This is a genomic window from Streptomyces sp. JN8, assembly GCF_055808075.1.
This window is the reverse complement of record NZ_CM147852.1, coordinates 7,550,127-7,776,081: the sequence shown is the minus strand read 5'-3', so window position 1 is coordinate 7,776,081 and position 225,955 is coordinate 7,550,127. Positions and strand designations below refer to the sequence as shown.

The 225,955-nt window shown below is 74.2% G+C and carries 193 protein-coding genes and 1 pseudogene (2 of these 194 only partly in view); 94 read left to right on the top strand and 100 right to left on the bottom strand.

Features of this window, described 5'->3' with window-relative positions; all coding sequences use genetic code 11:
- Nucleotides 1–1,813: the 5' portion of a beta-ketoacyl synthase N-terminal-like domain-containing protein gene (locus tag ACY0MR_RS34170; RefSeq protein ID WP_473557383.1), read on the bottom strand. The gene continues 122 nt to the left of window position 1, outside the view; the window shows 1,813 of its 1,935 coding nt (coding positions 1–1,813); the start codon lies at nucleotides 1,811–1,813; its stop codon lies off the left edge, out of view.
- A 601-nt stretch (nucleotides 1,814–2,414) separates the two neighbouring features.
- Between ACY0MR_RS34170 and ACY0MR_RS34165 the strand changes: the two genes are divergently transcribed.
- Entirely contained in the window at nucleotides 2,415–3,416 is a 1,002-nt protein-coding gene (locus tag ACY0MR_RS34165; protein WP_473557381.1) for a GAF domain-containing protein, read from the top strand.
- A gap of 356 nt (nucleotides 3,417–3,772) precedes the next feature.
- Here the strand turns inward: ACY0MR_RS34165 and mgrA are convergent, their stop codons facing one another.
- The gene (mgrA, locus tag ACY0MR_RS34160; RefSeq protein ID WP_388797640.1) at nucleotides 3,773–4,765 is read right to left on the bottom strand and encodes an L-glyceraldehyde 3-phosphate reductase; all 993 of its coding nucleotides are present in this window, start codon (nucleotides 4,763–4,765) and stop codon (nucleotides 3,773–3,775) included.
- A 138-nt stretch (nucleotides 4,766–4,903) separates the two neighbouring features.
- Here mgrA and ACY0MR_RS34155 point away from each other — a divergent pair, with 138 nt between their 5' ends.
- Entirely contained in the window at nucleotides 4,904–5,791 is an 888-nt protein-coding gene (locus ACY0MR_RS34155; RefSeq protein WP_392865759.1) for a LysR family transcriptional regulator, read from the top strand.
- Between the two features lie 152 nt (nucleotides 5,792–5,943).
- Entirely contained in the window at nucleotides 5,944–6,384 is a 441-nt protein-coding gene (locus ACY0MR_RS34150; protein WP_388797634.1) for a VOC family protein, read from the top strand.
- A 139-nt stretch (nucleotides 6,385–6,523) separates the two neighbouring features.
- On the opposite strand, the gene ACY0MR_RS34145 is transcribed toward ACY0MR_RS34150, so the two are convergent.
- A complete protein-coding gene (locus ACY0MR_RS34145; RefSeq protein WP_473557377.1) occupies nucleotides 6,524–7,303 on the bottom strand; it encodes an NAD(P)H-dependent oxidoreductase in 780 nt (259 codons plus the stop codon).
- Between the two features lie 141 nt (nucleotides 7,304–7,444).
- Here ACY0MR_RS34145 and ACY0MR_RS34140 point away from each other — a divergent pair, with 141 nt between their 5' ends.
- Entirely contained in the window at nucleotides 7,445–8,311 is an 867-nt protein-coding gene (locus ACY0MR_RS34140) for a helix-turn-helix transcriptional regulator (RefSeq protein WP_392865763.1), read from the top strand.
- Between the two features lie 92 nt (nucleotides 8,312–8,403).
- On the opposite strand, the gene ACY0MR_RS34135 is transcribed toward ACY0MR_RS34140, so the two are convergent.
- The 6 genes from ACY0MR_RS34135 to ACY0MR_RS34110 all read right to left on the bottom strand — a co-directional run bounded on the left by ACY0MR_RS34135 (nucleotide 8,404) and on the right by ACY0MR_RS34110 (nucleotide 15,430).
- Nucleotides 8,404–9,144 (bottom strand): class I SAM-dependent DNA methyltransferase, encoded by a 741-nt coding sequence (locus tag ACY0MR_RS34135; RefSeq protein WP_404084837.1) that lies wholly within the window; start codon nucleotides 9,142–9,144, stop codon nucleotides 8,404–8,406.
- Entirely contained in the window at nucleotides 9,141–10,310 is a 1,170-nt protein-coding gene (locus tag ACY0MR_RS34130) for a LacI family DNA-binding transcriptional regulator (protein ID WP_473557374.1), read from the bottom strand. Before ACY0MR_RS34130 ends, ACY0MR_RS34135 begins: the two co-directional genes overlap by 4 nt.
- A gap of 92 nt (nucleotides 10,311–10,402) precedes the next feature.
- Complete coding sequence (locus tag ACY0MR_RS34125; RefSeq protein ID WP_473557372.1) at nucleotides 10,403–12,157, bottom strand: glycoside hydrolase family 43 protein; 1,755 nt, start codon at nucleotides 12,155–12,157, stop codon at nucleotides 10,403–10,405.
- A 29-nt stretch (nucleotides 12,158–12,186) separates the two neighbouring features.
- Nucleotides 12,187–13,104, bottom strand: a complete 918-nt coding sequence (locus tag ACY0MR_RS34120; RefSeq protein ID WP_404084843.1) for a carbohydrate ABC transporter permease — start codon at nucleotides 13,102–13,104, stop codon at nucleotides 12,187–12,189.
- 58 nt (nucleotides 13,105–13,162) lie between these two features.
- Nucleotides 13,163–14,107, bottom strand: a complete 945-nt coding sequence (locus tag ACY0MR_RS34115; RefSeq protein ID WP_388797614.1) for a carbohydrate ABC transporter permease — start codon at nucleotides 14,105–14,107, stop codon at nucleotides 13,163–13,165.
- Between the two features lie 42 nt (nucleotides 14,108–14,149).
- Complete coding sequence (locus ACY0MR_RS34110; protein ID WP_392865773.1) at nucleotides 14,150–15,430, bottom strand: extracellular solute-binding protein; 1,281 nt, start codon at nucleotides 15,428–15,430, stop codon at nucleotides 14,150–14,152.
- A gap of 296 nt (nucleotides 15,431–15,726) precedes the next feature.
- Between ACY0MR_RS34110 and ACY0MR_RS34105 the strand changes: the two genes are divergently transcribed.
- A complete protein-coding gene (locus tag ACY0MR_RS34105; protein WP_473557369.1) occupies nucleotides 15,727–17,382 on the top strand; it encodes a glycoside hydrolase family 26 protein in 1,656 nt (551 codons plus the stop codon).
- 118 nt (nucleotides 17,383–17,500) lie between these two features.
- Here ACY0MR_RS34105 and ACY0MR_RS34100 read toward each other — a convergent pair whose 3' ends face one another.
- Nucleotides 17,501–18,544 carry a PP2C family protein-serine/threonine phosphatase gene (locus tag ACY0MR_RS34100; protein WP_473561970.1) on the bottom strand — a complete coding sequence of 348 codons (1,044 nt, stop codon included), beginning with the start codon at nucleotides 18,542–18,544 and terminating at the stop codon, nucleotides 17,501–17,503.
- 202 nt (nucleotides 18,545–18,746) lie between these two features.
- A complete protein-coding gene (locus ACY0MR_RS34095; RefSeq protein ID WP_392044614.1) occupies nucleotides 18,747–19,481 on the bottom strand; it encodes a DUF4232 domain-containing protein in 735 nt (244 codons plus the stop codon).
- 297 nt (nucleotides 19,482–19,778) lie between these two features.
- On the opposite strand from ACY0MR_RS34095, the gene ACY0MR_RS34090 reads away from it, so the two are divergent.
- On the top strand, nucleotides 19,779–20,207 hold the full coding sequence (locus ACY0MR_RS34090) for an STAS domain-containing protein (protein ID WP_392865779.1): 429 nt from the start codon (nucleotides 19,779–19,781) through the stop codon (nucleotides 20,205–20,207).
- Entirely contained in the window at nucleotides 20,204–20,377 is a 174-nt protein-coding gene (locus ACY0MR_RS34085; protein ID WP_388797600.1) for a hypothetical protein, read from the top strand. The genes ACY0MR_RS34090 and ACY0MR_RS34085 overlap by 4 nt, the downstream gene beginning before the upstream one ends.
- A 55-nt stretch (nucleotides 20,378–20,432) precedes the next feature.
- Here the strand turns inward: ACY0MR_RS34085 and ACY0MR_RS34080 are convergent, their stop codons facing one another.
- Nucleotides 20,433–20,690 (bottom strand): hypothetical protein, encoded by a 258-nt coding sequence (locus tag ACY0MR_RS34080; RefSeq protein WP_473557367.1) that lies wholly within the window; start codon nucleotides 20,688–20,690, stop codon nucleotides 20,433–20,435.
- Nucleotides 20,691–20,967: 277 nt separating this feature from the next.
- On the opposite strand from ACY0MR_RS34080, the gene lanKC reads away from it, so the two are divergent.
- Both lanKC and ACY0MR_RS34070 read left to right on the top strand, forming a co-directional pair.
- Complete coding sequence (lanKC, locus tag ACY0MR_RS34075) at nucleotides 20,968–23,676, top strand: class III lanthionine synthetase LanKC (RefSeq protein ID WP_473557364.1); 2,709 nt, start codon at nucleotides 20,968–20,970, stop codon at nucleotides 23,674–23,676.
- Complete coding sequence (locus ACY0MR_RS34070) at nucleotides 23,673–23,795, top strand: hypothetical protein (RefSeq protein ID WP_361850925.1); 123 nt, start codon at nucleotides 23,673–23,675, stop codon at nucleotides 23,793–23,795. Before lanKC ends, ACY0MR_RS34070 begins: the two co-directional genes overlap by 4 nt.
- Nucleotides 23,796–23,927: 132 nt before the next feature.
- Here the strand turns inward: ACY0MR_RS34070 and ACY0MR_RS34065 are convergent, their stop codons facing one another.
- Nucleotides 23,928–25,466 (bottom strand): PucR family transcriptional regulator, encoded by a 1,539-nt coding sequence (locus ACY0MR_RS34065; protein ID WP_473557362.1) that lies wholly within the window; start codon nucleotides 25,464–25,466, stop codon nucleotides 23,928–23,930.
- A 225-nt stretch (nucleotides 25,467–25,691) separates the two neighbouring features.
- Between ACY0MR_RS34065 and ACY0MR_RS34060 the strand changes: the two genes are divergently transcribed.
- From ACY0MR_RS34060 to ACY0MR_RS34050, 3 genes are all read left to right on the top strand, one after another.
- Nucleotides 25,692–26,528 (top strand): FAD binding domain-containing protein, encoded by an 837-nt coding sequence (locus ACY0MR_RS34060; protein WP_473557359.1) that lies wholly within the window; start codon nucleotides 25,692–25,694, stop codon nucleotides 26,526–26,528.
- Nucleotides 26,525–29,332 carry a molybdopterin-dependent oxidoreductase gene (locus tag ACY0MR_RS34055; RefSeq protein ID WP_473557357.1) on the top strand — a complete coding sequence of 936 codons (2,808 nt, stop codon included), beginning with the start codon at nucleotides 26,525–26,527 and terminating at the stop codon, nucleotides 29,330–29,332. Before ACY0MR_RS34060 ends, ACY0MR_RS34055 begins: the two co-directional genes overlap by 4 nt.
- A 148-nt stretch (nucleotides 29,333–29,480) precedes the next feature.
- Entirely contained in the window at nucleotides 29,481–30,002 is a 522-nt protein-coding gene (locus tag ACY0MR_RS34050; RefSeq protein WP_473557355.1) for a molybdopterin-dependent oxidoreductase, read from the top strand.
- A gap of 134 nt (nucleotides 30,003–30,136) precedes the next feature.
- On the opposite strand, the gene ACY0MR_RS34045 is transcribed toward ACY0MR_RS34050, so the two are convergent.
- From ACY0MR_RS34045 to ACY0MR_RS34020, 6 genes are all read right to left on the bottom strand, one after another.
- Entirely contained in the window at nucleotides 30,137–31,273 is a 1,137-nt protein-coding gene (locus ACY0MR_RS34045; protein ID WP_473557352.1) for a PP2C family protein-serine/threonine phosphatase, read from the bottom strand.
- A 143-nt stretch (nucleotides 31,274–31,416) separates the two neighbouring features.
- Complete coding sequence (locus tag ACY0MR_RS34040) at nucleotides 31,417–32,922, bottom strand: SulP family inorganic anion transporter (RefSeq protein WP_473557350.1); 1,506 nt, start codon at nucleotides 32,920–32,922, stop codon at nucleotides 31,417–31,419.
- Between the two features lie 14 nt (nucleotides 32,923–32,936).
- Nucleotides 32,937–33,518, bottom strand: a complete 582-nt coding sequence (locus ACY0MR_RS34035; protein WP_392203181.1) for a carbonic anhydrase — start codon at nucleotides 33,516–33,518, stop codon at nucleotides 32,937–32,939.
- Nucleotides 33,519–33,587: 69 nt separating this feature from the next.
- Nucleotides 33,588–33,965, bottom strand: coding sequence for a hypothetical protein (locus tag ACY0MR_RS34030; RefSeq protein ID WP_388797571.1), 378 nt, complete (start codon nucleotides 33,963–33,965; stop codon nucleotides 33,588–33,590).
- A 268-nt stretch (nucleotides 33,966–34,233) separates the two neighbouring features.
- Entirely contained in the window at nucleotides 34,234–35,649 is a 1,416-nt protein-coding gene (locus tag ACY0MR_RS34025) for a DUF5685 family protein (protein WP_473557347.1), read from the bottom strand.
- 205 nt (nucleotides 35,650–35,854) lie between these two features.
- Nucleotides 35,855–37,354, bottom strand: coding sequence for a DHA2 family efflux MFS transporter permease subunit (locus ACY0MR_RS34020; protein ID WP_473557345.1), 1,500 nt, complete (start codon nucleotides 37,352–37,354; stop codon nucleotides 35,855–35,857).
- 370 nt (nucleotides 37,355–37,724) lie between these two features.
- Between ACY0MR_RS34020 and ACY0MR_RS34015 the strand changes: the two genes are divergently transcribed.
- The 9 genes from ACY0MR_RS34015 to ACY0MR_RS33975 all read left to right on the top strand — a co-directional run bounded on the left by ACY0MR_RS34015 (nucleotide 37,725) and on the right by ACY0MR_RS33975 (nucleotide 46,343).
- Complete coding sequence (locus ACY0MR_RS34015) at nucleotides 37,725–39,386, top strand: sensor histidine kinase (protein WP_473557343.1); 1,662 nt, start codon at nucleotides 37,725–37,727, stop codon at nucleotides 39,384–39,386.
- Nucleotides 39,386–39,787 carry a roadblock/LC7 domain-containing protein gene (locus ACY0MR_RS34010; RefSeq protein WP_361854567.1) on the top strand — a complete coding sequence of 134 codons (402 nt, stop codon included), beginning with the start codon at nucleotides 39,386–39,388 and terminating at the stop codon, nucleotides 39,785–39,787. The genes ACY0MR_RS34015 and ACY0MR_RS34010 overlap by 1 nt, the downstream gene beginning before the upstream one ends.
- Nucleotides 39,784–40,137 (top strand): DUF742 domain-containing protein, encoded by a 354-nt coding sequence (locus ACY0MR_RS34005; RefSeq protein WP_361854564.1) that lies wholly within the window; start codon nucleotides 39,784–39,786, stop codon nucleotides 40,135–40,137. The genes ACY0MR_RS34010 and ACY0MR_RS34005 overlap by 4 nt, the downstream gene beginning before the upstream one ends.
- A complete protein-coding gene (locus ACY0MR_RS34000; RefSeq protein ID WP_361854561.1) occupies nucleotides 40,118–40,750 on the top strand; it encodes a GTP-binding protein in 633 nt (210 codons plus the stop codon). Before ACY0MR_RS34005 ends, ACY0MR_RS34000 begins: the two co-directional genes overlap by 20 nt.
- A complete protein-coding gene (locus ACY0MR_RS33995; RefSeq protein WP_473557340.1) occupies nucleotides 40,747–41,976 on the top strand; it encodes a cytochrome P450 in 1,230 nt (409 codons plus the stop codon). The genes ACY0MR_RS34000 and ACY0MR_RS33995 overlap by 4 nt, the downstream gene beginning before the upstream one ends.
- Nucleotides 41,973–43,214 carry a cytochrome P450 family protein gene (locus tag ACY0MR_RS33990; RefSeq protein WP_388797553.1) on the top strand — a complete coding sequence of 414 codons (1,242 nt, stop codon included), beginning with the start codon at nucleotides 41,973–41,975 and terminating at the stop codon, nucleotides 43,212–43,214. Before ACY0MR_RS33995 ends, ACY0MR_RS33990 begins: the two co-directional genes overlap by 4 nt.
- A 303-nt stretch (nucleotides 43,215–43,517) precedes the next feature.
- A complete protein-coding gene (locus ACY0MR_RS33985; protein ID WP_388797550.1) occupies nucleotides 43,518–44,747 on the top strand; it encodes a PP2C family protein-serine/threonine phosphatase in 1,230 nt (409 codons plus the stop codon).
- A 137-nt stretch (nucleotides 44,748–44,884) separates the two neighbouring features.
- Nucleotides 44,885–45,844 (top strand): RNA polymerase sigma factor, encoded by a 960-nt coding sequence (locus ACY0MR_RS33980; RefSeq protein WP_404084876.1) that lies wholly within the window; start codon nucleotides 44,885–44,887, stop codon nucleotides 45,842–45,844.
- Nucleotides 45,845–45,968: 124 nt separating this feature from the next.
- Nucleotides 45,969–46,343 (top strand): hypothetical protein, encoded by a 375-nt coding sequence (locus ACY0MR_RS33975; RefSeq protein ID WP_473557337.1) that lies wholly within the window; start codon nucleotides 45,969–45,971, stop codon nucleotides 46,341–46,343.
- Here ACY0MR_RS33975 and ACY0MR_RS33970 read toward each other — a convergent pair.
- The 4 genes from ACY0MR_RS33970 to ACY0MR_RS33955 form a co-directional block, all read right to left on the bottom strand.
- Nucleotides 46,333–46,989: a DUF4232 domain-containing protein gene (locus ACY0MR_RS33970; RefSeq protein ID WP_392865808.1), complete on the bottom strand. Its 657-nt coding sequence runs from the start codon at nucleotides 46,987–46,989 to the stop codon at nucleotides 46,333–46,335. The genes ACY0MR_RS33975 and ACY0MR_RS33970 overlap by 11 nt on opposite strands.
- A 168-nt stretch (nucleotides 46,990–47,157) precedes the next feature.
- Nucleotides 47,158–47,592: a hypothetical protein gene (locus ACY0MR_RS33965; protein ID WP_404084880.1), complete on the bottom strand. Its 435-nt coding sequence runs from the start codon at nucleotides 47,590–47,592 to the stop codon at nucleotides 47,158–47,160.
- A 131-nt stretch (nucleotides 47,593–47,723) separates the two neighbouring features.
- Nucleotides 47,724–48,458, bottom strand: coding sequence for an SOS response-associated peptidase (locus ACY0MR_RS33960; protein ID WP_392865810.1), 735 nt, complete (start codon nucleotides 48,456–48,458; stop codon nucleotides 47,724–47,726).
- Nucleotides 48,459–48,872: 414 nt separating this feature from the next.
- Nucleotides 48,873–49,463: a DinB family protein gene (locus tag ACY0MR_RS33955; protein WP_473557333.1), complete on the bottom strand. Its 591-nt coding sequence runs from the start codon at nucleotides 49,461–49,463 to the stop codon at nucleotides 48,873–48,875.
- Between the two features lie 212 nt (nucleotides 49,464–49,675).
- Between ACY0MR_RS33955 and ACY0MR_RS33950 the strand changes: the two genes are divergently transcribed.
- The 3 genes from ACY0MR_RS33950 to ACY0MR_RS33940 all read left to right on the top strand — a co-directional run bounded on the left by ACY0MR_RS33950 (nucleotide 49,676) and on the right by ACY0MR_RS33940 (nucleotide 52,918).
- A complete protein-coding gene (locus tag ACY0MR_RS33950; RefSeq protein ID WP_388797535.1) occupies nucleotides 49,676–50,794 on the top strand; it encodes an NADAR family protein in 1,119 nt (372 codons plus the stop codon).
- Nucleotides 50,795–50,937: 143 nt separating this feature from the next.
- On the top strand, nucleotides 50,938–52,164 hold the full coding sequence (locus ACY0MR_RS33945; protein WP_473557331.1) for a hypothetical protein: 1,227 nt from the start codon (nucleotides 50,938–50,940) through the stop codon (nucleotides 52,162–52,164).
- Nucleotides 52,148–52,918 (top strand): hypothetical protein, encoded by a 771-nt coding sequence (locus tag ACY0MR_RS33940; protein ID WP_473557328.1) that lies wholly within the window; start codon nucleotides 52,148–52,150, stop codon nucleotides 52,916–52,918. Before ACY0MR_RS33945 ends, ACY0MR_RS33940 begins: the two co-directional genes overlap by 17 nt.
- A 29-nt stretch (nucleotides 52,919–52,947) precedes the next feature.
- Here the strand turns inward: ACY0MR_RS33940 and ACY0MR_RS33935 are convergent, their stop codons facing one another.
- The gene (locus ACY0MR_RS33935) at nucleotides 52,948–53,748 is read right to left on the bottom strand and encodes a class I SAM-dependent methyltransferase (RefSeq protein ID WP_473557326.1); all 801 of its coding nucleotides are present in this window, start codon (nucleotides 53,746–53,748) and stop codon (nucleotides 52,948–52,950) included.
- Nucleotides 53,749–54,024: 276 nt separating this feature from the next.
- Here ACY0MR_RS33935 and ACY0MR_RS33930 point away from each other — a divergent pair, with 276 nt between their 5' ends.
- Entirely contained in the window at nucleotides 54,025–54,405 is a 381-nt protein-coding gene (locus ACY0MR_RS33930) for an FKBP-type peptidyl-prolyl cis-trans isomerase (RefSeq protein WP_473557324.1), read from the top strand.
- 195 nt (nucleotides 54,406–54,600) lie between these two features.
- Here ACY0MR_RS33930 and ACY0MR_RS33925 read toward each other — a convergent pair whose 3' ends face one another.
- Complete coding sequence (locus tag ACY0MR_RS33925) at nucleotides 54,601–55,032, bottom strand: subtilase-type protease inhibitor (protein WP_361854520.1); 432 nt, start codon at nucleotides 55,030–55,032, stop codon at nucleotides 54,601–54,603.
- A 487-nt stretch (nucleotides 55,033–55,519) separates the two neighbouring features.
- On the opposite strand from ACY0MR_RS33925, the gene ACY0MR_RS33920 reads away from it, so the two are divergent.
- Nucleotides 55,520–56,350, top strand: coding sequence for an alpha/beta fold hydrolase (locus ACY0MR_RS33920; protein WP_388797522.1), 831 nt, complete (start codon nucleotides 55,520–55,522; stop codon nucleotides 56,348–56,350).
- A 192-nt stretch (nucleotides 56,351–56,542) separates the two neighbouring features.
- Here ACY0MR_RS33920 and ACY0MR_RS33915 read toward each other — a convergent pair whose 3' ends face one another.
- Nucleotides 56,543–57,592, bottom strand: a complete 1,050-nt coding sequence (locus ACY0MR_RS33915) for a YncE family protein (RefSeq protein WP_473557320.1) — start codon at nucleotides 57,590–57,592, stop codon at nucleotides 56,543–56,545.
- A gap of 141 nt (nucleotides 57,593–57,733) precedes the next feature.
- Between ACY0MR_RS33915 and ACY0MR_RS33910 the strand changes: the two genes are divergently transcribed.
- Nucleotides 57,734–58,645 (top strand): LysR family transcriptional regulator, encoded by a 912-nt coding sequence (locus tag ACY0MR_RS33910; RefSeq protein WP_473557318.1) that lies wholly within the window; start codon nucleotides 57,734–57,736, stop codon nucleotides 58,643–58,645.
- A gap of 142 nt (nucleotides 58,646–58,787) precedes the next feature.
- On the top strand, nucleotides 58,788–59,045 hold the full coding sequence (locus tag ACY0MR_RS33905) for a WhiB family transcriptional regulator (RefSeq protein ID WP_361854508.1): 258 nt from the start codon (nucleotides 58,788–58,790) through the stop codon (nucleotides 59,043–59,045).
- 76 nt (nucleotides 59,046–59,121) lie between these two features.
- Here ACY0MR_RS33905 and ACY0MR_RS33900 read toward each other — a convergent pair whose 3' ends face one another.
- The 12 genes from ACY0MR_RS33900 to ACY0MR_RS33845 form a co-directional block, all read right to left on the bottom strand.
- Entirely contained in the window at nucleotides 59,122–59,766 is a 645-nt protein-coding gene (locus tag ACY0MR_RS33900) for a dihydrofolate reductase family protein (protein ID WP_388797513.1), read from the bottom strand.
- A 279-nt stretch (nucleotides 59,767–60,045) separates the two neighbouring features.
- Nucleotides 60,046–61,503, bottom strand: coding sequence for an amino acid permease (locus tag ACY0MR_RS33895; protein ID WP_392865826.1), 1,458 nt, complete (start codon nucleotides 61,501–61,503; stop codon nucleotides 60,046–60,048).
- A 95-nt stretch (nucleotides 61,504–61,598) separates the two neighbouring features.
- On the bottom strand, nucleotides 61,599–63,365 hold the full coding sequence (locus ACY0MR_RS33890) for an LVIVD repeat-containing protein (protein WP_392865828.1): 1,767 nt from the start codon (nucleotides 63,363–63,365) through the stop codon (nucleotides 61,599–61,601).
- 167 nt (nucleotides 63,366–63,532) lie between these two features.
- Entirely contained in the window at nucleotides 63,533–64,849 is a 1,317-nt protein-coding gene (gene kynU / locus ACY0MR_RS33885) for a kynureninase (protein WP_473557313.1), read from the bottom strand.
- A gap of 4 nt (nucleotides 64,850–64,853) precedes the next feature.
- Nucleotides 64,854–65,912, bottom strand: a complete 1,059-nt coding sequence (dmpG, locus tag ACY0MR_RS33880) for a 4-hydroxy-2-oxovalerate aldolase (protein ID WP_403311007.1) — start codon at nucleotides 65,910–65,912, stop codon at nucleotides 64,854–64,856.
- The gene (locus ACY0MR_RS33875; protein WP_392865834.1) at nucleotides 65,909–66,823 is read right to left on the bottom strand and encodes an acetaldehyde dehydrogenase (acetylating); all 915 of its coding nucleotides are present in this window, start codon (nucleotides 66,821–66,823) and stop codon (nucleotides 65,909–65,911) included. Before ACY0MR_RS33875 ends, dmpG begins: the two co-directional genes overlap by 4 nt.
- Nucleotides 66,820–67,842, bottom strand: a complete 1,023-nt coding sequence (locus ACY0MR_RS33870; RefSeq protein WP_473557310.1) for an amidohydrolase family protein — start codon at nucleotides 67,840–67,842, stop codon at nucleotides 66,820–66,822. Before ACY0MR_RS33870 ends, ACY0MR_RS33875 begins: the two co-directional genes overlap by 4 nt.
- Complete coding sequence (locus tag ACY0MR_RS33865) at nucleotides 67,839–68,411, bottom strand: 3-hydroxyanthranilate 3,4-dioxygenase (RefSeq protein WP_361851983.1); 573 nt, start codon at nucleotides 68,409–68,411, stop codon at nucleotides 67,839–67,841. The genes ACY0MR_RS33870 and ACY0MR_RS33865 overlap by 4 nt, the downstream gene beginning before the upstream one ends.
- On the bottom strand, nucleotides 68,408–68,851 hold the full coding sequence (locus tag ACY0MR_RS33860) for a RidA family protein (protein WP_388797496.1): 444 nt from the start codon (nucleotides 68,849–68,851) through the stop codon (nucleotides 68,408–68,410). Before ACY0MR_RS33860 ends, ACY0MR_RS33865 begins: the two co-directional genes overlap by 4 nt.
- Nucleotides 68,848–69,591 carry a 2-keto-4-pentenoate hydratase gene (locus ACY0MR_RS33855; protein WP_473557307.1) on the bottom strand — a complete coding sequence of 248 codons (744 nt, stop codon included), beginning with the start codon at nucleotides 69,589–69,591 and terminating at the stop codon, nucleotides 68,848–68,850. Before ACY0MR_RS33855 ends, ACY0MR_RS33860 begins: the two co-directional genes overlap by 4 nt.
- Nucleotides 69,588–70,403, bottom strand: a complete 816-nt coding sequence (locus ACY0MR_RS33850) for a 2-keto-4-pentenoate hydratase (protein ID WP_388797492.1) — start codon at nucleotides 70,401–70,403, stop codon at nucleotides 69,588–69,590. The genes ACY0MR_RS33855 and ACY0MR_RS33850 overlap by 4 nt, the downstream gene beginning before the upstream one ends.
- A complete protein-coding gene (locus ACY0MR_RS33845; RefSeq protein WP_473557304.1) occupies nucleotides 70,400–71,815 on the bottom strand; it encodes a 2-hydroxymuconic semialdehyde dehydrogenase in 1,416 nt (471 codons plus the stop codon). The genes ACY0MR_RS33850 and ACY0MR_RS33845 overlap by 4 nt, the downstream gene beginning before the upstream one ends.
- Before the next feature lie 184 nt (nucleotides 71,816–71,999).
- Between ACY0MR_RS33845 and ACY0MR_RS33840 the strand changes: the two genes are divergently transcribed.
- A complete protein-coding gene (locus tag ACY0MR_RS33840; protein ID WP_473557302.1) occupies nucleotides 72,000–72,971 on the top strand; it encodes a LysR substrate-binding domain-containing protein in 972 nt (323 codons plus the stop codon).
- 78 nt (nucleotides 72,972–73,049) lie between these two features.
- Here ACY0MR_RS33840 and ACY0MR_RS33835 read toward each other — a convergent pair whose 3' ends face one another.
- Genes ACY0MR_RS33835 through ACY0MR_RS33800 form a run of 8 tightly spaced genes read right to left on the bottom strand, consistent with a single transcriptional unit; the run spans nucleotide 73,050 to nucleotide 76,969 of the window.
- Nucleotides 73,050–73,421: a gas vesicle protein K gene (locus ACY0MR_RS33835; RefSeq protein WP_388797486.1), complete on the bottom strand. Its 372-nt coding sequence runs from the start codon at nucleotides 73,419–73,421 to the stop codon at nucleotides 73,050–73,052.
- A 56-nt stretch (nucleotides 73,422–73,477) separates the two neighbouring features.
- Complete coding sequence (locus ACY0MR_RS33830; protein ID WP_388797484.1) at nucleotides 73,478–73,693, bottom strand: gas vesicle protein; 216 nt, start codon at nucleotides 73,691–73,693, stop codon at nucleotides 73,478–73,480.
- Nucleotides 73,690–74,553 carry a GvpL/GvpF family gas vesicle protein gene (locus tag ACY0MR_RS33825; protein ID WP_473557298.1) on the bottom strand — a complete coding sequence of 288 codons (864 nt, stop codon included), beginning with the start codon at nucleotides 74,551–74,553 and terminating at the stop codon, nucleotides 73,690–73,692. The genes ACY0MR_RS33830 and ACY0MR_RS33825 overlap by 4 nt, the downstream gene beginning before the upstream one ends.
- Nucleotides 74,550–75,086, bottom strand: coding sequence for a gas vesicle protein (locus ACY0MR_RS33820; protein WP_473557296.1), 537 nt, complete (start codon nucleotides 75,084–75,086; stop codon nucleotides 74,550–74,552). Before ACY0MR_RS33820 ends, ACY0MR_RS33825 begins: the two co-directional genes overlap by 4 nt.
- Nucleotides 75,087–75,107: 21 nt before the next feature.
- Nucleotides 75,108–75,356 (bottom strand): gas vesicle protein GvpG, encoded by a 249-nt coding sequence (locus tag ACY0MR_RS33815; protein ID WP_361851959.1) that lies wholly within the window; start codon nucleotides 75,354–75,356, stop codon nucleotides 75,108–75,110.
- A 37-nt stretch (nucleotides 75,357–75,393) separates the two neighbouring features.
- On the bottom strand, nucleotides 75,394–76,110 hold the full coding sequence (locus ACY0MR_RS33810; RefSeq protein WP_473557294.1) for a GvpL/GvpF family gas vesicle protein: 717 nt from the start codon (nucleotides 76,108–76,110) through the stop codon (nucleotides 75,394–75,396).
- A gap of 3 nt (nucleotides 76,111–76,113) precedes the next feature.
- Nucleotides 76,114–76,578 (bottom strand): gas vesicle structural protein GvpA, encoded by a 465-nt coding sequence (locus ACY0MR_RS33805; protein WP_388797474.1) that lies wholly within the window; start codon nucleotides 76,576–76,578, stop codon nucleotides 76,114–76,116.
- A gap of 28 nt (nucleotides 76,579–76,606) precedes the next feature.
- Nucleotides 76,607–76,969, bottom strand: a complete 363-nt coding sequence (locus ACY0MR_RS33800) for a gas vesicle protein GvpO (RefSeq protein WP_473557292.1) — start codon at nucleotides 76,967–76,969, stop codon at nucleotides 76,607–76,609.
- A gap of 198 nt (nucleotides 76,970–77,167) precedes the next feature.
- On the opposite strand from ACY0MR_RS33800, the gene ACY0MR_RS33795 reads away from it, so the two are divergent.
- Both ACY0MR_RS33795 and ACY0MR_RS33790 read left to right on the top strand, forming a co-directional pair.
- Complete coding sequence (locus ACY0MR_RS33795; RefSeq protein WP_473557290.1) at nucleotides 77,168–78,157, top strand: histone protein; 990 nt, start codon at nucleotides 77,168–77,170, stop codon at nucleotides 78,155–78,157.
- 3 nt (nucleotides 78,158–78,160) lie between these two features.
- Nucleotides 78,161–79,273 (top strand): SRPBCC family protein, encoded by a 1,113-nt coding sequence (locus ACY0MR_RS33790; RefSeq protein WP_451061130.1) that lies wholly within the window; start codon nucleotides 78,161–78,163, stop codon nucleotides 79,271–79,273.
- Between the two features lie 249 nt (nucleotides 79,274–79,522).
- Here ACY0MR_RS33790 and ACY0MR_RS33785 read toward each other — a convergent pair whose 3' ends face one another.
- From ACY0MR_RS33785 to ACY0MR_RS33775, 3 genes are all read right to left on the bottom strand, one after another.
- Nucleotides 79,523–79,696: a CsbD family protein gene (locus ACY0MR_RS33785; RefSeq protein ID WP_383429246.1), complete on the bottom strand. Its 174-nt coding sequence runs from the start codon at nucleotides 79,694–79,696 to the stop codon at nucleotides 79,523–79,525.
- Between the two features lie 115 nt (nucleotides 79,697–79,811).
- Nucleotides 79,812–79,985 carry a hypothetical protein gene (locus tag ACY0MR_RS33780; protein ID WP_361851940.1) on the bottom strand — a complete coding sequence of 58 codons (174 nt, stop codon included), beginning with the start codon at nucleotides 79,983–79,985 and terminating at the stop codon, nucleotides 79,812–79,814.
- A gap of 79 nt (nucleotides 79,986–80,064) precedes the next feature.
- Complete coding sequence (locus ACY0MR_RS33775) at nucleotides 80,065–80,847, bottom strand: VOC family protein (RefSeq protein ID WP_473561968.1); 783 nt, start codon at nucleotides 80,845–80,847, stop codon at nucleotides 80,065–80,067.
- A 358-nt stretch (nucleotides 80,848–81,205) separates the two neighbouring features.
- On the opposite strand from ACY0MR_RS33775, the gene ACY0MR_RS33770 reads away from it, so the two are divergent.
- Nucleotides 81,206–81,724 carry a DUF5709 domain-containing protein gene (locus ACY0MR_RS33770; RefSeq protein WP_392865856.1) on the top strand — a complete coding sequence of 173 codons (519 nt, stop codon included), beginning with the start codon at nucleotides 81,206–81,208 and terminating at the stop codon, nucleotides 81,722–81,724.
- 359 nt (nucleotides 81,725–82,083) lie between these two features.
- On the opposite strand, the gene ACY0MR_RS33765 is transcribed toward ACY0MR_RS33770, so the two are convergent.
- Together ACY0MR_RS33765 and ACY0MR_RS33760 are read right to left on the bottom strand one after the other, a co-directional pair.
- Nucleotides 82,084–83,115, bottom strand: a complete 1,032-nt coding sequence (locus ACY0MR_RS33765) for an iron-containing redox enzyme family protein (protein WP_473557286.1) — start codon at nucleotides 83,113–83,115, stop codon at nucleotides 82,084–82,086.
- Nucleotides 83,115–83,363, bottom strand: a complete 249-nt coding sequence (locus tag ACY0MR_RS33760; RefSeq protein ID WP_361851926.1) for a CDGSH iron-sulfur domain-containing protein — start codon at nucleotides 83,361–83,363, stop codon at nucleotides 83,115–83,117. The genes ACY0MR_RS33765 and ACY0MR_RS33760 overlap by 1 nt, the downstream gene beginning before the upstream one ends.
- A gap of 273 nt (nucleotides 83,364–83,636) precedes the next feature.
- Here ACY0MR_RS33760 and ACY0MR_RS33755 point away from each other — a divergent pair, with 273 nt between their 5' ends.
- Together ACY0MR_RS33755 and ACY0MR_RS33750 are read left to right on the top strand one after the other, a co-directional pair.
- Nucleotides 83,637–84,146: a GNAT family N-acetyltransferase gene (locus ACY0MR_RS33755; protein ID WP_473557283.1), complete on the top strand. Its 510-nt coding sequence runs from the start codon at nucleotides 83,637–83,639 to the stop codon at nucleotides 84,144–84,146.
- Nucleotides 84,147–84,333: 187 nt separating this feature from the next.
- Nucleotides 84,334–84,585 (top strand): DUF6213 family protein, encoded by a 252-nt coding sequence (locus tag ACY0MR_RS33750; RefSeq protein ID WP_404084927.1) that lies wholly within the window; start codon nucleotides 84,334–84,336, stop codon nucleotides 84,583–84,585.
- An 82-nt stretch (nucleotides 84,586–84,667) separates the two neighbouring features.
- On the opposite strand, the gene ACY0MR_RS33745 is transcribed toward ACY0MR_RS33750, so the two are convergent.
- Entirely contained in the window at nucleotides 84,668–85,354 is a 687-nt protein-coding gene (locus ACY0MR_RS33745) for a HemK2/MTQ2 family protein methyltransferase (RefSeq protein WP_473557280.1), read from the bottom strand.
- Between the two features lie 292 nt (nucleotides 85,355–85,646).
- Here ACY0MR_RS33745 and ACY0MR_RS33740 point away from each other — a divergent pair, with 292 nt between their 5' ends.
- Nucleotides 85,647–85,970 (top strand): plasmid stabilization protein, encoded by a 324-nt coding sequence (locus ACY0MR_RS33740; RefSeq protein WP_473557278.1) that lies wholly within the window; start codon nucleotides 85,647–85,649, stop codon nucleotides 85,968–85,970.
- Nucleotides 85,971–86,043: 73 nt separating this feature from the next.
- Complete coding sequence (locus ACY0MR_RS33735; RefSeq protein WP_392865863.1) at nucleotides 86,044–87,759, top strand: PP2C family protein-serine/threonine phosphatase; 1,716 nt, start codon at nucleotides 86,044–86,046, stop codon at nucleotides 87,757–87,759.
- Nucleotides 87,760–87,900: 141 nt separating this feature from the next.
- On the opposite strand, the gene ACY0MR_RS33730 is transcribed toward ACY0MR_RS33735, so the two are convergent.
- A complete protein-coding gene (locus ACY0MR_RS33730; RefSeq protein ID WP_361855411.1) occupies nucleotides 87,901–88,527 on the bottom strand; it encodes a flavodoxin family protein in 627 nt (208 codons plus the stop codon).
- Nucleotides 88,528–88,706: 179 nt separating this feature from the next.
- Here ACY0MR_RS33730 and ACY0MR_RS33725 point away from each other — a divergent pair, with 179 nt between their 5' ends.
- The 3 genes from ACY0MR_RS33725 to ACY0MR_RS33715 all read left to right on the top strand — a co-directional run bounded on the left by ACY0MR_RS33725 (nucleotide 88,707) and on the right by ACY0MR_RS33715 (nucleotide 91,758).
- The gene (locus tag ACY0MR_RS33725) at nucleotides 88,707–89,897 is read left to right on the top strand and encodes a zinc-dependent alcohol dehydrogenase (protein WP_473557276.1); all 1,191 of its coding nucleotides are present in this window, start codon (nucleotides 88,707–88,709) and stop codon (nucleotides 89,895–89,897) included.
- Between the two features lie 81 nt (nucleotides 89,898–89,978).
- Nucleotides 89,979–90,317, top strand: coding sequence for a hypothetical protein (locus tag ACY0MR_RS33720; protein WP_473557273.1), 339 nt, complete (start codon nucleotides 89,979–89,981; stop codon nucleotides 90,315–90,317).
- A gap of 145 nt (nucleotides 90,318–90,462) precedes the next feature.
- Nucleotides 90,463–91,758: a cation:proton antiporter gene (locus tag ACY0MR_RS33715; protein ID WP_473557271.1), complete on the top strand. Its 1,296-nt coding sequence runs from the start codon at nucleotides 90,463–90,465 to the stop codon at nucleotides 91,756–91,758.
- A 131-nt stretch (nucleotides 91,759–91,889) separates the two neighbouring features.
- Here ACY0MR_RS33715 and ACY0MR_RS33710 read toward each other — a convergent pair whose 3' ends face one another.
- Nucleotides 91,890–92,462, bottom strand: coding sequence for a type 1 glutamine amidotransferase domain-containing protein (locus ACY0MR_RS33710; protein ID WP_473557267.1), 573 nt, complete (start codon nucleotides 92,460–92,462; stop codon nucleotides 91,890–91,892).
- Nucleotides 92,463–93,081: 619 nt separating this feature from the next.
- On the opposite strand from ACY0MR_RS33710, the gene ACY0MR_RS33705 reads away from it, so the two are divergent.
- From ACY0MR_RS33705 to ACY0MR_RS33690, 4 genes are all read left to right on the top strand, one after another.
- On the top strand, nucleotides 93,082–93,498 hold the full coding sequence (locus ACY0MR_RS33705) for an STAS domain-containing protein (protein ID WP_473557265.1): 417 nt from the start codon (nucleotides 93,082–93,084) through the stop codon (nucleotides 93,496–93,498).
- On the top strand, nucleotides 93,495–94,109 hold the full coding sequence (locus ACY0MR_RS33700; protein ID WP_473557264.1) for an SRPBCC family protein: 615 nt from the start codon (nucleotides 93,495–93,497) through the stop codon (nucleotides 94,107–94,109). The genes ACY0MR_RS33705 and ACY0MR_RS33700 overlap by 4 nt, the downstream gene beginning before the upstream one ends.
- A 166-nt stretch (nucleotides 94,110–94,275) precedes the next feature.
- Entirely contained in the window at nucleotides 94,276–95,241 is a 966-nt protein-coding gene (locus ACY0MR_RS33695) for an LLM class F420-dependent oxidoreductase (protein ID WP_404084938.1), read from the top strand.
- Nucleotides 95,242–95,666: 425 nt separating this feature from the next.
- Complete coding sequence (locus tag ACY0MR_RS33690; protein ID WP_388798109.1) at nucleotides 95,667–96,248, top strand: SixA phosphatase family protein; 582 nt, start codon at nucleotides 95,667–95,669, stop codon at nucleotides 96,246–96,248.
- A 15-nt stretch (nucleotides 96,249–96,263) separates the two neighbouring features.
- Here ACY0MR_RS33690 and ACY0MR_RS33685 read toward each other — a convergent pair whose 3' ends face one another.
- Entirely contained in the window at nucleotides 96,264–97,466 is a 1,203-nt protein-coding gene (locus ACY0MR_RS33685) for an MFS transporter (RefSeq protein ID WP_473557261.1), read from the bottom strand.
- A gap of 56 nt (nucleotides 97,467–97,522) precedes the next feature.
- Between ACY0MR_RS33685 and ACY0MR_RS33680 the strand changes: the two genes are divergently transcribed.
- Nucleotides 97,523–98,101, top strand: a complete 579-nt coding sequence (locus tag ACY0MR_RS33680) for a CGNR zinc finger domain-containing protein (protein WP_473557259.1) — start codon at nucleotides 97,523–97,525, stop codon at nucleotides 98,099–98,101.
- An 81-nt stretch (nucleotides 98,102–98,182) separates the two neighbouring features.
- Here the strand turns inward: ACY0MR_RS33680 and ACY0MR_RS33675 are convergent, their stop codons facing one another.
- The 10 genes from ACY0MR_RS33675 to ACY0MR_RS33630 all read right to left on the bottom strand — a co-directional run bounded on the left by ACY0MR_RS33675 (nucleotide 98,183) and on the right by ACY0MR_RS33630 (nucleotide 110,719).
- The gene (locus ACY0MR_RS33675) at nucleotides 98,183–99,340 is read right to left on the bottom strand and encodes a polyprenyl synthetase family protein (RefSeq protein ID WP_473557257.1); all 1,158 of its coding nucleotides are present in this window, start codon (nucleotides 99,338–99,340) and stop codon (nucleotides 98,183–98,185) included.
- Nucleotides 99,337–100,473: a tetratricopeptide repeat protein gene (locus ACY0MR_RS33670; protein WP_473557254.1), complete on the bottom strand. Its 1,137-nt coding sequence runs from the start codon at nucleotides 100,471–100,473 to the stop codon at nucleotides 99,337–99,339. The genes ACY0MR_RS33675 and ACY0MR_RS33670 overlap by 4 nt, the downstream gene beginning before the upstream one ends.
- A gap of 241 nt (nucleotides 100,474–100,714) precedes the next feature.
- Complete coding sequence (locus tag ACY0MR_RS33665) at nucleotides 100,715–101,365, bottom strand: DUF4360 domain-containing protein (protein WP_361859188.1); 651 nt, start codon at nucleotides 101,363–101,365, stop codon at nucleotides 100,715–100,717.
- Between the two features lie 488 nt (nucleotides 101,366–101,853).
- Nucleotides 101,854–102,612 carry a carbonic anhydrase gene (locus ACY0MR_RS33660; protein WP_473557252.1) on the bottom strand — a complete coding sequence of 253 codons (759 nt, stop codon included), beginning with the start codon at nucleotides 102,610–102,612 and terminating at the stop codon, nucleotides 101,854–101,856.
- A 128-nt stretch (nucleotides 102,613–102,740) separates the two neighbouring features.
- Nucleotides 102,741–103,832 carry an aldose epimerase family protein gene (locus ACY0MR_RS33655; protein ID WP_473557249.1) on the bottom strand — a complete coding sequence of 364 codons (1,092 nt, stop codon included), beginning with the start codon at nucleotides 103,830–103,832 and terminating at the stop codon, nucleotides 102,741–102,743.
- Between the two features lie 134 nt (nucleotides 103,833–103,966).
- Complete coding sequence (locus tag ACY0MR_RS33650; protein WP_473557247.1) at nucleotides 103,967–105,073, bottom strand: LacI family DNA-binding transcriptional regulator; 1,107 nt, start codon at nucleotides 105,071–105,073, stop codon at nucleotides 103,967–103,969.
- A gap of 178 nt (nucleotides 105,074–105,251) precedes the next feature.
- On the bottom strand, nucleotides 105,252–106,301 hold the full coding sequence (locus tag ACY0MR_RS33645; protein WP_392865889.1) for an ABC transporter permease: 1,050 nt from the start codon (nucleotides 106,299–106,301) through the stop codon (nucleotides 105,252–105,254).
- Nucleotides 106,298–107,272, bottom strand: a complete 975-nt coding sequence (locus tag ACY0MR_RS33640) for an ABC transporter permease (RefSeq protein WP_473557245.1) — start codon at nucleotides 107,270–107,272, stop codon at nucleotides 106,298–106,300. The genes ACY0MR_RS33645 and ACY0MR_RS33640 overlap by 4 nt, the downstream gene beginning before the upstream one ends.
- Nucleotides 107,269–109,050 (bottom strand): sugar ABC transporter ATP-binding protein, encoded by a 1,782-nt coding sequence (locus tag ACY0MR_RS33635; protein ID WP_473557242.1) that lies wholly within the window; start codon nucleotides 109,048–109,050, stop codon nucleotides 107,269–107,271. Before ACY0MR_RS33635 ends, ACY0MR_RS33640 begins: the two co-directional genes overlap by 4 nt.
- Before the next feature lie 577 nt (nucleotides 109,051–109,627).
- Nucleotides 109,628–110,719 carry an ABC transporter substrate-binding protein gene (locus ACY0MR_RS33630; RefSeq protein WP_388797417.1) on the bottom strand — a complete coding sequence of 364 codons (1,092 nt, stop codon included), beginning with the start codon at nucleotides 110,717–110,719 and terminating at the stop codon, nucleotides 109,628–109,630.
- A 955-nt stretch (nucleotides 110,720–111,674) separates the two neighbouring features.
- On the opposite strand from ACY0MR_RS33630, the gene ACY0MR_RS33625 reads away from it, so the two are divergent.
- Entirely contained in the window at nucleotides 111,675–114,944 is a 3,270-nt protein-coding gene (locus ACY0MR_RS33625) for a LamG-like jellyroll fold domain-containing protein (protein WP_473557240.1), read from the top strand.
- Between the two features lie 180 nt (nucleotides 114,945–115,124).
- Entirely contained in the window at nucleotides 115,125–115,496 is a 372-nt protein-coding gene (locus ACY0MR_RS33620; protein WP_404084961.1) for a DoxX family protein, read from the top strand.
- Between the two features lie 142 nt (nucleotides 115,497–115,638).
- Here the strand turns inward: ACY0MR_RS33620 and ACY0MR_RS33615 are convergent, their stop codons facing one another.
- A complete protein-coding gene (locus ACY0MR_RS33615; protein WP_473557237.1) occupies nucleotides 115,639–116,181 on the bottom strand; it encodes a MarR family winged helix-turn-helix transcriptional regulator in 543 nt (180 codons plus the stop codon).
- 82 nt (nucleotides 116,182–116,263) lie between these two features.
- On the opposite strand from ACY0MR_RS33615, the gene ACY0MR_RS33610 reads away from it, so the two are divergent.
- The 5 genes from ACY0MR_RS33610 (at nucleotide 116,264) to ACY0MR_RS33590 (ending at nucleotide 122,653) form a co-directional block, all read left to right on the top strand.
- On the top strand, nucleotides 116,264–117,385 hold the full coding sequence (locus ACY0MR_RS33610; RefSeq protein WP_473557235.1) for an amidohydrolase family protein: 1,122 nt from the start codon (nucleotides 116,264–116,266) through the stop codon (nucleotides 117,383–117,385).
- 185 nt (nucleotides 117,386–117,570) lie between these two features.
- A complete protein-coding gene (locus tag ACY0MR_RS33605) occupies nucleotides 117,571–118,017 on the top strand; it encodes a hypothetical protein (RefSeq protein ID WP_403310920.1) in 447 nt (148 codons plus the stop codon).
- A complete protein-coding gene (locus ACY0MR_RS33600) occupies nucleotides 118,014–119,510 on the top strand; it encodes a multicopper oxidase family protein (protein WP_473557232.1) in 1,497 nt (498 codons plus the stop codon). Before ACY0MR_RS33605 ends, ACY0MR_RS33600 begins: the two co-directional genes overlap by 4 nt.
- A 397-nt stretch (nucleotides 119,511–119,907) precedes the next feature.
- Nucleotides 119,908–121,926, top strand: a complete 2,019-nt coding sequence (locus ACY0MR_RS33595) for an ATP-binding cassette domain-containing protein (RefSeq protein WP_473557229.1) — start codon at nucleotides 119,908–119,910, stop codon at nucleotides 121,924–121,926.
- A gap of 199 nt (nucleotides 121,927–122,125) precedes the next feature.
- A complete protein-coding gene (locus tag ACY0MR_RS33590) occupies nucleotides 122,126–122,653 on the top strand; it encodes an NUDIX hydrolase family protein (protein WP_361858437.1) in 528 nt (175 codons plus the stop codon).
- Nucleotides 122,654–122,733: 80 nt separating this feature from the next.
- Here the strand turns inward: ACY0MR_RS33590 and ACY0MR_RS33585 are convergent, their stop codons facing one another.
- Entirely contained in the window at nucleotides 122,734–123,168 is a 435-nt protein-coding gene (locus tag ACY0MR_RS33585) for a VOC family protein (RefSeq protein ID WP_361861025.1), read from the bottom strand.
- Nucleotides 123,169–123,367: 199 nt separating this feature from the next.
- On the bottom strand, nucleotides 123,368–124,015 hold the full coding sequence (locus tag ACY0MR_RS33580) for a class I SAM-dependent methyltransferase (protein ID WP_404084972.1): 648 nt from the start codon (nucleotides 124,013–124,015) through the stop codon (nucleotides 123,368–123,370).
- 420 nt (nucleotides 124,016–124,435) lie between these two features.
- Here ACY0MR_RS33580 and ACY0MR_RS33575 point away from each other — a divergent pair, with 420 nt between their 5' ends.
- The 5 genes from ACY0MR_RS33575 to ACY0MR_RS33555 all read left to right on the top strand — a co-directional run bounded on the left by ACY0MR_RS33575 (nucleotide 124,436) and on the right by ACY0MR_RS33555 (nucleotide 132,683).
- On the top strand, nucleotides 124,436–127,258 hold the full coding sequence (locus ACY0MR_RS33575; protein ID WP_473557224.1) for an alpha/beta hydrolase family protein: 2,823 nt from the start codon (nucleotides 124,436–124,438) through the stop codon (nucleotides 127,256–127,258).
- A 346-nt stretch (nucleotides 127,259–127,604) separates the two neighbouring features.
- On the top strand, nucleotides 127,605–129,620 hold the full coding sequence (locus ACY0MR_RS33570) for a PE-PGRS family protein (protein ID WP_473557223.1): 2,016 nt from the start codon (nucleotides 127,605–127,607) through the stop codon (nucleotides 129,618–129,620).
- Between the two features lie 539 nt (nucleotides 129,621–130,159).
- A complete protein-coding gene (locus ACY0MR_RS33565) occupies nucleotides 130,160–130,438 on the top strand; it encodes a polyprenyl synthetase (protein ID WP_473557220.1) in 279 nt (92 codons plus the stop codon).
- Nucleotides 130,431–131,483, top strand: coding sequence for a polyprenyl synthetase family protein (locus tag ACY0MR_RS33560; RefSeq protein WP_404084982.1), 1,053 nt, complete (start codon nucleotides 130,431–130,433; stop codon nucleotides 131,481–131,483). The genes ACY0MR_RS33565 and ACY0MR_RS33560 overlap by 8 nt, the downstream gene beginning before the upstream one ends.
- Before the next feature lie 36 nt (nucleotides 131,484–131,519).
- Nucleotides 131,520–132,683 carry an oxygenase MpaB family protein gene (locus ACY0MR_RS33555; RefSeq protein WP_388797397.1) on the top strand — a complete coding sequence of 388 codons (1,164 nt, stop codon included), beginning with the start codon at nucleotides 131,520–131,522 and terminating at the stop codon, nucleotides 132,681–132,683.
- Between the two features lie 95 nt (nucleotides 132,684–132,778).
- Here ACY0MR_RS33555 and ACY0MR_RS33550 read toward each other — a convergent pair whose 3' ends face one another.
- Both ACY0MR_RS33550 and ACY0MR_RS33545 read right to left on the bottom strand, forming a co-directional pair.
- On the bottom strand, nucleotides 132,779–133,882 hold the full coding sequence (locus tag ACY0MR_RS33550; protein ID WP_473557217.1) for a hypothetical protein: 1,104 nt from the start codon (nucleotides 133,880–133,882) through the stop codon (nucleotides 132,779–132,781).
- A gap of 133 nt (nucleotides 133,883–134,015) precedes the next feature.
- Nucleotides 134,016–134,453, bottom strand: a complete 438-nt coding sequence (locus ACY0MR_RS33545; protein ID WP_388797393.1) for an SSI family serine proteinase inhibitor — start codon at nucleotides 134,451–134,453, stop codon at nucleotides 134,016–134,018.
- Between the two features lie 542 nt (nucleotides 134,454–134,995).
- On the opposite strand from ACY0MR_RS33545, the gene ACY0MR_RS33540 reads away from it, so the two are divergent.
- From ACY0MR_RS33540 to ACY0MR_RS33520, 5 genes are all read left to right on the top strand, one after another.
- Nucleotides 134,996–148,615 (top strand): amino acid adenylation domain-containing protein, encoded by a 13,620-nt coding sequence (locus ACY0MR_RS33540; protein ID WP_473557214.1) that lies wholly within the window; start codon nucleotides 134,996–134,998, stop codon nucleotides 148,613–148,615.
- Nucleotides 148,616–148,682: 67 nt separating this feature from the next.
- Entirely contained in the window at nucleotides 148,683–149,021 is a 339-nt protein-coding gene (locus ACY0MR_RS33535) for a hypothetical protein (RefSeq protein WP_473557212.1), read from the top strand.
- Nucleotides 149,022–149,076: 55 nt separating this feature from the next.
- Nucleotides 149,077–149,778, top strand: a complete 702-nt coding sequence (locus ACY0MR_RS33530) for an SMI1/KNR4 family protein (protein WP_473557209.1) — start codon at nucleotides 149,077–149,079, stop codon at nucleotides 149,776–149,778.
- A 185-nt stretch (nucleotides 149,779–149,963) separates the two neighbouring features.
- Nucleotides 149,964–151,163: a S8 family peptidase gene (locus tag ACY0MR_RS33525; RefSeq protein ID WP_361857525.1), complete on the top strand. Its 1,200-nt coding sequence runs from the start codon at nucleotides 149,964–149,966 to the stop codon at nucleotides 151,161–151,163.
- 114 nt (nucleotides 151,164–151,277) lie between these two features.
- Complete coding sequence (locus ACY0MR_RS33520) at nucleotides 151,278–152,069, top strand: YqjF family protein (RefSeq protein ID WP_473557207.1); 792 nt, start codon at nucleotides 151,278–151,280, stop codon at nucleotides 152,067–152,069.
- 13 nt (nucleotides 152,070–152,082) lie between these two features.
- Here ACY0MR_RS33520 and ACY0MR_RS33515 read toward each other — a convergent pair whose 3' ends face one another.
- Nucleotides 152,083–152,541, bottom strand: coding sequence for an SRPBCC family protein (locus tag ACY0MR_RS33515; RefSeq protein WP_361857520.1), 459 nt, complete (start codon nucleotides 152,539–152,541; stop codon nucleotides 152,083–152,085).
- Between the two features lie 317 nt (nucleotides 152,542–152,858).
- Here ACY0MR_RS33515 and thpR point away from each other — a divergent pair, with 317 nt between their 5' ends.
- Both thpR and bla read left to right on the top strand, forming a co-directional pair.
- Entirely contained in the window at nucleotides 152,859–153,479 is a 621-nt protein-coding gene (gene thpR, locus ACY0MR_RS33510) for an RNA 2',3'-cyclic phosphodiesterase (RefSeq protein ID WP_361857534.1), read from the top strand.
- Between the two features lie 201 nt (nucleotides 153,480–153,680).
- Nucleotides 153,681–154,604 carry a class A beta-lactamase gene (bla, locus tag ACY0MR_RS33505; RefSeq protein ID WP_473557204.1) on the top strand — a complete coding sequence of 308 codons (924 nt, stop codon included), beginning with the start codon at nucleotides 153,681–153,683 and terminating at the stop codon, nucleotides 154,602–154,604.
- A gap of 366 nt (nucleotides 154,605–154,970) precedes the next feature.
- Here the strand turns inward: bla and ACY0MR_RS33500 are convergent.
- A protein-coding gene (locus ACY0MR_RS33500; RefSeq protein WP_473561965.1) for an IS5 family transposase occupies nucleotides 154,971–155,770 on the bottom strand; the annotation gives its coding sequence in 2 pieces (ribosomal slippage) (nucleotides 154,971–155,425 and nucleotides 155,425–155,770; 801 coding nt in all).
- A 39-nt stretch (nucleotides 155,771–155,809) separates the two neighbouring features.
- Nucleotides 155,810–156,064: a DUF6332 family protein gene (locus ACY0MR_RS33495; RefSeq protein ID WP_473557202.1), complete on the bottom strand. Its 255-nt coding sequence runs from the start codon at nucleotides 156,062–156,064 to the stop codon at nucleotides 155,810–155,812.
- Nucleotides 156,065–156,433: 369 nt separating this feature from the next.
- Between ACY0MR_RS33495 and ACY0MR_RS33490 the strand changes: the two genes are divergently transcribed.
- Together ACY0MR_RS33490 and ACY0MR_RS33485 are read left to right on the top strand one after the other, a co-directional pair.
- Nucleotides 156,434–158,392, top strand: coding sequence for an NAD-binding protein (locus tag ACY0MR_RS33490; RefSeq protein WP_473561963.1), 1,959 nt, complete (start codon nucleotides 156,434–156,436; stop codon nucleotides 158,390–158,392).
- 202 nt (nucleotides 158,393–158,594) lie between these two features.
- The gene (locus tag ACY0MR_RS33485) at nucleotides 158,595–159,911 is read left to right on the top strand and encodes a phytase (RefSeq protein ID WP_392044394.1); all 1,317 of its coding nucleotides are present in this window, start codon (nucleotides 158,595–158,597) and stop codon (nucleotides 159,909–159,911) included.
- A gap of 61 nt (nucleotides 159,912–159,972) precedes the next feature.
- Here ACY0MR_RS33485 and ACY0MR_RS33480 read toward each other — a convergent pair whose 3' ends face one another.
- From ACY0MR_RS33480 to ACY0MR_RS33460, 5 genes are read right to left on the bottom strand one after another with little or no spacing between them, the layout of a single operon-like run.
- Nucleotides 159,973–162,888, bottom strand: coding sequence for a DUF5682 family protein (locus tag ACY0MR_RS33480; RefSeq protein ID WP_473557198.1), 2,916 nt, complete (start codon nucleotides 162,886–162,888; stop codon nucleotides 159,973–159,975).
- Nucleotides 162,885–164,006, bottom strand: a complete 1,122-nt coding sequence (locus tag ACY0MR_RS33475) for an ATP-binding protein (RefSeq protein ID WP_361860261.1) — start codon at nucleotides 164,004–164,006, stop codon at nucleotides 162,885–162,887. Before ACY0MR_RS33475 ends, ACY0MR_RS33480 begins: the two co-directional genes overlap by 4 nt.
- Nucleotides 164,007–164,028: 22 nt before the next feature.
- On the bottom strand, nucleotides 164,029–165,399 hold the full coding sequence (locus ACY0MR_RS33470; protein WP_404085000.1) for a VWA domain-containing protein: 1,371 nt from the start codon (nucleotides 165,397–165,399) through the stop codon (nucleotides 164,029–164,031).
- Nucleotides 165,396–166,820 carry a hypothetical protein gene (locus ACY0MR_RS33465; protein WP_388797377.1) on the bottom strand — a complete coding sequence of 475 codons (1,425 nt, stop codon included), beginning with the start codon at nucleotides 166,818–166,820 and terminating at the stop codon, nucleotides 165,396–165,398. Before ACY0MR_RS33465 ends, ACY0MR_RS33470 begins: the two co-directional genes overlap by 4 nt.
- Nucleotides 166,790–167,293 (bottom strand): hypothetical protein, encoded by a 504-nt coding sequence (locus tag ACY0MR_RS33460; protein ID WP_473557194.1) that lies wholly within the window; start codon nucleotides 167,291–167,293, stop codon nucleotides 166,790–166,792. The genes ACY0MR_RS33465 and ACY0MR_RS33460 overlap by 31 nt, the downstream gene beginning before the upstream one ends.
- Before the next feature lie 329 nt (nucleotides 167,294–167,622).
- On the opposite strand from ACY0MR_RS33460, the gene ACY0MR_RS33455 reads away from it, so the two are divergent.
- Entirely contained in the window at nucleotides 167,623–168,309 is a 687-nt protein-coding gene (locus ACY0MR_RS33455) for a hypothetical protein (RefSeq protein WP_473557193.1), read from the top strand.
- 125 nt (nucleotides 168,310–168,434) lie between these two features.
- The gene (locus ACY0MR_RS33450) at nucleotides 168,435–169,097 is read left to right on the top strand and encodes a DsbA family protein (RefSeq protein ID WP_473557191.1); all 663 of its coding nucleotides are present in this window, start codon (nucleotides 168,435–168,437) and stop codon (nucleotides 169,095–169,097) included.
- Between the two features lie 64 nt (nucleotides 169,098–169,161).
- Here the strand turns inward: ACY0MR_RS33450 and ACY0MR_RS33445 are convergent, their stop codons facing one another.
- A complete protein-coding gene (locus ACY0MR_RS33445) occupies nucleotides 169,162–169,596 on the bottom strand; it encodes a DUF7144 family membrane protein (RefSeq protein ID WP_473557188.1) in 435 nt (144 codons plus the stop codon).
- Nucleotides 169,597–169,743: 147 nt separating this feature from the next.
- Nucleotides 169,744–172,233: an RICIN domain-containing protein gene (locus tag ACY0MR_RS33440; protein WP_473557186.1), complete on the bottom strand. Its 2,490-nt coding sequence runs from the start codon at nucleotides 172,231–172,233 to the stop codon at nucleotides 169,744–169,746.
- Between the two features lie 522 nt (nucleotides 172,234–172,755).
- Here ACY0MR_RS33440 and ACY0MR_RS33435 point away from each other — a divergent pair.
- Entirely contained in the window at nucleotides 172,756–173,940 is a 1,185-nt protein-coding gene (locus tag ACY0MR_RS33435; RefSeq protein ID WP_473557183.1) for a serine hydrolase domain-containing protein, read from the top strand.
- A gap of 330 nt (nucleotides 173,941–174,270) precedes the next feature.
- Here ACY0MR_RS33435 and ACY0MR_RS33430 read toward each other — a convergent pair whose 3' ends face one another.
- Entirely contained in the window at nucleotides 174,271–175,785 is a 1,515-nt protein-coding gene (locus tag ACY0MR_RS33430) for a glutamate synthase-related protein (RefSeq protein WP_473557181.1), read from the bottom strand.
- Nucleotides 175,786–175,938: 153 nt separating this feature from the next.
- Nucleotides 175,939–177,621 carry an acetolactate synthase large subunit gene (locus ACY0MR_RS33425; RefSeq protein WP_473557179.1) on the bottom strand — a complete coding sequence of 561 codons (1,683 nt, stop codon included), beginning with the start codon at nucleotides 177,619–177,621 and terminating at the stop codon, nucleotides 175,939–175,941.
- Between the two features lie 270 nt (nucleotides 177,622–177,891).
- On the opposite strand from ACY0MR_RS33425, the gene ACY0MR_RS33420 reads away from it, so the two are divergent.
- Together ACY0MR_RS33420 and ACY0MR_RS33415 are read left to right on the top strand one after the other, a co-directional pair.
- Nucleotides 177,892–179,163 carry an MFS transporter gene (locus ACY0MR_RS33420; protein WP_473557177.1) on the top strand — a complete coding sequence of 424 codons (1,272 nt, stop codon included), beginning with the start codon at nucleotides 177,892–177,894 and terminating at the stop codon, nucleotides 179,161–179,163.
- Between the two features lie 90 nt (nucleotides 179,164–179,253).
- A complete protein-coding gene (locus ACY0MR_RS33415; RefSeq protein ID WP_403310854.1) occupies nucleotides 179,254–179,676 on the top strand; it encodes a GlcG/HbpS family heme-binding protein in 423 nt (140 codons plus the stop codon).
- A 37-nt stretch (nucleotides 179,677–179,713) separates the two neighbouring features.
- On the opposite strand, the gene ACY0MR_RS33410 is transcribed toward ACY0MR_RS33415, so the two are convergent.
- The 4 genes from ACY0MR_RS33410 to ACY0MR_RS33395 all read right to left on the bottom strand — a co-directional run bounded on the left by ACY0MR_RS33410 (nucleotide 179,714) and on the right by ACY0MR_RS33395 (nucleotide 183,610).
- A complete protein-coding gene (locus ACY0MR_RS33410; protein ID WP_473557174.1) occupies nucleotides 179,714–180,310 on the bottom strand; it encodes an HD domain-containing protein in 597 nt (198 codons plus the stop codon).
- A 35-nt stretch (nucleotides 180,311–180,345) separates the two neighbouring features.
- Nucleotides 180,346–181,524, bottom strand: a complete 1,179-nt coding sequence (locus tag ACY0MR_RS33405; protein WP_388797353.1) for an alpha-hydroxy-acid oxidizing protein — start codon at nucleotides 181,522–181,524, stop codon at nucleotides 180,346–180,348.
- A gap of 151 nt (nucleotides 181,525–181,675) precedes the next feature.
- Nucleotides 181,676–182,776, bottom strand: coding sequence for a hypothetical protein (locus ACY0MR_RS33400; RefSeq protein WP_473557172.1), 1,101 nt, complete (start codon nucleotides 182,774–182,776; stop codon nucleotides 181,676–181,678).
- Between the two features lie 123 nt (nucleotides 182,777–182,899).
- Nucleotides 182,900–183,610, bottom strand: a complete 711-nt coding sequence (locus tag ACY0MR_RS33395) for an NPP1 family protein (RefSeq protein ID WP_404085070.1) — start codon at nucleotides 183,608–183,610, stop codon at nucleotides 182,900–182,902.
- Nucleotides 183,611–183,820: 210 nt separating this feature from the next.
- Between ACY0MR_RS33395 and mgt the strand changes: the two are divergent.
- Nucleotides 183,821–185,039, top strand: a pseudogene (mgt, locus tag ACY0MR_RS33390) (macrolide-inactivating glycosyltransferase).
- A 313-nt stretch (nucleotides 185,040–185,352) separates the two neighbouring features.
- Here mgt and secD read toward each other — a convergent pair.
- Both secD and ACY0MR_RS33380 read right to left on the bottom strand, forming a co-directional pair.
- Nucleotides 185,353–187,683 (bottom strand): protein translocase subunit SecD, encoded by a 2,331-nt coding sequence (secD, locus tag ACY0MR_RS33385; RefSeq protein WP_473561961.1) that lies wholly within the window; start codon nucleotides 187,681–187,683, stop codon nucleotides 185,353–185,355.
- A gap of 243 nt (nucleotides 187,684–187,926) precedes the next feature.
- The gene (locus tag ACY0MR_RS33380; protein ID WP_473557170.1) at nucleotides 187,927–188,430 is read right to left on the bottom strand and encodes a hypothetical protein; all 504 of its coding nucleotides are present in this window, start codon (nucleotides 188,428–188,430) and stop codon (nucleotides 187,927–187,929) included.
- Nucleotides 188,431–188,687: 257 nt separating this feature from the next.
- Between ACY0MR_RS33380 and ACY0MR_RS33375 the strand changes: the two genes are divergently transcribed.
- The 11 genes from ACY0MR_RS33375 to ACY0MR_RS33325 all read left to right on the top strand — a co-directional run bounded on the left by ACY0MR_RS33375 (nucleotide 188,688) and on the right by ACY0MR_RS33325 (nucleotide 202,063).
- Nucleotides 188,688–189,362 (top strand): lysophospholipid acyltransferase family protein, encoded by a 675-nt coding sequence (locus ACY0MR_RS33375; protein ID WP_388797342.1) that lies wholly within the window; start codon nucleotides 188,688–188,690, stop codon nucleotides 189,360–189,362.
- 146 nt (nucleotides 189,363–189,508) lie between these two features.
- Nucleotides 189,509–190,255, top strand: coding sequence for a cupin domain-containing protein (locus ACY0MR_RS33370; RefSeq protein ID WP_392044356.1), 747 nt, complete (start codon nucleotides 189,509–189,511; stop codon nucleotides 190,253–190,255).
- Complete coding sequence (locus tag ACY0MR_RS33365) at nucleotides 190,252–191,301, top strand: hypothetical protein (protein WP_473557166.1); 1,050 nt, start codon at nucleotides 190,252–190,254, stop codon at nucleotides 191,299–191,301. Before ACY0MR_RS33370 ends, ACY0MR_RS33365 begins: the two co-directional genes overlap by 4 nt.
- Complete coding sequence (locus tag ACY0MR_RS33360) at nucleotides 191,298–192,398, top strand: hypothetical protein (protein ID WP_473557164.1); 1,101 nt, start codon at nucleotides 191,298–191,300, stop codon at nucleotides 192,396–192,398. Before ACY0MR_RS33365 ends, ACY0MR_RS33360 begins: the two co-directional genes overlap by 4 nt.
- A complete protein-coding gene (locus ACY0MR_RS33355; RefSeq protein WP_388797331.1) occupies nucleotides 192,395–193,318 on the top strand; it encodes a hypothetical protein in 924 nt (307 codons plus the stop codon). The genes ACY0MR_RS33360 and ACY0MR_RS33355 overlap by 4 nt, the downstream gene beginning before the upstream one ends.
- Nucleotides 193,319–193,361: 43 nt before the next feature.
- Nucleotides 193,362–193,913, top strand: coding sequence for a hypothetical protein (locus tag ACY0MR_RS33350; protein WP_361861832.1), 552 nt, complete (start codon nucleotides 193,362–193,364; stop codon nucleotides 193,911–193,913).
- Between the two features lie 186 nt (nucleotides 193,914–194,099).
- Nucleotides 194,100–195,875, top strand: a complete 1,776-nt coding sequence (locus ACY0MR_RS33345) for an asparagine synthetase B family protein (RefSeq protein WP_473557161.1) — start codon at nucleotides 194,100–194,102, stop codon at nucleotides 195,873–195,875.
- Between the two features lie 32 nt (nucleotides 195,876–195,907).
- Entirely contained in the window at nucleotides 195,908–197,299 is a 1,392-nt protein-coding gene (locus ACY0MR_RS33340; RefSeq protein WP_473557159.1) for an aldehyde dehydrogenase family protein, read from the top strand.
- 250 nt (nucleotides 197,300–197,549) lie between these two features.
- The gene (gene bdeA / locus ACY0MR_RS33335) at nucleotides 197,550–198,434 is read left to right on the top strand and encodes a bis(hydroxyethyl) terephthalate hydrolase (protein WP_473557158.1); all 885 of its coding nucleotides are present in this window, start codon (nucleotides 197,550–197,552) and stop codon (nucleotides 198,432–198,434) included.
- Nucleotides 198,435–198,533: 99 nt separating this feature from the next.
- Nucleotides 198,534–201,206: a helix-turn-helix transcriptional regulator gene (locus ACY0MR_RS33330; RefSeq protein WP_473557155.1), complete on the top strand. Its 2,673-nt coding sequence runs from the start codon at nucleotides 198,534–198,536 to the stop codon at nucleotides 201,204–201,206.
- A gap of 80 nt (nucleotides 201,207–201,286) precedes the next feature.
- Nucleotides 201,287–202,063 carry a class I SAM-dependent methyltransferase gene (locus ACY0MR_RS33325; RefSeq protein ID WP_388797316.1) on the top strand — a complete coding sequence of 259 codons (777 nt, stop codon included), beginning with the start codon at nucleotides 201,287–201,289 and terminating at the stop codon, nucleotides 202,061–202,063.
- Here the strand turns inward: ACY0MR_RS33325 and ACY0MR_RS33320 are convergent.
- The 7 genes from ACY0MR_RS33320 to ACY0MR_RS33290 all read right to left on the bottom strand — a co-directional run bounded on the left by ACY0MR_RS33320 (nucleotide 202,048) and on the right by ACY0MR_RS33290 (nucleotide 208,807).
- Nucleotides 202,048–202,515, bottom strand: coding sequence for an NUDIX domain-containing protein (locus ACY0MR_RS33320; RefSeq protein ID WP_388797313.1), 468 nt, complete (start codon nucleotides 202,513–202,515; stop codon nucleotides 202,048–202,050). The genes ACY0MR_RS33325 and ACY0MR_RS33320 overlap by 16 nt on opposite strands.
- A gap of 164 nt (nucleotides 202,516–202,679) precedes the next feature.
- On the bottom strand, nucleotides 202,680–203,609 hold the full coding sequence (locus ACY0MR_RS33315; RefSeq protein WP_473557153.1) for a glutaminase: 930 nt from the start codon (nucleotides 203,607–203,609) through the stop codon (nucleotides 202,680–202,682).
- Nucleotides 203,606–204,694, bottom strand: coding sequence for an enoyl-CoA hydratase/isomerase family protein (locus ACY0MR_RS33310; protein ID WP_404085040.1), 1,089 nt, complete (start codon nucleotides 204,692–204,694; stop codon nucleotides 203,606–203,608). The genes ACY0MR_RS33315 and ACY0MR_RS33310 overlap by 4 nt, the downstream gene beginning before the upstream one ends.
- A gap of 212 nt (nucleotides 204,695–204,906) precedes the next feature.
- A complete protein-coding gene (locus tag ACY0MR_RS33305; protein ID WP_392044331.1) occupies nucleotides 204,907–205,590 on the bottom strand; it encodes a GNAT family N-acetyltransferase in 684 nt (227 codons plus the stop codon).
- Between the two features lie 297 nt (nucleotides 205,591–205,887).
- Nucleotides 205,888–206,616, bottom strand: a complete 729-nt coding sequence (locus ACY0MR_RS33300) for a ribonuclease H family protein (protein WP_392865970.1) — start codon at nucleotides 206,614–206,616, stop codon at nucleotides 205,888–205,890.
- Nucleotides 206,617–206,677: 61 nt separating this feature from the next.
- Nucleotides 206,678–207,595, bottom strand: a complete 918-nt coding sequence (locus ACY0MR_RS33295; protein WP_388797298.1) for a phosphatase domain-containing protein — start codon at nucleotides 207,593–207,595, stop codon at nucleotides 206,678–206,680.
- A 3-nt stretch (nucleotides 207,596–207,598) separates the two neighbouring features.
- A complete protein-coding gene (locus tag ACY0MR_RS33290) occupies nucleotides 207,599–208,807 on the bottom strand; it encodes an RNA ligase (protein ID WP_473557149.1) in 1,209 nt (402 codons plus the stop codon).
- 191 nt (nucleotides 208,808–208,998) lie between these two features.
- On the opposite strand from ACY0MR_RS33290, the gene ACY0MR_RS33285 reads away from it, so the two are divergent.
- From ACY0MR_RS33285 to ACY0MR_RS33275, 3 genes are all read left to right on the top strand, one after another.
- Nucleotides 208,999–209,322 carry a hypothetical protein gene (locus tag ACY0MR_RS33285; RefSeq protein ID WP_361856205.1) on the top strand — a complete coding sequence of 108 codons (324 nt, stop codon included), beginning with the start codon at nucleotides 208,999–209,001 and terminating at the stop codon, nucleotides 209,320–209,322.
- 125 nt (nucleotides 209,323–209,447) lie between these two features.
- Nucleotides 209,448–210,029 (top strand): dienelactone hydrolase family protein, encoded by a 582-nt coding sequence (locus ACY0MR_RS33280; protein ID WP_473557148.1) that lies wholly within the window; start codon nucleotides 209,448–209,450, stop codon nucleotides 210,027–210,029.
- A gap of 195 nt (nucleotides 210,030–210,224) precedes the next feature.
- Nucleotides 210,225–211,403, top strand: a complete 1,179-nt coding sequence (locus ACY0MR_RS33275; protein ID WP_473557144.1) for a YncE family protein — start codon at nucleotides 210,225–210,227, stop codon at nucleotides 211,401–211,403.
- Nucleotides 211,404–211,429: 26 nt separating this feature from the next.
- Here the strand turns inward: ACY0MR_RS33275 and ACY0MR_RS33270 are convergent, their stop codons facing one another.
- The gene (locus tag ACY0MR_RS33270) at nucleotides 211,430–211,999 is read right to left on the bottom strand and encodes an NADPH-dependent FMN reductase (RefSeq protein WP_388797286.1); all 570 of its coding nucleotides are present in this window, start codon (nucleotides 211,997–211,999) and stop codon (nucleotides 211,430–211,432) included.
- 241 nt (nucleotides 212,000–212,240) lie between these two features.
- On the opposite strand from ACY0MR_RS33270, the gene ACY0MR_RS33265 reads away from it, so the two are divergent.
- Nucleotides 212,241–213,623 carry an NAD(P)/FAD-dependent oxidoreductase gene (locus ACY0MR_RS33265; RefSeq protein WP_361856194.1) on the top strand — a complete coding sequence of 461 codons (1,383 nt, stop codon included), beginning with the start codon at nucleotides 212,241–212,243 and terminating at the stop codon, nucleotides 213,621–213,623.
- Nucleotides 213,624–213,681: 58 nt separating this feature from the next.
- Here ACY0MR_RS33265 and ACY0MR_RS33260 read toward each other — a convergent pair whose 3' ends face one another.
- Nucleotides 213,682–214,491: a hypothetical protein gene (locus tag ACY0MR_RS33260; protein ID WP_473557141.1), complete on the bottom strand. Its 810-nt coding sequence runs from the start codon at nucleotides 214,489–214,491 to the stop codon at nucleotides 213,682–213,684.
- Nucleotides 214,492–214,741: 250 nt separating this feature from the next.
- Between ACY0MR_RS33260 and ACY0MR_RS33255 the strand changes: the two genes are divergently transcribed.
- The 3 genes from ACY0MR_RS33255 (at nucleotide 214,742) to ACY0MR_RS33245 (ending at nucleotide 216,840) form a co-directional block, all read left to right on the top strand.
- Nucleotides 214,742–215,182 (top strand): GNAT family N-acetyltransferase, encoded by a 441-nt coding sequence (locus ACY0MR_RS33255; protein WP_388797280.1) that lies wholly within the window; start codon nucleotides 214,742–214,744, stop codon nucleotides 215,180–215,182.
- Between the two features lie 93 nt (nucleotides 215,183–215,275).
- Complete coding sequence (locus tag ACY0MR_RS33250) at nucleotides 215,276–216,355, top strand: NAD(P)H-dependent amine dehydrogenase family protein (protein WP_388797277.1); 1,080 nt, start codon at nucleotides 215,276–215,278, stop codon at nucleotides 216,353–216,355.
- On the top strand, nucleotides 216,352–216,840 hold the full coding sequence (locus ACY0MR_RS33245) for a carboxymuconolactone decarboxylase family protein (RefSeq protein ID WP_473557138.1): 489 nt from the start codon (nucleotides 216,352–216,354) through the stop codon (nucleotides 216,838–216,840). The genes ACY0MR_RS33250 and ACY0MR_RS33245 overlap by 4 nt, the downstream gene beginning before the upstream one ends.
- 76 nt (nucleotides 216,841–216,916) lie before the next feature.
- Here the strand turns inward: ACY0MR_RS33245 and ACY0MR_RS33240 are convergent, their stop codons facing one another.
- The 3 genes from ACY0MR_RS33240 to ACY0MR_RS33230 form a co-directional block, all read right to left on the bottom strand.
- The gene (locus tag ACY0MR_RS33240) at nucleotides 216,917–218,560 is read right to left on the bottom strand and encodes a GMC oxidoreductase (protein WP_392865978.1); all 1,644 of its coding nucleotides are present in this window, start codon (nucleotides 218,558–218,560) and stop codon (nucleotides 216,917–216,919) included.
- 163 nt (nucleotides 218,561–218,723) lie between these two features.
- Nucleotides 218,724–220,157, bottom strand: a complete 1,434-nt coding sequence (locus ACY0MR_RS33235) for an aspartate ammonia-lyase (RefSeq protein WP_388797271.1) — start codon at nucleotides 220,155–220,157, stop codon at nucleotides 218,724–218,726.
- Between the two features lie 406 nt (nucleotides 220,158–220,563).
- Nucleotides 220,564–221,667: an asparaginase gene (locus ACY0MR_RS33230; protein ID WP_473557134.1), complete on the bottom strand. Its 1,104-nt coding sequence runs from the start codon at nucleotides 221,665–221,667 to the stop codon at nucleotides 220,564–220,566.
- A 118-nt stretch (nucleotides 221,668–221,785) separates the two neighbouring features.
- On the opposite strand from ACY0MR_RS33230, the gene ACY0MR_RS33225 reads away from it, so the two are divergent.
- The 5 genes from ACY0MR_RS33225 to ACY0MR_RS33205 all read left to right on the top strand — a co-directional run.
- Nucleotides 221,786–222,250, top strand: coding sequence for an Lrp/AsnC family transcriptional regulator (locus ACY0MR_RS33225; protein WP_473557131.1), 465 nt, complete (start codon nucleotides 221,786–221,788; stop codon nucleotides 222,248–222,250).
- A 230-nt stretch (nucleotides 222,251–222,480) separates the two neighbouring features.
- A complete protein-coding gene (locus tag ACY0MR_RS33220; protein ID WP_361861525.1) occupies nucleotides 222,481–223,284 on the top strand; it encodes an endonuclease I family protein in 804 nt (267 codons plus the stop codon).
- Nucleotides 223,285–223,650: 366 nt separating this feature from the next.
- Nucleotides 223,651–224,181 carry a diaminobutyrate acetyltransferase gene (ectA, locus tag ACY0MR_RS33215; RefSeq protein ID WP_388797262.1) on the top strand — a complete coding sequence of 177 codons (531 nt, stop codon included), beginning with the start codon at nucleotides 223,651–223,653 and terminating at the stop codon, nucleotides 224,179–224,181.
- Between the two features lie 52 nt (nucleotides 224,182–224,233).
- The gene (ectB, locus tag ACY0MR_RS33210; RefSeq protein WP_473561959.1) at nucleotides 224,234–225,499 is read left to right on the top strand and encodes a diaminobutyrate--2-oxoglutarate transaminase; all 1,266 of its coding nucleotides are present in this window, start codon (nucleotides 224,234–224,236) and stop codon (nucleotides 225,497–225,499) included.
- A 51-nt stretch (nucleotides 225,500–225,550) separates the two neighbouring features.
- Nucleotides 225,551–225,955 carry the 5' portion of an ectoine synthase gene (locus ACY0MR_RS33205; RefSeq protein ID WP_361861533.1) on the top strand. Its footprint extends 12 nt past the window's final position, so only the first 405 of its 417 coding nucleotides appear in the window; it begins with the start codon at nucleotides 225,551–225,553; its stop codon lies off the right edge, out of view.

The following is a 225,955-nucleotide window of genomic DNA, read 5'->3' as shown; positions in this document are numbered from 1 at the left end:
GGAGTCTGGCCAGGGAGTCGATGCCTATGTCCGCGAGCCGCGAGGCGTCGTCGAAGTCGGTGCGGGCGTGCTCGCGCAGCAGCCAGTCCGCCGCGCTCTCCGCGCCGGCGGCACGGTCCTCGCCCGGCCAGTACCTGCGCGTCTGCCACGGGTACCGGGGCAGCGGGACCACGGTCCCGGGTTCGTCGAACAGCGCCTCCCAGTGCACGTCCTCGCCGGCGCGGTACCGCTGGACGGCCTCCGCCAGGGCGGCGGGGGTCCCGGGGTGTCCGAGCGGGTCGGCGGAGCCGCGGGAGAGCGCCCGGACGAGCTCCGCGTGGCTGGATCCGACGACGGCCAGCCGGTGGGCGTGGTGGGTGCGGCGGGTGGCCGCGGTGTGGCAGATGTCCCGGAGCGGGTGCGCGGCTCCGCGGCCGCCGGTGCCGAGGTGGGCGATGTAGGCCTCGGTGAGGTCGAGCAGGGCCTGGGGCGAGCGGGCGGACAGCGCGAGGACGTAGGGGGTGCCCGGGGCGGGCTCGGCCTGGCGGCGCGCGGGGGCGGGGTCCGCCTGGCGCAGCACCACGTGGGCGTTGAGCGCGGAGACGCCCTGGCTCGACACGCCGGCGACCGCCGGGCGGTCCGAGGCCGGGAGGTCCTGGAGGGCGACCGGGATGCGCACCGGGAGCCGGTCCCAGTCCACGTACGGGGTCGGCTCCTCGACGTGGAGGCTCGCGGGCACCTGTCCGTTCCGCAGGCAGAGCACCGTCTTGATGAGTCCGGCCATGCCGCCGGCGGCTTCCGCGTGGCCGATGTTCGACTTCGCCGAGCCCACCAGGAGCGGTCTGTCGGCCGGCCGGCCCGCTCCGAGGACCTCGCCGAGGGCCTGGAGTTCCAGCGGGTCGAGCAGGGGGCTGCCGGTGCCGTGCGCCTCCACGTAGTCGACCCGGGCCGGGTCGAGGTCCGCGTCCTCGTACGCCCAGCGGAGTACGTCAAGTTGGCCCGTGAGCGAGGGGTTGAGGAGCTGGTCCGTGGTGCGGCCGTCCGTCCCCACGGCGCTGCCGGCGATGACCGCGTGCACCCGGTCCCCGTCCGCGAGGGCGTCCGCGAGGCGCTTGAGGACGACCACCCCGACGCCGTCGCTGGGGGCGTGTCCGTCGGCCCGGGCGTCGCCGAAGCGGCTGCGGCCGTCCGCGGACAGCGTCCCGGCGTGGGACATCATGATGCCCTCGTCGGGGCGGAGCACCAGGTTCACGCCCGCGGCCAGGGCGAGGGAGCTCTCCCGTACGCGCAGGCTCTGCACGGCGCTGTGGACGGCGTAGAGGGAGGAGGCGCAGGCCGTGTCGATGAGCATGCTCGGGCCGCGGAAGTCGAAGGCGTACGACACCTGGGCCGGGATGACCGAACGGAAGTTGAGGTACTGCACGGCCGTCATGGCCTGCGGTCCGTGGCGGAAGGCGCGCTCGACGAAGTCCGCGCGGGTGGCGCCGACGAAGACGCCGGTCCTGGTCCCCGCCAGTCGGTCGGGCCGGAGCCCGGCCTCCTCCAGGGCGTCCCACGCCGTCATGAGCAGGAGCCGCTGCTGGGGGTCGAGTTCGGCCGCCTCACTGCTGGACATGCCGAAGAAGTCGGCGTCGAAGTCGGCGAGGCCGTCGACGAATCCGGCGCGTCGGCCGCCGAGGGAGCCGGTGTCGGCCTGCGCGGAGTTCAGCGACCCGGTGTCGTAGCGGTCGGGCGGGGATTCCCCCGTGGCGTCGGCCCGGTCGCACAGCAACCGCCAGAACTCGTCGATGTCGCCGGCCCCCGGAAGGCGGCAGGCCATTCCGACCACTGCCACTGAGCGCGCATCCGCGTTCGCTCCGTTCATTCAGAAAACTCCCTCAATGCCGCACCGCAGGACGTACAGTTTGGAGCAGCTTCACTTCGGTGGACCGTGCCCGGGCAGTACAGCAGGTGAAGGCCTGCGATCCCGGTTCTGGGGCTGTTCGGGGACCTGCCTCCACATGACCGGAGCGGGGTTCATGTCGGGCAGGGGGACCCCGGGCGGGGTCCCGTGTCGTAGGGCCCGGTCGCGCGGCGTCCCGCCGGGTCGGCCGGCACACACGGGGGCTGCTGCCCCTGAGTCGCTGTGATCACACGCCCGTCCCCTCGGCCCGCTCGCTCCCGTGCCCTAGATCAATCCCGCACGATTGTCATATGCAGTGTCGTGATTCCTCGCCTCCCGCCCAGCAGTTGGCGTGAAATGATCGCTACCCGTTGAAACATCAGGATTTTTCGGATAATCTTCAAGATTCAACTCCATTCCCCTTCTTCCGGTTCCAAAGGGGACCGACCGCCACGGCCCCGGCAGCTGCGTACACCTCGACACTGCCAACCGGTCTGTAAAACTGGGTAGATGACGAACCACCAGGTTCTGCGATCTGATTTCATGTGATCTCATGGATCCCCAGACAAGTGGCGAGGCCCGGCGGCAGCGCCTTCAGGCCCTTGGCCTCAACTCGGCAGATGCGGAAGCCACCTTCGACCGCGTGGCCAAGGTGGCTGCGACCGTGACCGGAGCGCCGCTCGCCATGGTCAACTTCATCAACGACCAGACGCAGATGTTCCGGGGCATGTACGTGCCGCGCGCTGCCGAGGCCTCTCCGGACGAGCGGACGAGCGCCGACGCGGGCATCACGTTCGACCTGAGCAACTCCGTGGCCCGCGAGGCACCCGGCGACTACGGCTTCTGCCCGCACGTCGTCGCCCAGGGGGCCCAGCTGGCTCTCGACGACGTGCTCGACTACCCGCGCTTCGCGGGCAATCCCCTGGTCAACGACATGGGTGTGCGCTCCTACCTCGGCACTCCGCTGCGGGACAACAGCGGGATGATCCTGGGCACGCTGTGCGTGGCCGACACGTCCCCCCGCCAGTGGGACGCCCAGACGAAGGAGCTGATGCACGACCTCGCGCAGACGCTCGTGTCGGAGTTCAGGCTCCGTGACAGCCTTCTCGCCCAGCAGCAGGAGCTGTTCGCCGTCTTCGACGGAGCCCCCTTCCCCATCATGCTCACCGAGGGCCCCCGCCATCTGATGCGCTACGCCAACGGGCGCCAGGCGGTCGTCTTCGGCCTGGGACGGCAGTACCTGCCCGGCCCGGAGGAACTGCCCGGCCTGCGGAGCGCCGGCGTCTTCGACGCGATGGACACCGCCTTCCACAGCGGTCAGCCGGTCACCCACCGGACCTCGCTGCCGACCGCCGAACACGGCGGCTACCAGGAGTTCGACTTCCTCTGCACTCCTGTCAGGACGTCCCCCCGGGCACCGATCAGCGGCATCCTGACGGTGGCCATGAACGCGGCGACGGTCTCCGACCCGCACGCCTTCTCCGCCAACGTGCAGCAGCAGTTCGAACGCCTGGGCAGCGGCGGGAACCCCGCGCCCTTCCCCGGCCAGCCCTGATGAACGCCGACGCCTCGGTACGAGCGGCCTGGGGCGGCCGCACAGGAACGTTCCGTTAGCCCCTCCGGGTGCGGGCCCGTCCTTCCGCTCGCACCCGGAGCGGCATCGATCACCCCTGGCCAGCCCCGCGCAGGGGCCGCCTGAATCCGGAGCGCCTCCCGGGGGGACGCACCTCCAGCGGCGAGCCGCCGTCCGTGGTCACGCTCGGCGTCCGCAGGGTCAGGCCGGGCAGACCGCTCAGGCGGACGGCGACGACCAGCACGCGCTGGACATCGGGTCCGAGACATGCGACGTCGAATTCAAGCCACTTCGCGGAGCTGGTGTCGGCGGTCCGCCCTGGAGGCTCTCCCCGCGGGTCAGACGCGGGTCAGGGTGTCGACGAGGGTCAGCTCCTCGGGGGTGAAGTCGAGGGTGCGCAGGGCGGCCACGCTGTCCTCGAGCTGTCGGGCGCTGCTCGCCCCCACCAGGGCGGAGGTGACCCTGCCGCCCCGCAGCACCCAGGCGAGGGCGAGCTGGGCGAGGCTCTGGCCACGGGAGGCGGCGATGTCGTTCAGGGCGCGGAGCCGGGTCACCAGGTCCTCGGTGACGGCGTCCCGGTTCAGGAAGGGGCTGTCGCTCGCGGCGCGGGAGTCCTCGGGGATGCCGTCCAGATAGCGTCCGGTGAGGAGGCCCTGCTCCAGCGGGGAGTAGGCGATGGATCCGACCCGCAGGTCGTCGAGCGCGTCCAGCAGGCCCTCGTCCTCCGGGCGCCGGTCGAGCATCGAGTAGCGGGGCTGGTGCAGGGTGAGCGGCGTGCCGAGTTCGCCGAGGATGCGGGCGGCCTCGCGGGTCTGCTCGGCCGAGTAGTTGGAGACGCCGACGTACAGGGCCTTGCCCTGCTGGACGGCGGAGTGCAGGGCGCCCATGGTCTCCTCCAGGGGCGTGTCCGGGTCGAAGCGGTGCGAGTAGAAGATGTCGACGTGGTCGAGGCCGAGCCGGTGCAGGCTCTGGTCCAGGGAGGACAGCAGGTACTTCCGGGAGCCCCACTCGCCGTACGGGCCGGGCCACATCAGGTATCCGGCCTTCGTGGAGATCACCAGCTCGTCGCGGTGGGCGGCGAAGTCCGTGCGCAGGAAGCCGCCGAGGGCGGATTCGGCCGCGCCCGGCGGGGGGCCGTAGTTGTTCGCCAGGTCGAAGTGGGTGATCCCGAGGTCGAAGGCGCGGCGCAGGATGGCGCGCTGGGTCTCCGCCGGCCGGTCCGGGCCGAAGTTGTGCCACAGGCCGAGGGAGAGGGCGGGCAGCTTCAGGCCGCTGCGGCCGGAGCGCCGGTACGGCATGTCGGCGTAGCGGTCGGGATGGGGGGTGTACAACGCGACTCCAGGGCAGAGGACGGCACCCGGGTGTTTCGGGTGGGGCGCGGATTGTCGTGCGACACCAATGTCCCCCGTCGGGCGGGCATGGATCCAACAGGAGAATCCGATCGGATTCAGCGCTTAGGCTTCTGAATCATGGAACTGCGTCATCTCCAGCACTTCGTCGCCGTCGCCGAGGACCGGCACTTCACCCGGGCCTCGGAGCGGCTCATGGTCTCCCAGTCCGGTCTTTCGGCCTCGATCCGGGCCCTGGAGCGGGACCTGCGGGCGCCGCTGTTCGTCCGGAGCACCCGCCGGGTCACTCTGACGGAGGCCGGGCGGGCGCTGCTCGTCGAGGCGGAGCGGATCCTCGCCCAGGTGCGGGCGGCCCACGAGGCGGTGGCCGCCGTGCAGGGCGTGGTGCGCGGCACGCTCTCGCTGGGGGCCGAGCAGTGCGTCGCCGGGGTGCACGTGGCGGGGCTGCTGGCCTCGTTCAGGGGGCGGCACCCCGAGGTGGAGATCCGGCTGCGGCAGGAGGGCGGGCTCGCCTTGGCCGAGGACGTCGGCGCCGGGCGGCTCGACCTGGCCTTCGCCTACCGGAGCCGCGCCGACTCCGACGTGCTGCGCTCGGTGCCGCTGGCGGCCGAGCCGATGACCCTCCTGTGCCACCCGGGGCATCCGCTCGCCACCGCCCGCTCGGCCCTGTCCCCGCACGACCTCGCCGGGGAGGTCTTCGTCGACTTCCACCCCGGCTGGGGGCCGCGCCGGGCCACCGACGCCGCCTTCGCCGCCGCGGGCGTGCCGCGGACCGTGAGCCTGGAGGTGAACGACGTGCACAGTCTCCTCGACCTGGTCGAGGAGGACCTGGGGATCGCCGCCGTACCCCGGCACTTCCGGCACAAGCGGCCGTCCCTGCACGCGGTCCCCCTGCCCGACGCCGGCGAGGCCGTCTACGAGACCGTGGCCCTCCTGCCGCCGGCCCGGGCCACCAGCCCCGCCGCCCGGGCCCTGATGACGCTGCTGGAGGAGGGCGCGGCACGCTGAGGCGCGGCACGCCCGCCGCAGGGGCGCGCGTGGCGCATCCTGGGTGCGGCGGCTCCGGATGTCGAGAATCCGTCGGCCGCTCCGTCCCCGGGGCGGCAGCGGCACCGCTCGGCGGCCGTGCGCGAACGAAGGAAACGAAGGAGAGGACCGGCATGGCGATTCAGCGGATGGACAACGTCGGCATCGTCGTCGACGACCTGGACGCCGCCGTGGCGTTCTTCGAGGAACTCGGCATGGAGCTGGAGGGCAGGACGGAGGTCCAGGGCCTCGTGGCCGACCGGTGCACGGGGCTCGACGGCGTCCACTGCGCCATCGCGATGCTCCGCACCCCGGACGGCCACAGCCGCCTGGAGCTCGCGCAGTACCTCAGCCCCGCGGCGACGGCCACCGAACCGCGCGACCGCCCGCACAACGTCCTGGGCACGCACCGCGTCATGTTCGCCGTCGACGACATCCGGGACACCGTCGCGCGGCTGCGTCCGCACGGCGCCGCACTCCTCGGGGACATCGCCCGTTTCGAGGACGTCTACCTGCTCGCCTACGTCCGCGGTCCCGCCGGCGTCATCGTCGGACTGGCCGAGCAGCTGAGCTGAGGCCGCCGACGCCCGGGCGGAAGGCCGCCGGCGCCCGGGCAGAGGGTGCGGACGCCCGGGCAGAGGGCGCCGGCGCAGCCGTCACCGGCGCCGAACTGTCCCGGACCCGTACGGCGCCGATTCGGGTCCCGTACGCCGGTCAGCCGTCCACGTGCAGGCCGAACCCCGTGCGGCCCGGGGCCTCCAGCCCCGTCTTCAGGTGCAGCGAGGGAATCTCGTAGTCGCCGAAGTTCTGCCGGCGGAAGGCGATCGGTTCGGTCGTCTCCAGGGTGAGCAGGCGCTGCTCCCAGGCCTTGGCGACGTCCGGGTACTCCTCAGCGGACATCCGGTCGGCGCCGTGCACCACGAACGGGGGCAGGACCTCGATGCCCGGGTAGTGGAGGATGCCGTGCTGGATCGGGAAGAGCAGGTCGTCGATGGGGCCGTTGATGCCGCGGGACGCGTAGTGCGCCTCCGGGCCGCCGACGGTCACCGACAGCAGCGCCCTGCGGCCCGCCAGGGTGCCCTCGCCGTAGCGCTCGCCGTACTTCGTGTCGCTGTGCTCGCCGACGCCGTACGCGAAGCGGTACGTGAACACCCGGTCCACCCAGCCCTTGAGGATGGCCGGCATCGCGTACCACCACAGCGGGAACTGGAGGATGACCGTGTCGGCCCAGAGGAGCTTCTCCTGCTCGGCGCGGACGTCCGGGGTGAGGGCCCCGGCGGCGAAGGCCCGGCCCGAGTCCCGGACCACCTGCAACGGGCTCGACGCGTAGGCGCCGTAGTCCGCGGCGTCCGCGGCCGCCTTCCAGTTCATCGCGTACAGGTCGCTCACCCGCACCTCGTGCCCGGCGGCCTCCAGGGTCGCCACCGCGAGGTCCTTCAGCGATCCGTTGAGCGAGCGCGGCTCCGGGTGGGCGTGGACGATGAGCGTCTTCATGGGAACTCCTGGGGATCGGTTGCCTGCGTCCATCCTGGGATCCGCTCCGCCCGGTGTTCAGGGACGCCTCTTCCGTAGGACGGGAGTTCCTGGTACCGGCAGGGCCACCCTCGCGAGGGCGGGCGCGCCCATACTGGGGCCATGGACGATCTCGCAGGCTTCCTCCGCACGCGGCGTTCCCGGGTCGATCCGGCCGGGGTCGGCATACCCGTCGACAGCCGCCGCCGGGTCGAGGGGCTGCGCCGCGAGGAGGTCGCGCACCTGTCCGGGGTCAGCGTCGACTACTACGTGCGCCTGGAGCAGGGCCGGGCGACCCAGCCCTCCGAGCAGGTCCTCGACGCGCTCGCCCGCGTCCTCGGCCTGGACGAGACCGAACGCGGACACCTCGACCGGCTCGCCCGGCAGCCCCGCCACCGTGCGAAGGCTCCGAGCGGCCGGCTCCGGCCGGAGCTGCTGCGGGTCCTGGACCTGGTGTCCGGCGCGCCCGCACTGATCATGAACCACCGGTTGGACGTGCTCGCCGGGAACCGGCTCGCCGAACTCCTCTTCGGCCGGCCGCTGCCGGGATTCAACACCGCCCGGCACATCTTCCTGGAGGAGGCGGAGCGGGGTCTGTACGCGGACTGGGAGACCTGCACCCTCGACGCGGTAGGACACCTGCGCCTGGCCGCCGGTACCTATCCCGCCGATCCGCGGCTGGCCTCGCTCATCGGCGAGCTGGCCATCGGCAGCGAGCGCTTCCGGCGCCTCTGGGCCCGGGCGGACGTGAGCGCTCGCACCCACGGCCGCAAGGCGTACCACCATCCGCTGGTCGGCCTGCTGGAACTGCACCAGGAGAACTTCGCGCTGCCGGACGCGCCGGGTACGGAGCTGCTGGTGCTGTCCGCCGCCCCCGGCACCCCCACCGAGGACGGCCTGCGGCTCCTCGGCACCCTGCGTACGGACGAGGGCGACGCGCCGGTCGCCCCGATGGGCCGCCGGACCCGCACGTCCACCGACGCGGGCTGACGCACCGCGCCCCGGGCTCCGGGCTCCGCCCGCCGGGTCCGCGCGACCGGGGCGGCCTCCGGCCCCGGACCGCCGGACGGCGCCCGCCCGTCTCAGGCGGGCTTGCGCCACACGGAGACGTGCTTCGCGGAGTCCTGGGCGAACGGGGCGCCGTCCCAGTCCGCGACGCGCCGCTCCAGTTCGAGTCCGGCGATCCGGGCCATCAGGTCGAGCTCGGCGGGCCAGGCGTAGCGGTGCCGGGAGGCGCCGCGGCGGTAGCGGCCGTCGTCGCCGTCACGGGTGAAGTGGTGCGAGACGAGGACCTGCTCGACGAGGTCGAAGGTGTCGAAGCCGCAGTGCCGCTCGGAGACGTCGAACGGCACCGCCACCTGGCCGGGCGGCAGGAAGCGCAGGGGCGGCACGCCCAGCTCGACGACGAACCGGCCGCCGGGTTCCAGATGGCGGGCGGCGTTGCGGAAGCACTCGACCTGCTCGTCCTGCGTGAGCAGGTTCGAGATGGTGTTGTAGACGAGGTACACCAGCGCGAACCCGCCGGGTACGACGGTGGTGGCCATGTCCCCGATGACCACCGGGAGCGTCTCCTCGTCGGTCTTGCGCCGGAGGACGGCCGCCATGTGCTCGGACAGTTCGATGCCGACGACCGGGACGCCGCGGGCGCGGAGGGGTACGCCCACCCGGCCCGTGCCGATGGCGAACTCCAGCGCCCGTCCCGTGCCGGCGAGTTCGGCGAGGAAGTCGACGGTCGGTCCGAGGACGGCGGCCGAGGACGTCTCGGTCTCCTCGGCGTCGTAGCGGTCGGCGGTCTCACGGGTCCACAGCTCACTGCTCGTCACGGGCGGCCACTCTGCCGGGCGGTGACGAGCCCTGTCGAGTCGGTTTCCGCCGCCTGCCCCGAGCACACCGACGGGTTCGCGGCCGAACGCTCCTCCGTCGTCCCCGGGGCGGGCCGACCGCCGTCCGCGGGGGCGGGCGGTGCGGTGCTGGCCCTGACGACGAGCCGGGTGGCGAGTTCGACGCGGAGGTTCTCGACGTGTTCGCCGTCGATGATGCGGAGCAGGGTGTTGGCGGCCATCGCCGCCATGTCGAACAGCGGCTGGCGCACGGTGGTGAGCGCCGGATGCGTCCAGCGGGCGACGGGCAGGTCGTCGAAGCCGACGATGCTGACGTCCTCGGGGATCCGGAGCCCTCGGGCCCGCAGTTCCTCGAAGGCGCCGAGCGCCTGGAGATCGCTGGCGGCGAAGACCGCGGTCGGCGGCTCCTCCCCCGCCGCCGCGAGGTCGTCGAGCAGCCGGGCCGTCGCACGCCGTCCCGAGGTGTCGTTGAAGTCGCCGTGCGGCACGAAGCCCGCCAGGACGGGGAGTTCGGCCCGCTCCATGGTGGCCCGGTAGCCGTCGGCGCGGGCCCGGCTGCACAGGAGCTGGCGGGGTCCGGCCAGATGGGCGATGCGGGTGTGGCCGAGGTCGATGAGGTGGTCGGTGGCGCTCACCGCGCCGGCCCAGTTGGTGGCGCCGACGGTGGGGACCAGGGCGTCGACGTGTCCGACCGGGTCCACCAGGACGAAGGGGACGTCCAGCGCCGCCAGGCGGCGGCGCTGCTGCGGGGTGAGGTCCGACACGACGAGGATGGCGCCGCTGCTGCGGCGGGCGGCGAGCTGGTCGATCCACTCGCGGGTGTCGGCGCTGCGGCCGTGCACGGCGGAGAGCACCATGCTGGCGCCGGCCGCGTGCAGGACCTCGTCCACGCCCCGGACGATCTCGACCGACCAGAGGCTGTCGAGTTCGTTGAGGACGAGGTCGACGACGCTGCCCCGGCGGCGGGCGGGACGGCGCCGGTAGCCGAGGGCTTCCACGACCGCCTCGACGCGCTCCTTGGTGTCGGCCGACACGTCGGCGCGGTCGTTGAGGACCTTGGAGACCGTGGAGACGGACACCCCCGCCTCCGCGGCGATCGCGTGCAGGGTGACCCTGCCGCCCTGCGCGTCCGTGCGCTCCTCGGCCATGCCCTGCCTTTCGCTCCGGGTGTCCCCTGGGGGGCCTGTCTCCTGCTTTCCGGAAGGGTAGCGGTCGGTGCGGTCCGCCCCCCTTCGTACCGTCATGGGTGTACGGGGCCGCCGGCGGGCCGTTCGCGGTACTCGGGGCGGGTGAACTCCGCGGGGGCGCGGCCGCCCGTGAGGTCCTGGGCGCACATGCCGACGAATGCTCCGGTGAAGCCCCAGGCGGTGTAGTGCCCGGTGTCCGGGTCGCCGCGGGTGGCTCCCTCGTCGGAGAGCGGGGTGACGTCCAGGGCCTCGCCGACCGGGAGCCAGGCCTCGGTTCCGGCGGGGCGCCAGGAGAAGCGGCCTTCGGGGCCGTCGACGGAGAGCCTGAGTTCGAGCGGTCCGTCCCCGGCGGGCAGCGGCGGGACGGGTTCGGTGTAGCGGCCGTGCAGGCAGGTCCCGAGTCTGATCACGCGGCCCAGTGCGTCGTCCCAGCTGAGGTGGAGGTGGTGCCAGAGCGTGGTGTTGTAGTAGTGCACCAGGCCGGCCATCGTGAGCGGCGAGTCGGGCCGGGCCGTGAGGCCGACGGAGAAGTCGAAGCGGGTCGCCTGCTGGCGGCGGGCGACGAGGCTCTGGCCGTGGGTCGAGCCGAGGGACTGGCCGCCGTACAGGCGCAGTCCGTCGTGGAGGGGCTCGATCCACTCGGGGTCGGGGTGCCTGCGCAGGGTGGACCAGGGGGAGGCCGGAGGGGCGTCGCCGTCGGGGTGCGCGGTGGACGGCGTCTCCGGGCCGGAGGCGGGCTCGGGCACTGGTGACGGTGCCGGTGCCGGCACGACGGTGCGGGGCAGGGTGTCGCCGCCCGGTACCGGGGGTTCGCCCGCGAGGCGCGGCCAGCCGTCCGCGGTCCACTCGACGCGCTGGAGCGCGGTCTCGCGGCCGAGGACGCACGCTCCGCGCGGGGTGAGGGGGCGGGCGGTCAGATGGGCCAGGTACCACTCTCCGCCGGGCGTCTCGACGAGACTGCCGTGACCGGCCTTCTGCAGGGGCGCTTCGGGGTGGTGCCGGGAGGTGAGGAGCGGGCCGGCGGGATCGGCCTCGTACGGTCCGGTGATGTCGCGGGCCCGGGCGACGGTGACCGCGTGGTCCCAGGAGGTGCCGCCCTCCGCGGTGAGCAGGTAGTAGTGGCCGTCGCGGCGGTAGAGGTGCGGCCCTTCGGTGTGGGCGAGTGCGGTGCCGGTGAAGACGCGGTGGACGGGGCCGGTGGCGGCGCCCTTCGCGCGGTCCCACTCCTGGAGGAGGATGCCGGCGAAGGGGTGACGGCCGGGCCGGTGGTCCCACTCCATCCACAGGGCCCAGCTGCGGCCGTCGCCGTCGGGGCCGTCGTCGTGGAAGAGGGAGGGGTCGAATCCGTGCGACGGGAAGGGGACCGGATCGGACCAGGGGCCGTCGAGGCCGGACGCCGTGGTCACCCGGTTGCGGACGTCCTTGAAGGCACCGGCGAGGCTGGTGACGTCGCTGTAGACGAGGTGGAAGAGGCCGCCGGTGTACGAGAGGCAGGGCGCCCACACGCCTCCCGAGTCCGGCCGGCCGCTCAGGTCGAGCAGCCGGGCCTCCCGGAGCAGTCCGCCGAGGGGCCGCCAGTGGACGAGGTCGCGGGAGTGGTGGAGCGTGACGCCGGGGAGCCATTCGAAGGTGGAGGTGGCGATGTAGTAGTCGTCGCCGACGCGCAGGATCGACGGGTCGGGGTGGAAGCCGGGCAGGACGGGGTTGACGAGGGCGGGCTCCGGGCGGGCCCCGTCGTGTGGTCCGGGCGCCGGCTGCGGCTCGGGGTCCGTGCGGTCCCGGCCGGGTGCGGTGGGCGCGGCGGTCATGGTTCTCCTGCTTTCGGTGGCGGAGGGGGTCAGCCCTTGACGGCGCCGGCCATCACGCCGGAGACGATCCGGCGGGCGAGGACGGTGAAGGCGACCAGGACGGGGAGGGCGGAGACGACGACTCCGGCGAGCATGAGGGTGTAGTCCGTGTAGTAGCCCGCGGCGAGCTGGTTGAGGGCGATCTGGACGGTGCCGTTCTCCGGGGGGAGCGCGATCAGCGGCCAGAAGTAGTCGTTCCAGGCGAACATGAAGGTGAACATGCCGAGCACGGTCGCCGTGGTGCGGACCCCGGGGACGACGACGTGCCAGTAGACGCGCAGGAGTCCGGCGCCGTCCATCCGGGCCGCTTCGACGAGTTCGTCGGGGATGTTCTCCTCGACGGCCTGGCGCATCCAGAAGACGCCGACCGCCGAGACGAGGGCGGGCACGATGAGCGCCGAGACCTTCCCGTACATGCCGAGGTCGGTGACGAGGAGGTAGAGCGGGATGACGCCGAGCTGGGTCGGCACCATGACGGTCGCGACGACGCAGACGAGGAGGGCGTCGCGGCCGCGGAAGCGGAGCTTGGCGAAGGCGAAGCCGGCGAGCGAGGACAGCAGCACGTTGGAGACGGCGGTGGTGCCGGCGACGAGGAAGGAGTTGCCCAGGGCCTGCCAGAAGGCGGAGAGCTCGAAGACGCGCTGGATGTTCTCGATCAGGTGGCCGCCGGGGACGAGGGGCGGGGTGGTGCCGGCGAGGACGGAGTTGTCGTCGTGGGAGGCGACGACGAAGCTCCAGTACAGGGGGAAGACGGAGGCGGCGGTGACGGCCGCGAGCAGCAGGTAGGCGACCGGTCCGGCCGCGTCCGGCTTCCGCGGGCCCCGTTTCGGCACGGTGCGGAAGACGCGGCGGCCGGTCGGGGCGGCTGGGGCTGTCGGGTGGGGCCGGAAGGGCGCGGAGACGGCCATGGGGTTCCTCTGCGGGCGGTGGGGGTACGGCGGGGCGGTCGTGCTCGACGGGGTCCGGTCAGCGGCGCTCCGCGCGGCGGGCGAGGAGGAGGTTGAGCGCCGCGACGGCGGCGATGACCAGGAAGAGCGCCCAGGAGACGGCGGACGCGTAGCCGGCGTCGTTGTTGATGAAGCCGTACTTGTAGAGCATCAGGGTCAGGGTCTGGAACTGGTGCTCGGCGCCACCCTCGGCGTTGCCCTGCTGGTCGAAGAGGAAGGGTTCCGCGAAGAGCTGGAGTCCCCCGATGGTCGAGATGACGACGGTGAAGAGGAGCGTCGGCCGGATGGCGGGGAGCGTCACCTTGCGGAAGGTGAGGAGCCGGGAGGCGCCGTCGATCGCCGCGGACTCGTACAGCTCGCGGGGGACGGCCTGCATGGCGGCCAGGTAGATGAGCGCGTTGTAGCCGGTCCACCGCCACATCACCATGAAGCTGATGGCGAGGTGGGAGCTCCAGGTGTCCGCGGTCCAGTCGACGGGGGCGTCGACGACCCCGACGCCCTGGAGGACCCAGTTGACGATGCCGTAGTCGCGCCCGAACAGCTGGGAGAAGACCAGCGCGACGGCGACGACGGACACGTACTGCGGCACGAGCACCAGCGCCCGCCAGACGGTACGGGCCCGCAGGTGGCGGTCGAGGAGCCAGGCCACGCCCAGGGCGGCGAGGAGCTGGGGGACGGTGGAGAGCACGAAGATGCTGAGGGTGTTGAAGAGGGCGGTGAGGAAGTCGGTGTCGCCGAGCAGTCTCCGGAAGTTGTCCAGGCCCACCCACTCCCCTTGTCCCGAGAGCCGGTCCCAGTCGTGCAGCGAGACCCAGAAGGTCTGGAGCAGCGGGTAGGCGCCGAAGACGGCGAAGACGAGGAAGAAGGGGGCGATGAGGAGGTACGGGGCCGCGTTCCGGCCCGGGCGCGGGCGGCGCGGGGCCGGCGCGTGACCGGTCGGGAGCGGGCGGGTCTGGACCGCCATGGATGTCTCCGGGGGTGAGGGCGGGCGGGTGCGGGGGTGGGGTCAGCGCAGGTTCTTGGCGGCTTCCTCGACCGCCTTGTCCCAGGCCGCCGCGGGGTCGGCCTTGCCCTGCTCGACGAGCTGGAGGGCGTTGCCGAACGGGATGCGCGCCTGCTGGTCCTTCGTACCGCGGTAGTTGGGCTTGAGGGACGTGGCCGAGGCGGCGAAGATCTTGCCGGTCGGGGCCTCGGAGAACCAGTCCTGCCGCGCGCCCTGGACGTCGGGGTCGTCGAGGACGGGCACGAGGGACGGCAGCGCTCCGACGGGGCCGGTGAAGATCTTCTTCTGGGACGCGGCCGAGGTGAGGAAGTCGGCCAGTTCGGCGGCCTCCTTCACGTGCTTGCCCTGCTTGGGCACCGTCAGGAAGGAGCCGCCCCAGTTGCCGCCTCCGCCGGGCACGGAGGCGATGTCCCAGGATCCGGCGGCGGATTCGCCGGCGGCGGTCTTGATGAGTCCGGTCATCCAGGCCGGGCAGGTCATGGTGGCCATCCGGCCCAGCTTGATGCCGGTGTTCCACTGCTGGCTGAAGGGCTGGAGGTTGGCGGACTGGCCGGCGGCGGTGGCCCGGGCCGTCGCGTCGAAGAACTCCCTGACCTTGGGGTTGGTCTCGCCGATGTACTGGTCCTTCGCGTCGAAGAAGCCGAACTCGGTCTGGTTCATCATCGCCGTGAAGATGTTTCCCGAACTGTCGAACCAGGCCTTGTCCCCGACCTTGGAACGGAACTTCTCACCGGTCGCGAAGTACGCGTCCCAGGTGGGCCAGAGGGCGGACACGGCGGCGCGGTCGGTGGGCAGGCCGGCCTTGGCGAAGAGGTCCTTGCGGTAGCAGACGGCGAGGCTGCCGACGTCGGTGCCGTAGCCCATCACGAAGTCGGGCGTGCCGAGGGTGGCCTGCTGCCACTTCCAGGGCAGGTACTCGCCCTGCCGGTCGCCCGCGCCGTACTCGGCCAGGTTGACGAACTTGTCCTTCACCGCACGGAACTTGGGGAGGTAGCCCTCCTCGACGGCGACCACGTCGGCGGCTCCGCTGCCCGAGGCCACCTGCGTCGAGAGCTGGTTGTGGTGCTGGTCGAACTGGGAGATGCGCTCCTTGATCACCACGTTGGGGTGGGTGCGCTCGTACTCCTTGATCAGCGGCTTGTACCCGAAGTCGCTGAAGGTCGCGACGGTCAGGGTGATCTTGCCGCCCGCTTCGCCGGAGCCCGAGCCGCAGGCGGACAGGACGAGGAGCGAGGCGGCGGCGGCGAGCGCGCCGACGGTTCTGCGGGCACGGTTACGGCCCATGGCGGATCCTCCGGGAACGGGAGACGGGTGAGCGCCACCAAAGTCGTGCACGGCCGAAAACTCTGTCAAGGTTTTCGGCGAAACTTTCGACGGTCCCTCAGTAGACGCTAGAGGGATACCACTTGGGCCTGGTGAATGTCGTCGAAAGTTTTCGTAGCAGCGGACTCCTGACCAGCGGGGGGAGACGAAAACTCCGCGGGCCGTTGACCCGGCCGCGCACCGGCAGCAGCATGCGTCCGCCGCCGACTCCCGTACCGGACGCGGCCCCGTTCCCCCTCCGCCCGAAAGGCACCGGCATGCCCTCCTCGGCCCCACCTCCCGTGGCCTGCGCCGCGCCACCCCGCAAGCCGCTCCTCCGCGCGATCGCCGCGGGCGCCACGACCGTGGCCGCCCTGCTCGCCCTCACCGCCCTCCCGTCCCCGGCCGACGCCGCCGTCCAGGCGGCGACACCGGGTCTTCCACCCGCCGGGAAGGTCGCCCTGGTCCTGGGACAGGACAGCGACACCCTGAGCGACTACCGCCGCGACGTCCTCGGCAACGCCTCCCTCGGGGCCCCCGCCCCCGCGGCGGTCACCCTCTACACCAACCTCGTCCTCGGCGGCACGCCCGCCCCGCTCGCCGGGACGACCGGGCCCGTCGACTGGGGCGCCGGCACCGTCGACTTCGCCCGCACGCTGCAGGAGTACCCCGGCTCCTCGCTCGCCGTCGGCCTCTACCTCTCGGACGCCACCTCGGGCTGCACCAACCAGCCGCTGCGCGCGATCATCGGCCGCTCGGACGCGGACGTCACCGCGGGGAACCCGAACCTGATCACCCGGTACCGCGCCAAGGTCGACGAGATGGTCAACCGTTTCAAGTCGTACGACCGGGACGTGCTGCTGCGCATCGGCTACGAGTTCGACGGCCCGTGGAACTGCTACAGCGCCGACTTCTACAAGGAGGCGTTCCGGTACATCAAGGGCCGCATCGACGCGCTCGGCGCGACCCGCGTCGCCACCGTCTGGCAGAGCGCGGCCTGGCCGGTGAACACCCACCCCGACCACCCGGAGTGGAAGTACGTCGTCACCGACCCGGCGCACCTCGACGACTGGTATCCCGGCGACGCCTACGTGGACTGGGTCGGCCTGTCCTCGTTCTACAACTCCCTTTCGGTGCCGTCCCAGTGGGGCTGCGGCGCGTACGACACCGACCCGGTCGGGCTGCAGAACCGCATCCTGGACTTCGCCCGGTCCCACGGCAAGCCGGCCATGGTCGCGGAGGCGGCCCCGCAGGGCTCGCGGACCGGCGCGAAGAGCACCAGCTGCATCTTCCGAAACAGCCCGGCGGCCTCCAGCGGCCAGGCGATCTGGGACGGCTGGCACGCCGGCTACTTCGACTGGATCGACCGCAACCGCGACGTGATCCGCGCCGCCGCCTACATCAACACCCACTGGGACGCCCAGACGCAGTGGCAGTGCGCGGGCGGCGCCCAGGCCGGCGGACCCGGCTGCGCGAACGGCAACTGGGGCGACTCACGCGTCCAGGCGGACCCGACCGTGCTGTCCCGCTTCCTGACGGAGATCAAGAAGTCGACCTGGGCGAACGGCACGTCGACCCCGAACCCGACGCCCACACCCACGCCCACGCCGACACCCACCCCGACGCCCACCCCCACGCCGACCCCGACGCCCACGCCCGGGCAGCCCGGCTTCACCCAGGGCGTGACCAGCGGTTCCGGCACCACGATCTGGTTCGCCCCGCAGGGCTTCCAGGCCTCCTTCGTCACGGTGCAGTACCGGATCGACGGCGGTCAGCCGCAGAACCACTTCCTCTCCTACGACTCCGCCGACCGGCGCTGGGAGCTGCCCGTGCAGGTCCCGGCCGGAGCGACGGTCACCTACTTCTTCCACTACCAGCCCACCACCCAGACCAGTCAGATCACCACGCCGACCTACACGTGGACGGCCTCCTGAGGCTCCAGCACGCGCCGGGCGCCGCCCCGCACCCGCGGCGGCGCCCGGCACCACCCGCGCCCACCGCACCCCGCGCCCCGCATCCCCCTCCCCCGCGGAGGGCGGTCGGTGACGGCGGTCAGCGCTCGCGCAGCCGGACCGCCAGGGCCGCGACGTCGTCGTCGAGCCGCCCCTGGGTGTAGCGGAGGAGGTCACGGTGGAGGGCTCCCAGGAGTTCCCGGGGCTGCGCCAGGGGCTGGCGGCGCGTCCAGGCCGCCAGCGGGAAGAACTCGCCGCGCCGGTCGCGGGCCTCCGCGATCCCGTCCGTGTAGAGGAGCAGCAGGTCTCCCGGGGCGAAGTCGCAGGAGTCCACGCTGTAGTGGTCGCCCATCAGGTCGGCGAGGCTCAGCAGGGGCGACGGAGCCTTCGACTCCAGGACGCGGAGCGTGGCGCGGTTCACGAGCAGCGGGGGCGGGTGCCCGCAGTTGAGGACGTCGATCCGCCCGCCGCCGTGCGGGATCTGGACGAGGAGCGCGGTGGCGAAGCGCTCCATCGTCCCTCCGGACGGAAAGGCGCCGTTGTAGCGGGTGCAGCTCGCGTCGAGCCTGCGCGCCACGTCGATCATGTCCGTCTCGCTGTACGCGGCCTCACGGAACGCGTTGACGATGGCCGCGGCCGCTCCCACCGCGGGGAGCCCCTTGCCGCGGACGTCGCCGATGAGCAGCCTGACGCCGTACGGGGTGTCGACGGCCTCGTAGAAGTCCCCGCCGATGCGGGCCTCCGCCGCCGCGGCGACGTACAGCGACTCGATCTCGACGTTCCTGAAGCGGCGCGGCATCGGGCCGAGCACCACCTGCTGTGCCGCGTCGGCGACGAGCCGCACCTGGAGGAGGGTGCGCTCCCGCTGGAGCCGTACGTGGCTTCCGTACGCGGCGGCCACGGTGACGGCGATGATCCCCGCCGCCGTCCACCAGGTGCCGAGGTCGGGGAAGACGAGGCTGAGGCCGATCATCAGCACCAGGCAGACCGTGCCGAGCAGGACGGTGGGCATGACCGGCCACATCGAGGCCGCGAGAGCCGGGGCGGCGGGAAGGAGGCGGCTGAAGGCCATCTCGGGCGGGGTGGAGTAGGCCAGTGCGGCGATCACGACGGTCAGGATCACCGGCGAAAGCCGTACGAGCATCCCCGGCCCGTAACGCCGGCGAAGCCCCAGCCGCAGCTGTCCAGACTCGATCACACCGGACAGAATATCCACACAAGAGGGACATAGCGCCCTCATGGGGAGCTGGGGAGGTCGGAGCGGCCGGGGCGACGGCCGCTCCGCGGGCACCGGGGTCGCACGGGCGGGATCCCCGGACCGTCCGGTCCGGGCCGCGTGCCACCGCTCAGAGCTGGGTGATCGGCCGCATCGCGAGGCCCTCGGTGCCGGCCCAGCCGTTCACGCGGGCGGCGTCGTCGACGGAGACCGTGTCGAGGCCGTCGGGCAGGTCGAAGACCAGCGTGCCGCGCAGTTCGGTCCCCTCGCCCGCGACCAGGGTCGCGGTGAAGCGGTCGGACTGGTCGTACTGCGCCTCGCCGCCCTCGTCGTTCCCGAAGACGTACAGCCCCGCGTAGGCCTTGCCGCCGCCCTCGACGACGACGGGCTCGGTGTCCGGCTCGCCCAGCGGGTCCACGATCGGGGCGTCGTCGCCGGCCGTGAGCCGCAGGACGGGCGCGTCGTTGAGGACGCACGGCGTCTTCGCGCCATTGGTGACGGTGAGGAGGAAGTGGCGGGGGGTCTCCCCCCGCCCGTCCTGGAGCTCGACCGCGGTCGTGAGGCCGTCGGCCTCGCAGTCCGGGTACTCCGTCCCGTTCCCGCCGCCGGTCTCGCCGCTGTCGCCGGTGGCGGTGGCCGTCGGGCCGGTGCTGCCGGTGCCGGAGTCGCCCGTGGACGCGCTCGGCCCGGGCCCGCTCCCGCCGGCCGACGCGGAGCCCGAGGGGGCCGCGGTCGGCGGTGCGGCGGCCTGGTCGTCACCCTGGCACGCGGTGAGCGTGAGGAGTGCCGTGGCCACGGTCGCGCCCAGGAGGGCGCCGCGCAGGCCGCGCCGGAGTGCGCCGTATCCGGCCGTCTTCGAGTTCATGCCGTTCCCACTTCCCCCGTGACCGGCCCGGAGCCGGTCCGCATGCAAGCGACATCGTCATTGTGGCCGCGCGCGTCGAACTGTTAACCGGCGTCCCGCGTCTGTTACAGCCCTCGTACGAACCGGCAGTCATAGCGTGACCATGACAGTCCGGTCGCGGGACGGGCGAACAGACGCGCCCGACTGACTCGTACGGGTGGCATCTTTCCCTCGTGCTGGGTATCGGTGCTGCTCACATGGGGTGAAAGAGCCGCGTGCCTCGAATCCCCGGACCGGGCACGAGGCGTTGATGGAGCTGTGAGCACCTCGAGCACCGCACCGATACTGACCGACTCCCTCGCCGCCCCCGCCCTTCCCGTCGTGCACGACTCGGGCGCGGACACCGCGCCCGGCGTCATAGTCGTCGCCTCCTGCACCGCGCTCGGCGCCACCCTGGTCGTCGGCCTGGCCGGAGAGATCGACTGCCACAGCGTCGCCCCGCTGCGCGCGCTGCTGGCCTCGGCCGCGGCCGACGGCTACACCGGGCTCGTCCTGGACACCGCGCGGGTCACGTTCTGCGACTCCAGCCTCCTGCACGTCCTGGACTGGTGGCCCCGGTACGGACGCAGGCTGACCCTGGTGAACCGCTCCCGAGCCCTGCGAAGGCTGCTGTGGGCCGCCGCGGTCGACCTGCCGGAACCGATGGCCTCCCCGGCCGGCCCGCTGATGGCGGCGGCCACGTCATGACCTTCATACTCATGACGTGCGGTCCGATGCTGGCAGCGGCCCTCCTGGTCCACTGGGAGCCCCGGGCCGCCCGCCACGGCCGCCGCGCCGAAGCCGCCGCCCGGCCCGCGCCCCGCAGAACCCTCGTGTACTGCCACGTCGCGCTCTCGCTGCCCGGCTCCACCGCCTAGGGGGCCGCCGTCGGGGCCCGCGCCGACCCGCGGGCCCCGACGCCCGGCCCACACCTCAGCAGTTCTCCCTGATCACGTCCTCCAGGGCGGCCAGGGCCACCCGGTCGCCCTCGGCCTTCTTCTCCAGCGTCTCCAGGGCCAGGCGGAGGGCGCCGATCTGCGGCCCGTCCGGTTCCGCCTTCGCCTCCAGCTCGTCGATCCTCGTCCTGAGCTCCCCCGCGTGCTCCTCCGTCCTGCCGATGCTCGTCGCCTGCTCCTGCGCCAGGCGCGCCATCATCTGACAGGGGGACTCCGGGGGCGGCGGAGGGGTCATCGCGTGCTCCTAGGTCGTGGCGCCCGCCGTCGGGGCCGCCCACGGCCAGTATTCAAGCGCCCGGCCGGCCGAACCCGGCGGGATGGGCTGTCCGGAGCAAGGTCCGCGGGCCCGGAGCCGCCTCCCGGGGCGCCTGCCCGACGCCGTCGCCCGCCCGCGGCACGCGGTGCCGCCCGATACCGGTCGCATGCCGCCGGCCAACCGTTTCCATACCTGCCGCTCCTAGCGTCGGGCCCGGCCGTCGCGGCCGCCGACCACCACCCCGCGAGGAGATCCCGTGCTCGATGGCTTCGCAGAAGCGCTCGCCGACCGGGACCACTACCTCCCCCTGGACGGCGTGGCCGACCCCGGGCCGCGCTTCACCCCCGGCGAGGTGCCTGCCGGGACGCGCGGCGCCTCCCGGGGCATCTGGACGATCTGGGGCGGCGGCCCGCACACCCGGCTTCCCGAGCAGGGCTGGAAGATCCACGTGTCGGCGCGGCTCGACCGGGCCCAGCACGTCCTCGACACGGTCGCCGGGATCTGCTTCTCCGAAGGCGTGCCGTTCAAGCACCTCAGCGCCCGGCTCTTCTTCCTGTTCCTCCACCACAAGCACGCCGCACGGTCCCAGGCGGGCAAGTTCTGCGCCGTGTACCCGCCGGACACCGCGACCGCCCGCCGCCTGCTCGAACGCCTGCACGCCGCGCTCGACGGCGAGGAGGGACCGTACGTCCTCACCGACCGGCGCTACCGCGACTCCCGGACCGTCCACTACCGCTACGGCTCCTTCGGCCTCCGCAGCGCGCTGCGGGCCGACGGGACCCGGGAGCCACTGGTCCGCGACGGCTCCGGCCGCGAGGTCGAGGACCTGCGACTGCCCGCCTTCCACCTTCCCGCGGGGATCGAGGACCCCTTCGTCGAGCAGGAGGAGGAGCCGCACGCGGGGCCCGTCCTGATCCGCGCGTACGAGGTGACCCGCGCGGTCCGGCTCAGCAACTCCGGCGGGGCGTACGAGGCCAGGGACCGGCGGACCGGCCGCACCGTCTTCCTCAAGGAGGCCCGCGCCCACAACGGCCTGGTCTTCGACGGGACCGACGCGCAGCAGCGGCTGCGGCACGAGGACCGCGTGCTGCGCGCCCTGCACGCGGCCTCCCCCGGGGTGGGTCCGGAGCCCCTGGACCACTTCACGGAGTGGGAGCACGACTTCCTCGTCACCGAGCACATCGCCGGACAGCCGCTGGTGAGCTGGCTGAGCCGGAACTCCCCGCTCGCCCGCGCCGACCGGACGGACGACTCCGTCGCCGCGTACTACGCGGCGTGCCGGCGCCTGCTGGCGGCCCTGGACACCGCGCTGGAGCGGCTGCACGCGGCCGGCTTCCGGTTCGGCGACCTCAGCCTGGGCAACGTCATGATCACCCCCTCGGGCGGGGTCCGGCTGGTCGACTTCGAGACCGCCTCGGCCCTCAGGGAGGCCCCTTCCGGAATCGGCACGCCCGGGTTCACGCCGCCGCCCGGCCTCCTGCGCGCGGACCCCGATCCCCTGCTGCAGGACCGCTACGGCACGGCGGCCGTGGCCATGGCCTTCCTGGCGCCGTTCCACGAGGTCGCCGAACGCGCGCCCGCCAACCTCGCCCTGCTCCACCGCGACCTGGCGGACGTCGCACCCCCTCGGGACCTGTGGCGGCGGGCCACCGCCTTCCACCCCACCGCGCGGGACGCGCCGGACCAGGCCGGTCGGGAGCGCTCGGCCTCCCCCGCCGGGCCGGACGCCGACGCGCGCCGCCGCCTCGCCCGGCTGGCCGGTCAGGTGGCCGCGGGACTCCTGGAGTCGGCCGAGCCCGACCGGCCCGCGTGGGCCTTCCCGCCCTCGCCCGAGGCGTTCCGCACCAACAACGTGTGCCTGGCCTACGGCACCGCGGGGGTGGTGCACGCCCTGCACCGCGCCGGGCATCCCGTGCCCGAGGAGATCCGCGCACGGCTCCGCCGCGACACCCTGGCCCAGCACGACGCCCTGCCCCCGGGACTGCTCGTCGGCACGGCCGGCATCGCCCGCGTCCTGGCCGCCCTCGGCCTGCCGGAGGAGGCCGCGGAGCTGCTCCGGACGGCCGACGACCACCCGCTCACCGCCGCCTGCGCGACCCTGGCCGGCGGACGGGCGGGCGTCGGCCTGGGCTGGCTGGCCCTGTACCGGACCACGGGCGAGAGCCGCCACCTGGAGCGGGCCGCCGCCGCGGGAGACCGGCTGCTGCGCACACCCGACCTGTCGGCGGCCCTGGGCGCGCACGACGCCCGCGGACTGCTGCACGGCCGCTCCGGGCTCGCCCTCTTCCTGCACCGGCTGGCCGGGGAGACCGCGGAACCCCGCTACCTGGAGGCGGGCCGCCTGCTGCTCCACCAGGAGCTGGAGCGGACGTTCCCCCTGGACGACGGCTCGCTGTCGCTCTCCGACGACGCGCGGCTCACCCGCGCCATGCCGTATCTGGCCACGGGCGCGGCCGGCCTGGTGACGGTGCTCGCCCGCTACGCGGCGAGCGTGCCGGACGAGCGCTGCGCGGCGGCACTCCCGCGGCTGGTCGCCGGGATCCGGGTCTCCTGCACCGTGAAGGAGGCGGGACTCCACCGGGGACTCGCCGGGCTGAGCTGGGCCCTCACCGAGCACGCCGAGCTCGACGGCACGGACGCCGCCCGCGGGGACGCCGTGCGCGCCGCGACCGGTCTGCTGAAGTACGCCGTCCCCCACCGGCGCGGTGTCCGCTTCCTCGGCGCGGGTTCGCAGCGGTTCACCGCCGACCTGTCCAGCGGAGGCGCCGGAGTCCTTCTGGCGCTCCACCGCCTGCTGTCGGGAACCCTCCTGACGGAGCGACAGCACACGCGGCCCCGGATCCCGGCAGTCGGCCGACCGCACCGGCGGCCTCCCCAGAGCGCCCGGGCAGGAGCGAGCCTCCGTGCCCCGGCAGGCAGTGACCGAACGGCACCGTCCCGCAGAGAGAACGGAGAGCACCCATGACACCCATGAGCCAGGTCCTCGCGCTGCAGACCCTGGAGACCGAGCCGGAGGCCTACTCCCTCCCGCCCTGCTTCAGCGTCGCCTGGAGCATCAGCGACATCTTCCCCGAGCCGATGTAGCGAGCCCGTGTCCGGGCGGGCCCGGGCCGGTGGTTCCGCCGCCGGCCCGGGCCCGGGTCGTTCCCCGCCCTCGCCGCGCCGGGCCGACCGGGTTCCGCGGGTACGACGGTGGCGTCGACGCGGGGCGGGCCCTCAGTGGCAGAGGAGCGCGGCGCGAAGGTCCGCCTTGTGGTCGAGGCGGGACAGGTCCCGACCGGTGAGGGTCTCGATGCGTTCGACGCGGTAGTGGACCGTGTTCACGTGGATGTGGAGCGCTTCGGCGGTCCTCGCCCAGGAGCAGTCGTGCGCGAGGAACACCTCCAGGGTCTCCAGGAGCATCGCCGTCGACCCCCGGCCGGCGCCGCCGAGGAGCGGCCCCAGGACCGTCCTCCGGAACACGTCGCGCACGTCGAGGGGGATTCCGGCGAGCAGCCCGCCCAGCCCGTCGAGGTCGCCGAGCGCCGCGACGCGGGGCGCGCCGGGTGCCGCGGCGCGGGCGGCCGCCAGCGCGTAGCGCGCCTGCTCCAGGGCGGTGTGGAGCTCCGAGGGGCCGGTCGCCGAGGTGCTCACCCCCGCGTGCAGGGCGCGGGCGGGGCCGCAGGCGTGGATCAGCGGCCACACCTCCTCCAGGCACGCCCGCAGGCCGGTCGCCGGCTCCCCCTCCAGCGCGACGACCGCGACCGCCTCGCCGTCGTGGCCCGCGGCGACCGCGGCGGCGGACGGCAGGTGGTGGAGGGCCTCGGTGAGCGCGGCGACGCCGTCGTCGCCCGGCTCCGCGTCCGGTTCCGAGGAGGCGACGACCACGGTGTACGCGCCTCGGCCGCCGAGGCCGCAGGCCGCCAGCCGGCTCTGCACGCGGTGGCCGTCGAAGCGCAGGGCACCCACCGCGTCCACGAGTTCCTCGGAGGCCGCGCCGCTCACGGCCCGCTTCAGGTCCTGTCGGCGGCGGTGGCGGCCGAGGAGTTCGGCTATCTCCTGGAGGACCCGCGGGGGCACCTGCCCGGCCTCGGGCAGGTGGAGGTGCCAGGTGTCGTAGGCCGTGGCGCCCTCGCTCTCGACGCGGACCGTCGTGCCGTGCCCGCCGCGGAGGAGTTCCGCGGCGACCGCGGCGGGCAGCTGGGCCGGGGCGGCGCCCGTGCGGGCGACGGTGCGGCCGCTGCTGGTCAGCAGGTGGCAGGCGGGGGTGCCGAGATGGGCGAAGGCGCGGTCGAGGAGCTCCCCCGTCGAGACGCCGTTCTCCAGGGCGCGGTCGAGGTCCAGGCGGACGTTCTCCGGCAGGGCGAAGTGGTCGGTGGGCCGTCGGCTGAGCTCGCCCCACTGCCGGAGGTAGACCGCTTCGGTGATCGCCCGGAAGGTGGTGTGCGCGGGGACGGCGATGAGCGGGACGCGGTGCCGCCGGCATGCCTCGACGAGCTCCCGCGGCACCTCCCCGTGGGTCTCCTCCCCCGCGAGCAGCGCCACGGCGCCCGCCTCGCGCAGCGCGGAGACGAAGCGGCCGGTCTTGCCCGGTTCACCGTCCGGGCTCCACCAGACGAGCCCGCTGAGGACGACCTCCCCCGGCTGCAGGAAGCGCGCCGGGTCCTCCAGATCGGTCGCCGTGACGCCGCTGATCTCCTGGCCGAGCAGCGTCTCATCGCCCCATACGAGGGTGAGGTCGAGGCGGTCGAGACGGAGGAGATGGTCGACGTGCATCAGTGGCTCCTAGCGCGGTCACGGGTCGGGCCCGGACTCGCATTCACGAGGCGAATGCGAGAAACGTCATCGTAGATGCCCGATCGAGAGGGGAAAACAGCTCTTGGTTGAACCTCCAGGAGGCAGCCGCGCGAGGTGGACGATTTCCGGCTACGCGTCCAGTCGTCCCGCGGGTCTCCCCCGGCTTCACTGGCCTGAAGGCACCGGTCGGGAGGCAGGGGTGGGATGGATCTGAACACGATCTCGGACGTGCGGGACGCACGGCGGCGCGAGCCGTGGCGGCCCGGGGACGCGTGGCTCGGCGGGGGCACGTACCTGTTCTCCGAGCCGCAGCCCGGGCTGCGGCGGCTGGTCGACCTGAGCCGGATGGGCTGGGAGCCGCTCACCCGGCACGAGGACGGCTCGCTGGAGATCGCGGCGACGTGCACCATCGCCCAGCTGTCGCGTTTCGGCCGGCGGAGCCTGGACGCGCCCGCGGCCCCGCTGTTCGAGCTGTGCTGCCGGGCCTTCCTCGCCTCGTTCAAGATCTGGAACATGGCGACCGTCGGCGGGAACCTCTGCAACGGCCTGCCCGCCGGGCCGATGATCTCACTGACCGCCGCGCTCGACGGCAGCTGCCTGCTCCAGGCCCAGGACGGCTCGCTGCGGGAGGTGAAGGTCGTCGACTTCATCACCGGAGCGGGCCTGAAGGACCTCGCGGACGGCGAGTTGCTGCGCTCCGTGACGCTGCCCGCCCGCGCCCTCGGGTGCCGTACCGCGTTCCGCCAGGCCTCGCTGTACGGGCTCGGGCGGTCCGGCGCGCTGGTCGTCGGGACCCTCGACCCCGTGGACGGCTCGCTGGCGGTGACCGTGAGCGCCGCGACCGTGCGGCCCTTCCGGTTCTGGTTCCCGCTGCCGCCCGACCGCGAGCGGCTGCGCGCGGCCGTCGACGAGGCCGTCCGGCCCGACGCATGGTTCGACGACATCCACGGACTTCCCGAGTGGCGGCGGCACATGGGCCTGCGCCTGGCCGAGGAGGTCCGCCGTGAACTCACCGCATCGACGGAAGAAGGAGTCCGATGAGCCCGCGGACCGAGGGATTCCAGCTCCGGGTGAACGGCCGGTCCCACCAGGACGAGCCGCGCGCCGGCCAGTGCCTGCGGACCTACCTCCGGGAGCGGGGCTGGTTCGGCGTGAAGAAGGGCTGCGACGCGGGCGACTGCGGCGCGTGCACCGTGCACGTCGACGGGGAGCCCGTGCACAGCTGCCTCTACCCCGCCGTACGGGCGGAGGGCCGGACCGTCACCACGGTGGAGGGCCTGGCCACCCCGGACGGCGAACTCCACCCGGTCCAGCAGAGGTTCCTCGACGCGCAGGGCTACCAGTGCGGCATGTGCACCGCGGGCTTCCTCATGACCACGGCCGCCCTGGAGGCCGAGCGCGGCACGCCGGACGACGACGGCAAGCTCGACGACCTCCCGCGCGCCTTCAAGGGGAACATCTGCCGCTGCACCGGCTACCGCGCCATCGAGGACGCCGTCCGGGGCGTCCGGCACGTCGAACGGCCCTGCGCGGGGCAGGCGGTGGGGCGCAACGTCGCGGCGCCGGCCGGCCCGCAGGTCGTCACCGGCACCGCCCGGTACACCTTCGACGTCGAGGTGCCGGGCCTGCTGCACATGAAGCTGCTGCGTTCGCCGCACCCGCACGCCCGGATCCTCTCGATCGACACCGCGGCCGCCCTCCGGGTCCCCGGCGTCCACGCCGTGCTGACCCACGAGGACGCCCCGGCCACGCTGTACTCCTCCGCCCGGCACGAACACCCCACCGAGGACCCCGACGACACCCGGGTCCTGGACGACGTGGTCCGGTACGTCGGGCAGCGGGTCGCGGCCGTCGTCGCCGACAGCGAGCAGGCGGCCGAGGAGGGCTGCCGCCGGATCGAGGTGACGTACGGGGAGCTGCCGTACGTGACCGACCCCGAGGAGGCGATGCGCCCCGGGGCTCCGGTGATCCACGCCGGCAAGGGCCCGGAGGTACGCATCGCCCGGGTCGAGGACAACGTCGCGGGAGAGGTGCACGGCGAGATCGGCTCCGTCGAGGAGGGGTTCGCGGAGGCTGACGTCGTGTACGAGGAGACCTTCCGCACCCAGCGCGTCCAGCACGCCAGTCTGGAGACGCACGGCTGCGTCGCGTACTTCGAGCCGAAGGACGGCGAGGGGGCGGGGACGGGCGAGCGGCTCACCGTCCGCTCGTCCACCCAGACGCCGTTCCTGACCCGGCGGGCGCTCTGCGCGCTGTACGGCCTCCCGGAGGACGAGGTCCGGGTGGTCGCCGGCCGCGTCGGCGGCGGCTTCGGCGGCAAGCAGGAGATGCTCACCGAGGACATCGTGACCCTCGCCGCCCTGAAGCTGCGCCGGCCGGTGAAGCTGGAGTACACCCGGGCCGAGCAGTTCTACGGGGCGACCACCCGGCATCCGTTCACCATCGGCGTGAAGGCGGGCGCGCGGGCCGACGGCACCCTCACCGCCGTGCAGATGCGGGTGGTGTCGAACACCGGCGCCTACGGCAACCACGGCCCGGCGGTGATGTTCCACAGCGTCGGCGAGTCCTTCGCCGTCTACCGCGCCCCGCACAAGAAGGTCGACGCCTACTCCGTCTACACCAACGTCGTCCCGGCGGGCGCCTTCCGCGGCTACGGCCTCGGGCAGGTCACCTTCGCCGTCGAGTCCGTCATGGACGAACTCGCCCGGCGTCTCGGCATGGACCCGCTGGTCTTCCGGGAGCGGAACGTCATCGGTCCCGGCGAGGGCATGCACAGCCCGATCGGCGAGGAGGAGGACCTGCACATCGCCTCGTACGGACTCGACCAGTGCCTCTCCGTCGTCCGGAACGCGATCGCCGGGGACCGCAGCGCCGAGGAGGCCCCGGAGGGGTGGCTCGTCGGGCAGGGCACCGGCATGGCGATGATCGCCACCGGGCCGCCCGGCGGGCACTACGCCGACGCCCGGGTGTCGCTGCTGGAGGACGGCACGTACGACATCGCCGTGGGCACGGCCGAGTTCGGCAACGGCACCACGACCGTCCACAAGCAGATCACCGCCGGGGCCCTCCGCACCACCGAGGACCGGCTGACGGTCCGCCAGTCGGACACCGACGTCGTCCGCCACGACACCGGCGCGTTCGGGTCCGCCGGCACCGTCGTCGCCGGCAAGGCCGTCCTCCTCGCAGCGGGCTCCCTCGCCGAACGCCTCCGCACCCTCGCCGCGCGGCACAGCGGGGTCGCCCGGCACCTGTGCACGCTCGGCGCCGAGTCCGTGGACTGCGCCGGGCGGACCGTCACCCTCAAGGAGCTGTACGAGGCCGCGCACGCGCTCGGCGCGGCGGAGGAGCTGGCGGCGGACGGGCACTGGGGCGGGTCACCGCGTTCGGTGGCCTTCAACGCGCAGTGGTTCAGGATCGCCGTCGACCCCGACTCGGGGGAGATCCGCATCCTGCGCAGTGTGCACGCGGCCGACGCGGGCAAGGTCATGAACCCCATGCAGTGCCGGGGCCAGGTCGAGGGCGGGGTCGCCCAGGCCCTCGGCGCGACCCTCTTCGAGGACGTCCGGATCGACGAACGCGGGGAGGTCACCACGGCCGCCTTCCGCCGCTACCGACTCCCCCAGTACGCGGACGTCCCGCGCACCGAGGTGCACTTCACCGAGACCTCCGACTCCATCGGCCCGCTCGGCGCCAAGTCGATGAGCGAGAGCCCCTTCAACCCCGTCGCCCCGGCCTTCGCCAACGCCCTCCGGGACGCCACGGGCATCCGCTTCACCGAGCTTCCGGTGACCCGCGACCGTGTCTGGCTGGCCCTCCACCGGCAGAGGCGGGGTGTCGGGCGATAGACCGGGAGGATAGGAGGCGGTCTCTCGTATCAAGCTCACAAATGCCGGGCTTCCGGTCCACTCGACATGGCAGACGAGGTTCTCCGGTTCCACGGTCGGGTATCACTGCGCGCAGCCGCCGCAACGACCGCACCGAAGGGACCCGACCATGAGCCGACCGATCGCCGCATCCCCCGCCATGCCCGTCACCGCGTCCGCGCCTCCCGGATCCTTCGCGGTCTGGGGGGACGTGGCCGCCCCCGCCACCCTCTGCGTCGCCGACCTGCGCGAGGGGTGGGAGGAGCACCGGGCCGAGGTGGTGTTCGACTGCGCCACGGCGGGACCGCAGCACCACACCTTCGCCGGACCGCTGCTGCGCGAGGTCATGGCGGCGGCGCGGCCCGGCTTCGACGCCGCTCGCCGCAAGGAGCGCTCCCGCTTCCTGGTGTCCGTGAGCGGCGGCGACGGCCATCACACCGTCCTGTCGTGGGCGGAGCTCGACGCCGACTTCGGCAACGCACCCGTCCTGCTCGCGACCCGCATGGACGACGCGGAACTCGACGCGGCGGGCACGCAGCTCGTCGTGCCGTCCGACCTCTGCGGCGCCCGCTACGTCAGCGCGGTCACCGGGATCTGGATCGGTTCCCACCGGCTGCCCTCGGCGCTGCCGCCGGTGCTGCCGGTGGCCTGAGCGCGGCGCACGGCACGGCTCGCCCCCTCGCCCCGGGGGGGCGTGCTCGGGGGTCCGGGGCGCCGGCGGAGTCCGGGGCGCCGGCGGGTCGGCCGGTGTCGGCGGGTCGGCCGGTGTCGGCCGGTGTCGGCAGGTCAGCCGGTGTCGGCGGGTCGGCCGGTGTCGGGCCGGCCCGGGCCCGGCGCGTCCAGGGTCAGGACCAACAGGGTGACGTCGTCCTGGATCTTGGGGGCGAAACCGCTCAGGTCGGCCCAGATCTCGTCGGGCAGCCGGTCCGGGCCGACATCGGTCATCCGCGCCAGCCGCTCGGCGAAGGGGTAGAAGGCGCCGGAGGCGTCCCTGGCCTCCAGGACGCCGTCCGAGGCCAGCAGCAGCCGGTCCCCGGGCCGGAGCGACACCGTGGCGGCGGTGCCGGGCAGGACGTCGGCGAGGCCCAGGCCGAGGGGCGGCCCGGGGTCGAGCTCCAGGGTGCGCACGGCCCCGCCCCGTACCAGGACCGGAGGGGGATGGCCGCAGGCCAGGACGCGGACCTCCCGCCCGTGCGGCACGAAGTCCAGGAGGACGGCCGTGGCGAAGAGCTCCGCGTGGTCCGTGCGCGCGGAGTCGACGACGAGCCTGCGGTCCAGCCGCGCCGCGATCGCCTCCGCGTCCACGTCGTCCAGCACCGCCTCCCGGAAGGCGCCCAGGACGGAGGCGACCGTCGCGACGGCCGACAGGCCGTGCCCCTGCACGTCGCCGAGGACCGCCCGGATCCCGTGGGGGCCGGGCCGGACGTCGAAGAAGTCGCCCCCGACCAGCGTGCCGCGCTCGGCCGCACGGTACAGACTCGCGCAGCGCACCGGCCCGACCGTGCGCTGCACGTCCGGGACGATCGCCCGCTGCGCCGTCTCGGCCACGGTGCGTTCCAGGTCGAGCTGCTGGTCCCGGCGCCCGCGGACGAAGGAGACGAAGACGCTGAGCATGGCGACGAAGCCGAGGGTGAAGAGGTCGGTGTTGCCGGGCCGGTTCAGATGGAAGAACGGAACGGTCAGGAGCACGATCGTCGAGGCGCCGAGCAGCGCCGTGGCCAGCGGCCCGTAGGCCAGCACGGCCAGCGGCGGCACCGCGCCGAGCAGGAAGCCGATGTCGACGGGGACGGAGTCGGAGAGGGACCCCGCCGCGACCCCGACGAGCAGCAGCACGGGCAGCACCCGCACCCAGCGGGGCGGTGGGGCCCCGCGCAGCCAGCTCCGCGGGCTCGCGCCGTTCGCCGGCCTCGTTGGCTTCACCACACCACCAGGCTCCTATGCCGGAGTGCGCCACGCACTCCGCGGACCCGCCCGCGGTCCGCCGGGGGGCGCGGCCGGGTGGCCCCGTCGTGCCGGACCTGCGGTGGGAACGGCGACGCGGGCCGTCCCCACCGGAGGCCGGGGCCTCAGCCCGGGCTGCTCACCCGGGCCGCGGTCGCCTCCTCGGCCCGCTCCGGGTCCGTGGCCGCCCGGACCGCCTCGGCGTCGGCCCCGCTGTGCCGCTCCGCCCAGGTCTCCAGCGCGGAGCGGCAGGCGTGGTCGAGGTGGTGGACCCCGGAGAGGTCCAGGACCACCCGCCGGTCGCCGGGCAGGGCCTCCAGGCTGTCGAGTATCTGGGGCAGCCGGAGGAAGGTGACCGTCCCCTGGAGCCGTACGCGGACCGCCTCCCGCCCGTCGTCGGTCTGCTCGATCCGCAGGTGGGAGGCCTCCCAGGCGGCCTTGCCCACCGAGAGGACGAGACCGATCAGCACGCCTTCGAACATGCCGACCGCCACGATCGACGCCGCCGTGGCCACGAGGACGAGGGCCTCGCCCCGGTGGCGGCCCCACAGGCTCACCACGCCCTTGAACGGGATGAGCTTCCATCCGGCGTGGACGAGGATCCCGGCCAGCGCGGCCAGCGGGATGTACGCGAGCACGGTGGGCAGCAGGACGACGAAGAGCAGCAGCCACACCCCGTGCAGCACCCGGGACGCCTTCGTCCGGGCTCCGGCCTCCACGTTGGCCGAGCTGCGCACGATGACCGCCGTGAGCGGCAGGGCCCCGAGCAGGCCGCAGAGCGTGTTGCCCGCGCCCTGGGCGACGAGTTCCCTGTCGTACTCGGTGCGCGGTCCGGAGTGGAGCCGGTCGACCGCCGCCGCGCTGAAGAGCGACTCGGCGGAGGCGATCAGGGCGAACGCGAGGATCGTGCCGACGAGGGCCGGGTCGGCGAGCGAGGAGAGCGCTTCCGTCCCGGGGAGGTGGACGGCCTCCAGGACGCCGCCGACCCGCACGGTGGCCACCGGGAGGTCCAGCACGGCGGTCGCGAGGGCGGCGAGGAGCACCGCCACCAGGGCGCCGGGGACGGCCCGGGCCCGGCGCGGCATGCGTCGCCAGCCGACGATGAGCAGGATGGTGCCGGCGCCGACGGCGAGCGACACGAGGGCCTCGCGGTCGCCGAGGGCCTCGATCAGGGCGCCCGGCAGGCCGGTGAGCTTGTCGAGGCCGGAGTCCGGGGCGGGGACGCCCGCGGCGGCGTAGAGCTGCCCGGCGATGATGACGAGGCCGATGCCGGCGAGCATGCCCTCGACGACGGACAGGGAGATGGCACGGAACCAGCGGCCCCACCGCAGGAGGCCCATGGCGATCTGGAGCAGGCCGGCCGCCAGCACGATGACGCCGAGCGCGGCGAGGCCGAAGGCGCTGACGGCCTCGAAGACCAGGACCGTGAGGCCGGCGGCCGGACCGGACACCTGCAGGCTGCTGCCGCGCATCAGGCCGGTGACGATGCCGCCGACGATGCCGGTGATGAGGCCCAGTTCGGCGGGGACGCCCGAGGCGACGGCGACGCCGATGCAGAGCGGGAGGGCGACGAGGAAGACGACGAGCGAGGCGGCGAAGTCCTGCCGCAGGAAGGGGAGGGAGCGGGGCATCCGCGGGTCCTTCCTCACAGCGCCTCGAAGGCGTCGGCCTCGGAGCGGTACTCCAGGACGGCGCCGGTGTGGACCTCGTAGTACCAGCCGCGCAGCCGGATCCGGCCGTCCGCCAGCCGCCGCTCCACGCACGGGTAGGACCGCAGGCGCAGCAGCTGGGCGAGGACGTGGCCGTGGACGGCGTCGGTGACGGCAGGGTCGTCGGCGCGCCCCGGGGCTCCGTCGGGGGCGGCGTGGGCGAGCCAGTCCCGTACGGCGGGGACCGCGCTGAGGTCGTCGCCGCGGACCAGGGATCCCACCGCGCCGCAGTGGGAGTGGCCGCAGACGACGACGTCCCGCACGCCGAGCACCTCGACGGCGTACTCGACGGTGGCGGCCTCCCCGCTGGGGTTGCCCGCGCCGTACGGGGGGACGATGCCGCCCGCCGTGCGCAGTTCGAAGAGCTGGCCGGGGCGGGCGCCGGTGATCAGGGCGGGGACGACCCTGGAGTCGGAGCAGGTGATGAACAGGACGGCCGGGGACTGGCCCGCAGCGTGTGCGGCGAACTCCTCAGGGCGCTGTCCGAATCGGCGGGCGTTGTCGATGAGGGGCTGCATGAATGATTCCTCCTGGCGCGCCGTGGGGGCGCGTCGGGCTGACAGGTCGGCGCGGGTGGGCACCGTCCGTCAGCAGCGGAACACCTGCAGCGTGACGGAGTCGCGGGAGGCGAGCGGTCTCGGCCGGGGGTCCGCGCCGCCGGGGCGGTCCGCCGTCAGGTCGGCGAGCGGGGTGGCGCGGGTGGCCGGCGGGTGGCCGGGGAGCGCGACGGTGAGGGTGACGGGCCGTCGGCGGTCGCGGTGGAGGGCGGAGCCTCCGGGGGCGTCCGCCTCGCCGCCTCCGGTGTGCGAGGACTCGGCGGCCGCTGTCGGCGCGACCTGCTGGGCGCAGGGTCGCTGGAGGGAGGCCGCCGGTCCGGCGGGGGCCGGTGGGGGGCCGCCGCAGGCGAGGGCGAGGACGAGGAGGAGCGCTGCGCGGAGGACTGCGGACAGGCGGACGGATGACATCTCGGTGCGCCTCCCTCTGGTAACACCATCATCAGACTTCACCAAAGCAAGCCCAACAGCGAGTCAAGGAAGAGTAATACGCCCAAGTGAACGGCGCTCGACAACACCCTGTCTGTGCGACGGTTTTCGAATGGAATCAGCCTGATGTTGACGCGAACGGCGGCATCGGCGGCGCGGGGCGGCCGTCCCGACACGACGGAAGCGGCCCACCAGGGGTGCCTGGTGGGCCGCTTCCGTCATGCGTGTCGGGTGGAGCGCCGTTCGGTCGTCAGTCGCAGCAGTCGCAGCAGCACTTGCACGGATTGCAGCAGCCCCCGCCACCTCCGCAGCCGTCGCCCGAACCCCCACCGGAGCCGCCGGAGCCGCCGTGGCCGCCCGAGCCGCCCGAGTGGCCTCCGCCCCAGCCGCCGGAACCGCCCGAGGAGCCGCCCGAGCCGCCGCCGTTGCCGCCGAACCAGCCGTCACCGCGCGAGCCGTCCCGGCCCGAGGAGTCCCGGCCCGAACCGCCGCTGCCGCCGCCCCCCTCGCCGAACTGCCAGGAGTCGCGCTCGCCCGAGTCGCCGCCGTCGTCGTCGGCGCAGCGGCAGCAGTTGAAGCACAGCCGGCAGTCGCCGCACAGCCTGCGGTACTCCCGACAGCGCCGGCACTCGCCCTCCGGCGGGCGGCCCGATGCCGTCGGCGCACCGGCCGGGGCCGTGCCCGCGAGCGCGCCGACTCCGCAGGCCGGGTCCGTCGGGGTCGCCGAGGGCCGCTCCGTCGCCGTCCGGAGCCCCAGCCAGGGCAGCACGCGCGGGGCCGAGGCCCGGCGTTCGTGCCGGTGGTCACGGTGCCGGGGGTCGAAGACCCGGTCGACGGCCCGCTCCAACTCCCCGCCCAGCAGGGCCTGCACCAGCCTCCCGTCGACGAACACGGCGTCGGAGAGGGCGAGCCGGATCCCGTGGACGGCGTCGTCGCACAGCCTGCGCACCTCGGCACGGTCCGCGCCGGTCACGGCGATCGGGTTCCACGCGCCCGACGCCGCGTCGGCGTCCAGGTCCTCCACCGCGTCCAGCAGGTGGGCCAGGCGGCCGAAGAGACGGCCGGCCTCCGCCAGCGGCTCCGCGTTGCCCGGGCACCCCGTGAGGACTGCGGTGTGGGCGAAGGCCGCGGAGGTCGCGGTCTCCGTGGGTTCCGTGACCGTCAGCAGCGAGCCTCCCCGGCCGGTCGACCGCTCGATCTCCGGCTGCCGCTCGACCGCTCCCAGCAGGACGGCGGTGTCGAAGCCGAGGCGTTCGCCGCCCGCGGCACCGGCACGGTCCCAGCCCTTCGCGATCCGGCGGGCCGCGAGGGCCACCGGGCGGCGTCCCAGCAGTCCGTCGCCGTCGGCCATGTGGTCGCGTATCTTCGCCGCCGCGAGGACCAGCGACACCGTCGCCGCCAGCCGCGCGCCCTCGCCCTGCGCCACGCTCGCCGACCGCATCCCGCGGAGCGGGCACGGACCGGCTCCCCGGCGCCAGTCGCCGGTCCGCTCCGACTGCGCCTCGGTCAGGACCGAGACGATCAGACCGTCGTAGTTGGTGGCCACCCGGGCGAACTGCCCGTACTCGCCGCGCAGTGCCAGGCACAGCCCGCACAAGTGGGCCATCCACTCGGTACGCAGGCCCTCGCCCAGCCGATGACGGCACGGCCTGATGATTCCGAACACCGAAGATCTCCCCCTGTGGACCAGCTACCGGACGGCCCCGCCCCGACGTCCGCCACCGGCGCCCCGCGCACGCGCGGGACCTGGTGAGACGTCGGCCGCGTGGGACGTCGACCCCATGCGCCGTCAAGCGCGGTTGTCATCCTAGAGGGGCCGTACGAGGTACGGGCCCCCGGAGACGGGTCGGGGGAGGTCCGCGCGGGACCGGCTAGCCGGGGGTGGTCGCGGTCTTGTCCAGCGACGTCCCCTCCTCGCCCTGGACCTCGGGCGCGGCAGGCGGTTCGGGCACGGGCGGGGTGCGCACCAGCAGAGCGACCAGCACCGTGAGCCCGCCGAGCACCGCGCCGATGCCGAATCCCCACTGGATGCCCGTGGCCAGCGCGTCCGTGGGCGCGGCGCCGTCGGCCGCGGCCGTGGCGGCGCGGCCCGACATCACGCTGATGACCAGGGCGGTGCCGGCGGCGGCCGCGACCTGCTGGAGGGAGCCCAGGATCGCGGAGCCGTGGGGGTAGAGGTGCGGGGGCAGGACGGACAGGCCGGAGGTGAAGACGGGAGTGAAGACGAACGCCATGCCGGCGCTGAGGGCCACGTGCACGGCGAGCACCAGCCACGGCGCGGTCTCCTCCCCCATCAGGGCGAACAGGCCCAGGCAGAGCGCGGTGAGGGCCGCACCGGGGACGACGAGCCGGGGTGCGCCGAGCCGGTCGTAGAGCTTGCCGACCTGCGGTCCGAGCAGTCCCATGGTGAGACCGCCCGGGATGAGGAGCAGCCCGGTCTGGAGCGAGCTCAGGCCGCAGACCTCCTGGAGGTAGATCGGCAACAGGATGAAGGCGCCCATGAGGGCCATGAAGGACAGGCACATCAGGGCGAGCGCCACCGAGAAGTGCCGGAACGTGAGCGCCCGCAGGTCGAGCAGCGGCGTCGAGGAACGCTGGAGGGCCAGCTGCCGCCAGACGAACAGCGCCACGAGCAGCGCGCCGACGGCGGTGGTGGCCTCCGCGGGCACCACGGCCGGGGCCTCGCCCCCGGCGCCGAGGCCGCTCAGACCGTAGACCAGGGCGCCGAAGCCCGCCGCCGCCAGGGGGACGGAGACCCAGTCGATCGGTCCGGCCTGGGGTTCGCCGATGTTGACCAGCCGGCGGTGACCGACGATCGCCATGGCACCGGCGATGGGCAGCACGGCGAGGAACAGCAGGCGCCACGTCCCGAGCTGCAGCAGCACGCCGGAGACCGCGGGGCCGAGGGCGGGGGCGACGGAGATGACGAGGGTGATGTTGCCCATGACGCGGCCGCGGTCGTGCGGCGGCACCAGGGTCATCAGGGTCGTCATGAGCAGCGGCATCATGACGGCGGTGCCGCTCGCCTGGATGACGCGGGCGACCAGGAGCACGGGGAAGGCCGGTGCCGCGGCGGCCAGCGTCGTGCCGGCCAGGAAGAGCGCCATGGCCAGCCCGTACGCCGTGCGGGTCGTGACGCGCTGGAGGAACCAGCCGGTCACCGGGATGACGACGGCCATGGTGAGCATGAAGGCGGTGGAGAGCCACCCCGCGGCGGCCGCGGTCACCTCGAACTCGCGCATGAGCCGCGGGATCGCGTTGACCATGATCGTCTCGTTGAGGAGGACGACGAACGTGGACAGCACGAGGATCCGCAGCACGGCGGTGACGCGTGCGGGTGGGAGGGTGGGGGTCGCGAGGGGTGCTTGCATGGCGCCTTCCGTGGGGTGAGTGTCCTCCGCGCACTGCGGGTCACACCGGAAGACCGCGGCGGCAGGAGGAACTCATCGGTGTCGCCCGATCCTCTCGGGCCCACCGCTCGCGCTCAAACCGTTTTTCCCGGCCCTTCCCCGACATCTCGGGGAAGCTGCGCGGGAGCGAACGGCCCTTCAGGAAGGCCTCAGCGCTTCGCGGTTGCGGGCAGGCGTGCAACTTCGGACCTTCTCGGGCGCAGTACCGGAAAAGTATTCCCTGTACTGAATGCCGATCCGATCACAAGAGTTCCGAACTGATCAACAACGCATCTATAGTGCCGTCGTTACGACTCCCTTCCCCGTGTGCCCGCTCCCGAGAGTCTGGTTGATGTCGGCGTCACCCACCCCCTTCCGTCCTGCCCTGACCGCCTCGCTGCTCACCGCCGCCGCGGGCGGTGCGCTCTCCGCGGCCGCCGTCGCCGCGGCGCCGGGCGGGGTCCGCACCCCGCTCGGCTGGTTCGCCGCCTGCGGGGTCCTGCTCCTCTCGGCCGCGGCCTTCGCGGTCACCTGGTACGGGCGCACCGCGCGCGTACTCGCCCGCCGGGCCGACACCCTGGCCGCCGACGTCGCCTCCAAGGAGGTGTACATGGCCCGGTTCACGGCGGCCGCCGAGCGCGAGACAGCCACCGCGAAGGAGCGGCTGGAGGCGGAGACCGAAGCCGCCCGGGCGGCCCACGCGGCCCGGACCGACGATCTCGTCCGGTCCCACGCGGCCGAGATCGACGCACTGCGCCGGGAACGCGCCGCCGAGACCGAGACGCTCGAAACCCGGCTGCGCCGCGCCGAGTCCGGCAGGTCCGCGGCCATGGCCGCCGCGGCCAACGCCGCCGGCCGCATGCAGGCCCTCGCGACGAGCATGCTCGCCGACCTCCGGGAGATGGAGCACCGGCACGCCGACGAGGACGTCCTCACCGACCTCCTCCACCTCGACCACCGCACCGCCCAGGCCGGCCGGCTCGCCGACTCCGTCGCCGTGCTCAGCGGGGCCCGGTCCGGACGGCGCTGGGCCCGCCCCATCGTCATGGAGTCGATCCTCCGCGGCGCCATGGGCCGGATCAGCGGCTACCAGCGGGTGCGGCTGCACTCCAGCAGCGACGCCGCCGTCGCCGGGCACGCGGCCGAGGGCGTCATGCACGCCCTGGCCGAACTCATGGACAACGCGGCGAACTTCTCGCCGCCCACCGCCGAGGTGCACGTCTACGTCGAGGAGGTCCCGGCAGGCGTCATCATCGCCGTCGAGGACAGCGGCCTCGTGATGAGCGACGTGCAGCAGCGCCGCGCGGAGGCCGCCGTCGGCTCCGCACCCCAGGACCTGGCCGGCCTCTCCGGCACGCGCCTCGGCCTCGCCGTGGTCGGCCGACTCGCCCGCAAGCACGGCCTCACCGTGTCCTTCCGCCCCTCCGCGCGCGGCGGCACCGGCGCCCTGCTGATGCTCCCGCAGGAGCTGATCAGCCACGCGCCCGCCGAGCCCGCCGCCGCACCCGCCGACCCGCTGCCGCCCCTCTCGGGGCGGGGCCTGTCCGCGCCCGCCGACCCGCTGCCGCCCCTCTCGGGGCGGGGCCTGTCCGCGCCCGCCCCGGTCCCGGCGCCCGCCGCCGAGCCCGAGACCGTGCACGACAGCGCGGCCGAGTCCACCGGCGAGCACCCCCGCTTCGGCGAGAGCGGACTCCCCCAGCGCCGCCGCGGCCGGGCCATGGCGGCCGCCCACCCCGAGGGCCCGCAGGCCGCCGCGAAGGCGCCCGCCGAGGGGCCGCGCACCGGTGCCGCCGCCGGTGCGGCGAACCGGTTCGGCACCTTCCGCCGCGCCGTGCGCAGCACCGCCCCCCGACCGGACGGCGAGCCCGAGGCCGGCCCCGCGGCCGGGACGGCGTCCGCCGCAGGCGACGGCCCCCACTCCCCCTCCGCACCCACCGATCCGGCCGGCCCGGCGTCCGCCCCGCGGACGCCGTCCCCGACCTCGAACCCCCCGTACCCGGAAGGCACCTCGTAATGACCGGCTCCACCACCGACGAGAAGCTCAGCTGGCTCCTCGAGGGCCTGCTGGAACGCACCCCGGGCACCCGGCACGCCCTGGTGCTCTCCCGTGACGGCCTCAAGCTCTGCCGCACCCCCGAGCTCTCCGTCGACCAGGCAGACCAGCTCGCCGCGATCGCCGCCGGCATCCAGAGCCTGTCGCACGGTGCCTCCGTGGAGTTCGGCGACGGCACCGGCGGGGTCCGCTCCGCGATCGCCGAGTTCTACGGCGGCATCCTCTTCATCGTGGAAGCCGGCGAGGGCGCCCACCTCGCGGTCGTCGCCGACGAGGACGCCGACGCCGGCCACGTGGGCCACAACATGTCCGAACTGGTGGAGCAGTTGGGCGAGCACCTGGTCGCGAGGCCCCGGGGATGAGCCGCGGCAGGCCGGGCCGGGACGACTCCCCCGACCGGCTCTACACCCTGACCGGCGGCCGCAGCCGCGCCGGGTCCGACGCCTTCGACCTGGTGACCCTCGTGGTCGCCGAGAGCGACCCGGTCCCCGGCATGCAGTCCGAGCACGCCGCGATCCTGCGCATGTGCCGCTACCCCACCGCCGTGGTGGAGGTGGCGGCCGGCCTCGGACTGCCGGTCTCGATCACCAGGATCCTCCTGGCCGACCTGCACGACACCGGCCGGATCAGCGCCCGGCACCCCCGTGCGTCGTACCGCCTTCCCGATCACGACATCCTGGAGCAGGTGCTCGTTGGACTCCGTAACCTCTGATGAACCGCGCCAGACCCTGCGCAGCACCGCCGACAACGGACTGAAGATCGTCGTCGTCGGCGGTTTCGGAGTCGGCAAGACCACCCTCGTCCGCTCGGTCAGCGAGATCCGTCCGCTGAACACCGAGGAGACGATGACCCAGGCGGGCGAGGGAGTCGACGACACCGCCGGCGTCGCCGCGAAGTCGGCCACCACGGTGGCCTTCGACTTCGGCCGGATCTCGCTCGACACCCACAACGTCCTGTACCTGTTCGGAGCGCCCGGCCAGGAGCGGTTCTGGTTCCTGTGGGACCGGCTGTTCTCCGGGACGCTCGGCGCGGTGGTCCTCGTCGACACGCGCCGGCTCGCCGACTCCTGGTACGCCATCGACCGCCTGGAACACCACGGGACGCCGTTCGTCGTCGCCTGCAACGACTTCGGCGGCCCCTCCCACACCCCCGAACAGATCCGCGGGGCCCTCGACCTCGCCGACGAGGTACCCCTGGTCTTCTGCGACGCGCGCTCGCGCGAGTCCAGCAAGCAGGTCCTCATCTCGCTCGTCGAGCACCTGCGGACCGTCGTCGCCCCGGCCACGCCGCCGGTCCCGCAGCCGATCCCGGAGCCCGCCCCGTGACCCTCTCCGAGCACCCGCCCGTCCCGCTGAGCGGGCCGCGCTTCCAGACCGACCCCAACGAGCTGTACCGGCAGATCCGGCGCGACCACGGGGCCGTCGCCCCCGTCGTCCTGGACGGCGACGTGCCGGCCTGGCTGGTGCTCGGCTACCGCGAGCTCCACCAGGTCACCAGCGACCCGGTCCTCTTCTCCCGCGACTCCGACCTGTGGAACCAGTGGGACGCCATCCCGGCGGACTGGCCGCTGCTGCCCATGATCGGGCGCAAGCAGCCGTCCATCCTCTACACCGTGGGCGAGCGGCACCGCGAGCGGGCGAACGTCATCTCCGCGGCGCTGGAGGGGATCGACCCGTTCGTGCTCAAGGAGCGGGCCGAGCACTTCGCCGACGAGCTGATCGACGCGCTGTGCGGCAAGGGGTCGTGCGACATCATCGCCGAGTACGCGATGCTGCTGCCGGTACGGGTCCTCGCCAGCGTCTACGGCTTCTCCGACGAGCAGGGGCCGGGGCTCGTCACCGCCCTCAACGACATGATCAACGGTCAGGAGGGGGCGCTGGAGGGCCAGCGTCACCTGGCGGAGTCGATGTTCGGGCTGCTCGCCGCGAAGGCGGAGGCGCCGGGCGACGACGTGGCCTCGCGCATGCTGGGCGACACCGCCGGCTTCACCGTCGAGGAGGTCGCCCAGGACCTCATGGTGATGCTGGCCGCCGGTCACCAGCCGACCGCCGACTGGATCGGCAACTCGCTGCGTCTGATGCTGACCGACGACCGGTTCGCCGCCTCGCTGTCCGGGGGCCGGCACAGCGTCGGCGAGGCGATGAACGAGGTGCTCTGGGAGGACACCCCCACCCAGAACGTGGCAGGCCGCTGGGCCTCGCGCGACACCCACCTCGGCGGGCGCCGGATCGGCCGCGGCGACCTGCTCCTGCTCGGTCTCGCCGCGGCCAACTCCGACCCGCACGTGCGCGCGGACGCCGGCGGGCTGACCGGCGGCAACAACGCCTACCTGTCCTTCGGCCACGGCGAGCACCGCTGCCCGTTCCCCGCGCAGGAGGTCGCCGAGACCATCGCGCGGACGGGCATCGAGGTGCTGCTCGACCGGCTGCCGGACGTCGACCTCGCGGTTCCCGCGGCCGATCTCGCCCGCCGCCCCTCGCCCTGGCTGCGCGGGCTCTCCGCGCTCCCCGTGACCTACACCCCGACCCCCGCCCTTGGAGCCCTCGGATGACCTGCCCGCACGCCCACGCCGCGTCCGCCGCCGACGCCATCGCCCTGGATCCGTTCGTCGCCGACCTCGACGGCGAGAGCGCCCGGCTGCGGGCCGCCGGCCCGCTGGCCCGTGTCGTCCTGCCCGGCGGGGTGGCCTGCTGGGCCGTCACCCGCCACGCCGAGGCGCGGCGGCTGCTCACCGATGCCCGTCTCGTCAAGGACATCGACGTCTGGGGCGCCTGGCAGCGCGGCGAGATACCCCTCGACTGGCCGCTGATCGGCCTCGCCAACCCCGGCAGGTCGATGCTGACGGTGGACGGCGACGAGCACCGCCGGCTGCGCACGCTCGTCGCCCAGGCGCTGACCGCCCGTCGGGTGGAGCGGCTCCGCGAGGGCATCGAGGCCCTGACCACGGGCATGCTGGACCGGCTGGCGGAGCGTCCGGCGGGCGAGACCGTCGACCTCAAGGCGGAGTTCGCGTACCCGCTGCCGATGAACGTGGTCAGCGACCTCATGGGGGTCGACCCCGTCGACCACCCGCGGATGAAGGCCCTGTTCGAGAAGTTCTTCTCGACGCAGACGCCGCCCGAGGAGGTGCCGCAGATGATGGCGGACCTCGGCACGCTGTTCGCGGGGATCGTCGCCGGCAAGGTCGAGAAGCCCGGGGACGACCTGACGAGCGCGCTGATCGAGGCGTCGGAGGGCGGCGACCGCCTCACCACGGAGGAGATCACCAACACCCTCCAGCTGATGGTGGCGGCCGGACACGAGACGACGATCAGCCTCATCGTGAACGCCGTCGTGGCCCTGGAGACCCACCCCGAGCAGCGGGCGCTGGTCCTCGCCGGCGAGGTCCCGTGGGCCGACGTCATCGAGGAGACCCTGCGCTGGTCGACGCCGACCTCGCACGTGCTGATCCGCTTCGCCACCGAGGACATCGAGGTGGGCGACCGGATCCTGCCCAAGGGCGAGGCCCTGATCGTGTCGTTCGGCGCGATCGGCCGCGACGAGGAGCACCACGGCCCGACGGCGGGCTCGTTCGACGTGACCCGTACGCCGAACCGTCACATCTCCTTCGGCCACGGCCCGCACGTCTGCCCGGGTGCCGCCCTCTCGCGGCTGGAGGCGTCGGTGGCCCTGCCCGCCCTGTACGCCCGCTTCCCGGATCTGCGCCTGGCCGTCGCACCGGAGGAGCTGCGGAACAAGCCGGTCGTCACGCAGAACGACCTGTTCGAGCTTCCGGTCGTACTGGTCTGAGCGGGACGCCGGGCCGAGGGGCCCCGCCGTTGTGCGGCGGCGCCCCTCACTCCCGCGGGACCTCGGACGCGGTGTCGGCCCCCGGTCTGCGGGGTGCGCCGCCCGGCCGTGCCGCGCGTCCGGGAGCAGCGGACGTGACGCCCGGAAGAGGCGGGCGGAGGGGTGCGCGGCGCGGCGGAGCGCGCTGCCGCCGACCGGGTGACGGCCCCCGCCCTCGAAAGACTGGAGTTCGGCCGCCACGGCTCGATCGCTCCTATCGTTGAACCGCACACGGTGCGGGCGGCGCGGAGGGCGGAAAGCGGAATGAACGAACAGCGGGTCGACTACGCAGCAGTGTTCCAGGCCCTGCCCGGAATGGTCGCCCTGCTCACACCCGAGCTGGTGTACGTCGATGTCAACGAGGACTTCGCACGGCTCGCCGGGCGCTCCCGCGCGGAGCTGGTCGGCCGCTACATCTTCGACGTGTTCCCCGAGAACCCGAACGACCCCGCCGCCGCGGGCATGCGCGAGACCGAGGCCTCGATGCTCCGCGTGTTCGCCACCGGCGAGCGCGACACCATGGCGCTGCTCCGCTACGACATCGAGGACTCCCGGCAACCGGGCAACTGGCGCGAACACTTCTGGAGCCCGGTCAACGCGCCCGTGCGCGACCTGGACGGCCAGGTCGCGATGATCGTGCACCGGGTGGAGGAGGTCACCCCGCTCATCCAGGCCCGCGGCGGTCTGGGGGGCGGCACCGAGGCGGGCCGGCTGGAGGCCGAGCTGTACACGCGCTCCCGCGAGCTGCAGGAGGTCAACGAACGGCTCCGCGAGGCGCACGCCCGGGAGCGGAAGGTGGCCCTGGCCCTCCAGGCGGCGATGCTCCCCTCCCCCGGCCCCGTCGGCCACCACCGGGCGGCCGTGCGCTACCGGCCCGCGGTCGGCGGCCTCAACGTGTGCGGAGACTGGTACGACCTGGTCGGACTCCCCGGGGACCGCATGGCGGTGGCCGTGGGCGACGTCGTGGGCCACGGCCTCACCGCGGCCTGCGTCATGGGGCAGCTGCGCAGCGCGCTGAGCGCGGCCACGCTCGTCGCCGCCGGCCCCGCGCAGGCGCTGGACGTGCTCGGGATCTACGCCCGGTCCGTCGAGGGCGCCGAGTCGTCGACGGTGGCGACCACCTTCATCGACTGGGGCAGCCACACCCTGACCTACAGCAGCGCGGGCCACCCCCCGCCCGCCCTGCTCACGGCCGAGGGCGACGTGGTCTTCCTCGACGGGGCGACCGATCCGCCGCTCGGCGCCCGCCCCGACCACGTGGCCCGCCCCCAGGCCTCCACGCCCTTCGGCGAGGGCGCGACCCTGGTGATGTACACGGACGGCCTGATCGAACGCCGCACGGAGGACATCGACGCCGGCCTCGCCCGCCTCGCCGACTCCCTGTCCCGACGCGGCCGCTCCGACCCCGAAACCCTGGCCGACGCCCTCCTGGCGGACCTCTCGAACACCGACGGCAACACCGACGACACCGCCCTGGTCGTCATCCGCCTCTGAAACCCCCGGGCGTCGCCCCCTGACCGCGCCGCGCAGGAATCTTCGAGATTTCTCCCGCCGGGCCCGTCCGAATGGGGTTCGGTGGGCCTCACCTGTTGCGGCCGCCTCAGCGAGAGGCGGCTGTGAGGAGAGCGGTGATGACGATCGTGAGTCCTGGACGGACGGTCTGCCTGGGTTGCAAGGCGCCGACCGGCGCGGCCGACGGGGCGACGGCCACGGAGGAGAGGCGGCCCGAGGAGAAGCGGCCCCACCTCGACGAGCGTCGCTGGTGCACGCCGTGCTGGCGGCACCAGGACGAGTGGGACCGCTTCTACCGGCTGTACCAGCCCCGGCTGTTCGGCTTCATTCTGACCCGTCTCCGGGACGTGCTCCCCGCCAACGAGGACTGCCTGGCGCGGGCCGAGGAGATCACGCAGGAGACGATGCTGGTCGCCCACCGGAAGTACACGGTGTGGGAGCTGCCCGAGCGGGCCCTGTGGCAGACGGCCCGCCGGCTCGTCTACGCCGCGTGCTCCGACTACACCTTCATGACCGACGACGGAACGCGCGTCACGGTGCGGTACGCCGAGGAGAACGCCTGGGAGGGGCTGAACGAGGAGGTTCAGTGCGACCCGGCCGACGCCGTGATCGACAGGATCGTCCTCTTCCGCGCCCTCGACGGGCTGACCGTCGAACAGCGGCAGGCACTCATCGTCCACAAGGCGATCGGCGTGCCGGCCGCCGAGGCGGCCAAGGTCCTCGGTCGTCCCGCGACCACCGTCAAGACGCAGGCGCAGAGCGGACTTCACAAGCTCAAGCGGGCCGCGGCCGGGGGAGCGCTCACCCTGATCCCGGTCGCCGGGGCGGTCGCGGCGTACGAGACGCTCCGGCGCACCCCTGTGGGTGCGGTCGCCGGCCGGCTCGTCGACTCCCTCGCCGATCAGCCGCTGCTCCTGACCGCGGCGGGAGTCGGCGTCCAGCAGGTCGTCGCGTACGTACGGGACACCCTCGACCGCCGACGTTCCGGATCGGCGGGCGGCAGCGCTCCGGCCGGCTCGGAGAGCGCGACCCGGAAGAGGGCCACGCGGCTGCCCCGGTCGCGCCGAAGCCGACGCTGACCCGGACCGCGTCTCCGCGCCGTACCGCGCCCGGGTCCTCCCGCGCACATCCGTCACCCGTATCTCGTGTCGTGGGACCGCCTGCGTGGTCCCACGACACGGCCGTACCCGAAGGGTTCTACTCATGGATCTCCGCACCGCACTCCGCCGCGCGATCGCAGCGGCCATCCGCACGTCGCACACCGTCCTGGCACGGAGCACCGCAGCCGTCAGCCGAGTGGTCGGGCGGGTGGACGTCTGGGTGCAGGACCATCATGTCGCCCTGCTCGTCGTCCTTCTGACCGTGGTGGCGCCCACCCTCGCCGTGTCGGCCTGGCTGCACTTCGACGCCGTGGTCGAGACGGCTCGGCGACTCGCCCCGGTACTGACCGTCGTCAGTCTGGTCGTCGGCGCGGTCGTGAGCGCCGTCCGGTGGGTGCGGTCGCGACGGTCGGCCCGGATCCGGGCTGCGGGTCAGGGCACGACCGACTCCGATCGGCGCGGTCCGGCTACAGGCTGAGGGCGTCCTCGGCGTTGTCCATCCAAGCGGTGACCGAGTTGTCGAAGGCGACGTTCAGTCCGGGCGTCGACGCCTTGAGCGGTACCTGGGTCAGGTCGGACTCCGTGTCCATGGTCAGGGAGACGGAGGAGACCATGTGGCTCGTGCTGCCCTTCAGGCCCCCCATGAGCCCTGCGTAGGCGGACTGGCCCGGTGCGAGGCGGATCGCCTCCTCGATGCCGGGGGCCGAGCCGCGCTTCTTGGCCTGCCCGTCGAGGGAGCCGAAGGTCACGACGGGGTGGCCGAGCACCCGGCACGGCTTGCCCGTCTTGTTGGTGACCTTCAACAGGTAGCTGCTGGTGGTGGGCTCGGCCGGCGTCGCCTTGAACGTCAGGTCGTACGTGCTGCACGGGAAGACGTCGTCGTCGGGATCCGTGGACGGCGGCCCCGGCTTCGGCGGCTTCGCGGTCGCGGAAGGCTTCGGCGGGGTGGCCGACTCTGCGGGGGCGGAGGGCTTGGGCGGGGTGGACGGCGACGCGGTCGCCGTGGGAGTGGCGGGCGGTACGTCGGTGCCTCCCGCGGCGCCGTCCTCGGTGGGACCGCACGCGGTGAGGGCCAGCGCCGACAGGGCGCCGAGGACGACGACGGTTCTGCGAACGGTGCTCATGGCGGTGCTCCCCCCGAGGACAGCGCACGAACCGCGCTGTGGTGGACACCAGACTCGCGCCCGTGCTTCACGGTTCGATGACGGTCGCTTGCCGAATTCACCACGATCCGTCCCGGAGCCCCCGTCCCTCCCGGTGCCACCGGGGCGGAGCGCCGCGGGCCGGGAGTGTCAGTCGCTGCCGTACCGCGCCCGTGCCGCCGCCACGATGTCGTGCCGCGCGGGCTCTCCCGGGCGGGCGGCCACCGTCCACGACCCGCTGTCGAAGGCTTCGAGAACGACGAGGCACCGGGAGAAGTCCTCCGCGTCGAGTTCGTCGCCGACCAGGTCGTCCGGCGAGTCGACGGCGACGACGGTGAGCCAGTGGTTCTGCTCCAGGCCGGCGGCGAAGGCCTTCAGCTCGGACCAGCCGAGCACGTAACCGGTCGGGCTCGCCCGCACCTGCCCCTCGAAGGCCTGCACGCCCATGCCGTTCGGCATGACGCCCACGCCGTCGACCTCCAGAATGCTCCAGACCCAGTCGTTCTCCGGGATCAGCGGCAGCAGGTCGGCCAACCGGACGTAGCGGTCCGGGCCCTGCATCCGGAAGGTCGTCGAATCCATCACCGCGAGACCGTCCTCCTCCGACGGGCGGCCCGGTGCACGCGGTTGCCGGTCGCTCGGGTCGGGACACCCGGTCGCGTGATCAAGGCCTTGTACCGCCACCGTATCCGGTGGGGGCACACGTCCGCGAGCGGTCAGGTGGCCGGGTCCAGGAGGTGGGCGCCGTTGTTGCGGACGTTGTTGACGGCCGGGGATACCGGCCGGGCGTCGAGGAGGCCGTCCGCCGGGCTCGCGAGCAGGGCGCGCAGGTCGTCGGTGTCCTGGTGGTGGGGGTCGAGCCAGGTGTCGTAGTGGTCGGGCGTGAGGGCGAGCGGCATCCGGGGGTGGACGCGGCCGGCCGCGTCGGTCGCCTCCGTCGTGATGATCGTGCAGGTCGTCAGCCAGGCGTCGGGGTCGTCGTCACCCGTGACGTCGGGGTTGCGCCAGTACTCGTACAGCCCCGCCATGGCCATCACCTGACCGTCGGACGGGGTGATGAAGTACGGCTGCTTGCGGGTCTTCCCCGTCGTCTCGTCCTTCACCGGGTCCCACTCGTAGAAGCCGTCCGCGGGCAGCAGGCAGCGGCGCTTGGCGAAGGCGCGCCGGTACGCGGGCTTCTCGTGCACGGTCTCGACCCGGGCGTTGATCATACGGGAGCCGGACTTGGGGTCCTTGGCCCACGACGGCACCAACCCCCAGCGCACTGCCCGCAGTTGCCGCCGAACGCGATCCTCGCCGCCCCGATCCGCGCGCTCGATGACCGCGTAGACCTCGTCGGTCGGCGCGACGTTCCAACTGGGCGCCAGCGCCTCCTCGGGGTTCCAGTCGGCGACCTGGAAGAGCCGGTTCAGATCCTCGGGACCTCGAGTCGAGGCGTATCGACCGCACATGTGACCACTGTGCCACGAGAGGCGGACCGAAACGGGCCGCCATGGGCTTGGATACGAGATCCGGTGTCGGTGCCCCGTTCGCCGCCGTCGCGGGGGGGGGCGAGAGAGGGACGCCGCGTCCGGCGAGCCCGCGGCACGTAGGCGATCCGACCCGTGCGGCCCCGCCGCGAACCGCTGCTCGACGCCGTCGCCGAGCGGATCCGCACACGCCTGGGAGACCGTGCGCCCCCGCCGCCACCTGACGGTCCTCCGCACGGGTCGAGGCACCGACTGAGACGCCTGCGGACGACCCCGGCCGGTGAAGACCGGTCGTCACCAGGCCCTGCCCGGCTCCTCGGGGACGCTCGCGAGGAGGTCCCATGGGCCCAGCACTCGGCCCGGCCTGCGGCCCCGGGGGCGGTCGGCTCCCGGGTGCTAGGCCTCGGCCTCGGCCCCCGCGGCCGTTCTCGCGGCCTGCTCGATTCTCGCGCGGTGGGACGCGCGGGCCTCCGCGTCGAACCGGCCCTCGTGTTCGGGGCGCAGCCCGGTGCGGCCGTCGAGGTTCTCACGCAGGATGTCGGCGTGTCCGGCGTGCCGGACGCACTCGCCGAGGACGTGGACCATGACGGCGAACAGGTTCGTCCGCGCATGGGGCTCGGGCCACCACGGCACGAGGCCGGGCGCGTCCAGGGGCAGCGCGTCGATCGTCGCGTCCGCGTGGTCCCAGGTGCGCCGGTAGAACCCGATGACCTGGTCGCGGGTCTCGTCCCCGGTCGCCCAGAGGTCGCTGCCGTCGGATTCCTGCCACCGGGGCAGGGGCTCCGGGGAGGGCCGGCCGAAGACCTCGCCGAAGTACCGGGCCTCGACGGTCGCCACGTGTTTGACCAGGCCGAGGAGATTGGTGCCGGTCGCGGTCAGCGGCCTCCGGGCGTCGTACTCGGACAATCCGTCGAGCTTCCAGAGCAGCGCCTCGCGGTCACGCCGCAGCCGTCCGTGCAGGGTGTCCTTCGCGAACTCGTCGATCATGCGGCACGAGCCTGCCACGGACCGTCCGCGGTCTCAAGATCGTGTACGGGCTCCGCACCGCCGGCCGGCGCCGAGGCCCGGCCGCACCCGGTGGCCCCGCACACCCCACCCTCACCGAACGAAGCCCGGCCGCACCGGATCCGGTCCCCCACGGACCCCTCCCGTCGGAGAATTCGACGCGCCCTCAGGACCCCTTCCGGCACAATCGCCGCATGATCGGCAGACGCATCACCCATCGCACGGCGGACGGCGTCCGCATACCCGGCACGTGGCGGCCGGCGTTCATCCGCAACGGCGACTACTTCCTGACCGACCTCTTCATCTACGCCGACGGACTCATCGACTGCTGGGGCCTCGTCACCCTCGACGAGTTCGAGAAGAAGCTCGAGAGCGGCTGGGTGGCCACCACCCTCCCGGACGGCGCCTCCGTGTCCTCGCACGAGCTGGCGGCCTGGAAGGTCAGCGAACCGAGGACCTGGCTCACCCCCGAGCTGCTTCTCGGGGAAGTCCGTGACACGATCGACCAGTTGAACGGGCGTCCCGACTCGACCGACCGCTGCCTCGCCGCCGTCGACGTCTTCCTCGCGGACCCGACCGAGGAGAACCGGGAGGCGGCCCGTACCGCGTTGCTGGCCGTTCCGGAGACACAACGCTGCTACGCGCTCGGTGACATGGACCTCAAGGATCGGCCGCTGCGGGTGCTCGTGGCGGGGCCCGGAGGCCGCACCTACCGGCCCGACGAGCCGCCCGTCTCGCAGGAGGAGTACGACCGGGCCGTCGCCTACTTCGAGGAGCGCGAGCGCTACCGGGCCGAACGCGCTTCGCACGTACCGGCCGACGGCCCGGAGACCGCACACGCCCCGGCGATCCAGCTCTCCCACTCGTTCCCCGACAAGCGGCTCGACGATCCCGGTCACCTCGCGCTGCGCAACGACTACCCCGCCCCCGTCACCGTCGGCGGGGTCGTCCACCCGACCGTCACCCACGCCTACTGGGCCCTGTCGGTCGCCGATCCCGAGGTCGGCGTCGCGATCACGGCGGCGGAGAGCACGGGCGCCGCCCGCAGGCTCGCGAGCGAGGCGACCCGCCGCGAGAACTGGGAGGACGTCCGCGTGGCCGTCATGACGGGTCTGCTCCGCGCCAAGTACGAGCAGCATCCCGAGGCGGCCGAGATCCTGCTGGCGACGGGGGACGCCACGGTGGTCTACGACGACGTGAACTCGGGCTTCTGGGGCGACAACGGCGGTCGCGGCCGCAACTGGACCGGCCGCATCCTCGAACTGGTCCGCTCGGAACTCCGGCTGAGGCGGAGCGGAATCCCCGGGCTGTGACCGGGAGGGGCGGCAGTGCGGGGCGCGGGGTCCGGAGACAGGCCGGTCCCGCGGCCGGTCCGAGGCCGGCGAGGGCCCGTTCCTCCGACGGTGGTTCCGAAGCCGCCGGCCCGTACGGCCTGCGTGATCGCGATACTGGGGCCATGGAGAGAGCAGCCGTACCGACCGAAGCCCGTATCGAGGGCGCGCGCACCGTGCTGGTCGCGCCCTCCTCGCTCCAGGACGACGCGTCGATCAGGGACTTCCTCGGCCGCAGGATCACGCCGGAGGAGCTTGCCTCCGGCGCGCACGACCTCACGCGGACGACCGTCTACCTGTGCGGTGACCCGGACGAGGTCGGCGAGCGCGCGCTGCGGGACGCCGACCGGGTCTTCGTCGTGCGGGAGTTGTCGCACGGCCGCCCCGAGGGCGGCGGGTCCTGGCCCGTGGTCGGTCTCGGCCGCGTCCCTCTCGGTGTCCACGGCGTCGGTGTGTACTACCGACGGTTCTTCGCCGAGGAGGACCTCTTCGGACGGATCGGCGCCGAGCACGCGTTCCAGTCGCTGACCGAGTCCACCAAGCCCGGCACGGCCCGGCGCAGCGGCATCTACCTGACGCCGGTCACGCGGAGCGGGGACGCACTGCACTTCCGTCTGCTGCGGTGCTCCACGAACCTGTCCGGTCCCACCGAGGGGTTCCGCGCGACGGACACGTACATCGTCGACCGTCTGAACGACGAGGCCGCGGCCGTCTTCCGGGGCCACGCGCCGCTCAACCACGTGCTGGCGCAGATCTACCACAACACCGGGGCGACGGCGGAGCGCAAGCAGTCCAAGGCCAGGATCTCGGCGCACGCCGACAAGACCAAGGACATGCCCGTCAACGGGATCATGGCCTTCTGCACGTTCTACGACCGGCTCGACATGCTGCGGCCTCTGGCCGAGGACGCGTTCGACCACGGTGTGAAGCGGGCCAGCGGGCTGACCAGGCTGCGCTTCCGCCTCAAGGATCCGGTCGGGCAGCACGACGGGACCGCGCTGCCGCCGCAGTTCACCGTGACGCTGTATCCCGGGTCGGTCTTCTTCATGCCGCTCTCCACCAACCGCCTGTACACGCACGAGATCCGTCCCTCGACCCTCGACGCCGACCTGCTGCCCACCCGCCTGGGGTACGTGGTGCGCTGCTCGAACGCGGAGGCCGTGCACGAGGACGGTCGTACCTTCCTCAAGAAGCCCGGAGGCACGGTGCCGCTGGTTCCGCCGACCGAGGACGGCATGGACAGGCTCCGCCGGCTGTACGCGGAGGAGAACCGCAGCACGGGCTTCGTCGACTACGGCGACGAGTTCCTCTTCAGCATGAACGCGGGGGACTACGTTGCTCCCCGGGCCTAGGATCTCCGACGAGGTCCGCTCGTACGTGCTGCCCGCCGGGGAGGACCCCTTCGCGGCGCTGTCCGCGTCGGCGGTACTGGAGGACACGGGGAAGGGCCGGCGGGGCGCCGTGCTCACCCGGGTCGACAAGACGGGCGCGGTCCCTCTCGTACGGACGACGGGTCGGTACGTCCGGCCGCCGCAGCGCTTCCGGGCCGTCCACGAGGAACTGGCGGAACGCGTCCGGGAGTGCACGGGGAGTCCGGTCGGTTTCAACAACGCCCTGATCGAGCGCTACACGGACGCGTACCGGACCATGGGCGCCCACTCCGACCAGGCCCTGGATCTGGCGGACGGGTCGTTCATCGCGCTCTTCTCCTGCTACCGGCACCCCGACGCGGGCCCGCCGCGGAAGCTGGTCTTCGCCTCGAAGGAGGCGAACGGCGACACGTACGAGGTGCCGCTCGTCCAGAACGGCGTCGTGACGTTCTCGGTCGACTCGAATCGGCGTCTCAAGCATCGGATCGTCCTGGACGCCCCCGCCGTGGTCGCCGAGAACCAGTGGCTCGGCGTGACCTTCCGGACGTCGAAGACGCTCCTGCGCTTCGTCGGAGGTCACGCGCGCCTCCCGTGGGGCGATCCCCTCGCGCCGGCCGACGAGGAGCAGGCGCGGGAGTTCTACCGGTTGCGACGCCGCGAGAACGAGGAGACGGACTTCGCGTATCCCTCGCTGGCGTACACCGTCAGCGGGAGCGACCTCATGCCGCCCGTCTGACGCCCGGTCGGCTCCGTGACGTGCGGGGGTCAGGCCGCCGCGAGGAAGACCAGCGCCGTCATGGGGGCGGTGACCGGGCCCCGGCCGAGCCGGGCGGTCATCTCCTCGACGACGGTGGCGCGCACCGACGGCGGGGCTCCGCGTTCCTCGACGGCCGCGCGGACGGGCGTTCCCGTGAGGAACCCGAGGGCGACGTCGGCGGCCGACGCCGCCCGGCCGTCCAGGGTCAGTTCGCACCACTCCTCGACCGGGAGGCCGGCGGCCGTCAGGTCGGCGGACACGGCCACGGGATCGGCGTAGCCGTGCGGGACCGTCCGCAGGAACCGCGGAGGGTCGGCCGGGAAGGCGCGCTCCAGCCCGGCCTGCAGTGCGGCGCCGAAGGCGTGGCCGGCGAGCGGACCCCAGGTGTTGAAGAGGAAGCGGCCGCCGGGGGCCAGCACCCGGCGCACCTCGCCGTACGCCGCGACCCGGTCCGGGAAGAACATCACCCCGAACTGGCAGACCACCAGGTCGAAGCTCCCGTCCGGGAAGGGGAGCCGCTGCGCGTCGGCCTGCCGCCACGTGGCACCGGGGACGCGGGCCGATCCGAGGGCGACCATGGCCTCGTTGAGGTCGGTGGCGGTCACCGCGGCGGCGGGGGCGGCTGCGAGGAGCTCCGACGTCACGGCGCCCGTACCCGCTGCCAGCTCCAGGACGCGGACGGGCCGCAGGTCCGCCGCCCGGGCGGCCAGGTCCCCGGCGAAGGGCCGGAAGAGCGTCGGCACGAGGTACCGCTCGTACGCCGCGGGCATGGACTCGGACCACCGTCGGTCTGCTGCGCTTCCCGTCATCCTCCGGACGGTAGCGCCGCGTCGGCGGGCCGCCGCTCCGACGCGCCCACGCCGCTCCCACCCAGGTGGCGGGCGCGGGTTCCGTGCCGGTCGGCCTCGGGGCGACTCGCCGGGCCCGGGGTTCCGCACGGTTCGGGGTTCCGGACCCGTCGTGGCGTTCCGGTGCGTGTGTCCCTGTCGCTCCGGGGCTCGGTAGCGTGATCGTCTGCCGTATGGAGGGCCCATGCGCCCGGTCGGGCCCCGGCGCGGGCCCCGGAGGACAGGAACGAGACTGCGATGAGCGAACCCACCAAGCCCGAGGTCAAGGTTCCGGAGGGGCAGGCTCCCACCGAGCTGACCGTTCGGGACCTCGTCGTCGGGGACGGCCCCGAGGCGAAGCCGGGGAACGTCGTCCAGGTCCATTACGTGGGCGTCACCTTCGCGTCCGGGCGGGAGTTCGACGCGTCCTGGGACCGGGGGCAGCCGTTCAAGTTCGCCGTGGGCGGCGGCCGGGTCATCAAGGGCTGGGACCGGGGGATCAGGGGGATGAGGGTGGGCGGCCGGCGCGAGATCATCGTTCCCCCGCGCCTCGGCTACGGCGACCGGTCGCCCTCGCCGCTGATCCCGGCGGGTTCCACGCTCGTCTTCGTGGTCGACCTGCTCACGGTCGCCGTCTGAGACGGACGCGGTGGCGTCCGGGCCGGGCGGGTGATCCGCCCCGCCCCGGCAGGGTCCAGACCGCGCCCCGCACCGTCCCCCGAGAACCGCGGGCCGTACTCCCCCTTCGAGTGCGGCCCGCTCCCCTCCGGTGGTACCCGACGTCGACGCGGCCTTCGGCCGGAGCGTCGTCGGTCCCCCTCCCCCGGCGGTCGATCAGAACGAGAAGGCCGCGCCCTCGTTCAGGGTGACGCCCATGGCGCAGGCGTTGCCGAAGGTGTACTGCCACGAGGTGCGGGACCCCTCCCACACGCCGTCCACGGTGACGGTGACCGGGTCGAAGTGCTGCGGGCACATCCGGTCGGTGGCGGGCGACGCCAGCAGGCCGCCGAAGGTGCCGCCGTCGTTCGTGGCCTTCAGCTCGGCGCAGGCCGCCTCGGGCGCGGGGTGCGTGCCGGCGGCGGTGGGCGCGCAGCTGAGCGTGACCGCGCGCAGGACGACGGCGGAGCCCGCGTCGGCGCCCTTGCTGATGCTCAGGACGACGGCGGAGGGTGCGTACAGGCTTTCGGTGCGGGCTTCCGCGGCACCCGCGGTGCCGACGAGGCAGAGAAGAGCGGACGCGGAGACTGCAGCGAAACGGCGAAGCATGACGGGGACTCGCTTTCGATTTGAAGAGTTGAAGCGGCATCTACCTTGCAATCACCGCTCCGTTTGCGCTTCGGAGTGTGTCTGACACACAGAGCGATCGCATCTTCGTGGTCGGTATCCGGACACGTGCACCCACATGCCGGTGATCGAATGAATGTTCAGCAGGTCAGAACCACCGCGGGGCGACGCCACCGCCGCTCCGCACACGCCCTTTCCCGCTCCGTGGCCGCCGCGGGCCTGCACGGGGACGCCCGGGGTTTACCGACCGGTCGTTCAGTACGGCCGATTACTGACGCTCGCCCGCGGGCCACAAAGAGGTCCGCTCCGAGAGATGCACCGAATGAGAGAAATGCACGATTCGGGTAAGTTTCTACATCGGGGCCGCACCCCGGGCCGCCGCACCGGCGCGTCGGAGGCGCGGACCCTCCCCATCCGTGGACAGACCCACCGGGGTCGACGCATCGGAACTTCTGGGCGGAGGAATGCCGTGGGAACGGTCACCACACAGGACGGCACCAGCATCTTCTACAAGGACTGGGGGCCCCGCGACGCACAGCCGATCGTGTTCCACCACGGCTGGCCGCTGAGCGGCGACGACTGGGACAACCAGATGCTCTTCTTCCTGGAGCACGGCTACCGGGTCGTCGCCCACGACCGGCGCGGGCACGGCCGCTCCAGCCAGAGCTCGGGCGGCCACGAGATGGACACCTACGCGGCCGACGTGGCGGCGGTGACCGACGCGCTGGACCTCCACGAGGCCGTCCACATCGGTCACTCGACCGGCGGCGGCGAGGTCGCGCGGTACGTCGCCCGCGCCAAGCCGGGACGGGTCGCGAAGGCCGTCCTCGTCGGCGCCGTACCGCCCGTCATGGTCAAGTCCGACGCCAACCCGGGCGGACTGCCCATCGAGGTCTTCGACGGCTTCCGGGCCTCGCTCGTCGCCAACCGCGCCCAGTTCTACGTGGACGTCCCGACCGGCCCGTTCTACGGCTTCAACCGGCCCGGCGCCCAGGTGTCCCAGGGCGTGATCGACAACTGGTGGCGGCAGGGCATGCGGGGCGCGGCCAACGCCCACTACCACTGCATCAAGGCGTTCTCCGAGACGGACTTCACCGAGGACCTGAAGCAGATCGACGTGCCCGTCCTCGTCGCCCACGGCACGGACGACCAGATCGTCCCGTACGAGGACTCGGCGCCGCTGTCGACGAAACTGCTGCGCAACGGCAGGCTCCAGAGCTACGAGGGCCTCCCCCACGGGATGCTGACCACGCACCCCGACACCGTGAACCCCGACCTCCTCGCCTTCGTCAAGGAGTGACGGCCGGGGACGCCGAGCACCGTACGGGCCGACGCCCGGTCGGCCGTACGACGGGCCGGGGGACGACGCCACGTCCTCCCCCGGCCCGTCGCCTCACGGGGCGCAGGCCGCGGCGACCGAGAGGCTGCCCTCGTAGAGGTGGTGCCGGGTGGTCCGGCGATCCGCGCGGCGTCGCCGTCCGCCCCGGCGGGGTCAGGCCGGGCGCGGGAGGTACGCGAGGCCGTGGGCGCCGGCCTCTCCGCGCTTGGCGACGTCGAGCCCGGCCAGGCGCTCCAGGGTCTCCAGGTCGACGACGTCGACGGTGGAGGACACGGCGCACGACACGTACGCGAGGCGGCCGTCCGGGGACGAGGTGACGGTCAGCGGGAAGAGCCCCACCTCGACCTCCCCCAGGCGCTCGCGGGTGCCCGCGGCGAAGACCGTGAGGCGGCCCGGGGCCGGACGTCCGAGCCGCGACCCCGGATCGGCCGTCGTGCGGACCTCGCCCGCGAGCAGCCTCCCCGTCGACGTCAGGTGCACCGGCAGGACGACGTCCCTCGTCGGCTGGACGTCGACGACGGACGCGGTGCGGACGTCGAGGACGCGGATGCCGGGGGCCGGCCGGGCCCCGGTGGCGGAGAAGTCGGCGTAGGGACCGGCGACGAAGACCTGCGAGCCGTCGGCGGACACGGCGAGGCCCTCGCTGCCCGGGACCTCGGCCTTCGCGACCAGCACGCCCCGTTCGAGGTCGACGACCGACACGAACGGCGCCTCCTTGTTGGTGGCGAACCCCGTCCTGCCCGCCGGGTCGACGGCGAACCAGTGGGGGCCCGGCGCGTCCGTGTCGATCCGGCCCAGGGGCCGGCGGGTCGCCGTGTCGATCACCACGACACCGCCGGGCCGGTCGTCGGAACCCTCCACGCTGACGTAGAGCCGGTCGCGGACCGGATCGAGCGCGAGCCCGTGCGGGCCGTGCTCCGGGCCGAGGTCGACGATCTCGACGACGCGTCGGGTGTCGGGGTCGAGGACGGCCAGGTCGGAGCGCCGCCCGCCGTTCGCGTGGTAGTAGCCCGAGTGGTACGTCAGCGAGCACCACAGCAGTCGCCGGGTCGCGTCGAAGCACAACTCGTGCGGCTCGGCGGGCATGTCCACGCTGCCGAGGTGCCGGTCGGTGGAGGCGTCGAAGAACGAGATGGTCGGTCCGCTCTGGCTGACGACGGCGAGGACGTCGCCTTCCCGACCGGTACGGGGGCACGACTGCACAGCGGCTCCTTGAGGAGAGGGAAGAGGGATGCCCGCGGTGACGCGGGCATGCCCACTCTCCACGCCCCGGGCCGTCGCAGCCATGCAAAGATGAGCACCTCATCATTGCCTCAGACGCAAAAGTGCAGTTCGGGAGCGTTCATGGACCTCAACCTGCTGCGCGTCCTGGACGCCCTGCTCCAGGAGAACAGCGTGACGCGCGCCGCCGAGCGCCTCGGGACCTCACCCGCTGCGGTCAGCCGCACTCTGGCCCGGCTCCGGCGGACCGTCGGCGACCCGCTGCTGGTCCGGGCCGGGCAGGGGCTCGTGCCGACTCCCCGCGCCGTGGAACTCCGCGACGAGGTCGGCGCGTTGCTGCGGAGCTGCGACAGCGTCCTGCGGCCCGGGCCGGGGTTCGACCCCGCGGACCTCCGGCGCACCTTCACGGTGCAGGCGGCCGATCTCATGCAGGTGGGGCTGGCGGGGGGCCTGACCGAGCGGATCCACGCGGAGGCCCCGCAGGTCGACGTCGTGTTCCTGCCGGAGTCCGTGGAGGGCGGCCCGGGCCTGCGTCAGGGGTGGGTGGACGTCGAGCTGGGCGTGCTCGGGCACCTGGATCCGGAGATCAGGACCCGGAGGCTGGCGCGGATGACGCCGGTCGGCGTCGCCCGCCGGGGTCATCCGCTCTTCGACGGGCGGATCGACGCCCATCGCTTCGCCGCCGCCGACCACATCGGCATCTCCCGGCTCGGCAAACGCCTCGGCCCCATCGACCGGGCGCTCGCGGAACTCGGGCTGCGGCGGCGCACGGCGGTCGTGGTGCCCAGCCACACCAGCGCGATGCTGCTCGCCCGGGACACCGACCTCGTCGCGCTCGGCCTGGCCGACTGGCTGCCCGACACCGTCGCCGCCCTGGGGCTGCGGGCCTTTCCGCTTCCGCTCGACCTGGCGCCCATGGAGCTCGGGATGGCCTGGCACCCCCGCAACTCCACGGATCCCGGGCACCGTTGGTTCCGGGAGCATCTGGCCGCCGCGGTCCTCGCCCCGGCGGGGGCGGACGACGCCGCGGGCTGACCCCTCCGAGGCGGCGCGATGGGGTCCGGGTTCAGCCACCCGGCCCTCACGCGTCACGTCGATGTGTGCCGACGGCGTTTCAAGTCCCGTCGAGCGGTCAGCCGAAGTACACGACGCCGTACACGCAGAAAGGAGATCCGACATGGACAACTGGCGTGCATCCGCTGCCTGCCAGAACGTCGACCCCGACCTCTTCTTCCCGGTGGGCGCCGGCGCCCCGGCGCTGGTCCAGGCCGAGGAGGCCAAGGTCGTCTGCCGGGGCTGCCCCGTCCGGGAGGCCTGTCTGAACTGGGCCATGGACGACTCCCGCCAGGTGACGGGAGTGTGGGGCGGCCTCGACGAGAACGAACGCCGCGCCCTGAAGCGTCGGCTGCGCAACCGTGCGGTCGCGGCGAAGTGAGCGCCCCGGGGCTCCTCGCCGCCGTCCTTCCGCCGGTGTGTCGGCCCTCACGGGAGGGTGAGCCCTCCCCGACGGGTCAGCCCTCGTCGCCCAGACCGCGGTCGGGCCGGCTCATGTCGCCCGTCACGGGGAGACCGTCGGCGATCCCGTACCGCAGGAACACGGTTCCCGCCGGTCCCGCCTGCGGCGGTGCGAGGAGCCTGACGTTGGTGGGCACCGCCCCCTCGTCGAAGACCTTCTTCCCCACGCCGAGCACCACCGGGTGCAGCCACAGGTCGAGACGGTCGTAGAGCCTCTCGCGCAGCAGGGTCTGCACGAGGTTCAGGCTGCCGACGACCTTCACGTTCTCGTGGCGGTCGCGGATCTCCCGCACGGCCCCGGCGAGGTCCGGGCCGAGCTGCGTGGATCCGGCCCACGACAGGTCGGGCGTGCCGCGGGAGGCCACGTACTTCGGGACGGCGTTGAACAGGCGCGCGATGTCACCGTCCTCCCCGCCGTCCTGGTGCGGCCAGTAGGCGGCGAAGATGTCGTACGTCCGCCGGCCCAGCAGCAGGGCGTCCGTGCCCTCGTACGCGGCTCCGATCTGCGCCCCGGCGACCTCGTCCACCAGGGGCGCCTGCCAGCCGCCGAACGGGAAGCCCGCCGGGTCCTCCTCCGGACCGCCGGGTGCCTGCCCGACGAGGTCGAGGGTCGCGAACATCTCGATGGTGATGAGGCCCATGCCTTGCTCCCGGTGAGTGGGGTGTCTCCGTCAAGAGATAGACCCTGCGGGAGGCCCGGACTCATCGACGCGGCGGAATCCCGCCCGGCCCGCCCGGGGCGTTGGGCCGTCCGGCCGAAGCGGGACCCGGGCGGCGGGCGGCCGGTTCCGCGGAAGCCCGGTGAGGGGGCGGGCCGGGTCTCCGGCCCGCCCCCTCACCGGGTGTGCGGTCGCTCGGGTCGGCGCGCCACGGGTTCGCGGTGCGTCGGGGCGCCGGTACCCCGGTGCGTGCGGACCGCGTCAGCTCCTGCGGGACCGGCGGACGGTCGTCAGCGCGTAGCAGCCGAGCAGGACGGCGGTGAAGGCGAGACCGATGCCGGCCGCCTGGCGCATGTCCGGGACCTCGATCGCCGTGGCGGCGACGGCCAGCACGCCGGCCCCGGCCACGAGCGCGAGCCTGCTGCCGCCGGGGACGGTGAAGCCCGTGAACTCCTCCGGATGCGCGTCCCGGTGGCGGCGGAAGGCGACGTAGGAGGCGAGGATCAGCAGCCACACCAGGAGCACCGCGAACAGGGCGATCGACATCAGGATGCCGAAGATGCCGCCGACGTCGTAGAAGGCGAGCAGCGCGGCGGCCGCGATCCCCAGGGTGGAGGCGGCCAGGGCGTTGGCCGGGACCCCGCGCCCGGTGAGACGGGCCAGGGGCGCCGGGGCCAGGCCGTCGTCGCCGAGGGAGTGCAGGAGGCGGGAGGCGCCGTACAGGTGGGCGTTGGCGGCGGAGACCGCGGCGATCAGCACGACGAGGTTGGTGAGGGTGGCGGCGGCGGGGACGCCGACGTCGGAGAAGACCCGGACGAACGGGCTCGCCTCGACGCTGCCGTCGCCCGCGGCCAGGCGCCGCCAGGGGATCAGGGCCACGACCAGGGTGATCGCCAGGACGTAGAAGACGCTGAGCCGCCAGGCGAGCTGCCGCATCGCGGTGCGGATGGAGCGCTGGGGGTCGGTGGCCTCGGCCGACGCGATGGCGACGACCTCGAACCCGGCGTACGCGAACATCACCACGGACATCGCGATCCAGATGGACTTGACGCCCTGGGGCACGAAGCCGCCGTCGTCGGTGAGGTGCGCGAAGCCGGTGGCGCCGGTGTCCGGCAGGCCGAAGAGGACGAGGAAGGCCGCGCAGAGGATGAACGCGCAGAGCGCGGTCACCTTGATGGTGGACAGCCAGAACTCGGTGGTGCCGAAGGACTTCACGTTGATGATGTTGACGGCGAGCACCACCGCCGCCACCGCGAGGATGGCCGCCGACATCGGCACGCCGGGCCACCACCAGCGGAGGTAGAGCGCGGAGGCGACGACCTCCGTGCCGATGACCACGACGGCGCTGAACCAGTACGTCCAGCGGGTCAGGAAGCCGGCCCACGGGCCCAGGTACCGGTGTGCGACGGCGCCGAAGGAGCCCTGCACCGGGTGCGCGGCGGACATCTCGCCGAGCAGGACGGCGATGATCGCGACGAGGACGGCGCCGATCGCGTACGAGACGATGACCGCGGGCCCCGCGGCGGATATCGCCGAGCCGGAGCCCAGGAAGAGGCCGGTGCCGAGCGCGGAGCCCAGGCCGATCATCGTCGTCTGCCGGGGGGTGAGGGAGCGGACGAGGCCGCCGCCCGCGGGCGTGTCCTCCCCACCGGACGGGGACGCGGGCGCGGGTGCGGCGGGCGACGCGGGAGCCTGGGCGGGTCTTTCCGGAGCGGCCATGGCAGGTGTCCTTCTCTGCGGGTGGTGCCGGGCGGGAGGCGTGCGGGGGTGCGGCCGGGGGCCGGAGGGACCGGCCCCCGGGGGCGGGTCGTGGCTCAGAACTCGCTGGTGCGGAAGGGCCTCTCGGGCCGGTCCAGGTCGGGCTTGCCCAGCACCTTGGGCGAGGAGAGCGCGTAGACGCCGTGGTTGGTGAGCACCCAGGCGATGTTGCGGTCCCACTCCACGTACACGCCGTGGGTCTGGTTGCCGTACGCGTAGTCCGGGGTGTCGGTGCCGTACGCCTTGGGGACGAAGTAGGCGTCGATCTCGGGTGCGGCCGGGTCGGAGACGTCGAAGAACTGCACGCCCGCGTTGTAGAAGCCGTAGCCGAGGACGCCGGGGGTGTGCCGGCCCGGGTTGGTGTAGGAGCCGGTGCGCTTGGGGCCGAAGCTGCCGCGGCGCTGGCAGAAGTCGCTGAACCCGGCCGACGGCGGCGGGGTCGGGCGGGGCAGGACGCCGACGACGCGCGGGTTCTTCGGGTCCTTCGCGTCGATCTGGTAGACGTCCTTGTAGGGCTCGTAACAGTCCTCGGTGAGGGGGTACCCGGAGTAGTAGACGATGCCGGTCCTCTCGTACTGCGAGACGTCGATGTTGTCGCCCTCGGTGCCCGCGACGGACGGCGGCAGGTCGAGGTGGCTCACCGTCCTCATGTCGGCCGGGTTCGAGATGTCGAGGACGGTCAGTCCGTAGCCGCCCATGGCCGCGAAGGCGTAACGCCCGCCCTGCTCGACGGGCTTGGGGATGAAGAGCGGCATGCGCGCGCCCATCCAGCTGGTCCGGTTGCCGCAGCGCGGGTTCTTGCGGTACGCCGCGTCCTCGCCGGTCCGCTGGCCCGGCAGGTGCCAGGTGTCGAGGAGCCTGGGGTGGGCGGGGTCGGCCATGTCCCAGGACTGGTAGCCGGCCGAGTGCAGGTTGGTGGGGTACTCGGTGCGGGAGTAGGTGTCGTCGGGCGCCGTGGCGATGAACATGTACCGCTGGCCGGTCCAGTACGGCGTGTCGAGGGAGCCCGAGCCCTGCTGCGCCGTGCCGGGGTCGCTCCCGAGGGGGTCCCGCTGCGTGGCGTCGGTGGAGACGGTCGCGAGGAGCTTCCAGTCCTTCTTGCGGGGGCCGTCCAGGCGGAAGACCTTGAAGCCCTTGAGACCGGGCTTCTCGCGCAGCTTCCTCACCCCGTCGGGATTGTTGTACTTGTCGTGGGCGGGGTCGTCCGTGAGCTCCTGGATCTGCCGCTTGCCCTCGAAGCTCTGCACCATGACGTAGGCGTCGAGCTTCTTGTTCCACTGGATGGTGGAGGCGCCCCAGTAGTCGTTGGCCGCCCAGGTGCCGTTGGCCCTCGTCTCGTCGCCGTCCACGTCCTGGCGGCTCATCCGCTCGACGACCCGGACCTTCTTGACGTCCGTGATGTCGTAGACGCGGCCCTCGGACCTGTCGTACTGGAACATGTAGCGGCGGCCGTCGAAGTCGACGATGTTCTGCCAGGTGTGGAAGTGGTCGGGGGTGAAGTCCGCCCCCTCGTAGGCGGCTTCGACCTTCATGTTCTTGATGTACGAGCGGGTGTCGTAGTCCTTGTTGCGGCCGGGGAAGGAGTGCTCGTGCTCCTCGTCGACCGGGGTGAGGGCCGGGTGGCGGAAGGAGTCGTCCAGCTGCATGCCGTACGCGCCGGGGTCCGCGGGCCCGGGGCGCCGGTCGGCGCAGACCTCGGGGATGTTCGGATCGGCGGCGGTGGCCGCGGGGGCGGCGCCGGAGCTGCCCGGCACGAGGAGGGTGGCGGCGGTGGCGGCGGCGACTGCCGTGGCCAGGGCCGCTCTGGTGCGGAGGGATCGCATGGACTGTCCTTGGGTCTCGGCGGCGGAGAGCGGACGTGCGGGGCGCGCGGGGGTACGGCGCGGCCCGCCGGCGCGGAGGGAACCGGCCGGCGTGGACCGGTCGCGCGGTGGTCACGCGGGTGCGGTGACGTCGGGATCGCGCGGCCGGGGATCGGGGGGGGAAGCGGTCAGGTGACCGTCGGGCGCTGCTGGTGGGCGTCCGTGCGGTGGGCGCCGGTGGCGGCGACGTCGCGGAGCGCGCGCACGGCGTGCAGGACGTCCGCGTGCGTGAGGTAGAGGGCGTTGAACCCGAAGCGCAGCAGGTCCGGGGCGCGCATGTCGCCGATGACGCCGCGCGCGGTGAGTGCGGAGACGAGCGGGTACGCCTCCGGGTGCCGCAGGGCGACCTGGCTGCCGCGGCGGGCGGGTTCGCGCGGGGTCGCCAGGGTGAATCCGAGACCGTCGAGGAGGGAGTCGGCGCACTCCTGGAAGAAGCCGGTGAGGGAGAGGCTCTTGGCCCGCACGTCCGCCATGTCGACGCCGTCGAACGCCGTCAGGGCGGCCTCCAGCGCGACCAGCGAGAGCAGGGCGGGGGTGCCGATGCGGGCCCGGGTGATGCCGTCGGCGGGGGCGTACGCACCGGACATGGCGAACGGCTCGGCGTGCCCGTGCCAGCCCGTGACGGGGTGGTCGAAGGCCTGCTGGTGGCGGGTGGCGACGTAGGCGAAGGCCGGGGCGCCGGGGCCGCCGGAGAGGTACTTGTAGCCGCATCCGACGGCGAAGTCCGCCTCCATGGCGTCGAGTTCGACGGGCAGTGCGCCGGCGGCGTGGCACAGGTCCCAGTGCGCCAGGGCGCCGGCGGCGTGCGCGGCGGCGGTGAGGGCCGCCGTGTCGTGGAGCTCTCCGGTGCGGTAGTCCACCGGAGCGTAGGCGGCGACGGCGACGTCGGCCCCCTCGGCGGCGAGGACCGCGGGGGCCTCGGCTGCCGGGACCCGGCGGACCTCCAGGTCCAGGAGCCGGCCCACCGAGTCGGCGATGTACTGGTCCGTGGGGAAGTGGTCGGGGTCGGTGAGCAGCAGTCGTCGGCCGGGGCGGAGTCGGGCGGCGGCGAGGAGGGTGTTGAACAGCTGGACGCTGGTGGAGTCCCCCGCCACCACCTGGCCCGGTGCCGCGCCGATCAGCCGGCCGATGGCGTCGCCGGTGCGTACCGGGGCGTCCCACCAGCCGTTGGCGTTCCAGGAGCGGATGAGGTCGGTGCCCCACTGCCGGTGGACGGCGTCCTCGACCGCCGGGGGCACGGCGGCGGGAAGCGCTCCGAGGGAGTTGCCGTCGAGGTAGACGATCCCCTCGGGGAGGAGGAAGCGGTCGCGGACGGGCGCGAGCGGGTCGGCGGCGTCGAGCGCGGCGGCCCGCCCGTCGAGGGCGGCGGCGGCCGGGTCCGCCGCGGCGGCGGTGGAGCCGGGCTGTGTTCCGGTCTGTGTTCCGGGGGTGGTTCCGGTCTGCACGGGGTCACTCCGTCGGTGCGAGAGGGGCGGGGGTGAGCGGCGGGGCGGCGGGGGTGCCGCGGTCGCGGGCGAGGTCGAGCGCGATGTCGGCGAGGAGGTCCTCCTGGCCGCCGACGAGACGGCGCCGGCCGGCCGCGACGAGCAGGTCCCGGGTGTCGAGGCCGTGCCGCAGGGCGGTGGTCTCCGCGTGCCGCAGGAAGCTGGAGTACACCCCGGCGTAGCCGAGGGTGAGTGTCTCCCGGTCGACGCGGACGGGCCGGTCCTGCGTCGGCCGTACGAGGTCCTCCGCCGCGTCCATCAGCGGGAACAGCGCGCAGCCGTGGTCCCAGCCCAGGAGGTCGAAGACCGCCACGGTCGGCTCCAGGGGCGCGTTCCCGGCTCCGGCGCCCTGGCCGGCGAGCGAGGCGTCGACGCGGTACGCGCCCGCCTCCACGGCCGTGACGCTGTTGGCCACGCCCAGGCCGAGGTTGTGGTGGGCGTGGATGCCGATCTCGGTGGCCGGGTCGAGGACGTCCCGGTAGGCGCGGACCCGGTCGCGTACGCCGTCCATGGTGAGCCGGCCGCCGGAGTCCGTGACGTAGACGCAGTGCGCGCCGTACGACTCCATGAGGCGCGCCTGGGCGGCCAGTTCGGCCGGGGTCGCCATGTGGGACATCATGAGGAACCCGGCCACGTCCATCCCCAGCTCGCGGGCCAGGCCGATGTGCTGGGCGGAGATGTCCGCCTCGGTGCAGTGGGTGGCGACGCGTACCGAGGCGACCCCGAGGGCGTGGGCGCGGCGGAGGTCCTCGGCCGTGCCCACGCCGGGCAGCAGCAGGGTGGTGAGCCGGGCCCGGTCGAGGACCTCCGCCGCGGCCTCCAGCCACTCCCAGTCGGTGTGCGCGCCGGGCCCGTAGGTGACGGAGGAGCCGGAGAGTCCGTCGCCGTGGGCGACCTCGACGGCGTCGACGCCGGCGGCCTCCAGGGCGGCGGCGACGGCCCGTACCTGGTCGAGGGTGTAGCGGTGCGACACGGCGTGCATGCCGTCGCGGAGGGTGACGTCCTGGACGTAGACGGAGGTCATCGGGCCGGGCTCCGTTCGGCCAGGCGCTCGGCGGTGCGCAGCGCGGCGGAGGTCATGATGTCGAGGTTTCCGGCGTAGGCCGGGAGGTAGTGGGCGGCGCCCTCGACCTCCAGGTAGACGGAGACGAGCAGTCGGCCGCCGCCGGCGAGCCGGGTGAGCGGGTCTCCGTCGGGGAGCCGGCGGAACTGCGGTTCCTGCTTGAGCCGGTAGCCGGGGACGTAGGCGGCGACGGCGGCCGCGCTCGCGTGGACGGAGGCGGCGACGCGTGCGGTGTCGCAGTCGTCGACGACGCAGTGCACGGTGTCGCGCATGAGCAGTGCGGGTTCGGCCGGGTTGAGGACGATGATCGCCTTCCCGCGGGCGGCGCCGCCGACGCGTTCCAGGGCGCGGGCGGTGGTCTCGGTGAACTCGTCGATGTTGGCCCGGGTGCCGGGGCCGGCGGACCGCGAGGCGATGGAGGCGACGATCTCGGCGTAGTGCACGGGGGCCACGGCGGAGACCGCGGCGACGATCGGGACGGTGGCCTGGCCGCCGCAGGTGACCATGTTCAGGTTGGGGGCGTCGAGGTGCTCGTCGAGGTTGACGGAGGGGACGACGTAGGGGCCGAGGGCGGCAGGGGTGAGGTCGACGATCTGCTTGCCGTGGGGCGCGAGGGCCGCCGCGTTGCGGTGGTGGGCGGCTGCCGAAGTGGCGTCGAAGACGAGGTCGATGTCGGCGAAGTCGTCGAGCGCGAGCAGGCCCGCCACGCCGTCGGCGCTGGTCCGCACGCCGAGCCGGCGGGCCCGGGCGAGCCCCTCCGACTCGGGGTCGATGCCGATCATCGCGGCGGCGGTGACGTTCCCGGCCCCACGGACGATCTTGATGAGGAGGTCGGTGCCGATGTTGCCCGACCCGATCACGGCTGCCTTCATCGGACGGCCTCCTTCAGGAGCGGGGTGAGACCGAAGAAGCGGACGGCGTTGCCGCCGAGGACGGCTTCCGTCTCCTCCGGGGTGAGGGCGCTCTCCCGTACCAGTCGGCCGATGTCCTCCTCGCCGAGCGGGAAGGGGTGGTCGGAGCCGAGGAGCACCCGCTCCGCGCCCATCACGTCCACGAGCAGGCGGAGCGCGCCGGGGTCGAAGACGGCGGAGTCGACGGAGAAGCGACGGGTGTAGTGCGAGGGCGGGTGGGGGCTGTCCGCGCGGACGATGTCGCGGCGGTGCCAGGCGTTGTCGGCCCGGCCGAGGAGGTAGGGGAAGCTGCCGCCGCCGTGGGCGAACAGCAGGCGCAGGGAGGCCGGCAGGCGTTCGAAGGCGCCGGACAGGATGAGCGACAGGATGGTCAGGTGCGTCTCGGCGGCCATGCCGGCCAGCCAGGCCAGCATGTACCGGGAGAACCTCGGGCCGGTCGGGAGGTCCCAGGGGTGGACGAGGACGGCCGCGTCCTCCTCGGCGCAGTGGGTGAGGAACTCCAGGAGCGCTCCGTGGTCGAGGTCGCGGTCGCCGAGGTGGTTGCCGATGTGGACGCCGTGGAAGCCCTGCCGCATCGCCTCGCTGAGCACGGTGCAGGCCGTCTCGGTGTCCTGGAGGGGCACCTGGCAGAGGGGGGCCAGCCGGTGCGGGGCGTGGGAGCCGTAGGCGAGGAGGCGGGAGTTGACGGTGCGGCACCAGTCGGCGGCGCGGTCGGCGTCCAGTCCGTATCCGAAGAGCAGCGGGGTGCTGGAGAGGACCTGGACGTCCACGCCGAGCCGGTCGAGGTCGGCGATCCGCTCGGCGGGGTCCCACAGGGTGCGGCGCACCGGCCGGTACTCGGTGGACCCCGCCATCATCATCCCGGCGTGGGGCCCGTCTGTGGTGCGCAGCCAGGGCCCGTCGTCGGAGCCGGTGAGCCGCCGGGACTCGGCGCGGCCGATCTCCGGGAAGACGTGGGCGTGGATGTCGACGACGGTCATGCGCCGTCCTCTTCTTCGCGGCGGGTGCGGGGGCGCAGGGCCTCCGGCCAGTCCTTGCCGGGGTGCAGGGAGCCGCAGGCGCCGCAGGTGCGTGCGGTCTCGTCGCCGTAGAAGGCGTCGAAGACGGGCGGGAGGTCGTCGACGATCGAGGTGAGCTGGACCTCGCTCCGGTGGACCAGGTGGTGGCAGTCCGTGCAGTACCACTCGAAGGCGTCGAGCCGTCCCCGCGGGCGGGCGAACTCGACGACCAGGCCGATGCTGTCCTCCTCGGGGCGCTGCGGGGAGTGCCGCACGTGCGGCGGGAGGAGGAAGACGTCACCCTCGCGGATGTGGATGTCGCGGGGCGGGCTGCCCTCCTCGTCCATGACGCGGAGCACCATGTCGCCCTTGAGCTGGTAGAAGAACTCCTCGATCGGGTCGTCGTGGAAGTCGGTGCGGCGGTTGGGTCCCCCGACGACCGTCACCATCAGGTCGGCGTCCTGCCAGATCTGGACGTTGCCGACGGGCGGCTTGAGCAGGTGGCGGTGCTCCTCGATCCAGGCCTGGAGGTTGAACGGTCTCATGGTCATGGGCGCGGTTCCTCGTTCCGGGTCTGCGGTGCCGCGGAGTTCCGCGGGATGTGGGCGACGGCGCTGATCTCGATCAGCAGGTGCGGGTGGGGCAGCTGGTGGACGGCGACGGTGGTGCGGGCCGGGCCGGTCTCGTCGAAGTACTCGGCGTAGACCTCGTTGTAGCCGCCGAAGTCGTTCATGTGGACGAGGTACGTGGTGACGGAGACGAGGTCCTCCGGACCGCCGCCCGCCGCGGCCAGCAGCCGCGCGATGTTGTCGAGCACGGCCCGGGTCTGGGCGCGGATGTCGAGGTCCGTCACCCCCATGGCGTCGGCGCTCGCGCCGGCGAACGTGCCGTCGGGGCGGCGGGAGCTCGTGCCGGAGACGAAGACCAGGTCGCCGGCGCGGCGGAGGTGGGGGAAGCGGCCGCGGGGCGGGGCGGCGCCGGGCACGATCACGCGTCCTCCTCGGTGGTGAGGGCGACGGTGCCGAGGGCGGCGACCGTGGCGCGGACGTGGGTTCCGGGCGGCAGGGGTACGGCGGCGGTGGCCGCTCCGGCCAGGACCACCGTCCCCGGGGGCAGTTCCCCGGCGAGGCGGGCGGCGGCGGCGAGGGCGCGCAGCGGGTTCCCGAGGATGGCCGCGGTGGAGCCGGTCTCGGCGAGGCGCCCGTCGAGTTCCAGCAGGACACCGAGGTTGCCGAGGTCCCGCGGGGAGGTCCAGGTCCCCACGGCGTAGCCCGCGGCGGAGGTGTTGTCGGCGATCACCTCGGCGAGCGAGAACCGGAAGCCGTCGTAGCGGGAGTCGATGACCTCCAGTGCCGGGGCCACGGCGGCGACCGCCGCCGCCGGGTCGGCGCCGGGGCGCAGGGTGTCGCCGAGGAGGAAGGCCACCTCGGGCTCCACCCTCGGGTGGATCAGTCCGGAGACGTCGAGCCGCCCGCCGTCGGCGGTCTCCATACGGTCCGTCAGCCGCCCGTGGATCAGGTCGGACACGCCCATCTGCCGCATCTTGGCCCGGCTGGTGAAGCCCAGTTTGAAGCCGGTGATCCGCTCTCCGCGGGCCAGTCGCCGGGCGACCAGCGCCTCCTGGACCGCGTAGGCCTCTCCCGTGTCGTCCAGTCCGGTCGTTCCGCCGGCCAGCGGGCGTCCTTCGCGTGCGGCCGTGTCGAGCGCTTCGGCCAGTGCCGTGGTGTTCATCGGGTGTCTCCCTCCGGGCCGGTGCGGCCGAAGCGGGCGCGCACCGATCCGAGGCCGTCGATCCGGGCTTCGAGCACGTCACCGGGCTCGACGGTCGTCATGGGGCCGAGCGCCCCGGTGAGCACGGTGTCCCCGGCGCGCAGCGGGTGGCCGAGCCGGACGAGCGTGTCGGCCAGCCAGACGGCGGCGTGCAGCGGGTGGCCGAGGCAGGCGGCGCCCGCGCCCGTGGAGACGGGTTCGCCGTGGCGTTCGAGGACCATGCCGGCGGTCCGCAGGTCGAGTGCGCTCAGCGGTACGGGGCGGGTGCCGAGGACGTACGCGCCGCTGGAGGCGTTGTCGGCGATCGTGTCGACGGCCGAGATGTCCCAGTCGCGGATCCGGCTGCCCACCACCTCGACGGCGGGCAGCGCGAAGGCGGTCGCCCGGATGACGTCGGCGACGGTGTGCCGGTCGTGGGTGAGGTCGTGCTCCAGGACCAGGGCGACCTCGGCCTCGGCCCGGGCCTGGAGGACGGTGCCCCAGGGGATCTCCGCGCCGTCCGGTACGGCCATGTCGTCCGTCAGGCGGCCGAAGTCCGGTGTGTCGACGCCGAGCTGGGCCTGCACGGCCGCCGAGGTCAGCCCGATCTTCCAGCCGGTGACGCGGCGGCCCTCGGCGCCCCGGCGGTCCGCGAGCGCCGTCTGGACGGCGTAGGCGGCGGCCAGGTCGCCCGGGGGCAGCAGATCGCGGACGGGTTCGCAGGGGACGCCGGTGAGGCGCGCCGTGTCGAGGCGTTCGGCGGCGCGGGCCACCGCGGGGTCGAGCGTGCTCACAGTTTCACGCACACATTCATCGGTTCGGAGAAGAAGTCGAGGGAGTGGTCGCCGCCCTCACGGCCGATCCCGGAGGCCTTCACGCCGCCGAAGGGGGTGCGGAGGTCGCGCAGGTTCCAGGTGTTGACCCAGGCGATGCCGACGTCGAGGGCGGGGGCGACCCGGTGCGCCCGGCTCACGTCGCCCGTCCAGACGGTGGCGGCGAGTCCGTACGGGCCGGCGTTGGCGAGGGCCAGTGCCTCCTCCTCGGTGTCGAAGGGCGCCAGGTGGACGACGGGGCCGAAGATCTCCTCGCGGACCGCCGGGTGGTCCTCCGGGAGGCCCGCGAGAACGGTCGGCCGCACCCAGAAGCCGCCGTCGCGGTCGTCGGAGAAGCGGGGCGCGCCGCCGCCCGCGAGGACGTCGCCGTCGCCGGCGGCCTTGTCGAGGTGGCCGAGGACCTTGCCGCGGTGGGCCGCGGAGATCATCGGGCCGTAGCCGGTCAGCGCCTCGGCGCCGGCGGCGAGCTGCCGGGCGAAGGCGTCGAACACCGGCCGCTCCACGTAGACCCGCTCCGTGCACAGGCACACCTGCCCGCTGTGCGTGAAGGACGAGCGGAGGGTGCCCGCCACGGCCTGTTCGAGGTCCGCGTCGGCGAAGACGAGTCCCGCGTTCTTGCCGCCCAGTTCGAAGGAGACCGGGGCGAGGCGCGCGGCGGCGGCCCGCATGATGGTCCCGCCGGTGCGCGACTCCCCGGTGAAGGCGATGGCGTCCACGCCGGGGTGCTCGGTGAGCCACTGGCCGGCGGCGTTCGCGCCGCCGCCGTGGACGAGGTTGAAGACCCCCGCCGGAGCCTCCGCCTCCGCCATGACCTCGGCGAGCAGGCAGGCGGTGCCGGGGGTCAGTTCGGAGGGCTTGGCGACCACCGTGTTGCCCGTGGCGAGGGCGGGGGCGACCTTCCAGGTGAGCAGCAGCAGCGGCAGGTTCCACGGCGAGATCACGGCGACGACGCCGAGCGGCTTGTGCACCGTGTAGTTCAGGGCGCCGCGGCCGTCGGGGGCGGTCGTGTGCCAGGACCGTTCGGCGCGCCCGGCCAGGAGGTCGGCGTACGCCCGGAAGTTGGCGACGGCCCGCGGGATGTCGACCGTCGAGGCGAGCTCGCGGGGCTTGCCCGTGTCGGCGCACTCGGCGGTGACGAAGTCCTCGAAGCGCCGCTCGATGCCGTCGGCGACGCGGTGCAGGAGCCGTGCCCGGTCCGCGGGGCTCCAGGAGGCCCAGGGGCCCCGCAGGGCCTGCCGCGCCGCGCCCACCGCACGGTCGACCAGCTCCCGGGAGGCCGCGGGCACTTCGCCGACGACGGTCCCGCGGGTCGGGTCGATGAGCGGGAACGGGACGCCCGAGGAGTCGAACCCGCCCCCTACGTAATGCCGCACAGGTGAACGCACCTTGCAGACCTCCGCTGCCGGGCCGGGGTCGCGGATCTGTCACCCCGGCGTGTGCCGGTATCGTGCACCCACCGAGCCATACCCAACCAATGCCAAACGGCGTTCTTCCCATACCGATTCGGGTATGCGAGCGTCGTGTGCGTCCGACCGCCCCCGGAAAGGAGCCCCGGCGATGGACCTGCTGGACGGCCGGCTGAAGTTCCGGCACCTCACCCTGCTCGTCGCGATCCTCGACCACGGGAGCGTGGGCCGTGCGGCCGAGACGCTCCATCTCACCCAGCCCGCCGCCACCCGCACCCTGCGCGAGCTGGAGGGCATCGCCGACCTCCCGCTCTTCGTCCGCATGCCGCGCGGCATGCGGGCGACGCTCTACGGGGAGGCGCTGGCCGAGCACGCCCGCGCCGTCATCGCCGAGATGCGGCGGGCCGGCGAGCACCTCACCGGGCTGCGCCAGGGCCGGGAGGGCACCGTGACCGTCGGCGCGCTCCTCGCCGGCACCAACGTGCTGCTCCCCCGGGCGGTGGCGCAGCTCAAGCGGGAGCGGCCCCGGGTCACGGTGGTCGTGCGGGAGGGCACGCCGGACGTCCTCCATCCGGCCCTGCTGGCGGGGGAACTGGACGTGATCGTCGGCCGGGTGGGACCGGCGCCCAAGGAGGGGGACGGGCTGCGCCAGCGACGGCTCTACCGGGAGCGCATCCGGCTCGCGGTCCGGTCCGGCCACCCCCTTCTGGAGACCGGGGGCGCCACGCTCACGGACTGCCTCGACTTCCCGTGGATCCTTCCGGTCGAGCAGACCGCCCTGCGTCAGGAGCTCGGGGCCCTGTTCGCCGACCGGGGGCTGGCGCTGCCCGCCGACCGGGTCGAGTGCACGTCCATCCTCACCATGCGGGCCCTGCTGCTGCAGACGGACATGGTCGCGCTGCTGCCGGAGCTGGTCCTGCGCGCCGACGAGCAGTTGGCCGCCCTGCCCGTCGAACTCCCCTCGGTGGGGCGCACGGTGGGCACGACGGAGGCGGCCCACCGCACCCGCCCCCCCGCTCTCCGGGCTCTGCTCCACCACCTGGAGCAGGAGGCGGCGCTGCTGCGGGAGACGCTGTCGGGACAGCCGCGGGAACGGGATCCGGGGATGTCCCCGGACGGGTGAGGGAGGCGGGCGCGCGCCCGCCTCCTCGCGGTCGCCCCGCCGGCGCGTCCCGGCGGCGGAGGCGGCTCGCGGGTCGCGTCACTCCGGGCTTCCGTCGGCGGGCGGGAGGAGCGGGCCCAGGGGGCCGAGGTCGAGGTTGAGGTCCTGGAGGGTGTAGCCGTGCTCGGCGCAGAGGTCGCTCAGCGCGTCGTGCAGCGCCATCAGCGTGGTGCCCAGCTCCTCCTCCTGGTCGTCGGTGAGGTCGCCGGCGTCGACGCGTCGCAGGGCCTGCCGCTCGATGAGCTGGCGCAGGAGTTCCACGACGGTGAGGACGAGTTTGAGGAGGTCCTCCTCGACCGACTCGTGGTCGGTGCGGAGCCTGTGCGCGGGGCGACGGGGTGCGTCGGCGTCGGCGGGGGGCGCCCGCACGAGGCGGAACGCGTCCCCCAGAGCGCCGCCGATGTCGTCCATGCGCGGGGGACCGTCCGGGGCCCGCCGCCTCTTCCCGCGGTCCGGGCCGGTCCCGGTCACGGCCTCCTCCCCGTGGACGGGCCGAGCGGATCCGCCTCCGAGCCGACGGACACGATCAGCGCCCGGAGGGAGACCCGGACCAGATCGATGTCGGCGATCGAGAGCACGATGTCCCCGGACAGCACCACGCCGCCGCTGAGCAGCCTGTCGAGGAGGTCGACGAGGGCGACCTGCCGGTTCGGCAGGGACTCGACGGGCCGGGGGGAGCTCATCGCACCGGCCCGTCACCCGTGGAGTCCTCCCGGGGCTGCTCCGGGGGCGGTGGCGGCATGGCGAAGGAGTACGGGGCCCACGGACCGGTCACCTCGACGCGTACGCCGTCGAGGTCGCCCGCCACGGCGGCGAGTGCGGTGCGGAAGTCCCCGGCCAGGTCGTCCGGGACGAGGTACGCGTCGTTGAGGACGTTCTCCTCGGGTCCCGCCAGCGCGCCGCGCTGGGCCGGGTGGCGCACCCGGTGCGTACCGAACCGGGAGACGAGCGCGTCGATGCGCTGCGCGGCCTCCTGGGCGTTCCGGTAGTGGTCCTCCCTGGCGTGGTGCTGGGCTCGCCGGTGCCGGAGGTACGCCTTGCCGGGACTCAGCGTGTCCGCGTCCCTCGTCCGGTCGGCCGCCCGGTCCTCCGGGGCCTCCTGGGAGCCGATGTACAGCTTGACGCCCCATTCGCTCCGGTCGCGCAGCAGCGCGATGCGTTCGGCGAAGAGGGCGTGCTGGGCGGCGAGTGCCTCCCGTGCGCGTCGCTCGTCCTGGTACAGGGTGGCGAGCCGCAGCGGGAGGACGGTGCCCGCGCGGGAGAGGGCCTGCACCACCTCGTGATGGGCGCGGGCGATGTCCTCCAGCCATTCCATGTCCTCGAAGCGGGCCTTGAGGGTCCGTTCGTCGAACTCGTCCGCTGCGACGCGGCTGATGACGAACGCGACGCGGTGCGGAGACTCGGCGGCCTCGGCGGGCTCCTCCGCGACGAGGAGCGACACGGCCCTGTCCGAGACGCCGCGGACGTCCTCCACGGCCGTCCGCACCCTCCCGTTGTCGGGGACCACCGCGTAGACGTAGGTGAGGCTCGCCGGGGCGTTCATGTGCCGCGCCTGCGTCGGGCCGCTCCCTTGCGCGGCGGCGTCCCGGCGGCGGGGCCCGGGGGCTCGTCGTCGGTCTCGTACGCGTACGCGTCGTCGTCCTCTTCCGGTTCCTCGGCGTCGAGCTCCCGTGCCCCGGGTTCCGCGTCCCGCTCACGGCGCGGGAGCGGTTCGGCACGGCGGGTCCCGCCGCCGATCCCCGCCTCGCGCCTCAGCTCCTCCAGCTCGGCTCGCAGCCGGCGGTTCTCGCGTTCCAGGGGGCTGCCGCTGTGCTTCGAGGAGAGCGACGGATCGTGCTCCCACCAGTCGATTCCCATCTCCTTCGCCTTGTCCACGGAGGCGACCAGGATCCGCAGCTTGATCGTCAGCAGCTCGATGTCGAGCAGGTTGATGCGGATGTCCCCGGCGATGACGATGCCCTTGTCCAGGACGCGTTCCAGGATGTCGGCGAGATTGGCGGAGGAACTCGGCCCGTACGGCACCGGGGAGGCCCTGGACGGCGCGGAGCCGAAGCGGTCGGGCAGGGGATCGGACACGGCGGTGTTCCTCGCTTCCGGTCAGGGGCTCTGCGAGCGGTGGGCGTCGATCTCTTCCAGGCGGTCCAGCAGCTCGTCCTCGCAGCGGTCGAACGTCTCCTGGGAGATCTCCCCTCGGACCAGCCGGTCTTCCAGTTCCGCGAGCTCTCGCCAGACGGGGGCCGGGTCGTAGTACTCCTCCTCGGCCTTGTCCAGCACGCGCTGCGCGACCCAGGTCGCTCCGCGCACCGGCGCGAGGGGAAGCGTGAGCAGCGATGTCAGCAGTCCCATGCGTCTGCCTCCCTCCTCGACTCCCCGCCCTGCCCGGTCACTCCACGAAGCTGTACGGCGGCAGAGGGCCGTTCAGCCGGAACTCGACGCCGTCCCCGATCTCGCGGGCCAGGTTGCCCTCGGCGGTCAGGAACGCCTCCCGGCGGTCGTCCGGGACCAGCAGCGAGAAGTTCAGGAAGTCCGGCTCGGACGCCCTCCGGACGGTGTGCTCCCGGGCGAACGGCACGAGGGCCTCGATCAGCCCGGAGGCCAGGGCGTCCTGTCGGACCTGGACCTGGCGAGCTATCAGTTCCCCCAAGGACAAGGGGAGTTGCGGATCGATGTCACCGCTCCGCATGCGTTCGTTGAGTGCGCGGGCCTCGTCGTCCTCGCTCAGGATCTGCCGCAGGAGCACTTCCTCGTCCTGTGACGCGCGCACGTGGTACTCGGCACATCCGCCGAGGCGTTCGAGGTTGGCCAGGAAGCCTTCGGCGTCCTTCTGGAGCACCTGCTCGACGGTCGACTCGTCGGGGGCCGTGTATCCGAACTGGAGCGGCAGGACGGGGCCGCCGCGCATGAGGTGCTCCTGCACCTCGTTGTGGATCGAGAGGTCGCGCCGCTTGGGACGGATCGTCTCGGAGACGTCGCTGACCACGGCGCACAGCGGACCGGAGACGACGGGGCGCACGGGAGCGGGTTCCGATCCGACGCCGGTCAGACCGTCCAGGTCGAGGGGATGGTCGTCCGCTGTGATCGCATAGACGTACAGAGCCATCGGTCACTCCTTCTCCCGTCGTGCCGTGCGCCGGGAGGCGGGCCGTCGGCGTCGGGGTGCGGTCTCCTCCTCTTCCTCCTCCTCGTCCGGTTCCTCGTCGTCGCGGGACTTCCCGGTCAGGGACTCCGTCACGGCCTCGACGGCTCCGGTGAGCGCGCCCTTCGACTTGCCGCGGGCTCCCCCCTCCATCATCCCGCCGACGACTTCGGGCAGCTGCGCGGGAGCCTTGCGGCCGGCTTCGAGGTCGAGCCGGTTGCACGCCTCCGCGAAGCGCAGATAGGTGTCCACGCTGGCGACGACGATCCTGGCGTCTATCTTGAGGATCTCGATCCCGACGAGGGAGACGCGCACGAAGACGTCGATCACCAGGCCGCGATCGAGGATGAGTTCCAGGACGTCGTACAGGCTGCCCGTGGAGGCGCCACCGCCCCTGCTGACGGCGCTGCCGCCCTGCGGCACCATGGTCATGGTGCCTCCTTCCGCGGCCGCACCGTGTTCAGAACGGCCGATCGATCATTCCGCGGCTGTAGCGGCGGGTTCGTTCGAAGGAGATCAGCGCGCCCGCCTCGTCCAGGGAGACCCGGTAGCTGGCCAGCACGCTCGTCGTGTCGGGGATCCGCTCCAGTTCCACCACTTCCACTTGTGCCTCCCACCCCGTGTCGACGGGCTTGAGCGAGGAGACGGACTCGGGGTTTCTTCCGAGCAGTTTCGCGAGTTGCTCGATGGCCCCCGCCATCGCCGATCCCGCGTCCACGGACTTCGCCCTGCTGGGCGCCGCCTTGCGTCGGGCGGGAGGTCGTCGCTCTTCGGCGGGGCGTGAGGTTCCCCGTCGAGGTCGATCCGGATCCACCGGGCTCATGACACTCCGCGAGACGAATAGCAACTAAAGGCTAGAATTTCATGTTATAGGGATATACGCCATGCCCGGGAGGGCAGGCTCGTTCCCCACCGCCCCGGAGGGGCGTCCCCGCGCGGCTTCGCCGGTCGTACGGCTTGGTCCTGGGCGTTCCACGCGAGCAGCGGAACGGTCACGCCGCCCGGTGAAGGGACAGGGGTCATGGAGGACACGACCAAGATCGCCCTGGCGGCCGCGGTGGCAGGCGGTTACGTACTGGGACGGACGAAGAAGGCTCGCCTCGCGTTCACCGTGGCGACCTATCTCGCCGGCCGGCGCTTCGGCCTGGAGCCGGGACAGCTCGTGACGCAGGGGCTCAACAAGCTCAAGGAAGTACCCCAGGTCGCCGAGATGGGCGAGCAGTTGCGGGGTGAGGCCCTGAACGCCGGACGGCAGGCCCTGAGCGCCGCGGCCAACCGCAAGCTCACCGATCTCGCCGACTCCCTGCACGAGCGGACTCTCGCGATCGGCAGCGGCGGCGGCCGGGACGAGGAGGAGGACGAGGACGAGCGGTACGACGACGCGGACGAGGAGTGGGAGGACGAGGAGGAGCCCGAGGGCGAGTACGCCGACGACGAGGAGTGGGAGGAGGACGAGGAGGAACCGGAGGAGCCCGAAGAAGCCGAAGAGGACGAGTACGACGAGGAAGAGGCGGACGAGGAGGAACCCGAGGCCGAGCCGGAGCCGCCGAGGAGGCGCCGGTCGTCCGGCACGTCCTCCCGCTCGCGTTCCGGAGGGAGTAGCGCCTCCCGCTCGCGGTCGGGAACCACCGGGTCACGGGCCCGGACGTCGACCTCGGGACGCGGATCGACCTCCCGCGCCGAGAAGGCCGCCCCGGCGAAGAAGGCGACGGCGAAGAAGGCGCCCGGTAAGCGGTCGGCGCCGAGCCGGAGCACCGCCAAGAAGGCCGCACCGGCCAAGAAGAGCGCCCCGGCGAAGAAGGCCGCACCGGCGAAGAAGGCGGCTCCCGCGAAGAAGACGACCGCGGCCGGGAAGACGGCGGCGAAGAAGACGTCCTCGGCCCGCAAGCCGGCCGCGAAGAAGGCGGCAGCGAGCAAGCCTGCGGCCAAGAAGACGCCGGCACGCAAGTCCGCCGCCAAGAAGACCGCGGCCAAGAAGACGACGGCGCGCAAGACCGCGTCGCGGAGGTAGGTCATGGCAAGCGAAGACCGCGACCGCGACCGCTCCGAGAAGTCGGAATCCGGACTCGACCGGCTGTTCGGCGAACTGGGCGAGTTCCTCACCGCACAGACCGGTCAACTGGCCGACAAGGCGACGGACAAGCTGGGGGACGTCACCGACCAGCTGAACGACGTGGCCGAGAACGGCGGGAAGCTCACCGACATCGGCGGCCGACTGCTCCAGGGCGACTCCCCCGTCAAGGCCGTGGTGGGCCAGTCGTTGAGCGGGCTGAAGGACAAGGTCACCGAAACCGCGTCGAACCTGTTCGGCGGAGGCAAGGGCAAACGCAAGAGCGGCAGCCAGAAGATCACCAGCATCGTGGAGACCATCGATGTCGGGGCGCCGCTCAGCCGGGTCTACAACCACTGGACCCAGTACGAGGATTTCAGCGGCTTCACGAAGGGCGTCCGCAGCGTCTCCCAGGGCGACGAGACGAGCAGCGACTGGAAGGTCAAGGTGGGGCCCTCCACCCGCAGCTGGAAGGCGACGGTCCAGGAACAGGTACCCGACGACTGCATCGTCTGGACGTCCGAGGGCGCCAAGGGTTCGACGCGGGGCTGTGTCAGCTTCCACGAACTGGGCCCCACGCTGACCCGCATCCTCCTCACCGTCGAGTACTACCCTTCCGGCCTGTTCGAGAAGACGGGCAACCTCTGGCGGGCCCAGGGACGGCGGATGCGGCTGGACCTGAAGCACTTCCGCCGGCACGTCACCCTGACCGACGACGAACCCGAGGGCTGGCGCGGCGAGATCCGCGACGGCGAGGTCGTCCGCTCGCACGAGGAGGCCCTGGAGGAGGAGAACGCAGCCGACGAGGACGGCGAGGAGGAGGACGAGGAGCAGGTCGAGGGCGAGGACCGCCCCGACGACGAGGACGACGAGGACGACGAGCTGGAGGAAGAGGCCGAGGAAGGGTACGGGCCCGGCGAAGAGGACGAGCAGGACGCGGACGAGGAGTACGACGAGGGCGAGCCGGACGAGGAGTACGACGAGGACGACGAGGGTTACGCCGACGACGAGGACGAAGAGGAGGAGGACGACGCTGACGAGCGCGAGCCCGCCGGCGGTCGCCGGCGCGGGCGTTGAGCCGCGGACCGTCCGGGCCACCCGTTCGACGGGGTGGCCCGGACGGTCGGCCGTAGGCCGGGGTTCGGGGCCCGAGGGGCTCCCCTCGGGGTGGGTCCGGAGGAGATCTGCTCGCCGATGCGCAGCCGACTCGTGGAAGGAGCGGCCTCGACGGGCCGCTCCTCCGTTCGTCCGTCACGGCGGGTGCCGTCGTCCGCCCGGTCGGTCGACCGGGCGGGTCAGTGCGAGACCGGGTCCGTGATCCGCGGATCAGCGCTTGAACGCGTCCTTGACCTTCTGTCCCGCCTGCTTGGCGTCGCCCTCGGCCTGTTCGGCGCGGCCCTTCATCTCCAGGCTCTCGTTGCCGACGACCTTGCCCGTGGTCTCCTTCACCTTGCCCTTGGCCGTCTTGGCCGCGTTCTTGGCTTTCTTCCCTCCGGCCATGTCGCTCACCTTCTCGCACGGAGTGCGCGTCCCAGGTCGGGGCGCCGAGTGGCCACTGCCCCGGATCCGGGCCTCCATGCGGCCGGTACACGCATGGCGATCCACCGCGAACCGGTCACCTCTTGAAGAAGTCCTTCGCCTTCTCCTTCTGCTCCCGGGCCTTGCCCCGCAGCCCGAGGGCGGCCCCCTTGGCCTCCGTGGTCCTCTTTCCACGGATGTGTCCCGTCTTTCGCATGGCCTTGCCCATGACCTGCTCGGCCTTGGCCTTGGCCTTCTCCTTGGCACTCATGGCGATGCCTCCTCACCACGCTGGGATGTACCGTCTGCCCGGGTGGGCGCGGCGTAGTCGCCGGCCGGGCTCCCACCCGTCAGGGAATGGCGGGCCCGGCCCGTCCGTCGGCCGTCCGCGCCGTTCCCCCGCCGAGGGAGTGCGGCGCGACCACCGTGAAGCGCGCACCGTCGGGGTCGGCCAGTTCGACCCACCGGCTCGCCGCGGAGGTGCCCACCGGGGAGGCGACGGAGCCTCCCCGCCCGACGGCGGAGGTGATCGTCGCCTCCAGCTCCGGTACGGGGAAGTGGACCCGCCAGCGCGGCCTGATCGCGGCGTCGGACGTCCCCTCGGCCCCACTGCCGCTGATGTGGGCGACATCGTCGGAACCGTGGCGGAGGACGACGTGGTCGTGCTCGTGGGACGCCACGCACCGGCCCGGTCCCTCCCCCGCCCAGCCGAGGACCTGCCCGTAGAAGGCCGAGGACGCGAGGGCGTCGCGCGTGTGGAGGTCCAGCCAGGCGGGGGCGCTGCCCCTTCCCACGGACCAGTCGGGGACCACGGCCCCCTCCCAGAAGCCGAAGACCGCTCCGGCGGGATCGGCGGCCAGTCCCGCACGACCGGTACCGAAGGTGAGGGGTCCCACGGCCATCGTCGCCCCGCGTTCGCGGATCCGGCCCGCGGTGACGTCCGCGTCCTCGACGGCGAAGTACGGCGTCCAGGCCACCGGCACGTCCAGGGGTTCGGCGAGGGCGCCGATCCCCGCGACAGGGGTGCCCTCGCGGAGGGCGACCGCGAAGCCGTCTCCCAGGCCGCTGGCCCGGAACCGCCAGCCGAGGACTCCCGCGTAGAAGCGCTTGGCGGCCTCCAGGTCCCGGGTCATCAGGCTGACCCAGCACGGGGCGCCCGCGATCTCGTGGCTCGACGTCGACACGGCCGTCACCCTCGGTTCGCACTGGCGGGACGGGACCCTTCCACGGTAAACCCGGGGCGGTCGTCGGGCCGCGCGTGCGGGGGCACGGGCGGACTCCGGGGGCTTCGGGACGGCGCGCCCGGGTAGCCGGGCCTGAGGGGGCCGAGACGTCCGGGGGGACGAGACGACGGGGACGGAACCGGACCCTCCCGACGCCCGCCCCGGGCGGCCGACCGGCCGGGCGGTGTTCGGCAGCCCACGCCGAGCCGCGCGAGACTGGGAGCAGGCCTCGCCCGGCATCGGTGACGCCCCAGCGAAAGGAACGGTCATGGCCCGCAACGAGTCCCCCTCCCCCACGGGCGGCGACGAGTCGTCCGCGTCCGAGGCCCGCGGCGACGACGTCTACCAGCCCTTCGACGGGGCCGACCCGTCCGGCGATCTCGATCCCGACAACGCGCTCATGACGGATCCGATCGACGACATGGCGGTCCCCGGCTACTCCCCTCCCGAGCGCCCCCGGGGCGCCACCAGGTACGGCACCACCCAGCGGGAGCAGCGGGAGGGGGAGTCGCTCGACGAGCGTCTCGCGCAGGAGGTCCCGGACCTCGCGGACGGGGCGCTTCCGGAGGGCGACGGGATCGGGGACCTTCCCGGGGGCGAGGGCGAGCCCGTCGACGAGCAGGCGGGGGCCACCCGCGCCGGTCGGCTCACGGCGGTCGACACGCCCTCGGGTTCCCTGGACCGGGCCGTCGCCCGGGACGTGGGCCTGGACGACGGCACCGCGCCGGCCGAGGAGGCCGCGATGCACGTCGACACGGCGCTGGACGAGGCCGAGGAGGGGCTGTGAGCGGGGCGGTGACGCAGCGGACCTGACGGGGCACAGCGGACCTGACGGGGCCCGGCAGGACCCGTCGGGGCCTAGCAGGACCCGTCGGGGCCGAGCAGGACCCGTCGGGGCCGAGCAGGACCCGTCGCGTGCTGCCGAGGGCCTCTGGCGCTCCTGCCGACCCTCCGGTCCGCGGCCCTCAGCGGGGCCGGGAGCCGTCCCGGGCGCGGCAGACGCGCGGGAAGGGTCGACCGGCATCCTGGCCGGGGTCTCCGGCCGCCCGTGTCCCGCCCTCCCGGGTCGGCGAAGCGCCGGTCCCGAACTCCCGGCCCCCGGCCCTCCGATGTCCCGCCTCCGGTCCCCGGCCGGACGGGTGGAATCTAGTCCAGCGGGCGCCGCAGGGCGCTCTGCCCGCGGTCCCACGCGTCGCGGAGGTGGTCGGCGAGCCGGTCCTCCAGCAGGACCGTCGCGGCGCAGCCGAACGCGATGTCGGGCTCCAGTCCGGGCTCGTCGGCCAGGAGTCCGCCGACGACGCCATGGCGCACGACCTGCTCGTGGACGGCGTCGGCCTCGACGTGCTCGGCGTAGAAGTGCTCGGCGGCCGCTCCCGCTCCGCACCGCCGCATGGCCTTGGCCAGGCGCCGCGATCCCGGGGACGACGTGATCTCGACGCAGGCGAAGTGACCGACGAGGGCACCGCGCCGGGCGCGGTGGAGCCCGAGGAGCGACATCAGGTTCACCGTCGCCAGGAGCGGTGCGGGCGCGTGCTCCAGGTAGTGGCCGTAGGAGTGGTCGAGACCGAGGTCGTCCATGAGGTCGGCGAAGAGCCGGGCGTGGACGCGTTCGGCGCGGCCGGCGCCGAACTCGTCGTACTCCACGGCCACCATGGAGGCCTTGGCCTCTCCGGTGAGCCGCGGGACGACCCAGACGTGCGGGTCGGCCTCCTTGAGGTGGTAGAGCGACCGCAGGGCCGCGTACTCGCGCAGGTGCCGGAGCTCCCCGTCGGTCGCGAGGCGGTGGCTGAGGCTGCCGGAGAGGTCGACGGGCTCCACCAGGAGGGGCGCGAAGGCGTCCTCGACGGTCCGCGGCCCGTCGGTCAGTTCGTCGCGGAGGGCGTCGAGGAAGCGGTCCTCCATCGCCCGTCGCAGCCTCAGCAGGTCGGGGTCCCACTCGCGGGCGTCGTCCACGTCCTCGAAGCCCCGGTAGTGCAGCTCGTAGAGGAGGTAGAGGGCGAGCTGGAGGTCCTCGCTCCAGGGGTCGGCGCGCGCCGCGGCCGCGGGGTCGCTGCGCGGCGGGCCGCCCGTGCGGAGGGCCTCCACCACGGCGCCGGACAGCTCTCCCCGACCCGCCGGGAGGCGGGGGGCCGTCGCCGTCGTGGCGGTCGCGGCCGGGTCACGTACCGGAAGAGGCATCAGGAGTTCCTGTCGTCGGTCGGCGGGGCGGTCCGCTCGCGGCGGCGGTGGCTGGTGTCGCACCAGGGGTACGTACGGCTCCGACGGCACGTGCAGACGGCGACGGTGAAGCGGTCGGACCGGGCGACGGTCCCGTCGTCCAGGACGATCTCCACCGGGCCCTCCACGAGGACCGGGCCCTGCGGATCCACGGACACCCGGCGCGCGGGCGTCCGGTCGGGTTCCTGCGATGTGTCCGGTGTCGGCACGGCGTACCTCCTCCGCGGGCGGGAGCGGTGTTCGCGCCCAGGGAAGTACAAGCCCCGGACGCGGGCTTCAGGCTGCGGCTGCCCCGCTCGGGGCACCTCATGCCCCGGCACGGTGATCCCGGGAGGCTCACCCGACACGGGTGCCACGGCGGTGAGCGGTGACGGCCGGCTGTGACAACGGGGCGTGACCGCCCGCGACGCGTCCGCCGCGAAGCGACCGGCGGCGGATCAATCACCCGCCGCGCCCCGCCCTTCGACCGTAGGCTCCGGGACATGACCGTGCTGCGTGGCGACGCCCTCGAACTCCGGCCCTCCCAGCCCCACGACGTCCCCGGCCTCGCCGCGATCCGCGCCACGCCCGAGGTGCGGGCCCGGTGGCGCGGGGACCCCGACCTGGAGGCCGAGGTCGCGGAGGACCTGTCGGACCCCGACACCACCTGCCTGACGATCTACCACCAGGACCGGATCGTCGGCATGATCCAGTGGTACGCGGAGGAGGAGCCCGACTACCGGCACGCCGGCATCGACCTGTTCCTGGACCCCGCCGTCCACAGCCGGGGCCTGGGCTCCGACGCCGTCCGGACCCTCGCCCGGCACCTCGTCCACGACCTCGGCTTCCACCGGATCGTGATCGACCCCGCCGCCGACAACGCCCCGGCCATCCGCTGCTACACCAAGGTCGGCTTCCGTCCCGTCGGGGTCATGCGACAGTACGAGCGCGGCGCCGACGGCACCTGGCACGACGGCCTGCTCATGGACCTCCTCGCCGCAGACCTGACCTGACCTGACCTGACCTGAATCGGCCGCGGACGGCCGGGAGGGCGACGGGCCGACCGACGGGGCGTCCGGCCGGCCGCGGCCGCCGACCGGCCGGACGCCGGAGGGACGGCCATACGTCTACCTGGCCGCAGCCCGGGTAGTCGCACCTCGACCGACGTCTGTCCGCATTCACCCCCTTGGGCGGTTCTCCATGAACGCACTCATCCCCCTGGTCTCCGCATCCGACGACCGTCTGCTCGTCCCGGCCGAGCGGGTCACCGCCCTGCTGCGAGGCGTCGCCGCCGGGTGGCTGGGGGCGGCGGAGCGGGGCGAGACGGACCTCGACCCACGGACCGCCCTGACCATGGCCCGCTCCCTCAGCGACCTGGCGGATCAGATCGACGTCGAATGCATCGCGTTCCTGCCCGCCCGGGACGATGAGGGCGATCCCGAAGAGGGCTGAACGACGAACCGTGCCGGGGCCGGACCCTCCGTGGAGGGTCCGGCCCCGGCACGTCCGCGGGTACGGGGCGGGCCCGGTGGCCTCAGAGCCGGCAGGCCCGGACGACCACCAGCTCCTCCCGTTCCTCGGCCGCGTCCGCCAGGCCCCGGCGCTCCAGCCAGGCCCGTCGGGAGCGCAGCACCGGCCCCCAGGGGACGGAGGCCCATGCCGTGACCTCGGCGGCGAGACCCCTGTCCGTCAGCCGGTCCACGGTCGTCTCCGCCCCGCACATCCCCGAGTGGACCATCAGGAGCACTCCCCCGGGGCGCAGCAGAGCGGGGGCGGCCCCGCAGATCCGGTCGATCACCAGGCGTCCGTCGGGACCGGCGTCCCAGGCCCTCTCGGCGCCCCGGGCGGGCACCCGCGCCGCGGGCGCCGGGACGTACGGGGGGTTCGTGACGACCAGGTCGTAGAGCCGTCCCCGGGTGCGTGCCACGAAGTCGCCGTAGAGGACCCGCAGGGGCAGTCCGTGGACCAGGGCGTTCAGCCGGGCGGTGGCGACGGCAGGCCAGGAGACGTCGACCGCGGTGACGGCGGCGCCCGTGCGCGCCGCGTTCAGCGCCAGCGCGCCGGTCCCGGTGCCGATCTCCAGGACGTCCGTGCGCGGACCGACCTCCTCGCGGGCGAGGGCCCCGGCGAGGAGTCGGGTGTCCGCCTGCGGCCGGTAGACGCTCGGCAGGGCGACCAGGCCGCCGGGGAGCGCCTCCGGGGTCCGGACCGTGGTGGACATCGCGTACCTCCGGGATCGGGCGGGGCGGCCGCGGCAGGCCGCTCGACGGGCTAAGGCTGCGGCTGCCCCGTGCTCACCAGGTCATTCGGGGACGCGGAGATCCCGGGTTCCGGGTTCCCTGGGGCCGACCACGGCCGCGGGCGCTCCTGACCGCCGAATGCCCACTCGCCTCGCCTCCCGGCGGACGCGATGTCAGGGTCGAGTGATGGGCGTCCCCTCCTGGGGGCAGCGGCAGGGCGGAAGGCGGCGGTACGCGTCGGGTGCCACGTCGCGGAGATCGGAAGGAGTCGTCATGCCTCGCGGATCGAGCCCCCGGCGGGAACGGCAGTACGAGCACGTCAAGGAGAGCGCGGAGGACCGCGGGGAGAGCCCGAAGCGTGCCGAGGAGATCGCCTCGCGCACGGTCGACAAGGAGCGGGCGCGTTCCGGCGAGTCGATGACCGCGAGCCGGACCTCCACCCGGGACATGCCGTCGTCGAAGCGGGGTGGGCAGCGCTCGTCGAGCGGGGCGAAGGGCCCCACGTACGACCAGCTGTACGAGGAGGCGAAGCGCCGCGGCATCCACGGGCGTTCCTCGATGAACAAGTCCGAGCTCAAGCAGTCACCGGGCCACTGAGCTGCCACAGCCCCGGGCGCGCCCGGCGGGCGCCGATCCCGTGGGCGTGTCGTGAAGTTCGCGGAGGCGAGCGATGACCTTTCCCCTGCCCGACAGCGTCGACGCGCTCAAGGACATGATCGGCCGAGAGATCACCGCTCTGCGCGCGGCGGTGCGGCGGCACGCGGAGCGCCCGCTCGGCGCGTCGGCGGGGTACGAGCTCACCTCGCCCGTGCAGTCCCTCTCCGTGCTTCCGGCCTCGCCGGAGGCAGGTGGGGCGGCGCCGTGTCTGTGCGGGGTGCACGAGCCGGGCGGCAGCGGGTTCTGCTCGGTCCTGGCCGCCATTCCGGCGTCGGCCCTGCTTCTCGAACCGATCCAGGACGACGCGGGGGCCGTGCGGGACTTCCGCATCGTGGCCGGCAACCGCGTCCGGTCGGCGGACTGGCTGGAGGCGCCGGACCAGCAGGTCGGGCAGCGGTTCCTGGAGGCGCGTCCCGGCGCCGCGTCCTCGGGGCTGCTCGCGGCACTCGCGGACGTCGTGGACACCGGAAAGCCGCTCGACGGGCTGGTCGTGGACTACACGGAGCAGCGGCTCGGCCGGATCCACCGGGCGCCCCTGCTGTACTCGGCGGCGCGCTGCGGAGTCCAGGTGCTGGCGACGTGGCAGCCCGTGCAGACCCAGGCGGAGCTGCTGACCATAGACGCGCAGTTCCTGGCTTCGATGGGGTGGGGGCACTGGGACCTGCTGTCCGGGAAGATCACGTGGTCGGAGGGCCTCAGCCGTATCTTCCACGCCGACGTGCGCATGCCGTGGACGCTGGAGCAGTTGTGCGACGCGCTGCTGCCCGACGACCTCACGGCGCTCGCGGAGTTCCTGAGCTCGGTCCTGGCGGGCGAGGAGCCCGCCTGGACCCGGATCCGGTTCCTCGTGCTCGGCGAGCTCCGCACGCTCGACCTGCTGGGGCGGCCCGTCACCGGGACGGACGGCAGGGCGTGGGCGGTCAACCTGGTGGCCCGCGACCTCACACCGCAGATCCGCAGCAGGCGGCGGCTCGCGGAGACGGAACGGGAGTCCGACCGGCTGCGCCGGCAGTCGGAGGCCGAGCGGAGGGTCGCGGACGCGCTGCGCGAGGCGCTCCTGCCCACCCACTCCGAGGCCCTGGCCGCCGTCGGGCTGACGGTCGCGGCCTCCTACCGGCCGGCGGAGCCCGACGCCGCAGTGGGCGGCGACTGGTACAAGTGCCGGCTGCTGCCGGACGGGCGGGTCCTCGTCGCCATCGGCGACGCGTCGGGCCACGGTCTGGACGCCGTGGCCCGGATGGCGCAGCAGCGGCACGCGATGGCGGGGCTCGCGCAGACGGGGGCGTCCGCGGGCGAGATCACGACCTGGCTGAACGAGCTGGTGTGCAGTGATCCGGCCGGGCAGACGGCGACGGTGGTGGTCGGCCATCTCGACGAGGAGAAGGTCCTGCACTGGGCCGACGCCGGGCACCCGGCGCCCCTGCTGCTCCGCGGAGGAGGCGTCGAGCCCCTGACGACCGACCGGCGCGGCCCCCTTCTGGGCGCCCTGCCGGGATACGCGTACGAGACCGCGTCGACGCGGCTGCGCCCGGGCGATCTGCTGGTGCTCTACACGGACGGCATGGTGGAGCGCCGGGGCGAGGACGTGACGGTGGGGATCGAGCGGTTGGCCCGGGCGGCGGCGGCTGCCCCGCGCGATCCGCAGGGGCTGATCGACTCGTTGCTGGCCGACCCCGAGTTCACCGGCCACGAGGACGACGCGTGCGTCCTGGCCGTCAGGGTGGACTGAGGGTGGGGGCGACGGGGTGGGGGCGGCCCCGCACCCGAGACGCGCCTCGGCGGCCCTGCCCGCGGCGACGGACCCGCCGGCCGCCACCGCGGGCGGGGCCGCCGAGGCCACGGGGAACGGCGCCGGTGCCCCGGCGTCCGGTCAGGAGGCGGGCGGGTAGGGGGCGGACTTGAGGCGGCGGGCCAGGTGGGCGGTGTTGGCGGCCAGGGCCGCGGTGGCGTCCGCCGTGGCCTTCGGGGTCTCGTCGAGATCCTGGTAGTCCGTCTTGTGCATGGCCTCGCCCACCCAGTAGGTGACGGCGTTCGGGGCGAGGGAGAAGCCGACGTCGTTGAGCCCCTGGAACAGGTCGGCGCTCACCTTGTGCGCCCCGTCCTCGTTGCCGACGACGCAGACGGCGGCGGCCTTGCCGTACGTGAGCATCCGCCCCTGGTCGTCGGTCTCGCCCATCTCCGCGTTCAGCCGCTCCATCACGCGCTGGGTGACGCTCGCGGGGTGGCCGAGCCAGATGGGGGTCGACAGGACCAGGATGTCGGAGTCGAGGATCCTGTTCCGGATCTCGGGCCAGGCGTCTCCCTCCCCCAGATCGGTCGCCACTCCCGTACGGACGTCGTGGTCGGCGACCCGGATCACCGTGCCGGTCACCCCGTGCTCGCTCAGGGCCTCCATGGTCTGTTCGGCCAGCAGCTGCGAGCTGGAGCGGGCCGGGGAGGGGGACAGCGTGCAGACGAGAGCGACGGCACGCAGCGGTGTGGTCTCGGTGGTGTTCATGGGGCAGCGGCTACCCGCCTCTCGTGTTCGTATCTCCCTCGTCCCTGTAGCTCGTCGGCCGGAGCCGTCGTCACGGTCACCCGCAGGCGGTGGCGTGGCATATGTCCCTCCGGGTCGGGCAGGCGCGACATATCAGGTCTGTCGAACCTCGGGGAGCCGTCGGGCGTGAGGAGAGGACCATGAAGGCGTTGACCTGGCACGGGCACCGCGACGTGCGGGTGGACACCGTCCCCGATCCGGTGACGGCCGATCCGACGGACGTGATCGTACGGGTCACCTCGACCGGCATCTGCGGCTCGGACCTGCACCTGTACGAACTCTTCGGTCCCTTCCTCGACAGCGGTGACATCCTCGGGCACGAGGCCATGGGCATCGTGGAGGAGGTCGGCCCCGACGTCCGCACGCTCACGCCCGGCGACCGGGTCGTGGTCCCCTTCAACATCTCCTGCGGTACGTGCTGGATGTGCGGCCAGGGGCTGCAGTCGCAGTGCGAGACCACGCAGGTGACGGAGTACGGGATGGGAGCCTCCCTCTTCGGCTACACCAAGTTGTACGGCCAGGTTCCGGGCGGACAGGCGGAGTTCCTCCGGGTGCCCTTCGGCGACACCCTGCCGGTCAAGGTGCCCGACGACGCCCCCGACCAGCGCTATCTGTACCTCTCCGACGTCCTGCCGACCGCCTGGCAGGCCGTCGAGTACGCCGCCGTCCCGCCCGGCGGGAGCGTCACGGTGCTCGGGCTCGGCCCCATCGGCGACATGGCGGCGCGGGTGGCCCTCCACCGGGGCGCCGCGGAGGTCATCGGGGTCGATCTCGTACCCGAGAGGCTCGCACGTGCCCGGAGGCACGGTGTGCGCACGCTGGACCTCGGCGAGCTGGGCGACGGGCTCGGCGACCGCGTGCGGGATCTCACCGACGGCCGCGGCACGGACGCCGTCATCGACGCCGTCGGCATGGAGGCCCACGGCGCCCCCTTCACCAAGGCGGCCCAGCGGGCCACCGGCATGCTCCCGGACGCCCTGGGCAAGCGGTTGATGGTGAGGGCGGGCGTGGACAGCATGGCGGCGTTCGACACGGCGGTGGACGTCGTGCGGCGCGGCGGCACCATCAGCCTGGTCGGCGTCTACGGCGGCGCCGTCGACCCCGTACCCCTGCGCACGCTCTTCGACAAGCAGGTCCAGCTCCGGATGGGGCAGGCCAACGTCCGGCACTGGGTGGACGACATCCTCCCGCTGCTCGACGACGGCGATCCGCTGGGGGTCGACGACTTCGCCACCCACGTCCTTCCGCTGGACGAGGCCCCTCAGGCGTACGAGAGGTTCCAGGCCAGGCAGGACGGCATGGTCAAGGTGGTACTGACACCGGGCCGTTGACCCACGGACGGGCCGTCGGGGATCCGCGCGCGACGCGGTCGACGGGGGCCGCGTCCACCGACGAAGCGAAAGGTGAACACGATGCGTGACGTCCGGACCGCGGAGCGGTCGCAGGGACCGATACCGCGCGACCGCGAGGACCAGCAGGCCGAGGCAGGGGAGGATCCTCTGGCCATCACCGTGCCCGTGGAGTCCCGGGAGGCCGCGAAGGGCGCCGGCGGCAGAGAGGCGAAGCCCGCCGAGAAGGCGGACACGGCTGACAAGGCCGAGAGACGCGCGGAGCCCGGGGAGACCGGGGACGCGGGTGGGCCGGACGGCGAACTGCCGGACACGGACGAGGCGGGCACCGGGCCCGCGGGCCGCACCCGGCAGGGCACTGTCCATCCCGAACATCCCTCCCCCGGCGAGCCGACCGACTGATTCCCCCTCCGCGACCGCTCGGGCGCGGTACGGCACGACGACCGCGCACCGGAGCTCTTCGGCGCGGATCCCGCCGGACCCGACGGGCGGGATCCGACACCGGATCTCGCCCGTACGGGCCGGTGTCCGTGACGAAAGGCGCAGCGTGTCCACCACCCACACCCTCGCGGCGGGAGCCGGGACCACCGGAGTCCTCTACGCGCTCCTGGGGCTCGGAGCGCTCGCCGCCGCCGTCCTGCCCCGGCTCGTGCGCCGCAGGCCCCTGTCGATGCCCATCGTCTTCCTGGCGGCCGGTGCGCTCTCCGGTCTGCTGCCGCTCCCCGTGCCGGACCTCGACCCGTCGGCGAACCGTGTCTGGGTGGAGCACCTCACCGAGCTCTGCGTGATCGTCTCCCTCATGGGGGCCGGCCTCGCGCTGAACCGGCCCTTCGGTTTCCGCTCCTGGGCCGGACCGGGGCGGCTGATCGGGATCACGCTGCCCCTCACCGTCGGTGCGACGGCGGCGCTGGCCTGGCTGCTCCTCGACTGGCCCTGGGCGAGCGCGCTGCTGGTCGGCGCCCTGCTCGCGCCGACCGACCCGGTGCTGGCGGCGGAGGTGCGTGTGGGTGAGCCGACGGACGAGGAGGACGACGAGGACGAGGTCCGCTTCACGCTCACGGCCGAGGCGGGCCTCAACGACGGGCTCGCGTTCCCCTTCGTCCTCGCGGCGCTCGCGCTCGCCGCCGCCGGAAGCGCGTGGGCGGAGGTGGACTGGGCGCGGTGGTTCGGCGTCGACCTCGTCGCGAAGGCGGCGATCGGTGTGGCGGTCGGTCTGGTGCTCGGCCGGCTGCTGGGCCGGATGTTCTTCCGCGCGGGAGCGTCGTCCCTCAGGCTGTCCGAGCACATGGAGGGGTTCGTCGCCCTCGCGGCGACGTTCCTCGCCTACGGCCTGGCCGAACTGGCCCGGGGGTACGGCTTCGTCGCCGTCTTCGTCACCGCCTGCGCGGTCCGGGCCGCGGAGCGCGGCCACGGCTACCACAAGGTGCTGCACGGGTTCACCGAGCAGATCGAGCGCCTGCTGACCGCGGGGCTGCTCTTCCTCCTCGGCCACTACCTGGTGGCCACCGGACTCGCGGCCCTGACCTGGCAGATGGTCCTGCTCGCCGTGGCGCTCATCGTGGTCGTCCGTCCCCTCACGGGATGGCTCGCCCAGCTCGGCTTCGTGACGGGTCCGAGGGAGCGGGTGGTCACGGCGGTCTTCGGGCTGCGGGGCATCGGCTCCCTCTTCTACCTCGCGTACGCGCTCGGCCACCACGGCTTCGAGGGGCAGGCGCGTGACCTGTGGGCGCTCACCGCCGTCACGGTGTCCCTGTCCGTCCTCCTCCACGGCATCGGCGCGACACCGGCCATCGGCCACCTCGACCGGCTGCGCACCGTCCGCCCGCGCGACGCCCCGCCCTGACGACGGGCGCCGCCGCGCGGTCCTCTCCTCAGAGCCGTGGCGACCGGCCGTCGACCGCAGCCAGGCCCCCTTCGACACGACGCGGAGCCGGATCCGTCTCCGGATCCGGCTCCGTCTCGGTGCGGTCCGGGTCAGTTCCGAGCCCCGCCACCGCCGGAACGCAGGGCGTCGGCGATCGCCGTGGTGAAGGCGTCGAGGTCTCCCGGATTGCGGGAGGTGATGAGGGTGTGCCCTCCGGAGGTGTCCACGACGACCTCCCGGTCCGTCCAGGTGGCGCCCGCGTTCTCCAGATCCGGCCGGAGCGAGGGGTACGAGGTGAGGTCGCGTCCCCGGGCCAGGCCGCTGTCCACGAGGAGCCACGGTCCGTGGCAGATCGCCGCGACGGGCTTGCCGGCCTCGGCGAAGGCCGCGAGGAGGCGGCGCGCGTCCGGGTCGGTCCGCAGCTGGTCGGCGTTCACGGTGCCGCCGGGCACGACGACCGCGGCGTAGTCCTCCTCGGACGCCTTCGCCAGGGTCGTGTCCGGCGGGACGACGGCGCCCGGGTCGCGGTCCGAGACGACGGTCCGGACCGCTTCGTCCTTCTGGGCGGCGACGGTGACGGCGGCTCCGGCCTTGCGGAGGTCGGCGGCAGGCCGGACCAGTTCGTCCTGCTCCGTACCGAAGTTCGTCGTGAGGATCAGTACCTTCTTACCCGCGAGTGACATGTTCTCTCCCTGCTGGTGTGGGGCTTCTTCCGGGGCGTCCGAGCGGTTCCCGATCGGCCGCCGTCCCGGGGCGGGCTCGCACCGTCTCCCGAGGGCCGATGGGCCCCGGTGCGCGGGGCCGGGGGCGGACGCGGCGACGCTCCCACGGGAGGCGCCGGGTCGACTCCAGCCGGTCACCCGCCTCTCTCCCCTGCTGCCCGCTGCCCGCCGCCCCACGCACCGGTGAGCCCATCGGGCACATCGGACAGGTCGGACAGGCGCGCGAGAGCGGTCGGGTGATCCGCCGCGTCGGAGGTGACCCTCCCCGTCCCGGTCGTCCCGGCGGGTGCGTACGGAAGCACCCGGTCTGGACCGGAGAACCGCTCCGGCGACGGTTGCGCCGACGAGGAGCGGGCAGCCGCCCGGGGAGAAGCGCTCACCACGCGCGCGTAGGCGGTGGCACGCCCCGGCGCCACCGTCCCAGGCCGGGCGCCGCACGCTCCCGGCCCCTCCGGATCGACCGACTCCTGCCGGATGCGAGCAACGTGACCCAGAACCGACCCCCCCCTCCTCCGCGACCCTCCGTCCGCAGGCGGTCGCGGCGCACCCGCAGGAGCGGCGGGACGACGGCGAGGCCTTCGTGGTGCGCGAAGCCGCGTCCGGATGCGGGACGGTCGTCCTGACCCTGGTCGGTTCGTTCGGCGTCAGCACCGTGGCCTGTCTGCACGAGGCACTCAGCGAAGCCCGGCTCGACCGGGCGCCCCATACGGTCCTCGACCTGGCCGGCGTCACCTTCGGCGACTCGGCCCTCCTCCACGAGCTGCTCACCGCTCACTTCTCGCACCGGGACCTGCTCCTGCTCGGGCCCGTTCCCCGTCACCTGCACCACCTTTTCCTGCGCACGGGCACCCTCCGCCTGTTCGCCTTCGTCCCGGACCGCCGGTCGCTCCCCTGGGAGCGCGAGCCGCGCATCGCCGGGATTGCGGCCGACATCGTCGGGTACGCGCGGAAAGACACCGCATTGTTCCCGACTCGGGCAGGAGAGACACCGCCATGAGCATGGTGAAGCAGACGATCGACGTGGACGTCCCGGTGCGCAACGCGTACAACCAGTGGACGCAGTTCGAGGAGTTCCCGAGCTTCATGGAGGGCGTGGAGGACGTCACCCAGATCGACGATCGGCACTGCCACTGGCAGACGAAGATCGCGGGCGTCCGGCGTGAGTTCGACACGGAGATCGTCGACCAGCTGCCCGACGAGCGCATCTCGTGGCGCACGGTCGGCGGCGACGTGCAGCAGAAGGGCGTGGTCACCTTCCAGTGGCTCGACGAGAGCCACACCCGGGTGAGCCTCGCCATGGACGTGGAGCCGCACGGACTCGCCGAGAAGGCGGGCGACGCACTCGGCATCCTCGACCTGCGGGTCAAGGAGGACCTGAAGCGCTTCAAGGGCTTCATCGAGGAGCAGGGCCACGAGACCGGCGGCTGGCGCGGCCGCGTCAGCCCCTCGGACATCGGCGGGGGCCACGCCGGCACCGCGACGCCGCCCGACGCGCCGGTGCGCGAGGCTCCGGGCCCGATGGGCGCGCCCGGCCCGACGAGCACGTCCCCGGACACGCCGGGGGCCTGGCCCACGCCCGGCGACCACCGCGGTCCCGGCCCGGTCTGAGTCGACCCGGCGCCCGCGCCTCGCGCACGACGTCCGCCGCCCGCCCCCGTACCGTTCGGGGGCGGGCGGCTGTCTGCGCACACCGGAGCACCCGGCACTGGACAGGAATCACCCCGAAGAGCCGATATGCCCGTTTCGAATCCGCGATCGCGGCAAGCAGCCCAGCATGATGCAGATCGGGTACACGATGATGACCGAGCAGGCGGGCCCGCGTGAACTGGTCGACCACGTGGTGGCGGCGGAACGCGCCGGCTTCGACTTCTCCGTGATCTCCGACCACTCCTTCCCCTGGCTGGAGTCGCAGGGGCACGCCCCCTACGCGTGGAGCGTCCTCGGGGCCGCGGCGCAGGCCACCTCACGCATCCCACTGATGACATACGTGACCTGCCCGACCTTCCGGTACCACCCGGCGGTCGTCGCGCAGAAGGCGGCGACGCTGCAGCTGCTGTCCGAGGGCCGGTTCCGGCTCGGTCTCGGCTCCGGCGAGAACCTCAACGAGCACATCGTCGGCAGGGGGTGGCCCTCGGCCCGGGTCAGGCTGGACATGCTGGACGAGGCCGTCGGCATCATCCGAGACCTGTTCTCGGGCGATCAGGTCACCCGGCACGGTCGCCACTTCCAGGTCGACGACGCCAGGCTCTGGGACGTCCCGGCGACACCTCCGCCCATCGGCATCGCCGTCTCGGGCCCCCGCTCCTGCGCGCTCGCCGGGCGCCACGCGGACCTGCTGATCGCGACCGAGCCGAAGGCGTCGCTGCTGGAGGACTTCTCCGCCCACGGGGGCGCGGGCAAACCGCGCATCGGCCAGATGCCCGTCTGCTACGACCCCGACCGCGACGCGGCGATCGCCCGCGCCCACGAGCAGTTCCGGTGGGCGCTCGGCGGGTGGCGGCTCAACGCCGAGCTCCCCCTGCCCGGCGGTTTCGAGCAGGCCTCCGCGCACACCCGCGAAGAGGATGTGGCGAAGGGCATCCCGTGCGGCGACGACGTGGAGGCGGTCGTCGATGCGGCCCGCGCCTACGCCGAGGCCGGCTTCACCGACCTCGCCCTGGTGCAGATCGGCGGTGCGCAGCAACTGCCCTTCCTCCGCTGGGCGGAGACGGAGCTGCTGCCGGCCCTCCGCGAGCTGTGACGGGACCGGCACAGGCCCGGCCGCGGCGACCGGCTTCGTCGTCGCGGTGGTGCGCACCGCCGCCGAGGCCGCCGGACCCGACCGGTGAGCGCGTGGGTGGACCCGCCTCCGCCTCGCGGCGACCGTACCCGCGCCCGTCGGCGCCGTAGCCCGCGCTCCCCCGCGTCGCGACACCGCGCCCCGCCGGCCGCCCGGAGCCCGCACTCCCCCGTGTCGCGGCACCGCACCGCGCCCCGCCGGCCGCCCGTAGCCCGCACTCCCCCGTGTCGCGGCACCGCACCGCGCCCCGCCGGCCGCCCGTAGCCCGCGCTCCCCCGGTCGTGGCACCGCGGGCGTCGGGCCCGTACGCTCCGGACGTGTCGTCCTCCATCGAGACTCCCGAGCAGCCCGGCGCCGTCCGGGACCGTCCGCGCCGACTCCTCGTCATGCGCCACGCCAAGAGCGCCTGGCCGGAGGGCGTCGCCGACCGGGACCGGCCCCTAGGCCCGCGCGGACTGCGCGACGCCCCGGCCGCGGGTCGGTTCCTCGCGGAGAGCGCCGGGCGGCCCGACCTCGTCCTGTGCTCCCCCGCCCGGCGCGCCCGCGGGACCTGGGAACTGGCCGCCGCCGCACTGGACGGTCCGGTGCCGACCCGTCTCGACGCGCGCGTGTACGGAGCCGACGCCGCCGAACTTCTCGACGTCCTCCACGGCGTGCCCGACGAGGTCGGCACCCTGCTCCTGGTCGGGCACAACCCGGGCCTCGAGGAACTGGTGCTGCTGCTCGCCGCCGGGACGGAGGAGGCGGCCGGCGAGGAAGGGACAGCCGGGGCGGACGGCCCCGCCCGGGCCGCCGGGGTGGACGCGGTCCCGCCCGGGCCCGACGGCCTTCTGGAGCGGGTCCGCGCCAAGTTCCCCACCTCCGCGATCGCCGTGCTCACCTGGCACGGCACGTGGACCGGTCTCGGCGCGGGCGGCGCCCGCCTGGCCGACCTGGCGGTCCCCCGCGGGGCGCGCCGGACGTCCTGAGCGGAGACCGGGCGCTCAGCCCGATGTCACGCGGTCCGCGGGTCGCCTCGCGGTGGCCGCCGGGAGCAGGAGGTGGACCAGCGCCGCCGCGACGGCCACGCCCGCCGCGAGGACGAGGGTGCCGGTCGGCGACCGGGTCGCGACCGGGCCGGCCAGCGCCGCGCCCACGGCGAAACCGGTGATCTTCAGGCTGGCGCCCGTGGTGAAGATCTGGCCGCGCAGGTGTTCCGGGGACTCGCGGTGACGGACCGTGAACAACGCGGCCAGCTGCGGGCCCTCGCCGATCCCGAGCAGGAGGGCGGCCGCCACGAGCGGGACCGGCCGGCCCGAGGCCGCCAGGAGCAGCGCGCCCGCCTGCACCAGGGCGCCGGCCCGGACGATCACGTCGGGGGCGGTCACGCGCGGGAAGCGGGCGAGGACGGCGGTCGCCGCCATGGCCGAGACGGCCGCGCAGGACAGCAGCAGCGCGCCGCGGCCTGCGCCGCCCAGGACCCGCTCGCCCAGCAGCGGGAGGCAGGCCGCCAGCATGCCCTGGGCGGCGCAGGTGACGACCGAGGCGAGGGTGGCGCCGAGCAGCGGGCGCCGGTCCACGATGACCCGCAGTCCGGCGGCGAGGTCCTCGCGCACCGAGGTCCCCAGGACGCCCCGCGGTCCGACGGGACGGGAGGGGAGGAGCCACGCCGCCGGCAGGGCCGTGGCGACGAGGGCGACGGCCGCCACCACGGCCGCCGGCGCACCCGCCGTCTCGGCGACGACGCCGGCGAGTGCCGGTCCGGCCAGGCTCGCCGCGCTGAACGTCATGGCGTCGAGGGCGTTCGCCCGGGGCAGGCGGTCCCCGGGGACGACACCGGGCAGTTGGGCCGTCCACCCACCCGAGAGGGCCGGCCCCCACAGGCCCGTCAGGACCGCGATGAGCAGGGTGAGCGGGAAGGGCAGCCTGCCGAGTCCGAGGAGGGTCGCCCCCAGCCCCAGCGCGTACAGGAGCAGGGCCGCGGCCAGCAGGCGTCCCGGCCGTCCGGCCCGGTCGAGGAGCGCCCCGAGCAGGGGGCCGCCCACCGCGGCGGAGACGGTGATCGCCGCCAGGAGCGACGCCGCGTCGCCGGACGAGCCGGTCAGGGCGAATCCCGTCAGCATCAGGGCGGGTCCGGACATCTCGTCGCCGGCGCGGGCCGCGACCGCGCCGGCGAGATAGCCGGGCAGCGAGTAACGCTTCGTCATGAGCGTGACGTTACGCAGGTAACTGAAAACTCATCAAGATGCGTTACATTCGCCCCATGCCCCCTCCTCGTGACGACTGGTCCACCCGGCACTCGGTGCAGGCCACCGCGCAGCGGACCGCCGCCCTGCTCAACGTCCTCGCCGACGAATCCCCCGATCCGGCGGAAGTCGCCGCCGTCCTGCGGGCGTACGGCGAGAGCGACCCGCTGGAGCTCACCCCGCGTGACGCCGCCGGAATGCGCGCGGCCGCGTCGCTGCTGCGGCAGGTCTTCGCCGCCGAGCACGTCGACGAGGCCGCCGCGGTCCTCAATCGCCTCCTGCGGGAGCACACCGGCCCGCTCCGCCTGACCTCGCACGACGGCGACAGCCCCTGGCATCCCCATCTCGACCCCGACGACGAGGCTCCCTGGGAGGAGTGGCTCCTCGCCTCGTCGTGCATGGCGCTGACCGTCCTCGTCTGGGACCGCCAGCGCCCGCCCGGCAGGGTCTGCGCCTCGCCCGGCTGCCGGAACGTCTTCGTCGCCCAGGGCAGCGGTCCCGAACGCCGTTACTGCTCCCGCAGGTGCGCGACGCGCGAGCGCGTGGCGGCCCACCGCCGGAACCTCGCCGCCGCGCCCCAGAGCGGCCCCTCCTGACGGCTGCCCGGCCGGTCCGGGCGCCGCGACCGCCGGCGGACCGCTCCCGGTCCGCGGACGGGCCCGGGCCGGCTCGGGTCGTCACCACGTACGGTCGAGCAACTGCGTGAACAGCGCGTCCAGTTCCCGCGCCGCCCGGCCGGCCGCGAGCGCCGCGTGTCCGGCCGGGAGTCCCGCCCGCCCCGCAGGCAGGGCCTCCCGCAGCGTCCGGCGCGCCGCGTCCAGGTGCCGGCGCGCCTCCTCACGCGTGCCGGTCCGGCCGCCCGCCTCGTCCACGAGCGCGGCGGCCCGCTCGGCGGTCTCGCCGTCGACCGGCCCGACGGAGTCGAGGAGTACGCCGAGTTCGCGGGCGGCGGCGCCCCCGTCGGCGAGGGCGACGAGGACCGGATAGGTCTTCTTGCCCTGCCGGAGGTCCGCGTGGACGGGTTTGCCGGTCACCCGCGGGTCGCCCCAGACGCCGAGGAGGTCGTCGACCGCCTGGAACGCGAGGCCGAGGTGGCGGCCGGCGCGTTCGAGCGTGGCCACGGTCCGCTCGGGCGCGCCGCCGAGGATCGCGCCCAGCGCCAGCGCGCAGCCCAACAGGGCTCCCGTCTTGTGCTCGGCCATCGACCGGTACTGCTCGGGCCGGACCGCTCCGGGGCCGCGCCAGGGGCGTTCCTCGAAGCGCAGGTCCTCCGCCTGGCCCGACACCAGGTCGTTCAGGGCCCGGCACAGGTTCCGTACCGCCTCCCCCGTGCGGTGGCCGGGCGTCTCGGCCAGGACCGTGACGGCCTGGGCGAGGAGCGCGTCTCCGGCCAGGACGCCGGGGCCGGTCCCGTACGCCTTCCAGACCGCCGGGCGCTGCCGGCGCAGCGCGTCGGCGTCCATGATGTCGTCGTGGAGCAGGGAGAAGGTGTGGACGAGTTCGACGGCGACGGCTCCCGGGACGGCCACGGCGCCGTCCGCGCCGACGGCCTCCGCGCCGAGCACGGCGAGGGTCTGCCGCACCCCCTTCCCCTCGGACCCCGCGGGGTCCGGGGCTCCGTCCCGGTCGGCCCAGCCGAGCGCGTAGGCCGCCATCTCGCCGGTCCAGGGGTGGAGGCGGCCGACGGCCTGGACGAGTGCGGGCCGGACCTGGTCGCGGCACCGTCCCAGGAGGGCGGTCGCCGGGATCCCGGGCCTCCCGACGGGGCCCGCCGGGCCGGGGGCGGCGCCGAACGGGGTGCGAGCCGCCGGGGCGGACGTCGGGACGGCCGTCATCGCAGCCCCTCCACGTCGGCCTTCCGCAGGGCCGCCACGCCGACCTCCGGCAGTACGGTTCCGGCCCGCCCCGCCTCCTCGGGGAGGGGCGTGAGGCCGAGTTCGGCGGCGGCCTTGTCGACCATGTCCCGGGCGTGCCGCAGTCCGATGCGGTCCAGCGTCGTGCGGAGCGCGGCCAGTTCGGCGGAGGTGTGCGCGGCGTCGCGGCCGAGCCGGGCGTCGGCCTTGACCAGTCCGAGTCGCGAAAGAGCCGTCCCGCGCGGCTCCTCCATCGCGCGGAACTCCTCCAGGGCCCGGGCGTACAGCTCGCGGGCCTCCGCGTAACGCCCCGCCCGGTACAGCACGTTGCCCCGCATCTTGTGGTTGTAGGCGAGGGCTCCGGCGAGGCGTACCTCCCGGCAGGCCTCCTCGGCCCGCGTCAGCAGGGACAGGGCCCGCTCCACGTCCCCGTCGCGCACGGACACCACGTCGGCGATGCCCCGCAGCGCCCAGGCCCAGCCGCGGCGGTCCTCGGCGCGGGCCGCCGTGTCGGCGGCCTCCTCGAAGAGGGCGAGGGCCCGGTCGTAGGAACCGGTGTTGCGGTGCATCTGGGCGATGCCCTCCAGGGCCCAGACGGTGTGCCGTGCCTCGCCCCGGCGGCGGGCCTCGGCGAGCAGCTGCTCGTGCAGCCGTCCGACCGCCTCGTAGTCGCCCTGGATGCGCCCGGTCTCGGCGAGTCCCGCCAGCGAGTAGCCCCGCACGACGACGTCCCCGCCCCGCTCGCCGGCCTCGGCAGCGAGGCCGAGCAGCCGGTAGGCCAGCCTGAGCGCGCCGCGCTGGCGGGCCAGCGTTCCGCCGCTCCAGAGGGCCCACGCCATGGCTCCCTCGTGGCCCGCGGAACGCGCCGCCCGGAAGCTCGCCTTCCACGCCCGGTCGGCCTCCTCGACGCGGCCGAGCCTTCGGCACGCCTCGGCCACGGCCAGTCCGCAGCGGGCCGCCTCCCGGGCGTCCCCGGCCTCCTCGGCCGCCCGGAGCTCCCGCACGCCGCGGTCGAGCACCTCCGGCAGAGAGGCGTTGACCGAGAGCGACCCCAGCGCCCCTTGGTACTCCGGCGCCGACGCCCTCGCCGGACTCTCCGTCACCTGACCTGCCATCAGAACCTCCTCGGGTCGGCTCGACGATCAAGCCGACGCGAGGATCAAGACGGTGTCGGGGGGCCCGGGTTCCGCATCGGTCGCAATCTCCGTCTCCGTACGGGCGGCCGGGTCATCCTCAAGTACGACGCGGGGCAAGGGAGTCCCCAGCGAGATGTACGCGGGCTCGGTGCGCGAGGGGGCTTCCGGGAGGCGTGCGGTGGGCGGCCGGGCGCGCGGGGCGCCGCGGCCGCCGCGGGCGTCAGCCGGCCGGGCACTCCTTCCACGCCAGGTGGTAGACGGTGCTGATGTCACCGTCCGTGGAGTCCATCGTCATGTAGCTGGTGGAGCCCGGGGCCGACGTGCCCGCGGTCACCCGGAGTTCGGTGTTGATGTTGAAGTTGCGCTGCACGCCGCAGGGCGCCCAGACCAGTTGCGCCCAGTCGGTGTCGTCGGTCGCCTGCCAGTTGTCCTCGTAGGGGCCCCGGAAGGTGTGGGTGCGGGAGGCGGTGCTCGGCGAGCCCTGGAAGTAGTACGAGGCCTTCTCCGTGCTGCTCGCCCCGCGCTGGAGCGAGGCGTAGCCCCGGTAGTCGGCGCTGGCGATGGCGTACGTGAACCCCTGCGGCACGTGGACCAGGAGGTTCAGCTGACAGTTCCGGCGGGCCGCGGTCGGGGAGGAGCCGCCGCCCACCTGCGCGAGGTACTCGCTGTAGGTGACGGTGAAGGCGGTGTTGTCCTCGGAGACGGCGATCGCGGCGGTGCCCAGCGGGCAGCCGGAGCCGTTGACCGTGGCGATGTCGATGACGATCCGGTCCGGCGGCGGGTCGACGATCGACGAGGGGCCGGCCTCGGCGGGCAGGGCCGCGGCGAAGAGGGCGACGGCCGCCCCGGTCACGAGCAGGGGAAATCTCATGCTTCTCCCATCCGGTGCTTCGTTGCCCGGCGGGCGCGGACGCACGGCTGCGTCCGCGCCACGGGCCGGGCTGCGGCGCGCCGGGCCCCGGCGACGGTCCTCGGGGGAGCACCGCGGCGGGACCTGGCGCGAGAGTTCGGAAGGGCCGGGATACGCAGCGGGGTAGTCCAACGGACAACGGTTGAACTATCATGCGTATGAGCTCTGTCCGGCCACCCCGCCGGTCCGAGCGGGGATGGTCGAATGCTAGGGGCCGGCGCGCTCCGGGACAGGGTGGAGCCCGGCCATAAACCGCCGCGCGGATCCCGACTTTTTGGCGTGGAACGGCACTTGGCACCGGTCGGAGCGGACGAGGCCCGGGGCCACGACGAGCCGGGATCCCCCGGTCACGGGCACGGGATGCCGGCCGGGGCGGACACCGGCCGGGGCGTGGACGGGGACGTCTCCGCGGGTGGCAACGGAGACGTCCCGGGCCCCGGCCGCCGCCGTCAGTCGGCGACGCGGTGGACCAGTTGACTGCTCAGTTCGTAGCGCGCGCCGACGACGGCGAGCCGGCCCTCAGCGATCCTGCCGGCGAGGTCGGGCTCGGCCGCGAGTTGTGCCCGCACCCGCCGCACCTGGGCCGAGATGGTGGCGTCGACGCGGGCGGCTCCCTCCTGCGCGTGGTCGATCGCGGGCCTGATCCGGTCGGCGAGGTACTGGATGTGGGCGGGAAGCCGCTCACCGGTCTGGTCCGCACGGACGGCCGCGGACACCGCCCCGCACGACGCGTGCCCGAGCACCACCACGAGCGGGATGCCGAGTTCCAGGACGCCGAAGGCGACGCTGCCGAGCACCGCCTCGTCCAGGACCTCCCCCGCGGAACGCACGGTGAGCAGATCGCCGAGGCCCTGGTCGAAGACGAGCTCGGGCGGGACGCGGGAGTCGACGCAGCCGAGGACGACGGCGAACGGATGCTGCCCGGAGACCAGCTCCCGTCGCACGGCGAGCGTCTCGTGGGGGTGCCGCTCGTGGCGGGTGCGCCAGCGCCGGTTGCCCGCCTCCAGCTCCCGTAAGGCGGTCTCGGGTGTCGTGGGGCGGGGCCTCGCGCGGCCCCGGGGGGCCGCCGACGCCGCGGAGGCGTCCCAGGCCCAGGAGCCGGCGGTCAGCGCCGCTCCGGTGACGGCGGTGCGCAGCAGCGTGCGACGCGAGGAGGAAGGGGCGGCGGGGCCCTGGGATATGGAGGGCCGAGGAACGGAAGAGGTCATACGAGGAACGTACGGCCCGGCGGGGCCGCCCGGCTTCCCCTTGCCCGACGCACAGGACGTCTTTGACGTCTCTTGGGCCGGTGCGGCACGTACGCGCGTGCCGCGGCCCCCCGCGGACGCCCGCGGGGTCAGCGCGGCCGGCTCCCGGGCCCGCTCGTGAGGTGCGGGAAGCGGAACTCCGTGCGCCGGTGGGCCGTCCCGCCGGGGCGGAGCACCGCGCTGGGGTACTCGGGGCGGTTGGGCGCGTCGGGGAAGTGCTGCGTCTCCAGGCAGACCGCGCCGTGGCGCTCGTGGCCGCGGCCGGTTCCGTCGGAGAGGGAGCCGTCCAGGCGGTTGGCGGTGTAGACCTGCACGCCCGGCGCCGTCGTCCACACCTCCATCACGCGCGTGCTCGCCGGCGCCGCCAGCCGGGCGGCGTACCGGAGGGGTCCCGGCTCGCGGCCCGGCAGTGCCCAGCAGTGGTCGAAGCCGCCGGCCCGGGCGACCTGCTCGTCGGTCGACCGGACGCAGTCCCCCAGCAGCCGGGGGGACCGGAGGTCGAACGGGGTGTCCGCCACGGCGTGGAGAGGGCCGAGGGGGATGCCGCCGTCGTCGACGGGCAGGTACGCCTCGGAGGCGACCTGGAGGGTGTGGCCGAGGACGTCTCCGGCTCCCGCCAGATTGAAGTAGGCGTGGTTGGTGAGGCTCACGACGGTGGGGCGGTCGGTGGTGGCCGTGCAGTCGACGGCGAGCGTGCCGGCCGCGTCCAGGGAGTACGTCACGGTGGCGTCGAGGGCCCCGGGGAACCCCATGTCGCCGTCGGGGCTGTGCAGGGACAGGCGGAGGCCGGCCGTCTCGCCGTCCGTCACGGGGTGCGCCTGCCACACCTTGCCGTCGAAGCCCCGGGGGCCGCCGTGCAGGGCGTGGCCGCGGTCGTTGGGCGGCACCTGGTGCGTCGTGCCGTCGAGGGTGAAGCGGCCGTGGGCGATGCGGTTGGCGTACCGGCCGACGAGCGCACCGAGGTACGGGCCCTTCTCGGCGTACTGGTCCACGGAGGTGAGCGACAGCACCACGTTCTCCGTGCCGCCCCCGGTGCCGGGGACGCCGAGGGCGTGCAGGACGCCCCCGTACGTGAGGACCTCGGCGTACACGCCGGAGGGGGACTCCAGCCGCCAGAGGCCGACGTCCTCTCCGCTCGGGGCGGTGCCGAACGGCCGGTGGCGGACGGTGGGTCGGAGCATGGCGAGTCCTCGGGGCAAAGGGGGTGGGGCGGCGGGTCGTGGCGGGGTGGCGCCGCGGACGGTGGGGCGGCGGGGGCTCCACGGGCGGCGGTCGGGTGCCGTGCGGGCCCCGCGGGCACGGGACCGCGGCGGCGTCAGGCGGGCGGGGCGGGCCGGTCGCCGTCGTCCGATTCGGAGAGGGTGGCGGCGGGGGCGGGGTCGACGGCGCCTGCGGCGCTGTGACCGGGGACGGGGCTGCCCCCGGTGGACTCCCGGACGACGAGTTCGTACCCGGGACTGATCCTGCGCGGCTCGGACGCCGGACGGCCGCTGAGGCGCTCGACCAGGCGGTCCACGGCCAGCCGGGCGATGGCGTGCTTGTCGGGGGCGACGGTGGTGAGGCTGATCGCGCCGAAGCGGCCCTCCTCGATGTCGTCGAAGCCGACCACGGCGATGTCCTCGGGGACGCGGAGACCGCGTTCGGTGAGCGTCCGCAGGGCTCCGAGGGCGATGAGGTCGTTGTACGCGAAGACCGCGTCGGGCCGCTCCCCCCGGTCCAGCAGCTCCGCCATGGCGGTCGCACCGTCGGACCGCCCGTATCCGTCCGTGGCGACCACGAGCGTCTCGGCCGGATCCAGGCCCGAGGCGACGAGCTCCTCCCGCCAGCCCCGCAGCCGCAGGTGCGCCGGCTGCCGCTCGCGGCCGGTCCGGGAACCGAGGAACGCGATGCGGCGGCGGCCCAGGCCCACGAGGTGGCGGACCGCCTCGCGCGCCGCCGCCACGTTGTCGATGGCGATCTGGTCGTACGGCGCCTCGTACTCCCGCTCGCCGAGCAGCACCAGCGGCGAGGTCTCCTGACGGGCGAGCAGGTCCGCGGTCTCCAGGTGGATCGGGCTCAGGATCAGGCCGTCGATGACGTGCGAGCGGAACTCCTGGCAGACCAGCAGCTCACGCTCGCGCAGCCCGGCGGTGTGGTCGACGAGGACGGTGTAGTCGTGCTGGGCCGCGGCGTCGATGATGGCGCCCGCCAGCTCGGCGAAGTACGGGTTGCCCAGCTCGGGCACGGCGAAGGCGATGATGCCGGTGCGTCCCTTGCGCAGGTGGCGGGCGGTGAGGTTCGGCCGGTACCCGAGCTCGTCGATGGCCTGCTGCACCTTGGCGCGCATCTGCGGCGTGACGTGGGGATAGTTGTTCACGACGTTGGACACGGTCTTGATCGACACGCCCGCCCGCTGCGCGACGTCCTTGAGGCTGACGCCCACGGCACTCCTCTGCTTCGGCTCCGGATCCGCTCGGGATCCGCTCACTGGATCGGCTCTGGGTCTGGCGGGAGGGGCCCGGGACGCCCGGGGCGGGGGTGCGCTTCCGCCCCGGGGACGTGCCCGGACCGTGCCCGGTCCGCCGGCGGACCGGGCGGGGCCGAGCAGGATCCGTCCCTCGTCAGACGGTACTTCGGCTCCGCGACAGGTAGCGCTGGGCGACGACGACGAGGATGAGGAATCCACCGCTGACCACCGACTGGTACGAGGAGTTGAGCGTGCCGATCTGGTTGATCAGGTTCTGGATCACCGCCAGCAGCAGGACGCCCCACAGGGTCCCGCTCACCGAGCCGGCGCCGCCCACCAGCAGCGTCCCGCCGATGACGACGGCGGCGATCGCGTCGAGCTCCATGCCCGCGCCGATGATCGTGACGCCGGAGGAGAGCCTGGCCGCGTTGATCGCTCCCGCCAGGCCCGCGAGCAGGCCGCTCAGCAGGTACACCGTCACCTTGGCGCGGGCCACGGGCAGGCCCATGAGGGTGGCGGCGTCGCTGCTGCCGCCGACGGCGAACAGCGTCTGGCCGAACGAGGTGCGCTGGAGCACGAGCCCGCCGATGCCGAACAGGGCGAGGGCGACCAGGATCGGGTAGCCGAAGCCCGCCACACTCCCCTGCCCGAGCTCGGCGAACGCCGAGTCCTTGGGGACCAGGTACGTGGTGGCGCCCTCGTCGGTGAGGGCGAGCAGCAGCCCGCGGGCCCCGAGGAGCGAGGCCAGCGTGACGATGAAGGGTGCCATGCCGGCCCGGGCGATCAGCAGGCCGTTGACCAGTCCGATCGCCCCGCAGACCGCGAGCGGGACGAGCAGGGCGGGCAGGACGCCCCACTGCGAGGCCCAGGCGGCGAGCACGCCGCCCAGCGCGAACACCGAGCCGACGGACAGGTCGATGCCGCCGGTGATGATCACCAGGGTCATGCCGAGCGCGACGACGGCCAGGAACGAGGCCTGCACCGTCACGCCCCGCGCGTTGTCCAGCGTGGCGAAGGTGGGATAGACGAAGGAGGCGATCACGACGACGAGCAGCAGCACGGCGAGGACGCCCTGGCGCTGCACGAGCGCGGCGAGCCGTTCCCGGCCGGAGACGTCGGCCCGCCCGCGGTCGGCGGCGGCGCCGCTCCCGTGGGGCGCCGAGGGTGCGGTGCCCGGAGCGGCGAGCGAGGAGGTGGGGTTCATCGGGATCGGCGCTCCCGTGCGACGTAGACGGCGGCGATGATGATGACCGCCTGGGCGATCTGGGCGGTGGAGTCGGGCAGGTCGTGCTTGACGAGCGTGGCGCGCAGCAGCTGCATCAGCAGCGCGCCCGCGACCGTGCCGAGCACCCGGATGGATCCGCCGCTGAGCGGGGTTCCGCCGACGACCACGGCCGTGATCGCGGACAGCTCCATGAGGGTGCCGAGGGACGAGGGGTCGCTCGCGGTGAGGCGCGCGGTGGCCAGGACGCCCGCGAGGGCGGCGAGGACGCCGCACAGGATGTACACCCCGGTCAGCACGCGCTTGACGGGGAGTCCGGAGAGGGCGGCCGCGGACCGGTTGCCGCCGATCGCGACGACCTGGCGCCCGAAGGTGGTCCGGTGGACGAGGAAGGCGACCGCGAGCGCCAGGACGACGGCGATCAGGACGACCAGCGGGATGCCGAGGACGCTTCCGGTGCCCAGCGACAACAGGTCCGGGTTGACGATCTGCTTGAGCCGGCCGTCCGCCATCACGAGCGCGAGGCCGCGTCCGCCGACGAACAGGGCCAGGGTGGCCACGATCGGCTGCAGCCCGACGACGGACACGAGGGCGCCGTTCACCGCTCCGACGACGGCGCCGGCGAGCAGCGCGATCAGCAGGGCGGGGACGAGGCCGTAGCCCAGGTACAGCGGCAGCAGGGCCGCCGCGAGGGCCATGGCCGACCCCACGGAGAGGTCGACCCCCTCGGTGCCGATCACCAGCGCCATGCCGAGCGCCACGATGACGATCGGGGCGACCTGGATGAGCTGGGTGCGGAGGTTGCCGACGGTGAGGAAGTGCTCGGTGAAGAGGGCGTTGAACAGCAGGAGCGCCGCCACCGCCGCGTACACGCCGTACTCCTGGAACCAGGCCGGGGCACTGCGCCGCGCGGCGGTGCCGGCCGGCGGCGCGGCGGTCACCTGGGTGGTCATCGGGGGTCCTCCTCGGCGTCCTCGGCCGTGGCGCCGCCGGACGTGGTGACGGCCCGCTCGGGGGCGGGGGTCTTGGTGATGGCGGGCTCCGGGGCGGCCGCCTCGGTGACGGCGGGCTCGGCGGGGCCCTCGGGGGCGGGGGGCGCGGGGGCGGCCGTCTCGGCGGCAGGGGGTGCGGGGGCGGCCGTCTCGGCGGCAGGGGGTGCGGGAGGCGGTGCGTGGTCCGCGAGTACGGCGAGCAGCTCGCTCTCCGACACCCGGTCCCCGGTCAGTTCACCCGCCGTCGCCCCGTTCCTCAGGACGACGATCCGGTCCGATCCCTCGACCAGTTCCTCGATGTCGGACGAGATCAGGAGGACGGCGAGCCCCTCCTGGGCGAGTTCGTCGATGAGGGCCTGCACCTCCGCCTTGGCCCCGACGTCGATCCCGCGGGTGGGTTCGTCGAGCAGCAGCACCTTCGGTTCGAGGCAGAGCCAACGCGCCAGGAGCACCTTCTGCTGGTTCCCGCCGGACAGTTCGCCGACCTTCTGCTCCGGGCTGGAGGCCTTGATCCGCAGTCGCTTCATGAAGACGTCGACGACGCGGTCCTGCCGCGCGCGCGAGACGATGCCCGCCCGCGAGAGCCGGGGCAGCGCCGCGAGCACGATGTTCTCGCGCACCGACAGGCCCGGCACGATGCCCTCGGCCTTGCGGTCCTCGGGCAGCAGGCTGATCCCGGCGCGGATGGCGCTCGCGGAGGAGAACCGTTCCAGCGGCGCGCCGCCGACCGCGATCCGCCCCGAGTCCAGCGGCAGGGCGCCGGCGAGCGCCTTCGCCGTCTCGCTCCGGCCGGAGCCCAGCAGACCGCCGAGCCCCAGCACCTCCCCGGGGTGGAGCTCCAGCGAGACGTCGTCGAGCTGGTGCCTCCTGACCATGCCGGTGGCCGTGAGGACGGGCTTGCGGGCGATGTCGTGCCCCTCGCCCGCGAAGCTCGTCGTGCCGTGCCTGCGCACCTCGGAGAGCTCCCGGCCCAGCATCATGGAGACCAGCTGCATCCGGTCGAGCGCCGCCAGGTCTCCGGTGTGGATGTGCCTGCCGTCGCGGAGCACCGTCACCCGGTCGCAGATCCGGTAGAGCTCGTCCATCCGGTGACTGACGTACACGACGGCGATGTTCTGCCGGCGCAGGTCGCCGATCACCCGGAACAGCGTCTCGACCTCGCGCGGCTCCAGGGAGGAGGTGGGCTCGTCCATGACGACGACGTCGGCCCGGACCGACACCGCGCGGGCGAGCGCCACCATCTGCTGCGCGCCGATGCCCAGGGTGTGCAGCGGACGGCGCGGGTCGACGTCGACGCCGAAGCCGTCGAGGAGGGCCGCGGCCTCGGCGTGCATCCGTGAGAAGTCGATCAGCCGGAGGCGGGTACGGGGCTCGCGGCCGAGGAAGATGTTGCGGGCCACGCTCATCAGCGGCACCAGGTTCACCTCCTGGTAGATCGTGGAGATGCCGGCCTGCTGCGCCTCGAAGGGGCGCGAGAAGTGGACGGGTCGGTCCGCGAGCAGCAGCTCGCCGCTGTCCGGTCGGTGGACGCCCGTGAGCACCTTGATGAGGGTGGACTTGCCCGCGCCGTTCTCACCGACGAGCGCATGGGTCTCGCCGGCGCGGAGCGTGAACGACACGTCGTCGAGGGCCACGACGCCGGGGAATCGCTTCCCGACGCCGCGCGCTTCCAGCACCGTCGGCGCGAGCGACGGCACGGTGCCGGTCACTGCGGACGGGGCCGCTTCGGGGGGTGCCATGAGCCTGGCCTTCCGGAGTGGTTCGTGTGGGTGAGGAGGGGGAGTGAGGTGTGGCGGGGCACTGGTGAGGAGGCGGGGCGGAGGGGCCGGGCCCTTCGTGGCCTCGCCTCACAGGGGAGACGGCAGCGGCCGCGCCCGTGCCGGTCGGGGCCGGGTCCCACCCGGCCCGAGACGCCCGCCCGGCCTGACGCGGGGCGGGAGTCTCGTACGGGGCGGTCCGGCCCCGCAGGGGGCGCCGGGCGCCGGAGACGCGGAGACACATCCGCCGCGCCCGGGACCCCGCGGGCGGGGAGGGCCCGTGGCGACCCGGGCCGGCCGCCCTGGCCGTGGCGACCCGGGCCGGGCCGGGGGGTGGTGGTGACCCGGGCCGGGCGGGGCACGGTGGTGCCCCGGCCCGGGCCGACTTGGCGGTGGTGGCCCGGGCCCCCGCCCGCCCGTCCCGCCTCCGGTCACCGTTCCAGGGGGCCGGGTGACCATCCGGCCCGGTGACCCGGATGCCGGAGCTGCCGGGTGAGCGGGAGATCCGGGGGCCGGACACGCCGGGTCACCGCGGGGCCGGCGGGGCAGAGACGCGGCGTCAGTACGCCCCACCGAGGGACGCCTTGGCGTTGGACGGGTCGTAGGAGCGGTCCGAGATGATGACGTCCTCGGGGATGCCCTCACCGGCGTAGAACTTCTGGGCGGTGGCGAAGGCCAGCGGGCCGAAGCGCGGGTTGGACTCGATGACGGCGTTGAGCTCGCCGTTGGCGAGGGCCTGGACGGCGTTGCGCGTGCCGTCGATGGAGACGACCTTGACGTCCTTGCCCGGTGCCTTGCCGGCGGCCTTGAGCGCCGTCACGGCGCCCAGGGCCATCTCGTCGTTCTCCGCGTAGACGGCGGTGATGTCGGGCTTCGACTGGATGAGCTGCTCCATGACCTGCTGGCCCTTGTCACGGGCGAACTCACCGGTCTGCTGGGCGACGATCTCGATGCCGGGCGCCTTGGCCCCGATCTGGTCGACGAATCCCTTGGTCCGGTCGGTCGTCACGCTGTTTCCGGAGGAGCCGAGGAGGATCGCGACCTTGCCCTTGCCGCCCGTCGCCTTGATCATCGCGTCGGCGGCGCGCTTGCCCTGCTCGACGAAGTCCGAGCCGAGGAAGGCCAGGTAGTCCTTGCAGGCCGTCGCGTTCACCTTGCGGTCGATCGTGAGGACCGGCACCTTCTTGGCGGCCGCCGCCTGGAGGGCCGGCTCCAGGCCGTCGGAGTTGAGCGGGGCGACGATCAGGAACTGCGCCCCCTGGGCCAGCATGTCCTGGATGTCGCTGATCTGCTTGGAGAGCTGCGACTGCGCGTTGGTGGTGAGCAGCTTCTTCACTCCGAGCTTCGCGGCCTCGTCCTTGATCGACTGGGTCTCGGCGATGCGGAAGGGGTTGGCCTCCTTCTCCGACTGGGAGAAGCCGACGACCGCGTTCGCGAGGTCCAGCTTGGGGGCGCCGTAGGCGGTCAGCGAGCAGCCGGATCCGGTGGCCGCGGACGCCGTGGGGGTCTGGACGACCTGCGCGCCCTGGCTGCTGTCTCCGCCGGCCTGGTCGGAGGTCTCGGACTTGGCGCAGCCGCTGAGCGCCAGCGTGGTGGTGGCGGCCACGAGACAGGCGAGGGAGAGCACGCGAGTTCTCTTCGGAAGGGGCATGTCAAGACACTCCTTGGCGGGGGACAGCACCGCCGAGTGGCGTGCGGTCGCGCGGGGATGGGAAACGTTGTCGTCCTGCCGGGGAAGGACGTGCCTGCCCGGCCGAGACGAGCCCGAACTGCGGAAACGCGGCCTCGATACCCTCGGATGACCGGGCGGCGTCGGCGGCTTTACAACGTTATAACTGCGCCGTGGAGCGCTCGGCAAGGGTTCGGAGCGACGTTTCCTGAACGCGCTCTCACGCCCCGGTCCCGCCGCCGGACGCCGTGCCCGGGGCCCGCTCGACGGAAGGGTGCGAGAGGTCTGGACAGCCGCCGGACAGCGTGCTGTCATTCCGCTGCACGCCGATTTCCAACGTTGGAATGACGGCCGGCCCTCGCCGTCGGCCATCCCGTGCCCGCACGGTGTCGTGCTCGGACGCCGTCGGTTCCCCGCCACCGCGGACACCTCCGCGGACACCCCCGCGGTGGCACCGCTCGACCGCCGGACGACCACGGTCCGGGCGCGCCGCACCGGCGCCGTACGACCACCGCACGGCGCGTCGCACCACCGCCCGACGGGAGCCCCGTTCGGCGCGTCGCACCACCCCGCACCACCCGCACCACCCCGCACGATCCCCGTACGGGCCGCGCCGGCGCCGTACGAGAACTCCGCACGACGCGCACCACCCCGTACGGGAACCCCGTACAGCACCGCACGACGCCCCCGTCCGGCCACCGCACACGACGTCCGCCGCCCGGCACGACTCCCCCGGCCCGCGTACGGCCTCCGCACGACCGGCGTACGCCGACCGCGCGGGCGCCTCGGCCGGGACGGGGGGCCCGACCGCCCGCCGACCCCGACCCGCCCCCTTCCCCCGCCCGCCCCGCGACCCCGGCGGCACGGCACGGCGGTTCAGCCGCCGTGCCCCCGTCCGGCACGCCTCCGATTCCCCTCCGCCACAAGGAAAGACCGAATGACACCACGACACTCCCGCACCAGACTGTGGGCCCTGCTGACAGCGGCGGCCCTGGTGCTGCCCGGCAGCGCCCTGCTCCCCGTCGCCGCGGCGGCCGGACAGCCCCGCGGCACGAGCGCCTCCCCCGCCGAGAACGCCGCCATCGAGGTACACGGCCTGAAGGGCGAGTACTTCAGCATGTCCGCGCCGGGCGCCCGGGACTTCGCCACGCTCGGCGGCACGTCCCTGGACCCGCAGGTCGACTTCTCCGGCCTGACCGGCACCTTCCAGAAGCTCACCGGCCGCTCGGAGCACACCACGGCCCGCTGGACGGGCCGGATCGAGGCGCCCGTCACCGGCGACTACACCTTCTACGGCATCGGGGACAACGGCTTCCGGCTCTTCATCGACGGCGAGCCGGTCATCGACCACTGGGTTCCCGACTGGGACAAGGAGCAGACGAGCGCCGCGATCCGGCTCACCGCGGGCGAGAAGCACGACTTCCGCCTGGAGATGTTCCAGGACACCGGCGGCGCCAACATGTTCCTGCGCTGGTCGACACCGACGACGGGCAAGCAGCTCGTACCGGAGTCGGCCTTCACCCCGCCCGCGGACTTCGAGGTGTATCCGGTCGACCTGACCGTGGACGAGAGCGGGCGCCGGCTGCGCGCCCGGTTCGAGGGCGGGGTCTCCGACCTCGCCGCCGTGAAGGAGCACCTCACGGTCGAGGCGGACACCACCCCCATGCCGATCCGCTCGGTCGCGGTCGCCCCGGGCGACCGGAACTCCGTCCTCGTGACGCTCTCCGAGCCGGTCCAGAAGGGCCAGCGGGTCAGGGTCGACTACGACGGGAAGGGCGGCCTGAAGAACGGCGGGGAGACCGTCCCGCAGATCGTCCGCTCGGCGAAGAACTCCTCCACCCACCGGCTCACCACCGAGTGGGGCGACCGGCTGGACGAGAGGAGCCCGCTCCCCGAGTACCCGCGCCCCCAACAGGTGCGCGGCAGGTGGAAGAACCTCAACGGCCCCTGGCAGTTCGCCGGCGCCGACGCGGGCGAGCAGCCGGTCTTCGGCAGGGACCTGGACGAGAGGATCGTCGTGCCGTTCCCGGTCGAGTCGCAGCTCTCCGGCGTCGAACGGCACGAGGACCACATGTTCTACCGCCGCCTCGTCGAGGTGCCGAAGGACTGGAAGGTCGGCACGGGCGGCACGAAGAACCGTCTGAAGCTCAACTTCGGCGCCGTCGACTACCAGGCCCGGGTGTGGGTCAACGGCAAGCAGGTCGCCGAGCACACCGGCGGCTACAACGCCTTCAGCGCCGACGTCACCGACGCGATCAAGGGCACCGGCCCCCAGGAGGTCGTCGTCGCGGTCACCGACACCGGCGGCCGGAACCAGCCCACCGGGAAGCAGTCCACGAACCCCGGCGGCATCTTCTACACCCAGTCGTCGGGCATCTGGCAGACCGTCTGGATGGAACCGGTCGCCCCGGTCTCCATCGACGACGTCGTCACCACCCCCGACATCGACACCGGCAGCCTGGCGGTCACCGTCGCGTCCGACGACGCCACGTCCGGAGCGCGCGTCGAGGCCGTCGCCAAGGACGCCCGCGGCAAGGTCGTCGGCCGGGTCAGCGGCCCGCCCAACACGGAGCTCCGGCTGCCGGTGGCCGGTCAGCGGCTCTGGAGCCCGGACGACCCGTACCTCTACGACCTCGACGTGAAGCTGGTCCAGGGACGGTCGAGCGACACCGTCGAGAGCTACTTCGGCATGCGGAAGATCTCCGTGGAGAAGGTCGGCGGCTTCCAGAAGCTGGTGCTGAACGGCAAGCCGATCTACTCCCTCGCCACCCTCGACCAGGGGTTCTGGCCCGACGGCCTCTACACCCAGCCGAGCGACAAGGCCCTCGCCTTCGACCTGGAGGCGCACAAGAAGCTCGGCTTCAACGCCGTGCGCAAGCACATCAAGGTGGAGTCGCCGCGCTGGTTCTACCACGCGGACCGGCTCGGCCTGCTGGTCTGGCAGGACTTCGTCTCGGGCGATCTCACCGACGAGACGGGCCACCGGGCCTTCGTCGACCAGGGCCGCGAGATGATGCGCCAGCACCACAGCTCCCCCTCCGTCATCGGCTGGATCGTCTTCAACGAGGGCTGGGGCGAGTGGGACCGCGAGGAGACCGGGCGGATCGCCGAGGCCGTGAAGGCGGCCGACCCGTCCCGTGTCGTCAACGCCCACAGCGGGGTCAACTGCTGCAACTCGAAGGGTGATTCGGGCAAGGGCGACATCATCGACCACCACGACTACAACAACACCGACCCGGCGTTCCCCGACGCCCGGCGGGCCGCCATGGACGGTGAGCACGGCGGCTTCACCCTGCGCGCCCCCGGGCACATGTGGCCCGGCGCGCCGACCGTGATCTACAGCGGCGTCGCCGACAAGGAGGCGCTCACCCGCACGTACGTCGAGAACACGGAGAAGTACTACCTCGAAGCCGCCGGCGCCGAGCTCTCCGGCTCGATCTACACACAGATCTCCGACCTGGAGAACGAGCTGAACGGCCTGTACACGTACGACCGCAGGGAGATCAAGGTCGACCCGGTGCGGGTCCGCGAGATCAACCGGAAGGTCATCGCGGCGGGCGCGGCGGCGGGCGAGCGCGACCGGCTGACGGGCGGCGGGTCGTGGTCCCTCGACGAGGGCACCGGGACGACGGCGCGGGACGCGGGCCCGAACGCCGCGGACCTGAAGCTGTCCGAGGGCACGGCCTGGGCGCCGGGGGTCAGGGGCAGCGCGCTGAGGTTCGACGGCCAGGGCCGGTACGCCGAGACCGCGGGTCCCGTGATCGACACCACCGCCGACTACTCGGTGTCGGCCTGGGCGACGCTGGACTCCCTGCCGGGCAACTACGCGACCGTGGTCAGCCAGGACGGCCGGCGCCAGGAGAACCCCTTCTATCTGCAGTACGGCCAGGGCGCCTTCGCCTTCAGCACGCCCGGCGGGATCCGCGCCCGCTACGCGACCACGCCGGAGACGGGCCGCTGGTACCACCTGGTCGGGGTCCGCGACACCGCGAGGAACGAGATCAGGCTGTACGTCGACGGCGCCCTCGTGGCGACGGCGACCCCCGGCCCCGCCGAGGTCGGCACCGGTCCGCTGTCCGTGGGCCGCGCGAAGTGGGGCGGCGGGAACGTCGACTTCTGGAAGGGCGCGGTGGACGAGGTCCGCGCCTTCGACAAGGCGCTCACCTCCGAGGAGGTGGCCGCCCTCCACTCGCAGCAGAAGCCGTGACCCGCGGGGCGGCGCCGGTCCCGCGCCGCCCGTGAGCCGCTCCGCCCGTACGTCTCCGGCCCCTCGGGCCGGGCGTACGGGCGGAGCCGTCCGCGTGCCGGGGGACGTTCCCTCCGCACTTACCGGCCGGTAGGGTACGGGGGTCACCGTCGGCCGCAGCCTCGACCCCGAAGGAATCCGATGTCACGGTCCGCCCGCTCCGCCCTCCTGCTCGCCGGCCTGCTCGCCACGGCGGGGGTCGCCCACTTCACCTCCCCGAAGCAGTTCGACGCCGTCGTGCCGGAGTCCCTGCCGGGCGATCCGCGGACCTGGACCCAGGTCAGCGGGGTGGCGGAACTGGCCCTCGCGGCCGGCCTCGCGGTGCCCGCGACCCGCAGGGCGAGCGCCCGCGCCACGGCCCTGTTCTTCGCCGGGGTCTTCCCGGCCAACGTCAAGATGGCGTACGACTGGCGGAACCGCTCGCCCAAGGCGCGGGCGATCGCCTACGGCCGGCTGCCCCTCCAGGTCCCCCTGATCCTGTGGGCGCGCAGCGTCGGCCGCACCGGGGCCTGACAGCCGAAGGACCACCGGGAGGCCGGCCCGCACCCCCGGCCCACCCCCTCGGCCCCGCGCAGGCGACGGCCCGCGCCCCGGAACTCCCCGGCCGCCCGCGCCGGGGAGCCCCGCGCGGCCGGGCCTGCCTCCGCCGGGCCGCTCAGCCCTTGCGCGATCGCAGCAGCGTGCGCAGGGCGTCGTCGAGGTGCCGCCGTTCGTCCTGGTCGAGGTCCGCGACGAGATCTCCCAGGGACTCCACGAGAGCGGTGAGCGCGGCGTCGACCACCGCGAGCCCCTCCTCGGTGAGGGTGACGCGGAAGCTGCGCCGGTCCTCGGCGTCCAGCGTGCGCCGGACGAGACCGGCCCCCTCCAGACGGTCGAGCCGTTTCGTCATCCCGGCGCGGGACATCATCAACTCCGCCGACAGCACCGACGGGATCACGCTGTAGGGCGCTCCGCGCCGGCGCAGGGTGGCGAGCACGTCGAAGTCGCCCTTGTTGATCCCGTGGCGCTCCACGGCCCGTTCGCCCGCGGGGCCGACGAGAGTCTCGGCGACGAGCGCGATCCGCCCCACGAAGGCCAGCGGGGTCACATCGAGGTCGGGGCGCTCCCGCTTCCAGTCGGCCGCGATCCGGTCGACCACGTCCTCGTCGTCGCGCTCACCGCGCCCCTCGCCCCCGGGTGCGCCCTCGTCTCCGCTCATGCCTCCATCTTATTCACCCAGAGATAGTTAGCTGGAGTACTATCAGCGAGCGAACTAACTGCCGACCCTCCAGGAGGCCGTGGTGCCCACTCCTGCCCGCACGCTGATCCGCGACGTCCGCGTCTACGACGGCGCCCGCGCCCTCGAACGCGCCGACGTGCTCGTCGAGGGCGACCGGATCGCCGTCCCCGACCGCGCACGGCCCGCCGACGTGGAGATCGACGGAACCGGACGCACGCTGCTGCCCGGACTGATCGACGCCCACACCCACACCTTCGACGGGAGCCTCGCCGCCGCCCTGCGCCACGGCGTGACGACGGAACTGGACATGTTCTGCCTGCCCGCGAACCTAGGCCGCCAGCGGGCCCTGGCCGCCTCGCGCGACGACGTCGCCGACCTGCGCAGCTCCGGGATCCTCGCCACCGCCCCCGGCGGGCACCCCGCCCCGCTCATGTCCCTCATGGCCGACGGGTTCGGCGACGCCGTAGGCCCGTTCGACACCGTCTCCCGCCCCGAGGACGCCCCCGCCTTCGTCGCCGCCCGCGTCCGCGAGGGCAGCGACTACCTCAAGATCGTCATCGACGACGGGGAGACGGCCGGAAGCCGCCTCCCCGTCCTGGGGGCCGCCACCGCGGCGGCCCTCGTGGCGGCGGCCCGCGACGCGGGGCTGCGGACCATCGCCCACGCCGCCACGGCCGCCGAGGCCGCGACGGCGCTCGCCGCCGGGGTCGACGGCCTCGCGCACGCCTGGTGGGCGGAGGGTTCCGGCGCGCCCCCCACCCGGGAACTGGCCGAACAGGCAGCCGAGCAGGGCGTGTTCGTCGTCAGCACCCTCTCCTACGCCGAGGCCTCCGGCGCCGGGCGCCCCGACCGCGGCGCGTACGCCACCGAGGTCGTCGCGGCCCTCGCGACGGCCGGAGCGACCCTGCTCGCCGGGACCGACGCGACGCCCTTCGCCCCGCTCCACGGCGAGGGCATGCACCGCGAACTCGAACTCCTGACGACGGCCGGTCTCACTCCCGTCCAGGCCCTGCACGCCGCCACGGCCGCCCCCGCCCGGCACTTCGGGCTCCACGACCGCGGCCGGATCGCGCCGGGCCTGCGGGCCGACCTCCTCCTCGTCGAGGGGGACCCCACCCGGGACGTCACGGCCGTCCGCGCCGTCGCCGAGGTCTGGCGGCGCGGGGTGCGCCAGGCCCGCTGACACCCCGGGCGGCGACGGACGCCCGACGCGCACGTCCGGACGCCGGACGCACGTCAGGCGTCAGGCGTCAGGCGTCAGGCGACGTGTCTTCTCCCACCTCGCCTCCTCCTCTTCCTCGTCTTCCTCCTCTTCCTCCTCCCACCCCCCTTCCCTCCCTCTCACCCTCACGAACGCGAAGTGAACCCATGTCGGAACAGCACGCTCCACCCCCACGCCCGCCCCGCGTCCTGCGCGTCCTGCGGGCCACCGCAGCGGCGCAGGCCGCGGTCCTCCTCGTCCAGGCCGTGTCGGCGGGCCTGCTCCTGGCCTCCGTTCCCGTCGGCCGCTCGGCGCACGGCGCAATGGCGGGAGCCGTCGTCTCGGCGGTGGCGCTCCACCTCGCGGCAGCCGTGGCCGCCCGGCGCCGGGGCGCCGTCGCCACGCGCACGGTCCTCCAGGCCGCGCCGCTGCTGCTGTTCACCCTCGCGCAGGCCGCGCTCGGCTTCGCCCACGTCCGCGAGCTCCACGTCCCGCTCGGGGTCCTCATGTTCGGCGTCTCCGTCATGACGCTCATGCGGATACGCGCTCTGCCCCCGCTGCGCCCCCGGCCACCGTCGCCGGTCGCGGCACGGAATGCGGGTGCGGCCGCATGACCCTCCCCCGGCGCACCCTGCTGCGGATCCTCGGCGGATCCGCCGTCGCCCTGCCCGTCCTCGGCGGCGCGGCCTCCTGGGCCGGCCGTCGGGTCGACACCTGGGGCCGGGTGGCGTTCGACCGGCCGCTCCGCACCCCGCCCCTCGCCCCCTCCCGTACCGACGCGCGGGGACGGCGCGTCTTCGACCTCACGATCGCCGCGGGCCGCACCGAGTTCACGCCGGGCCGCCCCTCCCGCACCTGGGGGATCAACGGCGCCCACCTCGGTCCCACGCTGCGCGCCGCGCGCGGCGAGACGGTACGGATCAACGCCGCCAACACCCTGGACGAGGCCACCTCGCTGCACTGGCACGGGATGCACCTGCCGCCCTCCATGGACGGCGGACCGCACCAGACGATCCGGCCGGGCTCCACCTGGTCGCCCTCCTGGACGGTGCGCCAGCAGGCGGCCACCCTCTGGTACCACCCGCACCCCCACGGCCGTACCGCACAACACGTCTACCGCGGCTTGGCCGGCATGTTCCTGATCGACGACGACGCGACACCGCCGGAACTGCCCCACCGATACGGGATCGACGACATCCCGCTGATCGTGCAGGACCGCCGGCTCCCGGACGGCGTGCTCGATCCCGACGAGCCGATGGCCGGGACGACCGGCTTCCTCGGCGACCGGATCCTCGTCAACGGCACGCTCGGCCCCTACCTCGACGTGACGACCCGGCGCGTCCGGCTCCGCCTGCTCAACGGCTCCATCGCGCGCGTCTTCCGCTTCCACCTCGCCGACCGGCGCGCCTTCGACCTGGTCGCCACCGACGGCGGACTGCTCGCCGCACCCCACCGCACCGATCACGTCCAGCTCGCCCCGGGAGAACGCGCCGAGATCGTCGTCGCCCTCGCACCGGGCGAACGCGTCGTCCTGCGCAGCTCCGATCCCGACACCGGCGCGGGATTCGTCCAGCGCGACGGCGGCGCGGACCGCTTCGACGTGCTCCAGCTGCGGGCGGCCGACACCCTGATCCCCTCCGCGCGCCTTCCCGCACGGCTCGCGGACGTACCGCGCCTCCCGGCCCACGAGGCGGGCCGGCGGCGGGTCTTCGAACTGGCCGAGCACACGATCAACGGACGGCGGATGTCACCGGAACGCATCGATCTCACCGTCCTCAGGGACACCACCGAGATCTGGGAGGTCCGGAGCGGGGACGGAACGCTCCACAGCTTCCACGTGCACGACGTGCAGTTCCAGGTGCTCACCGTCGACGGCCGGACACCCCCGGCGCACCTGGCCGGATGGAAGGACACCGTCCTCCTGCCGCCGGGCACCACGATGCGGCTCGTCATGCGGTTCGCCGACTACGCGGATCCGACCGCGCCGTACATGTACCACTGCCACATGCTGTACCACGAAGACCAGGGAATGATGGGCCAGTTCATGGTCCTGGACCCGGGGCAGACCCCCGCCGCGCCTGTCGCCCCGCACGCGGGTCACCACTGACCGCGCTCTCCTCCGGCACCCTCGTGTCCCGCGGAGCGGAACGCCTCCGCGGGGCACGGGTCGCCGGGCGCGGCATCGGCGTTTCGGCCACGCCCGGGTCCGGTCCCGGGGCAGAGCGGACAAGGGTCGGTGTAGTCGGAACGAACGTGCTTTCGCCGGGAGTCGGGGTGCGCAGCCCGTCCAAAAGTCATGTGTTCGAGAGGGCGGGGGTCGTCGTTGAGCCCGGTGAACCCCCACGCACCCTCCCGGAGGCCGCCGTGTACCCCCTTCCGAATCCCCGGACCGTTCTTCCTCCCGCCGCCGAACCCGTGCCCCTCCTGCCTTCGTCCGGGCCGGTGCGACCCCGTCGTACCGCTCGGGTCTCCTGCACGGCCCGACCGGGCGCGCGGTGGTGGGGATGACCGACGGCAAGGTCGACGCCCCCGCCTCGGCGGACGGTCCCTCGCCCTCCGAGGAGTTGCTCTTCGGAGGTGAGCTCACCTACGAGTTCGGCTGGGGCACCCACGACGGCGCCTGGCTGAAGCTCGGTCTGCGGCAGATGGCCGCGGCGCTGCCCCGGCAGGTCGCGGTCGCGATCCGACTCGCCCGGGAGGCCGACCGGCGGGCGTTCGCCACGGTCGCCGTCTGCGAGGTCGCCCGCGGCATCACCCAGGCCGTGTCCCTGATCGCGGTCAACTCCCTGCTCGTGGAACTGCTCGCGTCCGGCGACATCACCGGAAGGCTCCGCGCGGCGCTTCCGTCGCTCGTGCTGGTCGCCCTCCTCGCGGTGCTCGGCTCGGCCTGCCAGTCCGCCTCGGCCGCCGCGATCGGCATCCTGGAGCCGAAGGCCCAGCGAGTGGCGACGGAACGCTATCTCGGGCTGGTGGCCCGGGTGGAACTGGAGGCGATCGAGGACGACGCCTTCCACAAGCTGATGGACTCCGCGCAGTGGGGCGCCGACTCGGCCCGTCGGATGGTCGGCTACTGCACCGCCGTGGTCACCTCCGCCATCTCCCTGACCGCCGCCGCTGGCGTCCTCGCGGTGCTGCACTGGGCGCTCCTGCCGCTGCTGGTGTTGATGGCGCTGCCCAGCGCGTGGGGTTCGCTCACCATGGCCCGGCACCGGTACGTCAGCTGGCACCGCTTCGTCCAGCACGTCCGGGCCGCCAAACTGATCAGCCAGCTGCTGATCGACCAGCGGGCGGCGGCCGAGATCCGGGTGCACGACGTGGCTCCCTTCCTCCTCACCCACTTCCGGGAGATGGCGCGGACCAGCGAACGCGAGCAGACGCGACTGGCGTGGACCGGGGCGCGGACGCACGTCCTGGCGGACTCGGCCCGCGGCGTCGCGACCGTCGCCACCTACGGCGTCCTCGGACTGCTGCTGTGGCACGGCCGCATGGACCTCGCGGTGGCCGGCACCGCGGTCCTGGCGATCCGCACCGGCTCCGCCGGCATCACGGACCTCGTCCTGCGGGTCACGGACGTCCAGGAGGAGGCGCTGTTCGTCGCCGACCTGGAGACGCTGTGCGCGGAGGCCGTCCGGCGCGCCATTCCCACCGGCGGGCGCGACCTGCCCGAGCAGGTGGACGAGATCCGGTTCGAGGGCGTCACCTTCACCTATCCCGGCAAGGACAGGCCCTCGCTCACCGAGGTCGACCTGTGCATCCCCCGGGGCCGGACCGTGGCCCTGGTCGGGAGCAACGGTGCCGGGAAGTCGACCCTGATCAGCCTGCTCAGCGGGGCCCGGCTGCCCGACAGCGGACGGGTCCTGTGGGGCGGGGTGAGCACCGCGGAGGCCGACCGGGCGCAGGTCTTCGCGCGCGTGGCGATGGTCGCCCAGGACTTCTTCCGGTGGCCGTTCACCGCCCGCGTCAACATCGGCATCGGGCGTACGTCGGACCCCATGGACGACGCGGCCGTCGCACCGGCCGCCGCGTACTCGGGGGCGGACGCGGTCGTCACGGGACTCCCGCGCCGCTGGGACTCGCTCCTCGCCCGCGGCTACAAGGGCGGGCAGGAGATCTCCGGAGGCCAGTGGCAGAAGTTCGGGCTGGCCAGGGCCCGGCACCGCGACGGGTCCGTCCTGATCGTCGACGAGCCCACCAGCGCCCTGGACGCGGCCGCCGAGCAGCGGGTCTTCGACCAGATCCACCAGCTGTCCGACCAGGGCCAGACGACCGTCCTGATCACCCACCGCCTGGCGAGTGCGCGCCACGCCGACATGATCTACGTCCTCGACGAGGGCCGGGTCGTCGAGCGCGGCACCTTCGCCGAACTCATGGACCCGGCCACCGGGACGGGGGCGTTCCGGGAGGCGTACGAGCTGCAGGCCCGCCAGTTCGAACGCCCCACGACACCGCCCCGCCCCGCACGCCCCACGGACCCCCCGGGCGTCCCGGGCGCCCGCGGGGAAGTCGAGGAGACCACACCATGACCGGCCCTCCCGACGCTCGCCACGGCACCGACCGCTCCTCCGCCGTGCACCGTGCCGCCCCGGGTGTGCGGATCGCCCGCCGAACACATCAGCGGACCGGGGGCGGGACGCACCGGTCCGCGGGGACTCCCACCCGCCTGGCAGACACGCGCCCTAGGCCGAGGGGCATCCGGGTAAGTATGATCAAGCGATGTCCGACATGACAGAGACCACGCCCGGCTGGCTGAGCACCGACGAGCTGAACGCGGCTCGGGCCCAGATGCCGATCCTGTACGTCGAGGCCGTGCCCGTGCGCGTGGACGAAAGCGGCGAAGTCACCAGCATCGGTCTGCTCCTGCGGATCGGAGCGGACGGCACCATCAGCCGCACCCTGGTCTCGGGCCGGGTCATGCACCACGAGCGCGTCCGGGACGCCCTCCTGCGCCACCTGGAGAAGGACCTCGGGCCCGTGGCCCTGCCGCGCGTCCCCCCGTCGCTGCAGCCCTTCACGGTCGCCGAGTACTTCCCGACCGCGGGGGTCACGCCGTACCACGACCCCCGTCAGCACGCGGTCTCGCTGGCGTACATCGTGCCCGTGAGCGGGGACTGCCGGCCGCGGCAGGATGCCCTGGACCTCGTCTGGTTCAGCCCGCAGGAGGCCGCCTCCCCGGCCGTGCAGAACGAGATGCCGGACGGCCGCGGGGCACTGCTGAAGCAGGCCATCGCGCATGTGGGGCACGCGTACTGAGACCCGGACCGACGAAGGGCGACATCGCGCCGCCGCCGCCCTGACCGGGCGGCGGCGGCGCGGTGGTGTCGTGGCCCGTCTCAGTCGAGACAGAACTCGTTGCCCTCGATGTCCTGCATCACGATGCAGGACTCGTTCTCGCCGTCGGCGAGCATCGTGCGCAGATGGACCGCGCCGAGCGCGATCAGGCGTGCGCACTCGGCCTCCAGTGTGGCCAGCCGCTCGTCGCCCACGAGTCCGAGACCGGCCCGTACGTCGACATGCACCCGGTTCTTGACGATCTTGCCCTCGGGAACACGCTGGAAGAGCAGACGGGGGCCCACACCCGACGGGTCGCTGCAGGCGAAGTAGACGACCTGCTCCTCGGGCGGCAGGGAGCGGTGGTACTCCTCCCACGTGTCGAACCCGGTCGGGACCGGCGGCACGACGTACCCCAGCACCTCGCACCAGAAGTCGGCGAGACGCGCGGGTTCCGCGCAGTCGATGGTCACTTGAATCTGCTTGATCGTTGACATCGGCGCACCCTAACAGGGGGCCGGCCCGCTCCCCGGAGCGGACCGGCCGCGGGCGCCCGGGCGCGGGGAACGCCCGGTCTCGGACCCGTCAGGGCAGGTCAGGAGGCTCGTCCAGGTGGTGCCGGGCGTGGCCGCGTCAGCACGCACAGGGCTCCGCTTCCTCCTCCGTCCGCGGCACCGCGCCGCGTGCCGGTCGCCGTCACTCCTTGCGGGCCAGGAGCTGGATCTCGCGGAACTGCCTGCGGTCCGTGGGACGTGGCGCGATCGTCGTGCGGGTCAGTTCCGTCAGGCCGTGCTCCCGCAGGAGGGCGGCGAGCCGGTCGGGGTTCCAGCGGTAGGCCGTGGCCACCGTGTGGTCGTAGCTCTGCGTCTCGTGCTCGGGGCCGTCCGTGGCGGGGAAGTCGACCATCAGATGCCCGCCCGGGGCCAGGACCCGGGAGAACTCCGCCACGACGGGCGGAAGTTCGTGAGGCGGCAGGTGGATGACGGACCAGCGCGAGAGGACGCCGGCCAGAGCGCCGTCGGCGACGTCGAGCGCCCCCATCGAACCGATCTCGAACCGCAGTTCCGGGTGGGCCGCGCGTGCCAGCCCGATCATCTCCGGCGAGGCGTCGACGCCGAACGCCCGCACGCCCAGGCCGTGCAGGTGTGCGGTGACGTAGCCCGGCCCGCAGCCGAGGTCCGCGACCTCGCCGTCGCCGTTCGTGCGCACCAGTTCCGCGAAGGCGCCCAGGAGGGCGCGCTCCACGGCACGGTCGCGGAGGGAGTCGTGGAACTGCTCCGCGTAGACGGCGGCGACGGCGTCGTAGGCGTCACGGGTCGGGCCCAGGCTGGTGAGTTCGGTCATCCGGAGACCGTAGCGGGAAGCGCGGCCCGCCCGGTCGGCGGCCCCCGGTCGTCAGATCCGGGTCGAGAGCGGGACCGTGATCTGCTTCAGCCAGGTGCCGGACGCGAAGTCGCGGGCCCCGGGATGGGTGCGGTGCATGTCCTCCAGGGCGGCACCGAGGACGCGGAGGTCGCCCTGGATGTCGCTGATGACGTCGAACGTGGCGAGCGGGCGCCCCCGGCCCGCCGGGACCGGGTGTGCGCCCCGGCGTTGCCGCCGGCAGGCAACCTGCCGGCCGTCCTCCGCATCCTCCGAGGGCGAGAGAGGGAAGCCGGGGAGGGCGGAGCGGCCGCAACGGGCGGGGCGCTCGCGCGACGCGGGTGCGCGGCGCGCCGTGCACCTCCCGGTCCCCCACGAAGTCCGACCGTGAGGAAGACCGTTGTGATACGTGCTACACGCGGCGTGGCAGCCGCCGCGGCGTTACTCGCCTTCGCCTCGGTGGCGTCCGGGGTGGCGTACGCGCAGCCCTCGCCGCCCCCGGGCCCGCCGTCCCCCGGAGCGCCCCCGGCCGCGCCGGGCGGCCTGCCCGGCGGTTCCGAGCTGCCCGAGGGGTGGCGGCTGACCGGTGCCGGGGCGAACCGGCAGCTGGTGTGGACGTCCCCCGAGCCCGTCCCGATGGGTGACTCCCGCCTCGCCTTCCACGCCGGGGACCGTCTCCTGGGGCACCCCGTCGCCGACCGGGACGGGCGCTCCTTCCGGCTGCCCCTCGGCGACACCCGGCTCACGGAGGCCACCGGACTGCGGGTCACGGCCGCCGGGCGCCGCCTCGACGCGGCCGGGCCCGGCCGCTCCGCGCGCCTCGCTCCCCCGGCCCGGGCCGCGGCGCCGGGCGCGCCGCTTCCCGCGAACGGGGTGGACCCCGGGGCTCCGGGCCGCTACCGGACCGTCACCGGCGCGTACGACCTGAAGTCCGTGCGGCTGCCCGGGTTCCCCGAGCCCGTCGAGATGCGCGCCACGGTCGTCGGCCCCGCGGGCGCGCCCGGGAAGCGGCCCGTCGCGCTGTTCCTCCACGGCCGCCACGGCACGTGCTACACGCCGGGGACGGAGGAGGTGACCGGCGACTGGCCCTGCGCGGCCGGATCGAAGCCGGTCCCCAGCCACCAGGGGTACCTGCGGGCCCAACGGCTGCTGGCCTCCCAGGGGTACGTGACCCTGTCCATATCCGCCAACGGCGTCAACGGGCAGGACTTCCGCGCCGAGGACGGCGGCGCGCAGGCCCGCTCGTCGCTGATACGCCGGCACCTGGCGTACTGGGCCGACTGGTCCGCCGACCGCGCCTCCGCCCCCGCGGCCGTACGGGGCACCTCCGCCGCCGACCTGTCCCGGGTCCTCCTCGTGGGCCACTCCCGGGGCGGCGAGGGCGTCAACCGGGCCGCCGTCGACAGCCTCACCCCGCCGCCCGCCGAGCAGGACGGCTACCGGGGCCCCGTCCGGTGGAAGATCCTCGGCACCGTGCCGATCGGACCCACGATCTTCGGCAACAACCCGGCGGCGGACGTGCCCTCCATGACCGTCCTGCCGGGCTGCGACGGTGACGTCTCCGACCTCCAGGGACAGAACTTCGTCGACGGCACCCGCGGGGTGAGCCGGGGCGCGGCGCTGCACAGCGCGGTCTACATGGTCGGCGCCAACCACAACTTCTTCAACAGCGAGTGGACCCCGGGCCAGGCGCAGGCGCCGGCCTCCGACGACTTCTGGTCCGACGAGCAGCCCGATCCCGTCTGCTCCCCCGGCACGAGGACCCGTCTCACCGCCGCGCAGCAGCAGACCGCCGGCGCCGCCTACATCGCCGCGGCCGCCCGCCTGTTCGTCGCGGGCGACGACCGGGCCCGTCCACTCCTCGACGGCACCGGCCGCCGGATGCCCTCGGCCGGCCCGGTCCGCGCCCTCACGCACGCCGTCGGCGCGCACCGTACGCCGGCCTTCGTACCCGGCTCCTCGGCGCTCACCGTCTCCGGCAGCGGCGGCAGGCTCTGCGCCCAGGTGGCGCCCGACTCCGACCGTGCCTGCCTGTCCGGCGACGCGGGCGGCTCCTCACCGCACTTCGCGTACTGGGAGGCGGTCCCCGAACCGGGCCGTGACGCCGTGGCGCTGACGTGGTCGCGTCCCGGAACCCCGGTCGCGGTGCGCTCCGCGCGGCCGGTCTCCCTCACCGGTTCCTCCTTCCTGGCGCTCCGGGTGATCGTCCCGCCCAACACCGCGGGGACCGAGCTGGACGTCGCCGTGACCGACGCCTCGGGGCGCCGGGCCCAGCTGGGCCGCGTCCGGGTGGACGGGCTGCCGGGCAGCGAGCGGACCACCTCGTACTGGGCGCGCGAGGTGCGGGTACCGCTGTCCGCCGCCACCCGGGCAGGTCTCGACCTGAAGCGGGTGGCCGCCCTCGAACTGACTCCGCGCGGGGCCTCCGGCCGCGCGTGGCTGATGGACGCCTGGGGCTGGCGCCCCGGGACTCCGGCGGTCCGTCCCGCCCCGGCGGCACGGGTGGACGTGGGGCGCCTGACGGTCGCGGAGGGCGACTCGGGGGTACGCACCTACCGGGTGCCGGTGCGCGTGTCCGGCCGGGGCGGTGGCCAGGTCCGGCTGTTCGTCGCCGATCCCGCCTCGGGCGAGCAGACCTCCCGCGTGGTGACGGTGCGCCCGGGGCGGCAGGACATCGTCGTCCCGGTGCAGGTACGGGGCAACGACCGCTTCGGCCGGGACGTGACGCACGACGCCTTCGTCAAGGCGGTGCGCGGCACCGTGGTCGGGGCGCACCGCGGCGGGGTGACCGTGCGGAACGACGACCCCATGCCGACGGTGGGGGTGACGCCGGTCGCCGACAATGTGGCCGAGGGCGCCCCGCTGGTGTGGCGGATGACGCTGTCGGCACCGGCCGACGCCGAGATCGGCGGGCACATCGAGTTCCTTCCGCCTGCCGACGGTACCGAGCTGTCCACGGCGGACCTCGACCCGACCTGGCTGCGGGAGCAGCTCGGCGAGCTGCCGAGCCCGCCGGTCCCGCTGTCGGCGATCGCGTTCGGCGGGCTGAACCTGCCGGTGTCCGTCCCGGCCGGCGCGACGACCGCCGAGGTGAGGCTGCCGACGGCCCGGGACGGCGTGGGTGAGCCGGTCGAGTCGCTGCGGGCCCGGCTGACCACGTACGACGCGGACTGGGAGCCCGTCCCGGGGCCCGAGTTCACGGGGCGGGTGCGGGACGCGTCCTGAGCGGTACGCCGACCCCCGCCGAGGCGGCGGGGACGACGGCCGTCGTCCCCTCGCGGGGGCGGCGGACCGGGAGTGACGCGGGCGGGCACCGGACCCTCGCGGGTCCGGTGCCCGCCGGTCGTCGTGTACGGGCCGCCCGTCGTCGTGTACGGGCCCCGGGACGCACGGCACACCGGCCCGCCTCGCGAGGCGGTGGACCAGAGGTGACGACGGGCGGACACGGGTTCTCGCCGCGGGCGGTGCCCGCCTGACGTCGCGTCCGGCGCACCGGGGCGCTCGGCCGGTCCCGGCCTCGGCCGTCGGGGTCCCTCGCAGGTCGGGCGGCGGCTGCGGCAGGATGAGGAACATGACGGGTGTTCGGGAACGACGGATGGAGCGGCTGCGGCGGGCCGGGTTGGAGATCGTCGGCGAAGGCCGGGTGGAGGAGGTCATGAGGCCGTGGGCCGCCTGGCGCCCGGTCATCTCGATCGAGGCGACGCCGGCCGTGGCCGTCCCGTACGACTCCCCCGAGCTCGTCGCCGGGCTCAACCGTCAGTGGCACCGGCTGGCGGTCGAGCACGGAGTGGTCGGGGCGGACGGCGCGTTCCTCATCGACGTCGCCGACGGGTCGTCCGGCGACGGACCGCGGCGCTGGACGCGGGTCCGGCTCACCGAACGCTGGGACCTCGCCGGGATCCTCGGCGAGCGGCCGGGCCGGCCCGAGTTCGTGACGCTCTCCACCGACGGCGACGCCCTGGTCGGGGCGACCTGCGAGGAGTACGACGTCTGGCTCGTCGCGCTGGACGGTCTCGTCGCGCAGCGGGAGGCGAGCGCCCGCGCCGAGGCCACGGAGACCGCGGAGCAGCGCGAGGCCGCCTGGGAGCGGCTGCTCCGGGGGCCCGGGCCCGCGCCGAAGGTGCGCGAGGAGTGGGCGCACGGCCTCGTGCGCAACCCGGCCGTCACCGACGACCTCCGCGCGGGCCTGCTGGGGCTGACGCACCACCTCCTGTGGCGCCCCCTCCCGGCGCCGGTGGTCGAGGCCGCGATCGCGCACCCGGACTGGAAGGTGCGCGGGCTGCTGGCCGAGGTCCAGCCCGGCCTCACCCCGGAGCAGTGGACGCGGCTGGTCCTCGCCGAGAAGGACGACCGGCAGCGCTGGATCCTCACCCTGCTCGCCGCGGACCGGCGCGTCGAGCTCACCGCCCCCGCGTACGCACGACTCGCCGGGGACCCGTCCGCGAAGGTGCGGGAGGAGGCGGCCCGGCTGACGGGTCTGCCCGCGCACCTGCTCGGGGTCCTGGCGGGCGATGCCGACCCCGCGGTCCGCGCCTCGGCGTGCGACGGGGCGGCCTGGTCCGGGCTGGAGGCCGCCGTCCGGCTCGCCCTGGTCGACGACCCCGACCCCGCGGTCCGCCGTGCGGCGCTGCTCCGGCACCACCGGGACCATCCGCTGTCCCGGTCGGTCCACGAGTCGGCGGGGCTCGGCCCGGGCGCGCTGGAGCACTGCCTGCTCGCACGCGACTTCGCCGCGCATCTGGCCCGTCACGCCGATCCCGACCGGCGCCGTGCCCTCGCGGGCAATCCGTGGCTGGACGGCGACCTGCTCGCCGTCCTCGCCCGGGACCCCGACGAAGGCGTGCGGTCGGTGGTCGCCACGCGTCCCGATCTCACCGAGGAGCAGCGGGCGGGCATCGCCGTCGACTTCGACCCCCGCACGCGGAGCAACACGCTCGACTGGGTCCAGGCGCTGCACGAGGACCCGGACGCCATGCGGCGTCTGGCCGGATCCACGCATCCGCTCGTCCGCCGGAGCGTCGCGCGGGCCCGACGGCTGCCCCCGGACGTGATCGCGTCCCTGGCGCACGACGAGGACCGCGTCGTGCAGCTCTTCCTCGCCGAGTCGTGCGAGGACGCGCCCGCCGAGATGCTGCTGCGGGTGTGGCGGTGGTGGAACGGCAGCCTCAGCGCTCCGGGCCGCCCGCGCAGCCACCCGAACTTCCCGCGCCGTGACCTGCTCCGGTACGCCGACGACCCGAACCCGCGGATGCGGCAACTGGCCCTCGACGACCCGGCGTCGACGGCGGAGCTCGTGGACCGCCTCAGCCGGGACCCGAACGAGGAGGTCCGGTTCCGGGCCGCCACGGACCCCCGGCTGTCGGCCGCGTCGGCGGTGTGGCTCCTCGACGACCCGCACGAGCACGTGCGGCACGCCGCCGCCCGGCATCCGGCGCTGCCCGCCCGGACCCTGGTCCCGCTGCTCCGGAGCAGCGACACGGCGGCCGAGGCGGCCCGGAACCCGGGACTGCCCGAGCCGGTCGCCGCGCGGATGGTCGCGATCCTGCGCCGGCTGTGGGAGGAGACCACGGCCGGCGACGGCGGCTAGACGCCGGGACCCGGCCAGGTCGCGCGGGCCCGGTCAGATCGCCGGGGCTCGGTCAGGGCGCCGGGGCCAGGGCCCGGGCCCGGAAGTCCGCCGGACCGGCAGCCCATGCCGCTCCCGGGCCATCCGACTTCCGGGCCATCCGGCCTCCGGGCCGGCAGCCCAGGCGGGTCCCGGGCCGTCCGACAGCCCATCCAGGTCGTCCGGGATTCCGGGCCGTCCGGACTGCCGGCCCCTGGGCGGCGTCGATCCGCCCGGGATCCGTACGCCCCATCGGAGTGATCACTCGTTCGTGAGTTTCCGCCCGCCCACGCCCGCGCTCCCGGGACGCTGGTCCCGGCGGCGCGTGACCGGCGGCGCGTGACCGGCGGCGCGTGACCGGCGGCGCGTGACCGGCGGCGCGTGACCGGCGTCGCCTCATCGCCGTGTCGCCATGTCGGTACGTCGGGGAGTCGGCATGTCGCGGAGTCGGCACATCGCCGTGTCGACCCCTCGATGTGCCGCCGTGCCGCCGTACCGGCCACTGCTGAGGGGGAGTCGCCATGACACGAGACAGCGGACACCGCGGGAGTCCCGGGGAGCAGGCGGTGCTCCTGGCCGCGGGGCTGGCCGACATCGCCGCGGGCGCGCTGGGGTCCGCCCTGGGAGCCGTACGCGGACTCGCCCGGCGCTCGGACGCCGCGGAGCTCGTCGCGGAGGCCGAGCGGGACCTCGCGGCACGCGGCCGCCTCGTCCTGGACCGCTACGCGTCCGCGCCCCCGGCGCACCTGGAGGTCCTCGCCCGGCACGCCCTGGCCCGGCGGGCGGCCGAAAGTGACTGAGGGCTGGGATCCGGGCGCGTTCAGGGCGCGTGTGGACGAGGTCCTGCACCGGTTCGTCGCCGACGAGGCCGACCTGCTGGCGGCGGTCGATCCGGCGCTCGGCCCGGTGGCCGGGGAGGTCGAGGCGTCGGTCGCGGTCGGCAAGAGGCTGCGGGCGGCCTTCTGTTACTGGGGCTGGCGGGCCGCGGGTCAGCCGGACAGTGACGCGCTGGTGCGGGCGGCGGCCTCCATGGAGCTGGTGCACGCGGCCGCCGTGGTGCACGACGACCTCATCGACGACAGTCCGCTGCGACACGGGCGGCCGACGGCGCACACGGCCCTCCGGGAGACCGTGCGGCACCACCCGCGGCCCGTCGACGCCGCCCGGTCGCTCGCGATGCTCGTCGGCGACCTCCTCGTGTCGCTCGCCGGCCAGCTGTTCGCCACCAGCGGCCTGCCCGCCGCCTACCTCGGCAGGGCCCGTCCGCTGTGGGCCGCACTGGCCCGGGACCTGATCGCCGGGGAGTGCCTGGAGATCCTGCACACCGGCGCCGCCCCCGACACGACGGCCTCGCTGAAGGTGGTGCGCTACAAGACGGCCAAGTACACCGTCGAACAGCCCCTCCTGATCGGCGGCCTCCTGGCCGGGGCGGGTGACCGGCTGCGCGCGGGGTACAGCGCGTACGGGCTGCCGCTGGGCGAGGCGTTCCAGCTGAGGGACGACCTGCTCGGGCTGTTCGGCGACGCGCGGCACACCGGCAAGGCCAACGCCGACGACGTGCGCGGCCACCGGCCCACCGCGCTCCTCGCGGAGACGTGGCGCGTCGCCGACCGGCCCGAGCGGGAGCGGCTGCGCGCCCTGCTGGGCCGGCCGGACCTCGACGAGGAGGGACTCGAGTCCGTACGCGCCGTGATGCGGCGCCTCAAGGCACCCGAGCGGGTCGAGAGCATGATCGCCGCCCGGGTCGAGGAGGCCCTCGGCGCCCTCGACGAGCTGGCCGTACCGGCGCCCGCGACCCGCGCCCTGACCGCTCTGGCCCGTGCGGTCGCGGTCCGCGCCTCCTGACCAGGGTCGGAACCCACCCACACGAAGGACTCCACCGTGCTCCACACCGAGACCTCGATGAACGCCCTCCGGGAGAGCGGCGACGCACTCGCCGACGCCACCGTCGCCACCCTCTTCGAGCGCGGCGAGACGGGCACCTTCAACACCCTCATGCGGTTCTTCTCCACCGCCGGATCACCCGTTCCGGACGGGCTGCCCGATGTCGCCAGGGAGTACCTGGAGGCGACGCAGGCCCCGCCCTCCTGGGTGGACTGGGACGAGATGGAACGGGCGCGGCTGTTCTTCGTCGACAACAACGTGCACATCGCCACGGCGTTGTCGTTCGCCTCCATGCCCGCCTGCTACCTCGTCCCCCGCGTGGCCAAGCTGCTGTCGGCGACCCACGGCCTCGACTACCCGTCGACCCGCATGGCGGCGACCGGCCAGTTCACGGTCTACCTGATGCAGCCCGACGCCTTCGAGGCCGGCAGCCGCTTCGTCCCGGCCGCGCAGAAGGTCCGGCTGCTGCACGCGTCCATCCGCCACCACCTCAGGCGCGAGGACCGCTGGGACACGGGGACGCTGGGGGTGCCGATCTGTCAGGAGGACATGATCGGCGGGCAGATGTTCTTCTCGCTGCTCGTCCTCGACAGTCTGCACCGGCTCGGCATCCACCTGACGGAGGAGGGGGCAGAAGCGTACTTCTACGCCTGGCGCGTGGTCGGTGCGATGCTCGGGGTCGACCAGGAGGCCGTGCCGAAGTCCCTGGCGGAGGCGCGCCGCTTCCTCGACCTGTACATGGTCCGGTACATGGGGCCGTCACCGGAAGGGGCCCGGCTGACCCGGCAGTTGATCGACCTCTACGAGGAGGTCGTGCCCGGGACGCTGCTCGACCCGGTGGTGTCGGCGCTCGTGCGGTACCTGATCGGTGACACGAGCGCCGACTGGCTGGAGGTCCCGCGCACGCCCTGGGACACCGCCGTCAAGGCGGTGCCCCGGCTGCTGGGCGTCCTGGAGACCATCGAGGACCGTTCACCGCTCGGTGCCTGGGCCCTGGACCGGCTCGGGCACCTCACCACGGTCTTCGAACTGTCCTCGCTCACCCGGGGCCGCGTCATGCACTACGCGATCCCCGAACAGCTGAGGAAGGAGTACGGCGTCCCCGACGGCCCGCCTCGCACCCGCCGCTGGACCCCGCCGTCCGCCACCTTCACCGGGTGAGGCCCTGGGTACCGGCGGGGCGGGCCGGAGGCGGCCTCGGGACGCTCTCCGGCCCCGTCGGGCCCGGTCCGGGCCGGGCGTCGGCCGGGCGGGGGTCAGCCGAGCGCGGCGGCCCGTGCCAGCCGGGCCGCCCGCTGGACGCGGTAGGCCGCGAGGTCGTCCGCGACCTCCGCGGCGACCTGCTTCTGGTGGGCCGTCTCCAGGGCGGCACCGAGGCCGACCAGGTTGACCTTCTGCTTGCAGGCGACGTCGCGGACGGCCGCGGCGACGGCGGCGGGGCCGCCGGGGTCGTCGCCGAAGTCGTACACCGCCGTCACTTCGTAGGGGTTCGCGATGCCGGGGTATCCGTGGCGGGCCATGCAGCGCGACCAGCTCGCGAAGACGCGCCGCATCCGCGGATCGGCCGTGGCTCGGGCGTGGGCCTCGGAGGACAGCATGAACGGGAAGACCGAGTCGATGCTCGTACGGGTGGGCAGATACAGCTTCCGGTAGGCCTCGCCCCCGCAGCCGTGGACCGGCACGCTCAGGCCTCCCACCGTGATCCCGGTGTCCGTCTCCCGCGCCTCCTCCTCGGACAGGGGGCCCGTCGTCGGGGGCGGGTCGCTCGGCCGGTGGCCGTACAGCGCGGTGTGGCCGTCGTCGGTGAGCGGCGGCGCCTCCGGACGCGGCGGACGCGGTACGCCGCCGGTCCGGTCGTAGCCGTGCGCCGCCGCGAACACCGGGTCCGCGAAGCCGAAGAGGTGGCGATGGGGGTCGTCGGGACCGGTGACCGGCGCCGGATCGGGGTGGACGTACGTGATGCCGTACCGCGCCATGCACCGGGTGGTCAGCCGGTTCTGGGCGACGGCGGACGCGCGCCACTCCGCCCTCGTGTCCGTCACGCTGTCGAAGGGCAGCCTGATGTCGACGGTGGCCGGATTGACGAGGACGCGGCCGAGGGCGGGTACGGCGCCCCTGCGGCGCGGGACACGGGGGCCGTGTGCGGACGGCGTGTCCTGGGACGCGCGGGCTGACGACGCGACCGGTCCCGTCCACGGCGGCTGTGCCGGTCGGGCCGGTCCGGTCTCCCGCGCCGCGGGTGCGGGCTGCGGGAGCCGGGCGGCTGACGCGGAGCCGGCCGTGGTCGGCAGCGCGGCGAGCAGCACGGAGGCGACTAAGCCGGCGGCGGCCGCCGCCCGGCGGTTTCGGATGACATGCATGGTTCTGACCCGCTCCCTGTTCGTGGAGGTCCGATCTGTCGCGCCCGGCAGGGAGTCTGCGGACGGAGCGAACGAGCGGGCAAGGTCGAACGGGACGAATCGCCGGGCTGTGACAGAACGGACTCATTTCCGGTCAGGCGCCCGCCACGTCGGGCAGTACGGGGACGAACCCGTCCCAGCGGGCGATCTCGCAGCCGTCGGACCGGGAGAAGACGGCGTCGACCGGTCGGCCCGCCCAGGTGCCCGTGACACGGGCCGTGGCGGGCCCTCCGTACTGCATCGTGCAGAGCGAGTCCGGCGGCACCGGCGCGAAGGGATCCGTTCCCCAGGTGGTGAGTTCGTCGAGCCGGTCGCAGGCCGCCTGCGGCGCGGCGTGCGTCCCGCCCGCCGGGTGGCAGGTCAGGTGGACGGTGCCGTCGGCGGCCGGGGTGCCGCTGTGCGTCACCGTCAGGGTCAGGCGGTCGGCGGGGGCCGCCGCGCCCGGGTCGGCGGCGGCCGTCGGGGCGGCGGTGGCGGAGGCGGAGAGGGCGGTGAGGGCGAGCGCGAGCGCAGGGCCTGTGAAACGCGGCATGGACGGCTCCGGGTGACGGGAGTCGGCGGGTCGGGTGCGGCCCTGGGGGCCGGTCCCGGGCCGACCGGGCGAGACGGGGTACGGGGCTGCGCGGAGGCGCTGCCCCGGGCCTCAACCGCGGAGCCGCCGAAGAGGTCACGCGACGGCCGCCGTCGGGGGCCGCGTAGGGGTCGGGCCGACGGCAGGCCCGGTCGTGCGGGCAGGTCGTGCGGGTAGGGCGTGCGGGTCCGGTTCGAGCCCCGGTCGTCCGCGGGCCCCGGTCGACGGCAGGCCCTGCTGTGCGTGGGCCCGGCCGACGGCAGGCCCTGCTGTGCGTGGGCCCGGCCGATCCCGACGGCCCACCGGTGCTCGGCCCTGGTCGGTGGCTACGGCAGGCTCGTTGATCAGTCATGATGACCGCAGACCGAAACGGACCACTCCAGACCGATCTGGTTCACACCGGTTCCATCCAGCTGGAGATCCGAACAGACACGACCGGGGGCGGTCCTCCTCGCAGGGACTGCGGGAGCGGCCCACCCGCGGGCAGATGCACGGGGGCGTTGATGCGGGGCAGCAGCGGAACGGTACTGCTGGACGTGCTGACGGGAGCGGCCGAAGCCGCGCCCGGCCAGGTGATCGTCCACGTCGGCGGCGACGACACGGAGCACTCCGTCAGCCATCGCGCACTGCTCGACGACGCCCTGCGCGTCGCCGGCGGCCTCCTCGACGCCGGCCTCGCGCCCGGGAGCCCTCTCCTGCTGCCGGTCGAGCGGAGCGAGGAGTTCCTGCCGCTCTTCTGGGGTGCCGTCGCCGCCGGGCTCGTCCCGGTGCCGCTCGCCCCCGACCCGCGGCGCGTACGGCCCGTCGCCGAGTTCCTCGGTGAGCCCCCGGTGGCCGTCGGCCGGTCCACCGTACGGCTCCTCGACGACCTGCCCGCCTCCTCCGTTCCCCTGTTCCTCGACGACCTCCGCGCCTGCCCCGCTCCCCCGCGACTGCCCGAGCGGGCCCCCGACGACGTGGCCTTCCTGCAGTTCTCCTCCGGGAGCACCGGCGCTCCCAAGGGCGTCGAGCTGACGCACGCGGCCGTGCTCGCCAACCTGGCGCAGATCCGCGCCGCGGCCGGCATCCGTCCCACCGACGTGCTGGCCACGTGGATGCCCTACTTCCACGACATGGGGCTCATCGGCACCCACCTCGTGCCGCTGTCGGCACGCATCAGGCAGGTGCGGCTGGAACCGCTGACGTTCGCCAAGCGGCCCCTGCGGTGGCTGGAGGCCGCCTCCCGGCACCGCGCCACGCTGCTCTCGGCCGCCAACTTCGCCCTCGCGCTCGTCGAACGGCGCGTGCCCGCGGACGCGCTCCGGCACCTCGACCTCTCCTGCGTCCGCATGATGCTCGTGGGCGCGGAGCCGATCTCGCCGTCCGTGTGGCGGGCGTTCACCGGGCGGATGCGTCCGACGGGGCTCCCTGCGAGCGCGCCGACGCCCGTGTACGGCCTCGCCGAGTCCACCCTCGCCGTCACCTTCCCGCCGCCGGGCGAGATCGCCCGGCCGCTCGCCCTGGACAGGGCCGCGCTCGGCCGCGGCCTCGCCGTGGACACCGCGCCCGGCCCGGACGCGGTGGAGCTGATGGACGTCGGCGGACCCGTGCACGGCTGCTCGGTGCGGATCACCGACGACGCCGGACACCCCGCCGGCGAGCGGCGGGTCGGCCACATCGAGGTGCGCGGACCCCAGTTGGCCCGCGGCTACCACGGCGCCCCGGAGGCGACGGCGGAATCGTTCCGCGGCGCGTGGCTGCGCACGGGCGATCTGGGGTTCCTGCGCGAGGGCCGCCTCTGCGTGACCGGCCGGTCCAAGGACGTCGTCTTCGTCGACGGCCGCACCCTGCACGCCGCGGACCTGGAGGAGGTCGCGGCGCGCACGCCGGGGCTGGACCGGTGCCCGGTCGCGGTCGTGGGGTCGACCGGCCCGGGAGGCGAAGGCGAGCGCGTGGTGGTCCTCCTCGCCCCCGCGACCCCCCTCCCGGCCGTGACCCCCGCGCTCCTGCGCGCCGTCCGCGACCGGGTGCGGCAGGCCCTGGGGCACGACGACGTACGGGTGCTGGCGCTGCCGGCACGCGCGCTCCCGCGCACGACGAGCGGCAAGGTCCGGCGCGGGCTGCTGCGCGAACGCTTCGAGGGCGGGGAGTACCCGGAGATCGCGGAACGGGCCGCGCTGGGGGTGTGGGGGAGGGGCTCCTTCGGCGCCGCCGCCGGGACGGAGGAACCCGGGGCGGAGTCCGTGACTTCGCCGACGGCGGCCGCAACGGTCACCGGCTCCCTCCGTGCGGCCGCTCGCGCCGACTCCGGCTCGCAGGCCGCCCCGGTCGCGGGCTCCAGCGCAGTCGAGCCCCCGGTGTCCGACTCCGGCTCGGAGGCGGCCACCGTCGCCGGCTCCAGCGCAGTCGTCGCCACGGTGTCCGACTCCGGTTCGGAGGCCATCCCGGTCTCCGGCTCCGGTTCGGAAGCCGCCGCGGGGGCGGACTCCAGCTCAGCGACGGACTCCGACGCAGTGGCCGTGCCGGTCTCCGGCCTCGGCTCGAAGGCCGCCACGGTGGCGGACTCCAGCTCAGTGGCCATGCCGGTCTCCGACTCCGGCTCGGAAGCCGCCACGATCGCCGACTCCGGTTCGGCCGCCGCCCCGGTGTGCGCCTCCGGTTCCACAACCGCCTCGATGGCCGAATCCCGTTCCACGGCCGACCCGGTGGCCCCGCTCGTGTCCGCCGCGCCCGGTGTCCCCGCCTCGCCCGGTGTCCCCGCCTCGCCCGCCGGGCCCCCGTCCCGGCCCGCCGTCGAGGCCGTCGTACGCGAAGTCTGGGCGCGGACGCTCGGGCTGCCCGACCGGGCCATCGGGGCGCACGACGACTTCCGGGCCCTCGGGGGCTCCTCCCTGAAGGCCATGGAGGTCCTGGCGGGACTGGAGGACGCGTTCGGCCTGGAGCTGCGGCCCTCCGCCGTCCGCGAGCACACCACCGTGGCCGCCCTGGCCGGCCTGGTCCTCGCCGGAGGCACGTCCGGTGGACCGGGGGCTGCCGGGACGCCGCCGCACGACACGACGGACGCGGGCTCCCCGTCGAACGGCGGCTCCGGCGGGCTGCCGGGCCCGCGCCGCGGGTCCGGGCAGGAGGCTCCGCGCGGGGCCGGGCGGACCGTCGAGCCCGTGATCGCCGTCTCCGCGCTGGCCTGCCGCCTCCCCGGCGCCGACACGCCCGAGGCCTTCTGGGAGCGGCTCCTGGAGGGCTACGACGCCGTCACCCCCGTACCCGTCGGGAGGTGGGCAGGCGCGGCCGACGGGCCCGCCCGCCGGGGTGCGTTCCTCGACGAACCCGACGGTTTCGACGCGGGGTTCTTCGGCATCGGGGAGGAGGAGGCGCGGGCGACCGACCCGCAGGCGCGGATCCTGCTGGAGCTCGCCCACGAGGCCCTGGAGCGGGCCGGATACGCCGGGCCGCGGCGACGCGGGCGGTGCGTGGGGGTGTTCGTCGCCGCCGGTGACAGCGGATACCGGCGGATCCTCGAAGAGGCCCACGGCCCCGAGGGGTTGCCCGCCGCCGCCCTCACCGGGAACCTCCCCAACATGCTCGCCGCCCGCGTCGCGCACTGCCTCGACCTGACGGGGCCCGCCCTCGCGGTCGACACCGCCTGCTCCTCCGCCCTCGTCGCCCTCCACCTGGCGCGTCGCAGCCTCCAGGCCGGCGAGTGCGACGTCGCCGTGGTCGGCGGCGTCCACCTCAACCTCACCCCGGCCGGGTACGCGCTCCTGGAGAAGGCCCGGGCGCTGTCCCCGACCGGGCGCTGCCACGCCTTCGGGGCGGCGGCCGACGGCTTCGTCCCCGGCGAGGGAGGCGCGGCGCTGGTGCTGACCAGGCTCGACGAGGCCGAGCGGGCCGGGGACCCCGTCCTCGCCCTGCTGCGCGGCACCGCCGTCAACAACGACGGCAGCTCCCTCAGCCTGATGGCGCCCAACCCCCTGACCCAGCGCGAGGTCATCACGGAGGCGTACCGCGACGCCGGTGTCGCACCCGAGGACGTGTCGTACGTGGAGGCGCACGGCACCGGCACACCGATCGGCGATCCCGTCGAGGTGCGCTCGCTCGCCCACGCCTTTCCGCCGCTGCCCGACGGGCGGCTCCGGATGCTGGGGTCGGTCAAGGCGAACATCGGCCATCTGCTCAACGCCGCCGGCATGCCGAGCCTGGTGAAGGTGGTCCTCGCGCTCGGGCAGCGGCGCCTGCCCCCGTCGCCGCTGCGGACCGCGCCGCCCGCGCCGTCGCTCGACCTGGCCGGCGCCGGATTCGAGCTGGTGGAAGCCGTCCGCGCCTGGGAGGCGCCCGGACCGCTCCTCGCGGGCGTCAACGCCTTCGGGTTCGGGGGGACGAACGCGCATGCCGTCCTGGAGGAGGCCCCGGTCCGGAGTCGCCCGGAGCAGCGGACGCCTGCGGGGCAGCGAGCGGCACACAGCTCGGCGGACGGCTCGGCGGACGGCTCGGAAGGCCGCTCGGCGGACGGATTCGCGGGCGGCTGGAGCGCCGGTGCCGGCCCCCGGCAGCCTCGGCTGCTCACCCTGTCGGCGCACGGGGACGAGGCGCTTCGCGCCGCCGCCGCCGACCTCGCCGCCCATCTCAGGGAGCGTCCCGGACTCGACGAGGGAGACGTCTGCGCCGCCGTCGCCGAGACGCGCGACGAGGGTCCCGACCGTCTCGCGCTCGTCGCCGACGGCGACCTGGCCGCCCGGCTCGAAGCCGTACGGCTCAACTCGGCTCGGCCCGACTCCGTACGCGACGGGAGGCGGCCGGCCGGGACGCCCGTGCGGTCACGTGCCCGCCTCGTCCTGCTCCTGCCCGGGCAGGGCGTGCGGCCGCGGGAGCAGGCCCGTGTGCTCCACGACGAGGCGCCCGCCTTCCGCGCGGCGCTCGAAGAGGCGTCCGGGCATGCCGGGCCGATCGCCGGGCGCAGCCTCGCCGCCTGGTGCCTCGACGATGTGTCGCCCGACGCGGCGGCCCGCACCGACGTCGCCCAGCCCCTCCTCGTCGCCTACGGTGTCGCGCTGGCCCGTCAGGTCCGGGCCTGGGGCGTCGTCCCGGACGCCGTCGCCGGGCACAGCGTCGGCGAGCTGGCGGCCGCGTGCGTGGCGGGGACGCTGCCGCTCCCCGACGCCGTGCGGTTCGCCGCCGAACGCGGCCGTCTGATGGCCGACTCGTGCCCCCCGGGAGCGATGGCCGCCGTCCGCTGCGACGAGCGGGCGGTCGCGGACGTGGTGGCCGCCGCCCGGGGCGACCTGGACATCGCGGCCGTCAACGGTCCCGACCAGGTCGTCCTCGCCGGGACGGCGGCCGCGGTCGACCACGCCGTGGCCGTCCTCTCCGGCCGGGGGATCGCGGCGCGTCGGCTCGGGGTGTCCCGGGCCTTCCACTCGTCCCTCATGGATCCGGCGCTCGACGCGCTGGCCGAAGCGGCACGGGGCCTCACGCCGCGCCGGCCGCAGGGGACGGCGACGCCCCTGATCAGCACGGTCACCGCCGACTGGCAGCCCGTCCTGGACCCGGCCCACCTGCGGGCCCACGCCCGGCAGCCGGTGCGCTTCGGCGCCACCGTGCAGCGGCTGCTCGACGACGGCTACGACACCTTCTTGGAGCTCGGCGCCGCCACGCTCGGCGGTTCCGTGCGCGCCGTCGCGGCCGCGCACCCGCGCGGGAGCGGGGCGCTCGCCCTCGCGGCAGGGCACCGGGACGGCGCCCGGGGGCTCCTGGAGACCGTCGGCCGGCTCTGGGAGCGAGGCGTGCCGCTGGACCGCACCGGGCTCGACGCCGGACGGACGCGGATCCCCGTCCCCACCTATCCCTTCCAACGGCGCCGCTACCGGCCGGCCACCGCTGCCCGGCCGCTGCTGCACCTGATCGAGTGGGACGACGCCCCGGCGACCGTCGTGCCCGGGCCGCGTTCGGTCCTCCTCGCGGGGCCGGAGTCGCAGCTCTCCCGGGCGTTCGCGGACCGGCTCCGGGCGCGCGGAGTCGTGGTCCGGCACGCGGGGGACCCGTCGGCCGACCCGGCGGCGGTCACCACCGCGGAAACGCCTCCGGGTGAGGCCGTCGCGCCCGAGGTCGTCGTGCTGCTCGCCGGTCCCGGCCCCGAGGCGGATCCGGCCGACGGCCCCGACGCCGACGCCCTGGACGCGGCCCACCGTGCCCTCACGACCCGCCTGCGGGCACTGCTGCCGGAGCTCGCCGCGCACCGGCCGCGCGTCCTCCTCGTCACCGAGGACGTCCACGTCACCGGGGCCGGAGCCGAGCGGCCGCACCCCGCGCAGGCCGTTCTGACCGGACTGGCCCTGGCGCTGCCCGAGGAGTACCCCGGGGTGCTCGCCCACAGCGTCGACCTCTCCTCCCTCGACGGGACGGACGCGCGGCTCGACGCCCTGGACCGCGAACTGACCGCCGGCCCCGCCGTGCCCGACGCCGCCGGGGACCTTCGTCCCGCGCCCGCCGTCGCCTGGCGGGCGGGACGACGCCTGGGCCGGACGACCCGGCCCGCGACCTCCGGCGCCGCCTCGGACGAGTCCGCGCTGCCGCCCCACGGGACGTACCTGATCACCGGCGGCACCGGCGGCGTGGGAGCCGCGCTGGCCCGCGATCTCGCGGGGAGGGGCCGGCCGACCCTGCTGCTCACCGGCCGTGCGGCCGAGCCGCCCGCCGGGCTCCTCGGGGAACTCCGGGCGCTCGGCGCCACCGTGGAGTACCGCGCCGCCGATGTCTCCCGTCCCGCAGACGTCGACACGCTGCTCGCGGGTCTGCCGCGACTCGACGTCCTCCTCCACGCCGCCGGAGTCGTACGGCCGGGCACACTGCGGGCCAAGACGCCCGACGAGATCGCCGACGCCCTGGCCGCGAAGACGCGGGGCACCGCCCTGCTCGCCCGCGGCCTCGTCAAGCACGACCTGCGCCCCGGCCTGTGCGTGGCGTTCTCCTCGGTCTCCGCCGTCCTTCCCGGGCTCGCGGGGGCGATCGGCGACTACGCCGCCGCCAACGCCTACCTCGACGCCTTCGCCGCCGCCGAACGGTCCGCGGGCCGGCCCTGGCAGGCGGTCGGCTTCGCGGCGTTCGCCGGGACGGGACTCGCCTCCGGCGGCACGCGCGGGCCGCGGCCGCTGACGACCGGCGAGGCGCTGGCGGCGCTGCACACCGCCGGCGGCATCGACGCCGCTCAGCTCCTCGTCGCCGACCTCGGACGCGGGGCCACGGCACCCCGGCCACCGCACCTCACCGACGCCCCGGTCCCGCCCCGCTCCCCGCGCACGGCCACGTCCGGGTCCACGTCCACGCGCAGGGCCGCGGCCGTGGCGACGCGACCGTCCGCCCCCGTAAGGGCGTCGGCGCTCGACACCGAGCCCGCAGCCGTGCCCGCGCCCGCCGCGCAGGCGGCGGGCACCGGCACCGGCACCGGCACCGGCACCGGCACCGGCGGAGTGACGCCTCTCCTGCGGCAGCTGCTGGCCGAGGCGCTCCACGTCTCCGCCGAAGCCCTCGGCGACGACGTGCCGCTGCTCGGTCTCGGCCTCGACTCGCTCATGGCCGTCGACCTCGTCAAGCGCCTGGAGCGGGAGCTGGACCGGTCCCTGCCCGTCACGCTGTTCTTCGAGCACCGTACCCTCGGCGAACTCGCCCGCGCGCTGGGCGACTCGGCACCCCTCTCCCCCTCCCCCGCGCGCCTCGCCGCGGCGCCCTCCCCCGACGACGGCGCCCCCTTCCCCCTGACGCCGGTCCAGCTCGCCTTCCACACGCAGGGCGGCCTGTACCCGGAGGTGCCCGCCTACGGGTACGTCACCCAGGACATCCGCGGCCCCCTCGACCCCGGGCTGCTCGGCCGGGCGCTCGCCCTGCTCGCCGACCGGCACTCCATGCTGCGCATCCGGGTCCTCCCCGGCGATTCGGGCCCCGTCCAGTACGCCGTACCGGCCTCGCGCGGTCACGACGGGATGCCCGGCTGGTACGAGGTGCGCGAGCTGCCCGGCGAACGGGACGCCGAGACGGAGTGCGCGGAGCTCGAAGAGGCCCTCCGCAACCGGCCGTTCGACCTCACCGCCGAGGAGCCCCTGCGCGCCGTGCTCGCCCTCGGCACACGGAGGACCCGCGCCCCCGGCGGACGCCGCGAGGTCGATGAGACCATCGAGGCCGAGTGGATCGCGGAGTCCCGCGGGACCGCGGGGTCCGCCGTCATCGGCGAAGCCCGCGAGGAGTTCCTGCGGCTCGTGCTCGTGGTGCACCACGTGGCCGCCGACGGGTTCAGCCTGAACGTCCTCGGCGAGGAACTCTGGACTCTCTACACCGCCCTCGCGCAAGGCGCCGCGCCTGAACTCCCCCCGCTCACGACCGACTTCGCCGCGTTCCAGGCCCACGAGCGGTCCGCGCGCTCCGAGTCGGCCCTCGCCGAGAGCCGGGCGTACTGGCGCGGTGTCCTCCGCCGGCAGGGGGAGCCGCTCGCCCTCCCGTACGACGGTGATCCGCTGGGCCTCCCCGAACCCCCGCTCCTCGCCCACCAGGTGACCCCGGGGCCCGCCCTGTCGACCGCGCTCCAGGAGACGGCCGCCGCCCACGGGGTGTCGCTCTTCCACCTGCTCCTCGCGGCGTACGCGCGCTGCCTCTCGCGGTGGAGCGGCGGCCGGGAGGACGTCACCGTGAACGTGGCGAGGGCGCGTCGCGAGGCGCGGCTGCCGGGCGTCGACCGGCTGGTGGGACCGCTGGCCGACACCCTCCCGGTTCCCGTCCGCGTCGACCCTGAGGACTCGGTGCACGCGCTCGCCGTACGGCTCCGCGACGCGTGGCCGGAGAGCGAGCGGCACGGCCTGCTCACGAGCCTCGACCTGGCCCGCCTCCTGCCGGCGGACGGGGCCGGGCCCCGTACCGCCGCGCCCGCGTCCTTCAGCTTCGCCCGCTTCCCCGTCGCGCTCGACCCCCGGTGCCCCGTGGAGGTCCGCCCGACCTCGGCCGGAACGGCCTCCGCGGCCACCCGGCTCGGGCTGCTGTGCTGGGAGTCCGACGGGGAGCTGGCCTTCTCCTGGAACTTCCCCGCCCGGCTCTTCGCCCCGACCACCGTCGCCCGCCTCGCCGCGGAGCACCTCGCCGAACTCACGGAGGCGGCGGGCCTCGGCGGGCCTCCGGCTTCCGCCTCGTCATCGGTCACGGGGTCGGCTTCGGTGACGAGTCCGGCGCCACTTCCGGCTCCCGCTCCGATCGCGCGGGCGGCAGCTGCGACGGCCACGACGGCGGTCGAGGCTCCGGCCACGGCCGCGGGCCCCGACCGGGCGACTCCGGGCGACGCCCCCTCCGGCCCGCGGCCTTCGGGCGACATCGTCGCCCGGCTGCTCGCCCGGTTCCGGGCCACGCCGGACGCGATCGCCGTCGACACCGACGGAGTCACCCTCGGCTACGCCGAGTTGGACCGGACGTCCGCCGCCCTCGCCGCCCGCCTGCGGGCTCGCGGTGTGGTCCCGGGCGACCTCGTGGGGCTGCTCGTCGAGCCGGGCGCCGACGCCGTCACCGGCGTGGTCGGCATCCTGCGCGCCGGTGCCGGCTGGGTTCCGCTGGACGCCGCGCATCCCCCCGCACGCCTCACAGACCAGCTGAGCCGGTCCCGCGCGGGAGTCCTCGTGTGCCACGCGGCGACCCGTGACGCGGCGGCCGCACTCGCCGCCGAGGCCGGGCTCGCCCTGGTCGCGGCCGACGACACCGCCCCGGTGCCGATGCCCTGCGACGCGGACACGGAGGACGCGTCGCCCTCCCACGACCCCGACTCCCCCGCGTACGTCATCTTCACCTCCGGCTCCACCGGTCGCCCCAAAGCGGTCCCCATCACGCGCCGTTCCCTGACGAACTACCTCGACTGGGCACTGGACACCTTCGGCTACCACGCGGGCGACCGCCTCGCCCAGACGGCCTCGCTCTGCTTCGACGCGTCGGTGCGCCAGCTCCTCGCGCCCCTCCTCGTCGGGGCCGCCGTCGTCACCCTCCCCCGGCAGCTCCTCCGGGACCCCGAGGCGCTGCTGGACCGCGTCGAACAGGCCCGGATATCGGTCTGGAGTTCCGTCCCGAGCCTGTGGTCCCGCCTCCTGGAGGCCGCCGAGACCCGCGTACGGGAGGGCGGGCCGGCGCCCGACCTGTCGGCCCTGCGCTGGATCCACGTCGGCGGGGAGGCGCTCCCGCCCTCCCACGTACGCCGCTGGTACGACCTGTTCGGGCCGGGTCACCGGATCGCCAACCTCTACGGGCCCACCGAGGCCACCATCAACGCCACCTTCCACCTCATCGACACCCGGCCCGCCGACGACGTACGGACGCTGCCCATCGGCACCCCCCTCACGGGCACCGACATCGACGTCGTCACGCCCGACGGGCTGCGGCGCTGCGCGCCCGGCGAGCCCGGCGAACTGCTCATCGCCGGGGTGGGGCTCACCCCCGGCTACCTCCACGCGCCGGAGCTGACCGCCGCCGCGTTCACCGTGCGCGACGGGCGCCGCTGGTACCGCAGCGGCGACCGCGTCCGGCGCGGCGAGGACGGCGTCGTCGAGTTCCTCGGACGGCTCGACGACCAGGTGAAGATCCGCGGGCACCGGGTGGAGCTCGGCGAGATCGAGTCGGTGCTGCTGAGCCATCCGGCGGTGGCCCGCGCCGCCGTGGTCCACCGCGACGAACGGCTGGCCGCCTTCGTGCAGTGCCTGCCGGGCGTGCCGGGGCCCGCGTCGACGGCGCTCCGCGCCCACCTGGCGCGGACCCTGCCGGAGTACATGCTGCCGCACCGGATCCACTTCGCCGACGACCTGCCCCTGACGGGGACCGGGAAGATCGACCGCGCCGCCCTGAAGCCCCCGGCCGGGGACACCGACGGAATCCCGACGCCGTCGGCAGGGTCGCTGCCCGCCACGCCGACCGAGGTGCTGCTGGCCCGCGTCTGGTCCGAACTCCTCGACGCGGAGGCCCACGCGCTGCGTCGCGAGGACGACTTCTTCGCCCTCGGCGGCGACTCCCTGCTCGTACTCCAGGTGTTCGCCCGGCTGCGCGAGACGATTCCCGCGCTCCCCCGGCCCACCGTCGTGTACGCGCACCGGACGCTCGCGGCGCTCGCCGCCGCCATCGACCGGGGCCCGGCGGACGGGCCCGAAGGGACCGCTCCGGTGGACGCGGGCACCGAGCCGCGCGCGCACGGCGGCCCGCCCTGCCCCTCCCCTCCACCCGTGGACTCCCCTGCCCCCTCCCCCTTCCGTCCCTCGTTCCCCACGCCCTTCCTGCTGTCGCCGTCGCAGCGCGGGTTCCTGCTCGCCGAGGCCATGGCGCCCGGCTCGCCCACGGCGTGGCTCGCCTGCCTGCGGGTGGACGGCCCCCTGCGGCCGGAGGTCTTCCAGCAGGCCGTCGACGTCTGTGTCGCGCGCCACCCGATGCTCCGGACCGTGTTCCCCGCCGGAATGCGACCGCCCGTCCAGCAGGAACTGCCGCCCAGCCTCCGGCTGCCGGTCGCCTTCGAGACCCTCGCGGAGCCGGACCTCCTCGCGGCACGGATCGCCGAGGAACGCGCACGGCGCTTCGAGACCTGGACCTGGCCGCTGCTCCGCCTGCGGGTGCTCACCCTCGGGCCCGACGAGCACGCGCTCGTCGTCCACGCCCACCACCTCATCGGCGACGGCTACAGCGTGACGCTGCTCGGGCGGGAGCTGCTCGCCGCCTACGACCGTGTCCTCCGCGGCGAGGCCGGCGAACTCCCGCCGCTGCGCGGCACGTTCCGCGACCATGTCCGGTCCCTCCGGGACCGCGCCGCCTCGAACGGCGACGCGTCCGGTGACGCGTCCGGCGTGGTCCTCGGCGGGCGTTCCGAGCGCGCCGACCGGCTCGCCCGGCCGTACTCCCGGCCCGTCCTCGGAGCCCGTACCGCGGAACGGTCCCCTGCCGAGGGCCCCGCGGCGGTCGGGCCCCACCGCTCGACCGGATTCACCCTGGACGCAGCCGCGGTCTCCGCGCTGCGGCGGTGCGCGAACGGCGCCGGTACGACGCTCTTCGCCCCGGTCCTGACCGCGTACTACCGGACGCTGGCCGACGCGACGGGGCAGGCGGACCTCATCCTCGGGCTGGCGGTCTCCGGCCGCGACGACACGCATCCCGACGCGCATCTGGCGTTCGGACCGTACGCCGCCGCCGTTCCCCTCAGGCCCGGCGGCGGGAGGGACCTCCCACCCGGTGCCGGGACGGGTTCCCCGGCCGGCCCCGGGACCGGTGGCCCCACGTTCGCCGAGGACCTCCGGGCGGTCGTGGCGGAGGTCGAGGCGGCCCGGTCCAAGGGGGTTCCGCCGCTCGGGGGCGAGGGCGGCGGACTGCCGTCCACGGCCCAGTTCTTCTTCACCTTCCTGGACTTCTCCGCCCTGGGGCCGATGAGCGGGGACACGCTGAGGGTGCGGTGGGACGAGACCGACGCGGAGCTCGCGCCGCCGCCGGTCGGCACGGACACCTTCCTGGCGGTGCGTCCGGTCGGGGAGGGCCGGCTGCGGGTGACGCTGCGCGCGTCGGCGACGGCGTTCCCCGACGACACGGCGTTCGCCGCGTTCGCGGAGGCTCTGCGGGGTGCGATGGCCGCGTGCGACGCGGTGCCGGAGGACGTACGGCCTTTCGCTCCCGACGCGCACCCGGCGCGGGGCGTCCTGGACTCCGCGCTCGTCGGGTACCTCCCGCCGCCCGCTCAGCTGTCGGCGCTGGCCGGCGGCCTCCGCACGGGCGACGGGACGGGGGCCGCCGGCGGCGATCCGCGCGCGTGGCTGCGGGAGGCGCTCTTCCCGGGCGGGCACCCGCGCCTCGTGGAGGAGATCGACACTCCCCTGGGGCGCTCGGGGTTCGTGTGCCTTCCGCTCTTCGCCGACGAACTCGCGTCGACACCCGACCTCGCCGCCCGGACGGCACGGGCCGTGGAACACGCGGCGTCGCTGGGGGCCCGGTCCGTCTCGCTCGCCGGCATGATCCCGTCGCTGACCGCGTACGGCTTCGGGGTGCTGCGCGAGACGGAGGGACCGACGGCGGTGACGACCGGGCACGCGGCGACCGCGGTGTCCGTGGTGAAGACCGTCCACGCGGCCCTCGCCCGAACGGGCCGCACGCGCGCGGGAACCGGAGGATTCGACGTCGATGAAGGGCGCGACACCGCCGCGGATCCCGAGGGCACCGTCGGGGCCGGCAGCCCCGGTGGCGTCGGGAGCCGCGGCGAGCACGACGACCTGAGCGCTCTCGGAGATCTCGGGGATCTCGGAGATCTCACCGTCGCCGTCGTGGGCCTGGGCTCCATCGGGAGTTCGTCGCTCGAACTCCTCCTGACGCTCGCGCCCGCGCCCCCCGCGCGGCTGATCCTGTGCGACGTCGAGGGCAGCGCGGCACGCCTGCGGGCGCTCGCCGAGGACCTGGCCGGCCGCGGGCTCGCCGGGGACGTGGAGGTCCACGAGTCGGGGGCGTCCGGGCTTCCGGCCGCGGTCTACGCGGCGGACCTGCTCGTCACGGCCGTCAGTGGCGGGCGGGCGGTCCTCGACGTGTCACGGCTGCGGCCGGGCACGATCGTCGTCGACGACTCCTTCCCCCACTGCTTCGACACCGCCGAGGCGCTGGCGCGGATGCGCGAGCGGCGCGACGTCCTGATCGTCGGGGGCGGACTGCTGTCCGTCGGCGCGCCGGGACCGGTCGGGGCGGACGGCTCCGGCGAAGCCGGCGGCCGCGGCGGCGGGGCGCCCGATGGCCGAGCAGCACCCGGATCTCCCACGGGGCCGTCAGCCCCCGGTCCTGGAGAGGCCGTCGTCCGTCGTACGGCACCGGGGCTGCCTCCGGCCGTCGCGGCCGGGTACGCCGCGCGCTCGTGGCTTCCCGGCACGGTCGCCTCGTGCCGCCTGGAGTCGCTGCTGCACGCCGCGGATCCGGAACTGCCGCTGGTGCACGGGCTGGTGGACGCGCGACTGGCACGGGCGTACTGGCGGGGCATGGCGGCGGCCGGGGTCACCGCGGGTCCGCTGCACCTGCTGGGCCATGCCGTCGCGGCGGAGGACGACGCCCTCGCGGGCTTTCCGGCCCGGCGGGGCGGCGCCCCTCAGGGGCCGGCCGTACGGCGGGATCCCACGGGACGGCGACCATGACGATGATGACGGGCCTGGCGAGGGCGGCAGGGATGACGGGCACGCGGGCGGACGGGGCGGAACGATCATGAGACACGAGCCGAAGGCGTGGTACGGCGTCAGAACCTTCCACCGGTGGGTGGGCTGGGAGAACAGCCCGTACGAGGAACGGGTCGTGCTGTTCCGGGCGCGCTCCCTCGACGAGGCCGTCGAGCTGGCGGAGCGGGAGGCGGCCGCCTACGCCGGGGAGAGGGGTTTCGAGCTCCTCGACCTCGTGCAGGCCTACCGGATCACCGACGACGCCGACGAGGAGGTGGGCGCGGGGACGGAGGTGTTCTCCCTGCTCCACGCGGCCGACCTCCCGGAGGACGGGTTCCTGGAGCGCTACGCCCCGGAGCCGGAGTCCGCAGAGGGACCGACGCAGTGAGGTGCGCCGCCGGGGACCGGTCCGGGGCGGGGCTCCTCCGGAGTAGGCCGGCCCGGTGACCGCTCCCTTCGATCTCGCGGCGCTGACCGCGCTGTGCCCGCCTCCCTCCGTGGTCCCGGCGGCGCCCGACTGGTCGCGCGCCGAGAGGGAGCTGGGCGTGCGCCTGCCCAGGGACTACAAGGAACTGGTGGCCGCCTACGGGCCGGGCGAGTTCTGCGACTTCCTCACCCTGTACCGGACGGGTGCCCTCAGCGAGTGGGTGGACCTGACCGGTCCCGTGCCCGCGCGGCTGCGGACGCAGCTCGACGCGGTCCGGGCCGCCGGCGCACGTCACCGGGAGGGCCCGCCCTGTGCCACGGAGGATCTCCTGGCCATGGGAGTCACGGGATCGGGGGCGTACCTGTTCTGGATGACCCGGCCCCGTGAGGACCCCGAGCGGTGGCCGATCGCGGTCAGCGAGCGGCTGGGCGCTCCGTGGTTCACCTACCGGGGCTCGCTGACGCGGCTGCTGGTCGAGGTGCTCGGCGGGACGCTGCGCGTCCCGCTGTTCCCGGCGGACCTGTTGTCCGGCGGGCCCTCCTTCACCGCGTCCCGGCTCCGCGGCCGCGTGCCCGTCACCGAGGAGAACGACCGGCCGCCGGTCGACACCGGCACCGTCCGCGCCTGGGCACGCGCCAACGGCACAGACAGCGGGGGCGCGAGCGGGAGTTCGGAGGCGTGCCGATCGTCTCCGGGATCGCCGTCACGTCGAACGTGACCGTTTCAGGGAGGACTTGGCCAGGGGCCGTGTGGGTCGTGAAGGCGATGCGGAGAGCTGTTTAAGAAACCTTGTTGAATATCGCTTTACCCCGGGTTCGGTCTTGATTTGCTCCTGCCAATCCGAACAGGGTTCTCTCGAACGTTTGACGCCCCACACGTCAACACGAGGAGAGATCCACTTTCATGGCAACTCACAAGCGATCCCACGGACTTCGCAACGCGGCCATAGCCACAGGCACGGCGGCCGCGGCCGCCGCGGCGCTGTTCGCGGGCAACCTGGCCGGAGCGGCCACTCCGGCCGAGGGCACCGTCCACGGACTCGGCGCCCCGGGCGCCGTCGAGGGCAGCTTCGTCGTCATCCTCGACGCATCCGCGAACAAGGCGGACCTCGCCAAGAAGTACGGCGGCAAGCTCGTCCGCTCCTACGGCTCCGAGGTGAACGGCTTCTCGGCGTCCGACCTGTCCGTCGACGAGGCCAAGCGCCTCGCCGCCGACCCCGCGGTCGGCACCGTCGTGCAGAACAAGCGCTTCAGCATCAAGGAGACCCAGGAGCAGCCCCCGTCCTGGGGCCTGGACCGGATCGACCAGGCCGACACGGCCGGGGACCAGAAGTACTCGTACCCGGACAACGGCGGCGAGGGCGTCACCGCGTACGTCATCGACACCGGCGTCCGCATCTCGCACCAGGACTTCGGCGGCCGGGCCACCCACGGCTTCGACGCCGTGGACAACGACCAGTCCGCCGACGACGGCAACGGCCACGGCACGCACGTGGCGGGCACCATCGCCGGCACCTCCCACGGAGTCGCCAAGAAGGCCAAGGTCGTCGCCGTCCGCGTGCTGGACGACAACGGCTCCGGCACCACCGAGCAGGTCGTGGCGGGCATCGACTGGGTCACCGAGAACCACTCGGGTCCCTCGGTCGCCAACATGAGCCTCGGCGGCGGCGCCGACGAGGCCCTGGACGCGGCGGTCAAGCGGGCCATCGACTCCGGCGTGACCTTCGCGGTGGCCGCCGGCAACGAGTCCTCGGACGCCGGCCAGGGCTCGCCCTCGCGGGTGCCCGAGGCGCTGACCGTCGCCTCCAGCACCAAGGACGACCAGCAGTCGGACTTCTCGAACTTCGGGTCCGTGGTCGACATCTACGCTCCCGGCTCGGACATCACCTCGGCCTGGAACGACAGTGACACCGGCGTCAAGACGATCTCCGGAACGTCGATGGCCAGCCCGCACGTCGCGGGTGCCGCCGCCCTCTACCTGGCGGCCAACCCGTCGGCCACGCCGGCCGACACGGCCACCGCGCTGACCGGTGCGGCCACCCCGGACGCCATCAAGAACGCCTCCGCGGGCACCGCGAACAAGCTCCTGAAGGTCACGCCGTAACCGCACCACCACGAACGCCGGGGTCGTCCGTGCCCCCGGCGCCCGTTGAAGAGGTGGCCCTCCACACATCCGTGGAGGGCCACCTCCGCGTGCGCGGTGCCCGATACTGTCGGCATGCCGCCGCAGCCCGCCGCGCTCCCCGAGCCGATATCGGCCGACCCGCCGCACCGCACGGACCGCACCCTGCTCACCCAGTCCTGGCTCGACCTGGCGTTCCTGCACTGGGCCGCGGACCCCGCCGACGTGGCCCCGCTCCTGCCGGCCGGAACCGTGCCCGACACCCATGACGGCGTCACCTACGTGGGCCTGGTCGCCTTCCGCATGCACCGGGTCGGCTGGTTCCGGCTCCCCGGCGTCCCCTACCTCGGGTCCTTCCCCGAGACGAACGTCCGGCTGTACTCCGTGGACGCCCACGGACGCCGGGGCGTCGTCTTCCGCTCCCTCGACGCGTCGCGCCTCATCCCGGTGGCCGTCGGCCGGTGGGCGTTCCGGATCCCGTACGTCTGGTCCAGGATGAGCGTCCGGAGCGACGGCCCCACCGTGACCTACACGAGCAGTCGTCGCTGGCCGGGTCCGCGCGGCGCGCGCAGCGCGATCAGCGTGGAGGTCGGTGAACCGGTGGCCGAGCCCACCGCCCTCGAACACTTCCTGACCGCCCGCTGGGGCATGCACAGCTCATTCCGCGGGCGGCCGCTCTACCTCCCGAACACCCACCCGCGCTGGCCCCTGCACCGCGCCCGGCTGCTCGACTGCGACGAGACGCTGCTCACCGCCGCCGGCCTGGAGCGGCCCGCCGGGCCGCCCGTCAGCGTCCTCTACTCGCCGGGCGTCCCGGTCCGCTTCAGCGCCCCGCCGCGGGCTCCGCGCGGTGCGCGGGTCCCGCGGCAGAGGGACGCGGACCGGTAGGCCGCCCGTCGCCTCAGCGCGGGGCGATCCCCGCCTCCGCCGCCGCCTTGATCCGGGCGCCGAAGCCGGGGGCGTCCTTGCGGGCGGCGGAGAGCGCCAGGCCCGTGAGGAGCCTGCCGAGGCCGTGGCCTTCGAGGACGTTGTAGATCCGCACCTGCGTCCGGCCGCCGGTGAGCGGTTCCAGGTCGTACCCGCCCTCGCGGGCCGTGACGAGGTTCTTGGACTCCTCGGCCCAGCGGAGCTTCACGGGGGCTTCGAGGGCGGTGATGCGGAACTCCCTCCGCGTCTTCATCCCGGCGTCCTTGACCGTGCTCCGGAAGACGGTCCCGACGGCCGTCGGGCCCTCCGGGACCCGCTCGATCCCGAGCACCCGGGGGCTGAACTCGGGGTCGTTGCGGCCGTCGGAGAGGAAGGCGAAGACCTCCTCCACCGGCCGGTCCACCTCGAACGTCGCTTCGAACTGTCCTGTCACGGGGCACCCCGGATCGGTCGGGCGGCGCGCCCCCGCCCGCGCCTGCGGCGACGAGGGTCCGTCCTCGTCGTACCACCGCCGTTGTCGTAGTGGCAGCACGACCCTACGTGACCGCGGGGCGGACCGCCCGGCGAGCGGGGTGCTCCCGGCAGCGGTCCGCGCACCGGCCCGGACGCGCACCGCGGGACGCGGGCGGGCCGGGGCCCCCGGCGGGTCCGGCCCGGTCGGCGCGTACGCTCACGTCAGGAACGACCGCCCCCGCCGGGCCCGGAAGGGGCCGGGCGAGGACGACGGGCGGCGTGAGCGGGGAACGGGACATGGCCGAGGTGCGGAGAAGGCCGGGCACGGCGCCCGGTGCGGGCGGGCCGGACCGGGCGGCGACGGTGCGCGTCTTCGTCGCCCTCGCACCGCCCGACGAGGCCAAGGACGAGCTGGAGCGGGTGCTCGGCCCGGCGTACGAGACCCACCCGCGGATGCGGTGGAACCGCGTCGAGGACTGGCACATCACCCTGGCCTTCCTCGGGGAGCTGCCGGTCGCCGCCGTGCCGCCGCTGCGGGCGCCGCTCGCGGACCTCGCCGCGTCGCGCGGACCGGTGGAGCTGTCCCTGCGGGGCGGCGGGCACTTCGACGAGCGGGTGCTGTGGAGCGGGATCGACGGCGACCTGGACGCGCTCCACCGGCTGGCCGCCGACGTCCGCGGTGTGGTCACCGCGTGCGGCATCCCCTTCGAGGACCGGCCGCTCCGCCCCCATCTGACGCTGGCCCGCGCCCGCCGCGACGACCCGTCGAGCGCGGCGGTCCTGGCCGCCGGGCTGACCGGCTTCGCCGGGCGCAGCTGGCCCGCGGAGCGGCTCCACCTGGTCGGCAGCGACTTCGGGCGGGGTCCGGGGCCGATCCGGTACCGCGACATCGAGTCCTGGGCGTTCCGCACCGACTGACGCACACCCGGGGTCCATCTGACTGCGATCCGCCGCGGACGTGCCGCAGACCTGATCCACCGTCCCCCGCCGTCCCCCGGTGGAAGGAGCGCGGGCTTCCCGAGGCGGCCGCGATCACCAGCGGGTGCGGCCGGTCGAAACCGGCCGGGGGTGCCTGCGCGTGTCTCCCTGTGCAGTGATCGCTCGGGAAAGGGAAACACCTTGTCCATCACCCGATTCCATCCGTCCCGTCGCGGCGTCCTCGGCCTCGGGGCCGGCGCCGCCCTCTCCGTCGCGTTACCGCTCGGCGGGACGGCGTCCGCCTCGTCGCCCGGCGCCGAGAGCCTCCTCGCGCGCCTCCGCGAGCTGGAGGAACGGCACGCCGCACGGCTCGGGGTCTACGCCCACGACGTGCGGACCGGCCGCTCCGTCGCGTACCGCGCCGACGAGCGCTTCCCCATGTGCTCGGTCTTCAAGACCTTCGCCGTCGCCGCCGTCCTGCGCGACCTCGACCGGGACGGCTCCTTCCTCGCCCGGCGCATCCGCTACACGGCGGACCAGGTCGAACGCTCCGGCTGGTCCCCCGTGACGGAACGCGCCGAGAACATCGCCCACGGCCTGACCGTCTCCGAGCTCTGCGACGCCACGCTGCGCTTCAGCGACAACACCGCGGCGAACCTGCTCCTCCGCGAGCTGGGCGGCCCGACCTCCGTCACGCGCTTCGCCCGCTCGATCGGGGACCCCACGACCCGCCTGGACCGCTGGGAGCCCGAGCTGAACTCGGCCGAGCCCTGGCGCGAGACCGACACCACGACCCCCCGGGCCGTCGGCCGGAGCTACGGGCGCCTGATCCTCGGCACCGCGCTCCCCCGGCACGACCGGGAACGGCTCACCGCGTGGATGCTGGCGAACACGACCAGCACCGAGCGGTTCCGCAAGGGACTGCCCGCCGACTGGATCCTCGCCGACAAGACCGGCGGCGGCCGCTACGGGGGGAACAACGACGCGGGCGTCGCCTGGAAGCCGGACGGCGGGCCGGTCGTGCTCACCGTGCTGTCCACGCGGTTCACGGAGGACGCGGCACCCGTCGACGCCCTCGTGGCCGACGCGGCGGCACTGGTCGCGGCGGAACTGGGCCGTCCCTGACCCGGCTCGGAGAACCCTCGAATAAATCGCTTGAGCGCCGCCGCGGCCTTTCCTAGGCTGTGGTCACACGCTGAAAGGAGGTGATCCGAGAACATGGTTTCTTTTCGGATTCGTGAGGTGACTGCGGGCTAACGGCCTGCCGTCGCACTCTGTGCACCTCGGCAGGTCGTCTGCCGAAAACCACGCAGTCACCCGACCCGTGGGCCGCCGGTTATCCGGCCGGCTCCCGTCCGAACTCGAGCGGACGGGACCAGGCCCACGGGTCGTCCGTGTTCCTGGCCGCTTGCGGCCCGTTCACCTCCGGTGTTCCCGGGGATCCCTTAGCGATCTCCGGTCCGTTTCCCTCGGGATCCCTTAGACGTCATCTCATTTGGTGAGTCTGCGGTAGCAGATGAGGGTGCAGGCAAGACTGGTGAAGGCGAGGAAGTGGTCAGCTTTGCGTTCGTAGCGTCGGTGGAGGCGGCGGCAGCCGGCGAGCCAGGCCATGGTGCGCTCGATGGTCCACCGATGCCGTCCGAGCCGCTGAGAGGACTCGATGCCTTTGCGGGCGATGCGGTGGCGGATGCCTCGGCCGGAGAGCCATTGCCGCAGGTGGCGGTAGTCGTAGCCCTTGTCGGCGTGGAGCTTGCCGGGCTTGCGTCTGCGTCGGCCGCGGCGGGAGCGGATCGGGGGTATGCCCTTCACCAGCGGGATCAGGGCTTGGCTGTCGTGCAGGTTCGCGCCCGAGATTCCGACGGAGATGGGCAGACCGGTCCGCTCGGTGATCAGGTGGATCTTCGAGCCGTACTTGCCCCGGTCGACAGGATTCGGACCTGTCAGATCCCCCTTTTCATCGCCCGCATGTTCACCGAGTCGATCGCGCAGCGGGACCAGTCCAGCTCGCCGCGGGCACCGAGCTCGTCGAGCATCACGCGGTGGAGCTTGGCCCACACCCGGGCCTTCGACCACTCACTGAACCGTCGGTGGGCCGTCGCCCCTGACAAACCGAAGGATGCTGTCGGCAGCTGCTGCCACGTGCAGCCCGACGTGGCCACGAACACGATCGCCGCCAGCACCTCCCGGTCGCCGTGCCGACGTCGCCCACCACCCTGAGGCCGGACAGGAGCATCGGGCACCACCCGCTGGAACAACGCCCACAACTCGTCAGGCACCAACCGTTCGACAATCCCCACGTCGGCAGGCTAGCGACCGAAGGAGACCCGCACTCAGCGCCCCTTACGGCGCTGCGCGTCAAAGCGGAGCAGTACCCGCACCAAACGCCACACTCCGGCCGACGCTCCAAGCAGGGCACCCCCTGTCAGCGTGGCCTTTCCCCCTCCACTAGAGACCCCGAGAGCCAGGGCAGGAAGCAGGGCTACGGCAAAGACCGCCGCAGCCAGCGCGACGGCAGTCACCAAAGCGAAAACGATCTCCACCGTCATGGCGTCCTTCTCCCACCGAGACTCACGTCCCATGTCCATCCCGCAAGTCTCGCATCACGGTCAAGCTCGCCGAAAGGCATCGCCGAGACGTGCCAACCAATTGAGATGGCTTCTTAGCGATCTTTGGTCCGTTTCCCTCGGGTGTTCCCCGGGATCCCTTAGCGATCCGGGGGGGGATTCTGGGAGATGGGTGGTGGCACCCATGGTGGGGTGGGGCGGGGGCTGGGAGGGTGGGGGGCGGTTCCGCCCGCGCGGGCCGGAACCAGCAGGGGGACGCGGACCGGGACCGGGACCGGTTCGGCACGGGGACGAGAGGCGCTCATGACCGCCGTACCACGTCAGGTCGTGCGCCGGGAGACCGGCACGGGCACGCCGCCCGACGGGCCCCTTCCCCCGAGGAACGGGCACATGGTCGTCTGCGGGGACGACGCGCTCGCCCACCGCATCGCCGCCGAGCTGGCCGACGTGTACCGGCAGGACGTCGTCCTCCTCGTGCCCGCCGGCAGCGGCCCGGACACGGACGGGCCGCGCGTACGCGTCCGCGCGAGCGACCGCACGCCGCCCGACGAGACGGCCCTCTCCGAAGCCGGCGTACGCCGGGCCCAGGCACTGGCCCTGCTCTACGAGGACGACGAGGTGAACATGCGGGCCGCGTTCCTGGCCCGCCGGCTCAACCCGCACATCCGCCTCGTCCTCCGGATGTACAACCGCAACCTCGGCCGGCGGATGGCCGAACTCCTCGACCAGGCCCGCGGCCAGGCCGAGGAACAGGACACGGCCGACACCACGCACCGCGCAGGAGGCGGACGCGGGACCGGCGACGGCCACGACGCCACCACGATCGTCCTGTCCGACGCCGACACCGCCGCCCCCGCGCTCGCCGCGACGGCCGTCACCGGAACCCGCAAGATCGTCCAGGCCGACGGACTGCTGCTGCGCGCCGCCGAACGGGCCCCCGCGGAGCGGCGCACCGGCCGCCCCGGCGGGAACGAGGCGGCCCCCGGCCCCGTCACCCTCGCCCTGCTGTCCTCGACGACGCACGACCCCGCCGGCGCGGACGGCTCCGACCGCAGCGGCCGGCTCGCACCCCGGCTGCTGCCCGACGACGAGCAGGTCCGGGCCGCCGCCGGCCACGGCACGGTCGTCCTGGAGGCCGTCAGTCACGAACCGGCCCTCCCCCGACGCCGGGAGAGCCGAGGGGCCTCGCCCCGCGAACTCCTCTCCCCCCGCGTGCGCTGGGCGCTCGCCGGTGTCTGCTGCGCGGTCGCCGCGCTCGCCGTCACGTCCTGGGTGACCACCGGCGACCACCTGCTGCACGCCGCGTACCTCACGCTCCTCGACCTGTTCGCGATCGGCGACCCCGCCGTCGGCGAACGCACCGCCCGCCAGGTCCTCCAGATCCTCGCCGGCCTGCTCGGCCTCGTCCTGCTGCCGCTGCTGATCGCCGGATCCCTCGAAGCCCTCGGCGCCTACCGCAGCGCCGCCGCCCTCCGACGGCCGCCGCGGGGCCTGTCGGGACACGTCGTCCTCCTGGGCCTCGGACGCATCGGCACGCGCGTCCTCGTCCAGCTCCACGAGCTGGGCGTGCCCGTGGTGTGCGTCGAGGAGGACCCGGAGGCCCGGGGCATCGCGCACGCCCGCACCCTGCGCGTGCCCGTCGTCCTCGGCGACGTCACCCAGGAGGGAGTCCTGGAGGCGGCCAAGATCCACCGGGCCCGCGCGCTGCTCGCCCTCACCAGCGCCGACACCACCAACCTCGAAGCCGCCCTGTGCGCCCGCCCGCTCAACCCCGACCTCCTCGTGGCCCTCCGCCTGTACGACGACGACTTCGCGACGACCGTCTACCGCACGCTGCGCGCGGCCCACCCCGACGCGCTCACCCGCAGCCGCAGCGTGTCGACGCTCGCCGCACCCGCCTTCGCCACGGCGATGATGGGCCGTCAGATCCTCGGCGCGATCGCCGTCGAACGCCGGGTGCTGGTCTTCGCCGCCCTGGACATCGCCGACCAGCCCCGGCTGGCGGGCCGCACGGTGGCCGAGGCCTTCCGCCCCGGCGCCTGGCGGATCCTCGCGCTCGACACGAGCAGGCCGGACCCCGCGGAGGACGCGGACGGACGGAACGCGCCGGAGCTCGCCGGCGGTCCGCGCCGGTCCGCCGCCGAGCCCTCCGGGCTGCTCTGGGACCTCCACCCCGGTTACGTGCTCCACCCCGGGGACCGCGTCGTGGTCGCCGCCACCCGCGCCGGTCTCGCCGAACTGCTGGGCCGGGCTGCCGATCCGGCCCCGGGCCGCACGCCGCCCGCGGTCGCCCCTCCGCCCGGCGACCGAACGGGCCGACAGGGCCCGCCCCGAGCGGACGACACCTAGGGGGTGTCGTCGCACTCCCGTCGTCGCCCCGAGGGCAGACGGGAGTGCGAGGACAGGCCCCGGGACCGGGCCGCTGCCCGTGCCCGGTTCACCGCGCGTACACCTGGACTTCGCGGCTCCGGCCGGGCGGTGGCCGCCGGGCGGACACGGAAGGGCAGCACGCTCGCGCAGGTCGTACGAGCCCCCTCCAGAGGAGACCTGCGTGACTCGCCCCCGTACCGCCCGACCGCTCGTGCTCGCCGTCGCCACGGCGCTCGCCGCGGCCGCCCTCGCCGTGCCGGCCCGGGCCGACGCCCGCCACCACGGACCCGCCCGCTCCCTGCCGGTCGTGGTGCCGCGCGCGGAGACCCCGGTGCTGCACGACGACGAGGCGGGCGGCAACGCCGACGCCGACGACCCCGCCATCTGGCGCAACCCCGCGGCCCCCGCCCGCAGCCTCGTCGTCGCGACCGCCAAGGAGGGCGGGCTGCGCGTCTACGACCTCGACGCGCGACCGGTCCAGTCGATCGCGGCGCCGCCCGCGGCCGGCCCCGACGACGCCCCCGGCCGGTTCAACAACGTGGACCTCGTCCAGGGCCTCCGGCTCTCCTCGGGGCGCGCCGACCTCGCCGTCACCAGCGACCGCGGCCACGACCGGCTGCGGTTCTACCGCATCGACCGCGACCGCGCCGGCGGTCCGCTGACCGACGTCACCGATCCCGCCGCCCCGGCCGTCTTCTCGCGGGACCAGGCCGAGATCAACGACCAGCGCACCGCGTACGGCCTCGCGACCTGGACGGACCCGGCGTCCGGCACGGCCTACGCCCTGGTCAGCCGGCGCGAGCGGACCGCCGTCACCCTGCTCAGGCTCCTCCCGACCGCGGGCGGCAAGGTCTCCTACCGCACGATCCGCACCCTGGAGCTGCCCGCCTCGTTCCGGCTGCCGAACGGCACGTCGTGGACCCCGTGCGGCGAGCCCGGCGAACAGCCGCAGGTCGAGGGCATGGTCGTCGACCCCGCCGACGGGATCCTGTACGCGGGCCAGGAGGACGTCGGGATCTGGCGTCTCCGCGCCGACCTCACCGGCACCCCGAAGCTGGTCGACCGGGTCCGCGAGTACGGCGTCCCCGGCGTCTACGACGAGGAGACCGAGGAGTGCACGCCGGGCGCCGACCCCGGCTTCGGCGGCACCCGGATCTCCTCGGACGTCGAGGGGCTGACGCTCGTGACCGAGCGCGGCGGCGACGGCCACCTGCTGGCCTCCAGCCAGGGCGACGACACGTTCGCCGCCTACGACCGGGAGCTCGCCGACCGCAACGAGTACGAGGGCGGCTTCCGCGTCGGGCCCGCGAGCGGGGTCCTCGACGGGTCCGAGGAGTGCGACGGCGCCGCCGCCCTGAACGCCCCCCTCGGCCCGAAGTACCCGAACGGGCTGCTGGTCGTGCAGGACGGCCACGACACCCCCGGCGACGGCGACCGCCCCGCGACCGGCTTCAAGTTCGTCGACCTCGGGACGGTCCTGGACGCTCTCGACCGCTGACCCGAGGCCCGCCTCCCGCCCGACCGCACCGGCCGGCGGCCGGGCGGCGGGCGGTGCGCCGTCACGGCGTCGCGAGGAGCGCGGCGACCGCGTGCGCCGTGGCCGGGTGCCGGGCCGTGAGGGGCGGCGCGCCCGCCGTCATGGCCCCCGCCGCCCAGGACCCGTCGCAGCCCAGGAGGTCCGCGACCGCGTCGCAGGCCGCGCGGTGGGCGAACAGGAGCGCCGCTCCCGCCGGGTCCTCGGACGGCCCGCCCGCCGGGCCCCACCCGTCCGTGACGCCCAGCAGGTCCGCGAGCGCGTCGCAGGTGTCGGGATGCCGCGGGAGCAACGCCGCGCCGCGGACCGTGGTGGCGCCCGGCGGCGCCGGGGCCGCCGGGTGCGCGAGCCACGGCGAGACCCAGGTGTCCAGGGCCGCGAGCCGGGCCGGGAAGATCCGGCCCGCCTCGCGGATCAGGAGCGGGGCCAGATCGGCGGCGTTCGACCTCAGCGTGGTGATGAGGGTGGGCAGCCACGGCAGCAGGACGGGGTCGGGGAGTCGTCCGAAGGCGTTGGACACGGCCTCCACGACGACGTCCGCGAGGCCCGGCACCGGTTCCAGCGCGTGCACGAAGCCACTGAGGTAGCGGGGGTACGAGGGGACCACCAGGGGGTTGCCGAGGAGCTCGTCGCAGCGGCCGCGGAGTTCGCCCCGGGACAGCGTCCCGAGCTGGACCTGCGCGGCCCACAGCAGGGCGGTCTTCGCGGGGTCGCCCGGGTGCGACTGGGCGACAGCGAGCTCCAGCTGGGTGCGGTCGCACCCGAGCGACAGCGCCAGGCTCTCCATGCTGAACAGGAAGCCCAGCATCGCCGCCACCTGTCCCACGGTCGCGTCCTCGTCCCGGAAGGCCGTCGGCAGCAGCGTGCAGTAGTGCGCGTACCCGGCCCTGACGAAGGACTCGATCCACGGCGGGAGGACCGGCTCGCTGGTCCGGTAGTAGGCCAGCAGGCCGCGCACCCGGCGCAGCACCTCCGGCGCTCCGTCCACGGTGCGCTCGCCGGCGAGGACCTCCAGGGCTCGGCCGCCCAGCTCGTCGGCGAGGCGCCGGCCGCCGAGGTGGAGCGTGGCGTCCTCGACGGCCGCGAGGACCTCGGCGGTGGTGGCCCGCGGCCCGTAGGCGGTGCGGCGCAGCCGCTGCTCCAGGACCTGCTCCAGGCTCACTCCCTCGTAGCCCAGTTCGATGAGGGCGCGCTGGTGGGTGCCGAGCGACAGGTCCCAGGACTCCTGGATCGAGCGCTCGCCGAGGCGCCGCTCCCCCATGACCGTGCGGGCAGCGCCCGGCGGCAGCAGGCGGCGGAGCATCCACAGGACGTCGGAGCAGGCGCGCAGTTCGGGCCGGGACGCCATGTCGAGCAGTGCCCGCCGCACCCCGCGCTGCTGGAGGTTCAGTTCCAGGGGCGCGAGCCGGTCGTGCACGTCGCGGGCGAGCGGCGGCAGCGCCTCGTAGCCGACCTGGCCGATCCGGTCGCCGCCCATCATGATCTCGACGAGCCGCCGGACGTCCCGGCGGCCGGGGACGGTGTCCTTCTCGATGCAGGTGACCGCCGCGTCCTGGAAGTCGTACGGGGTCGGCTTGGCCCGGTCCCGCATTCCGGCGAGCAGGATGGAGGTCTCGAAGACGGCGATGGCGTCGGCGGTGGAGGCCTGGTAGCCGCTGCGGCGGGCGGCGCGCACGATGTCCACCGACCAGCCGAGGAGTTCGGCCTCGTCGAGGCCGTGGAGGACGGGCGGCTGCCGGAGGAACCCGGTGAGCCGGTCCTCCGCCGGTACGGGGGCGGGCGCGGGCGCGGGGGGCTTCGCCGCCGTCTTCCGGGCGGCCGTCTTCCGCGCGCCGGCCTGGCCCTCCAGGCGGTACGGGCGCACCCGGGTGCGCTTGAGGTTCTTCGCCCACTCGGTCGCGGCGATCGACACCGAGCCGGACGCGAGGCCGAACTGGGCCTCGATCGCCGCGTGGCTGGAGGGGATCAGCCCGTACTGCCAGGTGGTGGCGGTCCGCGGGGAGACGGTGAAGTCGCCGGTGCCGCCGATGCCGAACTCCGTCACGCGGCTGGCCGCGTGGAAGGCCCCGCACACGTAGAGGCAGTCGGCGGGGTCGGTGCCGGTCGCGGCGAGGTGCTCGCGCATCCGGGTCCACATGTGACGCTCGCGGTCCTCGTCGACCCGCACCCGGTCGTCCCGGCCGGGGGCGAGCCGCCGGAACAGGCTGCCGATCAGGAACATGACCTGGCGGTAGGTGTCGTGGTCGCTGTCGCCGAGCGGCACCTCGACGTACTGGTGCCACCACTCCGACCAGTGCCGCACCCTGCCGTGCCGCAGGAGGTGCTCCTCCAGTTCGGCGAAGCGCGGCCGGAGGTCGCCGATCTCGACGCCGACGGCCTCCCCGTGGAGGGCCGCCTCGGGCTCCGCCCCGGCCTCGGCAGCGGGGGTCCCGTCGTCGGCGGGCCGCCGGGTGTCCCACTGGAAGACGTGGTCGGACGAGCGGTCGACGAGGACGAGCTCCACGCCGGGGGTGTCGAGCGCGTAGGCGATGGCCTGGTACTCGGCGGAGGCCTCGGTGATCGGGGCGACGACCGAGAGCGGGGCCCAGTCGGGCGGGAAGCCGTCGATCTCGCTCGCGAAGGCCTGCACGGCCACCGGCAGCCGGCAGTTGCGGAGTTCGGTGAGGAGCGGCGCCATGTCCTCGCACAGCTCCAGGTACACGACCTTGGGCTGCTTCTCGCGGAGCCGGCTCGCCATGGCGAGGGCGGAGGCGGGCGAGTGGTGGCAGACCGGGAAGATCTCCAGCGGTTCGGCGGCCGCCCGGTCGACGTCGTCGACCATCCCGAGCAGGATCTCCTCCAGCGCGTCCCGGCCGCCGGCGAACTCGGCCGCCGCGTCGTGGAGCTGTCCGCGCAGGGCGGCGAAGGAGGGGCTCGCGGGCCTCTCGGACGTGTCGCTCATGCCAGCTTCGCGATCGCCTCGCGGCCGCCTTCGAGGAACTCGGGCCAGGAGCCGCCCTGCTCCTTGCCCCGGGGCTCGACGACGCCGTGCAGGTACTTGTTGAGGATGGCCAGGTCCTCGGGCTCGCGGCGGGCGAGGGTGCCCACCAGGGAGGACGCGAGGGCGCGGGCCGTCAGCGTGCGCTCGCCGAAGAAGTCGCTGTGCAGGACCGCGTCCTCCAGGACGCCGATCTGCTCGGCCGTCGACAGGGCGGACTCCAGCTTCTCGTCGTCGCTGCCGGCCGCGGCGGCGGAGGCGCGCAGGTCGGCGAAGCTCTGGAGGAGGACGTCGAGGAGGGTGGGCGGCACGTCCAGCTCGATCGCGTGCCGGCGCAGCAGTTCCTCGGTGCGGAAGCGGACGATCTCCGCCTCGCTCTTCTTGTTCGTGACGACCGGGATGCGGACGAAGTTGAACCGGCGCTTGAGCGCGGAGGAGAGGTCGTTGACGCCGCGGTCGCGGCTGTTGGCGGTGGCGATGATCGAGAACCCGGGCTGGGCGAAGACGATGTTCTCGCCGCCCGCGCTGTCGAGTTCCGGCACCGAGATGTACTTCTCGGAGAGGATCGAGATGAGGGCGTCCTGGACGTCGCTGGTGGAGCGGGTGAGCTCCTCGAAGCGGCCGATGGTGCCGGTCTCCATCGCGGTCATGATCGGCGAGGGGATCATCGACGCGCGGGACTGGCCCTTGGCGATGACCATGGACACGTTCCAGGAGTACTTGATGTGGTCCTCGGTGGTGCCCGCGGTGCCCTGGACGACCTGGGTGGAGTTGCGGCTGATCGCGGCGGAGAGGAGCTCGGCGAGCCAGCTCTTGCCGGTGCCGGGGTCGCCGATGAGGAGCAGGCCGCGGTCGGAGGCGAGGGTGACGATGGAGCGTTCCACGAAGCTGCGGTCGCCGAACCACTTCTGCGTCACCTCCCGGTCCAGGCCGTCGGCCCGCTCGGAGCCGAGGATGAAGAGGCGGACCATCTTCGGGGAGAGGCGCCAGGAGAACGGCTTGGGGCTGTCGTCGACGGACTCGAGCCAGTCGAGTTCCTCGGCGTACTTGATCTCGGCGGGGGCGCGGAGCAGGTCGGACATGTGAGGGCCTTTCTGGGCAGGCTCAGGTGAGGAAGGTCTTGAGTTCGTGCACGAGCTTGTCGATGTGGCCGGAGACGACCGGGGTGCCGAGGGCCTTGAACCGCTCCCGGAACCAGGGGTTGACCTCCTGCCGGCCCGAGCTGGTGACCGAGCCGACGGGGATGAACCGCACTCCGGACCGGTGGACCGCCTCGATGCCCTCGAACAGCGGCTGCGAGCGGTCGAACTCGTAGAAGTCGGAGATCCACACCATGACGGTGTTCTTCGGCTCGGCGATCTTCGGGCGGGCCATGGCCATCGCGACGGGGCCGTCGTTGCCGCCGCCGAGGTTGGTGCGCAGGAGGACGTCGAACGGGTCGTGCACCCAGGGGGTGAGGTCGATCGCGCGGGTGTCGTACGCGATGAGGTGGACGTCCACCTTCGGCAGCCCGGCGAAGATCGAGGCGAGGATGGTGCAGTTGACCATGGAGTCGACCATCGAGCCGGACTGGTCCACGACGACGACGAGGCGCTGCGGGGTGGTCCGCCGGACGGTGTGCCGGTAGTAGAGCCGGTCGACGTAGAGCCGTTCCTCCTCCGGGCTCCAGTTGGTGAGGTTCTTCCAGATGGTGCGGTCGAGGTCGAGGTTGCGGAAGACCCGCTTGGGCGGGACGGAGCGGTCCAGTTCGCCCGCGGTGGCCTTCTCGACCTGGGTGCGCAGGACCTGGGCGACCTCCTCGACGTAGCGCCGGATGAGGGCCTTGGCGTTGGCGAGGGCGACGCCGGAGAGGTTCCCCTTGTCCCGGAGGAGCTGCTCGATCAGCGACATGCTGGGGGTGAGCCGGGCGGCGAGCGCGGGATCGGCCAGCACCTCGCGCAGGTGCATCCGGCGGACGAGGTCGGCCTCGACGTCGCCGAGTTCGAGCCCGGCTCCGGGGCCGTCGGCGTCCGCCCCGGGGCCGCCGCGCAGCCCGCCGGGCGGGCGGCCGAGCGACCGCTCCAGCCAGCCGGCGTCCGACTGCCAGCGAGCCAGCTGCCCGGCGGAGACCGTTCCCGATCCGGTGGAGAAGACGTTGAGCAGGAGCTTCGACGCGAGCGCGGCGCGCCGGACCTCGGCGGCCCGGTCGCGGGCGCCGTCGGACTCCGTCTCCGGCGTCATCAGCCCGTCGAACTCGTCGGCCAGTTCGGGGTGGCGCTGGACGACGGAGTCGACGGACGCGCCCGGGTCGAGCAGTGCGGACGGCAGGCCGATGTCCTCGACGACGGCGAGGCTCGCCGACTCCAGGGCGGCCTGCTCCTCGGGGTCGAAGAGACGGGCGAGCAGGCGCCAGTACAGGACCTGGCGGCGGTTGTCGTCGGGGTCGGGCGCGGAGGGCCGGACCGGCGGGAGGTCGGGGGACGCGGGGTCGGTCATGCGCGCAGCAGCTTTCCGGCTCGTTCGCGCAGGACGGCGACGGAGTCCGTCGCCGCCTTCTCCGCGCGGGCGCCGGTCTTGTCGGCGGTGCCTCCGGCCCACGCGCCCGCGTGGACGGCGACCGTCTTCTTCCGGACGGTCGTCTCGACGGCCAGCGGCTGGAGGACGAACTCCCCGGCGTCCCAGCGGAGCAGCCCCAGGCACGCTCCGGACGCGGCGACCGCTTCCGGGGTGAGGGGACCCGCGGTGGGGATGCGGTCGGTGTCGACGGGCAGCCGGTGGCCGGCGAGGGCGAGGACCGGGCGGCCTTCGCCGTCCTCCTCCGCCGTGTAGCCCTCCAGGAGGACGGGGACCGCGATCCGCGCCGGGTGGCGGTCGAGCGGGGCGGTCACCGGGTCGGTGGCGGTGGCCAGCGCGACGCGGGCGGTGCCGAAGGGGTCGGCGGGCTCTCCCGTACGGGCCCGCTCGTCGTCCCAGACGAGGTCGCCCTCGTCCGTGAGGGGCATGCCGTCGAGTGCGACGGCGCGGCCCTCCCCCACGGCGGCGAGCAGGGACATGTGCGGCCGGAGCAGCTGCCACAGGCCCGCGCCCACCACGGTGTCGGGCTTGGGCGCGGACACCGCCGCGCGGACGAGGCGCGGCGGTGTGCCGTCGGCGGGTTCGAACACCGCGTGGACCTGGGCCTGTACCGCGGTCGCGTGCTCCTGGAGGTCGATGCCGAGGGGCAGCAGGCGGCCGGTCGCGGGGGCCGCGGCCGGGGTCCCGACGGCACCCGGGAGGGTCAGGAGGAGGGCGCGGGTCCACAGGTCGGCCCAGCGGCGCACCGGCACCCGGTCCAGGGTGGCCCCGGGGCAGGAGGCGGCGAGTTCGGCGGCGAAGCCGTCGAGGAGGGTGGCCTGCCGGCGGAGCCGAAGGTCCGGCAGCATCGCGGAGACGACGGGCGCGGCGCCGGCGACCAGTTCGTGGTCGATGCCCTGCCAGCCGGCGCGGGCGAGGTCGCACAGCCAGGCGCGGGCGGCGGCGAGGACGTTGGCCCCGGGCTCCTCCGACGGGGCCCGCGGGCCGGTCGGTTCGGCGGGGTGCCGGCCGGTGATGTCCGCGACGCGTTCGGTCAGGGCGTCGTGGACGGAGCCCATGAGGGCGGTGCGGGCGGCGGCGAGCGCCACGAGGTGGTCCTCGCCCGCGGCTCCGGCGGCGGCCTTGTCGGCCGCTTCGGCGACCGCGGCGGCCAGCGGGGTGCCGCCGACGGCGGCGGCGAGCGCGGCCAGGCCCGCGGCCTGGTCGGGCTGCGGCCGGAGGAGTCCGGAGACGAGTGCCCGGTCGAAGGAGTCGACGGCGGACAGCGCCTCGTCGAGCCCGTCGACGGGGTCGGTGAACAGGTCCGTGCGCATCAGGCGACCGTCCTCGTCGGCGGGAACCACTGCATCTCGGGCAGCGGTCCGGTGGACGGCTCCAGCTCCAGGTAGGCCAGGTGCCGCAGGAAGCGGCTGAACACCGGGGCGGCCGCGGCGGTGTCGCCCTGCGCGGGCCGCGTCGCGGTCATCAGCGCGACGAGGTGGTGGGCGTCGGCGCCGGTGTCGCCCGGGTCTGCCTTCAGGTACCGGGCGACGCGGTCGGCCCCGTACTGCAGGACGGCTTCGGCGACGAGGGCCCGGATGTGGTTGCAGAAGCCTCCCCGGGCGCCGCCGCAGGGACGGTTGTTGTTCGTGCTGCAGGCGAACGTGTACGTCCCGGTCGCGATCGAGGACACGTACACGCGTCCCGCGTCGGACCCGCTGGACACGACGCCCTGCAGGCGTCCGTCGGCCAGTTCTACGAACGGCACCTTGGCGAGTTTCCTCGGTCGCGCGGGCGGTACCACCCGCGCCGTACTCGACTGCTCCCAGACCGGCAACGTACCTCTCCCATGCACGTCGAAGGGGATGTTCGCACCGCTGCGGCGGAACAGGAACGAACCTAACCCCGCCCACTGACAACGCCCGCGGACGCCCGGCGTCCGCGCTCCGCGTGGCCGGAAGGCCGGTGCGCCGCCGGGCCGTTCGGCGGGGGGACGGGGGCTCCGGGAAGCGGGTGTGAGCGGTGTGTGTGGGAGGCGGGCGGGCCCTTCGGTGCGGCGGGATACCCTGCCTGGGTACCGAGTACCGAGTACCGAAGTACCGACCGAAGACCGGGTGCCGCGGGGGGCGTCCGGGATCCGCTCATCGGCCTGGAAGCACGGACACCATGGAACGCGCGCGCGGCACCGCCCTCGCATCGGCCCTCCCCGGGGCGATGCGCGGCGTGTGGACGGCGGTCGCCGCCGCCGTGTGCGTGCTCCTCCCGGCCGGCGGCCATCTGCTGATCCAGGGGCACCTGCCGCGGTGGGCGGTCCTCTGCGTGCTGCTGCTCTGCGGTGCGGGGGCGGCGGCGCTCGTCGGGCCGCGCCGCAGGGTCTCCGACGCCCGGCTGCTCGCGGCGCTCGCGGGTGCGCAGGCGGTGTACCAGGCCGCCTACGCGGTGCCGGGCGCGTGCGCCGCCGTGGGTGTCCCCGACGGTCTGCCGGCCGCGCTCGGCCATGCCACCGCCGCCGGGGTGCCTCCCGAGGCCTTCGCCGTGGGGCACGCGGTCACGCTCGTCCTGACGGTCCGGCGGCTCGGGGTGGTCGAGCGGTTCCGGTGGCAGACACCGCCGGCGCTCCACGCGCTGGTGGCGGTGGTGCGTCTCGTCCGGCCGTGCTGCGGTGTGCCCGCCGCGCGGCCCGTGCCCGCCCGCCGCGGCGCCGAGGACGAGGCTCCGCCGCTCACGCCGCTCGCCGTCCGGACGCAGGCCGGACGCGCGCCGCCGCAGGCCCGGCCCGGCCCGACCGGCCGCGCCTCCCGCCGCGTCCCGGCCGCGTCCCGCCGGCTGTCTCCGTACGCCCTCGCGGCGTAGGCACGGAGGCTGCCGCGGGCCCGGCGTTCCCGACCCGCCCCACTCGGGCGGGCCGAGGGCCCCGCGCGCCTTCTCGTGGCGTCGCTCCCTTCCGGGGCCTTCGACCACTCCCCTTCCGAGGACTCATGACCACGCTCAAGAAGAACCTGCTCGCCGCCGCGGTCCTCGTGGCGGCCCTCGCCGTGGCGTTCGGCTCGTTCCTGCTCTTCGCACCGAGGGGCTCCGCCCCCGTGGCGGCGGAGCCCGCCTCCGACGCCCGTCCCGTCCGGGACGACAGCCACCGCCTCACCGCGCCCCGGCGCGGCGAGCTGACCGTCGTCGAGTTCCTCGACTTCGAGTGCGAGGGCTGCGGTGCGGTCCACCCCACCGTCGAGAGGCTCAGGGCCGAGTACGGGGACCGGGTGACGTTCGTCGCCCGGTACTTCCCCATGCCGGGCCACCACAACAGCACGGCCGCCGCCCTCGCGGTCGAGGCGGCGGCCGGGCAGGGCCGGTTCGAGGCCATGTACGGCAAGCTGTTCGCCACGCAGAAGGAGTGGGGCGAGGCGAAGGAGTCCAAGGCCGGGCTCTTCCGCGCCTACGCCGCCGGCCTGGGACTCGACATGGCCCGGTACGACGCCGCGGTGAAGGCGCCGGCGACCCTGGAACGCGTGAGGGCGGACCAGCGGGACGGACTCGCGCTCGGCGTCCGGGGGACGCCGACCTTCTTCGTCGACGGGGTGCGGATCCAGACCCCGGGCACCTACGAGGACTTCAAGGCCCTCATCGAGTCCCGGCTGTCCCGGTGACCGCCGACGGCGTACGGCTCCGGGGCACCGTACGCCGTTCCCGGCGCGGTGCGCCGGCGGCCGGTCAGGCGGTGCCGTGCTTCCCGAAGCTCGTGTGGTCCGTGGCCAGCGCCCAGATCACGACGATGGAGAGGGCCATCGAGAACAGCGACCACCAGGGGTGGTACGGCAGGAAGAGGAACTGGGCGACGGTGTTCAGACCGGCGAGGGTGATGCCTCCCATCCGCCCCCATTCGGAGCCCATGAGGATGCCGGCGCCGGAGAGGCCGACGAGGACGCCCAGGACGACGTGGGTCCAGCCCCAGCCGGTCAGGCTGAACTCGAAGACGTAGTCGCCGACGGCGGCGTAGACGTCGTCCTTGGCGATCGCGACGATGCCCTGGAGGACGTCCAGGATGCCGATGACCGCGAGGAGGACACCCGCGAACAGGGTTCCCCCGGCGGTGCCCCGGACGCCTGCTTCGGCGCCGGGCGGGCGGGGTGCGGTGTTCTGGCTCATGGGGTCATCGTCCGGCCGCCGCCACGGAGGCGAGCACTCAACTACGCCGAACGGGTGAGCGGGCCGTCGGCGGCCGCCCGGCGCGGCGACGGCCCGCCGGGGCCCGGTGGTTCACGGGGCCCCGGCGGGCCGGGCACGGCGGTGGCGTCAGGTGATGGTCCACCACTGGAACGTCGAGCCCGTGTCGGGCTGCTGGGTGACCGCGGCGCCGTCGGCCGCCGAGGCGGTGGTCAGGAGCAGCCCGCTCGCCGCGGAGGCGACGGTGTGGGTGCCCGTCGGCCGGCGGACGACGTTCCAGCGCTGGTTGGCCCCGTTGGTGCAGGTCCACTGGATGACGCGGGCGCCCGCTCCGGTGGAGCCGCCCTCGACGTCGGCGCAGAGCCCGGACTCGACGTTCCTCAGTTCGTACGTGCCGTCCGGCTGCCGGGTGAACCTCCACTGCTGGTTGGCGCCGCCGGTCGGCGCCCAGGTGATGAGCCGGGTGCCCGCGGTCGTGCTGTGGTCGGGGTTGTCGAGCGCCTTGCCCGCGGCGGTGAGGGTGCGGACTCCGTCGAGGGCGGCCGTCACCGACCAGGTGAACGTGGCCGTGCCGGAGGCGGTGCCGGAGGACGCGGTGACGGTGACCGTGGACGTGCCCGCCGTCGTGGGGGTTCCGGTGATCAGTCCGCCGGTGCTGATGCCGAGCCCGGCGGGCAGCCCCGACGCGGTGAAGGCCAGGGGCTTCGCGGCGGAGTCGACGGCCGTCATCTGGAGGGAGACGGCCTTGTTCACGGTGGTCGCCCGGTCGCCCGGATGAGTCACCGTCACCGTCTCGGGTGCCTGGCCGGTGGGGGTCAGGGTGAGGGTCTGCTCCCCGGCCGTGCGGGTGCCGCCGACCGCGTTCCCCGTGCTGTTGCTCCAGGTGCGGGTGGGCGTGGTCTCGGCGGACCGGGCGGAGTCGGCGGAGAGGCCGACGACGAGTCCGCTGTACCGGTTGACGATCCTGTACGCGCCGGTGGGGGTGCCGTCGGCCGGCGAGGTCCCCCGCAGGACGAACCACTGCTGGCCGACGGTGGGGCCGCCGGCCGGTGCGGCGGTGACGGTGGGCCTGGTGCCCCAGGCCCGGGTGGCGGTGGAGGCGGTGCTCACGCCGAGCAGCCGGCCGGACGAGGCGTTGGAGATGCGGTGGGAGCCGTCGCCGTTCGGGGTGAAGATCCAGGATTCGAGGGCGGATCCCGTGGCGGCGGCGAGCGAGGTCGTGGCGCCGCCCGAGGCCTCGGCGAGGACGCGGCCGCCGGCGCTGGTGATGCGGTAGGCCCTGGTCGCGTCGACGGGGGCGGCGGGCTCGGTGGTGCCGATCGTCAGGTTGACGTACTCGGCGGAGGCGCCGTCGGAGCAGCCGAAGGAGCAGTACGAGCGGAAGTCCTTGCCGACGATGCCGGAGCCGGTCCTGTTCCCGCCGTCGAGGAACCAGCGGTACCAGGACGCGTTCCTGTAGCCGCCGGTGTCACCGAGGCGGAACCACTTCTGGGTGGCGAGGTTGTCGGTGGCGTAGATCTCCTGGGAGGCGTTCCCGCTCTGGTCGACCGCCTGGGGCTGGCCGATGTACAGGCCGAGGTGGGCGTTGTACGTGATGTCCATGACGAACAGCGGGGACGTCGGGGGCGTCAGGCCGGCGGCCACCTGCTGGGCGACGGTGCCGGTGTTGGCCGGGTCGTACTCCTTCGACGGCGGGGTGTACCCCGTGGTGCTGCCGGCGCCGACCGGGACCATGGTGCTCTCCCGGCCTCCGACGCCGGGCTCGGACCAGGCGCCGTCGTACCACTTCCGCCAGGATCCGGGGGCCATCTTCGACGCGATCGGAGCGCGGGCGACGTGCCCGTAGAACGCGGCCCAGCCGCCGCCCTTGTTCACGATCCGGGAGCCGTAGAAGGCGTAGAAGTAGCCGGACGCCGTGTCGACGAACAGGCGCTGGTCACCGGTGCCGTAGTGGTACGTCTGCCGCGGGAAGGCCGCGGTGTCGCCGCGTGCGGTGCTGTGCTGCGAGGTGATGACGTGGTCCCTGATGCTCCACGTCCGTCCCTGGTCCCTGGAGACGGCGTAGTCGATGCCGTCGTAGTGGACGCCGTCGCCGAAGGGCTGCGGGGTGAACTCGTTGTGCACGAGCCCGTACCAGTCCCCGGTGTCCGGATCGACCCAGACCCCGGCGAGGTCGCAGTAGTTGCGGTGCGCGTAGGAACCGGTGGAGGGCGCAGGGGTGGACTCCACTCCCGTGGGGCTGTTGTTGCAGCGCCAGGTGGTGTCGTCGTTGCGGTCGTCGGGGTTGGCCGGGTTCACCGTGTCGCTGAGGGCGGCGGACCGGGTGGCGGTGTCGAAGTTCGTTCCGGTGTAGAAGGTCCACTTCCGGGGGTCGTTCGCGCCGTAGAGCGCGTGCGCCTGCTGGAAGTAGAAGGTGCCGTCCTTGTCGATGTACGTGCCCGCGGGCGTGTCGTCGGGGTGGGTCCACGAGCCCTTGGCACCGACGGTGACGGTGTAGGTCGCGGCCGCGGGCGCCGCGGGGACCGCGGACGCGGGGGGTGTCGCCAGTGCGCTGCCGCCGGTGACGACCAGCGCGGCGGCGGCCAGGGTCCCGGCGAGTCTGCTGTGACGCATGGGCATGGTTCTCCCTGATCGGAGGAGCCCGGAGGGGGAGGGCTCCGTGACGGTCCGGTGTCCTCGGGGACGGCCGACGAACGGTCGGACGGAGGGGCGACCGGGCGGGAATGGGGGTGGAGGGGCGTACGTGCGCGGGGTGCGGCGCGGGGAGGGACGAGGAGGGGGCGCGAGGAGGGGCGGTGGACGGCCGGGCCGGCCGGGGACGCGGCGGGACCTCCGTCCGCTGCGCACCCGGCGGCACGGCCGTGCGTGGCGGCACTCAGACTGCTCGCACCCGCGTCACGGCTCATAGGGACGAATCGCCGCGGCGCTTGGACTTTCCGACTCGGGGGCCCGGGCGGGAGCACGGCCCGTCGCGCCACGTTCCGGTGGGTCGCGTCGGCCGACCGGCCCTGCCCGAAGCGTGCCGCGGACGCGTGCGGCGCGCGCTCTGCTAGGCAGGCGGATACCCCGGCCGGGTGTCCCCGGCCCGGGGCCCAGGGCCGGGGGCGCCGGCCCGCCCCTCGCACCCAGGGAGATCCGCACGTGCTCCTCCGCCCCCGTGGCCGCCGCCCCCGCTCGCTGGCGGCCGCCGTCGTCCTCACCGCCGCCGCGCTCGGTGCGACGCTGCTCCAACCCGCGCAGGCCGCCGGCGGCCACCCGCCGCACCACGACCCTCGCCTGCAGCGGCAGCTCGACCGGCTCGTGGCCCAGGCCGACGGCCCGCCCGGCGTGATCGCCCTGCTCACCAGGGACGACCGCACCCAGGTGTACACCGCGGGTGTCGGCGACACCGCCACCGGCCGCCCGCCGCGCCCCGACGACCACATGCGGATCGCGAGCGCCGCCAAGGCGTTCAGCGGGGCCGTCGCCCTCCGGCTGGTCGACCAGGGCCGGCTCTCCCTCGACGACACCATCGCCGACCGGCTGCCCGGACAGCCCGCGGCCTGGGGCGCGGTGACGCTGCGCCAGCTCCTGGCGCACACGAGCGGGCTGCCCGACTACTCGGCCTCCCCCGAGTTCGCGGCGATCCTCACCGCCGACCCGCACCACGTCTTCGACCCGCGCAGGCTCCTCGACTTCATCGCCGACGAGCCGCTGCTCTTCCGTCCGGGCGCGCTGTACGAGTACTCCAACTCCGACAACATCGCGGTGGCGCTCATGGCGGAGGCGGCGACCGGCCGCTCGTACGAGGATCTCCTCAAGGAGCTCGTGTACCGCCCGCTCGGGCTGCGCCGCACCAGCCTCCCGCTGGGGTACCGGCTTCCTCGGCCCTACCTGCACGGCTACGCGGTGGATCCGCCGGCCGGCCCGGAGGACGTGAGCGAGGTGTTCGGCGCCTCCGGGGCCTGGGCTTCCGGCGGGATCGTCTCCACCCCGCGCGACCTGACCGCCTTCATCCGCGCCTACGCCGGCCCCGGCCTGCTGTCGCGGCGCACGCGCGAGGAGCAGCTCGCCTTCCGGCCGGGTGACACCTCGGAGCCGCCGGGACCCGGCACGAACGCCGCCGGGCTGGCGATCTTCCAGTACACGACCCGGTGCGGGGTGCTCTACGGCCACACGGGCAACACCGCGGGCTACACCCAGCTGATGGCCGCCAGCCCGGACGGCACCCGCTCACTGACCTTCTCGATCAACACCCAGACCAGCCCCAGGGTGAAGCCCGCCCTGCTGGCCCGCCTGCGCACCGTGCAGGAGGACTTCGCCTGCGCCCTCCTCAAGGAGGACTGAACGGCGGGCGCCGCCACGACCGGACCCGCGTGCCACGGCCCACGCCGCACACCGCGCGGCGTGGGCCGACGGCCCTCGGCCGCTCGGAGCCTTCAGTCTGAGCCACGAGGCGCCGTACATGTCGATGGAGTCCGGTGCGACCGACACAGCGCGCGCACGCGTGCCGGCCATCGCCCACGCCGACGCCCCATCGCTCCTCCAGACCGTCGCCCGGTCGCAGCACCCGTTCACGCACGACCGCCGGTCGGCCTGTTCCGGACGCGATCTCGCCGTCGCCTCGTTGTGTCTGCGGTCGCGGAGCTGGGCCGGACAGGTGGCCGAGGTCCTGGCTCAGGTGGTGAGCAGTTCGGCGATCTCATGGGCGAGCGCCGGCCCGAGGCAGCCCCAGCCGTCCTTGTAGCCGTACACACTCCCCAGGGTGCGGGCGTCGTAGTCGCCGTTCAGGATGTCTATGTCGGCGGGGTTGATGAGCGACGGGTGGGGGACACCGACGGCGCCCGAGACCCTCAGCAACTCCCCGCGCAGGGTGCGCAGGTACATCGCGGCCCGGATGCCCTTCGAGGGCGCGTCGATGCCGCGCGCCAGCCAGGGGTTCTGGGTGGCGATGCCGGTGGGGCACTTGTCGGTGTGGCACTTCTGGGCCTGGATGCAGCCGATGGACAGCATCGCCTCGCGGCCCACGTTGATCATGTCGACGCCGAGGGCGAACGCGACGACGGCATTCTCGGGCAGGCCTAGCTTGCCGGAGCCGATGAAGGTGACGTCGTCGGTCAGGCCCCGCTCGGCGAACACGCCGTAGACGCGGGAGAAGCCCACGCGAAACGGCAGGGACACCGAGTCGGCGAACATCAGGGGAGCCGCTCCAGTGCCGCCCTCGCCACCGTCGACGGTCACGAAGTCGACTCCTCGCTCACCGGGCTCCATCAGCGTTGCGAGCTCCTCCCAGAAGTCCATGTCCCCGATGGCGCTCTTGATCCCGACCGGCAATCCGGTCTCCGTGGCCAGCAGTTCTACGAAGTCGAGCATCGAGTCCACGTCGTGGAACGCGGTGTGCCGCGACGCCGAGACGCAGTCCCTGCCCGGGGGAATGCCGCGGATCGCGGCGATCTCGTCGGTCACCTTCGCGCCCGGCAGCATGCCGCCGAGCCCCGGCTTCGCGCCCTGCGACAGCTTGATCTCGATCGCCTTCACGGGCGCACCCGCGACCAGTGACTTGAGCTTGTCGAGGCTGAACGTCCCGTCCTCGTTGCGGCAGCCGAAGTACGACGTACCGATCTGGAGGACCAGGTCCCCGCCGTTGAGGTGGTAGGGCGACAGGCCGCCCTCGCCGGTGTTCTGCATCGTCCCGGCCAGCGCCGCGCCCTTGTTGAGCGCCGTGACGGCCGCGCCGGACAGAGAGCCGAAGCTCATCGCCGAGATGTTGACGACGCTCGCCGGGCGGAACGCCTTCGCGCGGCCGCGCGGTCCGCCGAGCACCTTGGCCGAGGGCAACACCGCTTGCGGGTCGCTCACAGCGGGCAGTGCACCGGCGAACGTACGCTGCTTCACGTATGCATGACCCTGCACGTGCTCGATGTCGTTGTCGGTGCCGAACCCGAAGTAGTTGTTCTCCCCCTTCGCCGACGCGTAGATCCAGCTGCGCTGGTCACGGCTGAAGGGACGCTCCTCGTCGTTGGACGTCACGATGTACTGCCGTAGCTCGGGGCCGATGGTCTCCAGCGCGTACCTGGCGTGTCCCAGCAGGGGGAAGTTCCTCAGCAGCGCGTGCTTCTTCTGCACGAGGTCGCGGGCGGCCACCAGCGCCAACCCCGTGGCGGCTGCCGCACCTATGCTCCGAGCACGCATCACATTCGTTCCTCTCCTCGACTGGCCGAACCACACGGAGACCCCCTACCCCGCGCCGCGAGAATGGCACGCGATGCCGGAGGCCCGAGGACACCGCCCCTGCGGGAGGCCCCCGCGCGGCCCGTACGGGGGTCGGGCCGCGCCGCAGGCAGGTCAGAGCGCCGAGTCGAGGTGCCCCAGGTGCTTGATGAGGTTCATGTTCTCGGCGTAGTCCACCGGGCAGTTGATGATCGACACGCCAGGGTCCGCCAGTGCCTCACGGAGCGTCGGCAGCAGGTCCCCAGCGGACTCGATGTGGTAGCCCTTCGCGCCGAAGCTGCGGGCGTACTGGACGATGTCCGGGTTGCCGAAGTCGGTGTTGGAGTTCTCCCCGACCTCCAGGTCCATCTTCCACTTGATGAGTCCGTAGCCGTTGTCCTCCCAGATCAGCACGGTCAGCGGAATGTTCTCGCGGACCGCCGTCTCGATCTCCTGGGAGTGCATGAGGAACGAGCCGTCGCCGACCGCCGCCAGCACCTTCGTCTGCGGCCTGGCGAGCTGAACCGCGAGCGCGCCGGGCAGCGAGAAGCCCATGGTGGACAGGCCGTTGGAGATGAGGCAGGTGTTCGGCGCGTACGTCGGGTAGAGCCGGGCCATCCACATCTTCAGCGCGCCGGTGTCGACCAGCACGATGTCGTCGCGACCGAGCGCGGCACGGGTGTCGGCGATGACGCGCTGCGGGGCGAGCGGGTAGCGCTCGTCCGCGGCGCCCTGCTCGAGTTCCTTCGCCAGCAGCGCGCGGGTGGCCACGGTGTCCTCGTCGTCGATGGTCCAGCGCAGGCCGTCGAGTGCGGTGGCGAGGGCGTCGAGGGAGGCCGAGATGTCGCCGATGATGCCGACGTCGACCGAGTAGCTGTCGTCCACCTCCGCCGGAACGCGGTGGATGTGGACGATCTTCTTGTCACCGTCCGGGTTGATCCGGGACGGGTCGAACTCCTGCAGTTCGTAGCCGACGGCGATGACGACGTCGGCCTCCTCGAACCCGAAGTTGGTGTAGTCGCGCCGCATGAAGCCGAACGTGCCGGTCGCACACGGGTGGTCGTCGGGCAGGACGCCCTTGCCGTGGAAGGTGGTCGCCGTCGACACGTCGAGTGCGGTGGCGAACGCCGCCAGCGACTCCGCGGCGCCGCGCGCCGCGCCGTGTCCGGCGAGGATCACCGGCCGGCGGGCCTCCCGCAGCAGCTCCACCGCTCGTTCGATCTGCTTCGGGGACGGCGCCTCGGGCTGCACGACGTTCCTGCGCAGCGGGTTCAGGTCCGAGCCGTCCGTCGCCGCGTCGACGTCCTCGGGCACGGCGAGATAGACGGCGCCGGGGCGCTCCGACTCGGCGGTCTTGAACGCGCGCCGCACCATCTCGGGGATGGCCTGGGTCGCCGGTACCTCCGCCGACCACTTCGTGACCGGGGCGAACATGCTCACCAGATCCACGAACTGGTGGGACTCCTTGTAGTTGCGCTCCTTGCCGACCTGCGCGGTGATCGCGACGACGGGCGTGCTGTTCGTCATGGCGTCGGCGACGCCCAGCATCAGGTTGATCGCGCCGGGCCCCAGCGTCGCGGACATCACCCCCGCCGAACCGGTGAGCCGGCCGTACATCTCCGCCATGAAGGACGCGGCCTGCTCGTGCCGGGTGAGGACGTAGCGGATCTTCTCCGAGCGGGCGAGGGCGTTGGTGAAGCGGATGTTCTCCTCGCCGGGTACGCCGAACACCACCTCGACACCCTCGTTCTCCAGGCAGCGAACCAGGAGTTCGGCCGCTCCGTCGGGTGTCTGCTTCCGGTGCTCGGCATCGCTCACGCTGATCGTGTCCTCTCCTGAGTTCTGGCCGCGCCGATGGACGGGCCGGTCAGCCGTCTACCCCGGCCGCCCCGGCCGCAGTCACCAGCCCACCCCGGACCAGCAGGAGGCCACTCTCGTCCTCGCCCTCGCGATCGGACGGGCCGGACCGGCTGAAACCGACACCACCGAGAGCGATCCGGCTACCTGCGTTTGCACATAGAGCGCGTGTGCAATTATTGTTGAGGCGCGCAAAGAGATGCCTCAAGTAATTCAGGAAGGGGGCGAGCCATGCCGCTCGCACTACTCGCTCTTGCGGTCGGAGCCTTTGGCATAGGCACGACCGAGTTCGTGATCATGGGACTGCTCCCCGACATCGCCGCCGACTACGGTGTCTCCATCCCTGCTGCCGGCCTGCTCGTCACCGGTTACGCCCTCGGTGTCGTCGTCGGCGCACCCCTGCTCACCGTCTTCGGGGCCAAGGTCAGTCGCAAGCGCATGCTGATGCTGCTCATGGGCCTGTTCGTGCTCGGCAACCTGCTGTCCGCACTCGCCCCGAACCTGGGAGTGATGCTGACCGGCCGCGTCGTCGCATCGCTCGCCCACGGGTCGTTCTTCGGCATCGGGTCGGTCGTTGCCGCCGAGCTGGTCGCGCCGGAGAAGAAGGCCGGCGCCATCGCCACCATGTTCACCGGGCTCACCGTCGCCAACATCGTCGGCGTGCCGCTCGGCACGTTCATCGGCCAGGCCTTGGGCTGGCGCACCACCTTCGCGATCGTCGCCGCGCTCGGCCTCGTCGGGCTACTCGGTATCGCGAAGCTCGTCCCGGCCACGCCCCGCCCCGAGGGCACCCGCCTGCGTGGCGAGCTGAAGGCCTTCCGCAACCCGCAGGTCCTGCTCGCGATGGCGATGACCGTGCTCGGCTTCGGCGGCGTCTTCGCCGCGATCACCTACATCGCGCCGATGATGACCGAGGTCGCCGGGTACTCCGAAGGCGCCGTCACCTGGCTGCTCGTCCTCTTCGGCGTCGGCATGTTTCTCGGCAACCTGCTCGGCGGCCGGTACGCCGACCGGGCCCTGATGCCCCTGCTGTACGCGGCCCTCGGCGGGCTCGCGGTCGTCCTCGCGCTGTTCACCGTGCTCGCGCACCACAAGGTTCTCGCCGCGGTCGCCATCGTCCTCGTCGGGGCGCTCGGCTTCGCCACCGTCCCGCCGCTGCAGAAGCGCGTCCTCGACCAGGCCCACGGCGCGCCCACCCTGGCCTCCGCCGTCAACATCGGGGCCTTCAACCTGGGCAACGCCCTCGCGGCCTGGCTCGGCGGCCTCGTGATCGCCGCCGGCTTCGGCTACACCGCCCCGAACTGGGTCGGCGCGCTCCTCGCCGCCGCAGCTCTCGGCCTCGCCCTCTGGTCCGCCGCCCTGGAGCGCCGGGCTGCCGCGAGCGCCGAAGCCCTCGGGTCCGGCCCGGTCTCGGCGGAGACCGCCGGTTCCGCGGCGAACGGCCCCGGTTCGGGCCGTACCGCCGTCGGCTACGCCGAGGCCCGCGTTCCCGCACGCCGCTGACCCTCCCCCTTCCCCCCCTCTCACTCCGATTTCCCCTCCACCACCCCCCTCCCCATCCTCATCCTCATCCTCATCCCCAGGAGAAGTGCCATGACCGCCCGCACCGCCGTCGCCCCGCTGACCGCCCAGGACGCCGAGACCCTGCTCTCCGCCGCCCGTGACGCCGCGGAGGCCGCCGGGGTCACCGTCAGCGTCACCGTCCTCGACGCCGGCGGCCACCTCCTCGCCTTCCGCCGCGACGACCGCGCCGTACTGATCTCTGGCGAGACGAGCACCCGCAAGGCGTACACCGCGCTCCAGCTCGACGCCCCCACCGCCGACCTCGTCGACCTGGTGAAGCCGGACGGCCCCTTCCACTCGTTGACCACGGCCCTGGACCGGCCGCTGCTCTTCATCGCCGGCGGCGTCCCCGTCCACCGGGACGGCGTCCTCGTCGGCGCCGTCGGGGTCGGCGGCGGCGCACCCGAGCAGGACCACTCCTTCGCGGTCGCCGCCACGGCTGCGCTCGCCTGATCCCGCGCGGCGCGGGCGGCACCCGCCGCCCGCGCCGCTACGCGGACACCGGGAACGCGGTCTGGAAGGCTAGCCGTCGGTCGGCGCCCTCGCCGATGCGGCCGAGGAGGTCGTCGAGCAGGAGGTACTCCTCCCAGCGCGCGCGGCCCGAAGCCTTCGCCAGCCGCGCGAGGAGCAGGTCCTCCAGCTCCGGGACGCGCTTGTTCTTCCACACCTTGTCGGCCGTGCTCACCAGCAGGTCCTCGAGCGTCGTGCCCGGGGCCGTCCAGGAGCCGTGCGTGCCGGCGAAGCGGGCCAGGTCCGGGCCGAACCCGCGGGCGAGGAGCAGGTCCCGCCCGGCCTCCTCGTGCCGCGAGCCCGGCCCCGACAGCTCGGCGACGTGCACGGTCTTGCCGATGTCGTGCGTCGCCGCGCCGAAGAGGACGGCCTCGCGGTCCGCGCCGAGCTCCGGTCGGTGGTGCTCCAGCCAGTCGACCAGCTGGACGGCGACGTCGTGGACGGCCCGCAGGTGGGCCGCCAGCCGCGGGGGCGCGTCCAGCGCACGGAGGAGGTCCGCCACCGTCGCCGGAAGCGGCCGCAGCGGCGGATCGGCCGGCCCGTGCAGGGCCCGGAGAAGGGCGTCCGAAGGTGTCACCGGCGCCGGATTCCGGGGCGCCGGCCCGCCCCCGTTCACTCCCGCGCGCGGACCGGGCGCAGGGCGCCCTCCGCGCGGAGGTCGGCGAGGGTGGGGTAGCCGTCGACGGCCATGATCAGGTCGGCCTCGGCGAGGAGCGCACGCAGGACGTGCACGATGCCGTCGGTGCCGCCGAGGGCGAGACCGTACGCGTAGGGGCGCCCGACCCCCACGGCCGTGGCGCCGAGCGCGAGGGCCTTGACCACGTCGGCGCCGCTGCGGACGCCCGAGTCGAACAGGACCGGGAGTCCGTCGGCGGCGGCGACCACCTCGGGGAGCGCGTCCAGGGCGGGCAGCCCGCCGTTGGCCTGGCGACCGCCGTGGTTGGAGCAGTAGATGCCGTCCACGCCGCCGTCCCTGGCGCGGCGGACGTCCTCGGGGTGGCAGATGCCCTTGAGGACGATCGGCAGGTCGGTGAGGGAGCGGAGCCAGGCCAGGTCCTCCCAGACGAGCGGCTTGCCGAAGATGCCGACCCACTCCAGGACGGCCGCCCGGGGATCCTCCTCCGGGCTCTTCGCGAGGCGGGCGCGGAAGACGGGGTCGGAGGTGTAGTTCGCGAGCGCGTGACCGCGCAGCTGGGGGAAGTTGCCGGTGGCGAGGTCGCGGGGCCGCCAGCCGGTGATCCAGGTGTCCAGGGTGACCACGATGCCCCGGAAGCCGGCGGCCTCGGCGCGGCGGACGAGGCTCTCGGCGAGGTCGCGGTCGGTGGGCGTGTACAGCTGGAAGAAGCCGGGAGTGTCGCCGAACTCGGCGGCGACGTCCTCCATGGGGTCGACGGTGAGGGTGGAGGCGACCATCGGCACGCCCGTCCGGGCGGCGGCGCGGGCGGTCGCCAGGTCGCCATGGCCGTCCTGGGCGCAGAGGCCGATCACGCCGACGGGCGCCATGAACAGCGGCGACGGCAGCTTCAGGCCGAACAGGTCGACGGACAGGTCGCGCCGGTCCGCGCCGACCATCATGCGCGGCACGAGCCCCCAGGCGCGGAAGGCGTCGGCGTTGGCCTCCTGGGTGCGTTCGTCTCCCGCGCCGCCCGCCACGTACGACCACAGCGAGGGCGGGAGCGCGGCCCGCGCCCTCGACTCCAGTTCGGCGAAGGTCATCGGCTGCGTGGGCAGGACGCCGAAGAGTCCGTCGAAGTAGATCTCGTGCTGGTAGTCGCCGTAGTGCTGGGGCATGGGGTGACGTGTCCCTTCCGGTGCCTGTCGGCGCGCCCGGGTCGCCCGGCCGCGGTCGGCCCCCATCGTGCCCTCCGCGCGCGCCCGTGACCATGGAACGGCGGCCGGGAATCCACGGGGCGCGTGCGGGAGGGTCCGGGTGGGGCGGTGGTCAGGAGCGTGACGCGGTCCTGCATCCGTCGTCGGGGCTCCCGGTGTCGCCGAACAGCGGCTTGCTCCGGTCGTAGGGGTCGACGGTCTCGCCGTCGGCGCCGTCCCCGGCCTGCCGGGTGCCGAACTCCGGGGCGAACCAGCCGGCGCCGGTGTCGCAGCCGCCGTTGGTCATGTCGACCTTGTACGAGACGAGGGAGAGCGTGCCCGGTTCGGTGATGACCTTCGCGGGGTCGTCCCAGCTCACCACGACCTCGCGCCGGGCGATCGTGCGCAGCACCTCGTCGCTGCCGGGCGCGGCGGACACGACGGGGTAGACGTACGTGACGTCGGTGGTCACCAGCAGGGCGCCGCGCTCGCCCTCCCGGAAGGTGATCCGTCCCCGGGTCTTGACGACGTCGCCGACGGGACGCGCGTGGGACGGCTGGAAGCGGCTGAAGAGCAGGAGCGGGTCGTTCTCCTCGGTCGGGTCGGTGAACGCGGCGGCCTGGTACTCCTTGAAGTCCTTCTGGTGCGGGTTGACGAGGGCGATCGCCCGGGCGGGGCGCTCGCCGCGGAGCACCGCCGGGTCCAGGCTCGACGCGACGAGGAAGTCGCGCGTCCGCCGGAGGGCCTTCTCCACCTGCGCCGTGCTCATCCAGCCGGTCGCCCGGGCCGGGGGGACGCTGATCCCGGCCGCGCCGTCCGCCCAGCGGGCGGCCGGTGATCCCCTGAACGGCTCGTCGAGCGTGGCGGGTCGGGCCGGTTCCGCGGGCGGCGCTCCGGTGGGGCGCTCCGACTCCTGGGCGAGCGGCGCGCCGGCCGTCCCGTCGTCCGAGGAGCCGATCACGTCCCACGGATCGAACGCCGCGACCAGCAGCGCCGCGGCGGCCAGCAGACCGACCAGGTACCGGCCCTTCCCCCGCCGCCGGGCCGGGGTGGGCGTGTAGGTGCGCCAACCGGCGTCGTCCGGGGGTGTGTCGCGCAGCCGCTCGGTCATCTCCCGGGCCCTGGCGGACGGTTCCTCGGGCGCGTCGGCGACGCCCGCCACGGAGTCCTTCAGGAACTGCTCCCACACGTCGTCCGGTATGGACGAATCGCCCTGTTCCCCACGCGGGTTCACGGCCCACTCCTCGTATCGCACGCACCCGACCGGGTGGCCCACCCCCGGGGCCCTCGCATGATCGCACGGCGGGTCCGGGGGTGTTGAGGCAGGTCAGGCCCGTCCGGGGCCGGGTCGGGGCGGTCAGGCGTACGGGTCGAAGGGGATGCCGGCCGGTTTGGCCTCGGCCAGGTGGGAGGCGAAGCTGCCGTCCTTCAGGCCGAACACCGCGCTGCCGAAGTCGGCTTGGGTGAGCTTGTCGCGCAGGCCCGCCGGGTAGCCGTTCCAGCCGACCAGGGCGGGGAACTGCCAGGTGTGCTGGTGGTTCTCGGGCGGCTCGTCGTTGGAGTTGGCCGGGCGGAAGCAGTGCGTGCCGATCCCGTCCTTGTGGTAGACGACCTTCGCGTGGGTGCCGTCCCAGCGGATGGAGTCCCGGCCGTAGGTGTTGAAGTCGCCGTGGGCGGACGTGGAGACGTACCGGGCCTGGTTGTTCTGGACCCAGACCACGACGTGCTCCCAGTCGTGACGGTGGCCCCCGAGGCCGCTGCCCCAGACGGCCTGGTCCTTCTCGAAGTACAGGCCGTAGAGGATCGCGCACCAGCCGTTGTTGCACTTGGCGCGGGAGTAGCCGTTGGTCTGGGTGAGGTCCCAGGAGTCGCGGCACTGGCCGCTCACGGTGCCGGACGGCTTGAGCCCGCCGTTGAGGGTGCCGTCGGGTCCTATGGCGGCGGTGGAGTAGCAGCCGTCGGTGTCGTAGTCGAAGGCCGGCTGGAAGGTCTGCTCCAGGGCGTCGGCGTTGGCCGGGAGAGCGGGGGGCGGTGCGGCGAACGCACTGCCGGGCAGGGCGATGGTCATCGTGAGGGCGGCGGCGAGGGCGAGGGCGCCCCTGGTGGCGTACACCTGTGTCTTCACTGTGTCCCCTGGGTCGGGCGGCATGATGCGACATCCCACATCTTGGCATGAACAGATCATCCGGAAGAGGGGTCGGGCCGCGAACGCGAACCGAATCCACGGCGAACCCGATGCCCCGTCCACGAGAATCGACTAGACGAGACGTATCGTCTCATCTACGGTGGGCGTCATGACCACCACCGCGTCCCCCGCGCACATCGCCATGTTCTCCATCGCCGCGCACGGCCACGTGAACCCGAGCCTGGAGGTGATCCGCGAGCTCGTCGCCCGCGGCCACCGCGTCAGTTACGCCGTCCCCGCGTCCTTCGCCGGGAAGGTCGCGGAGACGGGGGCCACGCCCGTCGTCTACACCTCGACCCTGCCGACCGACGACGACCCGGACGCCTGGGGAACCGAACTGATCGACAACCTCGAACCCTTCCTGAGCGACGCCGTGCAGGCCCTCCCCCAGCTCGCCGCCGCCTTCGCCGGGGACGAGCCGGACCTCGTCCTCCACGACATCACCTCCTATCCGGCCCGCGTCCTCGCCCACACCTGGGGCGTACCGGCGGTCTCCCTCTGGCCCAACCTCGTGCCGTGGGAGGGGTACGAGGAGGAGGTCGCCGCGCCGATGACCGCCGAGCTCAAGGCCTCGCCGCGCGGCAGGGCGTACTACGCGCGGTTCGAGGCCTGGCTGGCCGAGCACGGGATCGACACCGACCCCGAGAGGTTCGTCGCCCGCCCGGGCCGCGCGCTCGTCCTCATCCCCAAGGCCCTGCAGCCGCACGCCGACCGGGTCGACGAGTCCGTCCACACCTTCGTCGGTGCCTGCCAGGGCGAGCGCGCCGACCAGGGAGGCTGGGAACGGCCTGCCGACGCGGAGACCGTGGTCCTGGTCTCCCTCGGCTCCTCCTTCACCAAGCAGCCCGGCTTCTACCGCGACTGCGTGGCGGCCTTCGCCGGCCTCCCCGGCTGGCATGTCGTCCTCCAGATCGGGAAGTTCGTGGACCCGGAGGAACTCGGCGACGTCCCGGCCAACGTCGAGGTGCGCTCCTGGGTCCCCCAGCTGGCGATCCTCCGGCAGGCCGACGCCTTCGTGACGCACGCGGGCGCGGGAGGCAGCCAGGAGGGCCTGGCCACGGCCACGCCCATGGTGGCCGTCCCGCAGGCCGTCGACCAGTTCGGGAACGCCGACATGCTCCAGGCCCTGGGCGTCGCGCGGCACCTGCCCATGGACGAGGTCACCCCGGAGCGGCTGCGCAAGGACCTGCTCGCGCTCCTCGGCGACCCCGAAGTACCGCGCCGCGCCCGCGACATCCAGGAGTCGATGGCCCGCGAGGGCGGCACCCGCCGGGCCGCCGACCTGATCGAGGCCGAGCTCACGGGACGGTGACCGTCGCGAAGCCGAGCCGGGCGACGGCGACCCGCCCGGAACCGCCCCGGGCGACGGCGGGTCGACCGGAGACGCGTCACCGGACGGTACCCCGCCCCGAGGCGGCCCGGACGACGGCGACCCGCCCCGCGCGGATCCGCCCCGGGTTGCCGGCGGGTCGACCGGAGAAGCGTCACGGGACGGCGACCCGGCCCGAGCCGACCCGGGCGACGGGGACCGCCCGGAGCCGAGCCCGCCGGAGTCGGCGGGTGCTCCTTCGCCCCGTACGTGCAGACCGCACGGGGACGAAGGGACACCGCTCGCACCGACCGGGTCAGACCACCGCGCCCGAGCGGTCGGGGCCGCGGGCCCCGGCCGCGCGCCGCGGCCGGTCGGACCCGCCGCCCGAGGGCGCGCCCGCCGCCGGGTCACCCGACTCCAGGACCACGGCCAGCGGCATCGCCGTGAACACCGTGGAGGCCATGCCGAGCACGACACCGGCGAGCAGGGCGACGGAGAAGTCCGTGAGCGAGTCGCCCCCGAGCACGGCGAGCGCCACCAGGACGAACAGCGCCCCCATACCGGTGTTGACCGTACGGGGCAGGGTCTGGGCGACGGCCCGGTCGGCGAGGTCGGCGAGCGGCACGCCGCCGCCCCGGCGCCGCAGTTCGCGCAGCCGGTCGAGGACCACCACGGAGTCGTTGACCGAGTAGCCGACGACGGTCAGGAGCGCGGCGAGGAACACGCTGTCCACCGGTTTCCCCAGCCAGGCGAACAGGCCGACCACCAGCAGCACGTCCTGGGTCATGGCGGCCACCGCCGCCGTCGCGTACGTCCAGCGGAACCGCACGGTCAGATAGAGGAGTTGGGCGGCGACCGCGAGGCCGAGGGCGAGGAGGGCGTGGGTGCGCAGCTCGCCGCCGAGGCTCGGGCCGATCAGGTCGTCGCGTTCCACCTCCACCGGTCCCGCGACGCCGGTGAGGGCCTCCCGGATCTCCCGCTGCTCGCCGTCGCCGCTCTCCCGGACGCGGACCGACACGTCACCGTCGCCGGTCGTCTGCACGACGGCGTCGGGGAAGCCCGCCGTGGTGATCGCCGCTCGCGCCGCGTCCGCGTCGACGGGCCGCTCGGCCGCGTACTGCACGACACGGCCGCCGGTGAACTCGACGCCGAACTCCAGGCCCCGGACGCCGATTCCGGCGAGGGCCGCCAGCAGGAGTCCGGCGCAGGCGAGCAGCCAACGGCGCCGGTGGGCCATCAGGCGCGGCACCCGGCGGGTCAGCCGGGTGCGCAGCCGGCCGAGTCCGGCCATGCCGGTGACTTCCGGCCGGCGGCGGACCGCGGGCAGACGCAGGACGAGGTCGGCGAGGAGGCGGGTGACCACCATCGCGGTCAGGAGCGAGGTCAGGACGCCGATCGCCAGGGTGACCCCGAAGCCCTTGACGGGGCCGGTGGCGAAGATGAAGAGCAGGCCCGCCGCGAGCAGGGTGGTGACATGGGAGTCGGCGACGGCGCTCCACACCTTGCCGAACGCCGTCGTCAGCGGGCGCCGCAGGTCCCGGCCGTTCGCGGCCCGGCCCAGGGCCGCGTGTTCCTCCCTGGCCCGTTCGAAGACGAGGACGTTCGCGTCGACGGCGATGCCGATGGCGAGGACGAAGCCGGCGAGGCCGGGAAGGGTGAGGGTGGCGCCCAGGGCGACCACGGCGGCGTACGAGATCAGGCCGTAGAGGAGCAGCGCGGCGGTGGCGAGGACGCCGAGGAGGCGGTAGACCGCCATCACGAAGATCCCGGTGCAGGCGAGACCGATCAGCGCGGCCCAGGCGCTGGCGCGGATCGCCTCGGCGCCGAGCGTCGGGCCCACGGTGCTCTGCTCGATCGTCGTCACCGGGACCGGCAGTGCTCCGCCCTGCACGAGGGCCGCGAGGTCGCGGGCGTCCTGGGCGGAGAATCCGCCGGTGATCTGCGCGGACCCGCCTCCGATGCCGGAGCCGCAGGGGACGCCGGTCTGCATGGCCGGGGCGGAGACGACGCGGTCGTCGAGGACGATCGCGACCCTGCGGGCGGGGTCTCCGGGCGCCGCGCAGGCGGCGTCGCCGGTCAGCCCGGCCCAGGTGCCGGCGGCGCCGTCGCGGAAGACGAGGTCGACGGTCCAGCCGCGGCCGCTCGTCATATCGAGCACGGCGTCGGCGCTCTTGACGCCGTCGCCGGTGAGGGCGGGTGCGGCGAGGGCGAGGAAGCGGCCGGGCGCGTCGGGGTCGGCGAGGACGCGCGACGCCCCGCTCCGGCCGCCGGATCCGGCGTTCGCGTCCGGGCCGGCCGGTTCCCGGGCCTCGCCGGTGACGGCGTGGAAGGTGAGCTGGGCCGTCCGGCCGATGACCTCGGCGGCCTGGCGCGGGTCGCGCAGTCCGGGGAGTTCGACGACGATGCGGCGCTCGCCGGAGCGGGCGAGCGAGGGTTCCGCGACCCCCAGCCCGTCGACGCGTTTGCGGAGCACCTCCAGGGCGCGGTCGGTGGACGCGGCGTCGGCGCGCACGGTGGGTCCGTCCTCGGTCTGGAGGACGATGCGGGTCCCGCCGCGGAGGTCGAGTCCGAGGCGGGGCGGGGTGGTCAGGGTGATCCAGAGGGACAGGGCGACGACGGCGAGCGCGAGCAGCGCGCGCCAGATCGTGGAACGAGAGGACCGAGAGGAATGAGAGGTCCGAGAGGAATGAGAGGTCCGAGAGGAATGAGAGGAACGAGGGGAACGAGAGGACCGAGAGGACACGGAGGCTCCAACGGGCGACGCACGGCGGCGGCGGGCGCCCGCGGCGGGGCGGAGCGCGCGCCGGCCGTGCCGGACGTGTGGGTGGATGCGCGTCGTGGACCGGTCCGGGGCATGCCGAGGGCCCGGACGGCGACGCGGGGAACGTCAGCTGTGCCGGGTGGAGGGAGGGCCGCGCGGGGCCCGCGGGTCGTGGGCCGCGCCGGGCGGTGCGCGCTCGCGGCGGGGGTCGCCGGCGAGGACGCCGCGGGCCGGGAGGGAGAGGTCGAGCGGTACGGCGGCCGCGCCCGGGGGCGTGACGGGCATCCGTACGGGGTTCTCGACGGCGGCGGGGAGGCGTACGACGGCGGTGGGCGCGAAGTGCGGCTCGGGAGCGGAGGCGCGGGCGCCGGCGCCGGCGCCGTGGGCCGGGGCGGAGACCAGCGTTCCGGCCGGCGCGGAGACCGGCGTGCCAGCCGGCGCAGAGACCGACGTCCCAGCCAGCGCGGAGACCGGTGTCCCGGCCGGGCCAGAGACCGACGTCCCGGCCGGCAGGTGGCCGGCCGCGGCCGGGTGGCCGGTCGGCGTCGCCGCCGGGAGGACGAGGAGGGACCAGACGGCGCAGAGCATCGCGGGCAGCAGGGCGACGAGTTGCCGCGTCGAACGACCCACCGCGCCCCTCCCCTCCCACGGCCCGTCGAAGGCGCCGGATTCCCGAGCCTCAGCCTAGCCCCTGTCGTCGCCCGGCCGTCCGCCCGGACCACGAGGGGTTCGACGGCAGGTCCGGCCCGCCCCGCGTGGGCGAGCGCCGGCGCGCCCGCCCTCCGTGCCGACCGAGTACGGGAGCTGAGTACGCGTGCTCATGCGGGGGCCGGGCCGTTCTCGCACGATGAGCGGGTCAGCCCGTCCTCGGAGCCAGGGGGCCCCTCGTGCTCAGCCGTCTCGCCGCCCACGTCGTCCCGTTCTTCGGCCGACTGACCGTCACCGCCGACCCCGCGGCCCGCCTCGAACCGGGCAGCATCCTGGTCGTGAACCACACCTCGACGGCCGACCCGGCGCTCGTCCTGGCGGCGCTCCGCAAGCGGCTCGCCGTCGAGCCGGTGCTGCTCGCCACCGCCGGGCTGTGGCGGATCCCGCTGCTCGGCCGGGCCCTGACCCGCGAGGGGTACGTGCCGGTCCACCGCGGCTCGGCCCACGCCGCCGCGGCGCTCGACCACGCGGCGGTGGCGCTCGCCTCGGGACGGCACGTGATGCTGTACGCCGAGGGCCGCATCCCGACGCGGCCGGACTCCGGCGAGAACCCGCCGGAGGCCTTCCGTACCGGTCTGGCCCGGCTCGCCGGGGCGACCGGGCGCCCGATCGTGCCGATCGGGCAGGCGGGGGCCCGGCGCATCACCTCGGGCGGGCGGGTGAAGCAGATCGCCGGGGTGCTCACCGCGCCGGTCCGTCGGCCGTGCCTGCACGTCCACATCGGTGCGCCGCTGCGGCTGCCCTCCGACGTGACGACCGCGACGCAGCTGGCCCACGGGGCCGTCACGGCGGCCTGGCGTACGGCGGCCGGGGCGCTCGGCGAGCCCGCGGCGACGGCGGACCTGCGGGGCTGAGCAGGACCGGGGGACCCGGCCCGAAGAGGGCCGTTCACCCCGGGGCAGCCTCGGGGCCGCCCGGGGGACTCCCGCTGTCGGCAGCCGACGATCTACCATCGGCGGTGGTGCGAGAGCACGCACAACGGGCGTCAGGGGGAGGCGCGATGGCGGCACGACGCGTACGACCGGCACGAGCACAGGACCGGATACCGGACGAACCGGGCCGGGTTCCGCGGGACCTGCCCGGCGGAGTGGAGCTGTACCACCTGCGTCCGGACGGCGGCATCCTGCTCGCCGACCGGGACGGCAGCCGGGAGCTCGGACCCGAGCGGGAGTTCCTGCGGTTCATCGACGACGGGCAGTTCGCCCACTACCTGGTCGGGGACGCGGCCACCTCGCCGGAGCGCCCGTCGAACGCCACCGTGAAGCTCGGCGTGGTGGGCCCGCGCAGCGCCTTCACCCCGCACGCGCACGGCGGTGAGCACTTCGTCCTGAGCCTGGGCCACGCCTCCTGCGGGCTGTACGACGAGACCCGCGGGCGGGTCGCCGACGTCCCGCTCGCACCCGGCATGCTGATCCGGATCCCGGAGATGATGCCGCACTCGTTCGCCAACCGCGGCGACTCCCCGCTGACGATCCTCGCGGCGAACACCGGCTACGGCATCGACCACGAGGACTACGCGATCACGGCGGACGAGGCGGAGCGGCGGGCGGCGGCGACCGCCGGCTCCCCCGCCGGCGGCGGGACGGCGCTGGCCGCGGACCTCCTCACCGACTACCGGGCCCTGGCGGCCGAACTCCGCGACATCGAGCGCGCCCAGCGGATCCACGGCATCGCCGCCACCACGGTCCGCGAGCGGCTGGCCGCCCGGCTGCGCCGGGTCGCGACCGCCCTGGAGGTGCCCCGGTGATCTGCCCGCACTGCGAGCGCAACCTGCTCCGCAAGGAGCGTCCCGGAAACCGCTGCGGCCACTGCGGACGCGCCTACGCGCTGGACCCCAAGACCAACCCGCTCCGGCTCAACGACCTCCGGGTCCGCCGCGTCGCCACCGCCCTCACCGACGGCGGACGCATCGGGATCGTGCCCGACCAGCTCTGGTACGCGCTCTCCCGCAAGCGCCTCCGGGGCACCGAGTACGGGGAGGGCTGCATGGGCACGGCGTTCCTGGTCGCCGGGTTCGTCACCGTCATCGCCTTCTTCGCCGAGGAGCCGTTCCTGCTGATCGGCTCCGCCGCGCTGCTCCTCGTCGGCCTCGGCGTCGCCGCGGCCCGGGCCCTCGGCGCGGGCCGGGGCCTGCCGCCGGTCCCCCGGGAGTCCTTCGCGACGCAGGTGCTCTCCCCGTGGCGGTCGGTGTACCGGGCGCTGCCGCCCGGTGTGCTCGACCCCGCGCGTCCCGCCGGCGGCCCGCCGGACACGGCCGGGACGACCGCGGTCCTGGTCTGCCCCGACCCCGCCGTCATCGCCTTCCTCGTCGCCGACGGACTGCCCGCCCGCCACGGCCTCGCCGTGGTCCGGAGCGTCGCCGAGGCCGTGGCGGCGCCGTCGAACGGGCCGGTCCTCGCGCTCCACGACACCGACGCGGACGGCGAACTCCTCGTCCCCCGCCTCCGCGAGGCCCTGCCGGGCCGGACCGTCCTCGACGCGGGGCCCCCGCTGCGGACCGTACGGGCCCTGCCCTCGGCCGTTCCGTACCGGGACCCGCGGCGCAAGCCGCGCCCGGCGGACCTGCGGTTCCTCGCCGAGCAGGGCGGCCACTCCCCCGAGGACCTGAAGTGGCTCGGGCAGGGCTGGCGGTTTCCGCTCGTCGGGCTGCCGCCGGCCCGGCTGCTCGCGGTCGTCGACCGGGTCGCCGAACGGGTGGGGCGCGGGACCGACCCCGAGCGGCGGCGCGCCGCCGAACTCGGCTTCCTCACCTGGCCCGAGGCGGCCGGGCCGGATCCGGTGGGTGGCCGGTGATCTGCCCGCACTGCGCCGAGCGGCTGACCGCCCGGGAGCGGACCGGCCAGCAGTGCGCCCGCTGCCGTCGTCCGTTCGCGCTCGATCCGAGGGTCCACGGCCGGGGCATGCACGACCTGCGGATCCGGCGGATCGCCGAACAGGCCACCGACGGCGGCCGGCTGAAGGTGACCGTCACCCAGCTCTGGTACCTCTGCCGGACGTCCTCCGCCGTCTGGGCCGCGCAACCCGCGCGCGGGATCCGGCCCGGCGTCCGCTGGGCGGTCGCCCTGGGCGTGGCCCTGTCGGCCCTCGGCGTCGGCCTGCTCGTCCAGGGCTGGGCGGCGGCCCTCGGCGTCACCGCCACCGTGATCGCCGTGGTGGTGGCCTCGTCCCTGCGCCACCGGCCGGCGAGCGCGGCCTGGTGGAGCGTCTCCCCCACGGAGTCCGTCTTCCGGCAGCTCATGACCGGCCCCTGGCAGCGCACGTACGGGGAACTGCCGCCGGGCGTGGTCGACGACGGCCCCCGGGCGACCGAATCCCGCGCGTCCGCCACCGGACGGCCCCGGGCCGTCCTCCTCTGCACCGATCACGCGGTCGCGGTGTTCCTCCGGGCCAACGACCTGCCGGCGAGACTGCGGATACGGCTGGTCGAGTCCCCGCCGAACATCGCGCACGAGTCCCTCGCGGACGTGCCGGCCGGGCTCCCCGTGGTCGTGCTGCACGACGCGAGCGCCCTCGGGGCACTGCTCGCCCCGCTGCTCCGCCTCGCCCGGCCGGGCGGGGTCGTGGTGGACGCGGGTCTCCCCGTCGCCGCGGTCCGGACCCGCAAGGGCGCGGTCCACCGGGTGTCGGGCACGTCCGTGGACGCCGCTGACCTCCGCGCCGTCGCCGGTCTGCCGGAGGCGGACGCCGCGTGGCTGGCGGACGGCCTCTGGAGCCCGCTCGCCGCGGTCCCGCCGCTCCGCCTGGAATCGGCGGTCACCGCGGCCGTGGCACGGGCGCTCACCGCCCGGCCCGCCGCACTCCGCTCCACCGACGGGTTCCTCACCTGGCCGGCCGGGGCGCCGACCGGGACCGACGACCCGTCCTCCACGAAGGAAGCCACCTCCGGATGAGCAAGCGCCCCCTTCCGACCCCGCGCACCGCCCGGGGGCCGATCGCCCGGACCGTGGACGGGCTGACCGGCCGGGCGATCGCCGCGGCCGCGGCCCGCGCCGCGGCGCCCGGCGGGCTGCGCTTCACCGAGCGCCAGCTGTACTACGAGACCTGCCGCGTCCTGAGCCCCGGCGAGGCGCTCCTGCGGCGGCTCCCCGGGACGCCCGCCCCGGTGCTGCGGCTGCCCGTCTTCACCCGTGCCCTGGAGGCGTACGGGCGGGAGAACGTGCCGGGGCTCCTCCCGTCCCCGCCGGTCCCCCGGCTCCGGCCCGACCCCGCGACGGATCCGGCCGGACATCCGGAGGGGCCGGGGGCCGCGGAGCCCGACCTCTACGACTACGGACTGCCCCGGCTGCTGCTCTGCCAGGACCGCTCGATCGCCGGGATGCTGCTCGCCAACCACGTCCATCTGGAGGCGGCCTGCCCGGTGTTCGCCGCGGCGGACGCGCTTCCGCTCGATCCCCGGCTGCTCGCCGCCCTGCGGCGGGCCGAAGGCGCCACCGTGTACGTCCTGCACGACGCAGGCGCGGCCGGTGTCGCACTCCCCGCCCGGGTGCGCTCCGGCCTGGGCCCGGCACCCGGCGTGCGGGTGGTGTCCCTCGGGCTGGTGCCGCGTCACGCGGCCGCCCTGCGGCTGCCCGCCGGCCGCGGTCCCGCGCCCGGTCCGGCCGAACTGGCCGCCCTGCCCGCGGCGCTGCGGACACGGGAGGCCGACTGGCTGGCCGGCGGCCGGTTCGCCGAGCTGGCGGCCGTGCCCCCGGGCCGCCTGGTGCGCACGGCGCTCCGTCTGACCCGCGGACCTCGCCCGCCCCGCGACTCCCTCTGGAGCGGCCTGCGCGGACTGCGCGGAACCGGCTTCATGACCTGGCCCGCCGCGTGACCCGTCCCGGCGCCCCCTCCCACCGACCCGAGGTACGCACACCATGAACCGTCCCGAAGAGATCGGCTACGCGGACGAACTGCTCGCCGACGGCACCGTCCACCGCCGCTACGAGGACGGCCTGGAGGAGTGGCGGCGACGCGCCCCCGGTCGACCGCACGTCGTGGACTGGCACGACGACCGCGGCGGCTCCGGCACCGACGAGCTGCTCGGCGACCGCATCATCAAGCGCAGCCTCGCCGACGGCACCGTCACCTACGCGCGGGACATCGGCTACGGCCGGACGCTCTGGGGCCGCGGCGAGCGGCTCCTGGTCAACCGGAGCTCCTTCGGCGGCCGGATGGGAGTCGTGCTCGCCGGGCTCGGAGTGGCCTCCCTCGCCGTGACCGCCGCCCAGCTCCCGCCGCTGAGCCTCTCCCCCGAGCAGGAGGAGGAGCTGCGGCAGCAGCAGGCACAGGCCCAGCAGTCCGGCGGCGGGGGCGACGGGGGCGGCGGATCCTCCGACGCGGGGTCCGACGACTCCGGGGACGGGAACGACTGGGACTCCGACTGGGACGGCGACGGGGACGCCTGGAACGACGACGACTTCGGCTGACCGATACGGCCCGGCCGGCCCGGGCCGCGGCGCCCCGCACGTCCGCCGCCGGGGACCGCGAGGGCCCCGGCGCGGTCACGGCCCCGCACCCGAGGCCCCGCCCGCCGCACCCGCGCCGTCGGCTCGGGGCCCGTCCGCCCCCGCCGTCCCCCGCACCACCGGTGACACCTTCCGAAGGAGCAGTTCGTGGCACGTCTGTGCGCCTGCCTCGCCCCCACCACCGGGCGGGCCCGCGCCCACCTCGACGCGATGGGCGGCCCGGGGCCCGGCCGGATACCGGTCGGCGTCCCCGGCGCCGAGCTCGCGCTGCTCCCCGGTGAACACGGCCGTGCCGAGGGCCCGTTCACCGCTCACGGGCGGACCGCGGTCGGCGAGGTCACCCTGCACAACCGTCCGGTGCTCCTCGCCGCCCTCGCGGAGCGGGCCGCCCCGCCGCCGCCCGACTGCCCGGACGCCGAACTGCTGCTGCACTGCTGGGCGCTGCTCGGCGAGGCGGGGGTGGCGCTGGCCGAGGGCATGTTCGCGCTCGCGGTGCTCGACGGCCCCGACCTGGTCCTGATCCGCGACCACGTCGGTGCCCGCACCCTGTTCTACGCGCGGGCCGACGACACCTGGACGGCCTCCACCTCGCTGCGCGCACTGCGCCGCTGGCCGGCCCTGGGCACCTCGATGAACCTGTCGGCGGTGCGCTCGTTCCTCACCTTCGCCTACCTGCCCGGCGAGGAGACCCTGCTGACCGGCGTACGGGAGGTGCTGCCCGGCAGGGTGCTGCGGCTGCACCGGGACGGGACGTCCACCGAGTCCGTGCACTGGGAGCCCCGGGAGCGGATCGACGGGCCGCCCCCGGAGGACCCGACCGGCCACGTCCTGGAGCTCAGGGCCCTGCTGGAGCGGGCGACGGCGAACCGGCTGCCCGCCGCCGAGCCGGCCGCCGTGCTCCTCTCGGGAGGCATCGACAGCTCCCTGGTCACGGCCCTGGCGGCGAAGCTCCACAGCCACCCGGTCCACACCTACTCGATCAGCTTCGGCGACGACCTGCCCAACGAGCTGGGCTACTCGGGCCTGGTGGCCGCGCACTGCCGCACCCGCCACCGGGTCCTGGACGTCTCGGGCGCGGCGGTGGCCGCCCGCCTGGCCGAGGCCGCCGCGCTGCTCGACAGCCCCGTCGGCGACCCGCTGACCGTGCCGAACCTGATGCTCGCCGAGGCCGTGGCCGCGGACGGCGCCTCCGTCGTCCTCAACGGCGAGGGCGGGGACCCCGTCTTCGGCGGGCCGAAGAACCTGCCCATGCTGGTCCAGGAGATGCACCGGACCCCCGGGGCGCCGTGGGACGAGGACCGGGCGACCGCGTACCTGCGCTCGTACCGCAAGTGCTGGACCGATCTGCCGGAGCTGCTGACGGCTCCGGCGCTCGACGCCCTGCGGGACGCCCCTCCGCTGGAGCGGCACGTGGCGCCCTACCTGACGGCCGAGGGCGGCAGCCCGTACCGGATGGGGCACCTCCTGAACCAGCTGCTCCACTGCAACCTGCGGACCAAGGGCGCCCACCACATCCTCACCAAGGTGGAGCGGCTGACGTCCTCCCAGGGGGTGGAGGGCCGCTCCCCGCTCTTCGACCGCGCGGTCGTCGACCACGCCTTCGCCACCCCGCCGTCCTTCAAGCTCCGCGGCACGGCCGAGAAGTGGATCCTCAAGGAAGCCGTGCGGGACCTGCTCCCGGGCACCGTGGTCGACCGGCCCAAGAGCGGCATGCGGGTCCCGGTGCAGCAGTGGCTGACGGGTCCGCTCCGCGAGCTCGGCGAGGACCTGCTCCTCGGGCCGACGTCCCGGCGGCGCGGGCTGTTGCGTCCGGAGACCGTCCGGGCCTGGCTGCGGGGCGAGGGCGCCCTGCTGCCGCGGCAGGGCGGCAAGTTGTGGCTGGTGCTCACCCTGGAGCTCTGGCTGCGCTCGTACGACGTCTGAACCCGCACCACCCGAAGGACGAGAGGCCCCATATGACCACCGACGCCTGGACGACCCGCGACGCGACCGGCTCCGCCGCCGTGACCGCGCTGACCGACCCCCGCACGGGGGCGCCGAGGGGGACGGCGGTCCTCTCCCGGCTGCCCGAAGTCCGGTCCGCGGTGGCCGGCGCGCGGGCCGCCCTGCCCGGCTGGAGCGCCCTGACCCCCAGGGAGCGGGGCCGGCGCCTGGACCGGCTGGCGGGACTGGTCGAGGAGCACGCGGCGGAGTACGCGGTCCGCGAGGGGGCCGGGACGGGCAAGCCGGAGGCGGAGACGGCGGGCGAGATCGAGCAGGTCGCGGACCTCTTCCGGTTCTTCGCGACGGCCGCGCGGACCCGTACCGCGCCGGCCGCGGGCCGGCTGGTGGCCGGCCACGAGAGCTGGGTGCGCTGGGAGCCGGTCGGTGTGGTGGGCGTGGTCGTGCCGTGGAACTACCCGCTGCTGATGGCGGCCTGGCGTGGTGCACCGGCGCTGGCGGCCGGGAACACGGTGGTGGCGAAGCCCGCCGAGACGACTCCGGACGGCCTGGAGCTCCTCGCGGAGCACGCCGCGCTCGCGCTGGGCCCCGACGTCCTCGTCCACCTCCCCGGCGACCGGGAGACGGGCAGGCTGCTCGTCGAGTCCGCGGTGGACATGGTGGCGTTCACCGGCAGCGGCCGGGCGGGGGCCGACGTCGCGGTCCGGGCCGGGACCCGGCGGGTGAGCCTGGAGCTGGGCGGGAACGCGCCGGCGATCGTCCTCCCGGACGCGCCCGCCGACACCTGGGAGTCGCTCGCCGACGCCGTCACGTACAACGCCGGGCAGAGCTGCGCGGCCCCGGCGCGGGTCATCACGTTGGCGGAGAACTACGAGGCCGCCGTCGAGGGCCTGACGGCGGCGATGGGCGGGAGGCTGGCCGGCCGGGACTTCGGCCCCCTCAACAACCCCGAGCAGGCGGAGCGGTACGACCGTCTCGTCGCGGCGTCCGGCGCCGAGCGGAACGCGGCCGCGGGCATCGCGCCCGGGCCGGGCGAGGAGGCGGGGCACTGGCGGCCGGCGCGGGTGCTCGCCGACCTCCCGGACGACGACCCGGCGGTCACCGAGGAGGTGTTCGGCCCCCTCCTCACCGTGCAGCGGGCCGAGTCGGTCGCGGCCGCCCTGGCCCTGGCCAACGGGGTCCCGCAGGCACTGGCGGCCAGCGTGTGGACCACCGACCTGACGGCCGGTCTGGAGCTGACCGCCGCCCTGGACGCGGGCGAGACCTGGGTCAACTGCCACCTCGTGCAGACGGCGGAACTCCCCCACGGCGGACGCGGCGCGTCGGGCCACGGCACCGACCTGAGCACACTGGCCCTCCAGGAGTACCAGCGCCCGAAGACGGTGACGGTCCGGCTGCGGGGATAGGGCCGGCGGCCGCAGGTCAGGGCCGGCGACCGTCCCGTCGCCCCGCTCCCCGTCGTCCCGACGTCCTCCCGTCCTCGGGCGCGCTACGGGACGGGGGCGGGGTCCGCCCGCCGTGTCCGGAGAAGGCCGGTGGTTCTGCCGATGCCTCCGGGGCGGGCCGCCCGGACAGTGGCCGGGCCAGATCACGGCGCGGCCGCCGCCCAGACGCTCGGGCGGCGGCCGCCCCACGACACGAGAGGACGACTCCGTCGTGACACGACACCTCGGCGCGGCCACGGCCGCCGCCTGCCTGACCCTGCTGCTCGCCCCCGGCGCCCAGGCCGCCGGCTCCACACCCGCGGGCGCCGCCGCCCATCCGTACGAGCGCGGTCCCGCCCCCACCCAGAGCAGCGTCGAGGCCCTGCGCGGCCCGTACGCCGTCGGCGAGACCTCCGTCTCCTCGCTCGCGGTCAGCGGCTTCGGCGGCGGAACCGTCTACTACCCGACGTCCACGAGCGACGGGACCTTCGGCGCCGTGGTGATCTCGCCGGGGTTCACCGCCTACCAGTCCTCCATCGCCTGGCTCGGGCCGCGGCTGGCCTCGCAGGGCTTCGTGGTCTTCACCATCGACACCCTCACCACGGTCGACCAGCCCGACAGCCGCGGACGGCAACTCCTCGCCGCCCTCGACTACCTGACCCAGCGCAGCGCGGTACGGGGCCGCGTCGACGCGGGCCGACTCGGTGTGATGGGGCACTCGATGGGGGGCGGCGGCACCCTCGAAGCGGCCAAGAGCCGGCCCTCGCTCAAGGCGGCGGTCCCGCTCACCGCGTGGAACACGGACAAGACCTGGCCCGAGATCACCACGCCCACGCTGGTCATCGGCGCCGACGGCGACACGATCGCCCCCGTCGCCACCCACTCCGAACCGTTCTACGAGAGCCTGCCCGGCTCCCTCGACAAGGCGTACCTGGAGCTCAACGGCGCCACGCACTTCACCCCCAACTCCTCGAACACGACGATCGCCAAGTACAGCCTGTCCTGGCTGAAGCGCTTCATCGACGACGACACCCGCTACGAGCAGTTCCTGTGCCCGCTGCCGCGGCCGAGTCTGACGATCGACGAGTACCGGGGCACCTGCCCGCTCGGTTCCTGACGCTCTATGCACCGTCACAGAGCCCGGTTCCCGGGTCTGGGCCGCTGCCCAGACCCGGGAGCCTTCCGCCGTCCCCCACGGGTCGGTAGCGTGACCGCCGTGAGCGGAGCGTCGCACACCGCCGGCCCGCGGCTGTACGACCGAGCGGCCGAACTCGCCGCCGTGGCCCGCCTGTCGGCCGGGGTCGCGGCCGGTCGCGGCGGCGTCCTGTTCGTCACGGGCAGCCCCGGCGAGGGGCGCACCGCCCTCCTCTCGCGGGCGGCGCACGACTTTCCCGGTACGGCCCACCGGGTCGCCGCGCCCCACCACCGCGGCCCGTGGAGCGCGGCGCGGGCGCTGTTCGCGGCGCTGGCCCCCACCCCGGCCGCCGGGCGCCGGGCGCTGCGGGTCGCGCGGGGCGAGGGCGGACTCGCCCGCGCCGTCGCCGCCCTCGTCGCCGGGGAGACGGCCGTCCTGATCTGCCTGGACGACCTCCACCTGTGGGACGCGCACTCCCGCGCCGCCCTGGCCGCCGCCTGGCAGGAGTCCGGCGGCCGGCCGGCCCGGACGGGGTGGCTGGTGTCGGCCGCGCGCCACCACCGGCTCCCCGAGGTGCCCGGGGCGGCGACGGTGCGGCTGGGCAGGCTGACCGCGGCCGGGGCGCGGGCGCTGCTCGACGACCTGTGCCCGCCGGGCGCCGCCGCGGGGCCGGTCGGGGAGCGGCTGCTCGACGAGGCGGCGGGGCATCCCGGTGTCCTGACCGCGACGGTACGCCGGCTGACCCCGCCCCAGCTGACGGGGGCGCTGCCCCTGCCGCGGCCCGCGGTCGACGACTCGGTGCTCGTCGAGGTGTACGGGAGTCTCCTGGCGCGGTTGCCCGCCGCGTCCCGCCGGCTGCTCGGCACGGTCGCGGTGCTGGCTCTGGCAGGCCGGACCGGGTCGGGCGGGGCGGGCTCGGCGGCCTCCGCCGTCGGCGGGGACGGCGGTTCGGCGGCCACCGGGGCGCGGGGGCGGAACGCCCCGGCCGAGCCCTTGGAGGGACTGGTCGCGGACGGACTCCTGTGCCGGCGCGGGGGCGGGGCGGTCGGCTTCGACGACCCGTTCCTCGGGCGCGCGGCGCTCGCCTCGGCGCGGACGCCCTGGCGGGAGGGGCCCCGCGTCCCCGGCCCGCCCGGGGACCCGGCCTCCGCCGCACCGCTCGGCCCCGCCGCGGACGGGTCGGACCCGGCGGACCGTACGGCGGTGGGCCAGGCACCTCCGGCGGACCGTACGGCGGTCGGAGCGGCGCTCGCGCGGGGCGCGGGTCATCGTGCCGATCGGCTGGGGCCGCCGGCGGGCGTCCGCGGGCTCTCGCCGCTCGCCCGGGGCCGTGCCCAACTGGTCCGGGGACTCGCCGCCCTGGCCGGCGGCCCGGTGATGCACGCCCACGAGGCGCTCCTCCAGGCGGCGGAGCTGCTGCGGGGGCGGGCGCCGGTGGAGGCGTCCGACGCCCGGTTCCTGGCGATGGAGGCGGCGTGGGCGGGCGGCGACGTGGCGGCGTGCCTGGCCGCCCTCGACGGCGGGGAGGAGGTGCGCGGGCTGGAACGCGACTTCGCCGAGGGGCTGAGCGCGGCGCTGACCGTACGTCTGGACGTGGCCCGCACGGCCCTGACCCGGGTGGTGGAGGGGGACGGGGGCGCGGACGACCCCCGGTTGCTGCTCCGGGCCGGGTCGGCCGCGCTGGTCATCGGCGACACCGCGGCGGCGGCCCGGATCCACGCCCGGGCGCTGGTCCGGGCGCGGGCGGAGCACCGCACCGCCCTGCTGCCGCACGCGCTCGAACAGCTCGCCTACGCCGAACTGCGGGCCGGGCGGTACGGCGGGGCCGCGCGCACGGCGCGGGAGGGGCTGCGGACGGCGGAGTCGACGGGGCAGTACAACGTGGCGGCCCACCAGCACGCCGTCCTGGCGCTGGTGGCGTCCGTGGAGGGCGACGGTCCCGCCGTCGCGGAGCACGCGGGGCGCGCGCTGGCGACCGCGGGACCGCACGGCCTCGTGCAGGCCGCGACGCTCGCGGAGTGGGCGCTGGCCCGGGACGAACTGGGTCGGGGTCTGGCGGCGCAGGCGGCCGCGCGGCTCGTGCCGCTGGTCCGGCCGGGTCCCCGGGGCGGTCACTTCGCGCTGCGGATGCTGGTGGTCCCGTGCTTCGTGGAGGCCGGGGTCGCGGCCGGCCGGGTCGTGGAGGCGCGGGAGGCGGCCGGGGAGTACGCGGCCTGGGCCGCCCTGGGCGTCGACGGGCCGGCGCGGGCGCAGTCGGCGCGCTGCCGTGCCCTGCTCGCCGAGGGCGAGGCTCCGGCGTACTGGTTCCGCGAGGCGGTGCGCCACCACGACGGCTCCGGGAACGACTTCGAGCGGGCCCGCACCCTGCTCGCGTACGGCGCGTGGCTGAGGCGGCGGAGGCGGCCGGGGGAGGCGCGCGGTCCGCTGCGGGACGCCCTGGTGACCTTCGAGCGGGCGGCGGCGGAGGGCTGGGCCGCGCACGCGCGCTCCGAACTCCGGGCGACGGGAGGCGCCTCGGGCGGGGCGGCGGGGCCCGGTGCGCCCCGGGAGCTGACCCCGCAGCAGCAGCGCATCGTCCGCCTGGTCGCGCGGGGCGCCACCAACCAGGAGGTCGCCGACCACCTGTGCCTCAGCCCCCGCACCGTGGACCACCATCTCCGCGGCGTGTTCGCCCGGTTGGGCATCCGTTCCCGGGTGGAGCTCCCCGGAGTGGTGGACGGGTGGGACGCGGCCGCGCGGCCGGCGGCCCGCTGACGCCGTCGGCGGCGCCTCCCTCGGGCGGGTTCCGGCAGGTCGCCGGGGCAGTGCCGCCGTCCCGCACGGATGATGAGGGGATGACACGTACCTTCGAAGAACTCGTCGCGGAGGCCTCCGAGGCGTCCGTCGACGGCTGGGACTTCTCCTGGCTCGACGGACGGGCGACGGAGCAGCGGCCCTCCTGGGGCTATCACCGGCTGCTCGGCGACCGGCTCGCCCGTGCCTCGGCCGCCCTCGACGTCCAGACGGGAGGCGGGGAGGTCCTCGCCGGTGTTCCCGCGCTGCCGCGGACGATGGTGGCCACCGAGTCGTGGCCGCCGAACCTCGCCCGGGCGACCGCGCTGCTGCACCCGCGGGGAGCCGTGGTCGTCGCCGATCCCGACGAGCCGCCGCTGCCCTTCGCCGACGCGGCGTTCGACCTGGTGACCAGCCGCCACCCGGCCACGGTGTGGTGGGCGGAGATCGCCCGCGTGCTCCGGCCCGGCGGCACCTACCTCGCCCAGCACGTGGGCCCCGCGAGCGTCTGGGAGCTGGTCGAGTACTTCCTGGGGCCGCAGCCCGAGGCGGCCCGGCACCGGCACCCGGACGACGAGGCCGCGGCGGCGCGCGAGGCCGGTCTGGAGATCGTCGGTCTGCGCTCCGAGCGGCTGCGGATGGAGTTCCACGACATCGGGGCGGTCGTGTGGTTCCTGCGCAAGGTCGTCTGGATCGTGCCGGGGTTCACCGTCGAGTCGCGGTTGCCCCGGCTGCGTGAACTCGACGGGCTGATCCGTGCGGAGGGTCCGTTCGTGGCCCACTCCGCGCGGACCCTGGTGGAGGCCCGCAGGCCGGAGGCCCCTCAGCGCTCCAGGTAGGCGGCGCGGGGGACGGTGCCGGTCGTCAGGGGGGTCAGATGGTCGCGGTAGCGGCGCGACAGGGTCCCGAGGGAGGCGATCCTCTCCAGGGGGACCCAGTCGAGGCCGATCTGGTCGATGTCCTGCTCGGTGCCGCCGACGAGTTCGGCGCTGCCCTCCACGCTGCAGAGGAAGACGATCTCGACCCGGTGGAAGTTCTCCGAGGCGAGGCCGGCGGTGTCCTCCGTCCAGCCTTCCAGGACCCAGAGCAGCGGGCCGACCTCGACGGTCAGTCCGGTCTCCTCCAGGACCTCCCGGCGGAGCGCGTCGGGCAGCACCTCGCCGGTCTCCTGGCCGCCTCCGGGGAGGAAGTGGCACTCCCTGCCGTTCCAGAGGTTCCGGGTGAGGAGGATCGATCCCTCGTGGAGGACGACGGCCTTCGCGGAGGTGCGGATACGGGTCGGGACGGTCATACGGGTCCTCCTCGGTCCGGGCGGTCCAGCACACCCCGGCAGCATGCCCACCCCGACCGGCGGAAATGCCCGTTCCCGGGCCGCGGAGGGGCGGCGGGGCGCGGGGCGGATCCGGGCCGCGCCCGCGGGGAGCGGGCCGGGAGCGGGCGGGGTGGGCCGCGGGGTCAGAAGACCGACAGGCCGGTGATGGTCGTGAAGCGGTCGAGGGCGGTCACGCCGGCGACCGAGTTGCCCCGGGCGTCGAGGCCGGGGCTCCAGACGCACAGGGTGCAGTGCCCGGGCACGACGGCGACGACCGCGCCGCCGACCCCGCTCTTGCCCGGGAGGCCGACCCGGTAGGCGAACTCGCCCGCGGCGTCGTACGTCCCGCACGTGAGCATGACGGCGTTGACCTGCTTGGCCTGGCTGAGGCTCAGCAGCCGGGTGCCGTCGGAGCGCACGCCGTGGCGGGCCAGGAAGCCGGTCGCCAGGGCCAGGTCGGCGCAGGACGCTTCGAGGGAGCACTGGCGGAAGTACTCGTCGAGCAGGTCGGGCACCGGTCCCGTGATGTTGCCGTAGGAGGCCATGAAGTGGGCGAGGGCCGCGTTCCGGTCCCCGTGGGCGGCCTCCGACGCGGCCACGTCGGGGTCGAAGGCCAGCCCCGGGTTGCCGCTCTCGGCGCGCAGGAAGGCGAGGAGGCTGCCCGAGGCGTCGCCGGTCAGCCGGTGCAGGCGGTCGGTGACGACGAGGGCGCCGGCGTTGATGAACGGGTTGCGGGGGATGCCGTTCTCGTACTCCAGCTGCACCAGGGAGTTGAACGGGTCGCCGGAGGGTTCCCGGCCGACGTGGGTCCAGAGCGCGTCGCCCTCTCCGGCGAGGGCGAGCGCGAGGGTGAAGACCTTGGTGACGGACTGGGTGGAGAAGGGGCGACGCCAGTCGCCCACCCCGTGGACGGTGCCGTCGAGTCCGGCCACGGCCATGCCGAAGTCGGTGGGGTCGCCGGCGGCGAGCGCGGGGATGTAGTCGGCCGGGGTGCCCCGGTCGGTGAGGGCGGCGACCTCTTCCGCGATGCGGTCGAGGACGGGCTGGAAGGAGGTGGTGGCGGTCGTGGTCACGGGCGGTCCCGCGGTCCTCGCTCCGCGGCGCCCCGCCGGGCGGCGGCGAGGCCGAGGTCCCCGCCGGCCGGTTCGGCGAAGAGGCGGTCGACCTCCTCGTCCGTGACCTCGGGGAGGGTGGGCGGGGTCCAGCGGGGGTTCCGGTCCTTGTCGACGACCTGGGCGCGGATGCCCTCGACGAGGTCGGGGCCGGTGAGGGAGCCGCAGGAGACCCGGAACTCCAGGTCGAGGACCTCTTCCAGGGTCGCGAGGGTCCGGGCGCGGCGCAGGGTGGCCAGGGTGGCCTTGAGGGCGGTCGGGGACTTCGCGAGGAGGGTGGTGGCCGTCTCCTTGGCGGCGGGCACGCCGGAGTCGAGGAGGCGCCGCACGACGGCTTCGACGGTCTCGGCCGGGTAGCAGGCGTCGATCCACTCGCGTTGTTCGGGGAGGACGCCGGGCGGGGCGGCGCCGGCGTGCCGGGCGACGGCCTCGTCGGCGGGGAGCCGGGTCAGGTCCCGGACCAGGGAGGGAAGTTCCGCGGAGGGGACGAAGTGGTCGGCGAGACCGGTGAGGATCGCGTCGGCGGCGCCGACGGGGGCGCCCGTGAGGGCCAGGTGGGTGCCGAGTTCGCCGGGGGCGCGGCCCAGGAGGTAGGTGCCGCCGACGTCGGGGACGAAGCCGATGCCGGTCTCGGGCATGGCGACGCGGGAGCGTTCGGTGACGACGCGGACCGAGCCGTGGGCGGAGAGGCCGACGCCGCCGCCCATGACGATGCCGTCCATGAGGGCGACGTACGGCTTGGGGTAGCGGGCGATGCGGGCGTTGAGCCGGTACTCGTCGCGCCAGAAGGCGGCGGAGGCGGAGCCGCCGGTGCGCGCGTCGTCGTGGATGGCGCGGATGTCGCCGCCGGCGCAGAGGCCGCGCTCTCCCGCGCCCTCGATGACGACGGTGGTGACGGCCGGGTCGTGCTCCCAGGCGGTCAGGGCCTCGTCGGCGGCGAGGACCATGGCGTGGGTGAGCGCGTTGATCGCGCGGGGCCGGTTCAGGGTGAGGAAGCCGGCCCGGCCCTCCGTGCGGAGGAGTACGTCGGCGGTTCCGGTCGGCACGATCGCTCGGTCCCTTCGGTGGCGCGGGTGGCTGTCGCGCTCACGGTACCGGGCGGGTCGGGACGCGGCCCAGCGGGTCCCGGGGAGGGATCCGCGCTGGTCAGTCGCCCCGTGCGGGGGCGTCTGCCGGCGGGCGCCGGAGCGGGGGGCCGCGGAGGGGCCGACCGCCGCGACGGGGAGCCGGGCCCCCGTCGCGGCGGTCGTGGAGGGGTTCAGGCCGGGAGCAGGTCCTGCGGGACGCGCACCTGGCGGGGGGTGGAGAGGCGGAGCTCGATGATGTCGCGGACGGTCGGCCACTCCTCGTCGAGGATCGAGTAGAAGGCCGTGTCGCGGACGGCTCCGTCGAGCCCGCGGGAGTGGGCACGGCGCACCCCCTCGCAGCTCGCTCCGAGGCGCTCGATGGCGATTCTGGAGCGGGTGTTGCGGGCGTCGGCGCGCATCGTGATGCGCCGTACGCCCCAGGCTTCGAAGGCGTGCCGGAGCATGAGGTACTTGGCCTCGGTGTTGATGCCGGTCCCCCGGGCGTCGCCCGCGATCCAGGTGTTGCCGATCTCGGCGGCGTCCGGCACGGAGGTCAGCGGATCTCCGTGGGGCATGCCGGGGACGGGGGGCCAGACCAGCGGCCCCCGCCAGTAGTCGAGTTCGAGGAACCGGGTCGAGCCGACGACCCGTTCGTCGGCCGTGGCGACCAGAGCGAAGGGCAGGGATCGTCCTGCCGCCTGATCTGTCAGGGCACGGGCGATGTAGTCGAGGGCCGATTCGAGGCCGTCGGGTACGGGGGTGAAGGCGTAGGCCGATCGGTCCGCCCCGCCGGCCCGGGCGAGGGCTTCGGCGTGCCGCATCGCCAGCGGCTCCAGGCGCACGGAGCGCCCGGTCAGGAGAACAGGTACTGGCACGGAACCTCGGGTCTTTCACGGGCAGGGAAAGCTTCCGCCGAGGGGTCGCCGCGGCGGCAGCAGGAGGGAGGTTCTCGCCGGTGCCGACCACGTCAGAGAGCGACAAATGAGCAGGTAAAACGGTTCGTCACCGGTGGCGAGGAGGACAGTATGCAGCCACAGGCGCTCGGAGAACAGAACCCCCGGCGAACCCGGTGACACGCCTGGGTGAAGACCGGCCCGTGCCCGCGCGGGCCGGTCTCAAGCACCGGACGGGGCCGCCCGCCAGTCGGACGGCCACCGGGTCCGGAGGGGGGGTCAGACGCAGGCGGGATGACCCCAGCCGTCGGGGTTCTTCGCGATGGTCTCGCCCTTGTCGTAGGCCTTGCCGCAGCGGCAGCGGCCCGGGAATCTCGCCTTCAGCGTGGCACCGGAGGAGCGTGTCCGGCGGGCGCCGGAAGCGCCGCCGGAGCCCGCGGCGGAACCGGCCGCGGAGGCGCCGGCGGAGCCGGACGGCGCTGAGGAGCGCGCGCGGGGCGCGGAGGCGCGTGTCGGGGTCTCCGGGGGCGGCAGCGGGGCTCCGGCCGCCGAGCTCGCGGGCTCCTGGGTGCGTGCGGTGTGGCTGGCCGCGCGGTCGGCCGCGTCGTTGAGGGGGTCGCCGTCGACCTGGTGCGCGGGCACGTAGACGAAGTCGACCGAGCGGCCGGTGAGGAGCGCGTCGATCCGGACGACCAGGTCCTTGTTGGCCACGGGGCTGCCCGAGGAGGTCTTCCAGCCCTTCCGTCGCCAGCCCGGGAGCCAGGTCGTCACGGCCTTCATGGCGTACTGCGAGTCCATGCGGACCTCGACCGGCGTCGCCGGGTCGAGTGTCTCCAGCAGTCGCTCCAGAGCCGTGAGTTCGGCGACGTTGTTGGTCGCGCGACCGAGCGGCCCGGCCTCCCAGCGGTCGATCGCACCGTCGGCGCGGCCGATGACCCATGCCCAGGCCGCGGGCCCGGGGTTTCCCTTCGACGCGCCGTCGCACGCCGCGATGATCTTTTCTCCCATCCCACGATCCTGACACGGCCCCGGGGGTGGGCGGTCCCACCCCGGGGCCGTGCGGTACGGGTCAGAAGTCGCCGTAGGCGACCTGCCAGGTGGGCAGTCCCATCCGGCGCCAGAGCGCGACGACGCGGTCGCGGTCGTCGAGCGAGACGCGGACGGCGTACCGGTGGCGCACATGGGCGTCGAACAGCTCTGCCTTCACCAGGTCGTCGCCGCGGCCGTCGCCCGAGGCCCGCATCCAGAGCTCGTCGTACGGCACCCCGTGCCGGGCGAGCCAGGCCTCGGTGATCTCGCGGTGGTCCTCGCTGCGGCCCGACAGGAGGACGATCCGGTCCCCCTCGGCCTGCCGGAAGGCGCGCAGGGCGTCCCGGACGGAGGCGTTGGGCAGGTCGCGGTCGCAGCGCGTGAAGTCGTACGGGCCGCGGTCGACGCGCAGGGCGAGGGTGCCGTCGATGTCGCACATGACGGCGGTGGGGAGGCTCGGGTCGGGCACGTAGGGCGCACCGAGGGCGGGGCGGTCGCCGAGCCACTCCGCGGTGAGCCGCCAGCCGCCCCGGGTGGCCTTGGCGTGCTTCGCGGCGAGGATGCGGATGATCTCCTCGCCGACCGGCCGCTCGCGCTCGGCGTCCCGCCGGACGCACTCGTCGACCGGGACGTCGGTGAAGTCGTGCACGGCGAAGGTGGCGAGACCGCCCACGGCGGCCTTCAGCCGCTTCGGGATGTACGGGGTCAGATGGGTGTTGTCGACGACGACGTCGAAGCCGTCGTCGACGGCGGCGCGGACGGCGGCGTCCTGGATGCCGAGGACGGTCTGCTCGTGCCGGTGGGACCGCTCCCGGTCCGGCGAGGGGATGTCGAGCATGGCGCGGAGGTCGTCGAGGTTGACGCGCCGCATGTTCCCCTCGGCGGCCGCCTGCAGGGCACGGGCGGCCGTCGTCTTCCCGGAGGCCGGGAGGCCGGTCATGACGTGGACGACAGGCACGGTTCAGTTCTCCTGGTCGTGGGCGAAGGGGTCGGAGACCTCGGGGCGCAGTCCGCGCCAGACGAGGAGGTCGGTCGGGCGCCCGTCGAGGCGCAGGAAGAGGGCGGCCCGCAGGCCGCGGTCGGGCACCTCGGCGGCGGCGCGGGCGAAGGCGGCGCGGTCACCGGCGAGGTGGGCCAGGCGGGCGTAGGCGTCCTCGACGGCCTGCTCGCGCTCGGCGGCCGCGGTCTCGAGGCCGGAGACGACCTCCCGCACCCAGGCGTCGAACTCGTCCGGCACCTGCTCCAGGAGGGCGTCGAGCGGCTTGCCGCCGTCCGCCTCGACCTCGGCCACGGAGCAGCCGAGGCCCTTGGCGACCTCGCCGGCCGGGAGGGCGGCGAAGCGCTGGATGCCGTGGCCGCGCCAGATGTCGCGCTCGGTGACGCCGGTGAGGACCTTGTGGAGGCGCACGTACTCGGCGAGCTTGGCCTTGGCCCGCAGGCCGGAGGCGAAGCGCAGCACGAAGCCCTCGGCGTCGGTGCCGGTGGCCCGGTGGCCGCCGGGGAGGGTGTTGGACTCGGTCAGGGCGACGAGTTCGGCGAGGTCCATGGCGGGCCAGGTGCGGACGACGGACCCCAGGGGCCGCCAGCCGGCGGCGGCCTCGGCTGGCGGGACCTCGGTCCCGTCGCGGCCGAAGGCGGCGAGCAGGACGAGGTCGCGGCGCTCGCCGTAGTTCACGACGATCCGGTTGCCGGGGTAGAGGACCTCGGCGAGGTACGTGACGCCGGGCACCAGGCCGGCCGTGTCGGCGGAGTCGAGCCGGCGCTGCGCCCAGGTGGCCTGGGCGCTGGTGAAGGAGCCCTTGGAGGCCGCGTGCCAGCGGTCGTCGTAGTGGAAGACCACGGCGAGGCTGCCGTCGACCTTGTCGTACAGCTCGAAGGGCTCGTCGGGCAGCGGCGGGGCGTAGGGACGGCCGGCGGCGTGCTCGGAGACGTTGAAGAACTTGGGGAGGGGGAGCGCGACGATCCGTCCCGTGGCGTCGTCGGCGACGAGGCCGCGGCAGCGGGTGGTGGCCCGGTTCCAGTGCTGGGCGTACTGGCACGCGCGCGTGTACGTGTAGATCGACAGCGGCAGCTCGGGGTGCCTCTTGCGCGTCACGTGCCCGTCCGCGAGCGCGGCGGCGAGTTCTTCGGACGGCATCAGGTCGTGCAGAGTCAGGGTCGCCTGGCTCATGGGGTCCCTCCCGGGTGTTCGATGATCCATTGTCGGCGTTCGGAGCCGGGGAGGACAGCGGTTTTCGGGGGCCCGGGGCGCTGCGCCGGGTGGTGTGCGGGGGCTCGCTCCGGGGGCTGTCGGTGGTGCCCCGTAGACTCGCCGTCTCCCCGTCGGTGACCTCACCGGCGCAGACGAAGGAAGCGAGCCCCATGAACCACGCGGACGGCACGGCACCGATCTACGCCGAGCTCATACGGGAGCGGGGGGATGTTCCGGGTGACGTCCGCCAGGTCGCCGAGGAGGTCATGCGGGACCTGAGCCGGGTCATCCAGGTGCCGCCGCAGGGCGCCCAGGGACCGCAGCAGGGGGTCGTCGCGCACGCGGGAGCGGGCGCGCTCCCGGTGCACCAGGGCGCCGTGGCGCCCCAGGGTGCCGCTCCGCACCCCGGCGTCGGCGGTCCGATGGGCGTCGGCGGCCCCTCGGGCGTCGTGGGCCAGGCCGGCGCCGTCCTGCCGCACCGGCCGATGCGCTAGCCGGTCGCGCTCGGGACGGTCCCTCACACGCGTTTCCGGGCGTTGTCGGTGCCATGGGCCATGCTGCTGGCGGACGGTCCGTGCCGCACGGGCGGGGCCGCGTACGGACGACTGGGGATGACGACATGGCCGAGGTTCTGCTCTTCCACCACTGTCTCGGGCTGACCGCGGGAGTCGGCGCGTTCGCCGAGGAGCTGCGGCGGGCGGGGCACACCGTGCACACTCCCGACCTCTACGAGGGCCGGACCTTCACCGACCTCACGAGCGGCGTGGGGCACGCCCAGGAGGTCGGCTTCGGCACCCTTCTGGAGCGCGGCGAGCGGGCGGCCGCGGAGCTGCCCGCGGAGATCGTCTACGCCGGGTTCTCGCTCGGCGCGCTGCCCGCGCAGAAGCTGGCGCAGACGCGGCCGGGGGCACTCGGTGCGCTGCTGTTCAGCGCCTGCGTTCCGGTGTCCGAGTTCGGCGCGGAGTGGCCCGAGGGCGTCCCCGTGCAGGTGCACGGGATGGACGCCGACCCCTTCTTCGTCGACGACGGCGATCTGGCGGCGGCCCGCGCGCTGGTCGCGGACGCCGCGGAGCGGCGGCTCTTCCTGTACCCGGGGGACGCGCACCTGTTCGCCGAGCACGGGGCGCCGTCCTTCGCGCCGGAGGCGACGGCGCTCTGCCTGGAGCGGGCGCTCTGCCTGCTGGACGGCGTCACGCGCTGATCCGGCCTGATCGGCAGGACACCCCCGGCCCCGGCCGGGGTCGTCCGATCGGTCGACCCCCGTGTCGTCCGTCCCGCGGGCGGACCGGGGCCGGGCGGTGGACCGCACCGGGCCGGGGGCGGCCGGAGGATCGGGGCAGGGTGCGGACCCGTCCCCGGACGGGCCGCCCGTGTCCGCCGTCGCGAGGAGACCGTCATGCCGAAGAACCGCCGTGCGCCCCGTACCGCCCGGGTGCTCCTGCCCGGGGCCGTGGCCGTGGTCCTGCTCGCCGGCTGCGGGCAGGGGTCCGGGGAGGCGCCCTCCCCGGCGGGTCCCGCGTCACCGGCCGGGACGTCCGCCGGCGGCACCCCCTCCGCCTCCGCAGCTCCCGCGACGGCGACGCCCTCCCCCGCCGGCCGGCCCGTCGCGGACACCCTGCTGGTCACCGACTTCGGCTCCGACACCGTCACCTTCGTCGACCCGGCGCGGGGTGCCACGGGCTCGGTCGAGGTGGGCACCGCGCCCTACGGCCTGGCGCTCGGCGAGGACGGGCGGGCCTGGGTGGCGACCGCCGACGGCGTCGCGGTCGTGGACACCGCGACCCGGAAGCGGATCGCGCTCGTCCGCTACGAGACCGCCACGGGTCCGGCGACCACCGGCGAGTACCGCGGCGGCGGCATGGGCATCGCCCTCGCGCCGGACGGGCGCCGGGTGTACGTGGGGGTGAACGTGCCGGGCGGGAACGGCGCCCTGGAGGTGATCGACACGGCGGCCCTGCGGGTCACGGACACGGTGCCGGTCGGCCGGCGCCCCTTCGACGTGGACGTGTCCCGCGACGGCGGCGAGGTCTACGCGACGAACCACGACTCCTTCGACGTCACGGTCGTCGACGCCGGGACCCTCGTACCGCGCCGGGTGGAGGTCGCCCCGTACGGCACGGAGGGCGGACTCGGTTCCTGGCTGAAGCCGCACTACACGGCCGTCCGGCCGTCGGACGGGAAGCTGCTCCTGCCCTTCGAGGGCGAGCGGCTGGCGGTCGTCGACCCGCGGACGGGCCGGACGACCGTCGAGCCGATGACCGCCGACACCCACCAGCACGGCACCACGGTGACCGCCGACGGCACGCTCCTGACGGTGGGCACGGGGCCGATCGATCCGGACGAGGACGAGGGGCCCTCGCTGACCGTCCGGAGGCCGGACGGCGTCGAGCGGGTCTACCCGCTCGACGGGCCGCACGAGGACGTGGCGGTCTCCGCGGACGGCCGCACCGCCTATGTGACCGGAGGGTTCACCCGCGACGGCTTCTGGGACGGCCTGAGCGTCGTCGACCTGGAGTCGGGTGACACCCGGCGCCTCCCGGCGGGTTCCCGGCCGCTGGGGATCGTCGTCCTCTGAGCCTCGCGGCGCCGGTGCCGACCCCGTCAGCGCTGGGGCAGGACGGTGAGGACCCGTTCGATGAAGGTCTTGAAGTCGGCCATGAAGTCGGTCAGGAACTGCTGGGTCGTCGGGTCGGTGACCTCGCCGTCCGGGGTGAAGAGCCCCGGGACGAACTGGATGTAGGCCTCGGGGGCGTTCATCTGCGGGGAGTTGCAGAAGCTGAGGACCGAGCGGAGGCTCTGCTGGGCGACGGCCGTGCCGATCTTGCCGGGCGAGGCTCCGATGACCGCCGACGGCTTGTGGGTGAAGGAGTTGGTGCCCCAGGGGCGGCTGGCCCAGTCGATGGCGTTCTTGAGGCCGCCGGGCAGCGAGCGGTTGTACTCGGGGGTGACGAAGAGGACGGCGTCGACGGACGCGATGGCCTCCTTGAGGGCGCGGCCCTCGGGCGGGTAGTCCGCGTCGAAGTCGTGGTTGTAGAGCGGGAGGTCCTTGATGGGGATCTCCTGGAACTCCATCCCCGGCGGCGCCACCCGGAGCAGGGCCCGGGAGAGGATCCTGTTGATGGAGTCCTTCGACAGGCTGCCGACGAAGTAGCCGACCTTGTACGTGGTCATGCGTGGTGTTCCGCCTTCCGGGAGGGTTCCGGCCGCCCGCGCGGGGCCTTCGGCAACGTAACCCGCACCCGGCGCCGCTGCGACCGGACCGCCGGGACCGCGGCGGACCGCTCCGAAGGGCGATCCGCCGCCTTTGGCGATAGAAAGGGTGCATCCCGGGTAGTCGGATGAAAATTTCCTCTGCGGCTTGATCATCCCGATGCGATGGCTTCTTGCACGCTCCTACGGAAGGGCGGACAGCGTGACGCGACCGAGGATTCTCGTGGTGGGCGCCGGATTCGCCGGAGTCGCCTGCGTACGGCGGCTCGAACGGCGCCTCGCGGAGCGGGAGGCACAGCTCACGCTCCTCTCCCCGTTCTCGTACCAGCTGTACCTGCCCCTGCTCCCCCAGGTGGCGGCGGGGGTGCTGACCCCCCAGTCGGTCGCCCTGTCGCTGCGGCGCAGCGAACGGCACCGCACCCGGATCGTGCCGGGCGGTGTGGTCGGCGTGGACACGGCGGCGAAGGTCTGCGTGGTGCGGACGATCGCCGGGGAGTACGTCACCGAGCCCTACGACCACCTGGTGCTCGCGCCCGGCAGCGTGACCCGCAGCTTCGACATCCCCGGGCTCGCCGAGCACGCCCGCGGGATGAAGACCCTCGCCGAGGCCGTGTACATCCGGGACCACGTCATCGCCCAGCTGGACCTGGCGGACGCGAGCAACGACGAGGAGGAACGGGCCGCGCGGCTGCGGTTCGTGGTCGTCGGCGGCGGCTACGCGGGCACGGAGACGGCGGCCTGCCTCCAGCTGCTCACCCACAACGCGGCCAAGCGGTATCCGCGGATCGACCCGAAGCTCATCAAGTGGCACCTGGTCGACATCGCGCCGAGGCTCATGCCCGAGCTGGGCGACAAGCTGGGCGCGGCGGCGACGGACATCCTGACGAAGCGCGGCATCGAGGTGTCGCTCGGCGTGTCGGTGGCCTCGGTGGACGACGAGGCGGTGACGCTCACGGACGGCCGCGTGCTGCCCAGCCGGACCCTCATCTGGACGGCCGGGGTCGCGGCGAGCCCGCTGATCGGCACGCTCGGCGCGGAGACCTTCAAGGGACGGCTCGTGGTGTCGGCCGAGATGGCCGTGCCGGGGCTGGACGGCGTGTGGGCCCTCGGGGACGCGGCGGCGGTACCGGACCTCGCCAAGGGCGAGGAGGGCGCGATCTGCCCGCCGACGGCCCAGCACGCGATGCGGCAGGGCAAGGCCGTCGCCGACAACCTGGTGTCGACGCTCCGCCGCGAACCGACCCACCCGTACGTGCACAAGGACCTGGGGCTCGTGGTGGACCTCGGCGGGATGGACGGCGTCTCGAAGCCGCTCGGCGTGGAACTGCACGGGGCGCCGGCGCAGGCCGTCGCCCGCGCCTACCACTGGGGGGCGCTGCGGACCAACGTGGCGAAGACCCGGGTGATGACGAACTGGCTGCTGAACGCCGTCGCCGGGGACGACTTCGTACGGACCGGGTTCCTGGCGTCGAAGTCGGGGACGCTGCGGGACTTCGAGTACACCGACGCGTATCTGACCCCTGAGCAGGTCCGGCTGCACACCGGCCCGTTCCGCGGGGCGGTCGGGAGCGGCGGAGGGAAGTGAGGGCACGCGCGCCGGGTGTGCCCGCCCGGCGCGCGCCCGCGGTGTCCGCCGGAGCGGTTCAGCCGGCCAGGTCGGAGGCGGGACCCATGACGATGACGGGCTCCTCGGCGGGGTCGAGCGCCCGGATGAGACGGCGCAGCGGCTCGCGTTCGAGGGTGATGCAGGCCTGGGTGGGGCCGCCGTGGTCGACGTGGATCCAGACCCCGCCGCCCTTCTCTGCGCCGAGCGGACGCTCCTTGTCGAGCGGGCTCCGGCCGGGGACGCGGTTGTAGTCGATGGCGATGACGTGGTCGAAGGAGCCTTCGAGGGGCTCGCCGGAGAGGCCCGTGCCGCTGATGGCGAACTCGGGGTCCTGGTCGTACGGGAGGCGGGAGCCGGGGTCGGGCAGCCGGCCGCCCGCGTCGTCGAGCCGGAAGACCCCGATGGGGGTCCGCAGGTCGCCGGCCGCGTGGTCGGCGGTCCAGCCGCGCAGCGCGTTGTGGGTGGGCCAGGGTCCCGCCGTCGCGGTCCAGCCGCCGCCGGGGTTCCGCTCGTAGAGGGTCGCGGTGGAGGTGTTGTCGTCGGCGGTGGAGCCGGTGACGACGAGGGCCTGGCCGGTGCCGTCGGGGACGAGGGCCTGGGTGGCGGGGCCGATGCCGGGGATCCGGGGGTCGGGGACGGGCGCGGAGGCGATGCTGCTCGCCGGTTCCCCCGGGCCGCCGGGCGCGGCTCCGGCCGGGCGGGCGTCGGACGCGGGCGGGACGGAGGCGGCCGTGGCCGCGGGTGCGGCGGGGGCGGGGGGCGCGGTGCTCGCGCAGGCGCCGAGCAGCAGCGCCGCGCACAGCGTGCCGGCGCCGAGCAGTGCGGTGGCGCCCTTGTGGACGGGCATGGACGGTTCCTCCTGGCCGGGGGGCAATGCGTGGATGCGTACCCGATCGGCGGGCGGCGCTGCGGCGGGTCTCGCGCCCTCACCCGTACGGCCGCGTCCGGCGGGGGGTCGCCGGCCGGCCCGGTCGCCGCGGGTCGTGCGGGGGGCATGCGGTCGGCCGGGGGCGCGGGTCGCGCGGGGGGCATGCGGTCGGCCGGGGGCGCGGGTCATGCGGTTGACCGGGGGCGCGGGGGCACGCTTTCCTGCTCCGATGAACGATCTTCGAATCGAGCCGGCCCTCGGCGAGGCGCGGCTCGCGGACTGGCGGGCCATCCACAACACGATCATCCCGACGGCCGTCCTCTCCCCCGAGCAGGTGCGCGAGCGCGCCGGGCGCAACCGGCTGGACGTCGCGTACCTCGGCGAGACGCCGGTGGGCTGTTCGACGGTGCGGCCGCCGGACGGGGAGACCGCGGCGGCGACGGTCATCGCGCGGACGCTGCCCGGGTTCCGGGGGCGGGGCGTGGGGACCGCACTGTACGAGCGGGGGCTCGCGCACGCCCGGACGCTGGGCGGGGAGGGCGTGGAGACGGTGGTGCTCGCCTCGAACGAGGAGGGGCTGCGGTTCGCGCTCGCACGCGGCTTCGTGGAGGTCGAGCGGTACCTGCTGCCGGGTGACACGGTGCCGTTCGTCACGCTGCGGCTGCCGTGACGTCCGGCCGCCCCCGCGAATAGATCTGACGATTCGTCAGATCATTGCGTCGCGGGTATGGGAACCTCCGGTGCCCGGCGCTACCCTCCGCGCATGATTCGGACGGTGGTGTGGGGTACCGGAAACGTCGGGCGCGCGGCGATCCGCGCCGTGGACGCCCATCCAGGGCTGGAACTCGCAGCGGTGCTGGTCTCCGATCCGGCGAAGGTCGGACGGGACGCGGGCCGGCTGGCGGGGCTCGGCCGCGACCTCGGGGTCGCGGCTGTCGACGAGGTGGACGCGGTCCTCGACGGGCGGCCGGGGGCGGTGGTGTACGCGGCTTCGGGCGACACCCGGCCCGACGGGGCGCTCGACGACGTGGCGCGGGCGGTGCGGTCGGGGGCGGTGGTGGTGACCCCCGCGCTGTATCCGCTCTACGACCAGCGCAACGCGCCGCCCGAGTTCCGGGATCCGGTGCTCGCGGCCGTCGCCGAGGGCGGCGGCTCGCTCTTCGTGTCGGGGGTGGACCCCGGCTGGGGCAACGACGTCCTGCCGCTGCTCGTGAGCGGGCTCGGCAGCACCGTGGACGTGATCCGCTGCCAGGAGATCTTCGACTACTCGACGTACGAGCAGGAGGAGTCGGTCCGGGACCTGATCGGGATGGGCAGGCCGCTGGAGTACGAGCCGCCGATGCTGCTGCCGTCGGTGCCGACGATGGTGTGGGGCGGGCAGATACGCCTGATGGCGCGCGCGCTCGGTGCCGAGCTGGACGAGATCCGCGAGACGGTGGACCGGCGCCCGCTGGAGTCGACCGTGAAGACGCGGACGATGGGGGTCTTCGAGGCGGGCACGCAGGGCGCGATCCGCTTCGAGGTGCAGGGGATCGTCGGCGGGGAGCCCCGCATCGTGATCGAGCACGTGACCCGGATCCATCCCTCGTGCGCGCCGGACTGGCCGGTGCCGCCGGACGGCGCCGGGGCGCACCGGGTGATCGTCGAGGGGAGCCCCCGGATCGAGGTGACCGTGGCGGCGACCGCCGAGGGCGAGAACCGCTCGGCGGGCGGGAACGCGACGGCGGTGGGCCGGCTGGTCGGCGCGATCGACTGGCTGGTGGCCGCGGAGCCGGGACTGTACGACGCGCTGGACGTGCCGCTGCGGCCGGCGGTGGGGAAGCTGGGGAGGAGTCCGCGATGATCATCGACATTCCCGAGGGCCAGGAGCCGATCGGGTACGTGTGGGGCGACATGGTCCCGGAGATCGGGACGGCGGCGGCGAACTTCTCGCTGTCGGTGTACGCCCACACGACCCTGGGGCTGCGCGAGTTCGAGGCGGCGCGGCTGCGGATCGCGCAGATCAACGGCTGCGGCTTCTGCCTGGACTGGCGCACCGACCGGGACGGGGCGAAGGTCGAGGAGGGCTTCGACGAGGTCGTCGCGGCGTGGCGGGAGACGGAGGTCTCGGAGTCCTTCGACGAGCGGACGCGGATGGCGGCCGAGTACGCGGAGCGGTACGCGCTGGACCACCACGGGCTCGACGAGGAGTTCTGGGCCCGGATGACGGCCCGGTACAGCCAGGCGGAGATCGTGGAGCTGACGATGAGCCTGGGGTCGTGGCTGGCGTTCGGCCGGCTCAACCGGGTACTGGGGCTCGACGAGGTCTGCGTGCTGCCGACCCACTGAGCGGGCGCGGAAGGGCCGGCCGGGTGCTTCCCGGCCGGCCCTTCCCGTACGGCGCGCGCGGAGCCGCCTCCGGTGCTCAGAAGTCCTCGGCGACGATCCGCTCGATGTTGCGTTCGGCGAGGGCCGTGATGGTGACGAACGGGTTGACGCTGGCGTTGCCGGGGATCAGGGATCCGTCGATGACGTACAGCCCGGAGTAGCCGTGGAGGCGTCCGTGGTTGTCGGTGGCCTTGCCCAGGACCGCGCCGCCCAGCGGGTGGTACGTGAGGTGGTCGCCCCAGATCTTGTACACACCGAAGAGGTCGGTGCGGTAGATCGTGCCCTCCTTGGAGTTGATCTTGTCGAAGATGGTCTTCGCCGCGTCGATGGAGGTCTGCTTCCAGGCGCGGTCCCAGCTCAGGTCGACCTTGCCGGTGGCCGGGTTCCAGGTGAACTCGGCGCGGTGGGGCGTCTTGGTGATGGAGAGGTAGAAGGAGGCGTAGGTCTCGATGCCGGTGGGCAGCGGGGCGACCTCGGCGAAGGCGCCGCCCGCGTCCCAGTTGTCGATGCCCGCGGTGGGCATGGCGGACTGGAGCTTGCCGGTCGCGTCCCACATGTGGTTGGCGCGGCCGCACATGACGTTGCCGTTGTCGCCCCAGCCCTTGCCGATCTCGTTGTTGAGGGCGGGGAGCGCCCCGGTCGCCTTGAGCCGGGTGAGGAGCTTGCTGGTGCCGATGCTTCCGGCGGCGAAGAAGACCTTGTCGGCCGTGACGGTCTTGCTCGCGAGGGTGGCGCCGGTCGTGTCGATCTGGTCGATGGCGACGGTGTAGCCGCCGCCGGCCGCCGGGGTGACGGAGGTGACCTTGTGCAGGGCGGAGACGGTGACGCGGCCCGTGGCGGCGGCCTGGGCCAGGTAGGTCTTCTGGAGGGTCTTCTTGCCGGCGTTGTTGCCGTAGATGACCTCGCCGTCGAGGGCCGACTTCGGGACCGCGCCGGCGGCCTCCTGCTTCATGTAGTCCCAGTCGTAGACGTTGGGGACGAACACGAAGGGGAAGCCGGAGCGCTGGGCGTGCTTGCGGCCGACGCGGGCGTACTGGTAGCAGGCGGCGCTCTCCCACCAGGCCTGGTCCACCCCGGTGACGCCGAGTCCGGCGTTGGCGCGCGGATAGTAGGTGGCGTACATCTCGGCGGCGTCGACGGTGGGCAGGATGGCGGCGAAGTTCTCGCGGCGCGGGGTGACCGCCATGCCGCCGTTGACGAGGGAGCCGCCGCCGACGCCCCTGCCCTGGTAGACGGTGATGCCGGCGAAGTCCTCGGCGTCGAGGATGCCGGTGTACCGGGGGACGTCCTTGTCGAGGGGGAAGCCCAGGAAGTTGCTCAGCGGCTGCTTGGTGCGGGTCCGCAGCCAGAAGGAGCGGTAGTCGGGCCGGGTGGTGTTGGCGAAGATCTTGCCGTCGGGACCGGGGGTGTCCCAGGCCATGCCCATCTCGACCATGTGCACGGCGACACCGGCGCGGGCGAGCCGGAGGGCGGCCACCGAGCCGCCGTATCCGGTGCCGATGACGAGGGCGGGCACGTGGGCGCCGGTGGGGATGGGGGTGTCGGCGAGGCGGGCTGCGGCCTGGGCCGGGGTGCCGGGGCCGACGAGGGCGGCAGCACCAAGAACAGAACCTGTTCCCGCGAGGAAGCGGCGGCGGCTCACGCCGCCGAATCCCTTTGCGGGCAGGGGGTTTTCGCTCATGTGACGTTCCTCACTCGGGGGCGAATGAGAACTTGTTCTACTGTCGACCATCGGGGAAGTCACGAGAAACCGACGGGTAACTTCCGGCCGGGTTCCGGAGCGTGGCGACCGGCCGCCCGGAGCCCCGCTTCCGGCCCGGGACTCCGGGCCGGAAGCGGGAGGGTCAGGCCGGTGCCGGACCCGGGGCTCCGGTGAGGCGCTCGGGGGTGAGCAGCTCGGCGAGCCGGTCGGCGGGCAGCAGGCCCTTCTCCAGGGTGAGTTCGACGACTCCGCGCCCGGTGGCCAGCGCCTCCTGCGCGATGGCCGTGGCGGCGGTGTAGCCGAGGTGCGGGTTGAGCGCGGTGGCGAGGCCGATCGAGTTCTCGACGGCGGCCCGGAGCGTCTCGGTGTTGGCCGTGATCCCGCTGACGCAGCGGTCGGCGAGGGTGAGGCAGGCGGCGCGCAGCGAGCGGAGGCTCTTGGACAGGGCGTGGAAGATGACCGGCTCGAAGGCGTTGAGCTGGAGCTGTCCGGCCTCGGCGGCCATGGTGATGGTGATGTCGTTGCCGATCACCTCGAAGGCGACCTGGTTGACGACCTCGGGGATGACCGGGTTGACCTTGCCGGGCATGATGCTGGAACCGGCCTGGACCGGGGGCAGGTTGATCTCGTTGAGTCCGGCGCGCGGGCCGGAGGAGAGCAGGCGCAGGTCGTTGCAGGTCTTGGAGAGCTTGACCGCGATGCGCTTGAGGACCCCCGAGAGCTGGACGAAGGCGCCGCAGTCCTGGGTGGCCTCGATCAGGTTGGCCGAGGTGACGAGCGGCAGGCCGGTCAGCTCGGCGAGGTTGCGGCGGGCGGTTTCGGCGTAGCCCGGGGCGGCGTTGAGGCCGGTGCCGATGGCGGTGGCCCCGAGGTTGATCTCGTGGATCAGCTCGACGGCCTCGGCGAGCCGGCCGCGGTCCTCCTCCAGCATCACGGCGTACGTGGAGAACTCCTGGCCCAGTGTCATGGGCACCGCGTCCTGGAGCTGGGTGCGGCCCATCTTGACGACCTCGCGGAACTCCAGGGCCTTGGCGGCGAAGGCGTCCTGGAGGACGGCCATGGCGAGGAGGAGTTCGCGGGCGGCGCCGATCGCCGCGATGCGGATGGCGGTCGGGTAGACGTCGTTGGTGGACTGGCCGAGGTTGACGTCCTCGTTGGGGTGGAGGCGGCCGTAGTCGCCCTTGGCGTGTCCGAGGAGTTCCAGGGCGCGGTTGGCCACGACCTCGTTGGCGTTCATGTTGGTGGAGGTGCCGGCGCCGCCCTGGACGACGTCCACGACGAACTGGTCGTGGAGCCGCCCGGTACGGATCTCCCGGCAGGCGCCGGCGATGGCGTCGGCCTTGTCCGCGGGCAGCAGGCCCAGTTCCTCGTTGGCGCGGGCCGCGGCCTCCTTGACGGCCGCGAGCGCGTCGATCAGGAGCGGGTAGACCGCGATCGGCGTGCCCGTGACGGTGAAGTTCTCGGTGGCGCGCAGGGTGTGGACGCCCCAGTAGGCGTCGGCGGGGACGTCCCGGTCGCCGAGGAGGTCGTGCTCGCGGCGGACGGGGACGGGGTGCGGGGCCGGTGCGGGAGCCATGGAGGCGGGTCCTTGGGGTGCGGGGCTCGCCCGGAGGGCGGCGGGGGCGGGGAGGGGTGGGGGTGCCGTCCCGCGCGAGCGGGGCGGGGAGGGGCGCGGAGGCGGTCGGCGGCGCGGTCCGTCCGGTGCCGGCGAGCGGCGGGGCGAGGCGGGGCGGGCCGCCCGCGAAGAACCGTGGGGCCTTCGCGGCTGGTGGCGCGGGCGTCGGCGACCGGTTCGTGTCCGGGAACGTCGCCGGCCGCCGTGGTGGCGCGGGCGGGCCGACCGGGAGCGCGGACGCGGACGTGCGAGCGCGGCTCGGCGGGCGCGGGTGCCCGCGGGGGCGCCGGCTGCGGAGGTTGGCTCCGGCTCGCGGACGGGCGGGGGGGTGCGCCGCCCGCGAGCCGGGGTTCTGGGGTGCGCCGGGTCAGGCGCGGGCGGCGACCGCCGAGGCCGAGCGGGAGCCGCCGGTGGCGAGGGCGGGCTCCGCGCGGACGGGCCCGTCGAGGAGCCGCCGCAGCAGGGCGGTGTCGCCCGCGCCGTGGCTGTCCCCGGCGAGCAGCGTCGCCAGGACCGCGATCCGCGCCTGCGCCGCGCGGAGCGTGCCCGTGAGCAGGGCTCCGGCGGCGACGAGGTCGACGGCCCCGCCACCGGTGTAGATCTCGGCGAGCGGGCCGGCGGGGACCCGGGTGGTGACGGCCACCAGGACGCCGCGGGCGACCGCGTCGGCCACGGCGGCGGCGATCTCGGGCGTGGCGTTGCCGGCGCCGGTGGCGACGAGGACGATGCCGCGGGCGCCGGCGTCGACGGCGGCGTTCAGCAGGAAGGGGTCGCCGTCCGAGTGGTGCGTGACGATCGCGACCCGGGGCAGCGGCACGGCGCCGGGGGCGCCGGGGTCGGCCTTGTCCGCGGCGGCGGGCAGCGGCAGCGGCGCGGGGCGCTCCGGCTGCCGCTCGATGTCCACGCGGGAGAAGCCCACCCGGCCCAGGCGGTCGGCCGAGGGGTCGGAGAAGGCGTCGGCGGCGAGGGTCTGGGTCTTGACCGTGCCGCGGGCGGCGTGGACGCGTCCGTCGAAGACGACGAGCACACCGAGGTCGCTGACGGAGGAGGCGACCTGGAGCGCGTCGTACAGGTTGCCGGGACCGTCCCCGTCGCCGGTGCCGAAGGGGCGCTGGGCACCGGTGAGGACGACCGGCCGGGCGTCGGTGTGGTGGAGGTCCAGGAAGAAGGCGGTCTCTTCGAGGGTGTCGGTGCCGTGGGTGATCACGATGCCGTCGACGCCGGGGTCGGCGAGGGTCTCGTGGACGGTCCGCAGCAGGGCCAGCTGGTGGGCCGCGGTCATCAGGGAGCTGTTGACGTTGAAGAGGTCGACGACCTCGACGGTGACGCCCTCGGGCAGGGGGGCGGTGGCCAGGACGTCGTCGCCGGAGGCGTCGGCCGCGTAACCGGTGCCCTGCCAGCGGCTGGCTATGGTGCCGCCGGTGCTGATGACGACGATCCGGCGCGCTCCCCCGTCGTTCGTCCGCTTCATGCCTGCCGCCCTCGTTCCGTACCTGAATCAACCTGCTCGGCAACGATAGGACAGAAGGCGCGCAAGGCGATTGCGAAATCAGCCGCAGTACCGTTTCATCGTGGTAGATAATTGCGCCATGGACCGAATCGATCTCCACATCTTGCGCGAGCTGCAGGACGACGGCCGGCTGAGCAACCAGGAACTGGCCCAGCGGGTGGGGCTCAGCCCCTCGCCCTGCCTGCGCCGGGTGCGCCAGCTGGAGCAGGACGGGGTCATCCAGGGGTACCGGGCGATCATCGACCCCGAGGCGCTCGGTCGGGGCTTCGAGGTGCTCGTCTCGGTCGAGGTGCGGCGGGACCGGGAGACCGTCGAGGCCTTCGAGGAGGCACTCCAGGACGTGCCGGACGTCATCGAGGCCTACCGGCTGTTCGGGAGTCCCGGCTGCCTGCTGCGGATCGCGGTCGCCGACCTCGCGGCGTACGAGCGGCTGTGGATCGAGCGGCTCACCACCCTCACCGGGGTCACCGAGGTCAACTCGCAGATCATCATGAAGCGCATCAAGGAGCCGAAGGGCATGCCGGTGGACGTCCGGGGCGCGTGAGGCCGCCGGGGCGGCGCGCCCGGAGCCCGGGCCGGCGGCGACTCGTCCGGTGCCGGGCCTCGGGGTTCCGCCCTATACGAACTCGTCATGGAACAGCCCCCTCCCCGTTACATGACAGGTACCTGTCGTGTGCCACTCTCCCGGTGACACGAAGTCAACACGCGTAGACAGCGTCACCGTTGAGCCGACGGCCGCCGTCTCCGCGTACCGTCCCCGGGAAAGGGCCCCCCATGTCCGTTGTGCGGATCGGCAGCTGGAAGGTGTGGGCGGCGACCGCCGCCGCCACCCTCGTCGGCGTCACGCTCCCCACGGTCGCCGCTACCCCCGCCGGCGCCACCACCACCGCGTACGACAGCACCTACTACAAGAACGCGATAGGCAAGACGGGCACGAGCCTCAAGTCCTCGCTGCACACCATCATCGGCAGTCAGAGCAAGATCTCGTACGACGCCGTCTGGAACGCGTTGAAGGTCACCGACCAGGACCCCGCCAACACCGGCAACGTCATCCTGCTCTACAGCGGGACCTCGCGGAGCAAGAGCCTCAACGGCGGCGATGTCGGCGACTGGAACCGCGAGCACACCTGGGCCCAGTCCCACGGCAACTTCGGCACCTCGGCCGGTCCCGGCACCGACCTGCACCATCTGCGCGCGGCCGACGTCCAGGTCAACAGCATCCGCGGCAACAAGGACTTCGACAACGGCGGCAGCCCGGTCAGCGGAGCCCCCGGAAGCTACACGGACAGCAACTCCTTCGAGCCGCGCGACGCCGACAAGGGCGACGTGGCCCGGATGATCCTCTACATGGCCGTCCGGTACGAGGGCGACGACGCCTGGGCCGACCTGGAGCCCAACGAGTCGACCACCAACGGAAGCGTCCGCTTCCACGGCCGCCTCTCGGTCCTGAAGCAGTGGAACGAGCAGGACCCGCCGAGCGCCTTCGAGGAGCGCCGCAACGACGTCATCTACAACACCTACCAGGGCAACCGGAACCCCTTCATCGACCACCCGGAGTGGGTGGAGGCCATCTGGTAGGCCGCCGGCCGCGACAGCGTGCGGAGCCGGGCCGGGGTCGTCGTACCCGGCCCGGCTCCGCCGCGTTCCGGCCCGGCCCTCGCGGGCCACCTGCACGAACGAGCCCCTACGCCTGACCGCTGCGCCCCCCTTCAAACGTGAAATGGCGGATGTTCTCACGCTCTTGGCGCGAAGGGGCGACACACCCGGAAGGCGTTACCCACCCGTTATAAACGGTCACTTCGCCCCCTTCTGCCCCTCTTTTTCGTGAGACGCAGGACACATTTCGCGCTACAAAAGCCGTTGCTGCATCTATCACAGCATGGTGTCCATAACAACCCCCTCGGACCAGGAAGTTCCGAGATCCACTCGGTAGCTTCGGCGCCCATGACCCCGTTGACCACAGGCCTGACCACCACGACCGCCCGCACCACTCCCCCGACGATCGCGGACGGCGCCGAGCTCTGGCGGATCGCACGCGGCTCGGGCGAACTCGACCTCAACTCGCCCTACAGCTACCTCCTGTGGTGCCGCGACTTCGCCGACACGACCACCGTCGCCCGTGACGCCTCCGGCCGACCCATCGGCTTCGTGACCGGCTACCTGCGTCCCGACCAGCCCGACACGCTCTTCGTCTGGCAGATCGCCGTCGAGGGTTCGCACCGGGGAAGCGGGGTAGCCGGGACCCTGCTCGACGCTCTGTCCGCGCAGGTCGCGGCCGAGCACAGGATCAGCAGGATCGAGGCGACCGTGACCCCGGGGAACCTCGCCTCCGACCGGCTGTTCCGGTCGTTCGCACGCCGACACGGCGCGCAGGTGACGCAGGAGGAGCTGTTCCCGGCCTCCGCGTTCCCCGCGGCGGGACACGAGTCCGAGGTGCTGTACCGCATCGGCCCGCTCGGTCCCCCGCGCTCCTGAGCCGTCGCCCGCGAACGCCACATTCGAACCACACTCTGGAGACTTCGTGACCCTGACCGACATCGCCACGCCCACCGTCTTCGAGACCGTCGAATCCGAGGTCCGCAGCTACTGCCGCGCCTGGCCCGTCGTCTTCGAGCGTGCCAGCGGCACCCGGCTGTACGACGAGCACGGACGTCCCTACCTCGACTTCTTCGCCGGCGCCGGTTCGCTGAACTACGGCCACAACAACCCCGTGCTCAAGCGGGCCCTCCTCGACTACCTGGGCAGTGACGGCGTCACCCACGGGCTCGACATGTCGACCACCGCCAAGCGCGACTTCCTGGAGACCTTCCACTCCACGGTCCTGGAGCCCCGCGCCCTGAACTACAAGGTGATGTTCCCGGGCCCGACGGGCACCAACGCCGTCGAGGCGGCGCTGAAACTCGCCCGGAAGGTCACCGGCCGGCAGACGGTCGTCTCCTTCACCAACGCCTTCCACGGCATGTCGCTCGGCTCGCTCGCCGTCACCGGCAACGCCGCCAAGCGGGCCGGCGCGGGCGTCCCGCTGCACCACGCCATCCGCATGCCCTTCGACGACTACCTGGACGGGCAGCTCCCCGACTTCATGTGGTTCGAGCGTCTCCTCAACGACGCCGGCTCCGGTCTCGACCACCCCGCGGCCGTGATCGTCGAGACCGTCCAGGGCGAGGGCGGCATCAACGTCGCCCGGGCCGAGTGGCTGCGCGCTCTCGCGGAGCTCTGCCGCCGCCACGACATGCTCCTCATCGTCGACGACATCCAGATGGGCTGCGGCCGCACCGGCGACTTCTTCTCCTTCGAGGAGGCGGGCATCACGCCCGACATCGTCACCCTCTCCAAGTCCATCAGCGGCTACGGCCTGCCCATGTCGCTCTGCCTGTTCCGGCCGGAGCTCGACGTCTGGCAGCCCGGCGAGCACAACGGCACCTTCCGCGGCAACAACCCCGCCTTCGTCACCGCGACGGCCGCCCTCGACGCGTACTGGCGGGACGGCGCCCTCCGCGGGCGCACCCTGAAGCGGGCGGACCGGGTGGAGCGCGCCCTCCTCGACCTGTGCGGCACCGACGGACGCATGGCCCTGTCCGTCCGCGGCCGCGGACTGGTGTGGGGCATGGAGTTCGCCGACGGGGAGCGCGCCGACGCCGTGTGCCGCGACGCCTTCGAGCACGGCCTCCTCGTGGAGACCTCCGGCCCCCGCAGCGAGGTGGTCAAGCTGCTGCCGCCGCTGACCGCGACGGACGACGAACTCGACGAGGGCCTCGGCATCCTGGCCCGCGCCGTCCGCCGGACCGCCTGACCCCTTCCGAACCGACGAACCGACCGACGAACCGAAAGGAAGCCCCACCCCATGATCGTCCGTACCTTCGACGAGCTGGAGAACACCGAGCGGCACGTGCGGGCCGCGTCGGGCACCTGGGAGAGCAAGCGCATCGTCCTGGCCCGTGAACGCGTCGGGTTCTCCCTCCACGAGACGGTGCTGTACGCCGGCACCGAGACCGCCATGTGGTACGCGAACCACGTCGAGGCCGTCGTGTGCACGGCCGGCGAGGCCGAGCTCACCGACCACGAGACGGGCCGCACCTACACGATCGTGCCCGGCACGATGTACCTGCTCGACGGCCACGAGCGCCACACCCTCAAGGTCAAGGCGGACTTCCGCTGCCTGTGCGTCTTCAACCCGCCCGTGACGGGCCGCGAGGACCACGACGAGAACGGCGTCTACCCCCTGCTGACCGAGCCCGCTCCCGCGTCC

Bases quoted from the DNA above. Each gene is read 5' to 3' on its own strand.
- ACY0MR_RS33865 (WP_361851983.1), bottom strand. From the start codon at position 68,411: ATGACCATGAGACCGTTCAACCTCCAGGCCTGGATCGAGGAGCACCGC.
- ACY0MR_RS33225 (WP_473557131.1), top strand. From the start codon at position 221,786: ATGGACCGAATCGATCTCCACATCTTGCGCGAGCTGCAGGACGACGGC.
- ACY0MR_RS33720 (WP_473557273.1), top strand. From the start codon at position 89,979: ATGCGTGACGTCCGGACCGCGGAGCGGTCGCAGGGACCGATACCGCGC.
- ACY0MR_RS33520 (WP_473557207.1), top strand. From the start codon at position 151,278: ATGCCGCCGCAGCCCGCCGCGCTCCCCGAGCCGATATCGGCCGACCCG.
- ACY0MR_RS33565 (WP_473557220.1), top strand. From the start codon at position 130,160: ATGACACGAGACAGCGGACACCGCGGGAGTCCCGGGGAGCAGGCGGTG.
- ACY0MR_RS34165 (WP_473557381.1), top strand. From the start codon at position 2,415: ATGGATCCCCAGACAAGTGGCGAGGCCCGGCGGCAGCGCCTTCAGGCC.
- ACY0MR_RS33395 (WP_404085070.1), bottom strand. From the start codon at position 183,610: ATGACCATCGCCCTGCCCGGCAGTGCGTTCGCCGCACCGCCCCCCGCT.
- ACY0MR_RS34085 (WP_388797600.1), top strand. From the start codon at position 20,204: ATGACCTTCATACTCATGACGTGCGGTCCGATGCTGGCAGCGGCCCTC.
- ACY0MR_RS33220 (WP_361861525.1), top strand. From the start codon at position 222,481: ATGTCCGTTGTGCGGATCGGCAGCTGGAAGGTGTGGGCGGCGACCGCC.
- ACY0MR_RS33525 (WP_361857525.1), top strand. From the start codon at position 149,964: ATGGCAACTCACAAGCGATCCCACGGACTTCGCAACGCGGCCATAGCC.
- ACY0MR_RS33795 (WP_473557290.1), top strand. From the start codon at position 77,168: ATGGAGGACACGACCAAGATCGCCCTGGCGGCCGCGGTGGCAGGCGGT.
- thpR (WP_361857534.1), top strand. From the start codon at position 152,859: ATGGCCGAGGTGCGGAGAAGGCCGGGCACGGCGCCCGGTGCGGGCGGG.
- ACY0MR_RS33680 (WP_473557259.1), top strand. From the start codon at position 97,523: ATGCCCCCTCCTCGTGACGACTGGTCCACCCGGCACTCGGTGCAGGCC.
- ACY0MR_RS33840 (WP_473557302.1), top strand. From the start codon at position 72,000: ATGGACCTGCTGGACGGCCGGCTGAAGTTCCGGCACCTCACCCTGCTC.
- ACY0MR_RS33835 (WP_388797486.1), bottom strand. From the start codon at position 73,421: ATGGACGACATCGGCGGCGCTCTGGGGGACGCGTTCCGCCTCGTGCGG.
- ACY0MR_RS34010 (WP_361854567.1), top strand. From the start codon at position 39,386: ATGACCGGCTCCACCACCGACGAGAAGCTCAGCTGGCTCCTCGAGGGC.
- ACY0MR_RS34055 (WP_473557357.1), top strand. From the start codon at position 26,525: ATGAGCCCGCGGACCGAGGGATTCCAGCTCCGGGTGAACGGCCGGTCC.
- ACY0MR_RS33255 (WP_388797280.1), top strand. From the start codon at position 214,742: ATGAACGATCTTCGAATCGAGCCGGCCCTCGGCGAGGCGCGGCTCGCG.
- ACY0MR_RS33765 (WP_473557286.1), bottom strand. From the start codon at position 83,115: ATGCCTCTTCCGGTACGTGACCCGGCCGCGACCGCCACGACGGCGACG.
- ACY0MR_RS33690 (WP_388798109.1), top strand. From the start codon at position 95,667: ATGCGCCACGCCAAGAGCGCCTGGCCGGAGGGCGTCGCCGACCGGGAC.
- ACY0MR_RS34110 (WP_392865773.1), bottom strand. From the start codon at position 15,430: ATGGGCCGTAACCGTGCCCGCAGAACCGTCGGCGCGCTCGCCGCCGCC.
- ACY0MR_RS33685 (WP_473557261.1), bottom strand. From the start codon at position 97,466: ATGACGAAGCGTTACTCGCTGCCCGGCTATCTCGCCGGCGCGGTCGCG.
- ACY0MR_RS33770 (WP_392865856.1), top strand. From the start codon at position 81,206: ATGGCCCGCAACGAGTCCCCCTCCCCCACGGGCGGCGACGAGTCGTCC.
- ACY0MR_RS33580 (WP_404084972.1), bottom strand. From the start codon at position 124,015: ATGACCGAACTCACCAGCCTGGGCCCGACCCGTGACGCCTACGACGCC.
- ACY0MR_RS33710 (WP_473557267.1), bottom strand. From the start codon at position 92,462: ATGTCACTCGCGGGTAAGAAGGTACTGATCCTCACGACGAACTTCGGT.
- ACY0MR_RS33325 (WP_388797316.1), top strand. From the start codon at position 201,287: ATGACACGTACCTTCGAAGAACTCGTCGCGGAGGCCTCCGAGGCGTCC.
- ACY0MR_RS33535 (WP_473557212.1), top strand. From the start codon at position 148,683: ATGAGACACGAGCCGAAGGCGTGGTACGGCGTCAGAACCTTCCACCGG.
- ACY0MR_RS33775 (WP_473561968.1), bottom strand. From the start codon at position 80,847: ATGACCCGGGACCTGGAGGCCGCCAAGCGCTTCTACGCGGGAGTCCTC.
- ACY0MR_RS34155 (WP_392865759.1), top strand. From the start codon at position 4,904: ATGGAACTGCGTCATCTCCAGCACTTCGTCGCCGTCGCCGAGGACCGG.
- ACY0MR_RS33370 (WP_392044356.1), top strand. From the start codon at position 189,509: ATGGCGGCACGACGCGTACGACCGGCACGAGCACAGGACCGGATACCG.
- ACY0MR_RS33735 (WP_392865863.1), top strand. From the start codon at position 86,044: ATGACCTTTCCCCTGCCCGACAGCGTCGACGCGCTCAAGGACATGATC.
- ACY0MR_RS34150 (WP_388797634.1), top strand. From the start codon at position 5,944: ATGGCGATTCAGCGGATGGACAACGTCGGCATCGTCGTCGACGACCTG.
- ACY0MR_RS33985 (WP_388797550.1), top strand. From the start codon at position 43,518: ATGAACGAACAGCGGGTCGACTACGCAGCAGTGTTCCAGGCCCTGCCC.
- ACY0MR_RS33785 (WP_383429246.1), bottom strand. From the start codon at position 79,696: ATGGCCGGAGGGAAGAAAGCCAAGAACGCGGCCAAGACGGCCAAGGGC.
- ACY0MR_RS33340 (WP_473557159.1), top strand. From the start codon at position 195,908: ATGACCACCGACGCCTGGACGACCCGCGACGCGACCGGCTCCGCCGCC.
- ACY0MR_RS33245 (WP_473557138.1), top strand. From the start codon at position 216,352: ATGATCATCGACATTCCCGAGGGCCAGGAGCCGATCGGGTACGTGTGG.
- ACY0MR_RS34130 (WP_473557374.1), bottom strand. From the start codon at position 10,310: ATGGCCGAGGAGCGCACGGACGCGCAGGGCGGCAGGGTCACCCTGCAC.
- ACY0MR_RS33620 (WP_404084961.1), top strand. From the start codon at position 115,125: ATGTCACGGTCCGCCCGCTCCGCCCTCCTGCTCGCCGGCCTGCTCGCC.
- ACY0MR_RS34020 (WP_473557345.1), bottom strand. From the start codon at position 37,354: ATGCAAGCACCCCTCGCGACCCCCACCCTCCCACCCGCACGCGTCACC.
- ACY0MR_RS33270 (WP_388797286.1), bottom strand. From the start codon at position 211,999: ATGACCACGTACAAGGTCGGCTACTTCGTCGGCAGCCTGTCGAAGGAC.
- ACY0MR_RS33975 (WP_473557337.1), top strand. From the start codon at position 45,969: ATGGATCTCCGCACCGCACTCCGCCGCGCGATCGCAGCGGCCATCCGC.
- ACY0MR_RS33740 (WP_473557278.1), top strand. From the start codon at position 85,647: ATGCCTCGCGGATCGAGCCCCCGGCGGGAACGGCAGTACGAGCACGTC.
- ACY0MR_RS33935 (WP_473557326.1), bottom strand. From the start codon at position 53,748: ATGACGGGAAGCGCAGCAGACCGACGGTGGTCCGAGTCCATGCCCGCG.
- ACY0MR_RS34115 (WP_388797614.1), bottom strand. From the start codon at position 14,107: ATGGCGGTCCAGACCCGCCCGCTCCCGACCGGTCACGCGCCGGCCCCG.
- ACY0MR_RS33430 (WP_473557181.1), bottom strand. From the start codon at position 175,785: ATGCGTGCTCGGAGCATAGGTGCGGCAGCCGCCACGGGGTTGGCGCTG.
- ACY0MR_RS33355 (WP_388797331.1), top strand. From the start codon at position 192,395: ATGAGCAAGCGCCCCCTTCCGACCCCGCGCACCGCCCGGGGGCCGATC.
- ACY0MR_RS33895 (WP_392865826.1), bottom strand. From the start codon at position 61,503: ATGGCCGCTCCGGAAAGACCCGCCCAGGCTCCCGCGTCGCCCGCCGCA.
- ACY0MR_RS33605 (WP_403310920.1), top strand. From the start codon at position 117,571: ATGTCGGAACAGCACGCTCCACCCCCACGCCCGCCCCGCGTCCTGCGC.
- ACY0MR_RS33260 (WP_473557141.1), bottom strand. From the start codon at position 214,491: ATGCCCGTCCACAAGGGCGCCACCGCACTGCTCGGCGCCGGCACGCTG.
- ACY0MR_RS33625 (WP_473557240.1), top strand. From the start codon at position 111,675: ATGACACCACGACACTCCCGCACCAGACTGTGGGCCCTGCTGACAGCG.
- ACY0MR_RS33290 (WP_473557149.1), bottom strand. From the start codon at position 208,807: ATGAGCCAGGCGACCCTGACTCTGCACGACCTGATGCCGTCCGAAGAA.
- ACY0MR_RS33660 (WP_473557252.1), bottom strand. From the start codon at position 102,612: ATGACCTCTTCCGTTCCTCGGCCCTCCATATCCCAGGGCCCCGCCGCC.
- ACY0MR_RS33230 (WP_473557134.1), bottom strand. From the start codon at position 221,667: ATGAAGCGGACGAACGACGGGGGAGCGCGCCGGATCGTCGTCATCAGC.
- ACY0MR_RS33780 (WP_361851940.1), bottom strand. From the start codon at position 79,985: ATGAGTGCCAAGGAGAAGGCCAAGGCCAAGGCCGAGCAGGTCATGGGC.
- ACY0MR_RS33955 (WP_473557333.1), bottom strand. From the start codon at position 49,463: ATGATCGACGAGTTCGCGAAGGACACCCTGCACGGACGGCTGCGGCGT.
- ACY0MR_RS34060 (WP_473557359.1), top strand. From the start codon at position 25,692: ATGGATCTGAACACGATCTCGGACGTGCGGGACGCACGGCGGCGCGAG.
- ACY0MR_RS34120 (WP_404084843.1), bottom strand. From the start codon at position 13,104: ATGGCCGTCTCCGCGCCCTTCCGGCCCCACCCGACAGCCCCAGCCGCC.
- ACY0MR_RS33875 (WP_392865834.1), bottom strand. From the start codon at position 66,823: ATGAAGGCAGCCGTGATCGGGTCGGGCAACATCGGCACCGACCTCCTC.
- ACY0MR_RS34040 (WP_473557350.1), bottom strand. From the start codon at position 32,922: ATGCCCCGCTCCCTCCCCTTCCTGCGGCAGGACTTCGCCGCCTCGCTC.
- ACY0MR_RS33585 (WP_361861025.1), bottom strand. From the start codon at position 123,168: ATGTCAACGATCAAGCAGATTCAAGTGACCATCGACTGCGCGGAACCC.
- ACY0MR_RS33590 (WP_361858437.1), top strand. From the start codon at position 122,126: ATGACAGAGACCACGCCCGGCTGGCTGAGCACCGACGAGCTGAACGCG.
- ACY0MR_RS33550 (WP_473557217.1), bottom strand. From the start codon at position 133,882: ATGCATGTCATCCGAAACCGCCGGGCGGCGGCCGCCGCCGGCTTAGTC.
- ACY0MR_RS33830 (WP_388797484.1), bottom strand. From the start codon at position 73,693: ATGAGCTCCCCCCGGCCCGTCGAGTCCCTGCCGAACCGGCAGGTCGCC.
- ACY0MR_RS33455 (WP_473557193.1), top strand. From the start codon at position 167,623: ATGGAACGCGCGCGCGGCACCGCCCTCGCATCGGCCCTCCCCGGGGCG.
- ACY0MR_RS33495 (WP_473557202.1), bottom strand. From the start codon at position 156,064: ATGGACATGGGACGTGAGTCTCGGTGGGAGAAGGACGCCATGACGGTG.
- ACY0MR_RS34065 (WP_473557362.1), bottom strand. From the start codon at position 25,466: ATGCACGTCGACCATCTCCTCCGTCTCGACCGCCTCGACCTCACCCTC.
- ACY0MR_RS33540 (WP_473557214.1), top strand. From the start codon at position 134,996: ATGCGGGGCAGCAGCGGAACGGTACTGCTGGACGTGCTGACGGGAGCG.
- ectA (WP_388797262.1), top strand. From the start codon at position 223,651: ATGACCCCGTTGACCACAGGCCTGACCACCACGACCGCCCGCACCACT.
- ACY0MR_RS33745 (WP_473557280.1), bottom strand. From the start codon at position 85,354: ATGTCCACCACGGTCCGGACCCCGGAGGCGCTCCCCGGCGGCCTGGTC.
- ACY0MR_RS33285 (WP_361856205.1), top strand. From the start codon at position 208,999: ATGAACCACGCGGACGGCACGGCACCGATCTACGCCGAGCTCATACGG.
- ACY0MR_RS33980 (WP_404084876.1), top strand. From the start codon at position 44,885: ATGACGATCGTGAGTCCTGGACGGACGGTCTGCCTGGGTTGCAAGGCG.
- ACY0MR_RS33990 (WP_388797553.1), top strand. From the start codon at position 41,973: ATGACCTGCCCGCACGCCCACGCCGCGTCCGCCGCCGACGCCATCGCC.
- ACY0MR_RS33480 (WP_473557198.1), bottom strand. From the start codon at position 162,888: ATGAGCGACACGTCCGAGAGGCCCGCGAGCCCCTCCTTCGCCGCCCTG.
- ACY0MR_RS33925 (WP_361854520.1), bottom strand. From the start codon at position 55,032: ATGCTTCGCCGTTTCGCTGCAGTCTCCGCGTCCGCTCTTCTCTGCCTC.
- ACY0MR_RS34035 (WP_392203181.1), bottom strand. From the start codon at position 33,518: ATGCAGCCCCTCATCGACAACGCCCGCCGATTCGGACAGCGCCCTGAG.
- ACY0MR_RS33405 (WP_388797353.1), bottom strand. From the start codon at position 181,524: ATGCCCCAGCACTACGGCGACTACCAGCACGAGATCTACTTCGACGGA.
- ACY0MR_RS33970 (WP_392865808.1), bottom strand. From the start codon at position 46,989: ATGAGCACCGTTCGCAGAACCGTCGTCGTCCTCGGCGCCCTGTCGGCG.
- ACY0MR_RS33750 (WP_404084927.1), top strand. From the start codon at position 84,334: ATGAACGCACTCATCCCCCTGGTCTCCGCATCCGACGACCGTCTGCTC.
- ACY0MR_RS33815 (WP_361851959.1), bottom strand. From the start codon at position 75,356: ATGGGACTGCTGACATCGCTGCTCACGCTTCCCCTCGCGCCGGTGCGC.
- ACY0MR_RS34080 (WP_473557367.1), bottom strand. From the start codon at position 20,690: ATGACCCCTCCGCCGCCCCCGGAGTCCCCCTGTCAGATGATGGCGCGC.
- ACY0MR_RS34145 (WP_473557377.1), bottom strand. From the start codon at position 7,303: ATGAAGACGCTCATCGTCCACGCCCACCCGGAGCCGCGCTCGCTCAAC.
- ACY0MR_RS33615 (WP_473557237.1), bottom strand. From the start codon at position 116,181: ATGAGCGGAGACGAGGGCGCACCCGGGGGCGAGGGGCGCGGTGAGCGC.
- ACY0MR_RS33600 (WP_473557232.1), top strand. From the start codon at position 118,014: ATGACCCTCCCCCGGCGCACCCTGCTGCGGATCCTCGGCGGATCCGCC.
- ACY0MR_RS34125 (WP_473557372.1), bottom strand. From the start codon at position 12,157: ATGACCGCCGCGCCCACCGCACCCGGCCGGGACCGCACGGACCCCGAG.
- ACY0MR_RS33665 (WP_361859188.1), bottom strand. From the start codon at position 101,365: ATGAGATTTCCCCTGCTCGTGACCGGGGCGGCCGTCGCCCTCTTCGCC.
- ACY0MR_RS33630 (WP_388797417.1), bottom strand. From the start codon at position 110,719: ATGCCCCTTCCGAAGAGAACTCGCGTGCTCTCCCTCGCCTGTCTCGTG.
- ACY0MR_RS33930 (WP_473557324.1), top strand. From the start codon at position 54,025: ATGAGCGAACCCACCAAGCCCGAGGTCAAGGTTCCGGAGGGGCAGGCT.
- ACY0MR_RS33280 (WP_473557148.1), top strand. From the start codon at position 209,448: ATGGCCGAGGTTCTGCTCTTCCACCACTGTCTCGGGCTGACCGCGGGA.
- ACY0MR_RS33950 (WP_388797535.1), top strand. From the start codon at position 49,676: ATGATCGGCAGACGCATCACCCATCGCACGGCGGACGGCGTCCGCATA.
- ACY0MR_RS33415 (WP_403310854.1), top strand. From the start codon at position 179,254: ATGACCGCCCGCACCGCCGTCGCCCCGCTGACCGCCCAGGACGCCGAG.
- ACY0MR_RS33235 (WP_388797271.1), bottom strand. From the start codon at position 220,157: ATGGCTCCCGCACCGGCCCCGCACCCCGTCCCCGTCCGCCGCGAGCAC.
- ACY0MR_RS33445 (WP_473557188.1), bottom strand. From the start codon at position 169,596: ATGAGCCAGAACACCGCACCCCGCCCGCCCGGCGCCGAAGCAGGCGTC.
- ACY0MR_RS34005 (WP_361854564.1), top strand. From the start codon at position 39,784: ATGAGCCGCGGCAGGCCGGGCCGGGACGACTCCCCCGACCGGCTCTAC.
- dmpG (WP_403311007.1), bottom strand. From the start codon at position 65,912: ATGACCTCCGTCTACGTCCAGGACGTCACCCTCCGCGACGGCATGCAC.
- ACY0MR_RS33275 (WP_473557144.1), top strand. From the start codon at position 210,225: ATGCCGAAGAACCGCCGTGCGCCCCGTACCGCCCGGGTGCTCCTGCCC.
- ACY0MR_RS34050 (WP_473557355.1), top strand. From the start codon at position 29,481: ATGAGCCGACCGATCGCCGCATCCCCCGCCATGCCCGTCACCGCGTCC.
- ACY0MR_RS33320 (WP_388797313.1), bottom strand. From the start codon at position 202,515: ATGACCGTCCCGACCCGTATCCGCACCTCCGCGAAGGCCGTCGTCCTC.
- ACY0MR_RS33470 (WP_404085000.1), bottom strand. From the start codon at position 165,399: ATGACCGACCCCGCGTCCCCCGACCTCCCGCCGGTCCGGCCCTCCGCG.
- ACY0MR_RS33910 (WP_473557318.1), top strand. From the start codon at position 57,734: ATGGACCTCAACCTGCTGCGCGTCCTGGACGCCCTGCTCCAGGAGAAC.
- ACY0MR_RS33490 (WP_473561963.1), top strand. From the start codon at position 156,434: ATGGTCGTCTGCGGGGACGACGCGCTCGCCCACCGCATCGCCGCCGAG.
- ACY0MR_RS34070 (WP_361850925.1), top strand. From the start codon at position 23,673: ATGACACCCATGAGCCAGGTCCTCGCGCTGCAGACCCTGGAGACCGAG.
- ACY0MR_RS33960 (WP_392865810.1), bottom strand. From the start codon at position 48,458: ATGTGCGGTCGATACGCCTCGACTCGAGGTCCCGAGGATCTGAACCGG.
- ACY0MR_RS33475 (WP_361860261.1), bottom strand. From the start codon at position 164,006: ATGTCCGACCTGCTCCGCGCCCCCGCCGAGATCAAGTACGCCGAGGAA.
- ACY0MR_RS33640 (WP_473557245.1), bottom strand. From the start codon at position 107,272: ATGACCACCCAGGTGACCGCCGCGCCGCCGGCCGGCACCGCCGCGCGG.
- ACY0MR_RS33240 (WP_392865978.1), bottom strand. From the start codon at position 218,560: ATGAGCGAAAACCCCCTGCCCGCAAAGGGATTCGGCGGCGTGAGCCGC.
- ACY0MR_RS33420 (WP_473557177.1), top strand. From the start codon at position 177,892: ATGCCGCTCGCACTACTCGCTCTTGCGGTCGGAGCCTTTGGCATAGGC.
- ACY0MR_RS33700 (WP_473557264.1), top strand. From the start codon at position 93,495: ATGAGCATGGTGAAGCAGACGATCGACGTGGACGTCCCGGTGCGCAAC.
- ACY0MR_RS34105 (WP_473557369.1), top strand. From the start codon at position 15,727: ATGCCCTCCTCGGCCCCACCTCCCGTGGCCTGCGCCGCGCCACCCCGC.
- ACY0MR_RS33635 (WP_473557242.1), bottom strand. From the start codon at position 109,050: ATGGCACCCCCCGAAGCGGCCCCGTCCGCAGTGACCGGCACCGTGCCG.
- ACY0MR_RS34100 (WP_473561970.1), bottom strand. From the start codon at position 18,544: ATGCTCGTACGGCTTTCGCCGGTGATCCTGACCGTCGTGATCGCCGCA.
- ACY0MR_RS33675 (WP_473557257.1), bottom strand. From the start codon at position 99,340: ATGACGGCCGTCCCGACGTCCGCCCCGGCGGCTCGCACCCCGTTCGGC.
- ACY0MR_RS33855 (WP_473557307.1), bottom strand. From the start codon at position 69,591: ATGAACACCACGGCACTGGCCGAAGCGCTCGACACGGCCGCACGCGAA.
- ACY0MR_RS33350 (WP_361861832.1), top strand. From the start codon at position 193,362: ATGAACCGTCCCGAAGAGATCGGCTACGCGGACGAACTGCTCGCCGAC.
- ACY0MR_RS33655 (WP_473557249.1), bottom strand. From the start codon at position 103,832: ATGCTCCGACCCACCGTCCGCCACCGGCCGTTCGGCACCGCCCCGAGC.
- ACY0MR_RS33595 (WP_473557229.1), top strand. From the start codon at position 119,908: ATGACCGACGGCAAGGTCGACGCCCCCGCCTCGGCGGACGGTCCCTCG.
- ACY0MR_RS33695 (WP_404084938.1), top strand. From the start codon at position 94,276: ATGATGCAGATCGGGTACACGATGATGACCGAGCAGGCGGGCCCGCGT.
- ACY0MR_RS34140 (WP_392865763.1), top strand. From the start codon at position 7,445: ATGGACGATCTCGCAGGCTTCCTCCGCACGCGGCGTTCCCGGGTCGAT.
- ACY0MR_RS33300 (WP_392865970.1), bottom strand. From the start codon at position 206,616: ATGGGAGAAAAGATCATCGCGGCGTGCGACGGCGCGTCGAAGGGAAAC.
- ACY0MR_RS33725 (WP_473557276.1), top strand. From the start codon at position 88,707: ATGAAGGCGTTGACCTGGCACGGGCACCGCGACGTGCGGGTGGACACC.
- ACY0MR_RS33545 (WP_388797393.1), bottom strand. From the start codon at position 134,453: ATGCCGCGTTTCACAGGCCCTGCGCTCGCGCTCGCCCTCACCGCCCTC.
- ACY0MR_RS33900 (WP_388797513.1), bottom strand. From the start codon at position 59,766: ATGGGCCTCATCACCATCGAGATGTTCGCGACCCTCGACCTCGTCGGG.
- ACY0MR_RS33945 (WP_473557331.1), top strand. From the start codon at position 50,938: ATGGAGAGAGCAGCCGTACCGACCGAAGCCCGTATCGAGGGCGCGCGC.
- ACY0MR_RS33250 (WP_388797277.1), top strand. From the start codon at position 215,276: ATGATTCGGACGGTGGTGTGGGGTACCGGAAACGTCGGGCGCGCGGCG.
- ACY0MR_RS34030 (WP_388797571.1), bottom strand. From the start codon at position 33,965: ATGTCATCCGTCCGCCTGTCCGCAGTCCTCCGCGCAGCGCTCCTCCTC.
- ACY0MR_RS34015 (WP_473557343.1), top strand. From the start codon at position 37,725: ATGTCGGCGTCACCCACCCCCTTCCGTCCTGCCCTGACCGCCTCGCTG.
- ACY0MR_RS33440 (WP_473557186.1), bottom strand. From the start codon at position 172,233: ATGCCCATGCGTCACAGCAGACTCGCCGGGACCCTGGCCGCCGCCGCG.
- ACY0MR_RS33790 (WP_451061130.1), top strand. From the start codon at position 78,161: ATGGCAAGCGAAGACCGCGACCGCGACCGCTCCGAGAAGTCGGAATCC.
- ACY0MR_RS33905 (WP_361854508.1), top strand. From the start codon at position 58,788: ATGGACAACTGGCGTGCATCCGCTGCCTGCCAGAACGTCGACCCCGAC.
- ACY0MR_RS33645 (WP_392865889.1), bottom strand. From the start codon at position 106,301: ATGAACCCCACCTCCTCGCTCGCCGCTCCGGGCACCGCACCCTCGGCG.
- ACY0MR_RS33890 (WP_392865828.1), bottom strand. From the start codon at position 63,365: ATGCGATCCCTCCGCACCAGAGCGGCCCTGGCCACGGCAGTCGCCGCC.
- ACY0MR_RS33450 (WP_473557191.1), top strand. From the start codon at position 168,435: ATGACCACGCTCAAGAAGAACCTGCTCGCCGCCGCGGTCCTCGTGGCG.
- ACY0MR_RS33800 (WP_473557292.1), bottom strand. From the start codon at position 76,969: ATGAGCCCGGTGGATCCGGATCGACCTCGACGGGGAACCTCACGCCCC.
- ACY0MR_RS33825 (WP_473557298.1), bottom strand. From the start codon at position 74,553: ATGAACGCCCCGGCGAGCCTCACCTACGTCTACGCGGTGGTCCCCGAC.
- ACY0MR_RS33805 (WP_388797474.1), bottom strand. From the start codon at position 76,578: ATGACCATGGTGCCGCAGGGCGGCAGCGCCGTCAGCAGGGGCGGTGGC.
- ACY0MR_RS33755 (WP_473557283.1), top strand. From the start codon at position 83,637: ATGACCGTGCTGCGTGGCGACGCCCTCGAACTCCGGCCCTCCCAGCCC.
- ACY0MR_RS33570 (WP_473557223.1), top strand. From the start codon at position 127,605: ATGACGGGTGTTCGGGAACGACGGATGGAGCGGCTGCGGCGGGCCGGG.
- ACY0MR_RS33810 (WP_473557294.1), bottom strand. From the start codon at position 76,110: ATGGCTCTGTACGTCTATGCGATCACAGCGGACGACCATCCCCTCGAC.
- ACY0MR_RS34095 (WP_392044614.1), bottom strand. From the start codon at position 19,481: ATGAACTCGAAGACGGCCGGATACGGCGCACTCCGGCGCGGCCTGCGC.
- ACY0MR_RS33730 (WP_361855411.1), bottom strand. From the start codon at position 88,527: ATGAACACCACCGAGACCACACCGCTGCGTGCCGTCGCTCTCGTCTGC.
- ACY0MR_RS33870 (WP_473557310.1), bottom strand. From the start codon at position 67,842: ATGACCGTCGTCGACATCCACGCCCACGTCTTCCCGGAGATCGGCCGC.
- ACY0MR_RS33670 (WP_473557254.1), bottom strand. From the start codon at position 100,473: ATGGCAGGTCAGGTGACGGAGAGTCCGGCGAGGGCGTCGGCGCCGGAG.